A 228,352-nucleotide genomic window follows, 5' to 3' on the forward strand; every position below is an offset into this window, starting at 1 on the left:
GATACACACGAACGGGACGTTTCGGGGTAGTTTGAAGTGCACTCATGGTGTCCACCAAGAAATGGAGTGGACACTATGGTCGCCGTTCAGAACCAGTCATTTCAAGATGGGTTTGCTGGGGGCTTACGTTGGTAACCATCCAGAGACATTCTTTGAGTCCTCTCGGAGACCTTATCCAGTCAGTCCCTCAGTCTCTCTCTTAGTGTTATCTAAGGGACTTACCCTATAGGTGGGAGTCATAAGACCAAGAGGTAGAGCCTGCCTTGCTCTCAGCGTTGCTGCCCCTGTGAATGTCTCCGGGCCAACCACCGCCAATTGTCTCCACCACTGCTTCCCGCTACCTCAGGGGAAGACCCTCAGACCATCCCTGTACAAGCCTGTAGCCATCTTTCGGTAAACCTCCGTGGGAGGCCGAAGGCATGGATGGACGAACCACCCTTACCCCACCCATACCCTGTCATGAACTACCCTACCCACCCCCTAGAGAACCCCTTAGAAACCCCCTGTGACTCCCCAGTCAAACATAGGGCCATTGACCCATGGAGAGAGGCTAAGACACAGCCAGCCAGAGAACTGGTCAATCGTGTATTCACCTCTGTGCTGGACCATGAGTCCAGAAGTGCCCCACGGAAACGGGCCAGAAAGAAGCAAGATGAATTGATCCTGTATCGTCAGGTCGATATGACCATCTCAAACCTAGCCACCCAGTGTCTGTCAGGAGACACTTTGCCTCTGCGTGTATCCCGGTCTAACCGAGTTCTTGGAGCTACTGATCAATACTCCCGTGGGCAGTGTTTCTCCACGGCTTACCCAAGGGTTCTAGACGCTCTTGGTGCCCCTGAGATTGGGCTATTGAGTCTCACTGTGGGTGAGCCCTACCATCGCAGCCAGCGCCCTCTAAATCAGTCCAGCATCGCTCCTACAGAGAGATTCATTAGCCTGTTGGATGCCCATGGAATTGGTATTGATGACTTCACCAGAAACTTCCAAGGGGAGCCCATTGTGTTGAAGTCTGAGAAGCATCGAGACCTCTTTACTGGTGAGGCTTCTTCTGAGAAGTTGCAGTACAAGGACACCTCCGAGACCAGAAGGCTTCGCAGGGAAATGAATGAGATCAACTCATGGTTTTACCAAGCGGACCTGAACTTCGATGAATCACTATCTGAGAAATTCGTTGATATCTCCATGGTCCAGCTTAGGAGGATATTCAACAATGGGTCATTCAAGGACGGTGGAAGGCTCTATGGCGGCTTCTGGCAGCGCCTGTCCAAGGAACAGAGAGCCAAGGGACTGAGCATCAATGGCAGCGATACGGTGAGTCTGGACTATGGGCAGATTGCCCCGAGAATCCTCTATGCAATGGTGGGGGTGGTTCCCGACTTTGTGGATGCTTATGCATTACCTGGACTAGATCCGGACATGTGGCGGCCCATCATCAAGAAGGTGTGTAGCTCCATGTTGTTCAAGGCCAAAGACCCTAAGAAGATCCCAGAGGACATCCGCAAGAAGTGGCCTGATCCCTTGGTGCGCATTGAGACCCTTGTGGACATGATCAAGAAGCACCACCGCCCAGTTGCTCATTTGTTCTGCAAGGAGGTGGGCTTTCAGGTGTTCCGTAAAGAGAGTGACATCATGGTGGATTTGCTACTGAATCTAAAATCTCAGGGAATCGTAGGTCTCCCAGTCCATGACTGTGTGATTGTCGCTAAGGAGCACGAGGCCTATGCACGGGGAGCAATGCAGGGAGCATTCAGGAAGCACCTTGGGTTTGACCCAGTGGTTGAGAGGGAGTGATGCCAAGTGGGGAGAGGGGAGGAATGTTTGTGTGAAAAATTCTCTGAGGTCAACCTCGAGATAATCATGGGGTCAGTTCCCCCCTCGGCCCGGCCCGTGCCACCTCCGGTCATTGGAGAGACCATTGAACTGGTTGCAGAACTTCCTAAGTCTTCCACACAGAAGAATAAAGAAGCAGTGGCCACCAAGCTCCTGCCCAATGGATGCGCCACGACCAGCTCAAGAATATGGTGCTGGAATTAGAAACTATGCGAACAAGCACAGTTCCCCCAGTCTCCTCAAAGATGGGCCGTAATGGTGGCATCTTCATGGCCCTACAGAATACTGTCGGCCTGATAGCGGTAATAAACTCCGAAGATTCTCGGAGTATCTCCCCTGTGACAACCAAGATGCGACGCGACGGTGGGACCTACGTGGTCAAGACAAATGGGTTAATCCATGAGATTCGTCAATCTGAGGATTTGCTGATTGCTGCCCCTATCAATCACATAGCACTCAAGGGTTGATCGCTGAAATTCTAAATGCCGGAAATCCGGCAGTTAAATCCACGGCTGAACGGAGAGGGACGCTACTGCCTGAATGACATCCACAAGGCTGCTGGTGGTGAGAATCGTCACCGACCTCAGTTCTGGCTGGATGTGACCAGCACCCAAGAATTACTCAATGCTTTGGAAAAGGATGGTATTCCTGCCTTTTATACGAAATGTGGTCGTACTGGTGTCACCTTCGGAATCCTGAAGGTCGTTTATGCCTACGCATCGTGGATCCAGTCCAACCTTCAACATTTAGGTTCTGGATGCTTTCGAACGTCTGGAGACCCGTGGTTTTGCGGTGGCTGATCATGCTGCTGCTGACCTCCAGAAGAACCCACTGAAGTACATGCGGGAACTACTGGAGCAAGCTGAAGAAATCGAAGCCAAGCTGGCTATTGCCCAACCCAAGGCTGATGTCTTTGATGCCAACTGCGCTGTCAATGGTGAGACCTTGGCACGGTTCGCACGGTCCTTGCCTCAGGTGAGCTCACTGATGATCAAGAAGGATCTGGCACGGTCATAAATATTTCCATTAGAAATTCTCAGAGGTCAACCTCGAGATCATCACGGGACGAACTCCCCCCGTACCCCCGCCTCGTTCTTGGGGCTGGTTAGACGCCTCGGGATCGATTAGTCTTTGGGTGAACTCAGAGTTAAGGAACCCAGCCGATGTTAAATCCCAAGCTTGCCTTGTGTGTTTTGTTAGTCTGTTACCAAGGTCATGCTATGGCTAATCCGGTAATGGAAATCGATGCGGCGGTCCAGCCTCAAATGAAGTTGAACGAAAGCGGTGCTATTACAAGTTGTGGAATCAGAGTGTTAGGCCTCCGGACGATTGGGGTAAGTCCTGAAACGCTACGGGTGGACGGTTTTGACATGTCGACAAATATTTATGACGACGAGCAAGTCTTTGGATTGTCCAAAGTTATCTTTCTACAAGGGAAAATTGGCGAATCTCTTCAATCTGGAAAGTATCCGGTCGCGTCTCCATACAAGTCTTTCTGGCTTCGATCTGACACTAGGACTCTTAAAAGCTCTGGCAAATTCATCACAGGGGGATCTGCTCATTCCTTGATGGTGGGCCATGATTTCAGTGATGCTGTTCAATTTATTGCTGAGGTCCTCGAAAGCCAGACGTTGAGACTTGGCCTAAACTTTGAGGACAGCACAAAAAACATGGCCTATGTGGCCCGTATACGAATACCACCAGAGGATCAGCGGGAAATAAGTCAATGCCTAGTTGGAATGGCTGAAAAATTACAAGAAGAGATCAACCAGCAAAGGTGATTAATCGGCATTTGAGTCTCTGATCCTCATGATGGTCTGCCTAGTGGTGTCGTATTCCCTTGCGAGCTGTGCGATGGGGATGCCCGCTTTGATCTTGGTGATGACCTCTGACCTCTTAGCTTGAGACAGGGCAGGGGGGCGACCAAAGGTTTTACCCTCGGACTTGGCCCTCTTCAGTCCAGCTTGGGTCCTCTCGATGAGTAGGTCTCTCTCAAACTCTGCCACCGCCCCCAACACTTGCATGGTCATCCTACCTGCAGCACTGGTGAGGTCTACACCACCTAGGGCCAAGCAATGGACCCTGACCCCGAGTTGCTCTAGGTGTTCAACTGTGGACCTCACATCCATGGCGTTCCTGCCCAAGCGATCCAGTTTACTCACCACCAGTACATCACTGTCTTCGAGCTTCTCCAGAAGCCTCAGGAAGCCCTCGCGCTGCATGGCAGGTACCGACCCTGAGACTGTCTCAGCGATGGTCCTAGAGGGCTTGAGATCGAAGCCAGCAGACTTTATCTCCTGCACTTGGTTGGCGGTGGTTTGGTCGAGGGTGGATACTCGGCAGTAGGCGAAAACTCGAGACATGGGATAGGCTCACGGGTGTACTAAAAGGGAGTCCGATTCTCTATGATGTACGGAAATATGTCAACCCTTAGATTCGTACACCCTCAGAACGCTATGTACGAAACCGGAGGATTGCGGACAGAATGGTTCGCTGCAAGGTCTTCAAACTCATGTCATCATGGATCTGGGTTCTTGGAGGCGTATCAGGAGATAACAGTGTCGATCCAAAATTTTATGAATGCTAGATTTGTAAGTTGCATTGGTCTGTTTGGGTTGATCTCCGTTGGCGATGCTCGTGCGGGGGAAATAACCTGTAACTTCAATAAGGCATTCGTTGTGTATCTAAGTGAACCTGAGCGTATGGAGGTCACCAACATCGCGCAAACCATGCGTATCAGCGGTGAGAAAACAGCCCCTGAGACCCTCAAGCTCGATGGTAAGCTCAGGGCTACCAACAGCAAATCATGGGCACTCCTTAGGCCGGATGCTATTGATTCACTGAGTATCCAATATGCGGGTAGTTACGGTGATCTACTCGCTTTGAGCAAGAAATCAGAGTCCTCTGGAAAGGGGGACAGGTTAGGCCTACACAGTGCCAGTCTGAGTAGTACCGTGGATGAGATGGTGGTGGTGAAGAAGGGTAGTTGTCAGGTTTCTGAAAAGTAGTCGCTATGAAGAACATTGAGATCTATGAGGAGCTTTCTGCTCTCACCATGGCTAAACTTTATGATCAGTTTCCGCGTAGTGTGGACATTGATCCGATGGCGTTGGCAATCTTGTTACCTGATGACTTGTGGAGTGAATCTACCGAGATGGTCGATGGTAATCCCAATCATCACCAGTACATCAGAGGTAAGAGTCCTGCTGGACTAGCTGTCCCTACAATTAAATGGTTGGCCTCGAGTGGGTTAATTACTTATGCCCGACTTCACAACGGCATTTTCGAGGAGACCGCCTTCACTCCGAAGGGGTTCGAGTTGGCATCCAAGAATTCTTCGTCGATGAAACGAGTTGCCAAATACCTGTCGGATTTGGGCAAAGGCGTAGGCAAGGAGCTACTTATGGATGGCATAAAGTCTGCAATCAAAGAGTTGATCCAGTCGATCTTTATGTCCGCTAGCTCTCCTGGGTAGCCTCAAAGTCTTGCCCTTCTGAATTGTCTACTTCTTGGGATTTAGCGAGAAGTCGAACTGATGTAACTCACCATTCAGATCAATTTCAAAGGTCATTGGTAGTGGCCCATCTAGATTCCGAGCTGGTTGTAAGGTGACGATCTTCGTGTACATCTCACCGGGGGACAGTTCATGTTTCTTGAACGCTGTTTTCTGTAAATGACTCAGGGTGTTAGCCTCCTCATCACTGGCTTGTTGCATTTGAATTGCACTGTTCTGGTTGGCCTGTTGTCTGATTTGTTCAGCTTGTGCAGCGTTGTAGGACTGTCCGTAGAATGTCCCAGTCGAGTTCCCTATGTACCCGCTTTGGCTCCCATAATAATTATTTTGATAGGTGCCGCTGTAATTGGTTGTGGCTGCCGCATTTGCATTCAAGGACGCGCTAAAGGCCTGTAGAGCCGCGCCTATGCGTTTACTCCGGGCAGCACCCTCCGCTTCTTCTACAAGTTGCTCATGTGACAACACTGCAGCCTGTTGAGGTCCAATCGAGGCCCTCATGAGTTCAGGTCCAACATAAAGCTTTGTCGAACTCGTGTTGACGATTGATACGATCAAGGAGATTCTGCGGTTACTTTGTACTCTCTGGGAAACAGGAGAGACCGCTACGGTGTGGGTCTTGGCCGATAGGACCTGCTCTGCACCGTCATTCAACTTTGATACTTGACCCTCTTTAGGTTGTGCCTGGATGTTGTACGTACTGGCGCAGCCCGTAGAGAAAACAATAGCTGTCAGTGCGAATAGCTTTGTGAGGAGGTTCATGGCGTCTATCTTTTTGTGGTTATTGGGATTTCTATTGTGGCAAGTGTGTGTCACGAACCATTTACCGATCGATACTAAAACATGTGATGACCAGTGTCTTCACCCTAAAAGAGTCCCCTTTGTTTATGTTTGACAGAAGGCGATCGGACTCCCCCCAATAATGGTGGTGACTGCTCGTAGATGATAAGCAGTACCCTGAAAGGACATAACAAGGAGACAGGCATCATGAAAAAACGCTACCTATTAGCTGTGACTGTGGCATTGGTAACCGTATCAGGAGCATATGCAGTAAAGGATTATCCGAAGGAGCCTGTTCTCTTTTATTCAGGACATACTCACGACGAGAATGGTGACGCAGTTAATGCACCCTCCCATAGTGGTGGCCTCGACAGAAAAGGATGCCATAACAAATCCGTTCCTTACCACTGTCATTGATTGGCCTTCTGGTGATCCCGAGTGATTCAGTCGCGAGGGATCAACTCAGATTATTTTGGTGACGATTCTCCCTTCGGCTTTTAGATCGACGATCTGTCATTCGGCGCTTCGGTACAAAGGCGTGTATCTTTGTGCCCTGATAGTGCTCTGCAAACGATGAGCAATTAGCAGGATTCCCCACCATTCTCTTCAGCTCCAGTTGTCCGTGGAAGGTTAAATCAAGGGGCTTTATCCTGCAGTCAGTTGGATCCATATCCACTTTGATCCACGCGGGGCCTTCTACTTTGGTCGGGACATTCCCACACTTCCGCCAGTAGCCTAGATGGCGGCTTATTGCAGCAGTGGTGATCCCAGTGTCCTCGATGAATTGGGCTGAAGTTTTGTTTGGTTCAAGCGCAACTTTAAGAAGTACGAGTAGCCTTGAGATTGTCAAATCGCTATTGATCTTCATGACTTGTTGAATGAAATCAGCATGTGATTGAAGCGCTTGGTAATCAGACTCGCTAAACATTTTGATTACTCCCTAAGCGTGTGCGCGTTTCCGACTGATGTCGATCTTGTGGTTAAGCCATGACAAGGAGAATTCGAATGTCTGGCACCTGTCATTACTGTTATCTCGAAGGCGGCTAACTCTTGGGAGCACATTGAACGATTTTTCTGGAATGCCACATAGTTCAGTATTGAAAATTCTGAGATAGACATATCCCTGAGTAATCTCAGCGGTTATAGGGTTACTAGTAAAAATCAAAATCCTCTCCTTGTATTTTTGGCTAATGATCGAATAAGGTAACGGGGAAGTTGAGAGGTCGTAAACGATTGGAAGAAATAAAATAATCCACAACGGATTTATATTCTTTGTGTCCGCGGGGCGATTCATTCTGCTCAATAAGTTGGGCTTTTTTTTGTTGTCACCGGATGCTTGTCACGGTGTTGCGCAAAGTTGACGCTTGTTTATTATTTGTCGAAGGCTTTAATTGAAAAGCGTTCATTGGCCTCTGAAGTCAACGGGAAATTGTCTATGAAAGATAAAGGATTTAGATCGCTCCATTGGTCATTCTATTCAGCCTTGTCTGGGGTTTCATTTGTAGGCCTTATGACTTCCGCTCAACTCCACGACAGAATAGGTCCGTCTTGGCTATATGATCCTTTATTGGCACTTTTTGGCATGTCGACTGTGATCATGGCGACCTTTGCGATTGTTCACCTGATGATTCTTGAAAGAGAAGATGAAGATGTTTATTTGAAACTTAAAGCTCGATTGCAATCGAGACATGCGGGTTTGATTACTGGTGTTGGTCTATTGATCTTCGGATCTTCATTTCTCCTGATGGTCTTGGCACTAAGCGTCCAAGCCTTTTTGATCGTGGTTCTCACATTAATCGTTATGCGCTACTGTGTAGCCAGATTTTTTAGTGCCCATGATGATGACTTTCTTGGATGAGTTGGGATACTTCAGTCACGCCGGACTTGGTACCAAGTATAGATTGATCTTGATCGCTCGCTGCTAAGAAATCTGCTAATATGAAACTGAAATTATCCGGTAAGTTATTGAAAATAAGAGACAATAATTTGGGGTTAAGTGAATCCCTCCTTCTCCGCCAAAAAACAGAAAGCCCCGTAAGGGGCTTTTTGTTGACTCTCGGCACGCAGGAGTGGCGTTGGGTGAGAAGCTTAGAAGCTCAAATTTACCCTCATCACCGCAGTGCTACCACTCACCTCATTGCCAACCACCAACAAGGGTTCACCTGTTGGGGAATCCTTGGCTGGAATGAATACCAGTCCCTCTGGTCCCAGGTCGCCCACTGTTGGCAGCACCGCGGGGTCTGCGGGATTGTTGGTCCAGTCGTCGCGGGTGTTGTAATAGTCCACGCGCACGGGTGCCGAAGGATCGGTTACGTCATAAACCAGAATTCCGCCGATGCGTTCAAGACCAATGAACGCAAAAGTCTTGTCGCCGATCTTGCCTACAGCTACACCTTCGGGCTCAGGGCCTTTGGCGTCGCTTCGGCTGTCCAGTGCGTTGCCTTCGTCATGGCCTGAATTGAAAAAGTCTTTGCAATTCAGGTTGCGGGTACTGCCCACTTTACAATCATCGCTGGCCAGGAAGCGTTCAATTTCAGAGCCTGAGTCGAATACGAGTACACCTTCTTCATTGAAAATCGAGAATGAACGCGCACCGAATGAATACAGTTTGTCGTACATCAGGCGATCGCCTGCAGGGTCTTCTACACCCGTGCTGTTAAATAGAATAGGCGCGCCATTGGCATCAGTGCGATAGCCCATGGTCCACGTTACGTTCAAGCGACCGAGTTGATCATCTGCTCGGCAGCCGTTCGGGTTTCCTGCTACGGCACCACAGTATCCAAACACCGTTGGGTTAAGCAAGCCGCCATTGGCCAAGTCGTCGAGTTGAGCTGGCAAGTCGTCATTCAATCGACCAGCCCAACCATTTCGGTTCACCAGGTGTTTCACCCGGAATTCTTCAACAAAGCCTTTGCTTGCATCACCGGCGAAGTAAGCTGGGTTGTCCTCACCCCAGGTGCGCGCATCGCCTTCGTTGGCTGTTATCAAATAGGTATTGCCGTCTGCAGCCGTGTAAGAGGCCATGGCATCGGGTAGGTACAAGCCAATCACACCTGCCCAGTTGCGAATGTTGATCGTGTCACCATCGGAGTCAGAGGCATCAAATTCATTTCCAACGGCACCGTGATCTTTTTCGCCCAAAGGGAATACGTTAGTCACGGTTGCTGTCGCAATGTCGATTTTTGCAATTGCATTGTTTTCTTGAAGGGTCACGAATGCCGTGGTGCCGTCAGCGGATACAGTGATGTATTCAGGTTCGAAATCTTGTGAGGCCGAAGCTCCAGGCCCATAGATTCGAATGCCTTGGGCACGCAAACTGGCCTCTTGCCCTGTGAATGCGCTAAAGCTGGCGGTTCGCACGATCGGGGCACGTGGGTCACGCACGTCAATTACGCTGATACTGCCTTCCGGGTCAATTTGGTAGTCGTCACTGGGTTCGCCCTCGTTGGCCGTGAGTACCGTATTACCGTCGGGTGTGAAGGTGATCATGTCGGGTTGCGCACCCACAGTGCGTGCGCTTAGCAACGTCAAATCACTGGCGCGATACAAAGCCATGCGACCCAGATTGGTTTTGATCGGTGCTTCAATGGCCACAGCCACAATTCCATTCGCGACTGCGACGCTGTTGACTACCGAGCCTGCAAGTACATCGTTGGTGTCTAGCGTGTTGATCAACGTGGGGTTTTCAGGATCAGACAAATCAAATACATCCACAGCACCTGCCAAAGCGTTGACCATAAACAGGCGTTTACTGGCTGGGTCATATGCTGGAATTTCAGCTGCGCTCTCATCGAACTGGTTGGTGGAAAATCCACCAATCTTTTCCAGAGTCACGCTGGCTGGCGTTACCTCGGAAGGAGTTGTGGTGTTGTTGGCCGAGCTTTCGCCATTACCGCCACATGCAGCGAGGGTAGCTGCTGCAATCACACTGAGTGTGAATAATTGAATTTTGGTCTTGTTCATGAAAATAGGCTCGTATCGCTATAAAACGATCGAGCCTATTGTTCAAAGATGAAATCTTGATGACAAATATTAAGTGCGATGCGTATTAGCTTGGCAATCCATCGGTTGGCAATCCGGGTAAACCGCCCAATTCGCCACCCAGTGCATCGGCACCGGATGAAATACCACTGCTGAGCGTGCCCAACAAATCGCCTTCGGGAACTTCTGGCAAACCAGAACCGCCACCGCCTTCCAAGGCATTTTGAAGGGTATCGGCGCCACCCAGAATGCCATCGACCAAGTCTGCCAGGCCACTTTCAACTTCGGCGGGCAGGGCGGGGCTGGAGTCTCCCAAACCGTCGACATTCGGAACTTCGGTTGTCACTTGGCTCAACACGCCATCCAGTACGTTGTCGATTTCAACGGCAGCATCCCTCAAACCCTGTAGCAATTGATCGTAGGGCTCGACCTGTTCGCTGATGGGTTGGGTAATACCATCTGCCAAATCCACCACGCTGGTGACCAGTCCACCATCGGCAGGATCAACATTGGGCAAGGCAGAAATCAGGGTGTCCAGTCCAAGATCAGTGTTCACAGCATCAAGTAGAGGGCTGGTAATCGGGCTCAGGGGTTCACCCAAGGGTGTTTCATTCGCGCCCTCGACCAATTGTTGTACCAGGTCGGCTTGCGGTGTGCCTTCGCCCGTGGTGGCCACCAAGGCATCGTGCACGTTTTCCAACACGCCCAGGCCTGTTTGTTCCACAGCAACAGCAACGTTGTCAGGGGTGGTTTCAGGGTTGCTCTGGCTGTTTTGCACTGCATCCTGAATGGGCTGCAAAATGCTTTGTTCCAGGTTTTCCTGGGTCAGGTTTTCATTGGCAAATTCTTCAAGGCTTTGAGGGCTGTCTTGTGAGGAAAATTCGCCAGCACCCACACCGGCATTGTTGATGTTGCTGTCGCTGCCGGAGCCACTGCCAGAGTCCCCAGAACCACCTGCCAAAAACGCACCAGCCGCCACGGCGCCTGCACCAGCTACGCCACCACTGCCTGCGCCTAACAGGCCAGCACCAAACAAGCCGGCAACAGCCCCGCCTTCGGCAGCAGCAGAGTTCTCAGCCAGTTCTGTGGTGAATTCAAAACATTCACCGTCTTCCAGCACAACGATTTGCTGCTGGCCGTTGGGGCCTGGTTGTTCGCCCAATGTCAGCTTGCCGTTGGCGGTCATCACCCCGGCAGCGGGAATTTGACCGTCAGAACCGGGGAACTCCAGTGCCATACGCCCGTTAGCACCGGTGATTACTTCATCACCGGGTAGCAGGTAGTCACCAGCTTTCACGGCCACTGCTTCACCGTTGCGGTTCACGTTCACTTCGCCTTCTATGTTCTTGATCAATGCTTGGGGTGCGGCCATGGGTTTGCTCCTTGTTTGTTTGATTGGTATTTAACACACCTGTCAATTTTGCAAGTAGCGCAATTTTTTAATCCTCCAATTAGGGGGAGGGTTCTACCCTCTATTGGTGAATTTATAATTGACAATGTTCGTTGTCAGATATACATTCACGGAAGCAAAATTTTTCTGACAGAGGTCTTTGGCATGAGTGAATACACAGTCGTAATTATTGGCAGTGGCTTTGGTGGCCAGTGTGCAGCAATCAATTTGAAAAAGCGTGGCATTGAAGATTTCATCATGCTGGAGCGCCGCGACTTTATGGGCGGCACCTGGTGTCAGAACTCATATCCCGGCGCCGCGGTCGATGTTCAATCGCTGCTGTATTCCATCGAAAGCGAACCGTATGACTGGAGTCAAATGTTTGCAGAAGGGGAGGAGCTTCAGCAATACACCGAGCATGTAATTACCAAGCACGGTCTGCGTGAGAAAACCCGAACCAACAGCAATGTACAGCGCACCGAGTGGCACGAGAACGAGCAGCGCTGGCGTGTGTACCTGCAGGGTGGCGATGTACTCAAGGCGCAGTTTGTGATCAATGCATCTGGCCCGCTGAGTACGCCTGTGATTCCAAATTTCAAAGGTCGCGACACATTCAAGGGAAAAACCTTTCACACCAATGCCTGGGATCAAAATTACGACCACACTGGCAAACGCGTTGCCATTATTGGAAGTGGCGCCAGTGCTGCGCAGGTTATTCCGGCGATTGCACCCGAAGTGGGCCAGTTGCATGTGTTTCAGCGCTCGCCTCACTGGGTGTTGCCCCGCGCTGACAGGGTTTTCAAGCCCTGGCAACGTGCCTTGTTGAAAGTGGAGCCAATTAGAAAACTGGCGCGTGCTGCGATTTATTGGGGTTTGGAAAGCCGTGTAATTGCCTTTAAGTACTCCGACTTTGCCTTGAAACACATTGCGCAGCGTGAGGCTTTGCACCACATCAAAAAGCAGGTCAAAGACCCGGAATTGCGCAAAAAAGTGACGCCCGATTTCACCATAGGTTGCAAGCGGATTATTTTGAGCAACACGCTTTACCCGGCTTACTGCCGCCCCAACGTGAACCTGCACGACAAAACCGATGGAATTGCGGAAATCAATGAAACCGGTATCAAAACGCTGAGTGGTGCGCAAATTGACCTGGACTGCATTGTGTATTCCACGGGCTATGACGCCACCGACGGCGTTATTTCCTACCCAGTGGTGGGCAAGGGTGGCACCCAACTGGCTGATGTGTGGAATGAATTTCCGCGCGCTTACCTGGGAACTACTGTGCCGCAGTTTCCGAACCTGTTTATCGTGACCGGCCCAAACACCGGTATTGGGCATACCAGCGCGATTTTCGTGATTGAAGCGCAGATGCATTACATCATGCGTGCCATTGCGGAGGTGAAGACCAAAAAAGCCGTGGCCATCGAGGTAAAGCCCCAGGCTGAAGAACGTTACACCACCCATATTCACAGCGAAATGGAAAAAACCGTGTGGAAGCGCGGCGGTTGTACCAGTTGGTACAAAAGCAAAAGCGGCCATGTGGTGGCCATGTTTCCGGGCTTTAGTTACACCTACCTGCGAATGGCCAGGAATTTCAAGATGAACGACCACGTGTTGCAGGCTCCTTTGCCACAGCAAAAGCCGCAGCACTTCAATGAATCCGAATTGAGCACTGAAGGAGCTGCAGCATGAAAAATTTCAAAGACAAAGTGGTGGTGATCACAGGTGCTGGTTCTGGCATGGGGCGCTCTTATGCGTTGATGTTCGCCAATTTGGGCAGCAAAATTGCATTGTGTGACTACGATGAAAAAGGCTTGAAAGAAACTGAAAAACTGGTCATGCAAGCGAGCAATGTGCAGGTGTATGCCGAGACACTAGATGTGTCTGACAAGGCCGGGGTGTACGCCTTTGCCCAAGCGGTGAAAGCCGCTTTGGGTAATGCGCACGTGATCATCAACAACGCTGGCGTAACCGGTGAAGGTCGCCCGGTGTGGGCTTTGAGTGACGACAGTTATGAACGTGTGATGGGCATCAACTTTTGGGGTGTGGTGCATGGTACGCGCGCATTCTTGCCGCAACTGTTGGACAACGGCGAAGGCGCCGTGGTGAATGTGTCGAGCATTTTTGGTTTGGTGGGTACGCCCAGTAATTCAGATTATTGCGCCAGCAAATTTGCAGTACGCGGCTTTACCGAATCGCTGATGGTTGAGCTTTCAAACAGCAAGGTGCAGGTGCATTTGGTGCATCCAGGTGGAATTAACACCAACATTGCCAGCAAGCCCGAGCACGAAAAGTTTGCCAAAAAATTTCTGACCACACCGCCCGATGAAGTTTGCGAGTACGTGTTGAAGTGCATCAAGAAAAACGAACCCCGCATTGTGTACGGCAACAACGCCGCGCGCGTGTGGTTGGGTTCACGACTGATACCGTTCAAGCGCATGCGCCACATTCTTTGGCAACAAATGGGACGCACGCTGAACGCGGAAGATTACAAGGGCATACAGATCAAGTAAGCCTTGCCATGTTTACACCACCAGGTAACCGCCATCTACATTGATGCAGGAACCGGTGGTGTAGCTGGAAGCCTCGGAAGCCAAATACAACACCGTGCCAGCCATTTCACTGGGCTGTGCAACGCGGTTCATGGGCACATGTTGCAACAACGCACTGCGTATTGCATCGTTGTGCACCAGCGCCGAGGCAAACTTCGTGTCGGTAGCGCCGGGCAGCAGTGCATTCACACGCACCTTCATGGGGGCACATTCCTTGGCAAAGGCCTTGGTCATTGAAATGACGGCTGCTTTGGTGATTGAGTAGATACCTTGGTACAAGCCGGGAATCACGCCGTTGACCGATGCCACATTGATAATGCTGCCGCCGCCGTTCTTGGCCATCAACTTGCAGCCGTGGCTGCTCATGTAAAAATAGCCCCGAATGTTCACATCGCAGGTTTTTTGAAAGGCCGCCAAATCGGTGTCGTAGATTGGCCCAAAGTGAGGGTTGGTTGCGCCGTTGTTCACCAGAATATCCAGCTTTCCAAACTTGGCTTCAATTTGTTGGTACAGCGCCTCAATTTGTTCCATCTCGCCCAAATGGCAAGCCATGGGCACTGCATTCAGCCCATCTGCTTGAAATTGCGCGGCAATTTGTTCGCATGCTTCTTGTTTTCTGCTTGAAATAATCACGGTGGCACCCTTGGAGGCCAGCAATTCCGCACAGGCCAAGCCTATTCCGCGGGTTGCACCCGTGACCAAAGCCACCTTATCTTGTAAATTGAACAAATCAGTTGTTGTTTTCACATCGTCTCCTTACAGGCATTTTCTAATTGTTTTTCATCTGAAAAGGTAACATCGCATGGGCTCGGAATTTGAGCAAGACGGCAAACATGTTTTTGTATACGGGTCATTGATGTATTTGCCCGTGTGGGGGCAAGTGGTGAAGGGTGTTTACCCTTGCTTGAATGCGGTCGCCCAAGGCTACCAACGCCACGCTGTGCCTGGCGAAACCTACCCGGCCATGATCGAAAACGCCGACGCGCAAGTGCAAGGTTTGGTGTGGCTCAATTTGCGGCCCGATGATGTGAAGCGTCTGGATGCTTTTGAAGGCCCCGAGTATGAGCGCCGTGAAATTGAAGTGCTGCTGAACACCAGTGGTGACACCATGAAAGCCGAGGCTTACATTTGGCTAAACGCGTCGGTATTAACAGCTGAGCTTTGGAGCATAAGCCGTTTTGAAGCCGAAGGCATGCAGGCATTCTTGAATAAACACGTGGGCAACTGGAACAACACCGGGCAAAGAAAGTAACAACAAGAAAGGAGACAAACCCATGGGTTTTATCTTGGCACTCGACCAAGGCACCACCAGCTCGCGCGCCATTGTGTTCAATTCACGGGCGCAAGTGGTGGCCAGCTGTCAGCAGGAATTTGAGCAAATTTTTCCGAAAGCCGGCTGGGTTGAACACCGGCCTGAAGACATTTGGAACACGCAGTTGGCCTGTGCACGCAGCGCAATTGAAAAGGCCGGGTTAACGCCTTCTGAAATTGCCGGCATTGGTATTACCAACCAGCGTGAAACCACTGTGGTGTGGAATCGCAAAACAGGCAAGCCGGTTTACAACGCGATTGTTTGGCAAGACCGCCGCACAGCCGCCTATTGCGACAAGCTGCGAGAGCAGGGCAAAGCTGCATTGATTCGCCGAGTCACCGGGCTTGAACTGGATTCGTATTTTTCCGCAACAAAAGTGAACTGGATTCTGAACAATGTGGAAGGTGCGCGTGCGCAGGCTGAATCAGGTGAGCTGGCATTCGGCACCGTAGACAGCTGGCTGATCTGGAATCTTACAGGTGGTGCAGTTCATGCAAGCGATGTAAGCAATGCATCTCGCAGCATGGTGTTGAATATTGAAACATTGAAATGGGATGTCGAACTTCTTGAGTTGTTTGGTATTCCTGAAAGCATGTTGCCGCAGGTGTGTGAGTCCAGTGGTGAAATTGCACGCTGCGATTCGTCTGTGCTGGGTGCGGCCATTCCAATTGCAGGTGTTGCGGGCGACCAGCAAGCTGCTACCTTCGGGCAAACTGCATTCAAAGCGGGTGAGGCGAAAAACACTTACGGCACGGGTTGCTTCATGTTGATGAACACGGGCAGCGAAGTAGTTGAAAGCCACAACCGTTTATTGACCACCGTGGGTTGGCAAGTCAATGGCAAAACAAGTTACATGCTGGAAGGCAGTGTGTTCATGGGCGGGGCAGTGGTGCAATGGCTGCGCGATGGTTTGGGCATTATTGAAAAGTCAGCCGATGTGCAGGCATTGGCCGCCAGCGTGCCCTGCACCGATGGTGTGTGTTTGGTCCCCGCATTTGCGGGTCTTGGCGCACCCCACTGGGACCCGTATGCTCGGGGCACTTTGGTGGGTATGACGCGGGGCACCAGCAAGGCACACATTGCGCGCGCAGCCTTGGAAAGCATCGCACTGCAAACAGTCGATTTGGTGCAGGCCATGCAACGTGACGGTGCCAAGCCGCTAAGTGAATTAAGGGTAGATGGCGGTGCATCCAACAATGATCTGCTGATGCAGATTCAGGCTGATTTATTGGGCGTGCCAGTGGTGCGCCCCACAGTAACCGAAACCACCGCATTGGGCGCGGCCTACCTGGCTGGCTTGGCCGTTGGTGTGTTTGATACGGAGGAAAGCCTGCTGGCCAATTGGCAGGTGGATGCGCGTTTCGAACCCAAAATGAGTATTGATGAACGGGGTGCCTTGCTTGACCGCTGGCACCGCGCGGTAGAACGTTCCAAAGGATGGGCAGATGCTTAGTCGTAAAAAGCACCTTGATACTTTAACAATCAAGGCACAAGAGCAATATGAATGGGACGTCATCGTGATTGGCGGTGGTGCCACTGGCTTGGGCAGTGCGGTAGATGCTGCAAGCCGTGGCCTGAAGGTGTTGCTGCTTGAAGGGCACGACTTTGCCAAGGGCACCAGTTCACGCGCTACCAAGCTTGCGCATGGTGGTGTGCGTTATTTGGCTCAGGGCAATTTCAGCCTGGTCAAAGAGGCGCTTGAGGAACGTGGACGCATGTTGGTGAATGCGCCGAACCTGGTCAAACCTTTGGCGTTTGTCATTCCTGTGCGCAATGTGTTCCAGAAGCTGTTTTACTGGATCGGCCTGAAAATGTACGACATGCTGGCGGGCAAGCTCGGTGTTGGGCCGACCACCATGATGAAGAAAAATGAGGTGTTGCGCGCCGTACCCACCATTTCGCAACACAAACTGCATGGCGGTGTGCGTTACTTTGACGCGCAATTTGACGACGCACGTTTGGCGATTGCCTTGATGAAAACCTTGCACAAGCTGGGTGGAATGGCGATCAATTACATGCCGGTAACCGGGTTTGTAAAAAACGCAGAGAAAATAAGTGGCGTGCAAGCCCGCGATGAATTCAGTGGCGAGACACTGACTTTCAAGGCCAAGGCTGTGATCAATGCAACCGGGGTGTGGGTAGACGATATTCGCAAGCTGGATTCAGCCGACTCCAAGCCCATGCTCAGCCCCAGCCAGGGGGTGCATGTGGTGGTTGATCAGCATTTTTATCCGGCCAAGGAAGCATTGCTGGTGCCTAAAACCAGCGATGGCCGTGTGCTGTTTGTGGTGCCGTGGTTGGGTAAAACACTGATCGGTACCACAGACACGCCGCGCACTGACTCCCCTTGGGAACCCGATGCCTTGCCTGAAGAAGTGGATTTCATTCTGGAAACGGCAGGGAAATACCTGGCCAATGCCCCCACACGCGCCGATGTACGCAGCGTGTTTGTGGGATTGCGACCCTTGGTGAGTGCTGGTGGTGAAAAGCAAAATACCAAAAGCATTTCAAGGGAACACACTGTGATTACCGCAGCAAGCGGATTGGTGACGATTACCGGGGGCAAGTGGACTACCTACCGCAGCATGGCTGAAGAAGTGGTTGATTTGGTGTGTGAGCAGCATGGTTGGGCACATAAACCAACCCGCACCCGCAACATGCGCCTGGAGGATGATTTGCCCATGCGCAAACCTGGTTCGGCCATTCACGAGAATCTTGATTTGAATGAAGCGGAAATTGCGCAGGCCGTGCTGGAAGAAATGGCGGTAACCATTGAAGATGTGCTGGCACGCCGAAGCAGGGCGCTTTTTCTGGACAGCAATGCAGCCTTGGCATGCATGAACGAGGTTCGATTTGTGCTGCAAAACGAGCTGCGTTACAGCGATGAGGAACTGGATCGCCAGGAAGCCGAGTTTCGCAAGCTGGTTGCCCAATATGGCTTGAATTCGGTTTCTTAAAGTTTTTTGTAGAAAGTGGGGTTCGGTGCTTGCACCATGGCAATGTTTCATGCATAATCTCGCTTCTTCACTGCGGCTGTAGCTCAGCTGGATAGAGTACTTGGCTACGAACCAAGGGGTCGTGGGTTCGATTCCTGCCAGCCGCACCAGTTCAAGAAAAACCCCCGCTCAAAAGGCGGGGGTTTTTTGTTTTTCAACTACCCATTAAACACATGCCACCAATTTCCGTACTTGTCGTCGCCGGTTTTTTCATTGGCGCAGGCATTTTGCATTTTGTGCTGCTGGATTTTTTCGCCAGCATTGTGCCGCCCTATTTGACTAATCCAGATGCGCTGGTTCAGGTCAGCGGTGTTTTTGAAATTCTGGGTGGCATCGGCATTCTGGTTCAACGCACCCGCACCTGGGCTGCTTATGGGCTTATCGCGCTGTGTATTGCGGTGTTGCCCGCGAACATTCACATGGCAATGAACCCTGATCAGTTTGCAGAAATCCCTGTGGTGCTTTTGTACTTGCGCTTGCCGCTACAAGCCCTGATTATCTGGTTTATTTGGCGAACCACCCGTGTCAGCGCACCTTGACGCGGTAGGCTGCCACTTTCCGCTCAATCCGGTGTGCCTGCGCACACCGTTTCTTTAGCCAGACTATGACGCCAGTCACCGAAAGTACGGCAACCATCACACCAAGTACGCACACGAAAAGTCGATAAGGCAGTCCAAATACATTGGCCATGTGTAGTCCTTGCAGCCAGTTGCTCACCGTATTGCCAGCGGCATCGCCGCTTGGAAACGAGGACCCAAGAAATACGCCGCTTGATGCATCAATGACAATTTTCGTTTTGCCAGCACCCGGTGCAGCGTCGTATACATCCTCGCTGGTGTGCACCCGGTAAATATAAATATTGCGTTTGCGGTTCAGCAAAAGGCTGTTTTCGTGGTTGATCGTGAATCCCCGCTCAACTGACAAGCGATTCAGTTCGTATGCAGCTGCCGCATGGGCGGCACGCCAATCAAGTGTGCTTGCAGATTCGGTTTTTGATCGGGCAGTATTGTTGTTCTCACTGAATTCAAACGCCAGCGACATCACCGGGTTGTAGACCTCTTGTCGCAAATTCAGCATGACGCTTGACCATGCAAAAACCAGAAGCATGAACCAAAGCCACAGGCCAATGCAACGATGCAAATCCAGATTGATCCGGTATGCACCACTGTGCCATTTAATGAGCCAGGCCGGTTTCCAGCGTTTCAGGAATGGCCGCTGCGCGCGCTGAAAGCGGGGCAAGGTGAGAAACAGGCCGATGAAACAATCCAGCGTCCAGATCAGTGCAATTGCGCCAAACAACCACGCACCCCAGGGCTCTGGCAAGGCCAGCGAGGAATGAAGGCGCCACAGAAACGGAATCAGGTTTTCCCAGTGAATTTCGCCATTGGATATGAATTCACCCCATTGGCGCCGACCCAGTTCTTCGCCGGTGGCTGGATCAACAAACAATTGATCTGCGCTTAGTTTGAAAGGTTGCCCCGTGTCAGGGTTGATTCGCGGCGTTAGCCAGAACATGGCTGATTGACCTGGATGCGGTCCGAATACCACCTCACTCACATCTGCTTTCGGTTCCAGATCCTGAACGTGTTCACGCAGTTCGAAAGGATCAAGCGGAGCAGGGGAAGATATGTCGGCTGAAGGGGTCGCGACAAACAGGTGTGGGTTGAGGAGCACTTCAAGATCATGCTCAAAAGCCAGCAGGCTGCCGGTTAAACCGGCAAGCAGCAAAAAGCCGGCTGTCATTAATCCTGCCCATCTGTGCAGTTTGATGAAAGCCGGCCTAAGCACTGTGATTAGAAGCTGATGGAAAGAGACGCTACAACAGAACGCGGTGCGCCGGGGTGCGCAATTGCAGTGGTGCTGGCACGTGCAATGTAGCGTTCATCGAACACGTTCTTCAGGTTCAAACCTGCCTTCATGTTTTTCCACTGGTACGAAGCGCCCAGGTCGAACACTGTGTAGTCATCAAGCTCAACAGTGGGGTCGAATTGGGTGGTGCTTTTTCCAACATATCGAACGCCGCCGCTTACGCCGAGCCCAGCCAGTGAACTGGCCTGGTCGAAATCATACTTCAACCAAACACGTGCTACGTGGGGAGCCACGCCGCCCAATTGATTACCAACATCCGAGGGGTCGCCTGCATTTTCAAGCACTTCGGTGTCGGTGTAAGCGTAGCTCGCAATCGCTTTCAACTGCCGTGTCAGGTTGCCGGTAAGATCGAATTCAATCCCGCGGCTGCGTTGCTTCACGCCAGGGAAATAGGCCTCTTGGCCCGTGGCATTGAAAAGCCCTTCATCAAACACCGCAACGTTTTCCTTTTCAATTTCGAAAATTGAAACGGTGCTGAACAGGCGTTCATTCAAGAATGAGCTTTTGAGGCCCACTTCAAATTGCATGCCGGTTTCTGGATCCAGCGGAACACCATTGACATCGACTGCGAACGCAAATTGTGGCCTGAAAGACTGGCTGGCACTGAAGTATGCAGAATGCCGGTTCGACAACATGTACAGCACGCCGCCACGCGCGGTAAACGCGCTGTCTTCAACGTTCGCTGACGAAACGCCACCGGAACTGCCTTCCGTTTTTACGTCATCAAAACGACCACCCAACAGCAGCTTTAAGCGACCGTCTTCAAGCAGCGACATTTGATCCTGCACGTACATGCTTGTCCAGCTTGTGTTGCTCAAGTCAGGGGTTTTGGTCTGATTGGCAGGGGGATCGAAATTGATATTCGGGTTGTCTGAAATCGCGTAGTTCGGCGTATTGGTTCGGAACCGCAGGAAATCCGTTTCCTGCTTGATCAGTTCCAGGCCAATCAACGTGGTGTGGTCAACAGCGCCAGTGGAAAACTTTGCAGTACCGTCCAGCACGAACTGGATTTCGTCATCTGTTCGGTCTTCATTTTGATAGCGCATTCTTAATTCATCGCCTGAAACGCTGCGTGCACGCAGTGCTTCGTTTTTGTTTTCTGCGCGGTGAAACTGAAGCTGGTTGCGAATGCTCCAGACAGGGCTGATGGTGTGGGACAACTGATAACCGGCGTAGTAGTCTTCGTTGGTGCGTCCCGCCAGGTCGGGATCACCGAAAAACGCGCTGTCGGCCACCAAGGGCTTCCCGTCTTGTGAAAGGGGAATACCGGTGTCATAAGGTTGTGTTTCTTTCACATAAGAAAAATCGAACAGCACTTCTGTTTTGTCCGACAGCTTCCACAACAGGCTTGGCGCAATAGCCGTGCGTTCCAGTTCAATGAAGTCACGGAACGAATCACTGTTGGTGTACGCAAAATTCAGGCGATAAAGCAGGCTGCCATCGGTGTTCACAGGCCCGGTCAGGTCGCCAGAGGAACGAAGGAAGTTGTAATCCCCCACCTGTTGCTCAAACACAAAGCCACGCTGCGCCTGTGGACGTTTGGTGACGTAATTGATCACGCCACCAGGCTCGAGCGCACCGTACAAAATTGATGCGGGCCCCTTGAGCACTTCGACTCTTTCAACGTTGACCAGATCAACACTTCCCGCAATCGTGCTGCGAAGACCGTTGCGCAACAGGCTGGGTGACTCGAAACCACGAATGATGGGCAATACTTCGCTTTGTGCGTTCAGTGTATTGCCAGCCTGTTGAACACCGCTGATGTTCTCGTAAACGTCTTTCAGGTTGACAGCCTTCTGATCTTCGATAACTTCGCGTGGAACCACCTGAACCGAAGCAGGGGTTTCCATGATGGGCGTGTCGGTTTTCGTGCCAGTTGCGCTGCGTTTGGCTGCATAGCCAATCACAGGGCTAGTGGCCGTTTCTACATCGGGTGTCGCTGTTACGCTAACCTCAGGCAAACGGGCGTCTTGTTGGGCGTGAACCGTGCCGGCAAATGAAGCACCAAGCAATGCGATTTGAATGGAAGCAGTCAGAACTTTCAGGCGCACTTTGGTCGAGTGCGCCCGAGTCTTTGTGTTGTTTTTCATAGGGGGCTGATTGGCTGGAAGTTGATGGGTTAATGAAAATAAGTGCTGTTCTAAAAAATACGACGAATATCAGTCGCAGGTTTTTAGTGATTTTTGATAGTGTATTGAAAATAGTAATGATTCGCAATAACTAATTATTTTATTGATGCCACTAACAATTCAAAGCAACTTACAAGTAGAAAATTGCGCATGAATGATGCAGATCCCTTCACAGGGGCAACAAAAGCGTCTCGCGCTGATTGTGGGGTAAAGTAGAACGAAGATTATGCTTCTCTGGGTTACACTTTACAAAAAGTAGGCCAACAAACGAGGAGACAAAAACAATGTTGAAGCCAGGTCTGATGATGAAGCAGGAAATGCTGCTTTCTTCAATTTTGGTGCATGCCGAGCGGTTTTATGGCGGGCAAGAAGTGGTGGGTCGCCGGGTAGAGGGCGATTTGCACCGAATTACATTCAAGGCCATGGCCGCGCGCGCCAGGCAACTTGCCAATGCATTGAATGGCTTGAATATTCAGCAGGGTGAAAACATTGGTACCATTGCCTGGAACAGTCACCGCCACATTGAAATTTACTATGCAGTGGCGGGCATGGGTGCTGTTACTCATACTTTGAACCCCCGATACACCCCTCAGCAGTTGATTTACATTATCAACCACGCGCAAGACAGCACCATTTTTTTCGACCTGACTTTTGCGCCGCTGATCAAAGCCATTGCACCGCATTGCCCCAGTGTTAAAAACTGGATTTTGCTGATTGATGAAGACAAAATGCCAGCCGAGCCGCCCGTGGCCGGTTTGTTGAATTACGAGGTTTTGCTGAAGGCCCAAACTGATGCGTATGTGTGGCCCGAGTTTGATGAAAACTCGGCCTGCACCCTGTGCTACACCTCGGGTACCACCGGCAATCCCAAGGGCATTTTGTATTCCCACCGTTCAACCATGCTGCACGCCATGATGTCCAATTGTGCCGATGCGATTGCATTGAGCAGAAAAGACATCATCCTTCCAGTTGTACCCATGTTCCATGTGAATGCCTGGGGCTTGCCCTATGCCGCATTGATGACAGGTTGCAAACTGGTCATGCCCGGCCCTCAGCTGGATGGCCCATCAATTTACGAGCTGCTTGAAAAAGAGCAGGTGACGGTTGCTGCCGGTGTGCCCACCATTTGGCTGGGTTTGATTAATCACATGAAACAAAATGGGCTTGCGTTCAGCACTTTGAAGCGCTCGCTGGTGGGTGGTTCGGCTGTGCCCGTCAGTTTGATTCAAGCCTTTGACGAAATGGGCGTGGAGTTGATGCAGGGTTGGGGCAGCACGGAAATGTCGCCCCTGGGTACCGTGTCCAAACTGAGCGGTGATGAGCGCAATTTGCCCAAACAAGAACAATATGAAATTGTTGCCAAGCAGGGCCGCACCATTTTTGGTGTTGACATGAAACTGTTGGCGGAAGACGGAACCGAATTGCCTTGGGATTTTGAGCAAAGCGGCGAATTGCATGTGCGTGGCCATTGGGTATTGCATGAATATTATGGTGGTGATGGTGCCAAAGCCTTCAGCCAAGACGAAACCGGCAAACGCTGGTTCGCGACCGGCGACGTGGCGCGAATGGCACCAGACGGTTTGATGCAAATTACCGACCGCACAAAAGATGTGATCAAGTCGGGCGGGGAGTGGATCAGTTCAATTGATCTTGAAAATATCGCCATGTCGCACCCTGCAGTGTTGCAGTCTGCTGTCATTGCCATTCCCCATGAAAAGTGGAATGAACGGCCTTTGCTGATTATTGTGAAGCGCCCTGGTGCGGACATTAGCAAACAGGAGTTACTGAATTTCTACGAAGGACGAATTACAAAAATGCACATTCCCGATGACGTGGAGTTTGTCGAAGCCATGCCAATAGGCGCCACAGGCAAAGTGCAAAAGTCTGAACTTCGGGAACAGTTCAAGGGCTTGCGATTTGTGTAAGCGCAACAGAAGGTATAAGGAAAGTTAAATTGTAAAATAGCCTTTATTTAATAGTTTAACTTTTCTGAAATTACTTTATCCTTGCTTTTTCTGAACAGGAATAAGGCAGGGTGAGCATGTTGCGTTTGTTTTTTGCCGGGTTGTTGTTGACCTCAGGAGTGTTGGCGCATGCGCAGCAGCCTCAAGCCCAGCAACCGGTTTACAAATTTTCTCCGGTTAATCAATGGGATATTCCCAAAACAGCTGCGTACTGGAATCCAATTATTCAGTACGTCAGTCAACAAAGTGGTGTGCAGCTTGAACTGAAAATTGGCCGCACCTCTGCCGACACCACCGCCTATGTGTTGGCGCAAGAAGTCGAGTTTGTTTTCTCCAATCACCTGTTTAGTCCTGAGCGAGACAAGCTGGGCTGGAAGGTGTTTGGACGACGCACAGGGCCTGCCTTGCAGGGACAAATTGCTGTGCTTGAAGATTCTCCCATCCGCAGGCTTGAAGACCTGAACAAACAGGACGTGGTGTTTGCTGGCCCTGAGGCTTTTGTGGGTTATCGATTGCCACAGGCTGAATTGATGAGTCGTGGTGTCGAGGTGAACGCTGTGTTTGCAGGCAACCAGAATGCCGCCTTTGCGCAATTGTTGGCTGGAAAGGCCAAGGCAGTGGGCAGCAACTCCGCATTAATCGACGGGTTCATGGAAAAGCAGGGTGCCAAATTCCGCGTGTTGTGGACATCGGCAGATTACCTGGACTTGGCCCTGATGGCGTCCAGCAAGGTGAGTATTAAAGATGTTCGCGCGGTGAGTCAGGCATTCATCAATATGCACAAAAGCAAGGCCGGCGCATTGATCCTGAAACAGGCTTCTGAATCAGTGGGCATGAACCCAGACAGTCATTTTTTACCTGCGACCGACAAAGATTACGAAAGCTATCGCCGCTTCTACGCCACAGCGCCCATGGCGGTACGTTAATGCCAACGCGTTTGTTGCAATGAAGCGAATTCGTTTATTACCGTCGTCTTTAATAGGCCGTGTATTTTTGTTGTACACGGTCGCTCTGCTTTTGTTCATCAGCATTAGTTTCCTGGCGTTTTCCCGGTTTCAATATCACAGCGCGCTGGAAGAGGCACAAGACTCGGCACACATGATGATCGAGGTGGTTGCCCAAACCGTGTCCGACAGTGCCGTGATTGGAGACTACGACACCATTCAGCGAACCTTGAACAAAGCAATTGCCGGTTCACGGTTTGAGTCTGCAAAGTTCATTGATCTGAACGGTGGCATTATCCTTAGCGAAAATTCGACCATTCTGGAAAGCACGGCACCTGACTGGTTGACCGAGCAAGTGGCCGAGCAACTGTACGACGTCAATCGTGCGATTAATGCGGGCGGTTACGACTATGGGGTGTTGCGATTTACGTTTGCGGTGGAGGCAATTGCAGAGGGATTTTGGGTTCTCATTCGTGTGGCCATGCTCAGCGCCGTGGGTGGTTTACTGGGTGGCATGTTGGTCATTTGGTTTCCACTGAAGCGCTGGTTGGGTGCGCTGGAACAAGTGGAACGATTCGATGCCGCACCGTCTGGCATCGCAGGTGGCGAATCAGAATTGTTGATTGAGAACCTGCCAAGCGAGTTTCGACCTGCTTTTGAAAAGCTGAAGCGAACCAGTGAGAACCTGGACGATGAATCCCGTGCCAAGGAAATCGCGGAAAGCGCAAACCGGGCAAAAAGCGAGTTCCTGGCGAATATGAGTCACGAAATTCGTACACCGCTCAATGGCATTATTGGAATGACAGAACTTGCCCTGGAAACCAAGTTGAGCAAAGCGCAACGGGAGTTTTTGCAGGTGGCCAACGACTCGGCCAACACGCTGTTGCTGATCGTCAATGAAATTCTGGATTTCTCGAAAATCGAGGCGGGCATGATGACCATTGATAGCGTGGTTTTTGATCCAAAACGAGTTTTTGAGCAGGCACTTGGACCCATGATGCCCCGTGCAAAATCGAAAAATCTTGAACTGCAGTGCACCTATTCAGAAGGTTTTCCGAAAGAGTTTATGGGTGATCCGGTTCGCCTTTTACAAATCATCAACAATATGGTGGGCAATGCGATCAAGTTCACCGAGCACGGTGGTGTGTATGTTCATGTGCAGGCAAGCAAAGACATGAACGGGCTTCAATTGCTGAAGTGTTCAATTCGAGACACGGGAATCGGTGTTCCGTTCGAGAAAGTCAATGTAATCTTCAAGCCGTTCGAACAGGCTGATTCATCCATTACCCGGAATTTTGGAGGCACTGGGCTTGGGCTCACAATTACCCGCAGATTGGTGGAGCTAATGCGTGGTGAGGTGTGGCTAGAGAGTCAGGTGGGTGTGGGCAGCACTTTCCATTTCTCTCTGCCAGAAATACGTTAACCGTTTGCCTTGGCTCCCCACAACTCTTCAAGGCGTTTGTCCCGACCACAGCCATTGCGGTAATAACCATACCGAATCGGGTTTTTGGTGTAGTAGTCTTGGTGATATTCCTCGGCGGGATAAAATTTGATCACCGGCGCTACTTCGGTGTAAATGGTCTTGAATTTCCCACTGGCTTGAAGCTTGGATTTGCTGGCCTCTGCAATTTTTTTCTGTTCGTCGTTTGAGTAGTAAAACCCGCTGCGGTATTGCGTACCACCATCGCAAAACTGGCGATTTTTTACGGTGGGATCAATGGTTTTCCAGAAATACTCCACCAATTGGCTGTAGCTGACTTTGGTGTCGTCATAGGTCACTTCAACCACCTCGGTGTGGTCCGTACGGCCTGCGCTGACCACCTTGTAATCCGGGTCTTTGTATTGCCCACCGGCATAGCCTGAAATCGTTTTTAAAACACCAGGTACTTTGTCGAAATCGGCCTCGGTACACCAAAAGCAGCCACCACCAAACACAGCGGTTTTTGTTTCAGCCTGTGCGCCGGTCACAGCAAGCAAGCCCATTGCCAGGGCCAGTGTGGTCTTCAGTTTCATTTGTTTCATTGTTTTACGCCTTACGCACTGCGGGTAATGTTTGACCTTCGGGCACAAAAGCCAGGGCCAGGCCATTGTTGCAATAGCGTTTGCCGGTTGGGGCAGGGCCGTCGTCAAACACATGGCCCTGGTGGCCGCCGCAATTGCTGCAGTGGTATTCCGTGCGGGGCAAGATCAACTTGTAGTCTGTTTTGGTATTCAGTGCGCCTTTGTTGGCATCAAAAAAACTGGGCCAACCGGTACCACTGTCGTATTTGTATTGGGAAGGAAACAGCGGCTGGTTACACGCTGCACACACATAAGTGCCTTTGCGTTTTTCTTCATTCAAGGGGCTGGAAAAAGGGCGCTCGGTGGCCTCTTTGAACAACACGTTGTATTGGTCTTTCTTGATGATCTTTAACCATTCGGCTTCAGTTTTGTTCAATTTGTTCATGCTGGCAATTGTGCTTGAAGGTTTTGCGATCATCAGTCCTGCGCCAAGTGCGGCAAGTCCTGCTAACAGGGTACGGCGTTGCATGGTTGTGTTTCCTTTTCAATGACTCAATCAATATTTAGTTAGCTGCATTGGCCCAAGGCCTTTGGTGCATTCAACGCCTGAAGCACGGTATTGGATTCATTGTTCTCGAGAATGACACCAATGCCCACGTTGCTTTGGTTCCAGTCAGCCGGCACGGTGGGCTGAATACCTGCACCTTCGTAGCGAGCGACACTTTTTTCGGTTCACTCAAGTGTCGCACCACGCGGTCATGCTTCAACAATTCTCCGCGATTTTCGCCTGATTTCACTTGCTGGCTTAAGTTGTCTTCATACAACGCCAAAAACACGCGTCCTGCTGAGTACCGTTCGTCAAGCCATTCGGTTTTTACCTTGATTTCGACCTGATTGGCCGCCTTTCGTTCAAGTGAAACTTGCAGGCCCACGGGTGCTTTGTCTTGTTGCATGGCTGCCAATCTTTGTGGAATCAGCCCCGCCTGTCCCCAACGGCGAACTTCACGATTCGAAAACACATATTGAGGTGTGTAAATTTGGCTCACATTGCCTGCCCGTTTGTGGGCGTATTGCCGCTCTGTGAACTGCTTTTTGGAATAGGGGTCTTGCCAGCCAATGTAATTCCAGTAATCCACGTGAAATGACAAAGCCAGAATGTGCTTTGAGCGCTCCGGGCTGCTCAACTGGCTGCTGAGCCAACGGTCGGCAGGTGGGCAGCTGCTGCAGCCTTCTGAGGTGTAAAGCTCAGCCACGATCATCCGTTCAGCAGCGCTGGTCCAAGTGCAGCTGCCTTGCTGGGCAAGGGCGGATGTGCCGGCCAAACCAAGAAACATCAATGTGCCTGTGCCAACCATGAAGTTCAAGCCGCTTGTCATACAACCCCCTGGCTGCTGCGTTCTAGTCAGGAGAGTATTCGCCAGGCTTCACGGAAAGGTTACATGGCAGTGCTTAGCAAATTCTAGGATTGTTAACAACTGTGGCAAGTCCTGTGGCTACTCCGACTAAGTGACTCATGGGTAATTTATTTACCCTGATAGAGTTAACCTGCCTCGAAACACCAAGTATCGGGGTGAGTTCCATAAAAAAAGGAGATTGGGATGAAATTCAAAGCCTTGCTAATGTCAGCCTTGCTGACAAGTTCTTTCGCTGTGCATGCACAGGACAAACCCGTGGTGCAGTTTATCGCCACTGGCGGCACCATTGCCATGAAAATTGACCCCGTAAAAAATGCGCCCGTGCCTGCCATTTCCGGTGAAGACCTGTTGGCCACTGTGCCTGATGTGGGCAAGTACGCCAACATTCAGGTCAAGAGCTTGTCCAATGTGCCTTCCGATTACATGGATCCGCCGCGCTGGGTTCAGTTGACCAAGGAAGTGAACGCAGCACTGGCTCGTCCGGAAGTGGCCGGGGTGATCGTTTCTCACGGAACCGACACACTGGAAGAAACTGCCTTCTGGCTTGACTTGACGGTGCGTGCTGAAAAGCCGGTGGTGTTGATTGGCGCCCAGCGCAACGCCTCATCCTCGGATTTTGACGGTCCACGCAACCTATTGAATGCAGTGCGCATTGCTGTGGACGCACAATCCAGAAATAAGGGCGTGATGCTGGCCATGAACAACCAGATCAACGCCGCCCGTTATGTCACCAAAACCCACACGCAGAACGTTGAAACCTTTCAAAGCGGTGCGTTTGGCTTGATTGGTGAGGTTTATCCAGACCGCGTAATTTACGCGAGTACACCACTGCGTCGCCAAACATTCCAGTTGGTGGAGGGCCCCATGCCTGACGTGGAAATTGTGGCCATGTACGGTGGTGCCAATGGCGCGGCATTGCGCAATGCGGTGGATCGTGGCGTGAAGGGTATTGTGGTTCAGGCATTGGGTATGGGCAATATGAATGTGCCCATGTTTGAAGCCGTGCAATATGCCTTGTCGAAAAATGTACCCGTGGTCATTTCAACACGTGTGCATCAAGGTCGGGTTATGGCCAACTATGGGTTCGTAGGTGGCGGCAAAACCACGTTTGATGCCGGTGCAATCATGGCGGATGATTTGTCACCCCAGAAAGCCCGCATTTTGCTGATGTTGGCTTTGCAATCGGGCATCAACAAAAAGGTAGATCTGCAGCCTTTATTTGACCGATAAGTTTGACCAATAAGTTCACACAATGTGTGCCACTGGAAATGTCATCTGAAACTGGGTGATTTCCAGTGCCATCAACACCTCATTGAGATCCAGATCCGGAAAGGCATTGCCCAGATTTTGCATTACATGCACCTTTGCAAATCGGGCCTTGCCTTTCGCGCTGGGACTGTACATAAACTCTTTGCTTTCCCAGCGTTGACCCAAGGTTTTCATGAAGCCGGGAACCAGGCCAGTGTGAATCGGGAAGGCGAAGCCTTTGCCCCGATAGGCCAGTTCAAATTGCGGAATGTCATCTTGATGAAGGCTGATTTCTTGTAGATTTTCGGGTCCCTGTGCAACATCAAAGTTGCACAGGTTTTTTGGAATACCCCAATTGATCCGGCCATTCTTTACACTGCTGGCGCTGCTCACCACAATATTGCTGATGGTCAGCAATCTTTTGTTGCCAAGTTTTTCGCTGAATTGCGCGGTGCCTGGTACATAGAGCAGTTCTTTGTATGGGCCTGCGTTGGAGTGGGTGTAGTCCACATACATCAGTACACTGACGGAGCTTTTCAAGCTGTCGCGAATATCCAGCGGAATTCGTTTGTCAGCCATCAATTTTTCTGCCTTGCTGCGCATGAGCACAATCAGGCCTTTGCCAGTCAATGTCCAGGGTGCAGGTACATCTTCAACGTTGTTCAATTGGGTATTCAACGGGTCAGCCCATTTTAAAAATGTTCATCTTGTGCCCATCGGGCGTGCGGAAATAGGCAGCGTAAAAACCAGGCATGCGCTCGCCGGGTTCGCCTTCGCAAGTGCAACCCAGTGTTTTTGCATGGGCATAAAACTCGTCCACCTGTGTACGGCTTTGAGCGGTCAGTGCCGCCATGGTGCCATTGCCTGCGTTGGCAGGCTGACCATTGGCCGGCTTTAAAAGGCCAATGAAAGGGCTGGCCATGCTGGTGCCCCAGAAAATGCCGTGCGGCAGTTCCAGAATGCGTTTGGCGCCCAGCGGTGCAAACAGTTTGTCAAAGTATTCACCGCTTTTGGGCAGGTCATTGGTGCCCAAGGTAATGTATCCAATCATCGTACTTCTCCGTGGATTTTTAAAGTTCAGGTTTTTGCAGGCAAGAATTGCCCGTAACCCATTTCTTTTCCGAGCTCGGGCACAACACCCTCGTTCTCGATTGCTATCTTGCCATTAATCAGCACATGTTTTACCACGCCAGGGTTGCGGTTCACCAAACGTTGCAAGCCGAAGTTTTCCATGTCGCCCCAGCTGACCTGTTCCAGGTTCTGTTTGAGTGCATCCGGGTTCAACACCACCAAATCGGCGCGGTCGCCTACCCGAATTTTTCCCGCCTCAATACCAAGCCAGTCGGCCTGTTCACCGGTTAGCCGCCACACGGCATGTTCCATGCTCATAATCGGCTTACCCTCTTCAATGGTCTCTTTCACCAGTTTCAGGAAACGCAAGGGCAGGTTGTAAAACGCCATGTTACGAATATGTGCACCGGCATCGCTGAAGGTGATCAGGGTGTTTTTGTCCTGCACCAGTTCGCGGATTACCTCACGCTTGTGGTTGCCCACCGTGGTGTACCAGCGCAGCTGGCGGCCAAACTGCACCACCAAATCCAGAAACAGATCGACCACATGCACTTTGCGGGCGCGGGCTACTTCGTCAAAGTTTTTGCCCACCAGGTTTGCGTCGGGGCATTCCAGAATAATGGCGTCACCGAAATCGCGTTGCCAAACACGGGGGCTGAGTTTTTGCCCGTAAAACTTGCGGAACTGGCGGCGGTAGTCTTCGTTTTGCAACAGGCTGTTGCGCTCTACTTGCGTGCGCAAATCCAGGGCCATTTCACCGGCACCAAATTCCTCGAAAAACACCACATCAATGCCGTCGGCATACACGGTGAATGGCGTGGGCAACAATTGCCAACGGAATGCACCGCCCAGCCAGTTCACCACGCGGCTTGAAATTTGCGCCATGGGGCGCACGGTTTTGTTGCCTTTCAGATCAATGAGCGCGATCAGCGTGGTTTTCAGGGGTTTACGAATCCAGCCCAGTGTCTCGATCAAATATTCAAAAATTTGTAGTGGATTGGCTGCGTTCGGCGCGCCTTGGTGCACACGGCGGTACTTGCGCAAAAGTTTGTTCAGGCGTCGAAGCTCGCCCCAGCGCGCATAGGTGCTGGGCAGGCTTTTCGACCAGGCGCGATCACCGTCAATCTTGTCCCATTTCAGGCACATGGTGGAAAGGCCCAGAAAACCCGCGTCCAGCGCTTCGGTCAGCGTGGCTTCCATCTGCTGCATCTGGGCTTCAGTGGGTTTTATTTTTCGATCTGTTGAGTCCAGCAAACCCATGGTGCCCACGCGCAAATCGCTGTGGCCCAGAAATGAAATCAGGTTGGGTCCCAAGGGTTGTTTTTGTACAAACTCGACCCACTGACGCGGCGTACTCCAGGTTTTTTTCTCCTGAAGAATGGGCAGCACCTTTTCTCGGGGTACTGTTTCTACGCGTGTGAATATATCGGACGCATCTTCGGCTTCGCTGCAGATCATGCTGAGCGAACAACTGCCCACCAACACCGTGGTCACACCGTGTCGAACAGATTCAGAAAGGCTGGGGGCCACAATCATTTCGGCGTCGTAATGGGTGTGAGTGTCCAGAAAACCGGGAGTGATCCAGTGGTCCGTCGCATCAATTACTCTGGGGTTGCCTTCAAACTGCAGCGGGGCTTCGCTGACCGCGGCAATTCGGCCGTCTTTAATGCCGATGTGGCGCAGGGCGGAAGGGCCGCCACTGCCATCAAAATAGCGCCCACCTGCAATGACTACATCGAATGTCGAAGCTGTCATGATTTGTCTCCAATTCTCATTTTTTTCAAATGTAACAAGAAATCTTGTCGAATTGGAGAAAACTTTCACCGACGATCGTAGATCACCTCTTTATTGCCCACCGGCAGACTAATGAAATCGCCATCTTCCCCGATGCGGAAGGGACCTTTGAAAATATCGGGGGCCTTGCCCAGAAATATTTCCCGCAACGGGGGCAGAGGCAAAGGCGGCACAATGTGGCTCAATACCACATGGCCCACCTGCGCCTGCTGCGCCAGCACGGCCACATCCAGCGGGGTGGCGTGGTAGTTGGGAATGTCCGAGAAAATTTTGGCCAGTTTGCTGCGATTGTTCTTGATGGCGGTTTCCTGCAATTTAGCCACCAGTTCAGGGCTCAGGGCCTCGTGCACCAACAGGTCGGCATTGCGGGCAGCGTCTTTCACTTGCTCGTCGCTGGCAGTGTCGCCACTCAGCACCACGGTTCGGCCTTTGTAATTGATTCTGTAACCCACTGCTGGGTTGATGGGTTGGTGATTCACCGCAAAGGCCTCGATGAGCAAGTCGGGCTGTTGCAATACTGTGGTGTAGCTTCCTTTTTCTACCGTGAATTCATGCATGTTTGCACCCGCCAGTTCTGGTGGCATGGTGGCCTCACCATGGTGGGCTGTGCGGTAGCCGGTGTCTGCCGTGTAAGCAGTTTTGAAGCCGTCTAGCACCGCAGAAATGCCAGTGGGCCCATGCACGGTCAATCGTTGGCCTTCGGTGTGCTGCGCCCAACGGGTCATGAGAACTTCGCCCAGGCCGTCGATGTGGTCTGAGTGAAAATGGGTAACAAATACACCCTTGAGTTGGCCTGTTGAAAAACCCATGGTGGAAATTTGCTTGGCCGCGGCACTGCCAGCATCGAATAGGAACATGTCCTTGCCAGCAATTACCAAGGTGCAAGGCGCTGCGCGGTCAGGGTCGGGAAAGGGTGAGCCTGTGCCGCAAAGCCCAACGTGCAAGCCATCGCTTAGCGTGATCAAGGGGTCTTGCATGCGTTTGTTGGCCACTTTTTCCACGATGGCCAACGTAATTTCACTGCGCTGAATGTACGCCACAGCTGCACCTGCGGCGATTAAGGCAACAACGCCAATCAACAGTTTTTTGACCATGATTCTTCCTTGTTATTGCTTGCTGCTTTCGACCCAAATGGGCGAACTCCAGGCGCGTTCCTGTTGCGTAATGAAGCGGAAGTCTCCGCGGAAATTGCCCGGCTCACCTTCGATTCGGCAACATCCTTCAAACCCAGCAAATCCACTTTGGGCCGGAAACAATCCGTTGCCAGGTTGCAGTGCTTCACACTGAACTCCCTTGGCTGTACATATTTTGGTGGTCCAGCGGCAAGAGTTGTTTTCAAGTGCTCGGGCGTAGTAACTGGCACCTGTATTCTTGTTGTATTGGGTGTCATGAAACACTGCGCACATTTGCTCTGGGCCTTGTTGTTGAATACTGCAGTCGGCGTTGGGCTGCGGTGCATTGGTATTTTCTGCAAGTTTAAGAACCTGTTGCTTGGGCTCTCCTTTGGAATCTGCCCAGGTTTTAATGAGTTCAAGGCGCTGCAAAGGGATGCCTGCCTCTTCGCCGCCTGGGTCCTGAATGGCGTAGGCCACAATGTAGGGTCCACCACCTTTCACATTCAGTGTGCTGCCCATGGGTACACCGTCCACCAAACCTTCTTCAATCGGGCTTGCACCTGCGGCCAACTGTTCGCAAATATTGTTGGGGAAGGGTTTGCTCGATGCCAGTGTACGAATACGCATGCGCGAACCCGAGGTCGCGAACGTTTCGCGCCGCTTCAATGCGGCAAAAATTTCCTTGCGGGTGTTTTCTCTCGCCCACACGCCAGCCAAACCACCTGGTGTGAAGTTGGAGGCGACTGGATTGAATACACGTTCTTCGCAGTTGTCGGGATCTGCTGCGGACTCGGTGCTGAATGGCAATTTGAATCCGGTGATTGAATCTGTTGGAAGTGGTCGTTGTTTGCATTCCCAGTTACCCAATGCTTCGTGGGGTTCATCATCCAGCACACCACCGTGCCCAGAGTTTTTTGAGAATTTTGTTTTGTCAGTGTTGCCGGCAATGCCGTTGTGCGTGTCACTTGAACCAATGAAGCCGTATTGGTAGGGGTTCACGCCCAGTTTGCGTTGAATGGCGCTGCCTTCAGGCAACACATTGCGCGCGTAATCCAGTGGGGCAGTGCAGTCGGCAGGGGTTGATCCACCAATATCGCTACCTGTGCATTGGTCAGCGGCGTGAATGCTTTTTCCAGTGCCTTGCAGGCGGTTCACTTGGCAAAACAGCGGGTCGTTGGGTTTGCCTTTGCATACCTTGGCACATTCTGCGGGGTCGTCAACACCACCTTTGCATAGCGTTTTCCATTCTTCGAATCCACAGCCTGATTCCTCACCGCCGGTCAGGCCTTTGTTAAAGCCAGTGATACATTCGCTGGCACCTTTGTGTTGAACAATCTCGAACAGGCGGTCAAAGGTGTTGCGCAAAGTGGCGTCGGCTGCAGTCAGTGTTGCGTTGTTTCGCGCAAGTGGCAAACCGGTGTCGGACTGGCGGGCACGCGCAAAGCGGCCATCGCTTTGATTTGTACTGTGTGGAATGGTGACCACATTGCAGCCTTCAACATCCAGACATTCAGTTTTAAGTCGATCGAACAAACCCCATTCGTCATTCGTGTTGTCGGTGGTTGGAAGAGGGGGGATCGAGCTGATGACATTGGCGGGCACTTGAGTGCCTTCGAAAATCACATTGCGGTGAAGTACTTGACCGCCTTTGTTGGATGAGAACTCATAGCCGTTGAACGTGGTGAATTTGCAAGGCTGGTTTTCGGCATTGGCCACAGCCTGAATTTCCTCCCACGTTCGTGTGCTGGGTACCCGGCTACCCGCACTTGTAATCAGTTGAAGGTAAAGCGGCACGTTGCCTGTGATGAATACCGACACATTGTCCCGAATCAACTGCCCCAAGGCACTACAGGCCGGGTTGGTTCCGGCGGGTACATTGCCTTGAAGCTCACAAATATTGGAGAAGGTTCCCAGTTGTTCGGCGTGCTCGGTGACCGCCGCAAAATCGAGTGGTCGACCAATGTTGATTTGACGCATGGGTGTATCCGGATCCTCACCCGATGGCAAAAATGCATTCTCGCCCTTGGCGAATTGATAGGCCTCGCGTGGGCCGTTGATTGAATTAAAAAAGTAGGCGTCAAACGAGAGCTTGGTGTGAATATGCAGATCACCAAAAAAAGCCTGTTTGCGAATGCTGCTGCCCAGGCATTCCACATCGTCGGGCCGCTCGGCTGGAGTAACCGTTGCAGGAGTACCAGATTGTGCAACGGTGTTGCTGTTGTCGCCCATGCATGCAGACAAGGTGAGGATCAGCCATGCTGACAAGACGGGATACAGCCGCGCACGGCCCTGTTGATTAAACATAACTGTAAATCCTCTCGACGGTCCAATACAGCGCGGCGCCACCCATGCACAGGGTGAGTGTGTGTTGTGCAAGGCGGGACCAGGTGGGCAGGTGGGTTTTCTCAAGAAATGCAAAAGTGGTGGCAAGCAAAGTGACAATCCACAACTGGCCAATTTCGATCCCCAAATTGAACAGCAAAAGCGTGCTCAACAAAGCATCTTCTGGAAAGCCCCGCTGCTCCATGGACAGCGCAAAACCCGAGCCATGCAGTAAACCAAAGGCCCCAATCAACACGAGATGAGCCCAGCTGGATTTGCCCGGCACCTCTTTGCGAATCAACTCCCATGCAAGCCAAAGTACGCTCAATGCAATCCACGCTTCAATGGCGCGCGTGGGTACTGCAATCAAGCCGAGCACCAGCAGGGCCAAGGTCAGGCTGTGCCCCACTGTGAACAAAGTGAATTGTCCAATCAATTGGCGCAGTCGCTGTCTGCGTTTTTTCCAGAGCAGGTACAAGCCAGCGACAAACAACACATGATCCCAACCAAATACGATGTGTTCAATGCCAATGCCGAGATATTCCAGTGGTGCAGCGGTGGGGGTTTGTGAACCCAGTGACGCTTCAGTTTGTTTGGGTGTCAGCACCGATTGAACGCGACTACCGTTCAGTGGCGTGGCCAATACAATTAAATCGGGTGCCAAGCGGGTGAATCCATTGGCCTGTAGCCGGTGATTTTTTAAAGCGCTGTTGCAGTGAAACTGTCCACGCTGAATAACCTCGGCATTGTCTTCCCATTCTGTGTTGATATTGCGCAGCTCACAGCGTGGTTCAAACTTGAAATCGATCGGGGGTACTTTGCCATCAGCACTCACGGTGCGTTTGAATACCAGTTGACCATATCCTTGTGATTCCTCGTGCAGTACCAGTGCAGATGTCCCCATTTCGTGGGCCTGCGCCGGTATACCAAAGCCCAGCCACAGGGCGAACAATCCAGCGAGAAGTGCGAACGGCCTCACTCCGATTCCTTGATGGTGTACGTTGAACGCAAGGCAGCCAGGCCAGCAGCGTTCACTGTTTCGCGCTGCGCTGCCATCAGGTCGGATCGCAACTGATTGCCTGCCTGCTCAACAGTCATGGTGTGGCCCTCATGTCGCTCCAGCACCTTGAACAAATGCACCCCAAGGCTGGATTGAACCGGCGCTGACCATTGCTCAAGTGGCAGCTCCAGCAAAATTTTGCCGACAGGTGAGCCCATGTCTTTGATGATCTGGTCTTTGCTCACCGGGCTTTGATCGGCTTGCAAAGGAAAGGGGTCTGATTGCACTGCTTTGCCTTGCCCCAATTCCTGGCGAGCGATTGCAGCCTGATATACGGCTTCGTCTCCGCGTTTGCCCCGGCTAAAAAAGTGATGCTCAAACCGCACGGTTTGTTCGGTTTGATAGCGTTGCGGATTTTGCTGAAGCCAAACCTCAAGCTGCTCTTGCGTGGGTGGAGCCACTGGGGTCATGTCCTCGAGCAAAAAGCGCATTTTTTGCACCACGCGCCGCTTCACGATTAAATCGTCTTTGTCCAGTCCAAGTTTCAAACCCTCTCGATAAAGTATTTCCTCATCGATGTAGGTTTGCATGGCATGGTCAAAGGTCGATGTACCCTTTGTTTGGGCACCTGCCTGCAAGGTTTGCTCTCGAACAAATGCCCGCTGTGCGCCGGTAATCACCAGTTCGTTACTAGCGGTAGGTTCGTCGCTTTGCCATTCCAGTAAGCCGATCAGCGCAGCCACAAACAGAAATCCAAACACGGAGAAGGAGGTGCTCATGTCTGGTTTACTTCATGTAGCGCCACACACCCGAGGGCATGTTGGCCAGCAATGGCTTGAGCAATTTCCAGGGGTAAGCTGGAACAACACCGGTGCTGCGACGCTTCTCAATGTGTTGCGCCATTTCCTTTGCTGCTTGCTCTGCGGAAACCACGAATGGAAATTTGTCCATGTTGTCAACAATGTCTGTTTTTACAAAACCAGGCAAAATTTTTGTCACGTCAATTTTGTATTTTTTCAGCTCAATGGCAGCAGAATCCAGATACATCGAGAACGCCGCCTTGGTGGCGCAATAAGCCGCCTGTTTTGGAATGGGCGTGAGCGAAGCCAGTGAGGAAATTCCGACCAGCTGACCGCCTCCGGCCTGTTTAAACCACTCCACTGCAGCATTGACGGTGGCAATGGCACCCAGCAAATTGGTTTGTATCAATCCCAATTCTTCATTGAGTTGACCTTTGCCGATACTCGTCAACTTGTTCACTCCCGCATTCACGATCACCACGTCAACCTGGTTAAGGTGGCTGAACAAGGTATGCAGCACCGGACCAACCGTGTCGGTTTGATTCACATCCAGTTCAATTACTTCAACCTGCAGATTCTGGCAACCAGGCAGCAACACAATTTCAGCGCGCAGCGCTTCAAGTTTGTCGAGCCTGCGTGCAGCCAAGCCAAGGTTGTAGCCGCGCTGGGCGAATTCCAAAGCAAGGGCTTTTCCAATGCCCGACGACGCTCCGGTGATGACGACTGTTTTGCTCAAGCTACTTTCTCCATGCGTTGTTTCGACAGCGAAGTGACTGCCACGGTCAGTGCCCTGCGTTCCACGCGGGGCAAATCCAAATTGAGTATGTGTTCGGCCTGGTGTTGCCTGAGCCAGTCGCGAACGGCATGCTTGTCGCTGTCTGCCATTTGCTGGTAACAATTCAGGGCACGTTGCAACATCCAGATCATGTAGGGCAGTGCACCACGCTTGAAAGGTTTGCCGCCCATGGTTGAGCACACTTCACCGATTCGTCTGGGCAAACGCTGATTCAAACCGTGTTTTGCCGCGTGTTCAGTGGCCAGGTCGCCTACGCTGGCCACCATTGGAATGAATTCATCAAAAATTGACCTAAATACCGGATTCAGCGTTGCTGGAATTTCATCATTGGGCAGTAGATCAAACTGGGCATGCGAGGCCGGATCTTTCATCCGCTCCAGCCAGGCGTGCAAATGTTTTCGAGGCTCAATCAGTTCGCGTTTGGGCCAAGGGTCACGGCCCAAATGACCGTACATGGTGCCCACCAAGCCGAAGTCGCCCAGGGTGGGGCGTGCGCCGAGTAAAAAGGGAAATTGCTTGAAATGCATGTCCAGTGTGTCGAGCATTTGGACAGTCCATTCATTCATGGTGTCGTATTGCTCGGGCACAATGCCAACAAAAGGCAGCATGCCTTTCAGCATTTTCGCAGGTCGTTGGGCGGCTTTGTTCTGAAGAAAGCGGGGCATCCAGGGCAGCAGTGCTTTTCCGGCGTCGTGCTCAAACACGGCGTAGTTCTCGGGGTAGTTCCAGCGTGTGTGCATGGCGATCGGTACCCACCACTCATCCCCCCAGGCCTCCAGCAGCATGGAGGCAAATTCCTGCACGGGCGTGTTTGGAATCACTGGGTTGTCGTGATGCAGCGACTCAATGTAATCAATGATCTCGCTGGTGTCCTGAATCCAGTCACCGGATGCAGTTTTTAGTACGGGCATGACTGCCGCGCCGGTTTTTTGTTTGATGGTGCGCGTCAATGTAAACAGGTTGACTGCTTTCAGCGTGTGGTCCACCTGCTTGTAACGCAGATAACACAAAGCCTTGCCTGTGAAATAGGACAGGTGCCAGCCATAGAGCGTGTAGTTTTGTCTCATGTCGACCCATTTGGTAGGGGTTTTGATACTTGATTAGAACATTAATATTTACAGTGTGTCAATTTCTTTAAAGCTGTGGCACACTGAGCAAAGTTTCACCCTATTGATACCGCTCAATGACCTCAAGCCAAACCCAAGAAAAGCGCCCTTATCTGGGCAAAAACGATCGAAAAAAAGCCTTGTTGCACAGCGCGGCTGAATTGGTCGAAGACGCTGGGTGGGGTGTGCTGAACATGAGCGCGCTGGCCGATCGCGCTGGTGTTAGTCGCCAGTTGGTTTATCAACATTTTCCGAATCTGGAAAGTTTGTTGGGGGCCACTGCCTGGGCAGTGTTCACCGACACCATGCAAGGTACGGCGCAGGCCATTGCCAATCATCCAAATGACTTGAAACAGGCCATTCGCGCTGCTGAACTTGTGTCTCTGGATATGCCTGTCGGAAAAGGCGATGCCTTGTGGCAGTTAATCGCCGGGTCGGGGTTAAATTCGCCTGAACTGGAAACAATTCGATTGGGTATTCGCGACGTCATTTTGAAGTTGTGGGTGCCTGCGATTCGCAAGTCAAAGGGACTTGACGAAGCAGCAGCAACCAGCCTGGTCTGGATGGTCATTCTCTCGTTTTGGGGAATTCGGCAATTAATACGCGACAAGCTGGTGACCCGCGAGCAAGGCATTGCGCAGTTCGATCTGCTGCTCGATCACCTCATGTAAAGTGCGTTCACTTCAGCAATTGCTCAATACTTCGTCGTAGTACTTTTTTAGCCTGGCTCACACTGAGTTGCTGATCGCGTCGAAGCCGCAACCAGGTTTCTATACTAAGAGTCAGGTCGATGGCTTCGAACAGTATTTTGTCTTTCACCAAGTCGGCCGGCAGGAAAGCCTTTAGCAGGAAGCGTTGCAGCTCAACATTGTCAGCCTGGCGTTTACGCAAGTAAGGTGACTCATGCAAATGCACCAAGCTTGCAGCTTGTAGTGGCGCCAGCTTCTCAAACATGTCTGCTCGCCGGTCAATGGCGTGCATCAGTTTTTCACTGGTGGTTTCGCCCTGCACAGGAGTGGCCAGTACCGGGGCCAGGATCGCTTCTACTGCACAGGTCATTTCCCGGTACAGGGTTTCCATGTCTTTAAAATGCCTGAATACTGTTCGAAGACCCACGCCTGCGCGGGCTGACACCATTTCGGCTGTTGGGGCAGGCTGTCCTTCACGAATCAGTTCAATCAGTGCCTGAACAATCTGTTTTTTGTTTTCTTGCCCGCGAGTCGTTCTACCGTCTACTTTCACCATGTTCTGCTTGTCATTGTTGTGGGTGTTGTGATGGGTAATCCCTTGATTCTGCTTTCTATCGGGAATGTTACAGCTTTGAGCAACGCTTCGCCCAGTTCTGGGCAATACGCGTGTATCTCGTTTTGGGTGTGCGGGGGAAGTTGTTGATAGCGTGTTCGAAGCCGCTGGAACCGCCATGCCCGATATGGCTGTGCTGGCAGATTGAACAGCGTGCCTTGGCTGTCGAATTTGAATGTCGTATGGCCCAGTTCAATGGCCGCTTCATTGGCTTGCATATAGGGCAAAAACTCCTGACCGACGATTCTGAAAAGTGGGCGCAAGTTTTCAGAAATTACCTCCGGCATGGGGCAGTTGATGTAGTCCTCAATGCGGGTGTTCCACAAGCGGGCCACCCACTCATGCACTGCTGGTGCCCGTGTACGCATAATTGCAGCTGGTGTTGGGTCACAGAAAAAGTGCCGGAACATGCCGCCATAAAAACCATAGTCAGCCAGCGTGGGGCGGTTTCCAAGTACAAAAGCCTGTTTGCTCAAAATGTGCTCGAGCGCATCCAGCGTTTCCAGATAATGGGCTTCAACCCTTTTTGCAGTGCGTGGTCGCACACCGTCACGCCAAAGAAAATGAAATCGCTGACGGTTTAATATCGCCCAGCGTCGCATGAACAGGGGCAGGGGCACATCCCGCATCATGCCCTCGGCTAGGCGGGTACTCATCAGCCTTGCGTCTTTCGCATTGGCCCAGCGATAGTAAAGGGCAGGGCGCCACAGCCATTCATCGCCAAAATCTTCCAGCAATTGAGCAACAAATCGTACAGAAGCCTTCTGCGGCATGATCGTCGTTTCTGGCTTGAGTTCTTCAAGAAATTCAATGATCAATGTGCTGTCGCTAAGCCATTGCCCATTGAGCCACTCCACCTGCGGCATTTGGGCCACTCCCGTTGCCTTGCCGCAGTGTTTAAAATCGGCGGTGTCCATTTCGATCAGCTCGTAAGGAATTTGCTTGCTGCGCAAGTAGGCCTCAAGCTTGCCAGTGAAATAGGAAAGATCCAGACCATGAACCTTCAACACATTTGGCATTGCCATGCGCAGAACTCCTTGAGATTAAAATTTCTTTTGTATATAGTGACACAAATAGTGTCACTAGTTAAGAGCACTTGAAACAGACACCAACAATTCAAACGTGGGGACAGACATGGCGCAGCAAGACGATGATCAACAGGGTGGTTCAAACGACGACAGCCTGTCGCCCAAGCGTTTAAAAAGGCGCGCATTTTTGTCGGGCCTTGCAGTGGGTGCCGCCACCGTGGGTGTTGCTGCCACTGGCGCGCATGTGGCCAACAACAAGGCGCGTGCATTGATGACACCCAAAGCCTTGCCCGAGGGTGAGGCTGCGCAGGTTGCCCTTTCGTTTCAGGATTCCCGCCCAGCCAGCACAAGCAAACCGAAAGCCAAAGCGGGCGCGCCCAATGTGGTGGTCATACTTCTGGACGACTGCGGCTTTTCCGATTTGGGTTGTTACGGCAGCGAAATTAAAACACCGGCCATAGACACCTTGGCAAAAACAGGTTTGCAGTACACCAACTTTCGCACCTGTTCCATGTGTTCGCCCACGCGCGCATCGTTCCTGACGGGTTTGAATCACCATTCAGCCGGCATGGGCTGGCTTGCCGACATTGACGCAGGCTACCCCGGCTACCGGGGCGATTTAACCCATGAAGCAGCCACCCTGGCTGAGGTGTTGCAGGGTGCAGGTTGGTCTACTTTCCTCAGTGGCAAGTGGCACGTCAACAATGCGCACACCACGGGTGCCAATGGTCCCTATGACAATTGGCCGACTCAGCGCGGTTTTGATCGTGCTTACTGGTTTCAGGGGCACTCCACGGATTACTTCAAGCCCTCGGAATTGTTCGATGGCATTGCACCGGTAGAGCCACCCGATACCCCCGATTATTTCGTGTGCGACGACCTTACCGATCGGGCAATCACCTACATTCGCACCCAGCAAGCATTGGAGCCCGGTCGCCCGTTCTACCTGCACCTTGCTTTCCCTGGTCCGCATTCACCTTTGCAGGCGCGTGCCCATGAACGTGATGCCTACAAAGGCCAATACGACAAAGGGTGGGATGCCATACGTGCCGAACGGCTGGAACGGCAAAAAGCGCTTGGCGTGATGCCCGACACAGTTGAATTGCCGCCCCTTTCGTTTGGTTCCGACAGCTGGGACAAATTGCCGCAGGCCCACAAGCAGATCACCGCGCGTTACATGGAAGTGTATGCAGGCTTGATGAGCAATATGGATTCAAATATTGCACGCCTGTTGCAAAGCCTGGATGAACTGGGTGTGCGCGAGAACACCATTGTGGTTTTGTTCTCGGACAACGGCGGCTCCCCGGAAGGTACGCCCACGGGTACACCCAATGTATTCGCGCCTGCCTTTGGTCGTCCAATTCCTGTCGAAGAAGCCGCGCAGTTGTACGATGTGCTGGGCGAAGAGGGCACCTTCCCGCATTACCCCATGGGTTGGGCCAGTGCATCGAACACACCATTCAAAATGTACAAACAATATGCCCACCTGGGCGGTGTGGCCGATCCGCTGATCGTAAGCTGGCCAAAAGGAATTGCTGCGCAGGGCGAATTGCGTAACAACTTCGTGCATGTGGTGGATTTGTTTCCCACCTTGCTGGAAGCCACAGGCGTTGAACGCCCGGCGGTGTACAAAGGCCAGCCACAAAAACCCATCGAGGGGCAAAGTGTACTGCCCACATTCGGCAAAGCCGATAGCCCAACCCGCACGGAACAGTATTTCGAGTTGGGCGGTCACCGTGCCTACATGGAGAATAACTGGCGAGCCGTGGCGCGCCACACGCGCGGCAAGCCTTTCGACGACGATGTGTGGGAACTCTACGATTTAAGCAAAGACCCGGCCGAGGGCGTTGACCTGGCCAGCCAGTTCCCCGAGGTGGTTGAGCGCCTAAAAAGCAAATGGTTAAAAGCTGCGCAACAGCACAATGTGCTGCCACTGGACGATCGCAACCTGGTGCTGCGCCTGGTGCAAGACAGGCAAGAAAAAGGCCTGCGTGCACGCTGGGATTTTTACCCGCCCGTGGAGCGTTTGGCACGCGACGTGGCACCGATTGTATGTGGTTTGTCCCACACCATTGAACTGGATTGTGAGCGCACCAAGGACGCTGGCGATGGCGTGTTGCTGGCGCAAGGAGCCAAGTATGCTGGCTGGGTGTTGTACATCCAGAACGGAAAGCTGTTTTATGAGCAAAGCCTGGTGCCGTATGTTGAGCGAATTGAATCGAATGCCGTATTGCCCGAAGGGAAACTGAAAATCAAATACCAGCAACGCATGACAGCCCGACCCTTTGATGGTGAGGGCGCCTTGTTTGTCAACGGTCAACAGGTGGCCAAGCACACTTTCAAGCGCGTGCTGTTTTCAACCAGTTACGATGGCTTTACTGTGGGTTCCGATCTGGGCAACCAGGTGTCGACCCGGTACAGCGGCCCCAATCCTTTTCAGGGCAAGTTGGGCAAAGTGACAATTGATGTCGATACCAGTAAAGTCAACCCGGTTGAAATGCTGCGCTTTTTAAGCCAAATGGGACTGAATGTTTAGCAATCATGTTGTGCTCTCGGGTGGCGATTTTTGCATGGGATCGAATCGCCACTATCCTGAGGAACGCCCCGAGCGCACCGCAAGTGTGGCTGAGTTTGCAATCGATGTTTTTCCCGTGTGCAATTCAGATTTCGCAGCGTTTATTGACGCGACTCGTTACATCACCCAAGCCGAGCGTCAGGGGCACTCACATGTGTTTCAAATGACTCAAAGTCCTGTGCCTTTGAACAATCCCGACCTGTGGTGGAAAGCGGAGCAGGGCGCATGCTGGCACAACCCGCGCCCTGGCCAGAAATTGCCCGCTGACTTTGATCAGCACCCCGTGGTACACATTGCCCTTGAAGACGCCAAAGCTTATGCGGCCTGGGCAGGCGGAAGGCTGCCCACGGAAGCAGAATGGGAGTTTGCGGCACGCGGTGGCTTGGGCAACACTGAATTTGCCTGGGGTGATGAATTTGCACCCGCCGGCAAACGCATGGCGCAGGTGTGGCAGGGGGCTTTCCCATGGTATTTCGCCCCGGGCGGCATACCTGCCACTGTGGCAGTGGGTCAATTCCCGGCCAATGGGTATGGTTTGCACGACATGATTGGCAATGTGTGGGAATGGACACAAACCGCTTTTACAGCTCCTTCCGCTTGCTGTTCATGTAGCCCGCAACAAGATGCACACACCTTGTTCACCCTGAAAGGTGGCTCGCACCTGTGCGCTGCTGAGTATTGCCTGCGCTACCGGCCCGCCGCACGCATTGGTGTGGCAGGTGCCAGCAGCACCTCGCACATTGGTTTCCGCTGCGTTTCCAGCCGCTGACCCGATGCTGGATTGAATTTTTTCCCGGATTCACAGTCCATTCATTTCAACAACAAGAAATGGAGCCGTGAATGAATTCCAAGAGTTTGATTGACCAACTGTTGAAAGCTGGCACTGACATGATCCAGGGCGGCAGTGGTGGTGCGTCCAGACCCTCCGCTGGCAGCAATACGCAGATGAGAGACATGTTGGTTGGCGCAGGTGGTGGCGCTGCCGCCACGGCAGCATTGGGCATGCTCTTGGGCAACAAACGCCACAAAAAAATGGCGGGCAAAGTAGTTACTTACGGTGGTTTGGCGGCTTTGGGCGTGTTGGCTTACAAAGCGTATGGCAACTGGCAACAGCAGCAGGGCAATATTGCAGCCACACGCGAGCCGCAAACCGTTGATCGTTTGCCAGAACCGCAAGTTGAACAGCACAGCCAGGCTATATTGCGGGCGTTGATTGGCGCTGCAAAAGCCGACGGTCACATTGATGCGAAAGAGCGCCAGCTCATAGACGGTGAAATTGCAAAAATTACCAATGATCCCCAACTTCAACGCTGGTTTGATCAGGAAATGAACAAGCCCTTGGATCCGCTGGAAATAGCGAGCTATGCAACAACGCCTGAGTTGGCTGCTGAAATGTTTCTGGCCAGTGTATTGGTGGTGGATGAAGAAAGCTTTATGGAACGCAGTTACCTGCAAGAACTGGCCAAGCAATTGCGGCTAGATCCTGCGCTGGAAGTGGAGTTGCGCGCGCAGGTAGAGCAGGCGAAAAAAACGGCCGCTTAAAGCGACCGTTCAAGTTACTGCTTTCAGGGTGTTTTTATTAACACTTAAAACTTTTGAATCAAACTGAACGACACGAAATCAGCGTCCAGGTCGGCAATGCCTTTGAACTCACCGCCAGACACTTCACGTGGTCTGACCTGGTCGTTGTTACCTACCACACTGGCGTCTACGTCGATAATGCCGTAGGCCGCCGAAATGGTAGTGTCCCGGCTTGGTGTGAAGCTTGCGCCAATACCGTAAAAGCGACGGTCGTTGTCAGGAAGAATCGGAATACGAAGATCGTCGCCCACCACGCCATTTTCCATGCCGTAGCCAGCATGCAAGGTGAGTCGCTTGAAGGCCCTGTAGTTCATGCCCACGCGATAAGCGTGCGCAACCTGGAAGTTCTGTGGGACCTCTTGGATCACGCGGCCAGTTGCCACGCGTTCATAACGCAGGAAAGTCTCGGTGTAATCCTGGTAGGTGTAGGTCGCCATCAAGTCCAGCTTCGGGCTGTAGTGGTGGAACAGCGAAATGCGGAATTCATCCGGGAAAATAACACTTTGCCGAGCCTGCTGCTGAGGTTGAAGGTCACCAGCCGCTTGAGGGCCATTGATGCCCAGAATTGGGCCAGCCAACGTGACCAAACCACCATTCAAAAACTCTCTGAACGCTGCTGTGTCCGCATTTTCATTGATGGTCAGCTCGCCTTGGTTACCATTGAATCGGGTTTTGGGGCGATAAGAGGCACCAATCCGCGTGCGATCCGTCGGTTCCCACAACAAGCCAGCCTGCGCGTTGAATGCCCAGCCAAAAATTCTCAGCTTGCCGTCAGTTTCGCCAGGGACGGGGGGCGCTTGTCCGAGGGCTGCCGCGGTATCAAGGGCTGCCAGCGTTCCGGGTGGTCCAAGCTTGCTCACCGCGTCGCGGAAGTTCACACGCAGTTTGATTGACTGGAAATAACGTTCATAAGATCCGTTGGCACCAATCGACAATGTGGGCGTCAACTTGTAGCCAAAACCCAGGTTGAGTCGAGTCACTTTCAGATCACTTTCCCGACCCGAACCACGGCCAGGGTAATCTTCGCGGTAGCGTGTCAGCAAGCCGTGTGAGCCTGATGCGCTAAAACCCACCACCAGCTTCGGACTCACAGGAATAGCTACAAAAAGGCCAGGGATAAACAGGGCTGAGTCGTAGCCGTCTTTGCGAGAAAAGAATTCGCCAGCGGAACCCTCACGGCCATCGTCCGTGGGCGGGCCATCGTTGTTTTGAGTTGAGGTGTAATCGTTGTCAAAAGTGGCAATGCTGGCCACGTTCAACACTTCAATTCGTTTAAATCGGGTTAATGCAGCCGGATTGAAGAAAATGACCGATGCATCCGAAGCCTCGGCCGCCTGGCCGGCACCCGCGGTCGCGATACCCATCGTGCTTTGATTGTCGTTGGCTGTACCGCCTGCAATGGCTTGCTGGCTAAGCGAAAACGCCGTGATTGAAAATGCCACGGCACAGGCTCTCCGAAGGGAGCTTTGCTGCAAAAACACCATTGGTCTGTCTCCTGGCTCCGACGTGCCGAGTCGCTGTGCGCCCGACTTCGAGTGTCGTGAGTTTTTTGCTGGTTGTTCTTAAAATTTTACTAGGTAGTTTCGTTGAATAATACTTGAGTAAAGACCCTATGTTTACAACGATTAACATTGATACACGTGGAAATGTAACTCAGATTCAATCAATCGTTCAAATTTTTTTTTATTTAAACCAGGGACAGTCGTTCTTTCCACAACTTCATAGAGGCGTCCATATTGGTCTGCATGGGGTGGAAGCCGGGTTTGTAGAAACAAAGCAGGTCAGGAATCATCTTGCGGAAAAGGCCTTTGCGCCCCAAGTACAGGTCAGCGCATTTCAACCATGATTTTGCGTTATACAGTTCTCCGTCTTGTTTCATGCAGCTTAGCGTGGCGGCCAATACCACGGGCCCGATTGCGATTGACACGATTGTCATGGCTACGGCGCGTTGGAGATAAGTGCCCCCCACCGCTTTGTGCGTATCGAAGGCAACAGCACGGTGCTCACTTTCTTCCATGGCATGCCAGTAGATCAGGTTCTTGATGGTTGGATCGACAATCATCGTGTGAAATTCTTCACTTTTCATGATGTGTTCGGCAATCACAGCAGTGTAATGTTCAACCGCCGCAGTACCCGCCAGTCGGGCTTTTACCGACAGTAATCTGTTTAAGCGTTTGCGCGCCCAGCGTGTGCGGGCGTCCCAACCGTTTACATTGATTCCTTGGTGTTTCAGTTCGGCATTGGCCTGCAAATGTTCTTTGCCGTGCATGGCTTCTTGACCGATGAATGCGCTTATCTCTCTTAGCAGTGCCTCGTCTTTTACCCACTTTTTAGCGTCTCGAACCGCGTCCACGAAGAATTGCTCGCCTTCAGGAAAATAAGCTTGAAAGGCGGTCCAAACGTGGCTACTGGCTGGGTCGTTGTTCACAAAATGCCGATTGATGTTGGAGAAATCAAAATCCATTCGACGAACAGGAAAGCTCGAACCTTTCTGGTGAATAGAAACAGGTGTACGCATGACAGCCTCCACTGGGTCTTGTTCGTCATTACCATCAATGACGTTGACAGTTGTGGATGTAATATTACAGATATGGAATTAAAAGTAAAGCGGTGTAATGAAGTGCTTTTTTAGATCACTTCTTCGTCTTTCAAAATGCGCAGTTGCAACTCACGCCACACCCGGGTGCCGGTTTCATCAAAGCGCAGCACACTTTCAAAGAATTGTTGCCGTGCAGCAGCGTTCACCCATTCAGCCGGAAGCAGGGGGTCGCGGCGCACCTCATAAATAGCCTGACTGCCCACCAGGTAGGCGTCTCGGGCAGCCTTTTCAAGTTTCATGCGTGAATAGCCCTGCATCCAGTCATTCAGTTTTTTGGTGTGGCTTAAATACAGTTTTTCAAGTTTTCGGGTATCCCAAAGCTTTTGAATCGATTTGAGTTGCGTGGGGTTGGCCGGAGTTAGTTCAAAAGCAAGAACCTGTTTTTCAACGCCTTGCGCCAGCAGTTTTTCCTGAACGCCCACCAAGCCCAGGTTTAAATTGGCAGGGCGCAAGAACAAGCCTTGTTCATATTCCCGAAAGCCAAGCAGTGCCAGGGCTTTTTCTCGAATCTGCAATTGTTTCCGATTGCTGCGGCCAAGGTGTGCCGTAAACACTGCATAGAAATTGCCATGCCATGCGCAGGTGGCGGTTAGCCTGCTGCTCCAGCCTTGAATGTCTTGCCCTGTAAATGCGGCTTGTTTGCCCAGGGTATAAATGCCCCGGCCAGCAGATTTCAATTGGCCTTCGGCAACCAGGCGAGCCATGGCCACACGCGCGCTGTTCTCAGAAACACCGAACAGGCTGCAAGCCAGCACAATGTGTGCTGCTTTTACTTGACGGCCCTTGCCAGCCAACATCAAGCCAAGAATCAATTGTTTTGGGGAAGCGTTTGTTTTCACGGAATTTTTTATTAAATTGGAGGTAATAGTCTAACTTGTTGCAGGGTGGGGTGGTTGGCTGGGGCTGCCGCCTGCTGCAAATTCGCTATATTGAAGAAAATAACAAAAACAGCGTAAATGGAATTGCGCTGTCACATTCGGAGACCCTGCACTCATGAACCCGATTCAGTTTGTGGCCGAGAAAGCTGTTCGCGCAACATTGCGCAGCACCTTCAAAGCGCCCGGTAAACTTCCTATTCCACTCAGTTGGCTGGCTGCCACCATGAATGCCGGTGCACCGCTATTCAAAGTACGGCCCGATGCTCGCGTTGAGTATCTGGAGCTGGGTACCTGCATGTGTGCACTGGTTCGCCCAGCCAATGCGCACACCGACCAAGTGTTGTTGCACATGCATGGTGGGGCATTTTTCGCAGGCTCGCTTGAGACGCATTTGCCCCTGGCCAGTGAACTTGCTGTTCGGTGCAATGCCCGTGTATTTTTACTGGATTACCGGCTTGCTCCCCAAAATCCATATCCAGCTGCACTGGAAGATGGAATGGCTGCGTATCAGGCTTTGCTGGATCTGGATGTGAATCCGCAAAACATGACATTGATAGGCGATTCTGCAGGCGCGGCACATATATTGTCGATGGCCATTTATGCGCGTAACGAAGGCATTCCTCTGCCGGCTGGCCTGGTGATGATTTCCCCGTTTGTTGACATGACATTGACTTCAGACTCCATTCAAAACCGGGCCAAGGCCGACCCCATGTTAAGCGTGGTGCCCTTGCAGCGGGGTGTCAGTGCGTATTGTGGCGAGATACTGCCGGCTGACCCAAGTGTGTCACCCGTATTTGCTGAACTTGATGATTTGCCGCCCATGTTGATTCAAGTGGGTAGCGACGAAATTTTGCTGGATGATGCTTTATTGCTCGAACAGCGCGCCCAAGCCGCTGGCGTACAAGTAAGCTGCACTGTGCACGAAGGCATGTGGCACAACTTTCAAATGTTCAGTGCCTTTGTGGAAAAAGCCGATAAAGCCTTGTGGGCGATCGCCGATTTTGTGAGAAGAGGGGAAGATGAATGAAGCAGTGGGCATTGGTGACAGGTTCGTCGTCTGGTATTGGTTTGCATTTGGCCGAGTGTTTTGCAAAAGACGGAATTTCCTTGGTGCTCAGTGCACGCAATGAGGCCAAGCTTGCAGAGTTGGCTGCAGACTGGATGGGCAAATACAAAGTCGATGTAATCGTGATTGCCTCCGATTTATCCAAACCCAATGCGGCAAGTGAATTGATTGCCAAGGTGAAAGCACACAACATTGAACTGAACTACTTGGTGAACAATGCGGGCGTGGGCACCTATGGTTTGTTCAAAGACACGCCCGTTGAAGACACCACCAGCATGTTGCGCCTGAACATGGACGCACTCACCGTGTTGTGCAGTGGCTTCATGCCCGATTTGCTCAACACCCGCGGAAAAATTCTGAACGTGGCTTCAACTGCAGCATTTCAGCCCGGCCCTTACATGGCAGCTTATTACGCTACCAAGGCGTATGTGCTTAGTTTTAGCGAAGCGCTGGCCGAAGAGTTGGCAGACAGCGGTGTGGCTGTGTGCACCTTGTGCCCCGGCCCAACTGCATCGGGTTTTCAGGCTGAAGCCAATATGCAGAAGTCAGCCCTGGTTCAAGGCAAACGCATGCCAAGCTCCGAGGATGTCGCTGTGAAAGGCTACGCTGCCATGAAGCGAAACCAGCGTGTGTACATTCACGGCGCCTTGAACTGGACCATGGCCCAAAGCATTCGCTTCACGCCACGCAGCTGGGCCACCAAGGTGGTGAAGTTCATCTCAAAACCTGCGGCTTGAACGCTATGGCGGGTTTGCAGATGACACAGGAAACTCACCTGGTCCCCATGCAGGGTGGTGGCCACGTGGCCTTGCACAGGTACAAGCCTGCCAAGCCCGTAGGTTTGCCAGTGGTGGTTGCGCATGGCACGTTGTCCAACCAGTTGGCAGTGGAACATTTGGGAAGTTTTCTGGCCGAGCAGGGTTTCGACACCTGGTTGTTGGAGTGGGGCGGGCACGGGCATGCAAAGCCAGCGCACCGCAAACAAAACTTTGAATATCCCGCTTTGAATGATTTGCCCGCAGCCATTGATTTCATTGTTCAGTACACGGGCTTTGAACAGCTGCATTGGACTTCCCACAGTGGGGGTGGTTTGCTCGCGCTGATGTTGCTGGCGCGCCAGCCACAACGCCTGGCACAAATCAAAACCCTGAGCCTGATTGGTGCGCAAGTCACCGACGCAGCACCCAACCTGAAAGAAAAAATGCGGGTGGCTGCCCTGGGTACCTTAACGCGCCTGTTCGGCCGTACACCCCGAAAGCTGGTACCCATCGGCCCCGAGGGTGAGCCCACATTGCTGCTGGTGCAGTGGTGCAAGTGGAATTTGAGTGGGCGATGGAAAGGCACTGACGGTTTTGATTACCTGGAGGCACTCAAACAAATTAACGTGCCTTCACTGGTGATTGCCGGAGGTCGGGACGAAGTGGCACCCACCAAAGGTTGTCGGCGAATTTACGAGGCACTGGGTGGCCCCAAAACCTGGCACGAATGCACTGTGAAGCAGGGGTTCAGCAAAGACTTTTCGCACAGCCAAATGATTCGTGGCGAAGCCGCGAAAACGGAAGTGTTTCCGCTGCTGCACCGTTTCATTCAAGCGGCTTGAAGATTACTTTCTGATCAGAAACTTTTCAAAGTGAGCTGCAATATTGGGGCAGCTTTCCACCTTGATGTGTGGGGGTAGTTTGCGCAGTGTGTGTTTGAACAGCGTGTGCAGCACATTGATCACACCGTTGATTGTTTTGCTGATCACAAAGTTAAAACCCATCAGGTCTTTGGGTGTGTACACCAGCGGCACCAGCGCAGTTTCAATCGCCTCAATCAACAGCTCAACACCTTCTTGAATGCGCGTATCGTCTTTCATGGCCAGCGCATTCATGACATCGCTGGCATTTTCGGCATAAGTCGTGGTGACCGGAATTACGATGTAAGGGCATTCTTTGCCGTTCAGGTTCAGCAGGTGAACCATGTCGTGAAAGTGGTGTATCACCGGCGGCACGCGTTTGTTGGCGATGAATTTGATCAGCCAACCGATGTAGTGCTGTGCCTCGCTTTGCACCTTGTGAATCACCTTTGATGCATCTTGCAGCATTTTGTCGGGCTGGGTTTTGTTCAACTCGTCGAGCAAGTGAGTAAAGCAGGTATCGAGCAGTTGCACATAGGTTTGTGCCAGCAGGTCAGCCCCCAAGGCTTTGTCTTCATCGCTGATGGGTTTGGATGCGCGAACATGCAGCGCCTTCATCTGGGTGTAAACATCTTCTTTGATTTGAACGGCAATATAGGGTGTGATCATGATTATTCAGTAAGATCTCGATTCGAACAGTTTACGTTTAACACGCCATGCAATCCCAACCCCCAGTCGAATTCACCGACGAAATCAAATCCCTTTTTGTTGCGAAGAAGTTGCCACAGGCACGCCAGCGCTTGCTGGACACCCTGAAACATCAATGGGACGGTCACTACAACCTGATCGCGTTCACTTATCTGTATGCAGAGAACCGCAGTGAGGAAGATTGCCAGCAGGCGTTGCAGTGGCTTGAAAAAGGTGTTGAAGCGAATGAAGTGGATGCCAAGGTTATTCTCGGGCGTTTGCTGGTGTCTGGTGAATTGGGCATGCAAGATGTTCCGCGTGGCGTAAGTTTGCTGGAACAAGCCGCCCAGGCCGGGGTGTTGATGGCCGTACTTACCTTGGCCCAAATATACAAGGGCGGCGTAGAAGGACATCTGGATGCCAGCGCTGACTTGACCGCACAATACACCCGGCAGGCTGCCGACTTGGGCGATCCGAATTCGGCTTACCACCTGGCACTTGAGCTAGAACGTGCGCCAGTGCCCGATTTTGCGCAAGCCTTCAAGTATTTTGACAAAGCAGCGCAGGGCGGTTTGTCGCAGGCCATGCACAACGTGGGTGTGTATTATCTTCACGGCAAAGGGCTTGAAAAAAATGCAGCTTTGGCCATGGCTTACTTCACTGAAGCAGCCAAACTCGGTTCACCCCTGTCCATGCTGAGTTTGTCTTTGCTGTATCTCGATGGCGTTGAAGTGTCGAAGGATCGGGGTGTTGCCTTAAGCTGGCTTTACATTTACCAAGTGCTTTTTCCCGAGACCGACATACCGGAGCAGCTTCAATTGTTGCTTGATGATGTTTCTCCCGAGGAAGAGAATTTTGCACGCGGGGCGGCGCAAAACTTCGTCAGTCATCAATTGAATAAACCCCCTAGCGGAACATTGCACTAATCTGCAATACTGAATGTGGGAGCTTTCCCATAACCACAAACGAGGACCGCCATGACTGTTTGCCCGATTGCGATTGCTGTTGGTTGTCAAAAATGTCCTGCATTTAAAATTTGCCCTGCCAAGTCGATCCTGGGTGATCAACCCAAGGCAGGCGAAAAGCAGCCCGAAAAGAAACAGTAAGTTGCGATACTTTTTCTGAAAAACCCCGACCTGGTTCGGGGTTTTTTTTGCGCCAATAATTTGTTTGATTTGTTAATAAAAGTGTCGCGGGCATATTGCTTGCGTAATAAACTGAAAATTCGCCACAGCAGCACCAAATTGGCGCATCGCTTTTCACAACAAGGAGAACAATGCATGGAAGCACTCACGCAATTTGTTAATGCAATCAACGGCATCGTGTGGGGTCCTCCCATGCTTGTCGCCATCTTGGGAACTGGTCTGTTTTTGCAATTACGTTTGAAATTCATGCCCATATTTAAAATTGGCATGGGCTTTCGTTGGGTTTGGAAAAGCCGCACGCCTGATGAAAACGCCAAGGGCGACATCACACCATACGCTGCACTAATGACTGCATTGGCTGCAACCGTGGGTACGGGCAATATCGCTGGCGTGGCCACAGCCATTGCGCTGGGTGGCCCAGGGGCTTTGTTCTGGATGTGGATGACCGCACTGGTGGGCATGGCAACAAAATATGCAGAGGTGCTGCTGGCGGTGCATTATCGCGAAACAGACACCCGTGGACATCAAGTGGGCGGCCCCATGTATGCCATTAAAAATGGCTTGGGCAAGAACTGGAAATGGCTTGGTATTGCCTTTGCCTTGTTTGGTGGCCTGGCCGGTTTTGGTATCGGCAATATGGTGCAGTCCAACAGCGTGGCCGATGTGCTCAATGTCACTTTTGGCATCGACAAATGGATTTCCGGAATTGTGATGACCGTGTTGGTGGGCTTTGTGTTGATTGGTGGCGTGAAGCGAATTGGTGCAGTGGCTCAAAAAATCGTGCCTTTCATGTGCGTGGCTTACATCATCACCTCGCTGATTGTTCTGGGTATGTACATTCAGGAAATTCCCGCCGCTTTTGCCTTGATTATTGAAAGCGCATTTAATCCTGTTGCAGCCACAGGCGGTTTTGCCGGTGCTGCGATCATGCTGGCCATTCGTTATGGTGTGGCACGTGGAATTTTTTCCAATGAAGCTGGTTTGGGTACAGCAGGTATTGCCCAGGCAGCGGGGAAGAGCAAAAACCCGGTTGAGTCTGGTCTGGTTGGCATGATGGGTACCTTCATCGACACCATCATTGTTTGCACCATGACTGGTTTGGTGATCATCGTAACCGGCGTGTGGAACAGTGGTGTGAATGGTGCAGCGCTTAGCTCCAGCGCATACGCCACAGGCTTGCCCGGTGTTGGTGAGTATGTACTGGCGATTTCACTCGCATTTTTCGCTTTCTCGACCATTATTGGCTGGTCGTATTTTGGTGAAAAGTGCTGGGAGTTCATCGCCGGAACGGCAATTACCATGCCTTACCGCGTTCTGTGGACAGGTTTCGTGATGGTGGGTGCTGTTACCCAACTTGACTTCGTATGGCTGGTGGCAGACACGCTGAATGCGTTCATGGCCTTGCCCAACCTGATTTCATTGTTGTTGCTTTCGCCTGTCATTGTGAAACTCACAAACGAGTATTTCGCCAACAAATAATTTCTGAATCCTTATCAAACCGGCAAACCGCAATCTCTGCGGTTTGCCGTCCACACTTGAACCTGTTTCGAGTTTTCTACCAAGTTTTACCGATTGTTCTGCGCTTTGCCGCCATGATACGGTCCCCTTGCTCAAGCACGCGCTTACCCACCATATGCCTTCAGGAACATACGCATGGCTGATGTAAAACGTTTCAACAATGTGAAAAGCAGTTTTCTGGTGTTGATCGTTGCATTCTGGCCGGGTTTTGCATCCAGTGAAGCGTCGCTGGACGTTCTGTTGAATCAGCCCGTACCCGAGCAGTCATACAGCACTGAAATTCAAAATGCACTATTGGCTCATTATTCAAGCTGGGCAGGTACTCGCCACAAGTTGGGCGGTACCGGTACAAATGGTGTCGACTGTTCCAGCTTTATTCAAGCACTGTTCGAGGACAAATTTAAGCTTCAATTGCCGCGCAGCTCGCGTGAGCAAATGACCATGGGCGAGCGAGTGGATATCGCTGATTTACGCACTGGTGACCTTCTGTTTTTTCGCACGGGTCCCACACGCCGACATGTGGGCGTTTACATGGGCAACGACCAATTCATGCATGTGTCCACACGCGCGGGTGTTGAAATAGCCAAGTTGCTCAGCCCCTATTGGCAGCGTCATTTTATTACCGCACGCCGTATTGGGTTGAACGGTTTTACACCTTCAAACTGAATGGTGTGAAGTTGGTTTTGTTGTCATAGTAGTCTTCATTTTCTGCTCGTTTTAATCGAGCGACTATCCAATACGTCAGCGGCGTAGCGAGTATCTCCCAACTGGTTTTAAGCACGTACTGGGTTAATGCCACCGTGATAATTTGATCGGTGGTCATGATTCCCCAGAATGCGATGGTGTAGAACAAGCTTGAATCAATGAATTCACCCACCACAGTGGAGCCAATGGTTCGTGTCCACAACCATTTGCCTTGGGTCCAGATTTTCATCTTGGCCAGCACAAAGCTGTTGATAAAACTGCCACTCCAGAATGCAATCAGCGAGGCCAGAACAATTCGCCATGTGTTGCCAAATACACTTTCAATGGCCGCTTGTTTGTCAACCCAGAAGGGTGCAGCAGGCAAGTTCACTACGGTAAACGCCATGAATGAGGCAAAGGCCAGCGCACCGAATCCTGCCCACACAGCCCTTCGGTCACGGCCATAACCATACACCTCGGTCAGGATGTCACCAAAAATATAGGAAATGGGAAAGAACAACACGCCTGCCGCAAAGGTGACCGTGCCGACCATGGGCAGGTTCAATTCGGCAATTTTTGCAGGCCCAATCAGGTTGGAGCACAGCAGCACGGCCACAAAAGCGACCAGGACAAACTCATAGTATTTATATTGGCGCATCCAAAACTGGCTCAAATGGTTAGTGTGATTAATGTGTTTGTTGAGTGTATCGCGTAGTCATTGTGCTTATTGTAGTAATGAATATCGCACCCTATACTCAAACAGTAATAATTTTTGTTTAATGTTTTAGTGTCAACTGCAGTGAGGATGGGAAAATGAACAGTTTAAGGAAGGCGACAAACCCGAACAAGAACAATAAGTTTACTAAGAAAATTCTGACAGGTAGCCTTTTGGCAGTCCTGAGCGTGGCGGCATTTGCCTCTAGCCATCGCGAAGCGCCCTCAATTACCACCACACCAAAAGCAGATGGAACTGACTTTTACATGTTCCGAAGCTACGAGACGAACCGGTCTGATTTCATTACCGTGATCGCGAATTATCAACCGTTGCAAGACGGTTATGGCGGTCCGAATTACTTCTCGATGGATCCCAATGCCCTGTATGAAATTCACATCGACAACGATGGCGATGCGCAGGAAGAAATCACTTTTCAGTTTAATTTCAAGAATACGCTGCGAGATATTCAGCTGCCAATTGGCACCACCAATCCGCCATCGGTTAGCATTCCCTTGATTCAGGCCGGAACGGTGTCTGCTTTGTCAGATCCAAACCTGAATTTAACCGAAAGCTATACCATGACCGTGGTTCGCGATGGTCGCCGCAATAGCAACCGTACATTGGCTGCCAAAACCAGCGGAGGCAGTACCACGCTGGAAAAACCAGTGGATTATATTGGTGAAAAAACGCTGGGTGATGCCGCGGCTTACCAGACCTATGCAAATCAACATATTCACACTGTGAGCATTCCGGGTTGTGCAAGCGGCACTAATCAGGCACGTGTGTTTGTAGGTCAGCGCCAGGAAGGTTTTGCGGTTAATCTGGGCACAATCTTCGACCTTGTAAACGCGCCGGCAGAGGTTATTGGCAACAGGGCTATGTTTGCAAACGAAGCCGCAGCCAATTCAATTCAAGACAAAAACGTCACCAGTATTGCTTTGGAAATTCACAAAGATTGTTTGGCACCAAGTACAGAGAAGGTGATTGGTGGTTGGACCACAGCCAGCGTGCGTCAGGTTCAAATTGGCGACGGCGTTCCAGGGCAAGGCCACCAGAAAGCTGAAAAAGTAGGTGGTGCATGGGTTCAGGTTTCACGCTTGGGCATGCCTTTGGTCAACGAGGTTGTAATCGGTTTGAAAGACAAAGACCGGTTCAATGCATCCAAGCCAAGTGGCGATGGTCAATTCTTGACCTATGTTTCGAACCCTACCTTGCCTCAGTTGATAAGCATGGTTGTGCCTGGTCTTGAAAACACAGCCCCCATAAACTTTCCTCGTACCGATCTGCTCAATGTTTTTCTTGCTGGTATTCAAGGTGTGAACCGGCCTGCGAATGTGACGCTTTCGGAAATGTTGCGGTTGAACACCACGATTGCCCCCAAGCCATTTGCTGAACAGCAGACTCTCGGTGTACTCGCCGGCGACTTGGCAGGCTTTCCAAATGGCCGCAGACCGAAAGACGATGTGGTTGATGTGGCGCTAGTTGCGGTGATGGGCGGTTTGTGCGTAGCCAATGGTGCAAATAACGGGTTTGGGCTAAACACTGTGCCTGGAACAACCTTGAGTTCAGCTTGTAATCCAGATAGTGTGCCTTTGGGTGATACCTCGCTGCAGGTGCATGATGCTGTTGATCAAGCACAAGTGCCATTTCTCAATGTATTTCCGTACTTGAATACACCAATTCCTGGTGCGGTTAACTAATGTATGAGCCCAAGGAGGAATCATGAATCTGAAAAACAAACTTGGACTTAGTGCGAGCGGAGCATTAATTCTTGCGCTTGCTGCATGTGGTGGTGGAGACGGTTCACCGTTTAACCTGGGCAGCGCCAGTAGCGATGGCAGTATCAGTTCCACAGAAGCAGGCACACTGGTTGGTAGCAGCACGGAAACCGGGGAACCTGATGATGTCAGCAATTTGATGCTGGCAACTTCCGAGACAGACGAGCCGTTTGATCTGCCTGACTAACCGAAAGTTAATGTACTGTATGGAAAATCCTGTGACTCACAAGGTTGCAGGATTTTTTTTGCTTAGTTAAACGTTCAATATGCTGTTACGGAAACCCGAATGAAAACCAAATCTGTTCTTGCTGTTTGTTGCTTGCTGATCTTTGGCAGTGCGTGGAGCCATGGCATTCACTTTGACAATCAGGAGCTTGATGAGATCTCGGTGACAGAAAATATCGAAGCTGTTCATACTTTGGGCGGCATCACAAGCTCACAGGGAATTTTGGGGCAGCAACGTTTGGCCAATCAAAACCCTGCCAGGTCTTCCGATGTGCTTGAAGCGGTGCCCGGATTGAATGTCACGCAACATTCCGGTGGGGGCAAGGCCAACCAATATTTTCTTCGCGGATTCAGCCTTGATCACGGCACTGATTTGTCCATTAATTTTCTTGGTGCGCCACTGAACTTGCCTGGGCATGCACACGGTCAAGGTTATGCAGATTCCAATATGATCATTCCTGAACTTCTGTCCAGGATTGAATATCGCAAGGGGCCTTACTTTGCGCAAGATGGTGATTTCAGTTCTGCGGGCTCATTGAATATCGATTACGTCAGCGAGTTGAAAAAAGGATTGGCCTCGTTGTCAGTCGGTGAGTTTGGCTATCGGCGTGGACTGTTGGCCAATTCAACAACATGGAATGATGAACAAACCAAGTTGCTGTATGCCCTCGAAGTGACCGAAAATGACGGTCCCTGGGAAGTGGCTGAAAACCAGTACAAATACAATATGCTGCTCAAGTTGAGTCATCAAATTGACGCCAGCAAGAAATTTGAAGTGCAATACTCCGGATACGAATCACAATGGACATCGACCGATCACATTCCAGTCGAGGCAGTGGAACGTGGCTTGGTCAATCGCTTCGGTAGTCTGGATCCAACAGCCGGTGGATTTACCCAACGGCATGCGGTTTCCGGTAACTTCACCACGGTTTGGGACCAGTCGATCACACAAGTTCGCGCATTCCTTGCGGATTACAAGCTCGATCTGTTTAGCGACTTCACTTACGGCCTTCGCGACAACTCAGTGTTTGGTCGGCCAGGTGTCAGGTCAGATCAATTCAATCAATTCGATAGTCGAACCACCTATGGTGGTGGCGTAACGCACACCATTTTCGAGAACCTCACGTTCATGCGTTCTCAGCTTGCAATGGGCCTTGATTATCGCGTTGATGATGTGAATCCGGCGGGTCTATATGAATCCATTGCACGTGAACGTTTGGCCACGCGTAACCAAGATAACTTTGAGCAGCAAAATCTTGGCTTGTTCGTTTCTCAGCAATTGCAGCCTGTACCGTGGTTGAAATTGACAGGTGGCTTGCGATACGACAGCTTTGATGTTGATTTGAATGGTGAGTTTGATGACGATGAAGACCCTGGTACGCCCAATACACAGCGTTCAGGTTCCCGCAGTGATTCTCAGGTCAGCCCGAAATTTACAGCCAGCGTGAAGCCCTTTGCGCACAACACCGAGTTGTTTTTTGCGGCAGGCCGTGGTTTTCACAGCAATGATCCCCGTGGCTTGTTCACAGCGAATCCGGTTGATTACCTGGTAAAAACCAAAGGCTCTGAGTTGGGGATTAAATCCACCAACGCCAGCAAAAACCTGAGCGCATCAGCCACTTTGTTTCAACTGGAAAGTGATTCAGAACTTGTATTTGTGGGCGACGCCGGCACCACTGAGCCAAATGGTGCAACAAAACGAAATGGACTGGAGTTGATTGCAAGTTACTTCAACAAAACGGGATTTGAAATTGATGGTTTTGTCACGCTGGTGGATGCACGGTTTGTGAATGTGACCGACAACGGAATTCCGAACGCAATTGAGGAGTCCGCCGCGGTGTCATTGAGTCAAACCTGGGGTGATCTCAAGCTTGGTTACAAGTTCAAGTATGTGGGTAGCGCCCCATTGACTGAAGACCGGAGCATTCAATCGGACTCAGTCATTAATTCAGACCTGTTCGCTAACTTCAGGCTGAACAAAGACCTGAGCCTGAACCTTTCAATCTTCAATCTTTTTGATCGGGAAAACAGCGATATTCAGTATGCTCAGGAATATTTTCTGGCTGGCAATGCTGCATTTGGAAAAACATTCCACCCCGCATTGCCAAGACATATTCGCCTGACAGCGAGTTTGCAATTCTAGAAAAGTTGCCTGGCAATTTGCTTATTGGGGCTCCAGAATGACAGAGAGAAACTGGCTTTTGTAGCCTGTGCCGTTTTGTTCGGTGATCAGTGTTCTTAACAGCGCTTTTGATGTGGGTTGCAAGATCAATTTGACTTTGCCTTCAGCGTCGGTGTTGCTCCACAGGGTAATCGGAGTTTCCGGGTACTCAAGGCCCACCGGCAGGTTGGGTACAGGCTCACCATTTTTGTACACATAAATCGTTTTTGGATCGTCGGGCTTGCTCACAAACTGTGCAATGTCCTTGTTGTACAGCGGATCGCCAACCAGTACTGGCTTGATTTGTGCAAGTTTGAAATACACTTCCTCAAACTTCTGCTTGGCGCGTACCTGATCGATCAGTGTTTTGCTCACTTTGTTTTCGGAAAAGTGCTGAACCCCTTGGGCTGGCGTCAGTTCGATCAAAGTGGTTTTAAGTTGGGCAACACAATTGGCTGGTTTTTTTGGGTAAACATAGCGAATACTTTGCGCATCAAACCCAAGCTCGAACAATTCGCCCACCACGGTTGTGCAACGAATCGTTTGAACGTATTCGCCTTTCACCGTGATTTCCTTTGCGGGGAAATTGTGCCCGGTAGACAATCCGAGGCTTTGCTCGCCTGCCTCAATCCAGGTTAAGTGGGCCATGGCTGGAGCAGTGGTACTAATAAAGAACAGGGCAATTAATTTCTTCAACATAACAACTTTGGTGCCGCAGGTTAGAATCATTTAACAGTACTACACATCGGAATGACAATGGCAAAAACCTCAATCCCGGAACCCAAAGATTTGGCTTCGCAACTGCTTGAGGCCGAAGTTGCTTTCTGGCTTCAGAACCTGAAAGGTAAAAAGTTTCAGGCTTTGCTTGCCGACGAAGTGACCCATATCCTGGGAAGGTTTGAATACATTCGCCTGCGCGATGCTGTGGATGAAAACAAGGTCAAGGCCACTGCGCAACGTTATGCCGTGGAAATGGAAATTGGTGGTGCCATTCCCGAGTTGTTTGGTGAAATTGCCAATCGCATTTTTGAATTTCCAGCCAGCCAGACCACAAAGATTGGCGAGGTGGTGTCCGACTCAATCGCGACAGAATTCATCGAGAAAATATTTGAGCAAGACGGTGTGCTTGATCATGCTGTCACCAACATCAGAAACAGCACGCCATTTCGGCATTTTTTGTCAGACGTCATTTTCACCGTGCTCAAAGGCTATGTATTTGAGCAAAACAACCTGATGAAATTTTCGACGGTGGCCAGCAGCACACGCAAAGTGCGGGAGTGGCTCAGCTCCAAAGCGCCCGATTTGTCAGAAGGTCTTGAAGACCGAGTGCGCAACCTGATGGAAAGTGGCGTCAAAGGTTCGCTCGAAATGGTGGATGAAACCCTGGACAACGAGCAATACCGTGAAACAGCCATGAACAGCGCTTTGGCTTTTTGGGATGTGGTGCGCGAGTGGCCGTTGACCGCGTATCGCGATTACCTGACCGAGCAAGACTTCCAGGAGTTCATGGTGCTGGGCTATGAGTTCTGGCTTGAATTCCGCAACACCGAGTACTTGAAGTCGTGCATTGATTTGGGTGTCGACTTTTTCTTTGAGAAGTATGGCGACCAGTCGCTACAAGCTCTGTTGGACGACATCGGGATCACCCATGAAATGATCACGGGCGAACTGGACAATTACATTCCGGACCTGGCTGCCTTGATGATCAAGGAAGGGGTTGCGGAAAGTTTCCTGCGTCGCAATTTGCTGCGTTTTTACAGCAGCAAGAAGGTGCAAGACCTTCTTGCCTGATCGATGGTTTTAAAGGTTACCTGTACTGGTGCCTGCTGGCAGATTCAATACCTTGCCGTTGCTGAAATTCAGTACCACGGGACCATCTGACACGACAGTGTAGGCTGCGCCGTTTTGCAGGCAGCTAGCCGCCGTGTCAATTCTCATTGATGTCACATTGGTCAAATTGGCTGTGAGGCGATTTTCATTGGCTGCCTGCACTGGCATACCCATCAACCTGCGGAAAGTCTGGATGAAAGGTACTGGCCCATTGCCAGCCGTTTGCCCGTTCTCGAAAGTGCTGGTGCTTCGTGCACAGGCAAAGCTTTCTACGTCTATGACAATGTCGCCTTCGGCACGGCCCTTGATACGGCTTAGCCAATAGGCTTTGTCATGCTTGATGTCGTATTCCGGGTATGCAAATGCTTCATTGGTTTTGTACGTAATTCGGCCATGGTTCTTCACGCGGGTCAGGTTGCGTGTGAACTCGGCTTCTTTGCCCCATTCATCGAGTGCAATCAGGGTCAGGTGTTCAGCCACCAGGTGCATGTAAAACTCGTATAACACACCGTCAGTCTGGCCCAGTTTCAAGGCCCAATCCAATCCGGTATTCACTTGCACCAGCTCGTCCAGCGCGCCATAAGAATGCGTGCCAGGAATGTGGCGTAAATTGCCCAGATAATTGCTGATGTTGCCAACGCCACCGATGGTGCTACTCAAGGGAAAGGCGAAGGGTAGGGTACTTGTTAACGCCTGTTCGCCCTGAATCAATGCTTCTCCAATCAGTGGCGTGTTTAAAATGCTGCCGGTGAAGCCCACCCAGTTACTCAAGCCGGCAAAGCGGTCTGGGTACAGCGCGGCCAAACGCGTGGAACCATATCCACCCATGGAGTAGCCGCCCACCAGAACCCGGTCTTCGTCGATGTTGAATGTGTTCAGGGCGTCGTCCAGTACATCGAGCACATCGCGTTCAGACAAGCCTGAATAGAAACCATATGGGCCGCGGCCCAAGGGCGAGATCAACACGCGATCGAGTTGATCGCCAAATTGCGCCTGCATTCCGGGTTGATTAATTTGGCTGGCGTGATTGGCTTCACAACCGTGCATGATCATTTGCAGGCTGCGTTGATCGTCAAAATTACCGCCTGCAGGAATGTACACACCATAGGGTTGGTACTTGCCGACAAAGTGGAAGTACTGGCCGCAGAACATGCTGTCGGTTTCAGGGCTGCTGGCCTCGGCCTGCAACACCATGCCTTCTCCGGTGGAATTCGGTGCCGTGTACTTTGAGGTATAAACCCGTTGTCTGAAGCCTGCATCGACCACCGCCTTTTCGGTGTTGCCCGCTGTCAGTTTGCGGCTGTCGATTTGTGCAAAAAATTGGCTTATGTCGCCTGCACCCAGTGCGGCTGCCTGCTTGTCTTCCCACCAGTTGCCTTTGCCGGGCAAAAGCTGCGAGGGTATGGTGCCTTCAGCACCAGCCTCTTCTTCATGCCCTCGAAATGCCACGTTCATGACTTCGCCACTGCTTTGCGCTGTCACCGCCCACATTTTGAACTTGCCGTTGGCTGGGGCAGGGAATGTACCAGTGATCAAATTGCTATCGGGGTTGCCCGTGTTGAATTCGTAAGTGATGTCGGCACCCTGCACAGCCAAACCCAACAGACTTTCTGATCCCGTGGCGGGGTTGTTGTCGGTATCAAGTGCAATCGCAGCAATGGTTTGACCTGCTTCATAAAGTGCATTCAACTCAAACGTGGCTGTGTAGGTATTGCCTTGACGACTCACTCTTAGTACTACCAGATCGGCTGTGCTTTCCGCGCCAACCGGATAGCGAGAGTCGCCCGCTGTGGGAGAGAGCAGGCCAGGTGTATTGGCAAACGGATTCTCATTTTGGCCTGAACGACTGGCCAGGTTCAGCAACGTGGGGCTTGGGGACAGCAAGCCTGTGTCTGCGCCGTAATCATCGTAGACATAATCCCGATACACCAGCACGCCATTGCACACTTCGGTCACCCCACCAAACCACGATTGCTCATTGCATTGTTCGGTTTCTTGTGGGTTTACGGGCGTTCCAGTACTGCTGTTGTTCGCAACAGTTGTGTCGTCTCCGCCGCAGGCTGCGAGCAGCAAAGCGAGTGTTAGCGAAATCAGTTTTTTGGGGGAATTACAAGGCACGGTAAAAGTCCATTTTTACATTGGGTACGATGAACTTTTACTTCGGTAAAGTACTGATGGATTCAAATAAAACTTAATTGCTGCTGGCCAGAATCTGGAAGTCTTTCGCCCAGCCCGCCGCGCGGTCGGCTGCGTTATTGCGTTGCTCGGGCGTGGCCGAATTAAGCACATCCACAATCAGCGCAATTGTGGTCTTTTGCCGTTGTTCACTTTCCTGTTTGTCGCTTGGGCTGGAAGGGGTTTGCCAAGCGTTGAGCAATCGCGCAATCTCGCGGCTTAAGGTGGCCTGGTCAATTTGACGGTTCGCTGCTGTGTTCACCAAATCCATGAATTGCTGCTGTCGCTCCAACCTGTTTTCGTAGCGCGATTCGGCCCAACGTGTTTCAGTTCGTGCCCAAGCTTCAATCTGTTTCAGTTGCACAGGGTTTAATGTGCCCAGCCAACGCTCGAATCGTTCAGTCATGCGCTCAATGGACTCGTTGACCCGTTTTTCTGCGTTTTGCATCAAACGTTCTTCGCGGTATTCCACATTGGATTTGTTAAGCGCTTGCTGAATATCCCGAATTTGATTGGGCCACAAGCCCAACATGTTTTTTGCAATGACTGGGGCCGCCTCGTTGGCAGTGCGGCGCAGGGAGGCCCGGATTGCCTGGTTTAAGGCCTGCACTTGTGCGGCATTGACAGGTGTTACCACGCCATTGCGTGCCGCCAAAGCCTGGCGAGCTGTTTGCAATTCATTGGCCAACACCGGCAGTTCGGCATTGCGGTGCCATTCAACAATGTTGTTCAGACTTGTTTTGAGTAAAGCGGATTGTTCAGAATCGAAATCGACTTTGTTGGTCAGGTAAGTGTGCGCAAAAGTGGCCGAGTTGTTGTAACCCAGTTTGATTGCACTGCATGCTGCAAGCAAGCTCAGGCAGGCCATGAGTAAAAAGGTTCGGGTTCGAATTGCCGGTTTCATCACGAATTCTGGGCACTCAAAAAGTTAAAACTGTGTGTTTATGACCCAGTGAGCCAGCATTCGTTCACTGTGCGTTGAAACGATGCGCCCACTCAGGCAACGGATCCACAAATTGATTCAGTACTCCACCGTGGATACGCAGTATTTTTCGGAACGGTTCCTGGGCACTGGAGTTGTCGAGCACCCAAACATCGTCGCACAGCGGCAGGGCATTCAACACATTGTCAACGGTTCTCGGAATTCGTGCTTCAATTTTGTCTTCAGGCACTGCATGCCCGCCAGTTTCAATGCGCTGGTGCACTCGGGCCTTGTTCAAATTGCTTTGTTCAAGGTGAACAAACACCATCACCACCTGGTAGCCCAAGGCTTTGGCCTTGGCTACAAAATCAATTTTGGAGGGGTGAGAGAACACCGTTTCAAAGCAAAAGTTTTTGCCTTGTTCAAGCAAGCTGTTTCTCAGGTTTTCGGCGATTTTCGCCGCCTCGTAGCTGTGTTCTTCAGGTGCTTGCGAGAAGACATCGCGCGCAATATTGTCGGCATTAATGAATGGCATGCCCAGGGGTTCAAGCTGGGTTCGGTAAAAAGTGGTTTTTCCTGCGCCATTGCCGCCCACCAGCAGCCACAGTTGTTTCATGCCAATTTGAGTGGTGTGAACACGCCGTTGTCGAACTGACCCAGCCTGATTTTGCCCTTGGCATCAATTTGTTCCAGCATGCCCGGGTGTGTGGTGCTGGCTTGGTAGCGCACCTTGTGCTGGCTAACCTCGCTTTTCAATTCACCGGTGCTGCGTTTCATGTCCAAATTGCCAAACACCCAGTCTGCGCTTACGGGTGGCGCATTGACCTGCTCCAGCTTAACGCGCAACAGGCCAGCCTTGATTTGCAACAGGGTTTCCGGGTCGAGCAGGCTTTCAACTTTTTGACCAATGCTGGCCCAATATTCAATTTGCTCGGCTGCACTGCGGTGGTGTAGTTTACCCAGCACGGCAGCGTTGCTCATCAAATCAGACTGAATTCGAATGGGTGAAGAGGCTTTGGCCATGGTGTACTTCCTTGATTCAATACCTGTGAACGCTTTAATTGTAGCAAAATGCTACAAAATTGGCAATTCACAGGGAAATATCCAATCAAAGGTTCCTGAGTACAAATTCCTTGATGGCTTGTGCACAGGGGTAGGGCGTTTCAATCATGGGCAAGTGACCCACGCCATCGAACAAACACATTTCTGATCGTTTAATCAGGCGCTCAAACTCGTAGGCACAGCTGATGTGGAGTACATCGTCCTCTTTGCCCCACATGACCAAGGTCGGCGCTGAAATATCCTCAAATGTGGTCTTGGTGTAATCGGGGCGACGGCTGAGCATTTCTTGAAACAGAAAGCCGTTGACGTCCCTTCGATGAATCAATTCAGTGGCAGAAAAAAAGGCAGCCGATGCGGCCAGTGCCCTGTTGTGAAAGACCAGGTCGGTCAGTTTCATGACATCCATCGGCGCACGCGGTACAAGCCGGTTTTTGCCGCGCAACACTTCGCGGATGAAGTCGGTTTCCTCGGTGCCCGGCAAGCCCAAGGCATCCATTAGCACCAGGCTGGTGACCATTTCAGGAAAGCGGGCAGCCAGAAGGCCGGCCAAGGCGCCGCCCATGGAATTGCCCACCACGTTGACTTTGTGTACGCCAATTTCAGTGAGCCAGTCGTGCAGGCGTTCGGTTTGGTCCTCTAGACCATAATTGCGATCCGGGTTAAAGCCGCTTTCACCCCAACCTGGAAGGTCGGGGATCAAAATGCGAAACTGTCCTGCGAAAAATGGCAGCAATGGCAGCCAGTGTTCTTTCGCGGCAGCAAAGCCATGCATCAGCAACAGGGCAGGGCTGCTTTCCTGGCCAATTTCCAGCCAAACCAGTTTGTCTCTACCCACACCAATGCGTTTGCGGTGCACGCCCACCAAACCGCCATACCAAGGGTTTAAACGTGTAAAGCTGAACAGTTTGGGCCGCCAGTCCCTCAGCTTTTCAGGGTCTATTTCCGGCGCGTGGCGCAGAAAAGCTTCACCGACGTGATCAAAGTATTGATCAACCAGTTTTGCGCCTTCGCTAATGGGTGTTACTTCTTTGCCTTTGGACTTGCGGACAGGTTTGGCCAAGTTGAACCTTCTATTTTTAGTATTGATACATGCTTACCAAAGCATACTTCGAAATAATCATTGTCTTTGTTATTGTCTTCATCATTCGGGGCTTGGCTTACACTGTCCTTGCAAGCCAGCCCGATATTTTTGAGTACTCCTTCAGCTTGTGTCAGGTAGCCGACATATTTCATTTCCAATACAAGTCATCTAGTAAGCCTGCTCGGTCACTTGCTCAATCCTTTCTGGTCATTTGGCAGTACAAGCCTTAACAACAAGGCATAGGTGGCGGGATGAAGCGGCGTGATGTATTGAAAGCAATGGCAGCAACTGGCCTTGTAGGTTGTGGCGGGGACAATGTACTCACCAACAGCCCTGGCGGGCCGGTCGATCCCTCTGAACCCGGGCCGGGCGCGGGTTCGCCTATCGCCAGCAATGAATTCGAACAGGCTTTGCCGCAACCAGGTTTCGAGCCTGCAGGGTTTGACTTTCCCATGGTGTTGGCCATGCCTTTTGCGCACGGTGTGGCCAGTGGAGACCCCTTGGCTGACCGGGTTATTTTGTGGACCCGAATCACCTTGCCGGAATACCCGGTACAGGGTGTGCAGGTACGCTGGCTGGTCAGTACCACACCCGACATGAACAACGTGATACGGCGCGGCACGCAACGCGTGGTGGCGGAAAATGATTACACCCTGAAAGTGGATGCACAGGGTTTGCAGCCTGCCACCACTTACTACTATCAATTTGTAACCGGGCCTCACAGCAGCATTGTGGGCCGCACGCGCACTGCGCCCGCAGACATGGTGTCGGCGATTCGACTGGCCGTGGTGTCGTGTTCCAGTTACTGGTCAAGCACCTGGAGTGGTTATGGGGCGATTGCGCAACGTGACGATCTGGATTTGGTCATTCACTGTGGCGATTACATTTATGATTTTGTGGACGAAGACGAACAGGTTCGGGCGCGCAGAAACATTGAAGACACAGCCTATGTGGATTATCGCGACTGGTTGAATATTGACGAATGCCGCCGACGTTATGCGCTGTTTCGTTCAGACCCCAATTTGATGGCGGCGCACCAGCAACACCCGTGGTTTATTACCTGGGACAACCACGACATTGATCCGGGGTTTGGCAACGAATTGCCCACCACCTTGCCTGAAGGTGTCGAGTCCACTTGCACTTTGCAAGACACCACGCGCGCTTTTTGGGAATGGACCCCTTCTCGTCCAGTGAAGGCCGATGGCAGCGGTGAATTTATTTTCTACCCCGACACAGAATACCCATCGCCGGTTGATCCTTTGTTGGTATACCGAAGTTTGAACTACGGCCCGCTGGCCAGTATTCGCGCCTTGGATACCCAAAGCTATTTACCCGCCTATGGACTGGAGGCAGATGCCTCACACCTGCCCGAAGGCACGCCGACCTTGTTTGGCAAACCCCAATTTGACTGGTTGCTTTCACAATTGCGAAAAGATGAAAGCGATGGTGTGCTGTGGAAAGTGTTGAATAACCAAACCTGGATTGCACCGTGGGTGGTGCCCAATGTGGTGGGGTCGCCTGTGATGCCTTTGCCTGTTCGCTGGAACGATTACAACGCCGAGCGAAATTTGCTGATTTCGCAATTGCGTGGTGGTGCAGAAGTGCCCACGGTGAATGGTACGGTGTTTGTTTCCGGTGACATGCATGGCAACTGGATCAGCGATGTGGTGGAAGATGATCAGACTGCCGTGTTGAACGAATACCAGGTTGCACCCCCAGCGCCCACCTTGCGACAGGGCACATCGCCAGAAAATATTGCGGCAGGTTTTCAGCGGGCAGCCACCGCCAATTTGCCAGGTGTGAATTTACGCGCGGCTTCAGCTGCTGTTGAGTTTGCGCCTTCTTCAATGGGGCGAGGCGGTGCCGATGAACTTGTGGCCAACGCATTGCAGGGCAGCCCGTTTGCTGTGCATGTGGCAGCCAGCCGTGCAATTGAAACGGCCACCATGCTGGGCAACAAGCATGTTCAATTCATGGAGTGGGTTGAACACGGTTATGGCATTGTGCAACTGGACCAAGACAAAGCCGTGTTTGAATGCTGGTGGCAAAACAAGCTGCAAGACAACGCGCCCGATGTATTGGGTGTGCAAATGGTGAGTTTTGCGAACGATGAGCCCACACGCTTGCCAACGCCCCGATTTAAAAACCAGGTCGATTCAGTCACCCTGCATGGCATGCCCGTTCAGCCCAGCAGCAGTTCACGCACTGCGCCATTGGCGCCCATGTCCGCACAAGTGCTGGCGCGTTAACTTGAATGCAGCAGCAACTGAAGCAGGTTGATAATTAATAAGACAACCGCGATGACCTGCCACAGCACCACCGGGTTTTTTTCAATCAGTGGTTGCCTGGCCACGCTGGCTTCCAGTTTGGTGTTGGGCACGGTCAGGTCTTGCAAAAATTCGCTAAGCGCATCGTAGCGGTAGCGGGGGTTGGGCTGTAGCGCTTTGCGCAAGCAGGCTTCAACCCACAAAGGTAAGTCACGGCGCGGGTGGTTGGCTGCAATGTAGCGCATGTCGCTGTAGCTTTTTAGCGTGACCTGTTTCACGGTTTTTTCTGCAAAGGGCAGGGCGCCTGTCAGCATTTCATACACCACCACAGCCAGTGAAAACAAATCGGATTTGAATGTGCCCACTTCACCCATCAGGTATTCGGGGGCCACATAATTCACGCTGCCTTGCGGCACTGATTTGTCCAGCGGTGAAATCAGCTCGTCTGCACCGGCAATCAGCACGGTACCGAAATCCAGAATTTTCACGCAACCTTCGGAATTGATCATGATGTTTTCAGGCTTGATGTCCTGGTGAACCATGTCGGCTCGCTGAAATGCACGAAGCCCCGCCACCACCTGCTTTATGATCCGCCGCACCGCGTCCATGCCGGGCTTGGGGTTGTCGTACATCCATTCCCGCAGGTTAATGCCCTCAATGTATTCGCCCAAATAGTACAAAAACTGTTTGGGGCGTTTGGGCACGTGGGTTCGCATGACATTCACGTGCTGAATACTTTGCCCCACCCATTCTTCGCGCACAAAACCGTTGAGGTACATCGCGTCTTCCGAGAAATTCAGCGACGGGGTTTTCAGGGTGAATTGCTCGCCACTTTCCGTGCAGCGCACGCGGTACATGTGGCTGCGTGTGCCACTGAAAATAATTTCCTGCACCTCGTAGCCATCAATTTTATTGCCCACCTGCAGCACAGGCGGTATGGGCAATTGCGTCAGCTTGCGGTGCACTTCGTCCAACGTTTCCTGGGGCAGGGCATCGACTGCCATTAACAACACGGTCAAGTTGTCATCGCTGCCCGCTTTCAAGGCAGCTTGCGCCATGTGCTTGGCCAGCAACTCCAGATCAGTGGTTCCGTGTTGGGCAATCAGGGCCAGTAGTTCGGGGCGCTTAAGCACACCATGAACACCGTCGGTACTCAGCAACACCAGGTCACCCACCTGCAAATCATGGGTGCTGTAGTCCAGCTCCAGGTGCCGGTCTGCACCCAATGCGCGCGACAGGTATTCCTGTCCGCGTTCAGTGCGCACATGGTCTTGTGTCAACCGTTCGATCGCATCCCCACGCACGTGATACACACGGGAATCGCCCACGTGAAAACAATGCAGGGTGTTCGATTTCAATACCACGGCAGAAAATGTGGTCAAAAGGCTGTCGTTGTGGCTGGCGCGGTTACTGTTTTGTTGATATATCCAGGCGTTCAGGCTGGAAATAATTTGCCGGGCCGACTTGTGAACACTCCAGGTGTAGGGCGTTGAAAAGTAATCATCGATGAAGCTGGTCACTGAAGTTTGACTGGCCACATGGGAGTCTGCACAACTGCTGACCCCATCGGCAATGGCTGCTGCTGCACCTTTCAGCAAATTCGATTCAGCATGCCCGCACAAGGCTGCAAACGCATCCTGATTCACAGGCTTTGCGCCTGCAATGGAGTAACCACCGAATCGAATCTGCAGTGAGGTGCTCACCTTTTTTAACCTACCTTGATCAATTCAACCGTACCGTCTTCCTTCACCTCGGCCATGTGACCTTGGGGTTCTTCCATGAATAACAGTGTAATGAAACCAAGCACAGCGGTCAGTGCAATCACGAAAAAGAAGGCCTGGTAACTGACAAACGACAGCACAGTGAGGTAAACCACCGCACCCACATTGCCATAGGCGCCTGTCATGCCGGCAATTTGACCGGTTAGGCGGCGCTTGATCAAAGGCACTGCTGCAAACACTGCACCTTCACCGGCCTGCACAAAGAAGGAACAGGCCATGGTGGTGATCACCGCAAGCCACAATGGCCAGCTGGCGTTGGTCAAGCCCATGAGGGCGTAGCCACCAGCCAACCCGGCGGTCAGAATAAGCAGTGTGCGTTTGCGGCCAAACTTGTCGCTGATCCAGCCGCCACCCGGGCGCGACATCAGGTTCATGAAGGCATACATGGAAGCCACCAGGCCCGCATACACTGGGCTTAACGAAAATGTTTCCAGATAGAACAACGGCAACATGGAGACCACAGCCAGTTCCGAACCGAATGTTGCGAAGTAAAGCACATTCAACACGGCCACTTGCTTGAATTTGTAACGGTGCAGTTCAGGTACAGGTGCCTTGAACACGTCGCTGTTTACCTTGTAGGCGGCGTAGCAGTCGTACACCAAAATCAGGATCAACGCGCCATAGATACCTGTTGCAGCAGCAGCCGAGAGCATGTTGACGCCTTCGGGCGACAGCTTCCATGTGAGCAAGGCGAGAGCGCCGTACATGGGCAATTTCATTAGCAGCATGAAGTAGAAATCGCTCACGCTGGTCACTTCCATACCACCGCTTTTCTTGGGCTTGAAGTAAGTGGAACCCTTGGGGGTATCGGATACATTGAAGTACCACAACACGCTAAACGCCAGGCACAGTGCGCCTGTGATTGCGATTGCATAGCGCCAGCCATCGGGGCCACCAAACATCAGGGCCATTGTGGGCAAGAGCATGGCCGCGCCAGCGGAACCAAAGTTGCCCCAGCCACCGTAAATGCCCTCGGCCGTGCCCAATTGGTGGGCCGGAAACCATTCACTGACCATGCGAATGCCGATCACGAACCCGGCACCAATGAAACCGAGTAAAAACCGTGAAATGGCGGCTTGCGCAAAATCAGTTGAAAAGGCAAACATGAAGCACGGAAATGCAGACACAAACAGCAAGACCGCATACACAATTCGGGGGCCAAATTTGTCGGTCAGCATGCCGATCAGTATTCGGGCTGGAATGGTCAGCGCCACGTTCAGAATCAGCAGGGTTTTAACCTGTTCCTTGCTCAGGCTCAGCGACTCGGCAATGGCACCGAGCATGGGGGCATGGTTGAACCAGACGAAAAATGTAATAAAAAATACCATCCAGCTCATGTGCAGAATTTTCATTTTTCCTGCAAAAGAAAACAGATTGAGTTTTGCGTGATCGTTCATGGCGCGTGCTCACTTTGAATTAAAAATAAAAAGCGCCCACCCTTGATACGAATCTGTCGATTGAATCAATAGGTGAGCGCCGTTGCCCGTTTTTGCTGCATTGAATTGTTGTTTCGCACTTAAAAAGTGCGGGCAATCCTCTCGAACAGTGCAAATTCCATCTTTGGAATGCATTTTGTCCGTATGCATGTTGCAATGCAGAAAACGTGCCAACTCAGCAACACTGAACCAAGGCGATCTGTTGTTGTCTATGAAATATCGATAAAATAAAGTGGGTTTTACCAGTAGCAACGTCAGCAGTGAAAGGTGATTCAAATGCGAATGTTTAGCGTGTCAACAAGTGTTGTGGTCGGGTCTGCATTGCTTTTGAGTGCGTGCGTGTCCATGTACAGCGTCCGACCCGTGGTGGCCGAGAATCAGATACCCGTTCAAAATCAGGGTTTCGAGTCGCTAAGCTCAAAGAAAAAGCACATGGTGCAAGTGGGTTCCGTTTACAACTCAATGCGGCAGTTTGACAATCCGCGCTTCAATGTCACTTTTGTCAATAACGGAAAATTTCCGGTCGAGTTTTCAACTGAAAACGTCACTGTGACCTTCAACGGTGAGCCAGCCGCTGTGGTCAGTTACGAGGCGCAAATCCAGGATGTACAGAATCGCTTGTCCTTCTATGGCATGCGAGCCCCCATTTTTTATTCGCCTTTTTATCACTCACCATTTCATCGTGGTTTTCATGGTGGCAGTGTGTTTTTGCACACCGACTTCAATGACCGTGTAGACGTTCAGCAGGCGTTTGCCGATTTTGAGCGGATTCAAAAGTACAGCTTGAAACCCAGGGTGGTTCGCCCTGGTGAGCAAACACAGGGCGAGATAATTGTGTCCAGAAAATTGTCGGCCAGCAGTGCGCAAGACATTACGGTGACTGTGCGTGTTGATGACGACACGCACAAATTTGATTTTGGTTACCTTCAAACAAACTGAGTTGAACCAGCTCACTGGAGTTCAGCGATTTTCCTGAACTCCTGAAGTTTGGTACGCAAAAACAGAATCATTGCCTCTCGGTCGTGTAGTTCAGCGCTCAGGTATTCAACCACAGTAGAAAGTTGTTCCACCTCGGCAGATCGTTTTTGTATCAACTCACTGGCACGCTCTTGCAGCTTGGCCAACTGCCTGCACAGGGCGTCATTTTCAATTAACAAAGTATCCATCGATTTGTTCATGCAGGCAGCGGCTTTCATGGTGCGATTCCTTTGTTGAATCAGTGCAGGGCGCCACCTGCAACAGGCCGGTTGTGGCTTTGCAGGGTGGGGTGCTCCAAAGCTTTTTTAATTCGTTGAATTTCGGCTTGCGCAAAGCCCATCATGCCCAGTAAATCCCGAAAGGCCTTGGCTTCAAAGCGCATGGTCATGTAGTGAAGGCACAGTGAGACCACCTCTGTTTCTTGACAGTAATAGACTGAGCCATTTTCACTACCGGCTAACCACTGGCCAAGTTGGGCGGTACAGTTTTCCTGCTGCATGAAGAACTCCCGTTTTATTCAAATGAGAATTCATCGTAAATGATAACTATTATCAATACAAGTGGTTTTTTGAGATTTTTAGTGCAGACGGTGTCTAGTTGATGCTCACCTTGCGAACAACTGTCAATTTGTTGCCGACGGGACTGTTTTGTTCACCCAGAATCCCTTTCTCGGTCACCAACAAATCGGTGTTTGAAAACAGGGGCGGTCGCCCCTGCATGACTTGAGACGTACCTGTTGAGAAGGTCAGTGGATTAAAACCATCCACTTGCTCGCCCAGGAAGTTAAGTTTGATGACCTGACCGGTGAAAAAGTAACTTACCGCGAAGCCATCGGAAAGAATTGAGAAATCATCGGGCAAACTTTCCAGTGTTGCCAACACCAAGGGCATACCAGCCGAACCGTCTTTTTGAATTGGCACCACATTCAAACGGCCCAAGTTGGGTATTTCAGAATCAGTGAAGTAAAGCAGGTTGCCACGGCGTTGAATACCATTTGGAAAACGACCAGCCAGGTCTAGCCAGGTGGTCTGGTTGTCAACTTTCAGCGGATTGTTGGCAGCCATTTTAAGCTTCACGATCTTCGGTGAAGGTAATCCCCCAGTGGCGATCGGACCATCTACTGCGTACAGTGTTTGGCCATCACCGCTGCTGGTAAGCCCGTTGGCCAAAGCCATGCTGTCGTAATTGAACACAGGTGCAATCAACGTCGGTGATTGATTCAGCGCCCCGGCCCACAGGGTGCCGTCACCGCAGTTGGCATACAGGGTGTTTCTGGCAATTGCCAAGCCAGTGAAATTGCAAGTCCCGTTCGATACCGTCTTGGCCACAAATTCATTGTTGGTTTTTACGACCTCGATCACGGACTGCCCACCGGATACAAACAGTCGCCCATCATTTGAGAAAATCATGTTCTCGGCATCGGGAACGGTCAGTAATTCTTGCAGGCTTGCACACGCGTTGTTAAAGCAAGGTGAGTTCTGTTCAAGTGACGATGCGGTGGTGCGTGTTGTCGGCCCAGCCACAGGCTCTTCACCCGTGCAGGCAACCAACGTAGGCAGCAACAGGAAAAGCGGACAGGCAAGCAAGGGGCGAATGCGCATACAAGAAACTCCAGATGAGATGAAACTTGTACTTTGTCGGCAAAAGTTTGGATGTAATAATGAAGAAAAGACAACTTGGCTGGAGAAGCGTGATGTTTAAAAAACTCGATGCAGGACTGCTATTGGCGTTGGTATTTTTCTGGTCTGGCGCGGTGAAAGCCACTGAAGCCGTGCCTGTGCCGCTAACCCAGTTGCCGGCCACGTTTAAAGGCAATTTGCCATGCGCCAACTGTGAAGGCATTCAAACAAATATTACCTTGCAAGCCGATGGCAGCTTTTTCTCTCGCCAAATCTATACGGGGCAACCGGCTCCCAATCAAGCAAATGATTTGGGACGTTGGGTGATGTCGCATCATGGCAATGTGTTGGTCATGCAGGGACAAAACTCACAAATCCGATATTTTCGGGTGAAATCCGCTGAGGCAATTGAAATGCTGGATCTGGAAGCGCGAACCATTTTTTCAGATCTCAACTACCAGTTAGTGCGCACTGCATCTGTTGACTCTCTGGATTTGAAACTGTTTCCGCTTAACGGACTTTATCAATATCTGGCAGATGCAGCCCTGTTTACCGAATGTGCAAGTGGACTGGCTTTTCCGGTGGTGCCCACTGGCGACAATATAAAGCTCGAACAGGCTTATCTGCAGCGCCGCGATCAACCTGCTCAAGCGCTTTTGGCCACACTGTATGCACACATCAAGCCCGCACCTTCCATGGAAGGCAATCGCTTGGTGCCCAGCGTGCATCCCTTGCGTTTTGAGTCCATCGCACAAGCAGATTGTTCCCCACGCTTGTATTCAGCCAATTTGAAAGATCAATTCTGGACACTGGTCCAACTCAGCGGAAAGCCCGTGGTGTTGCCCGAGAATGGGCGTCCACCAGGCTTGATGTTTCATGCGGAGAACAACCGTTTGAGTGGTTCGGGCGGCTGCAACCAGCTTGTGGGCACTTATTCGGTGGAAGGGAATTCGATTCAGACCAACATGATTGCCGCCACCCGCATGGCTTGTTTGCAAGCAGGCAACGTCGATGATGAATTAATCATGACGCTGACCCAGGTTAAAAGCTGGAACATTCTGGGCCAGCGTATGGAGTTGTACGACCAGCTTGGACGTTTGCTGGTCCGGTTCGAAGCGCGTTGAACGGCAGTCGCTTTGTGGCCTGATCAGTTTGGCAGCAACTCAAAGGTAAGGCCTGCGTGTTGTTGCAACCTGCCGATCAGTTGTTCGCCCATGAGCGAAGCGGGGGTCCAGAATCCGCCTGGCTGTTCCTGAATGTCCAAAGCCAGGCAGACCGCCGCCTCACCCAGCATTTTCCCGGTTGAACCATAACCAGGGTCCATGTCTCCGGTCACTTTTGCGGTCAGCTTGCTGCCTTTGCTGCCTGTGCCGTAAAAGCGAAGATCATACGAGCCACGTTTCTGAGAACTTTCGTTTGGCCCTTCGCCAGGTTTGGGTACCACAAACTTTTCAAGCGCCCAGCGTGTTGGTGGCAGTGCAGCACCGATCAAAAAGCCAGCCATACCACCGGCCAGCCCCATTGCCGTTAGTCGGCCTTTGAATCCGTTGCCAGTCATCATGGCTTCATCGTATTTGAATTCTTTGCCATACCCATAGTTTTGCAGGGCATTGCTTCGATGGACCACGCGCGTGTTGATGCCCGCCATCACAAAAGGAGCCAGCCAGCTTTTAGCAACAGGGTCAAACTCTGCAAAGCTCACATTGGGTTGGCGTGCAGCCAGGCGGGCAGGGGAGATCAAATAAGGATTGGCCAGTTTTTTCGCGAGAGAGCGGTCGGCTGCAACTTCGCGGGTCACGTTGATCATGCTGGCCACGGTGCCACCCGAAAACTCACCTTTCAGTTTTCTAACCCGCATGCGGATTTGTTGGCAAGGCTCGCCATATTGCACGCTGGCTGCTTTCTGCAAAAACAACACCCCAAGATCCGAGGGGATTGAATCGAATCCACAGCAATGCACAATGCGTGCGCCGCTTTTTTTGGCTGTTTCTTCATGGGCCTCGATCATTCGCGCAATCCATTGCACCTCACCGGTCAGGTCGCAATAATCGGTTCCCGTTTCGGCACAAATTTTCACCAGGCTTGAGCCATAAAGGGCGTAAGGCCCAACAGTTGAAACAACCACTTTGGTTTTGGCACACAGGGTTTGCAGGTCATCTTCTTTGCTGGCATTGGCCAACACAACAGGAAGTTCACGGGCCTGTTCGCCCAAGCGATTTTTAAGCACAGCCAGCTTATCGGAGTCACGACCAGCAATGGCCCATTTGATTTCGCCATTCAGGCCATGTCGCTTCCACAAATACTGCACCAGAATCTGGCCCACAAAGCTGGTTGCTCCAAAGACAATCAAATCGAATTCTTTGTTTTTCATTGCACTGTATCTCCTGAAGTTATTGTGTTTTGCGAGATTCTCTCACACTCAATAAACCTTGTACTGATATTCCGAATACTGATTATTTATAGGCCCAAAGGGTGATAAGCAGTGACCGGAGCTTTAACCCGATCGGGGGGACGCAAATTGGATGTGGAATATTTAAGGTGAGTCCATACTTTGGAGAACTCCATGCCCAGTCTTTCAGCAGTCAATTTTCTCTCAGATTCAAGCTCGCAATTGTTGCCTTTCTGGATTGCGATTGCACAAACCGATCATGAACTGGAGCTGGCTGCGAAAGCCCGTCATCTGGCCTACGGCAAACACCTTCCCTTGTTGGGCGCAAAACTGGCATTGCCTGATACAGATGATCGCCACCCTGACTCGGCTGTCTTGCTTGCTTTCTCAAAGCTCGACGGCAGTTGCATTGGTACTGTTCGGGTTCAAATTGCCAAGCAACAACAACTTCGGCTTGAAGAATCTTTTGTATTGCCCAAAGCCTTGAAAAGCGGGCGAATCGCCGAAATATCCAGGCTGGCCATACCGGCGCGTTCCAACGGGCTTGCGTTAAGGCTGATGCTGATCAAAGCGGCTTACTGGTATAGCCGTGCAAACTCGGTCGATCGCTGTTTCCTGTGCGTGCGCTTTCCGGTCGACCGGCAGTACCGCCGGTTTGAACTGGAGGATGTTTTACAGCCCGGTGAATTTGTCGAGATGAATCACATCGGCATGATTCCTCATCGAATACTCTGGTTTGATGTATTCACAATTGAAGCCCGTTGGTTGCTGAGTACAAACCCACTGCATTCCGTTTATTTCTCAAGTTCTCATCCTGATTTGTTGCAAAACATCCAGATGCGTACTTTGCAACTGGAAACGCAAAGCAAACTGCGTTCAATTGGATGATGTTTATGCACGCTGCAGTCGCAGATTCATTTCAGAAAACACCTTGGACTACTTTTTTGTCATTGGTCTTGCTGGGTTTTTTCTTGCTGGTGTCCTTTGTCAACTTGTCGGTACTTGATCAAAACAGACCGCATGAGTTGCCACTGGGTTTTGCAAGCCTTAATCAAAACGAGGTGCAGGGCAGCTTGTTCAATGTTGTGGAGCAACTTAAAAATGAGCCTCGGCGCAATGTGCTGCGTACCCATTTGCAAGAAACACCCTATTGGATTTATACCGATCTGTCGCAGACTATGCCGCTGCAATATGAACAAATGGTTTTCCGGTCAAGACACCTGGTTCAATCAAGTTGCTGGCTTGGTGACTCCGACGGATCCTTGCGGGAAATCCCGCTTGAAACCAATCAAGGGCGTGTGTTGTCTGCGAGCTTTTCAGGACCGGCGAACCCACAGGGAATACTTTGTCAATTCCAGTTTGTCGGGCCAGCCAGTCTTGAAATTGGTTTGCAAAGCCGTGCAGACTTCAACAAGGCAATTTTGATTGCTGAGCGACGTCAAAGTTTTCTCGAAGGCGTTCTTTATCTCATGATTGGCATGGTGGCTGTGGCTGCATTCATGACCCGAAGCACCTTGTTTGTGTGTTACGGGTTCTGGCTGTTTGCAAGTCTTCGATTGGTGGCTTTGTCTGAGGGCTGGGACCATTCGATATTTGGATTTGAGTTGCTCGCCGAACCACTGATGCGGGCTCGCATGCTGGCCTTGGCCATGTATTTCACCTCAACGGTACTGATTGTTTGGCATTTATTTGAGAACATTCGGCGCGAATCGTGGCTGGGCGTATTGAGAACGCTGCAATTCGCCAGCGCTGTGTTGATCTTGCTTGCTCTTTTTTCACCTTACCGCACTTTTCTTGAGCTGTTTTGGCCAATGAGCCTTGTGGCGGCGTCGGCAGTGGCTTGGGTAGTTACCCAGAATTTTCTGGAAAAGCGAGACAGGGTTGCCATTTATTATCTGGCGGCCATGATGATTTCGCTCACTGGCGCAGTCGCCGAGGTGTTGTCTGCCTGGTTTGACCAGCGGTTTTTGTTGCAGTATTTCAATAGTGCATCTGTCACCGTATTGGCCAGCGTCATGACTGCTGTTGCCTTGGCCGAGTTTCTGCGCAAGGCACAATGGCAACAACAATTGGCCGCCCAGGAAATCAAACAGGCCCATGAACGTCTCGAGAATGTATTTGATATCGCGCCCTCCGCCATGTTCACCTGTACGCGTCATGGTCAACTGCTTAACTTCAACAAGCAGTTCACTGATCTTTTCCTGAATCGTGAAGGCAAGCCAACACTGGATTTTCTTCAGCCGCCGCGCCTTGCCTCTTTGTTTAATTTGCTTGAGTCGCCGGGCAAATCATCGCGCCGCGAATTACCCGTGGTCGTAGGGGAAGGGCAAACACGTTGGTATGAACTGGTGGTGAGCCGCGATCATCGCGAGCTTGTTGGCGTTGTTGCCGACTTCACGGCAAGAAAAGACCGGGAGTTGGCCCTGCAGTACCAGGCCACGCACGATGAGTTAACGGGCGCACTGAACAGAAGGGGATTGCAAAATGTAATTCACAACAAACTGAACAAGCGTGCTGCCAGTTTCACTTTCTTCTGCGTTGACATTCAGCAGTTTTCACGTTTGATCAGTGCTTATGGCCTTGCAGTTTCTGATCAGTTGTTACAAGCCTTTCACACCGAACTGTATCGCCACATGAATGCACACGGTGAAATCGCTCGACTGCACATCGACCAGTTCGCGGTAATGATTCATCACAATGATTCTGTTCAGGCCGAGGAGGCATTCAATGCCTTCTTGAAAAAACTCGAATCCGTGCCTTTTCAATTTGATGGTCGAAGCATACAAGTCGCCGTGCTGGCGACGCTGGTTTATCAGGGCCTGGTCGACAATGTACTCGATGTCATGGAGGCCGTTGAAATGTCCATGCGTGAATCCAAGTCCAAGGCCAAACGCAACAGCCAGGTTGAGCGGGTGGTTTTTGAACAGAATCAAACCCGCAGTTTGCTTGATCAATCCAGAACGATACGACGACTGGATGATCAGAAATTACCGGCAGGGCTCACTCTGGCCTGGCAGCCCATACTGGCATTGAATCAACATGATGGCCCGCTATATGCCGAGGCATTGTTAAGAATCAAAGGGGAAAACGGCAAACTGAATTCAGCCGGGTTTTTGATAGAAGCGTGTGAACGAGGCGGGCACACTGCATTTCTGGACAATTGGGTATTAAGTCACACACTCGACTTTCTCGCGGAGCATGCCAGGCAACTGGACCGGCTCAGTGTACTGAGTATCAATGTGTCACCTGGATCGCTGAACGACGAAATTTTTCTTCAAGATACTTTGGCTTTAATTCGGGTGCACAAGCAGCATGCTTCAAAGTTGTGTCTTGAAATTACCGAAGTGGGATCGGTGATCAATTTGCAGGCAGTGCAAAGTTTCATTGAACAGGTAAGAAGTTTGGGTGTGCGCATTGCGCTTGATGATTTTGGTGCGGGATATAGCAACTTCAGGTATGCCATGGACTTGCATGCCGATGTGATCAAGATTGATGGGTCCATTGTGAAAAACATTTGCCACAGCACAGAGAGCCATGCCGTGGTCACTGCAATTGTGGGATTGGCTCACGACTTGGGTTGTAAATGTGTGGCTGAGTGGGTAGAGGACTTACACACGCTTCGCGAGGTCAAAGAACTTGGCGTCGATTATGTGCAAGGCTACCTTGTGTCGCCGGCCGTTGAATGCGAGCGTTTCTTGAATTTGAACAGCACGCTGGAACTGATGCCCGATCAGGACCGGGCACGAATGATTCAGGATGCTTTGGAGTCTGTCTCTTGCTGAGTGCTGCCCAATTCGCTGTATTCAACCCAAAAACGTTTCACGATTGATTTTTCAAGTTGCCCTCGCTTGTTTAACGGGCAGGCAAACCGCAAGGTCATGCGTAAACATTTTTCGTCCACACTGGCCCAAAATACCTCGGGCCGTGCTTTGGGCAAATCGACAAAATTATCGCGCTCAACTGCCGAAAAATGCCGTTCAGCTTCTTCAATCCAGTGTTTGCCAGCTTCATTGGCCAATTTGAGTGTCAATTGCTCAGCAGCCTGAATTTTTACCGACTTGTCGAAATGGAAATCAATCAGGTGAATGCCATAAGATCCATACACCGACAGATTTTTCATGGCCTGTGTAAACACCAGGCTGTTGGGCAAACTCAGCAGGCGGCCAGTTTGTTTTTTTGAGGGGCCAATTTCGGCAAGCTCGAAAGTTACAAAACCCGTATTCACCAACTGCCCGGTAAATTCCCCCACTTCGATGGTGCTGCCAATGCGCAGGCTTTTGTTCAACGAAATAATCAGTGCGCCCCACAGGCACAAAATGAATTCTTTGCTGACAATCAACAGCGCACCACCAATGGCTGCGAGGGAAATCAGAAAGCCCGTAATTTGTCCTGACCACAATGCCAACACCAGAAGCAAGGCAGTTACCCAGACAATGTTTTTGCGACGAACCCACGTGGCGCGAACATTGCCGGTTTGAGGTGGCGAGGCATGGGTTTCCCGCAACAGCCGCCAGTGCATCAAGCGATTGATGGTGGTGGCCAGCATGATGAGTGCAACTGACAAAATCAGCTTGCCAAGCCGACCCTCCAGAAAAGTGAAAACCTGTTCAACGCTGGGTTCCAAGTCTTTAAAAAATTGGAGAATTTCCATCTTAACCCCGGTTGGCTGCGCGTTGGTCTTGCTGGAAAATGGCCTCTAGTTCCTCGCGTCCCTGTCGACCTATTTCGATCACTTTTTCGTTATCACCGACCACCTTGACTTGCTTGTTCAGCAGGTTTTCATCGTGTTGCTTGAAGGTTTCGGCCTTTTGCATGGCTTGGCCGTCGCTGTAGCCCAGTGCATGTAGCGCTTCGGTGGCAGCCTCCAGAGCGCCCGCGAAAAGTTCTCGAACCACGGAATGGGCACCTGCAGCTTTTAATGCAAGGTAATCGTTCCGGTTGTGCGCGCGTGCAATGATGGTGATCTTGGGGTAGTGGTGAACAATAAACTCTACGATGGCTTGCGACATTTGTGGATCATCGATTGCCACAATCACGGTACGAACCTTTCCAATTCCCGCCGCTTCCAGAACTTCGGCTCGGGAAGCATCGCCGTAATACACCTGATTGCCGAATTTTTTCACGAACTCGATGTGCTCGGCGTTTTTGTCCAGTGCGGTGAAGTGAATCTGGTTGGCCGCCAGTATTCGCCCGGTGACCTGACCAAAACGACCGAATCCAAGAATCAGCGCTTCAGATTCACTGGAGTCGAATTTTTCAATATTTTGCGGCGCTTTGGCAATCTGTTTGTTTGTGAACTTCTCAAACCACAGCACTGCAGGTGCGGTCAGTGCCATTGAAATGCCGATCATCAAATTGACCATGCCTGCCGTACCTTCGCCCAGCAGACGCAGGTCTATGGCCTGCGCCATGATCACAAAGCCAAATTCACCACCTTGGCAAAGCATCAAACCCAACATGAGACCGCGCGGGAAGGGCACTCCGGCAAGCATCACCAGGCCGATGATGACAACGGCTTTCAAAGACATCAGCCCCAAGGTGCCCAACATGACTGTAAGTGGAGATTCAACCAGTAGACCGAAATTCAGGGTCATGCCGATCGAAATGAAAAACAAGCCAAGGCTGAGCCCTTTGAATGGCTCCACATCGGCCTCAAGTTGATGACGGAACGAAGAGTTCGCCAACATCATGCCCGCCATGAAAGCACCCAGGCCCATGGACAGGTTGGCATGTTCCATCACCACTGCAGCGCCCAGCACAATCAGCAGGGCCACCACGGTCATGATTTCCCGGCCACCATAGCGAGACATGAACTGCAAGGCGGGGTTAATCAGGTAACGCGCAAATACAATCAAGCCCAGAATGGCCGCGGGTGCCAGCCACCACTGGCCGGGGTCGGTGTCGGGTTCAACAGGCGCCAAGGCTTGTACCGCGAACAAAATGGGAACTACAGCCAGGTCTTGAAACAGCAGCATGGAAAAGCCGCGCCGACCATCTTCATTGCCCAAGATGCCTTTGTCGGCCATTAACTGAATGGCAAATGCAGTCGACGAAAGGCCCAAGGCCAATGCGATCACCAAGGCGGCGTTGCTGTTCATTTCGAACATGAAGGCAAGCACGCCGTAAATGATGCCTGCCGTGATAAACAGTTGACCCGAGCCCAGCAAAAGCACTTGGGCACGCATGGCCCACAGCTTGGCCGGTTCCAGTTCAAGGCCGATTACGAACAGCAGTAAAATGACGCCAATTTCCGAGAAGTGCAGTACTTTTTCCGGGTCGTCGATCAGTCCCAATACCTGTGGACCGATCACCACCCCGGCAGCGAGATAGCCAAGAATCGCACCCAAGCCCAGTTTCTTGAACAGGGGCACGGCCAGCGCTGCCGCCAGCAAAAAGTAAACAACACTTTCCATTTTATCTCTCGTTTTATTTAGATCAGTTCAATGGCCAGGGCTGTGGCTTCACCGCCACCAATGCACAAACTGGCCACACCAATTTTTCCATTGGTTTTTTTCAGTGCACCAATTAATGTGCAAACAATTCGGGCGCCGCTCGCGCCAATCGGGTGGCCCAGCGCACAGGCCCCACCGTGAATATTTACTTTGTCAGCGGGCAAGTTCAAATCAACCATGGCGGCCATGGTAACCACGGCAAATGCTTCATTGATTTCGAATAAATCAACCTGTGTCGAACTCAAACCGGTTTTTTCGAACAGCCCTTGTAACGCACCAACCGGCGCAGTGGTAAACAAGCTTGGTTTTTGCGCATGGGTGCTGTGCCCCAGTATGCGCGCCAATGGCTTGATTCCCAGTTTTTCTGCGTGGCTTTGTTTCATCATGACTACAGCGGCTGCTCCATCGGAAATGGAAGAGCTGTTGGCGGCTGTGACCGTGCCACCATCGCGGCGAAAGGCGGGTTTCAGGGTGGGCACTTTGGCTGGGTCGGCTTTCAAGGGTTGTTCGTCGGTGCCGACCAGTTCAGTGCCTTTGCGGCTGGCCACTTCAATGGGAGCAATTTCCCATTGAAAACTGCCATTTTCTGTGGCTTCTTTGGCGCGTGCCAAGGATCGAATGGCGAATTCGTCCTGCGCTTGTCGGGTAAAGCTGTATTGGTCTGCACATTCTTCGGCAAAGGTACCCATCAAACGGCCTTTCTCGTAGGCGTCTTCAAGGCCATCGAGAAACATGTGGTCCATCACTTGCCCGTGCCCCATGCGCATACCGCCACGGGCTTTGGGTAGAAGGTAGGGGGCATTGCTCATGCTTTCCATGCCGCCCGCCACGGCAACCTGGGTACTGCCAGCCAACAGGCTGTCGTGCGCCATCATGATTGCTTTCATGCCTGAACCACACATTTTGTTGATGGTGGTGCAGGCGCTGCTCAACGGCAAGCCTGCGGTTAACGCAGCTTGACGGGCAGGGGCCTGGCCTTGGCCTGCTGGTAACACGCAACCCATGATGACTTCATCGACTTTTTCGGACAGGGTGGGGTGGCCTGCGCGTAGCACGGCCTGTTGAATGGCGTGGGCGCCCAGTTCGCTTGCGGTAAAACTGGACATGCTGCCTTGAAAACCGCCCATGGGGGTGCGGGCAGCCGATACGATCACGATTGGGTCGTGGGTCATGGTGTGGGTCTCCGGGAAAATAGATGTTATTAATCCTATTTTCCCGTGAGCCACGGCTTTGGCAAGCCCTTTGCAGCAATTATGCGGCAGTTTTTTCAGTCTTGTTGCTGTTCAGCCGTTCTGCGCGCAACACGGCTGTTGCCTTGACCATCACAGCCAAGGCCGCTTCAGTTTCCTCCCAGCCACGGGTTTTCAGGCCACAGTCGGGGTTGACCCACAGATTTTCAGGTGGAATAACCTGCGCTGCCTTGCGGATCAGGCGAACGATTTCATCTTGTCCCGGTACGCGGGGCGAATGAATGTCGTAAACGCCAGGGCCAATTTCATTGGGGTAATGAAATTCGCCAAAGCCACGCAGCAATTCCATGTCGGAACGGCTGGTTTCAATCGTGATCACATCGGCATCCATGGCGGCAATGGCAGGCAAGATGTCGTTGAATTCGGAATAGCACATGTGCGTATGAATTTGTGTGTCATCGTTCACCGGGCTTGCTGAAATGCGGAACGCTTTGCTGGCCCAGTTCAAATAATCATCCCAACGCGCTTTGCGCAAAGGCAAGCCTTCGCGATAAGCGGGCTCGTCGATTTGAATCATGCCAATGCCAGCCTGTTCCAGGTCGGCAACTTCGTCGCGAATGGCCAAGGCAATTTGCAGTGCCGTGGTGGCACGGGCTTGGTCATTTCGAACAAAGCTCCATTGCAAAATAGTGACCGGGCCTGTCAGCATGCCTTTCACGGGTTTTTCGCTCAGGCTTTGGGCAAAGCGGGCCACATCCACAGTCATGGCCTTGGGGCGTGCCACATCGCCAAACAGAATGGGCGGCTTCACGCAGCGCGAGCCGTAGCTTTGCACCCAGCCATTGGCCGAGAAAGTAAAACCTTCAAGCTGTTCACCAAAATATTCAACCATGTCGTTGCGCTCGGCTTCGCCGTGCACCAACACATCCAAACCAATCCGCTCCTGAAACTCGATGGCCTGGCGAATTTCCTGGCTAATGTGTTGCCAGTAGGTTTTTTCATCCATTTCGTTTTTCTTGAAACGTGCGCGCAGGTTACGAATGGTTTTGGTTTGTGGAAAAGATCCAATGGTGGTGGTGGGGTAGGCGGGCAGGTTAAACCGTTCCCGTTGCTTGGTTTGCCGCACTGCGAATTCACTTAGCCGTTGGTCGGCCTTGGGGGCCAGGGCTGCAAGGCGTGCTTTCACTTCCGGGTTGTTCAGCAAAGGGCTGTTGGCGCGTTGCTTCACTACACTTTGGTGTTCATGCCACACAGTGGCCAGTACACCGCTTAATGCTTTGCCTTGCAATTGCGTTTTGCTGGCTTGTTTTAGCAATTCCAGTTCTTCGAGTTTTTCAATGGCTCCCGCCAGCCAGGGTTTCACTAGCGGGTTGACCGTGTTGTCGTTGCCAAACTGATAGGGCACATGCAGCAGTGAACAGCTCGGTGCAAGCCAAACCTCGCCTTTGCCCGCATCAAAGGCTTTGGCGATTTGGTTTAGTGCTTCTTGCAAGTCTGTTTTCCAAATGTTGCGCCCGTCAATCAAACCCAACGACAGCACTTTGTAGTTGGGCAGCCAGTCCAGTACAAGTGGCAAGTCTTCCCCGGCGCGCACGCAATCCAGGTGCAAGCCATCCACAGGCAATTTACACACTGGGCTGGTGTGCCCTTGTGTGGTTGAAAAGTAAGTGGCCAACAGAATTTTTACACCGCTTGTTTTCAGTTGCAGGTAGCTACGCTCGAACGCTGCCAGGTAATTGGCGGGCAAGTCCAGGCCCAATATGGGTTCATCCAGCTGAAGCCATTCAATGCCATGGGTTTTGAGTTCGCTCAAAATTTGTCCGTATACGGGCAGCAGTTGGTCCAGCAAATGGAGCTGATCAAAGCCGGCCTGCTTGCTTTTGCCTTGGAATAAAAATGTAAGCGGACCAATCAAGCTGACCTTGATTGGATGGTTCAGTGTTTTGGCTTGCTCAATTTGCTCCACAAGGCTTGCGGTGTGGGCCTTGAACGCCGTGCTTGCAGTGAATTCCGGCACCATGTAGTGGTAATTCGTGTCGAACCACTTGGTCATCTCCAGTGCCCAGGTTTCTTGAACATGGCCACAGCTGTGGTTCTCGGTCGACTTTCCCCTAACCATGGTGAAGTAGCGTTGTAGTTTGCTTTGTTGTGGTTTGAACTCAAAGCGTGCAGGTTCGCAACCCAGCAATTGAATGTGATCGGCCATTTGATCGTAAAAGGCAAAGTCGCCCACAGTAATGAAATCAAGCCCGGAATCAATTTGGGCTTGCCAGTGTTTCAGGCGCAGTTCATGTGCGGCGGTACGCAATGCTTCTTCATCGGTTTCGCCACGCCAGTGGCTTTCAAGTGCAAATTTCAGTTCGCGGTTTTCCCCAATTCTGGGAAAGCCCAGGGTGTGTGTCTTGATCATGGTGTTTCTTCTTGTGTGGCAATTAAAACATCATGATCGGTACAAACAGGGTATTATTCAAACGAATAATATTCGTCTAAATGGTGAATTATATTCATGTCAAAAAGCATTCTCGAATTGCGCCATCTGCGCACCCTTCAAGCCATAGAGCAAACTGGCAGCTTAAGCCGTGCGGCCGATGTGTTGTGCATCACGCAAAGTGCCGTGTCGCATCAGGTTAAGGCGCTAGAAGACTGGTTTGGTGAAGAACTGGTGTACAAGCAGGGTGGGCAAAGCCGTTTTAGCGTGGTGGGCCAGCGTTTGTTGCAATTGGCCGGGCAGGTGTTGGGGCAGGTGGATCAGGCTGAACTCGATATTCTGCAAATGAAGCAGGGTGCGGGTGGCCCGCTGCGGGTTGCAGTGGAATGCCACACTTGCTTTGACTGGTTGATGCCGTCGATGGACGTGTACCGCAACCGCTGGCCTGAAGTGGAACTGGACATTGTTTCCGGCTTTCATGCAGACCCGGTCGGTCTGCTGCACAAAGGCGATGCAGAACTGGCAATTGTGTCCGAGCTGTGCGAGGAAGAGGGCATTGTTTCATTTCCGCTATTTCGGTTTGAAATGGTGGGCCTTGTGCCTGTGGATTCAAAACTGGCCAAACGTGCGTATTTAAAGCCTTCGGATTTCGCTGGTGAAACCTTGTTGACCTACCCGGTACCCGACGACATGCTGGATGTAATCAAGCATTTTTTAACGCCTGCCGGTGTGCAGGTGAAGCGCCGCAGCAGTGAACTGACCGTGGCCCTGCTGCAACTGGTGGCCAGCAAGCGCGGGCTTTCAGCCTTGCCAGCCTGGGCCGTGAAAGGTTACGTGGATCGCGGTTATGTGGCCCAAGTGCCACTGGGCCGCAAGGGCTTGGTGTCTACCTTGTATGCGGCTTTACCCAAGGCGATTGCGGGCAAGCATTACACCGCCGATTTTGTGGCGGTGATGCGTGAAGTGTGCGCGCGGGAACTGGACGGGATTGAGTTGTTGATTTAAATACCCGCCAATTGCACATACACGGGTATACCCACCAAAATATTCAGCGGAAAGGTAATACCCAGCGAAAGCCCCACATACAGGCTGGGGTTGGCTTCAGGTATTGCATAGCGCACCACCGCAGGCACGGCGATGTAGGAAGCACTGGCAGCCAATACCATTAACAGGGCGGTGTCGCCAACACTTGCACCCGTGGCCTTGGCCAGCAACCAGGCCAGGGTGGCGTGGGCAATCGGTGCAAGCACCGCATAGGCAATCATCCATTTCGATACGGCCTTCAGTTTTGGCAGGTGCTTGGCCGTGCTCAAACCCATGTCAAGCAGGAAGAAGGCCAGCATGCCCTTGAACAGGTCGCCTGTGAACGGTTGCATCGCTTCTTTGCCGGCGCTACCACTCATGAAACCAATCAGCATTGCGCCAAGTAGCAGCAACTGCGCGCCTTCTGTGAATGATTCCTGCAACAAGTGGCCGAATCCTTTTCCGGGAACGGGTGCTGAATTCGCTCCCTGTGTTTGTTTGCGCGCTGCGTTGGCAAACAGCACTGCCAGAATAATGGCGGGCGATTCCATCAGTGCCATGGCGGCGGCCATGTGTCCGCCGTAGGCGATATCGGACTTTTCAAGAAACTGCACGGCTGTAATGAAGGTAACTGCACTGACCGAACCGTAGGTGGCAGCAATTGCCGCGGCATCGAATGCCGACGTGCAACGCTTCAGTATCGGGTAGCTGATCAAAGGCACCACCACCGCCAGCAATACGGCGCTGCCCAAACCGCCCAGCACCTGCGTGTTAAAGCCAGACTCATGCAAGGCAAAACCGCCTTTCAAACCCAAAGCCATGAGCAGGTACAAGGACAGAAAACGGCCAACTTGCGCGGGAATTTCAAGGTTGGATTTAACCAGGCCGCTGAAAATACCCAGTAGAAAGAAAAGAATGGCGGGGTCGGTGAAGTTGTTCATGATGCATTCGGTAATGAAAGTGCGCCAATACTATGGATAAGCAACAATCATGTAAAATCAAAAAAAAGAGAAAAATCATCACTAAAAGGTTATGTTTAAAAATGAACCTCACATTGCGACAATTAAACTTGTTCTCCGCATTGGCCCGCTTGAAGAGCATTACAGCGGTGGCTCGGCAATTTCATGTCACCCAGCCCACCGTGTCCATGCAAATGAAGGAACTGGCTGAATCGGTGGGCTTGCCCCTGTACGAGGTCATTGGCAAGGCGGTTTATCTCACGCCCGCCGGCCTTGAGCTGGAGGCCACAGCACGCAATATGCTGGCCGAACTGGAAGGGTTTCAGCAGCGTATTGATGACATCAAGGGTTTTCGGCGGGGTAAGTTGACCGTGGCGGTGGTGAGTACTGCGGAGTATTTCGTGCCCCGTTTGTTGGGCGATTTCTGCACAAAGTATCCGGAAGTTGAAATTTCTCTGGAGGTGTTGAACCGCAACGGGGTTATCCAGCGGCTTGAACACAATTTGGACGACCTTTACATCATGTCCAAACCGCCTGCGAACCTGGACGTCGAGGCCAGGGCTTTCATGACCAATTCCTTGCAGGTGGTTGCGCCTGCAGGGCACCCCTTAACCCAGCGCAAACGCATCAAACACACCGAGCTTGCGCGGTATCCATTTATTTTGCGTGAAAGGGGGTCGGGTACACGCCTGGCCTGCGATTCACATTTTGAAAGCCTTGGTTTTGAGCCAACTGTGCGGCTTGAATTGGGCAGCAACGAGGCGATTAAACAGGCGGTTCAGGGCGGTATGGGACTGGCCGTGTTGTCTGAACACGCCCTAAATGCGGGCTCCGCCACGGACGGCTTGCAAATTCTGAATGTGCAAAGCTTTCCAATTCATGCCAACTGGTACACCGTTCGCCCCAACGGCAAGCGACCTTCGCCGGTGGCGGCTGATTTCTGGCGTTACCTGAATGTGGATTTAAAAAAAGGGCGCTAAATTGTAAAAACGAACGTTCGTTCGAATTCATCCTCCACTACATTGCGCAATTCTGCGTTAGTCTTTGTTTCTACCCCATAAAAACAGTCAGTCAGGAGACTTTTGAATGAATTTGAATAATTTGGTGGCTGTGGTCACCGGCGGTGCGTCTGGTTTGGGTTTGGCCACTGTAGAGCAGTTTGTTGCAGCGGGTGCCAAGGTTGCAGTGTTCGACATGAACGAAGATGCGGGCAAAGCCGCTGAAGCCGCGCACCCCGGCAAGGTAATTTTCCAGAAAGTGAACGTGGCCGATGCTGCCTCCGCGCGTGCTGGTATTGATGCAACTTTGGCTGCCTTCGGTGCGATCCACATTGCAGTGAACTGTGCAGGTGTGGGCACGGCTGGCAAAACACTGGACCGCGACAGCAAGGCCTTGCCGCTGGAAGCTTTTGCAAAAACAATCAACATCAACTTGATCGGTAGCTTCAATATTTCAAGCCTCGCGGCTGAAGCCATGGCCAAGAACACGCCCGATGAAGATGGCCAACGTGGTGTGATCATCAACACCGCCTCGGTTGCTGCATTTGATGGTCAAACCGGTCAGGCAGCTTACTCGGCCAGTAAAGGTGGCGTGGTCGGCATGACATTGCCCATGGCACGCGATCTGGGTCGTTATGGCATTCGTGTCATGACCATTGCCCCCGGTATTTTCGACACACCCATGATGCAGGGCGTTTCTGAAGAATACCGTCAGCCCCTGATCGCCATGGTTCAAAACCCCAAGCGTTTTGGTGCACCTGCGGAATATGGACACCTGTGTGTCAGCATTGTTGAGAACAATTACCTGAACGGTGAAACCATCCGCATCGATGGCAGTATCCGTATGCAGGCGAAGTAACAGAAGCAATTCAAGAAAGGAATCATCATGGGCTCAATGGACCAATTAATCGGGCAATCAGCGGATCAATCAAAAATTGCTGAAAATGAGGACATCACTTTGTTTCGGGACATGCTTTTGCGCTGCCTTGAAAAGGAAGTGATTCCGCATTACGACCAATGGGAAAAAGACGGCTGGATGCCCAAAGAAACCTGGCTAATGCTGGGCGCTGCCGGCATGCTTGGGCCAGACATGCCCGACGAGTTTGGTGCTGCGGGTGCTCCATTCGAAGTCGCCCTGATGATTCTTGAAGAAACATGTCGTTTGAACCTGCATTCGCTGAGCACTGCACTGAACGTGCACGCCAATATTGTGATGCCATACATCAACAACCTGGGCTCGGCTGAACAAAAAGCGCAGTGGTTGCCCCGCATGGTCACTGGCGAAGTGGTGGGTTCAATCGGCATGACCGAACCCGGTGCCGGCAGCGACCTTGCTGGCATGCGCACCAACGCAGTTCGTGATGGTGACGAGTGGGTCATCAATGGCTCAAAAACTTTCATTACCAACGGCCTGCATTGTGGCTTGATCGTATTGGCTGCGAAAACAGACACCACCAAAGGCGCAAAGGGCATCAGTCTGTTTTTGGTGGACAGCACCTTGCCGGGTTTCAAGAAAGGCAAGGGCATCAAGAAAATGGGCCAGCATTCCAACGACACGGCCGAGCTGTTTTTTGACAACCTGCGCGTGCCTGCCAACGCCTTGCTGGGCGAAGAAAACAAAGGTTTCATTTACCTGATGCAGGAATTGCCGCGCGAGCGCCTGGGCTTGGGTTCACAAGCGGTGGGTGCCTGTGAAGGTGCCATGGCGATTACGGCAGACTACGTCACTCAGCGCAAGGCCTTCGGCAGCACGGTTGCGCAGTTTCAAAACACCCGGTTCAAAATGGCCGAACTGCGCGCACAGCTTGAATTGACCAAAGCTTATTTGAAGCAGTGTGAAGCGCGGTTCAAGTTGGGTGCCATGACGACTGAAGAAGCATCAATTCTGAAATTGATGTCGACAGAGTTGCAGGTGAAGTTGACACATGAGTGCCTTCAGCTGTTTGGTGGGTATGGCTACACCGAGGAATACCCGATTTCCCGATTCTTTACAGATGCGCGGGTGCAGACTATTTATGCAGGTACCTCCGAGATCATGAAAGAAGTGATTGCGAGAGGTGAGTTGGGGCGGTAAATCGGCGGCATTGCCGGTGCTTCAACCAGCTCGGCGGGGTTGCCCGATTCCTCACTGAAAACCGCTTGATCCCTTTTTGAATTCATTTTTGCTCACCGAGCTCGGCAAAAGACATGGCCGAGCCTCGGTGTTGGCTAGTCGCCAAACGCAGCGAATGAATCCAAACCGGGGCGGTTTTCTTGAAGTTCGGAACAGGCAAACCCACTGCCGAGTTGGCTGACGCATAGACAGCAGCAGGTCACCTAACACCACCAGCCACCGGGGCGTGCGTAATCATTCACCGACCGGCCAATCTGTCACTGTCTTATCGCGCAATCGGCAGCGATGAAGTACGCGCTGATTAAGCAATTGCGATGATTGGACACAAAACGGCAACATCACACTGGCATAAAGGGAAGTTAGTACTTTTTCAACACTTCCTTTTGTTGCCTACATGAAAAAAATCTTCGAGACTTTGCACGAACAGCGTTGGGACGACCACCGCTATTATCACCACAGCCGCATCAACCAAAGCCTGCACTTGCTCAGTGCACTCTCATTCCTGTTTGGTTATGTACTGCTGTTCATCGACCCCGTGTCAGCTGCCTTGGTAGCATGGCTGGTGGCCATGACCAGTCGCCAGATCGGTCACTTCTTTTTCGAACCCAAAACTTACGATTATGTGAACGATGCCACCCACGATCACAAAGAAGACATCAAAGTGGGTTACAACCTGCGCCGCAAAATCATTTTGCTCAGCATTTGGGGGGCATTGCCAGTGCTGATCTGGTTTAGTCCGTCCACTTTCGGCTTGCCACCAACAGGTGCCGACACTGCAAGCTTTGTGCGCAGCGTGGGTGAGTCGTGGTTGTGGTTGGGTCTTGGTGGTTTGGTGTTCAGAACCATTCACCTGTTTTTTATTCGGGACATTGAAACAGGTTTGGTTTGGGCCCTGAAAATTATCACTGACCCATTCCATGACGTAAAAATTTACTACAAATCACCTTTCTATTTGTTGAAGGGTCAGTTGATTGATCCCATGGACGATGTCAAGGCACGCCAAGTCTCTTTGAGTACTCGCCGCTGAATTTTCTTGTTGCTGTTGCAGGCCTCGCTGGTGTCCCACCAGCCATCGGCCTGCATGCAGCGGGCCGCCTGAATAAAGCGATCACACAGCACGTCAAAGTCTTCATCGGTGTAGTTGTGGCTGAAAATCATCCGTCCTGATCCGACCCAGCTAAGCATTACTCCCGCTTGTAGCAGGTAGAACTGAAACATCCAGTTAAAGCGCGATGGCTTGTTGTACAGAATCGTGAAAATCGATGTCATGTTTTGTACTTCAACCGGCAATTCAAGATCAACAAGTCGTTTGTTCAGCGTCGCTCTGCGCGTATTCCAGGTGGTATCCACATTCTGATACATGCGCTCTACCTCAACCCCGTCAATGTGCTTGAGAAACAGGTTCATGGTTTGCATCACGTAGGGGTGTGAATTGAAAGTGCCACGAGCGAAGCAAATGTCTGCAGGTTTGTTCGCGCGGTAGCGCTTCATCAGTTCAGCCTTGCCACACAGCACGCCCACGGGCAAACCACCACCGAGTGTTTTGCCATAGGTCACCATGTCGGCCCGCACGCCGAAATAGTCTTGCGCACCGCCCTTGGCCAGGCGGAATCCCAAGAACACTTCATCCAGTATCAACACAATGCCGTTTTCCGTGCACACTTGCCGCAGCTGCTTTAACCATTGTGTGTAGGCTTCTTTGTCGTAGCCTGCTTTTCGGCCACTGCTGATCAAAGCCGAATCACCGGGCGCATTGGTGTTTGGGTGCAAGGCTTGCAGCGGGTTGACAAGCACGCAAGCGATGTCTTTTCGTGTAGCCAACACATGCAGGGTGCGCTGGCTCATTTCCTGCAAAGTCAGTGTGCGGTTCGCGCTCACCGGGTTGCCAATGCCGGGCTGAACATCACCCCACCAACCGTGGTAAGCACCTGCAAAACGCACAATGCGCTGGCGGCCCGTGTGGTATTGGGCAAGGCGCACCGCCTGCATCACAGCCTCGGTACCGCTCATGTGGTATGAAATTTCATCTTGCCCGGCCAAGGCCAAAATTCGGCGTGTGTTGTCCAGTACCACCGGGTGGTAGGGGCCAAGCACAGGTCCAAGCGAATCCATGTCTGTGGCGGCTTGTCGAATAAAACCTTTGTAGGTGTCATAGCCCAGCAAGTTGGTGCCGTAGGCGCCGGTTACATCGATGTACTCGTTGCCGTCGATGTCCCACACATAAACCCCTTCTGATTTGCTGAGAAAAAGCGCAGGCAACAGGTTCTCGTTCACCATGTTTCTAAACTGAAAAGGAACACGGTACTTGTGGGTAAACTGGGCATCTGAAATACTGCTGATCGCCTGTTCCAGCAAGCGTTTGCCCTGTGGGGCACGTGCAAGCAGCCGGGCTGACAAACCCTGAAAACCTTTTCGGCGTTTCTCAACAATCAAGTCGCTGGCTTCATCGCAACTAAAAAACGAATCGCCTTCCAGGGTGTAATGCGGTATCAATTTCGATACGCGCTTGGCCATGCGCACGTGGCCGCTCAATCCCGGGTGTTTTGCACGGGACAACTGAAGGCGGCGATGTGCTTTCAATACCAGGTAAGCGCCGGCGCTGGCGCCGATTAACAAAGTCAGGCTGTCAAGGTTCATACACATTTCTGTCAAATACAACAGGTAAGGTTGTACGCCATCTCGGTGACAGGCTGATTAAATTGCAAAAAAACTCACAGGCGCATTCTTCATTTCAAGCGTCCCGCATTCGCTTGCAGGAAAGTGTCAACTTTTTGTTGACCAACCGAATTCCGCGTTTGTTCAGTTCTTGGCTCATGGGCAAGATCAGCAAAATCAAACACCCTTGGTTCGCCCAGCCAGCTTTGTGGTTGTGGCATCAGTTTGCAGATTTAAGCTTGCACGAAGCGCAAAAGCAGCAATTCAATTCCATTCATGATTGTTTCACGCGTGCGCTAAAACCCGGCATGCGACCGGTCGACTTGCAGGCCAAAGGCACCAGCCCCTGTGACGGTATTTTGGGGGTGCATGGTTTGGTGGAAAACGGCAGTCTTCTACAGGTGAAAGGTTTTCCGTATGCCATGGAGGAGCTGTTGGTAGACCCCGACATGGCCATGAAATTTCACGGGCACCGATACCTCACCATTCGCATCACTGCCAGCATGTATCACCGCATGCATTCGCCAATCGATGGCGTGGTGGAGCAGGTGGACTATATTCACGGTGACACCTGGAATGTGAACCCTGCGGCGCTGAAGCGCGTCGAGAAACTGTTCTGCAAAAACGAGCGTGCTGTGCTGAGCGGCAAAACAGCGCAAGGCGAACCCTTCGCCATTGTGCCGGTGGCGGCCATTCTGGTAGCAGGTATACGCCTGCACTGCACCGGGCGCGTATTCAATCAAAATGACCGTGGGCCACAACGGGTGCGCACGCACACACCTATTCACAAAGGTGAGGAATTGGGGTGGTTTGAGCATGGCTCAACAATTGTTCTGTTGGTGCCACCAAGCTGGAATATTGCATCTGGTTTGCAAGAAGGAAGCCGATTGTTCATGGGGCAAGCCTTGTTTGAATAATTCAGTTATTCTTGCGCCCTATGGACATATTGATCAGCGAAGAAAAGGGCGTTCGCCAACTTCATTTCGGCAGTGACTGGGTGCAGGGTGCAATGCGCATTGCAAGGCCCTATGCGCTTGAACTTGAGTACACCCGGGAAATGATGGCGCCGCTTTTGTTGAATCCAGATTCACAATGGCCTAGAAATGCCTTGTTTGTTGGCTTGGGGGTGGGAGCCTTGCCCAAGTTTTTGCACAAACACCGGCCCAATGCCAAAATTACAGTGATTGAAATATCACACGCCGTGGTGGCCGCTGCGCAAATGCATTTCAAGCTGCCTCCGTTTTCCCCAGGTTTTCATGTTGAGGTCAGTTGTGGTGCTGACTACATGGCGAAATCGGTGGCAAGCAGCGCGCGTCAATTCGATTTGATCATGGTGGATGGCTTCGATGGAAAAGCCAAAGTAGGGCCTTTGAATTCCACAGCCTTTTATTTGAATTGCAAAGCCTTGCTGAGCGAGCAGGGTTACCTGGTGGCCAATTTATTGAGCAACCAAAAGGATTCGGCGCAAAGCAAACAGCGATTGCTGGATGCATTCGATGGAAATGCTGTGGCCTTGGCACCCTGCGCCAGCGGCAATGTGATTGCATTGGCCCATGTGGGCGCTGGTTTTTCAGCGACCGAGGCCGATTTGTATGCCAATTGCCAGCGCTTAAAAGAAGAAACTGCCCTAAATTTGTCTAATACAGTGGCCAAACTAATCGAAGCCTGTCCAAAAGTTTAAATTGCACGCCTAAAATAGGACACAAATTAAATTTATAGAGACGTCGCAGCCATGCAAAAAGATCAACATTCCATCTGGTTTTCCACGCCAAATTTGGACAACATGAATGCCATGTGCAAGAACACCGCGTGCGAAGCACTGGGCATTGAAATTACCGAAGTAGGTCACGATTTTATTCGCGGCACCATGCCAGCCGATGCCCGCACATTCCAGCCGTTTGGTTTGGTACATGGCGGCGCCAATGTGGTGTTGGCAGAAACACTGGGAAGCATCGGTGCCAATTTGCTGGTCGACAACAGCAAATTTTATTGTGTCGGGCAGGAAGTCAACGCCAACCATTTGCGTGGCGTTAGAAGTGGCAAAGTAACGGGCACCGCCAAGTTGTGGCATGCCGGTAAAAGTTCTCAGGTGTGGAATATTGAACTGCATGATGACTCAGGAAAACTGAGTTGCATTTCCCGACTCACCATGGCTGTAGTGCCTGTTCCCGGTTCAAAATAATTCATGTCGAAAGTCACTGTGAAACAAGATAAAAACGTCCTCGGTGGGCCCTTGCTTGCCTGTTCCTACGCACCCCTTACTGGTTTTATGCGAGATGGCTGTTGCAGCACCGGCCCCAATGATTTGGGCCGCCACGTGGTGTGTGCCAAAGTCACCCAAGAATTTCTGGAATTTCAGTTGCGCATGGGCAACGACCTGATCAGCCCCATGCCACAGTATCGCTTTGCAGGCCTAAAGCCGGGTGACCGCTGGTGCGTGTGTGCCGTTCGCTGGCTTGAGGCCTACGAGGCGGGTGTTGCACCACCCGTATACCTTGAGGGTACCAATCAAACAGCGCTTGATGTTGTGCCCTTGGAAACCTTGCTTGAACACTCAATTCTGTAAAGGACCTTATGGTTAAAAAGCTTGCCTCGCAGTGGCTGTCCGCAGCCCGTATCAGCCCCACTGCGCTGTACACGGGGCAGGTTTGGCAAACCACAGGTCGATCCATTCCGGAATTGAAATCCATGCCTGCCAGCGCCTTGCACATGGCGTTGGCACCTTCCATGTTTGTGTCCCGCAGTTTCGGAGGCCCGACACTGGAAGATTTTCTGCTGGCCCGTCACGATTTAATTGATCACCATCTGACCGAATTGATTGAGTCTGGCAAAGCAACCCAAATCATCGAGATCGCAGCGGGCTTGTCACCCCGTGGCAGTCGGTTTGTTGAACGTTACGGCGACAGAATCACTTACATTGAAGCTGACCTGCCCGGCATGGTGGCGCAGAAGAAAAAACTGCTGGCGACCCGGTTGCGTGCCTGCCCCAATCACCATGTCAAAGTGGTGGATGCTTTTGCTGAAGAGGGTGCACACAGCCTGGATGGTTTGGCCATGCAGCTAGACACCGCCAAGGGGCTGGTGGTGATTACCGAAGGGTTACTGAACTATTTCGACAAAGACTCGGTGTTGAACCTGTGGTCGCGAATTTCTCACACCTTGACGCAGTTTGCGCACGGTACTTACCTGTCCGATATCCACATGCAGGCTCAAAATTCAGACCCCTTGGCCCAGGCCTTTGTAAGCGGGCTTGGTATTTTTGTGCGCGGCAAAGTGCACCTGCATTTTGAGACAGCCGGGCATTTGCAATTGGCCATGGAAAATCTCGGTATGGCCTGCCAGGTGTTAACACCCAGCGATTTTGCAGAACAAGTGCCTGCTTGCACAGGCAAAGGTGCAGACTTTTGTCGTGTCTTGTTTGCGCGCCCTGCCAGTGCTGTAAAGTAGCTTGACAAGAAAAAGCAGAGCAACAAGCAGGAGACAAGATGAATTTCCACATATTGCGAGGTGTTGTAGCCTCGGCGGTGTTCGTGATCATGGGCAGCACAAGTGCCATGGCTCAAACAGGTTCAACAAATGCCTTGGGTGCCGAAATCGCCGGCAATGCGGCTGGCACGATCCCCGAGTGGACCGGTGGTTTGACAAAGCCTCCCGCCGGGTTTGATCCCAAGAACGGTTACATCGATCCATTTGCGGGTGAAAAGCCTTTATTCGTGGTGAATCAAAGTAATTTGGCCCAGCACGAAAAGTTTTTGCCTGCCGGGCAAATTGCGTTGATTAAACGCTACCCGAACTACAGCATTCCTGTTTATAAAACACACCGCACTGCCGCTTTTTCACCAGAGATGATGACGAGCATCAAGATGGAAGCTGGCAAAGTCAAGTTGGCGCATGACGGCTTGGCTGTGGAAGGTGTTCAATCCACCAGCGTGCCATTTCCGCAGCCTAAAAATGGATTGGAAGCCGTTTGGAACACCTTGCTGCGCCGCCCAGCGCAAACTTTAAGGTCGCACACCGCCGGTTTTGTTGCCGGCAACGGCAGCAGGCCAGTAACTTTTGCCAGCAGCCAAACCATTGCGTGGGCGCCTTCAATTGGCAAAGCGGGCAGCACCTTGCTGTTCGCGCTTATCGGTGAATCCACAAAGCCTTCGGCACAATCGGGTGAAGCCCTGTTGGTGCTCGACACCTTGAATTTCAAAGATGACACCCGCAATGCATGGATTGTGAATTCTGGCCAGCGGCGGGTATTGCGCGCACCTGAATTGGTGCATGCAGCCCCGGCAGGCAATACAGACGCCTTGCGCACTGTTGACGACATTTACGGTTTCAACGGTTCGCCTGAACGGTTTGACTGGAAGCTGCTGGGCAAGCGTGAAATGTACATTCCGTACAACAACTACAAGCTCAGTGACAAAAGCCTGAAGTACGACAACATGCTCAACGATGCTTTTTTGAAGTCTGAGTTGACCCGGTTTGAGTTGCATCGCGTTTGGGTGATCGAAGGCACACTGAAGCCTGGTTCTGAACACATTTACTCAAAGCGCACCATGTATGTCGATGAAGACAGCTGGTACGTGGCCTTGATGGACCAGTACGACACGAAAGGCGAGCTGTGGCGCGTCAAAATGTTGTACCTGATGCAGGCTTATGACGCGCCAGGTTTGTACACCTCTGGCGAGGTTCAGCATGATCTGAATGCGCGCAAGTCTGTGTTCGGCGCATTACAGAATGAAGAGCCCGCCACGGAATTCAATGTTTCCGTAAGACCTGGCGATTTCACGCCTGCTGCATTGCGCAAGTTGATGCGCTGACTTTAAGGGATATTGCACTCGGGATTTAGAGTGCTTTTTCATCTGCTCAGGGCGGCCAGCCACTACAATGTCGCCCAACTCATTTTGTATTCGCAAGGACTTTTCGCAGCATGGCCGAGCAGGACAAACCCGACAACTCAGAAGGTAGTGCTGAAGACAGCACCATGGACCGCATCAAAACCGGTGCCTTTGAGCGCAATGTTGCCTTGACTCGCATGGGTGTTGGTGCGGGTGCCAAAATTGCCGGGCACACGGTACGAAATCTGTTCCGTCGCGGTGAATCCAAAGACGAAGCCAACCGTAATTTTTACAGAGCTCAGGCCAAAGAGTTGGCCGACGAGCTGGGGCGGTTGAAAGGCAGCGTAATGAAGGCAGGGCAAATGCTTTCTCTGTATGGACAATATTTTTTGCCAGAGGAGGCGGTCGAAGTTCTCGCGACACTTCAGGACAACACGCCTGCAGTCAGTTGGTCATTTGTTGAGCCTCAGCTAATTGATGCTTTGGGCGAGAAGACCATCGCAAAGCTCGATATCCAGCGTAAACCCATTGCGGCAGCCTCTTTGGGGCAAGCGCACTTGGCGACTATCAAAGCCACGGGTGAGCAGGTCGTGGTCAAAATTCAATACCCAGGTGTAGCCAACGCCATCGACACTGACATACGCACTTTGTCCCGGCTGATCTCAGCCACACGCCTTGCGCCAAAGGCGCTTGATTTGACCGACGTGTTCAATGAATTGCGGGACATGCTGGTTCGTGAATGTGACTATGTACAAGAACGGGAATTTACTGAAATCTTTCACGACAGGCTGCAAGGTGATTCGCGCTTTATCGTGCCCAAGGTTTATCCCGAGTTTTGTGCCCAACGCGTGCTGACCACGCGTTACGAGCCCGGGTTTTCAGTGTCTTCCAAAGAAGTGCAGGCCTTGTCGCAAAGTCGCAGAAATGCACTGGCGAAAAGCTTTGCCGAATTGTTTGTTACCGAGTTTTTTGACTGGAAGCTGGTTCAAACAGACCCTCACTTTGGAAACTATCGGGTTCGCATCGATCCCAATGGCGAAAATGATCAAATTGTGACACTCGACTTTGGCGCAACCAGGCCCTTTGATACCTCGTTTGTTGCAAATTACGGGCGAATTGTGCGCGGGTCCCTTCAGGCCGACAGGCAAGAGGTGGCACGAGGTGTTCTGGACATCGGCTTGATGGACGCCAACACACCTCAATCCTTTCTGGAAGGGTTTGGCGATTTGACCGAATTGATTGTTGAACCGTTTCGCAAACCATTCGATCCCATGGTGCCCGACAGGCTATACACCCCCGGCGGTGCCTATCGTTTTGGTGACACGGATTTGCCCGCCCGCGTGGGACAAACAGCGGCATTGAAAATGATGTCCAAGCACTTCAAGATTCCACCCCAGGAAATCATATTTCTGCACCGTCGCATCGGCGGTGTCTTGGTCACCCTGAAAACCTTGCGGGCCGAACTCCGTTTGCATGAGCTACTCAAGCCTCACCTCGCTTTGAACTAGGTCAAAACTTAGGCGACTTTCCTTTGTCCGGAATTGTCAATCAAAAAGCCGTTTTCACATCAAACGGCAGGAACCTTTGCGTCTTTACATGCTCTAAATGTGCGTTAATGGTTACTGCACTGCATATTAATTATCTTTATTGAGCATATAGAGTAATTTGCATTGCCCTGCCTATCGGCTTGTGGTCAAATGACCAAAGTTGTCCTAGACAAAAAAGGCGAACAAGATGTCAACAGCGCAAGATTCAATCGGAGTGGTGGTACTGGAGCCCAACAAACAGTTGTTGGACAAAATTTGTGCGTTCGCCCAGAAAGTATGGGGTCAGCATGAAGTACTGCCGCGTCAAACTGGCAAGGAGTTGGCCTTGGCTGCATACAATCTCAGCGCAGGTCTGGTGGTGGTTCGCGCCAGCTTTCAGCGTTCAAGTGCCTTGATTCAAAGTACTTTGCTGGACATGTACGCAGCAGGAACACAAATCCTGATCATCCAGGACACACCATTCAGGGTGTCTGAATCTACCTGGGCCTCGTTTGCTGGATTGCATTTTTTATCTGACAAAGCCACGGACGATCAACTGAACGATTTGCTCACCATGACCTTGGTGCGCCACTGCATGCCTCAATTCAATAAACTGATTTGACCTAGACAGACAATCTAAGTCATTTTGTATTTGCAGCCAAAACTACCGCAAATTAATGGTGTCGCCATGCCCCAGCAACTGAAAGTCGCTGGGTTCAACCGCTTGTTTTTCAAGTGCAAGCTTCAAGTCGCCGATGGGTTGATCCAGCGGTTCATCGGTCAACTCGAACGTACCCCAATGTATGCCCATGGATTTTGCTGAACGTACATCTTTGTGAATTTGTACTGCTTCGTCGGGGTTGATGTGTTGGGCTTTCATAAACCAGCGTGGTTCATAGGCGCCCACGGCAATCGCGCTGAAATCAAACGGCCCCAGGCGTTTGCCGATTTCTTCGAAGTCTTTGCTGTAACCCGTGTCGCCCGAGAAGTAGAAGTTCAAGTCTGGGCTTTTCAATGTCCAACCGCCCCACAGGGATTTGTTTCGATCCGTTAGCGTGCGTGCAGACCAGTGGTAGGCAGGTACGAACGTAATTTTGTTTTGTCCCATGGTGTGGGTTTCCCACCAATCCATTTCCTTGACCTTTGCAACACCCCAGCTTGTGAGGAGTGGCTCAAGTCCCAATGGCACAAGGAATAGGGTGTCTGGCTGTTGTTTGGCCAATTTCACCACGGTGTTGTGGTCCAAATGATCGTAATGGCTGTGACTAATCACGACCGCATCAATTTTTGGCAGGTTTTCAACACGGCTTGGTGACTGAACCTTGCGGGACGGACCCGCCCATTGCACCGGAAATGCGCGAATCGAAAAGTGGGGGTCGGTCAGCATGGTAAAACCATTGGTACGCACCATTACAGTTGCGTGTCCAAGCCAGGTGGCTGTGGTTTCTGAGTATTGGGCAAGTTGGCTTTTGTCGAATTTTTTTTGGGGAAAGTCGGCGTAGCTGGCGATGAACTCGCCAGGAGGCGGGGGCAAGTCTTTTCCGAATCGTTCACGATACCAGCGCAGTAAATCTGACATGGGTTTCGAGACAATGGTGCCATCCGAGTTCACAAAGCCATCTGGCCTGTGGTGCGGTTTGTTGAAGTCAAAATAAGGATTGGAAGCAGCACAACCCTGAATCAAGAAACCTGCAATCAAACTAAAAGCGCCAGCTACAACATACTTCATGGTTCAACACGGATGAATTAGAGTTCCTTCCACTGTGTTGCAAGGTACACCGCAACAGGCAAGCCGAAGTAGAGCAAACAAAGTACTCTGAAATGGTCCAGTGATTCTACCGCAGTGCTGCTGTTTGTGTTCAATTCAAGCCCGCCCAATTGAGCAGGGTTTCCGGCGAAGGCAAGTTCAAGGGTGCTGCTGGTTTCAAACAGGGGCGCAATGAATGCAGGTTCGAGTACAAATGCGCAACCCAGCACCCACACAATAAAAAACAAGGCAAATCGCTTGATACTCATCTTGATTACTCCTATCGCTATTTAGGTGTCGCTCTGAAAACAACTGTACAATAAACACTGTAACTGTGTACAGTATTTTTTAACTTCTGTGGTTTTTTGTAGTCTCGTCACACTCACGCGGACAAATGCAGGCGCTACAATTCGAATTCGCTTGTTTCATCCATACAGAGAGGAGCTATATGCAGTCCCAACGAATCTCGATCAATGCCAAAGATGGCGGCCAGTTTGGCGCTTACCTGTCACTTCCCCCTACGGGCAAAGGCCCTGGTATATTGTTGATACAAGAAATATTTGGTGTGAATCAACACATTCGTGAGGTGGCCGACCAATACGCAAGCGATGGTTTTGTGGTTCTAGCCCCCGATGTTTTTTGGCGCCAGGAACCTGGTCTAGATATTGGTTATGACGATGCCGGTTTCAAGAAAGGGTTCGGGCTGATGCAGGGCATGGACTTTCCCAAAGCGGTTGAAGATTTATGTGCCGCTGCCGAAGCCTTGAAGGCTCGGGATGAGGTTGAAGGTAAAGTGGCCAGTCTTGGTTATTGCATGGGTGGCATGTTGTCTTACCTGGTGGGCACAACACCTGGAGCCGTAGATGCAAGTGTTTGCTACTACGGAGGCGGTATCCATACCGCGCTTGATCGCGCGCCGCAAGCCAAGGTCCCGATGCTGATGCACTTTGCCGAAAAGGACGGATTTATTCCAATGGATGCAGTCGCTCAAATCAAGGCTGCGTTTGAGTCCAATCGTGGCGTGGAAATTCACACCTACCCGAATGTTGATCATGGTTTTAATTGTTGGGGGCGCCCCATGTACCAACAAAAAGCAGCCGCATTGGCCAGAGGCCGTTCGCTTGAGTTTTTGTCCCGAACCATTTCGGCCTAAGCCATTTTCCAAAGGCAACATTCTTGAAAGCATCCCCGGCCAGTGCCTCCCTGAGCAAGATTGTCTCAGAAGCGATTGACGACTCATGGAGCAACCACCCTTTGTTGTGTTTGCTCTTTGCTGTTGGTGTCATTGGTTCAATTGTGTTTTGGACACAGTTGGGCGATTTGGCCTGGTTTGGGCAGCTTTTGTTGTTGCTTGTTGTCGTCTTGGTTTCTTATGTGGCGGGCAGCGTGCTGACCCGTGCATGGTTGAGCTTTCAGGCCAAAGAAAGCCTGTTAAACCTTGTTGGTCAGGATCCAGCACCCGACTATCTGGCCGGAAAAGATTTTTTCGAAACACTGGTGAATACGGTGCACAGGTTAGGTCAGCAACAAAGCATGCTGCTGGCCGGGTTTGAAGAAGAAAAGCGCCGTTTATTAAGTGTCGAAAACTGCTTGAACGGATTTGTGGTGGAGTTCAGCGTAAGCGATCAAGGGCGTGTGCGGGTGGAAAATGTCGACAGTTCCATTGAGCGTTTTTTTTCCCTCAGCCGAGCTGAGTTCATTGCTGACTGGACTACAGTGCTTAAGCACATTGATTCAAAATACCATTCAGCATTCAAAACCGTATTGTCTCGCCCGGAAGCCTTTCCAAACCGTGAATCGCTTGTGTTCGCAACCGTTCGCAGAAGCGGGGTAGATCCACAATATTTCCAACTGACATTGCAGCGCGAAGCAAAAGCACCGGGTGTCAGTATGTATGCAGTTTGCCTGGATGTAAGCGATTTGGTGTTGGCCAAAGAGCAAGCTGAAAGTGCTGACCGCGCCAAATCCGAGTTTTTGGCAACAATCAGCCATGAATTGCGCACGCCATTGAATTCAATCATCGGTTTTTCCAAATTGCTCGAGGAGCAACTGGATGACCCCGAGTTAAGGGGTGATGTACGTAATATTTCCAGCTCGGCCACCAACCTGCACTTGATTTTAAGCGATGTGCTGGAATACTCCCGCATCCAAGCCAATGGATTGAAGCTTGATCAATCTCCATTCGACCTGGAAGCCATGGTCAGGCAGGTGTATTCGCTGAATCGAAACCTTGCCCTGAAAAAGAATCTTGAATTCTCTCTGGTGAACGAGTCTGAGGGGCCATGTTTTCTTCACGGCGATGCGAACAGGTTAAGACAGGTAGTACAAAACCTGGTGTCCAATGCCTTGAAATTTACAGACACCGGCTATGTGACGATACGTTTATTGACCTCACCGCCCAGCCAAGGTCGGGTTGAAGTATTTATTGAGGTGGCTGACAGCGGTATTGGCATGAGCCAGTCCAGCTTGCAAAAACTGTTTCAGCGTTTTAGCCAAGCCAGTCGGGAAATTAATCGCCAGTATGGTGGCACCGGTTTGGGTCTTGCCATTTGTAAAGGGCTTGTGGAGTTGATGGGGGGGCGTATTGATGTCAGCTCTGAACCTGGGGTGGGCTCTGTGTTCACAGTGAGCTTGAATTTGCCACTGGCCTCGGCATTGACTCAGACCAAGTCTGACAAGGCAGTGCAATTGCCTTCACGGGCATTGAATATTTTGGTGGTAGATGATCACCCCATGAATATCAGGCTTCTTGATCGTTACCTTGGGAAAAGAGGGCACCAAGTGGTGCAAGCCACGGGCGGTTTGCCTGCAGTGGAGTTGTGCGAGAAACAATGTTTCGACTTGGTGTTGATGGACATTGACATGCCCGATCTGGACGGTCACCAGGCAACCAAAGTTATTCGCGGTTCCGAGAATGCAGCCTCAAAGCACAGCTATATTTGCGCTCTCTCGGGTTTGTCGGACGACAAAAGCATTGCCATGTCGACACAAGCCGGAATGAATTTGCACATGACCAAGCCAGTTTCTTTTGAGAAACTGGACAAGTTGATTGAAGAGATTGCCGCCAAGAAGAAGACAGCCTGAAAAGCACCAGACCTTGCTTAAACAATGCCCAGTTGTTTTTCGAGATAAGACTTTGCTTTTTCCAGCCAAATAGTGAGTGCCGCCAGCAGATCACTTTGACTGAACGAGCAACTTTCTCCGCCAAACATGGCGGTGCTCTCCAGGCGCTCCAGAATGCTTTCAAGTGCACCTTCAAATACTGCAGGTAAATCGCGTAACAGGTCTTTCTCTTGTCGAAACGCAAAAATAAGTGCGGTGGTGTTTTCAAATTCATTATTTTCGAGTGAATCTGATAGCTTTTTGATCCGCAGCAAGGGATCTGCTGGTATGTTACTCATGAGTATTATTTAACCTGATTATTATTTCGGCCAGTGTACTCCAGCACAGGGGGCAGGGCCTAAAACCTGAGGAGAATTTGACATGGACAGCAAGCTTTCACTGGATAAAACCGCCACAGTGGCCTTGAATTACGATGCGGTTTTGGTCGATCTTGAGTCCATTGAACCTTTGATTTCAATTTTTCCGAAATTGGAAAGTCTGACCAAGCTTGGACCCAACACCTTTGAGTGGAAGCTCAAGCCAATTGGCGCCATGGGTGTGTCTCATGCTGTTCATTATGCAGCCACCTACGAAGTGGACAAGGCCAACGGGCGCCTGAGTTTCAAAGCCAAAGAAGGCATTGGCAATGCCAGTCTTTCTGGCGCTTTCCAGTTCAAACCGAATGGCAAGCAAGTGGACATCGAAATCGAGATTAATGGGCAATTGCGCGACATTAAAGTGCCTATGCTGCTGAAAGCTGCTACGCCAGGTTTTATCAAAACCATGTTCGATGGATTGCTTGATCGTTTCATTGAAAAACTGGGGGAGAAGTATGGCAAGTAACAAGCCAGCCAATTACGACACCGGCAAAGCGATGCGAGCCAAAGTACTTGGCGCAGATTATGTGGCCAAGGCCGTGTCAAATCCGGATGATTTTGCGGCGCCCTTGCAGGACATCGTGACCGCTCATGCCTGGGGCACGGTGTGGCCTCGGGAAGGGCTTGAACCCAAAATTCGCAGTATCGCGACAGTGTCCATGTTGATCGCCCTGAATCGCCCCAATGAATTAAAGCTTCACATGCGCGGGGCAATCAACAATGGTGTGACTCCCAATGAGTTACGCGAATTGATAATTCACGCCAGTGTGTATTGCGGTTTCCCGGCGGCCATGGACAGCATGCGCCATGCAAAGGCCTTGCTCGAAGAGCTTGAAGCCGAGAAGTGATTTTTGTGCTTCTTAATAAAAAAACCGGCTGTGGGTGTGTGCCCAAGCCGGTTTTTTTACATGTACAAGTTGCAAATTACTTTTCGACGAATGCGCGTTCGAACACGTAGTCACCAGGTTCGCCCACACCGGGTGAAACCACAAAACCTTTCGCATCCAGAATACCGCGAATGTCAGCCAGCATGCTCGGGCTTCCGCAGATCATGGCTCGATCAGTTTCGGGATTCAGGGGCGGCAAGCCAACATCATTACACAGCTCACCATTTTCCATCAATGTTGTAATACGCCCCACATTCCGGAACTCTTCACGGGTAACCGTGGGGTAATAAATCAATTTATCGCGCACCATGTCGCCGAAAAACTCGTTGTTGGGCAACTCTTCGGTAATGAATTCGCCGTAGGCCAGCTCATTCACATACCGCACGCCATGAACCAGAATGACTTTCTCAAAGCGCTCATACACGTCGGGATCTTTGATCAGGCTCATGAACGGAGCCAGGCCAGTACCTGTGCCAAACATGAACAGGTTTTTGCCAGGCTTCAAATCGTCGAGAATCAGTGTGCCTGTGGGCTTTTTCCCAACCAGAACCGAGTCGCCCACTTTCAAATGCTGTAGCCGCGAGGTCAGCTTGCCGTCGGGTACCTTGATGCTGAAAAACTCAAGATGCTCTTCGTAGTTGGCACTGGCAATGCTGTAAGCGCGCAGCAGTGGCTTGCCTTCGACTTCCAGGCCGATCATCACGAAGTGGCCGTTGTGAAAGCGCAGCCCCGGGCTTCGAGTTGTTTTGAAGCTGAAAAGGGTATCGTTCCAGTGGTGGACTTCTGTGACTTGTTCTTGAATCAGGTTTGACATGGTTGCGACTTTAATTCTCGTAAATTTTTCGAACGGCCCAATAATAACGCACTGCATCAAAAAACGCTGTAAGTCATTCTATTTTTTAGTTATTTGCTTATTTGGAGTTGCACCTCTAACCCGTGCGAAAGAATACGGCTTCAATGGGGGTTATAAAGTGGAGTCGAAAGTACACCACAACAACATCCAATAAGGGCAACACCCATGACAGAGACAAACGAAAAGCAGCGGCAGACAAGTCAAATGGTTGTGCATTCAAGCGACGTGGCACTGGCTGTGACCAGCCATGGCGAGCCCCACAACCCCACCATTATTCTGGTGCATGGCTACCCCGATTCCAGCACCGTTTGGGATCCTGTTGTGGATATTCTGAAGCACCATTTTCATGTGGTGACCTACGATGTGCGTGGTTGTGGCAAATCAACTGAACCGGGCTGGATGTGGGATTATTCACTGAACAAGTTGTCTGAAGATTTGCAGGCTGTTATGCGGGCAGTGTGCCCGACGCAGCCCGTGCACCTGGTTGCTCACGATTGGGGCTCCATTCAAACCTGGGAAAGTGTGACTGACCATCGATTGAAGTCCCGAATCGCGAGCTACACCAGTATTTCCGGTCCGTGTCTTGACCACATCGGGATGTGGATGCGCAATAGCTTTACTGCCAGCAATCGCAAAGCTTTGGGCAATGTCATGGGGCAGTTGATGCATTCCTGGTATGTGTATGCCTTTCAGTTGCCATTCCTGGCACCTACCGCCTGGAAACTGGGTTTGGACAAGGCCTGGCCGGGTATTGTGAAAAAAATGGAAGGCGTTGAACATGATGCCAACCCGACACAGCGTAAAGATGGCGTGAATGGTATTAACCTGTACCGCGCCAACATGCTGCCACGCATCAGTAATCCACGTTTGCGCCAAACCGAGGTACCTGTGCAATTGCTGGTGCCCACCAATGACAAATTTGTAACCACAGCCTTGGTAGAGTCTTGTTATCCCTACGCCCACAATGTCTGGCGCAGGGATATCGATGCACAGCACTGGGTTGTGCAAAGTCATTCCGAGTGGGTGGCCAATTGTGTGTCTGAGTTTGTTGAATTTGCGGAAACCGGCCGAGAAAATCCGGGCTTGGCCAAAGCCAGGGTGCAGGTCTGATTCAGGCCTGTGAGCCCATAAAAAAACCCGGCATTGCCGGGTTTTTTGTTTCAACATGCGCAGGGTTTAAATAATGCCCATCTTGATCATCGCCATTAGTTGGCCTTCACCCACAAGGCCACCCAAAATGGCACCTGTCATGATCAAAATCCATTCCTCCTGCTTGAACACAGGGCGCAGCAACCCTTCAAATTCAAGTGGTGTCATGGCCTGCATCTTTTTGCCCACCACGTTTTCAATGTCCAGTGAGGTTTGTACATAGGATTCAGCGTGCATGATCACATCGGCCAAGCGCGCCATCAACATTTCAGAGGTGTCTTGTTTCATGCGCTGGAAAGACTCTGCGCCCACGGCCATCACCACAAAAGGCTTCACGATACTGGCCTTGCTGTCCACCATCTCGCGCACACGTTCATCAACCATTTTCTGGACACGCTCCGAGAGTGGGCCCGCAACCATTTCACCAATGATTGTTTGAGGCGTCAAAATATCGCGTGCGATGATTTTCGCGTAATCAGCCGCTACTTTTTGCTGGCGTTTCAGGAACAGGCCTTGAATGGTGTACGAACCAAACGGAATCGGCTTTTTGGGTTCAAACAGAATATTCAGCGCGATCCAGTCGGAAATAAAGCCAACCAGAAAACCGAACACGGGCAAAATCCATGGCTCTTTCAGCAGTACCCAAAGCACCATTTGAACCACACCAATCATGAAGCCGAAGTACAAGCCCGATACACCGAAGAACTTGAATTCTTCACGACCCACTTCCTGGAAGATTCGGTTCAGAAGGTGTTTGTCTTTCATCAGGATACGAATGACCAAAGCCTTCAAGTCAATGATTTGATCAATATTGCCCTTGATGTCTTCCATCACACTGCTGATAACACCCGGAACATCCTTCTTGACACGGTCAATCAGTTTTTTCTGTGCAAAGTTCGGCAGACTTTCCCAAAGTCGAGGCTGATGTTTGGACATTACCTCGCGAATGATGGTCTCGATGACCTCCATTGCAGGGCCTTCCAGCTCTTTGCCCAAACGCTCGGAATCCAGTTTGGAAACCACTTCATGGACTGATACCAATTTGGTGGTGATGGTGTCGACTGCAATGGATGCCATGCGCAGCGCATTGCGCGGCACAATGCCTTGCCACCCGAAGAATGGCCGGATGCCCACAAACTTCATGGGGTAGAACATCATTTTGACCGCGGCGATTTTGGTGACGTAACCAAGAATGGCTGCAACTACAGGGATTGAAAGGTAAAAGAGGTAGTTCTGCTGAATGTCAGCGTAAATAGTTGCCCAATCCATGAAAGGCGTCCCCTTAGAATCTTATTTTTTGTTGGTAAAGTATAAAGATATATAGTCGTCGATATATTTTTTGGACGGCTTTCTCTAATCTGTCTTGTCTCGTTCGTCAGTATAACGATCTATGGATGTCCTACAGTGGATTGAAATTAGATCAATTATTTTAATAATTACTTCAGGATGATCGTTTTGGATTTTCCCTTTCTCGATTTTGGCTTGCCGCTCTGGGCGATTTTTTTTGCCATGGCAGCCACCGGGCTCTTTTTGGCCTGGTTTTTTCAGGCAGCCGCACTTTGGTTGATGTTCAATCCCAAAGAATTCAAAGGTTGGCGCATTCCGCTGTTCAGAACGCTTGGACTCCACCAGTTGGGTCTTGAAGGTTTGGGCTGGCAGGGGCTTGTGCCGCACCAGAAGTCGGTCATGGCTGAAATTGCTGTGCGCCTGATGACGCACAAACTGTTGCCTTTGGACGAAATGATCAAACGTATTCCCGCGCAGGGCATGTCTGATCGCCTGACTCCACCCATGCAAGAGACGGCCGACCTGGCTTGTCGCGAGGTGATGCTAAAGCACAAACCCACGTTGTGGGAAAGCCTGCCCAGCTTTTTGCAGAATTCCATTATTTTCAGAATTCGCGGCATCGTGCCTGAAGTGGCCAAGCAAATCATTCTGGATTTACAAAAGAAACCTGCCTATTACCTCAGCCTGAAAACACTGGTGCTGGACGTGGTCACCAGCAGGCCCTATTTGGTGGTTGATCTGTTTAAAAGCGCGGGCAAAGACCCCATGGCTTACCTGATCCGCTTCTCGCTGGTGGCCGGTTTGGTGGTTGGCCTTTTGCTGGCGGGAATTTCGCTGTTCAATATTCAATGGTATTGGCTGATCTTGGTGGGTATTGTGCTCGGTGCGCTGGCCAATGAGCTTGCGCTGGAGAGTCTTTTTTTTCATCCGGATCACGGCACCATTCGTTTGGGCAAGTTCACTGGTTTCTTTTTTCGCGACCAAAAACACATCTCTGAATTGTTTGCGCAAACTGCAGCACGCGAGGTGTTGACCACAGAAAACATTGTGTTGTCACTTTGCCGGGGGCCCAATGCAAAAAATTTGTCATCGCTGATTGATTACCATGTGCAGCGTGTCATGGATCTGGAATCCAGTGGGATAAAACCTTTGCTGGTAAGCATTCTGGGGGCAGAGCAGTGGGTTGCCATCAAGCGGGATGCCGCAAAAATATTTGCAAGCAAACTGGAAGCCCATTTGATGGCTGCCCGGGTTTACTTAAACGATGTCTTGAGAATTGAAGAAGTGATTGTTGAGAGGCTCTCGGGTTTACCTGCCATGGAATTCGAGAAAGCCTTGCGACCGGTATTTTCCAGATACGAGTGGATGATGCCTTTGATCGGTGGGTTTTGGGGCGCCTTGTTGGCGGCAGTATTGGTGGTTCTGCTGTAAATAAACCTGGTTTTGAATCCGCCTCGACGTTGTCAGAGTATTACTTACAAATTCGACAACACTCACACTTAAAAATTTTGGAGGCGACATGTCCACACAGGTAATTGGTTCGGTCAATGAGTTGGAAGGCCCTGTCAGCATTATGCGTGATGGAGAGACCCGTTCATTGGCAGCTGGTGATTCGATCAAGGCTGGCGATGTGATCACGGCCAGCGATTCCGGGCGTGCATCCATCATGTTGTCCAACAGCTATGGCGAGCCAATTGGCAATTTGCTGGTGGCTCCCACCGGTAGCGTGATTGCCGATACCACATTAAAGAATGGACAAACTGCCCTTGTTTTTGAGGCGCTGTCTGACGATGGCGTAACCATTGCAAATCTGGATCCTGATTTTGCTGAACTTGTCGAATTGCAAGGTGTAAACCAGGCGGGTGCTGAAGGCGGCATGTTTGGTTTGTTCGGAGGCGGTTTGTTGGCCGGAGGCTCTTTGGGCGGCACCGCCGCGGCAGTGGGCGCTGGCGCTGTAGGTCTTGGTTTGTTGGCTTCTTCCAGCGATGACGAAGGTTCAGGCCCGACCAATTCCACTGGTGGTGGAACTGTTGGTGATAGCGATGGCGACAACGGTGACGGTGGTACAGACGGCGGCACAGACGGTGGCGACGACACCGGTGGCACAACCGGCACGCCTTTGGATGCTGTAGTGGATCCGGTACTTGATGCATTGGCAGCCACGCCCTTGGCCGCTGTATCCGAGCCTTTGGCAGACGGCCTGGGAATGCTTGGCGATGCACTGGGTGGCTCAGGCGGCGGTGAAACAGACGGCCCCACTGGCACACCGTTGGATGCAGTACTTGGCCCATTGGCCGATGCAGCAGGTGGTTCAGGCGGCAGTGAAACAGACGGCCCCACAGGCACACCTTTGGACGCGGTACTTGGCCCATTGGCCGATGCAGCTGGTGGTGCAGGCGGCGGTGACAGTGGTGGTACAACCGGCACGCCTTTGGATGCTGCGCTCGACCCCTTGCTTGGCATGGCAGCAGATTCGCCCTTGGCACCGATTACCAGCATGCTGGACCCAGCCATCATTACCGATGCAATTGGTGGTGGTTTGCCAGTTTAATTAAAAGCTTTGCAGTGAATTCGCCTTTCTAGCGGGAGGCAAAACGTGACAGAATCGGGCAAGTCTAACTTGCCCGATTTTGTTTATGGATCTGATTAATGCCAAAGGCGTGCCAACTTGGGGGCGTCTGTCCAATTTGCCGGGTTGTATCAACTGGCAGCACTACGATGCACGCAATGCCATGGGCGCAAAACGAATGGCCTGGCAACGCCGTTTCCTGTTCAAGCACTTTGATTTCCATGGCGCGCTGGGTGATGGTTTCACCTTCGGGTGTGGCATGGTTCGCTTGGGTATGTTGAATTCAACTTTTGCATACCTGCACACTGCAACAGGCTTGCATCGGATCCAGTTCGATCTGCCTTTGGACTTTGGTTTTCAAAGTGATTACAAGCCGATTGGGCAAAGCAGCTGGACCCATCCGTTCAAGAAAAATCATCAAGTATTGGCTGTGCGCACGGAAACTTCTCGCGAACTGAATTTCAGGTTTGGCGATACCTTTCACGGCCATTTGTCGATTGATTGCAAGGAATCAGAAACCCTTGCCCTGAATACGCCCATTGCCAACACAGGCTTTGCCTATGCCCAGAAAAACAGTGGTGGGGCGATAACAGGCCATGTCCATTTGAATGGTGTTGACTACACACTCGATCCAGAAAAAGCCGGTTGTTACCACGATTGGACAGCGGGCTTTCTTCGGCGCGAAACGTTCTGGAACTGGGCCTGTGCCAGCGGGCGTGCGGCGCCTGGGCAGCCATTGCTTTCGCTGAATGTGGCGCGTGGTGTGAACGAAACCAGCGCGCACGAGAATGTGCTTTGGGTGAATGGGCAATTGAATAATTTGCCTTTGGTGCTTTTTGAGTATGACAGGGACAATATTCACGCGCCTTGGCGTGTGTATTCACAGTGTGGCGCAGTCGATTTGCAATTTACGCCCAAAGGTAGCATTGACGACCATCGAAACCTGTTGGTGCTGGCCAGTCGGTTCAATCAGTGCTTTGGAGAATTCAATGGCACCGTTACATTGAAAGAAACAGGTGCCACGTATTCATTGAATGGCTTGAGTGGATGGTGCGAGGACCATTACGCCAAATGGTAATTGCTTATACCTCGACCATTTCAAAATCGCTTTTTGCAACGCCGCAGTCTGGGCAAAGCCAGTCTGCTGGAACATCTGCCCACAGCGTGCCAGCAGGAATACCCTCCGAGGGCATGCCGGCGGCTTCGTCATAAATCAAGCCACACACGATACAAACATAAGTTTTCATTTCAGGATCTCCAGCAACATTTGAATTTTTTGTGACGCAATGCTATCAAGATGTGCACAAAAAAAGTTGGTGTGACGCTCAAGTCATAGAAATTGACGATAGTGCCCAGAAAATTAATAGCTTTAGGGTAAACGACAATCATTAGAACGCTGGGCTTTCCATTGGGTGTAAGCCTGCTGTGTGAAAAACAGGCTAGACTCACGCCTATATATAGAAAGACCATACCAGACAAGATTCGAGGAGAGTGTGTATGTCAGTGAGTACCGACACCGTACGCGATGCATTGCGTAGTGTCATTGACCCCAATTTGAACAAAGACTTCATCAGCGCCAAACTGATCAAGAACATTCAAGTAGACGGTGGCGATGTCAGTTTTGAGTTGGAGTTGAGCTATCCCGGTAAAAGCCAGCTAGATGGTTTGCGCAAAGCGGCAATTGCAGCCGTGCGCGCCCAGGTTCCCGGCGTGGAAAACGTGAGCGTGAATGCGACCATTAAAATTCAAACCCACGCGGTACAGCGTGGCTTGAAGCCCATGCCCAATGTAAAAAACATCATTGCGGTGGCCTCGGGCAAGGGTGGCGTGGGCAAAAGCACCACGGCAGTCAACCTGGCCCTGGCACTGGTGGCCGAGGGTGCACGTGTTGGCATGCTGGACGCCGATATTTATGGCCCCTCACAACCAACCATGCTGGGTATTACCGGTCGCCCGCAGTCTGACGATGGTCAAATTATCGACCCCATGGAAGGTCATGGCGTTCAAGCCATGTCAATTGGTTTTCTGATTGATGAGGACACGCCAATGGTTTGGCGTGGGCCCATGGTAACAAGCGCGCTGGAGCAACTGCTCAAGCAAACCAACTGGAAAGACCTGGATTACCTCATCGTCGACATGCCCCCAGGTACCGGTGACATTCAATTGACCCTGTCGCAGAAAGTACCCGTGACCGGTGCAGTCATTGTGACCACTCCGCAAGACATTGCTTTGTTGGATGCCCGCAAAGGCCTGAAAATGTTCGAGAAAGTGGGTGTGCCCATTCTCGGATTGGTCGAAAACATGGCCATTCACGTGTGCACAAACTGCGGTCACCAAGAGCATATTTTTGGTGAAGGTGGCGGTCAGAAAATGGCCAAGGATTACAACATCCATTACCTGGGTGGTTTGCCGTTGGATATGCGAATTCGCATGCAAGCTGATTCGGGCAAACCCACGGTGGTGGCCGATCCCGACGGCGATCTGGCAAAAACTTACAAGGAAATTGCACGCAAAGTGGCTATTCGCATTGCAGAGCAATCCAAAGACATGTCCTTGAAGTTCCCGTCGATTGTGGTGCAAAACACCTAAGTTGTAATTGCCAAGGCGCCTTGGGGGCTGATGTGCCTAAAGACGAACTGACCTTTCATAAAGTGGCCAGCCCCGCGCCAAAGGCGGGGTTGGCTGGTGTATGGTCGACCCCGCAAGTGGTTCTTGATGCGGGGGGCAATCTTGCTGTGTGGGCAGAGCAGGGCATTGCCCGGCAGCTTGCCGATAGCGCCCGGCAAATTCCCTGGCTTGTCCTCCATGGTGGCCCCGGCGGAAGCCTTGGGGCTTCCCATGTGGCACCAATTCGATTTGCTGGTTTACCGTGGTTCGGTTTTGATCAGCGCAACAGCGGTTTAAGTGAAGATTTAGACCTCAGCGTGATTGATTTGCAGCGTTTTGTAGACGACGCACTCGAAGTTGCTGATCGATTAAATATCCCGAAGTTTCATATTCTAGGTGGGTCTTGGGGTGGCACCCTGGCTTTGGCGATTGCTGCCTATCGCCCCGACCAAGTGGCCAGCGTGGTATTGCGCGCTCCGTTTTTACCCATGCGCCCGCGTGTCGATGCTTTTTTCGAGTCACTCGAGAGAATTGCACCAGACTATTTTGCTGAATATTTTGGCCCCGGTGCCCGAACCGACTTTGTTTGCGAATGCTTTGAGGTGGCTACCCCTGAGCACCTTTTAGAGCTTTCGGTGGCCTGGAATAAACTTGAAACGGCTTTGCTTCTTGGCAGGTCTGGCGATTTTGACAACAAAAGGCCTTTTTTAAGCGATGTTCAAGAGCTTGCATTGGTGCGCAAATATCGCTTGCAAGCACACTTTTTGAGGCATAACTGCTTTTTATCTCCCTCGGATCTCGATTCACTGTTGTCAAGTGTTGCGCAGGCCACATGGCCCTTGTCGATCATTCAAGGCATGAATGACCGGGTCTGTCCGCCGGGCGGTTCAAGACTTCTTTCGGAAATTGTTTTGCGCGCTACCTTGATAGAACTGCCCGATACAGGGCATCTTGCAGAATCCGGGAACATGGTTACGGCAATTTCGCAGGAAGTTTCGCGGCATCATTTGCTGGTCTGACGCAAGCCCTGCAAGGAACCTTCCGCGATTCAAGTCTACTCAATACATGTCCACCTAATTGAGTCGCTTCACTTCATGAATAAAAATCAAGCCCCTCGCTCTCCATCAGAGCGACCTGTTGCCCCTCGCATGGAATCCGGTTTTTCCGCCGAAGAGGCGAGTCTGCTGCACGAGGCAATCGGTCTGGCCGGTATGCGCTGGTTTGATGGCCTGGGCGTAATCATGGCCAAAAAGGAACAGTTTGAGCTGTCGTTTCGCCCAGGTGAGTCGCAAAACGCACGTTGGGTGGTTATGGCATTCCCCTTGTACAACATGAACGAGCCGAGTTCAGCCGAAATCTGTTTGCATTTTTTGGCAGAAGCACATGCCATGGTCCATGTGCTCGATTTTCAGTACCAAGTGGGTATTAACATGGACACCGAAAACCTTGAGTTTCTGATGCAATTGCCACTTCAAGGGGTAACTGGTGCTCAAATGGCCAATTTGATCCAGGTCTTTTTTGATGCATTGGCCAATTCTGTCATGCAGGAATTAACCGAGATTCTCGATGGAATGAATTAGTAATGTCTTGTCTCATGTAACATTTCGGCTATTGAACTTTATTAAAGCAAAGTGAGCATGAGCATTAAATCGGACAAGTGGATTCGCAGAATGGCTGAGAGCACAGGGATGATCGAACCCTTTGAGCCTGGCCAGGTTCGTTACGAGGATGACAAAAGAATCGTGTCTTATGGCACATCCAGCTACGGCTACGATATTCGCTGTGCAGACGAGTTCAAGATTTTTACCAATATCAACAGCACCATTGTCGATCCCAAAAATTTCGACGAGAAAAGCTTTGTGGATTTCAAAGGTGATGTCTGTATTATCCCTCCCAATTCCTTTGCATTGGCACGCACGGTTGAATACTTCCGAATTCCCCGCAATGTACTCACCATTTGTCTCGGAAAAAGTACCTACGCGCGTTGCGGCATTATCGTCAACGTCACCCCGTTCGAGCCTGAATGGGAGGGGTACGTCACACTCGAGTTTTCAAACACCACGCCATTGCCCGCCAAAATTTATGCAGGTGAAGGTTGTGCCCAGGTGCTGTTCTTTGAAAGTGACGAGGTGTGCGAAACGTCTTACCGGGACCGGGGTGGCAAGTATCAAGGTCAAGTCGGCGTGACCCTGCCAAAAACCTGATTGCCTAGCGGCCGTTGAATGTTCCCTCTCCAGTCATGGGTAAGCCGAACATTCAACTTGGCCAAAGTAAGCGCAAGCAAAGCCACTCCACAGGCAATTGCACCCACAGTGGAAATACCAATGATGAACGGCGACAAAGGCACCGACACAGCGGCGGCGCTACCCACTGACACGGTCATCCCCAAGCGGCATCCCAGTACCCCGCCAACTTTCTTGCTCAACAAATAATTGCCAATCGCTACTCCGATGTGTTTGTCATAGGAGACTAGCAATTTGTTGATGCCCTGAAACGTGCCGTAGGCCACATGCATCAGCGAACGGGTGACCGGACCGTACTGATGAAGATTTTGCCAAATATAATTGCAGTTGCCTTTGCGTCTGGAGTGCATGTGTGGCGGAATTGAGCTTTTGTGTCTTGACATGTATTTAACCCAGCCATGAATCGCGCAACGATGCCGGTTTGTCGGTTCGCCGGCTCTTTCAAGTATTTTGTCGAGCAACAACTCTTTGGCGGCAATCAATTTTCTGGCAACGATCAGGTAAGCGCTTGAATCAAAATTGGATTTCATTCTGGCTTGCTCTAATTCAGAATCCGTTCTGCGTGCCCCCAACCCGGCTTTAATCATGCCCAGTGCGGCAATACTGAAGATTGATGACATGGCATACAAGGCTGCTCCGGCCACTTTGTGAACAGCCATGCCCCCTAAATTGAGCTGACCCGAGATCACTCGACCGACTGCAGAGGCAATGACCAATGCCATGTCAGACTTCTCGCCGGAAGAAATCAGGTTCCGGGTCAGCCGCTCGGCCAGGCCTGAAATATCTGCAAACCCCTCCGCCATTTCCTCGGTGTGCTTGGCCAGGTGGATCAATGCGCGAATGCTTCGGCTTTTGTATTGCTCGGGGTATACCAAAGCCCTGTCAAACGAATGAATACGATTTGTTCCACCCAGAACTTCGGCGCGTACCTTGGCAATGCGTTCAAAGCCCATGTCGAAACTGTTGAGGTATTGGTCAAGACGTTTGGTCATGCTGCGCGCCGGTCGAAACGGTGCCTGTGGCTGCGTAAACTGGCTGGGCGAAGCCGTCAATGAACTGATCTGCATGAAGGGCAAGTAAGCAGGAAAGTCGTCTATTGAACCTGTGCCAGATGACATTTCCGTGAAGTCACTACATGGAGGGATAAATGCGCGACAATAGGGCTTGGAACAGGGGGCTGCGTAGTGGATAATGCAGCCTTGTTTTGTGTTGAACCCCGATCACAGGAAGATTAATGAAATTTCGTTTTCCAATTGTCATTATTGACGAAGATTTCCGCTCCGAGAACGCATCTGGTCTCGGCATTCGCGCCCTGGCAGACGCCATCGAAAAAGAGGGCGTTGAAGTATTGGGAGTTACGAGTTATCACGATCTTTCCCAATTTGCCCAGCAACAAAGCAGGGCCAGCGCGTTCATCTTGTCGATTGACGATGAAGAGTTCGGCTTGGGTAGCAAAAAAGAGATCGAGGACGCACTGCAAAATCTGAATAATTTTGTGCAGGAAATTCGCTTCAAAAATGCAGATATCCCAATTTATCTGTACGGCGAAACGCGCACATCGCGGCATATTCCGAATGCAATCCTGAAAGAATTGCATGGTTTCATTCACATGTTTGAGGACACTCCGGAATTTGTGGCTCGTCACATTATCCGTGAAGCCAAAAGTTATCTGGATTCATTGGCGCCTCCGTTTTTCCGCGCCTTGGTGCACTACGCGCAAGATGGCTCCTACTCTTGGCACTGCCCTGGACACTCGGGCGGCGTTGCTTTTCTGAAAAGCCCGGTCGGGCAAATGTTCCACCAGTTCTTTGGTGAGAACATGCTGCGTGCCGACGTGTGTAACGCCGTGGATGAATTGGGTCAATTGCTCGACCATACTGGTCCGGTAGCTGCCTCTGAGCGCAATGCCGCTAGAATTTTTAATGCCGATCACTGTTTCTTCGTGACCAACGGCACATCGACTTCCAACAAAATGGTGTGGCATGCCAACGTGGCACCTGGCGACATCGTCGTTGTAGACCGCAACTGCCACAAATCGATTCTGCATTCGATCACCATGACCGGTGCCATTCCCGTGTTTTTGACGCCCACGCGCAATCACTTGGGCATCATCGGGCCCATCCCGCTGGACGAGTTTAAGCCTGAAAGCATTGCCAAGAAAATTGCAAACCATCCGTTTGCCAGCAAAGCCAAAAACAAAAAGCCCCGTATTTTGACGATTACACAAAGTACCTACGACGGTGTTTTGTACAACGTGGAAATGATCAAGGAAGTGCTGGGCTCTGAAATTGATACTTTGCATTTTGACGAAGCCTGGTTGCCGCACGCCAGTTTCCACCCCATGTACAAAGACATGCATGCGATTGGTCGCGACCGCCCGCGCACCAAAGATTCACTCGTGTTTGCAACGCAATCTACTCACAAAATGTTGGCTGGTTTGTCGCAGGCTTCGCAAATTCTGGTGCAGGAAAGTGAAAACCGTAAACTGGACAGGCACATTTTTAACGAAGCGTATTTGATGCACACCTCCACCAGCCCGCAGTACGCGATTATCGCGAGCTGCGATGTGGCGGCCGCCATGATGGAGCCGCCAGGCGGCACCGCTTTGGTCGAAGAAAGTATTATGGAAGCGCTGGATTTCCGCCGTGCCATGCGCAAGGTGGCCGAGGAGTTTGGCGACGACTGGTGGTTCAAGGTGTGGGGCCCGGATGTGTTGAGCGAGGAGGGCATGAGCCCGCGCGACGACTGGCTGATCCACACCACCGACACCTGGCACGGCTTTGGCAAAATGGCCAATGGTTTCAACATGCTCGACCCGATCAAGGCGACTATTGTGAACCCGGGGCTGGATGTGAATGGTCAGTTCTCCGACGCTGGCATTCCCGCGTCTATCGTCACCAAGTACCTCGCCGAGCACGGCGTGATTGTTGAAAAAACGGGTCTGTATTCATTCTTCATCATGTTCACCATCGGCATTACGAAAGGCCGCTGGAACACGCTGGTGACTGCCTTGCAGCAGTTCAAAGACGATTACGACAAGAATCAGCCACTGTGGCGTGTGATTCCTGAGTTTTGTCAGGCGAATCCGCGCTACGAGCGAGTGGGCTTGCGGGATTTGTGCAACACCATTCACGACATGTACCGCAAGAAAGATGTGGCGCGTTTGACGACTGAAATGTATTTGAGCGACATGCAGCCCGCCATGGTACCTGCCGATGCGTATGCAAAAGTGGCGCACCGTGAAATTGAACGTGTCGCAATTGATGATCTGGAAGGGCGTATTACTTCAGCCTTGTTGACACCGTATCCGCCAGGTATTCCGCTGTTGATTCCTGGCGAGATTTTCAATGCCACGATTGTGGACTACTTGCGTTTTGCACGTGACTTCAACAAACAATTCCCCGGTTTTGAAACTGATATTCATGGTTTGGTCGGAATTGAAGACGATCAGGGCAACGTCAGTTACTTCGTGGATTGTGTGAAAGAGTAAGCGGTTCAGGTTCTCGGATGCTGCGAATCTTACGCAGCATCCAGAGCCAGCATTAAATCAGCAATTAAATCGTTCGGATCCTCCAACCCAATCGCCAGTCGCAAGATTGGTCCACATTGGCCATTCGTATCGAGCAGGTATCGCTTGCGACTGTCCGCCACGTTCACGACCAATCCCAAGCTTTCAGGCCCCCCCCACGAGTAGGCAATCTTGAATAGTTTCAGGCTGTCGATGATTTTGCAGGCTTGCTCGTCGGTGTAATGCGATTGAAGCACCACGGAAAAAATGCTGGCAAAACCCGTGAAGTCGCGTTTGTAAAATTCATGGCCGGGGCATTCAGGAAATTCTGGGTGCAGTACCCGTGCAATTGCCTTGTGCTGTTTTAACTCAGTGGCCACCAGCAAGCCATTTTCGGCTTGTTGCCGATAACGCAAAGGCAGGGTGAGCAGGCCACGCAGTACCAGGTCGCAATCGGCCGGCGACACACCCAGGCCCAGTATTCGGTTTCTTCGTTCCAAATCGGTAAACGCCCTGGTGTTGTTGCTCAACACCGCACCCATTAATACATCGGCATGGCCACACTGGTATTTGGTCAGGGCCTGTACGCTGAAGTCGAAACCATGCTCGAAAGGCTTGTAGGCAATTCCGGCGGCCCAGGTGTTGTCAATGCCAGTGCGTGCACCGTGGGCCTTTGCCAAAGCCACAATGGTTTGTAGATCGGGTACTTCAAAGGTAAGCGAACCCGGTGCCTCGGTCCACACCAGCTTGGTATTGGTTTGCAGGGCAGCGGCCACACTTGCGGCATTGCAGGGGTCATATTCAGTGAATTCAATGCCGTAGTCTGCATGCAGGCTTCGCGCAAGGGCTTGCACGGGGCCGTACACATTCTCGGGAATCAGCCAATGGTCGCCAGTTTTCAGGCAGGCCTGCGCCACCAGCGCAATACCTGTCAGCCCGGACGGGCACACCAGCGCATGCATGGCACCCTCAATTTCAGCCAGTTTCTTGGCCAGGGTGTATTGCGTGGGGTTGCCGTGCAGGCCATAGCTGTAGTCCAGCCCAATCGGGTTCACGGGTGCGCGTTGTGCTGCCGTGCTTTCAAAAAAGGTACTGGAGCCACGGTAAAGCGGCACAGGCAACGCCGAGAACCCTTCGGTACTGACCGGTTTGGAATGAACAATTTCTGTGCTGAGGCCGTGCGTCGGCTTGTCGTGCTTGAAGGTGCTCATGGCTTGGGCTTCATTTTTTGAATCACAGTGTTTTGATCATTACTTGAGATTTTCTGTTCCAGTCGTACAAGCGTTTTCGTTCAATCGGCAGCTTGTCCACATCGCCGACCACAAAGCCGCGTTTCAAAAAGAAATGCGAAGTTTGTGTGGTCAGTACAAATAGCTGCTTCAAGCCCTGCTTGCGCGCATCGTGTTCAAGTTTCTTCAAGAGCCGTTCGCCATCGCCGGTGCCCTGCCAGGAAGGATGCACCACCAGGCAAGCCAGTTCGGCCACACCTTCGGCGTGGTAGGGATACATGGCCGCACAGCCCCACAAAATGCCATCGTGTTCCAGCACGGTGAAGTGGTCAATGTCGCGTTCAATGCGATCGCGCCCACGGCGCACCAGCACGCCCGCCATTTCAAGCGGTTCAATCAGGGTTTTGATACCACCGGAATCATCGAGCGTTGCCTGACGCAGGCTTTCCAGGTTTTCTTCAGACACCATGGTGCCTACGCCATCGTGCGAAAACAATTCCAGCATCACACCGCCGTCCAGATTCAAAGGCACAATGTGTGCCCGGCCCACGCCGCCTTGCACCGCCAAAATGCAGCACTCCAGGTAATCCTTGGTCAGCTCGGGAAGATCCTCTTGCTGCATGATTTCGCGAGCCCTGTCCAGCTCCAGTTCCTCAAGCAACTTGCCGCTTTTGTCGAAAACTCCCTCAATCTGTGTGACGAAAATCAGCTTGTCAGCCTTCATGGCCCGCGCAGTGCTGGTTGCAACGTCTTCCATGGTCAGGTTGAACGCCTCGCCCGTGGGCGAAAAGCCAATGGTGGACAACAACACAATTGCGTTGCTGTTCAGGCTCATCTGAATGGCGGTTACATCGATTTTTCGAACCAGGCCGGTGTGTTGCAAATCCACGCCTTCCAGAATACCCATGGGCCGTGCAGTAATGAAATTGCCGGAAATGACGCGCATGGACGAATGTGCCATGGGTGTGTTGGGCAGGCCTTGTGAGAAAGCCGCTTCAATGTCCAGGCGAAGTTCACCCGCCGCTTCTTTGGCACATTCCAGCGCGCCTTTGTCGGTGATCCGCCAGCCCTTGTGAAACGCAGGTTGAATGTTGCGCAAAGCCAGTTGTTCTTCAACCTGCGGGCGGGAACCACACACCAGCACAATGCGCATGCCCATGGCGTGCAACAACGACAAATCCTGAGCCAATGAATTCAGATAGCCTTGGTAGGCCAGCTCGCCATCGACAGCCACCACAAACGTTTTGCCACGAAAGGCGTGAATGTAGGGCGCAACAGTTCGTAGCCATTGAACAAAAGTTTGGCTGTTCATGGAAAGGTCGTCGTGGCTGGGGGTGTTGCTCATTGGCTTGGGGGCTGTCCTGAAAAAAGGGAATACACTGTGGGGCAGCCGTGGCCGCTCGTTCGATTGATTATAATTTCCGATTGCGTGCAGTCCAGTCTTCTCGCTGTTTTTGCCCGATTTGATCGGAATTTGAACCCAATATTGGTTATTTGTGTTGTCAAAAGAACAAACCCTCCTGTCGCCACTCGAAATTCGTTACCCCGAAGAGTTACCGGTTTCCCAACGCCGCACTGAGATCAAGCAACTGATTGCAGAGAATCAGGTTGTGATTGTGTGCGGAGAAACAGGCTCAGGCAAAACCACACAATTGCCAAAAATGTGCCTGGAATTGGGGCGCGGCCTGAATGGGCAAAGCATTGTGCACACCCAGCCACGCCGCCTGGCCGCCACAGCCACGGCCAAACGAATTGCACAAGAACTGAATTCCGAGATTGGCCAGTGGGTGGGTTTTAAAATTCGCTTTCAAGACCAATCCAATGCCAGTACGGCGGTGAAATTGGTGACCGATGGTATTTTGCTGGCTGAAAGCCAAACGGATCCACTGTTCAAGAAGTACGACACCATCATTATCGATGAGGCGCATGAGCGCAGCCTGAATATCGATTTTCTGCTGGGCTATTTGAAGGATGTGCTGGGCAAACGCCCGGATTTGAAGTTGATCGTCACCTCGGCCACCATTGACGCCGAACGTTTTTCAAAACACTTCGAGAATTTGCAGGGCAAACCAGCCCCGGTTATTGAAGTGTCTGGCCGCTTGTACCCGGTCGAGCTACGCTACAAAGACCCCAACGACTTTGACACCAGTCGCAGAAAAAATGCCCCTGTGAATCCCGCTGATGAGGTGGACGAAGACGCCTTTCAAGCCGCCACGCTCGACGCTGTGGAAGAACTTTGCCGCGAGGGTCAGGGCGACATTCTGATGTTTTTACCCGGCGAGCGTGAAATTCGCGACATGGCAAATTTCCTGGGCAAGAACATGCGCCAAACGCTGGAAATTTTGCCATTGTTTGCGAGGCTTACTGCGCAGGAGCAAGAGCGTATTTTCAAACCCAGCGGGCGCAGGCGCATTGTGCTGTCCACCAACGTGGCAGAAACCTCGCTCACTGTGCCGGGCATCCGTTATGTGATTGATTCTGGTGTGGCCCGTGTGAAACGCTACAGTTACCGCAACAAGGTTGAAATGTTGCAGATCGAGCGAATTTCCAAGGCATCGGCCAACCAGCGGGCAGGGCGTTGCGGCAGGGTTGCAAACGGTGTGTGCATTCGTTTGTACGCTGAGTCTGATTTTGCCGGTCGTACTGACTACACCGATCCGGAAATTCTTCGCTCATCATTGGCCTCCGTTATTTTGCGAATGAAAAGCCTGCACCTGACCGAGGTGGAGGACTTTCCATTTTTGCAGCGACCAATGGGCCGCGCAATTGCCGATGGTTATCAGTTGCTCAGCGAGCTGAATGCGCTGGACGATGCCGGCCACTTAACCAAAATTGGTCGGGCCCTGGCCAAACTGCCTTTGGATCCGCGCATTGCCCGAATGTTGTTCGAAGCCAGCCAGCGAGGCTGTTTGAATGAACTGCTGGTGCTGGCCGCCGCCTTGTCAATTCAAGACCCGCGCGACCGTCCAATTGACGCACAAGAAGCCGCGGACAATGCTCAGCAGCAATTCGACGATGCTGAGTCTGATTTCATGTCGTTTCTTAAGTTATGGAATTTTTATATTGATTTAAAAGAAAAAGGTTCAACAAATCGCGAGATGAAAAACACGCTTCAGCGCAAGTTTTTATCTGCGAACCGGCTGCGGGAATGGGGTGAGGTTCACCAACAGCTCACCGCCATGGTGAAAGACCAAAAATGGACATTGAACGCCACACCGGCCACATACGACCAAATCCATTTGGCATTAATGGCCGGTTTGCTGGGCAATATCGGCTTGAAACACGAGACTGATCCGGTCTATCTGGGCGCACGCAGCATCAAGTTTTCAATTCATCCCGGTTCCAACTTGTTCAAGAAAGGCGGCAAGTGGATTATGGCAGCCGAGCTGGTTGAAACCACCCGGCTGTATGCCCGCAGTGTGGCCAAAATTCAGCCTGACTGGATTGAGAAAGTGGGCGCGCATCTTGTGAAACGCAACCACAACAACCCGCACTGGGAGAAGGGTTCTGGCCAGGCGGTTGCCCTGGAAACCGGCACTATTTATGGCTTGCCGATTTATTCCCAACGCCGCGTTAGCCTGGCCCGTTTCAATCAGGCAGAGGCGCGCCGCTTGATGATTCATGAAGGTTTGGTGCCCGGACAGGTCAAAACGAACGTGCCGTTTTATGTACACAACCGCAAGCTGATCGAAGACCTGGAAAAACTGGAGCACAAAGCCCGCCGACAAGACATTTTGGTCGACGAGGCCCTGATTGCCCAGTTTTACGACGACAAGCTGCCCGCAGGCGTGTACAACCAGCAAACCCTTGAAAACTGGGCGAAACAAGCCAGTAAGGAAGACCTGGCCGCGCTTTGTCTGAACAAGCAAGATTTGCTAAGCAAGAAAGCAGGGGACATTACCACCGAGTTTTATCCCAAGAAGCTGGAAATGGGTGGCTTGGCATTTGACTTGATCTATCACTTTGAGCCGGGCAGCCCGCGAGATGGTGTCACCTTGACCATACCGTTAATGCTGCTGAACCAAGTGAATGCAGGGCGCACCGAATGGCTGGTGCCCGGTATGCTGAAAGAAAAAGCCTTGCTGTTGCTGAAAAGCTTGCCGCAAAAACTTCGCCGTCATTGCGTACCGGTGCCGCAGTTCGCTGAAAAATTTGCTGAAGCACACTTCGATTCCAAGCTGTATGACAAACCCTTGCTCGAGCGCCTGCGCGATTTCGTGGCCAGCGAAACGCCAGCCAGGCCTTTGTTAAGCGATTTTCGTATTGAAACACTGCCGCCGCACCACTTCATGAACTTCAAGTTGGTGGACGAGCATGGGCGTCAGCTGGACATGCAACGTAGCCTGTCCGCCTTGAAGGCTGAGTGGGGCCGCAAGGCGCAAGAAAGTTTTAAAAGCTCGGACGTGGTGGAGCAGGTACGGGCGCAAGTTGGATCGGGTCAGGTGCAGCCCGGCAACACCAAAACCGAATCGGCCAAGACTCCTGTGTTGAGCAACAATGCCTTCAACGACAAACCCATCACCGACTGGAGTTTTGGCAGCCTGCCCGACATGCTTGAAATCAAGCGAGGCGGCCAAACCTTTTTCGGATACCCCGCCCTGAAAGACATGGGCGACCATTGCATTGTGGAAGTATTTGATGAGGAAGACATTGCCCGCAAAGTTCATCTGGATGGCGTGCTTCGGTTGTTCAATATTGCCCTGAAAGAACCCTTGAAGTACCTGACCAAAAATCTGCTGGATTTTCAGAAGGTGGCCATGCTGTACATGCCCTTGGGGTCATCGGATGAGCTTCAGCAGCAGTGGATCAAGCTGACCTTGATGCGCAGTGCATTGGCCGCGGGCCTGCCTGCTACGCAGGATGAATTCAATGCCAAAGTGCTGGAAGCACGCAGCCGAATGAATTTGATTGCGCAGGAAATCGGGAAAATTCTCCTGATAATACTTAATGAATACAATGCATTGAGCAAGAAACTTCAGTCTTTATCTAAGTCGTTTCCAGAATGTGTGGCTGACATTCAAAATCAACTTAACTGGCTGTTGCCCAAAGGGTTTTTGCTGAAAAAACCTTGGGAGCAGCTAACACACTACCCACGTTATTTGAAGGCTGCTCAAATTCGCCTGGAGCGGGTACGCAATTCAATCGACCGCGACAAGCAACTGATGAAAGATGTCATGGATCTTCAATTACACTGGGTCCGTGCTTCCTCTCAACTCAAGGGCCAAGAGGACGAAAGTCTCAGCCAGTTTGCCTGGCAATTGCAGGAACTTCGCGTATCCCTGTTTGCCCAAGAGTTACGTACACCGATGCCGGTGTCTGTAAAACGGTTGCAAAAGGCCTGGGAAACCATGGCCAAGCGTCAGTAACAGTCCTCCACGATAAAAGGAACATGTATGAACAATGCAATGTCGATACTTTTTAATGCACTGGTGGATTCTTTCAGACCCAAAATGTTGATGCTGACCTTGGTATCAGTGGCAATCGCATCCGTGTTCTGGTTGGTGATCATTTGGTTGTCGATTGATCCTTTGGTCAGCGCTGCAACCTGGGCATTGGGTTATCTGGGTTTTGATTTTTCCGCCGATGCATTGGCAACCGATGCTGCATTCATGGGCTGGCTCAAGTTTATTTTGGTGCCATTGGCGGTGTTTGGTTTGTTGTGGCCCATCGTTGCAACCTCTGCTGTGTTGCTTGCTGGTTTGTACGTCACGCCACCCGTGGTTAGTTACCTTACCGACAAAGAATTTCAGGGAATTGAAAAGAAAGGCGATTCCGGCATGGTGATGAGTCTTTGGGTCACTTTGAAAGCAGTCATTATTTTTCTGATTGCGTGGATCGTGACTTTGCCCCTGTGGCTTATCCCTGGCATGGCGTTTGTATTGCCTATTTTGTTGACAGCCTACTTGCTTATGGCCGTGATGCGTTTTGATTCGCTGGCTGGCCACGCCACCAAACTGGAAATCAAAGAAATCAGAAGGCGCGACAGCACATCGGCCTGGTTAATTGGTTTGGTTTGCGCATTCTTAAGTTTCATTCCTCCAATTTTGTTGATCATGCCCGTGATGTCGGCTTTGGCTTTTACACGCCATTACATGGGCGCACTGGTTCACGTGCGGCAAGACAAAGTGATCGACATGCCCGTGATTCAATCTAACTAAAAAAAGAGCACAACATGGCAGTACCCAAAATTGGTTTGATTGTGGTGGGCGACGAAATTCTGTCAGGTTTGCGACAAGACAAACACATACCCGCCGTGATTGAACGGCTTGCAGCGCGTGGACTTCACTTGTCATGGGTGCAAATGGTGGGGGACGATCGTGAATTCCTGGCCGACACCCTGACGCGCTCATTTGCAAGCAAGCACATTGTTTTAAGTTGCGGCGGCATTGGCGGAACCCCCGATGACCACACACGGCAAGCAGCAGCCCAAGCCTTGGGGCTGCCAATTGTTCGCCATGAGGGCGCGGTGGAATTGATTCGCCAGCGTTGCGAGGAAAGTGGACAGCCTCTGGACGAGTTTCGCTTGCGCATGGCCGATTTTCCTGCCGGTGCCAGCCTGATTCCAAACCCGTACAACCGCATTGCAGGTTTTACTGTGGGGCAACATCACTTTGTGCCAGGCTTTCCTGTTATGGCTTGGCCCATGATTGATTGGGTGCTGGATACGCTTTACCCTCAATTTCACCACCTGGAACTTGAATACAAAAAAGCGCTGTTGTTGTTCAACACGCCAGAGGCCCGAATTACGCCGGTAATGGAACAGCTTGAAGCGGCTTACCCTGATTGCAGGTTATATAGCCTGCCCAGCGTTGGGAACAACAAACTGGCACGTCACATTGAGTTGGGTGTGAAGGCTCGGGGCAATCTTGGCAAGAAGGAAGTTGTCTCGAATGCATTTACTGAACTGGTGAAGATTCTGGAAAACATGTGTTGTGAATTTGAGTTGATCAAATAAAAAAAAGCCTGCCACAAAAGAGGGCAGGCTTTGAGAATTCGTTCCAGGAGGAACGAGGAGACATCTTTACAGGCAAATTAGCTTGCGATCAAGCTGCTTTGCGGGCCTTTGTAGTGGCTGTGTTGGTGGCCTTGATGGTTGCCTTGGTTGCGGCTTCCACGTTGGCTTCTGCCATTTCAACAGCTTGTTTGGTGGCCTTGCTTACGCTGTCGTAAGCAGTGTTTGCTGCGGTAATTGCTGATTTCATCAGTGCTACAGCACTTTCTGAGCCGGCAGGCGCATTTTTGCTGGCTGATTCAAACAGCTCAACGAATTTTTTGTTGTTCTCAGACACTTGCTCTTCAACCAGCTTGGCCGCTTCAGAAGCGATGCCAGAAGACAGGGAGTACAGGTCTTTGCTGTAGGAAACAGCTTTTTCTGACAAGGGTTGTGTAACTGATGTTGATATCGCAACGAAGTCTTGAATGTCTTTTGCAGAAGACAAGGCTTTAACGGCCTCAACACTATCTTCCATGTAGGCTTTAACAGCGTTAAGATTCAGTTCAACTACTTTTTCAACGTTGCTGAACGATTGCTGGCTAAGACCCAGGATCTTTTCAAGGTTGGCTTTTTGAACGTCAAGAAATTGTTCGGGGGTCATCATCATAGTTTGCTCCGTCAGGTTTCGTACCACTAGGGTTGTTTGTCGAACACCGATTGATGCGGTGCACAAATTGAATTCTACCGAAAAAAAATCTCATGTCAATAAAAATGTTGCATTGCAATAATTCGACTTGCTTCTGTTGTATTAATCATGATTGACGCGTTCTACACCGATGAGTTTGTGCTGCCTTTGCCCCCGGGCCATCGGTTCCCAATGGAGAAATATCGAATTCTCCGGGACAAAGTGTCTTTAAGTGCCTGTTTTGCAAGGCTATCTATTCCAGACGCAGCCACGCCCGGTCAATTGGCCTTGGCGCATTGCCCAAACTATATAGAGCGCATAGAAACGGGCAATGTTTCGAAAGATGAGCAACGAGGCATCGGTTTTCCCTGGTCAGATCGAATGGTGGAGCGTTCCCGAAGGTCTGTGGGAGCCACCGTGGCTGCTGTTCGAAGTGCGCTGCAGCACGGTGCTTCTGTTAATTTGGCAGGGGGTACTCACCATGCCAAGCGCAGCAAGGGCGGTGGGTTTTGTGTATTCAACGATTTGGCAGTGGCTGCGCGTGTTTATCAAACCGATGCAATTGCATGGTTAAACTCAGCCCAAAACGGGTCAATCTCATCCCGTGGTGGTCACCACGTGCTGGTGATTGACCTGGATGTGCATCAGGGCGATGGCACAGCCGAAATTTTGAGAAACGACCCCAGTGTGTTTACTTTTTCGATGCATGGCGAGAAAAACTATCCTTTCCAGAAAGAAAAAAGTGACTTGGACATCGAATTGCCCGACGGAACTGGCGATGCTGAATATCTCACACTGCTGGATAAGTCTTTATCCCGGATTGAGCAGTGCTTTACGCCCGATCTTGTTTTGTATGTCGCTGGGCTTGATGTTCATCAAGCGGACCGTTTGGGCAAACTGGCCCTGAGTGACGATGGTATCGAGCAACGCGACCGAATGGTTTTGCAGTGGGCTCAACAACGTAAATTACCCGTGGCGGCGGTCATGGCCGGGGGATACTTTCCCGATCTTGATCATTTAACAGACTTGCAACTCGGGGTCATTGAACGTTTGGCCGAATACAGTCAACAACATCAAAAACTACGCTAGGCAGGTAGATTTAAGAAATCGCTCGAATTAGATGACTTAAAACCCTGTTATCACTCGATCTGGACCCTTGGCGGTTCAGCTAAATCTGCGTAGAATTCAACGAAACATTTGTTCAAATAATAAAGATAAAGCACCATGATCTATCAAGCATTACTTGGCTCAACACTTCTTGCTTTTTCCATGGTGTTCAGCCATTCGGTTCAGGCAGCGCCCGGCCAGGCCGAAAGAGTCAATTTGAAAGAAGCGCACGACCCGCTTTCTCTCAACAGTTCGGTTGCCTTGGTGGCAGATGCTGATTCTCTTGAAGTGCTTTATGCCAAAAACCCATCCGCAGTGGTTCCCATCGCATCGATTACGAAAATCATGACCGTGGTGGTGACGCTAGAGGCAGGGCTTGATCTGGATGACGTCATCACCATAACAACAGACGACATCGACTACTACAAAAACACCCGTTCACGCTTGAAGCCCGGTAGTGAGTTCACCCGCCGCGAGCTTATTCATTTGGCGCTCATGGCTTCCGAGAATCGTGCGGCTTCCGCACTTGGACGTAGCTATCCCGGTGGTTTGGCAGCCTGTGTGGCTCAAATGAATCGTCGTGCTGCTTCGCTGCAAATGCTCAATACCAATTTTGCGGAAACCACAGGTTTGTCGGTTGAGAACAAATCAAGCGCCAACGATTTGGCGCGCATGGTGCTCCATGCTCAGCGTTTTCCTTTGATTCGACAATTTTCGACTGATCCGCAATTTTCTGTGCAGTCGGGTAAAGGGCAGTTGAACTTTCGAAATACCAATCGCCTGATCAAAAACAAGGAATGGGACATTCAGGTTCAGAAAACTGGCTTTATCAATGAAGCTGGGCGCTGTCTGGTCATGAAAGCGCGCGTTGGGGATCGTAACTTGGTGATCGTACTGCTTGATGCTTTGGGCTCTCAGGCCCGATTCGCTGATGCGGAACGTATTCGAGAGTACGTCATGGCCGTGGCGCCCAGTGCCGCCACGTACGTCACAAAATAGGTTAAAGCCTGAATCGCCCGCTAGGTGGGGTCACGCGGCCCTGCCAGCCTAGCGATGCGCTAATTCTTTGCGCTGTGTGAATCAACTCCTGAAGCCAGTCTTCCTGAATTCGGTCCGCTGGCGCAGAAATGGACAAACCCGCAATCAGTTTGGATGAATCATCATAAATGCCCGCCGCCATGCAGCGAACGCCCATTTCCAGTTCTTCATTGTCCCGTGCAAATCCTTCCGTTCTTACCAGCAGCAGTTCTTTTTCCAGCTTGTCGAGTGTAGTCAGGCTATTTAACGTGGTGCCGCGCAAAGTCGTACGGTCCGAATACAGCTTTAAATTCTCTGGCGATTCACTGGCAAGAAATAGTTTCCCGGTGGAAGTAAGGTGCAAAGGGGCACGACCGCCAATGGCTCGCACCACCTGCATGCCCGAGCGCTCGCTGTAAGCGCGATCCACATAAACAATTTCGTCACCCTGCCGAACCGATAAATTCACGGTTTGCCCGGTCAGGCGGTGCAGTTTGCGCATTAATTCCAGGGCAGCATCACGCACGTTCAAGCGGGCTTTCACCAAATTGCCCAATTCGAGCAAACGCATGCCAAGTCGGTACAAGCCAGGGTCGGTGCGGTCAACCAGTCGGCAAGCCACGAGATCATTCAAAATCCGGTGTGCTGTGGAAGGGTGCAGCTTGGTATCGCGGGCCAAGTCTTTCAATGCAACAGGGTCCTGGTGTTCAGCCAATGCGTCCAGCAATTGCATCATTCGTTCAATCACCTGAATACTGGTGCGTCCAATCGACTCTTCGCTCATACGGGGTAGTTCCTTTTCATGCAGTGGGAAGTTTAAACCATATTGTGAAATACGTCACTCGTTATGGTTATCACTACTGGCTTGAAAGCGGCTTGCTGCATACACTTGAGTGGCTTTTAGATTTTTTGGGGAAATGCCTTGCGCGTCGGTTTGTTTGTTACCTGCCTCGTGGATTCCATGCGGCCTTCAATCGGTTTCTCAACCATCGAATTGCTGGAGTCAGCAGGTTGCGAGGTCGTGGTGCCTCAAGCTCAAACCTGTTGTGGACAGCCAGCCTGGAATTCTGGTGACAAAGAAAGTACGCACAAACTTGCCCAGAAGTGGCTTGCGGAGTTTGAGCAGTTTGACTATGTGGTTGCCCCATCGGGTTCTTGTGCCGGCATGACCAAAACCCACTACACCGAGGTGTTTAAAAACGATCCCGATCTGAAAATTCGAGCCGCAAGGCTTGCTGCACGGACCTATGAGCTCACGGATTTTTTGGTCAACGTGCTGGGGGTGGACAAAATCAAATTGGGTGTGTCGGAACTTAAGCAGGTTACTTATCACGATTCTTGTAGTGGGCTGCGCGAGTTGGGTGTGCAAAAGCAACCCCGTACCTTAATTGGAAAAATGGGCGGCGTAGAAATTCTGGAAATGAAAGACAGTCGGCAATGTTGCGGTTTCGGCGGTACCTTTGCCTTGAAATACGGTGAGGTGTCCAGCGCAATTTGTACAGACAAATGTGAACAGGTTAAAGCCACCGGCGCACAGGCTGTGGTGCTTGGCGACTTGGGTTGTATGTTGAACATTGAGGGACGATTGCGCCGCATGGGTGACAACACACAGGTGTTGCACGTGGCCGAGTTGCTCACGGGCCGAAAGCCCGGTCAAATTTAAAGCGGGGCAGTAACACCATGCAAGTACAAAGCATGTTTTTTGAGCGCAAGGCAAGCGAGAAGTTGAATGACCCACGCTTGCAGGAAAACCTCAAGCGACTTTCATCCAAGTTTGTAAATGCGCGTGCCACCAGCATTCTTGAGCTTGAGGATTTTGAAGGCACACGTTCAGCGGCTGTGGAAATTCGCAACCGCAGCATCAAAAATCTGGATGTGTGGCTCGAACTGTTTGAGCAAAAAGCAGCCGAGACTGGCGCCAAAGTTTTGTTTGCACGCACGCCACAAGAAGCGGCCCAATTAGTCGTAAAGATCGCCAAGAAGCACAACGTGAAATCGGTGATTAAATCGAAGTCAATGGTGACCGAGGAAATGGCGCTAAACAAGGCGCTTGAAGCTGCCGATGTGAAAGTCCGCGAAACTGATCTGGGCGAGTACATTCTTCAGATCAATGACAATGAGCGGCCCAGCCATATCATTGCGCCAGTGGTGCACAAAGACAAGGAGCAGGTGGCAGATCTGTTTGAGAAGCACCACCATTTGCCACGAAAGACCGACATTGCTGAAATGACTCGTGAGGCCCGTGAAATTCTGCGCCCCCAGTTCTTGGCGGCCGATATGGGTGTCACTGGCGGCAATTTCGTGATTGCTGAAACAGGTTCTGTGGCCTTGGTAACCAATGAAGGCAACGAGGGCATGTGCACCATCAACCCCCGCGTACATGTCGCCATTACCGGTGTAGAGAAAGTGGTGCCCACGCTTGAGGACTTTGCTACCTTGATTCGCCTTTTGCCGCGCTCGGCAACCGGACAAAGTATTTCAAATTATGTGTCGTTGTTGACTGGCCCGAAGCGCGAGGGTGACCTGGACGGTCCCGAGCACATGTACTTCGTGATTCTGGATGGGGGCCGCACCGGCTTGCTGGGTGGTGAGTTTGAAGAAATGCTTCGTTGCATCAAATGTGGTGCCTGCATGAACCATTGCCCCGTGTACCAGAAAATTGGCGGGCACGCCTATGGGTGGGTGTACCCGGGCCCCATGGGTTCAGTGCTTACACCGAGCTACACAGGCATAGAAAAGGCGCTTGATTTGCCGCAAGCGGCTACTTTGTGTGGCGAATGCCATGTGGTCTGCCCAGTAAAAATTCCGCTACCCGATTTGCTTCGCAAGCTGCGCGAGCAGCAGTTTTCGCGTGGTTTGCGTCCGTGGCAGGAGAAAGCAGCATTCAAGGTTTGGGCTTTTGTGGCGCAACGACCAAGCTTGTATCGCTTGCTGTCACGTATTGGTATCAAGGCCATGTCGTGGTGGGGTAAACGCAAAGGCGGAATTCACAGTTTGCCTGGCGCCAGTGGTTGGACCGATCAACGTGATTTTCCGGTGCCCACCGGAGAAACTTTCTCGAATCTGTATCAGCAACGCAAGAAAAAATAAGTATTATTTTTTCAGCAGGTGCGGTTTACAGTTCATGCGTATGGTGGCTGCGCACTCGGTCACCAGCTCAGGACCTTTGTAAATCAGCCCGGTGTAAATTTGAACCAACTTTGCGCCGGCGCGAATTTTTTCTACTGCATGCTCGCCGCTGGAAATTCCGCCCACGCCGATAATTGGAATGTCATCGCCCAGTTCGGCGTACAAGCGTTTGATCACGTGGGTTGATTTCTCCAGTACGGGTGCACCGCTCAAGCCACCTTGCTCGTCGCCATGTGCAAGGTTTGCCACCCTGGTTTTGTCGATCGTGGTGTTGGTCGCAATCACACCGTCAAAGCCGAAATGAATGAGTCGCTTCGCAATAGCGTCGATTTGATCGTCATCCAGATCGGGCGCAATTTTCAAGGCCATGGGTTTGTACAAGCCGTGTTCATCAGACAGTGCTTTTTGTTTTTCTTTCAGAGCGCCCAGCAAAATATCAAGGCTGTCACCACCTTGCAAATCGCGAAGATTTTTGGTGTTGGGTGAGGAAATATTGACTGTAATGTATGTGGCGTAGGGGTAGATCGCTTCCAGTGCCTTCAAATAATCGTCGGCAGCATTTTCCACTGGGGTAATCGCATTTTTTCCAATGTTGATTCCCAACACGCCTGGGTAGTTACTGGCTTTTACATTTTGTATCAGCGTGTCAACACCTTCATTGTTAAAGCCCATCCGGTTAATCAGCGCATCGGCTTGTGGCAGGCGAAACAGGCGGGGTTGCGGGTTACCAGCTTGTGGCTTGGGGGTCACTGTACCGACTTCGAGAAAACCAAATCCCATTAAACCCAGTTCGCTGATGTAGGCCGCGTCTTTGTCCAGCCCGGCCGCCAGACCCACGCGGTTCGGGAAATCGATCCCCATGACTTTCACAGGGTCGGCCACGGCTTTGGGCGAAAAAAGTTTCAGCAAACCCAGCTTGCGCAACATTTGCAAATTACTGAATGTGACGTGGTGAGCTTTCTCTGGATCGAGCGCAAACAGGGCAGGGCGAACAAGCGAATAGGGCAGCAGCATGGCGGTTCTTAAACACCGGTAAATTGGATGAACAGCCCGCATTGTAACGGGGAATTCAGGACCTTACGGGGCGCTTGGCTCAGGCAGGGGCTGCCACAAATTGTCTTGAAGAATTTCTGCGGAGGAAAAGCGGGCCTTGTAGGCCATTTTCTCGCTTTCTTTGATCCAATAGCCCAAATACAGGTAGGGAAGTTCCAGGTCTCGGCATTGTTCAATTTGCCAAAGCACGCCGTAGACGCCCAGGCCGCTGCGCTCGTCGGGGTCGAAGAAGGTATACACCGAGGACAGGCCATCAGTAAGAATGTCGATGATCGACACCATCATCAATTTACCTTCTGGGTTTCTGAATTCCACCAGGCGTGAATTCACGCGGGTTTGCAACAGAAATTGAGAATACTGCTCGCGACTGTCTTCGTCCATTCCGCCGCCATGGTGCCTTGCAGATTGGTATTTCAGGTAAAGCGCGTAATGTTCGGAATTGAAGTGAAGGCGCTGCACGCTTGGTTTCAGGCTGGAAAATGATTTTGACGTGCGGCGTTGACTGCGGTTACTTTGAAATTGTGACACCTTCAGGCGCAGCGGTTTGCACGAGTTACAGCCATCGCAATGGGGCTTGTAGGTAAACAGCCCGCTGCGACGAAAGCCCATGCGCACCAGTTCACTGTACACATCGGCGTTGATCAAATGGCTGGGGGTAGCCACCTGCGATCTGGCCAATCTATTGTCCAGGTAGCTGCAGGGATAAGGTGCAGTCGAGTAAAACTGCAATGTGGAGAAGGGCAGTTCCTTAGGTCTGGTCATACGTCCATTTAAGTTCGCGAGGTTCCCAATTCAAGGTGGGCTGAACAATGGAATTCACCATTTCAGTCTCAAACACCTTTCTGCTTACCGTACGGGCCCCCATCGATATCAAGTGTCCGGTGGCTTGCTGGCAATCAATTATGTGCACATTCTGTGATTTTAGCCAATACACAAAATGAGCGAAGGCTACTTTGGAGGCATCGGTTTTTGTGGCAAACATGCTTTCACCGTACACCATCTTGCCCAAGGCTACACAATACAGGCCGCCCACCAATTGATCGCCTTCCCAATATTCCACCGAGTGGGCCAGGCCTCGCTGGTGAAGCACGGTGTATGCGGCAATGACTTCATCTGTGATCCAGGTGCTGTCTTGTCCTGGGCGGGGCGCTGCACAGGCCTGCATGACTGCTGTAAAGGCTGTGTTTAAACGAATTGCGCTACCAGGGGTGCCTTGCATCTTCCGTATGGCTTTTGCCAGTGACCGATGCAGTTTGAATTCGGCGGTGTAAAGCACCGCTCTGGGCGATGTGCTCCACCAAAGTACCGGTTCGCCTTGGGAGTACCAGGGAAATATGCCACGGGCATAACTTGCTTCAAGCCAGTCTGCATTGATCTCCATGCTGGCTGCAAGCAGCCCTGGAGGGTAGTCCAATGCCTGGCTTGTGCCGGGGAATTCGCTTGGTGAGTCTAGCCAGGGAATAGTGGTTTTTGTCATCCGGCCTTGAATTGCGAATCAGTCCAGTCAGTGTGGTCGAACACATCGCCCGTGTGCAGGGAATAGCGCCCGGCTTTTCTGTCTGCAAAAAACAGGGTGAGTGTTTTAGATACGGTTTTGAAAGCCAGTTCATCCCATGGGATTTCATTTTCTGAAAACAATTTCACATCCAGGCTTTCTTCACCTGCGCAAAAGGTAGAGGTAGGCATCTCGGCGCGGAAAAAGATGTGAACCTGTTCGGCCCGGATTACATCAAACATGGTGAACAGGGGGCCCAGTTCAATTTTGGCGCCAGCTTCTTCCCAGGTTTCTCGTGCTGCGCCCTGGTGCGTGGTTTCGTTCAATTCCATGAAGCCTGCTGGTAGTGTCCAGAAGCCATAACGGGGTTCGATAGCCCGCTTGCAAAGCAGCACCTTGCCCTGATAAGTCGGAATGGTGCCAACCACAATTTTCGGGTTCACGTAGTGAATGGCCCCGCACCCGGGGCAACAGCTGCGTTCGCGGTTATCGCCGTCTGGAATTCGGAGTTCAAGCTGGGTGCCACATGTGCTGCAGTATTTCATTTGTTGTTTGCTTCTTTTTTTTGAAAAAATCACTTGCAGTGTACCCGACAAATATGTGTATAATTCGGGCTGCTCAAATTGCTGAGGCAATGCAGGCAGAAGGCAAAAAAAATTAAAAGTTTTGTTTAAAAAGTATCAGCAGTTTGTTGACAAGTTAAACGAAATAATTAATAATCTCGGTCTTCGCTTCGGGGGTATAGCTCAGCTGGGAGAGCGCTTGCATGGCATGCAAGAGGTCAGCGGTTCGATCCCGCTTACCTCCACCAAAGCACACAGTTTTAGGTCCCCATCGTCTAGAGGCCTAGGACACCGCCCTTTCACGGCGGTAACACCGGTTCGAATCCGGTTGGGGATGCCAAATTTGGCACAAAACGCCTCTAACCCACAGGGTCAGAGGCGTTTTTCATTTACGGCTTCGAGGCGACTATGCGTCCAATCTTGAACAAAGCAGTACTCTTCTCTCTGGTTTTCAGTACCTTGCCTTTCATTCAAGGTTGCGCGGTGGTCAGTGCCACAGCTGGCGCTGCCATTTCAATCACTGGTGCGGTTGTCTCTACGGGTATTAAAGTGACCGGTGCCGTTGTTGAGGCCGGCATTGATGCTGTAAGCGATGACGATCTCGACGATTAAAATCCCGAATCAAGCTTCAAGTTTTCCTATCGTTTACCCCCGCAACTAGGGGAAATCCGAACTTATTTGCTGCGTCTTGGTCTGGATGTAGGTACTTTCATACGTGATAACCTTTCTCGTCGTATCTGCAGTGGAGCCTGAGGCTTGATCAAACGTCTGTTTTATTTTCTTGTTCTCGTACTTGCACTGGGAGCGGCCTACTCGGTTTCTCAAACCTTGCTGGGCGATCGATCTCAAAATGCGTCGAAGCAGGGCAGCAAAGGCGCTGCGCCCAAAGTATTGGTTGAAGCTGTAAAGCTTGAGTCCACTGGAAGTTCATTTGGTGCCATTGCAACCGGTTGGGCCGACAAGTCTGCCGAGGTGTTTGCAATTGTGGATGAAAAAGTCACGAAAGTGATGTTCAAGCCGCAGCAGAAAGTCAAACAAGGCGATCTGCTTGTTCAGCAGGATGACCGCGAGGAGCAACTTGCGCTACGGCTCGCGGAAGTGCAGCTCAAAAACACCAAAAGTTTGTTGGATCGATACAAACAGGCTGTAGGCAAGGGAGCTGTGCCCCAAACCCAGGTTGATTCAGCACAAGCTGATTACGAGGCTGCTCAAGTTGCCGTTGATCAGGCCAAGCTGGCCATTTCCAATCATCAAATTCGAGCGCCATTTGCTGGCGTTGTCGGAATTACCGATATTGATCCAGGCCAGCGGATTGGACCTGGTGTCTTAATTACCGGTGTAGATTCCCGTGAAATTATTTACATCGATTTCGAAGTTCCAGAGGCATTGGTGGGCCAGCTAAGTGCCCTTGCTATGGAACAAATCGAGGTTGTGGCAACCACCCCCTCGGTGCCAGGCCAGAAATTCAAAGCGCGTGTTGTTGCCTTGGACAGCCGTCTGAATGCCGAAAAACGTTCGTTGAGGGTTCGGGCAAATATCAGCAACCCCGACGATTTACTGCGCCCCGGAATGTCCTTTGCTGTGCAAATGGCAGTCAAGGGACAAATGCTGGCGTCGGTGCCTGAAATTGCTCTGCAGTGGGATCGGGAAGGATCCTATGTCTGGATGATCCGTGATGGTAAGGCGGACCGTGAGAATGTGCGTGTGGCTGATCGACGACAGGGTCGGGTGTTTCTCGAAGGCAATATCACGGAAGGTGAAATTGTTGTCGTAGAAGGTGGCTTGCGGCTTGCAGAAGGTGTCGGTGTCGAGCAGGTTGAGGACCCATTGCGATGAGTCGCGCAACGGACGGTTTAACCGCACTGGGGCTGAAAAGGCCAGTGCTGGTCGTGGTGCTGAATCTGTTGATCATGCTCGCCGGCATTGTCAGCATTTTCGGCGTCGAGGTGAGGGAGTTGCCTGACATCGACCGACCCGTAGTTGTTGTTCGTGCAGTTTACCAGGGCGCATCGCCCACCACGATGGATGCCGAGGTGACGTCCAAGGTGGAAGGGGCTGTTGCACGCGTCTCCGGGGTGCTGCGTATTCAAAGCTCGAGCGAGGAAAACAATATGCGGGTGCGCATGGAGTTTTCACCGGATATCGATGTCAATGTGGCCGCCAACGACGTGCGTGAGGCCGTTAGTCGAATTACCAACCAATTGCCGGAAAACCTCGATCAACTTTTGGTGATCAAGGCTGACGACGATGCTCGGCCCGTGGTTCAGCTTGCCGTGTACAGCAACACCTTGGCCATACAGGATCTTGCTGAACGCGTTGAGCGTGATTTGGTGCCTGCCTTTGTGTCAATTGATGGCGTTGCAGATGTTCCGTTGAATGGCAGTCAACCCCGTGTGCTGCGGGTGCTTCTGGACCCTGCAAAGCTGGCCCGCTATGGCATGGTGGCCACCGACGTGCTGAGTAGTCTGGAGACCATGAACCTGGATGTCCCGGCAGGCAGTTATTTGTCGGGCAAACAAGAGCTGTTGGTGCGTGCAAATGCCTCCACCATTGACACTGAAGCCATTAATTCCATATTGATCAAAAATGGCGTACGGGTTCGCGATGTGGCCGAGGTTTATTACGGCCCCATGTCGGCTGAATCGTACTCCCTGTTGAACGGGCGTGCCGTGATCGGTATGGGTGTTTTGCGGCAGGCTGGCGGCAACACCATTGCGATCGCCAGCGATGTGAAAAAGCGGATGGCGCAGATCAATGGGCAGTCCAAGGACTTGCAAGTCATCGTGATTTCCGACGATTCAGTATTCATTAAAGGTGCATTGCAAGAAGTACTGATGTCGTTGATGTTTGCCGTTGTGGTGGTGTTGATTGTTATTGCTGTGTTTTTAGGGCAGTGGAAGGCGGTGCTCATTCCTGCCGTCACCATGCCTGTCTCGCTGGTGGGCACTTTGGCGGCGATCTGGTTGGCCGGCTTTTCAGTCAATATGCTGACTCTTCTTGCCTTGGTGTTGGCCACCGGCCTGATCGTGGATGATGCCATTGTGGTGCTCGAGAATATTCAACGCCGCAAGAAACTGGGTGAAAGCATCACGGTGGCTTCTTTGCTGGGAACGAAACAGGTTTTCTTTGCTGTCATTGCGACCACTGCCTCTTTGGTGGCGGTATTTTTGCCAATTGCTTTTTTGCCTGGCGAAACAGGTCGTCTGTTTCGAGAGTTCGGCATGGTGTTGTCGATGGCGGTCATCATCAGTACTTTTGTTGCATTGAGCCTGTGCCCCATGCTGGCTTCAAAACTCCTGAAAGAGGACGCGCCTTCTACCGGTCAAGTCGCTCGTTTGATGGGGCATCTTCAAGCGTTCGGAGATCGAATTGCAAATGCATATTTCCGTACCCTTGATGGTTTCTTGCATCACAGACTGGTTTTTTTGTTGGTATTTCTCGGCGTCGCACTTGCTGGTGGATTAACGTTTACTCTGCTGAATCAAGAACTGGTACCCCCAGAGGACAGGGGGCGATTGGTCGTTGATTTTACCGGGCCCGATGGTGCCTCACTCGAATACAGCGGAAGACAAGGGCAAATTGCCGAGAACATCATGAGACCCTATCAAGAGCAGGGACTCATCACTGATATGTTCACGATTGTTGGCCGATACGACAAGAATCGCGTGGCCATTCAGGCCAATTTGGCTGACTGGAGCGAGCGCGACACAAGCCAACAAGAACTTGCAGCCAAATTGAGTAAAGAGCTTTCGAGTATCCCGGGTGCACAGGTGCGTTTCCGGAATGAAAGCAGCTTGAACATTCGTGGTGGCGGTGGCGGCTTGCAAATCGCCTTGTTGGGCGATGATTACGATGTGCTGGCCAACAATGCAGACTTGTTGGCAGAAGCCTTGCTCAAGCAGATTGATGCGGTTCAGGACGTTCGCGTTCAGTACGATACTTCGCAGCCCGAACTGGGCTTTGAAATTAATCGCGAGAAAGCCAGCGACTTACAGGTGCCTGTAAGCCGGGTTACCCAAACTTTGCAAATTATGGCTGACGAATACCAGTTGCTTGATTTAAGTGTGGGGGATCAGGCTGTGCCCGTAATGCTGGGTTCCAGCAATGGCAGCTTGAATTCTCCCTTTGATTTGCTGAACATTTATACCAGCAGTGAAACAGGCCAGCTTGTGCCACTGGCCTCGATGATTAACGTACAAGAACGCGGAGTGGCCGCTGAATTGGACCGCCATGCCCAGCGCAGGGCGGTGGAATTGAATATCGGCATTCCACCGGGTACCGATTTGGGTACCACGATGCAACAAATCCGCGCGGTCGCGGATGCTACGCTGCCATCGACATCGACTTTAATTTTTCTTGGCGAAGCAGCCACGCTGGAGGAATCCTCCAATGAAATGCTGATCACTTTCGCTGTTGCACTCATTGTGGTGTTCCTCGTGTTGGCAGCTCAATTTGAAAGTGTGGGCAGTGCTTTGGTGGTGATGTTCACTGTGCCATTCGGGCTTGCCGCCGCGGTGTTTGCCTTGCTGATTACCAATCAATCGCTGAATCTGTTTAGTCAAATTGGCTTGGTGCTGCTCATTGGTTTGATGACTAAAAATGCGATTTTGCTGGTTGAATTGATGGACCAGCTTCGCGATGAAGGACACAGCATTGACTCGGCCATTCGGGAGGGTGCACGCATGCGGCTTCGCCCGATTGCGATGACCGTGCTATCCACTTTATTGGGCGTACTTCCTTTGGTTTTAATGTCAGGTCCCGGGGCCGAAGCGCGTGAAGCCATTGCCTGGGTGGTGTTGGGTGGTTTGGGGCTTTCCACTTTATTTACGCTTTATCTTGCTCCGATGGGCTACAGCTTTATCGCGCCTTTCATGAAACCAAGGGCACACGCCGCAGAATTGCTCGACAAAGAAATTGAAGCTTATGAAACCAGTTTGAAAAAAGGCGAGGTGGACGTATGAAGCGCACCGCCTGGATACTCAAGCTGACATTGACCCTTGCGTTGTTATCGGCTTGTGCAAGCGCACCGCCTGATTTACCTAAGTCTGAAACCAGGCCACCGGAAAAATTTGTAGCACAGGATATTCTGCAAAATTTAAGCAGCGTTCAAGACGTTGGAATTGCTGGTGTTCGGTGGTGGGAAGGATTCAACGATCCTGTATTAAATCAGCTCGTCAACACCAGCATTGACAACAATTTTCAAATCGCAGCTGCGGCAGCTCGCGTTAAAGAGGCCCGTGCCTTGCTGGAATTTAGCGAAGCAGGGGATTCCCTCTTGGTCGAGCTGGATGCAGAGGTCAGCGGCCAGAAATCAGATCGAAACAACAGCACTTCCAGTAACAATGCTCGCGATGAACGCCGTAACTTGTTGGGTCTCGGTTTTACTTTGCCACTTGATCTGGCAGGTCGGGTTGAGCAAGAAGTACGTGCGGCAGCTGCAAACCTTTTGGCTGAACAGGCAGGTTTGCGAGCCCAGATCATCGCAACCAGTACTGCTGTTGCCCAAGAGTACTTGAGCTTGCGTGGCAATCAGAAACAATTGGCGATGTTGAAGGAATCGGTCGAGCTACAGGAAAAAACATTGGCAATTGTTCAAGCCAGATTTGAAAGTGGTTTGTCACCCGAGCTTGATGTAAGGCGCGCAGAAACATCGGTGGAGAATTTAAGAGCAAGCATTGCTCCTCTGCAACGGGCTTTGCAAGATTCTCGTCACCGCTTGGCAACCCTGAGCGGTCAATTTCCCGGTGCTTATGAACAATTGTTAAGGCCAGAGGGCAATTTGCCTGAATATCGATTGGGTATTCCAGTCAGCGTGCCGTTCCAAGTCATTCAAGCCCGGCCCGATGTTCAATTGGCGCAAGCGAGATTTTCCCAGGCCGCCGCTGAAGTTGGCGTGGCGCAAGCGGATTTTTATCCCAGCATTGAATTGATGGCCAATATTCAGATTGGAAGCACCGTCATCAATTCAAACCCTGCGACCAGCCTGCTGATCGGCTCTTTGGCTGCCGCATTGAACCAGGTGGTGTATGACGGTGGTGCCAGAAATGCCAGATTGAATGCAGCGTTGGCCCGCGCCGAAGGCGCTTTGGCCGAGTATGAGCAGGTACTTCGGGTGGTTACACAAGAGGTTGAGAACGCATTAACTGCCATCGACGCCTCAACGTCCCGGCAAACAGCGCTAGGTAAGGCCGTGGTATCAAGTAAACGGAGTTTTGAGCAAGCCGATGCCCTTTACCAATTGGGCTTGATCAGCTTTCTGGACGTGGTGGACGCACAGCGCGTTTATGCCAACGCCGAACAGGCATTGGCTACGGAACAAACCAATTACGCAACATTGATTGCTGGTTTATTCCGAGCACTGGGTGTGCAATCCTGATTAAAACCGTTCGGTAATGCCGACACCAAAAAAGTGAGTGTCCAGTTGCACATTGCCTCGAAAGTCGCCACCACGAACTTCAGGTGGTGTAATGCCTTTGTTGTTTCCAACCGGTGCCGGGTCAGTGTCCAGTTTTTGGTAAGCAAAGTGAATGCTGGTGTCACGGCTTAAATCGAACTGCCCGCCAAACGCAAAATATTGTCGATCACTGTCAGGCAAAATCGTGATTCGGGTTTCATCGTCAATGACGCTGTTTTCAATCGCGTAGCCCGCACGCAGTGTTAGCCTTTTGTAAAGCTTGTAATTCAAACCAACCCGGTACGATTCTGCAGCCACAAAATTTTGCGGAATATTTTCCAGTGTTCGCCCATTGCTTTCGCGCACAAAATTCAAAGTGGTCACCGAGAAATCCTGGCGCGTATACGTGGCCATTAAATCCAGTTTGGGCGTGGCATGGTGAAACACAGAAAGCCGCAATTCATCGGGTAAGGTAATTTCCTGTTTGATGATTTGTTCGGGTGCCAAGTCACCGGCTGCCTGAGGACCGTTTACACCCAGTGCCCCAAATGCAAGATTGTTGATCAGACCGTCACTGTTCAAGAATGCGCGAAAGGCTGCCTGTTCTGGCGAGTCATCCAGTTTAAATTTACCGCGATTGCCCGTAAATTCAGTTTTTGGCCGATAGGAAATGCCCACACGGGTGTTTTCAGTGGGCTCCCACAAACCACCCAACTGCGCGTTAAATGCCCAGCCAAACATGCGCAGGCCCGCATTACTCTCGCCGGGAATGGGTGGTGCCCCAATCAATGCACCGGCAGGCCCCTCAATCAGCGCGGCGGAGCCAGGTGCCAAGGCCTCAACAGCTTCGCGATAATTCAGTTTTAACTTGATGGACTGAAAGTAGCGCTCATATGAGCCATTCAAACCCCAGGAGAGAGTGGGGCTTAATTTGTAACCAAATCCAAGATTCAGTCGTGTTACCTTGAAGTCAATGTCGCGCCCCTGGTTGCGTCCCGGGAAATTTTCATCGTAGTGAATCACCAAACCATGTGAAGCTGAAGCACCAAAGCCCATGACCAGTTTTTCATTGATCGGAATGGCAATAAACAGGTTGGGGGCCAAAGCAGCGGCATCGTAGCCGTCTTTGCGGCTGAATACCTGGCCGTTTTGACCTTGTGGCGCTCCGGAATCGGCGCCGTCATTATTCTGGGTCGAGGTGTAATCAGTCCCAATCGCGATCACTGCCGCACCTTGGGTTAATTCAGCGCGTTTAAACCTTGTCAGTGCTGCCGGGTTGGCAAACAACACCGATGCATCACCGGCCTCTGCGGCTTGACCGGCAGAGGCATTTCCCATTGCACTGATACTGGTAGCGTCAAATGCAGTGCCACCCGCTTGGGCGGAAGTCCCGTAGGCCAAGCCGAACAAAGTGGCAGCGGCCACACGGGTCAATGGAAAAAGGAAATCCGTCCTTCGTGAAGAAGAATGCATTGCTGTTGTCTCCGGTATTTTGGTCAGTTCACTTGCAAGAGGTGGTAGCTCGAAGTAGTGACTTTTATGTAGTCATTTCAGTGTATCACCAAAGCTGAAAAATGTTACTTTCAGGTATTGAAGTAGATTGGATACTCTAAAGGACGGCCTTGGCCTTGATTCTAGGGCGAAAACGTGTAGTTCACCCACAGTGGGGTTAGTCCAATCTTGCAATTCAGTAAAACTCAAGATGACCGTTAATTGAAGTAAGTAAATTTCTGTATTGAAGAGGTGTGTCATGGCACTTATTGGCTCAAAACAGCTGGCTTTGATGGCCCTTGCCCTGATGACAGGTTGCTTCTACCTGGGGGTGCTTGGTGCCGCTGAGCCGCTTGCCTTGAAGGTGAGCGAAAAACTTGGCAATCGAATGCTGGCTCCAGCCAATACGGTTGATCGAGAAAAACCCATGCCGGGATTGTTGGGCAAAGTCAGTTTATTCAGGGGAGTTGCGGTGGATGAAGGGGTAGTTATCCCCTCGAACCTGAAAACAAGCAAAACAGGTTTGGCTGTGTCAGCAGCAAAGCCAGAGTCCTTAATCAAGGCAATTTACGGTGGTCTGCAAGTGTCACTTCAAGAGAACCTGAGCCTTGTTTACACACCGGGCCGATTGTCCAGCACCACATTGAACAGCGAAAGTCAGGGTTTGTATTTGCTCACCAATCGCGGTGGTTTGGCGAACTGGTTTTTCGGTGTTGAATCCAGTTCTTATTCCACCACAGCGGATTCACGCCAAGTTTCGAATTCAGCGAAATTCGGCGTCATTGTCAGTCTGAATTAGTTTCTTACTGAACGGTTTCTCCGTGGCGACCCAGGCCTTCCTTGAAGGCAGTTGCGCCTTCAACTGTTTCGCCCGATGTCAGGGTATTCAAACCGAATTCAAACTCTTCCTCCAGCGCTTCACGTTCACCGAATCCCCATTGAGTCAGCACGCTTTGCCTGTCGTTGCGCATGCAGGTTTGTGGATGTTTGCTCAACAGGCTGGCCAATTCAATGGCGCCTTCCAGTGCGGTTCTTTCTTTTTCAAAGCGGTTGGCCAAGCCCCAAGAGAAGGCCTCGGCTGCATCGACCGGGCGACCAGTCAAAATCATGTCCATGGCACGGCTTTGGCCGATTAACCGAGGCAAACGCACGGTGCCGCCATCAATCAACGGCACACCGAAGCGTCGACAAAACACACCAAATACTGCAGTGCTGTCGGCAACCCGCATATCACACCACGCAGCCAATTCCAGTCCACCTGCCACACAGTAGCCAGACACTGCGGCGATAACGGGTTTGCTCAATTCCATGCGGCTTATTCCCATGGGGCCAGCACCATGTCTTTCCATGCGGTTTACGCGGCTTGGATCACCCGATGCAACTGCTTTTAAGTCTGCACCTGCGCAAAAATTGCCACCCTCGCCAGTCAGAATAGCCACGCGTGCTACCGCATTGGTTTCAAATGATTGAAACGCTTTTTCAAGTTGATCGGCGGTGTATCGATCGACGCAGTTACGAGCCTCTGCTCGATTGATGGAAATTTTCCAGATCTCGCCTTGCTGTAAGATCTCAATGTTGACGGGTTCTTCTGACTTGTTGTCCATCATGCGCCCTTTGTTAGATTTTGAATTGAACACAGCCATCAGCATACCGCGAGTTAAGTCGCCGCGGCTGCCTGCGCGTTTGGTGAGCACCAGAACAGGACTTTATTTTGAATGGGGCATGAGAGCACGTGCCAAACTGGCTGAATCCTGTCGGGTTGTTTTGACGGACGAGGCGGCATGGAACTTGAAATCGGATTTGATGCGATCGGTTTGGCAAGCCCCACCGAGTATTCAGATTCCAGGTGATTTGCAGGACTCTGAATTGTGTTTTCCGCTTGCTGCTGCCAGCCTGAACGACATTCAACGAGCCTGGACAAGCGCAATTCGAAGACGCTATGGCAGCCATGTTCTTAAACTCGCCTTGCGCATCGTACCCAAACACACCACCTTGCTGGATTTAAGCCAGGTGGCTGCATTTAAAACCGTGCTTCAGAACAGGTTAAGTGAAAACCTGGCATTGGCACCCTTGCTTGCTCAAGACCGCGGCATGTGGAGCAATTTACCGAACTGGCAACTGGTTAAAAACCGAATGTTGGCACAAGGCATGAGCCAGCAAACCTGGCGTTGGTTGACGCATCAAAAAACCGCCTACATTGCGCGAGTTAATTGGGGGCAGCTAAGTCACTTGAGCTGGGTGAATTTTCATGCCGCTTTAGACCGCTCAATTCCGATTTCCTGGGTGGACAAGCAAACTGCCGCGTTGATGGGTTTTGGTGGGCTAAGTACCTGGCTTAGGCGCAATCACGAAAATTTGGGTTCTGTTGCCGCTTTGAATGTTTTGCGCGGAGTCAGGTTGGCCTTGGAGCGACGCGAGAGTAATTTCAAGCTTGAGCACCGAAGGGAACTTGAGCAGGAAGAATTTCCCTTGATTGCGGATTGGTTGCTCGGAAGCGCTGCCAGCGCTACCAAACGCCCAGTCATCATTTCAAGAAACTGGACGTATGACACTTTAATGGCTCGTCAGGCGCATTGGCATTTGGTCGAACTGGATTTGGATTTTGGGCGACAAAATGTATTTTGGCCCGAAATTCTGGGTATGGGCAGCTTGGGTGAAAACATTGAGTTTATTGAATTGAACTCGTTGAATGCGCTGCTGAATGAAGCCAAAAAAATGCACCATTGCGTGCCGTCCTACATTGATCGCTGCATGGCTGGCGATATTTGTATTTTTCATCTTCAAATTAAAGGCCACAGCCCACAACGTGGCACGCTGGAGTTAAGGCGGATTGGCGCCAATGGATGGCAAATCAGTCAATTAAAAGGACCTTGCAATGCACCTGTTTCAAGTCAGTTGTGGAGCGCAGCGTACCTATTGATAAGCCGTGCAAATTAGCATTGCTACACGGCAATTCAAGCGGCCTGATTTTGTCGACCTGCATAGGCCTGTTCGGCTTCACGAAGCGCTTTTTTGGCTTTTGCTGAAAATTCGGCGATCGAAATATCGTGCGCTTGAAAAATGATCATGCGAGCATACAGCTCAGCCAAACAGGCTGCTTGTGGACACAGTGTCATGGTGTCTCTTGAGGACGGGTATTTTGAGCGCCAATAGTTGATTGCGCGTTCCAGTTCAATAATCGAAATCAGTTGTTGCGCTTGCGCTGGCATAGGTACACCTGCTTGGTTATTACTGGGTTCAAGTATAAACCAAAAAGCTGTTTATATATACAGTAAAAGATTAAAGCACGCGCTTTAGGAAATTGGCTATTTCAACCACCTCTTCACCGCAAACAGAATGGGCCATGGGGTAGGTGTGCCATTGAATGTCCATGTTTTTGCTTTGCAGCAGTTTCACGGCTTTTTCCCCGCGCTCGATCAACACAATGTTGTCTTGTTCACCATGAGCGGCCAACACAGGAATACTCAAACTGTCTGGGTTCAATTCAGAATCCAGTGTGTTTTCGCAAGGCAGGTAAGTTGACAAGGCGATCAATCCTGCCAATTTGTGTGTGGTGCGCAAACCCACCTGGTAAGCAATTGCACCACCTTGAGAAAAACCAGCCAGTACAATTTTTTCAGGCGTAAAACCCAGGGCGATTTGATCGTTGATCAATCGTTCTACTGTGGCCTGGCTTTGCCGTATGCCACCTTCATCTTCCTGGCGTTGCAGGTCAACGTTTTTAATGTCGTACCATGCACGCATTACGTAACCACCGTTGATGCTCACCGGAATTTTCGGCGCGTGTGGAAATACAAATCGTGTGCTCGGCAAACCCATTTGCTCAAGTTCTTTGACAATGGGTACGAAGTCGTAACCATCTGCACCCAAGCCATGCAGCCAAATCACGCAAGCAGTGGGTTTCGGGCCAGTTTCAACAACAACGCATTCAATATTCGGGTTTGAATCCAGGTTCACGGTGTACTTCCTTCTGCGGATTAGCCTTCGGCAGGCTTTCGTAGGGCCGACTTGGGCCGAAATGCTTTAATTACCGCTTCATTGGTTTCCATGTACGGGCCACCAATCAAATCGATGCAATAGGGAACAGCCGCGAAAATGCCTTTCACCAGGCTATTGCCTTCCTTATCCTTTAAACCTTCCAGGGTTTCAGCAATGGCCTTGGGTTGGCCCGGTAAATTCAAAATAAGACTTTCACCACGAATTACGGCTACTTGCCTCGACAAAATCGCTGTGGGTACAAAGTGCAGGCTGATCTGGCGCATTTGCTCGCCAAAGCCAGGCATTTCCTTGTGCGCCACTGCCAGGGTCGCTTCCGGAGTAACGTCGCGTTTGGCTGGGCCTGTGCCACCCGTGGTGCAAATCAAATTGCAGCGGTGCTCATCAGCCAGCTTTTTCAAGGCATTTTCAATGTCGGCTTGTTCGTCGGGAATAAGTACCTCAACAAACTCAATTGGATTGAGCAGGGCATTTTGCAACCAGGTTTTCAGGCTGGGGATGCCTTGGTCTTGGTAAACCCCTGCCGAGGCACGGTCACTCACCGACACCAACCCGATTCTTACCGCATCAACACTCATGCTTCGTCTTCCTCGGCTTTTTCTTCGATCAAACGGTAAATGATCTGAAATAACTGGCGGAAATTTCTCGGCGCTTTTTTCGCAGCGCGTTCTTGCACCGCTTGCCGAATGATCGGGTTCAGGTTTTCACGGGCTGCGGCAGGGTAGCTTTCGATGAACGTGGCCAGCAGGCTGGGGTCTTCAATCAAGCGATCGCGCCATTGCTCTGCAGCGTGCAGGTGCAACACCTTGAGTTTTTGTTCCACGGTTTCGCCATTGACCCACGCTTGAATGTCTTCATGCTCTTCATCGCGCATCAACTTACCGATGAATTGCATTTGACGTTTTTTGGCGCCAAATGACTTGCACTTGTGAAATTCTGCGATCTCGAGAAGCAGGCGTTCGCCGATCGGTGCCCGTTTGACTTTGTCGTAGGGCATTTCGCACAGGGTTTTGCCCAAATCCTGCAGGGCCAGCATGTCTCGCTTCACCGATGACTTGCTGGGGCGATCATATTCTTCAAACTCGCCCTGTTTTTCGTTTTCTGGTTCCATGGGCTGTATATTAGCCATTTTTAGCAGCATTTTTCGCAGGGCAATATGGGCTTTAGCTTTAAATCCGAGACATTTCAGGAATTAACCGAATACGCATTGAAAAAAGCCAAATCGCTGGGGGCCACCGATTGTGCGGTGGATATCAGCGAAGCAGTGGGTCAATCGGTCAGCGTGCGCATGGGTGAAATTGAAACCATTGAGCACACGCGCGACAAAAGCTTTGGTGTCAGTGTATTTAAGGGGAAGAAACGGGGCAATGCCTCCTCGTCCGATTTTTCTCTGGAAGCGATTGATTCTGCCATTCGCGCGGCCTTGGACATTGCCAAGTACACGGCAGCGGATAAATTCGCGGGCCTGCCTGATGAAGAGAATATTTCCAAGCGTCATCGCGACCTTGATTTGTACTATCCGTGGAGCTTAAGCACCGCCAAAGCAGTTGAAAAGGCTTTAACGATGGAGCAGGCTGCGTTTGATGTCAGCAAGCAGATTCGAAATTCCGACGGCGCCAATGTTTCCAGTGAATCAGGTCATTTTTTTGCGGCCAACAGCAAGGGCTTCAAGGGCGGTTATCCCTATTCACGCCATTCACTGTCGGTGTCGCCAATTGCACAAGCGAAGAAGTCCAAAGACAGTCCCATGCAGCGCGACTTCTGGTATTCCTCCGAACGCAAGGCCAAAGACCTGGCCAAACCCGCCAAAATTGGCGCCTATGCAGCACAGCGCGCCTTGGCGCGCCTGGGCTCAAAGCCCATTACCACGCGCAACTGTCCGGTTATTTTTGAGGCACCCATTGCGGCAAGTTTGGTAAGCCATTATGTGGGCGCTGTATCGGGCTCATCGCTTTATCGCAAAACCAGCTTTTTGCTGAATTCACTGGGCAAGCAGGTTTGGGCGCCGCATATCACGATCAAGGAAGACCCGTTCATTGAAGGTGCACATGGCAGCTCGCCTTTCGATGAAGAAGGTGTGAAAGTGAAGGCGCGCACCGTGGTCAAAAAAGGTGCGTGTAACGGTTATTTCCTTTCAAGTTATTCGGCCCGTAAATTGGGCATGGAAACCACGGGCAATGCTGGCGGCACTCACAACCTTATTCTCAGCTCCACCAAAACAGTCTCGGGTGGCCTTGATGCATTGCTTAAAACCATGGGCACCGGTTTGTTGGTCACCGAAATGATGGGGCAGGGTGTGAATGGTGTCACTGGCGATTATTCTCGAGGTGCATTTGGTTATTGGGTGGAGAACGGCATTATTGTTCACCCGGTTGAAGAAATTACGATTGCCGGCAATTTGAAAGACATGTTGGCCAATATTGTGGCTGTGGGTGACGATGCCTATTGGCGCGGCAGCAAACATGTTGGCAGCATCTTGATTGAATCCATGACCGTTGCAGGGAATTAAGAAAAAAGGAGACAAAGCAATGGAACGTCGTTCCTTTCTCAAAAAGGCAGGTTTGGGAGCTGCTGCCGCCACCGCAGCCACTTCAGGAACAGCGGCATTGGCTGCAGATGGCCCAAGCGTGCGCTGGAGACTAACATCCAGCTTCCCCAAAAGTCTTGATGCCTTGTGGGGTGCCTCCCCACAGTTGGCCAAACGCGTGTCTGAATTGACGGGTGGCAAATTTGACATTCGCCCATTCGCGGCGGGTGAAATTGTGCCGGGTTTGCAGGTGCTTGATGCTGTTCAGCGTGGCACCGTAGAGTGCGGCCACACAGCGGGTTACTACTACGTTGGCAAAGACGCGACATTCGCATTTGAGGCTGGCTTGCCCTTCGGTTTAACCGCACGCCAACAAAACGCCTGGCTTTATCATGGTGGTGGCTTGCAAATGACCCGAGACTTTCTGAAGGGTTACAACATCGTTAATTTTCCTGGGGGTAACACCGGCACGCAAATGGGCGGCTGGTGGCGCAAGGAAGTAAAAAGCCTGAACGACCTGAAAGGTTTGAAAGTTCGAATTCCCGGGTTTGGCGGCAAGATCATGGCGGCGCTGGGTGCCGTACCACAGACCATTGCAGGCGGTGATGTTTATCCCGCTCTGGAGAAGGGCACCATTGATGCGGCGGAGTGGGTAGGGCCTTATGACGATGAAAAGTTGGGCTTCCAGAAAGTGGCCAAGTTTTACTACTACCCCGGCTTTTGGGAGCCAGGCCCTTCCTTGAGCTTTTACATTAATCTGGATGCCTGGAATAATTTGCCGAAAGCTTATCAGGCGGCATTCGAAGTAGCGGCCGCTGAAGTCAACGTGATGATGACAGCCGAATACGACGCCAAAAACCCCGCCGCACTGAATCGTTTGATTCAAGGTGGTGCCCAGCTTCGGATTTATCCGCGCGACATTCTGGATGCGGCCTACAAAGAAGCTGAAAAGCTTTATGCCGACGAATCAAGCAACAATCCGAAATTCAAGAAAATCTTTGCCTCCTGGAATCGTTTCCGAAATGACCAGAACAACTGGTTTCGGGTTGCAGAGAATTCCATGGCGTCGTACATACCCAGATCGAAGTAAGTTTTTGACCTACGCAAGTGGGGTCAGATATAAAGAGCGGCTGACTGGCCGCTCTTTTTCGTTTAATGGAACCAAAAGCCTGGCGCAAGTCACCCAACGCAGTGTCGCCCCTATCGGGGTTGTTCGCACTTCTTTTGGCTGTCGTAATGAATGGCAAGGGCACTATTCACTTCTGAACGACAGTTTCTGACACTTGACTTGTATGGGACAAATTTATGTCGACTTCTAATCAGCTACGCGTATTTATTATTGACGATCATCCAATCATTGCAATGGCCTTGCGCGACATCATGAATTCGCGCTACACCGACCTGGAAGTCAAGCTTTTCAGCCGGATTGGGCCCGCGCTGGAACACAGCCGGTTCGAGCAACCTGACCTTGTGCTTCTCGACTTGGGTTTGCCCGACATGACTCCCGAGAAGGTGCTGGAAACGGCCCTTGAAACTTTTGATTACAGCCGCACGCTGGTGATCTCCGGGAACGAGGAAATTCTCGGCGATATGGCTGATGAATATCCAGAAACCGAGTTCGTATCGAAGGGCATTACCCAAGACCGTGTGCTGAGCGTGCTCGACAGCATGGTATTGCGTTTGCGTCGAAACAACTGGACTGATCAAATCAGTCAAAAAACGCAGCATGCCAGCGGATTTACGATTGGACAAAGAATGGCTCGAATTACCGAGCGACAAGTGTCTGTGCTGTACCGAATCGCCAAGGGCGAATCCAATCATGAAATTGCCCAGAATTTGGGACTGTCGCCTGAAACGGTGAAAACGCATGTCCGCAGTATTTTGGCGCGATTGAATGCCAGAAACCGACTGGAAGCGGCCATGCTGTATCGCGCTTGGCAGGAACAGAAAACCGATGAGGTTTATTCCGATTAAGCCGCGCCCAATGAGACAAATCAATCGGCTTAGCGCATGGGTACAACAACACTACGACGCTTGTTTGTTGGCTTCATTGTGCTTGTTGCCCTTGTCTTTTCAGTTGTTGGGCCTGGACACAGGCGCTCAATCCCAATTGGCGTATATCGCCTTTATTAGCGGCTGTTTGCTCAATGCCAAGGTGTCTTGCAGGCGTGCGTTTCGGGTACCGCCCACCGAGAAACTTTGGTTTTTGGTGTTTGCGTCCGCTTTCGGTGGTTGGGTATTGTCATTGAATTGGCACCATCTTAGTTTTGCGGTGTTGTGTTGGGTTACGCCATTTACTTTGCTGGCAGTTTTACTCGAAAGGCAGCACAGGTACAGCATTGCAAAACAACGCATTCAAAACAGGCGAACGCAGCAAGCCCGTTGGCGCAATGCCAAGCATGGTGTACTCAGTGAGTGGAAAGACCGCTTGCGCTGGCTTGCGGGTGTTCAGCACGACATGCGTCAGCCATTGCACGCATTGGGTTTGCTGGTTGGGCACCCTTCGCTGGACACTTATCATCAACATGCGCCTTCCAATCAGGTTATTCGTCAAATGACCAGTTGTCAGCGTTGGCTTCATGACCTGGCTGAAAACATGTTGGAGGCCACCAGGCTTGAGCTCGGTGAGCAACGTGAAAAGCGGATTGAAAGTATTTCGAGCACCGAGCTTTGCAAGTCGCTCGAGGGCTGGATGGGGCAGTTGGCTGAAACCAAAGGATTGACCTTCGACGTGGATGTTGAGGAGTTCCTGATTCACACTGATGCACGGCGATTGAAACGTGTCATGGGGAATCTGGTATTTAACGCCGTAGAACATACACTTGAGGGTGGTGTGGCTTTTTCGTATCGACGCCACGGTGGCATTCACCGTTTTACCGTGACAGATTCAGGCCCAGGTCTTCAAGAAGACATATTGCAGCATCAGGCTGCCAGGTACTCTACCTTCGGCAGCGATCTTCCGAAAACTGGCATAGGTTTGTACGTGGTTAAACGCCTTTGTCAGGAAATGGAATGGAATTTGTCGATGTGCAATGTCAAAGAGGGTGGCACGGTGTTTGTGCTTGAACTCGCCGATCGAATTTCAAGCAAGGCTGAGGTTGTGGGGGTGGGCTCTAAAAGAGCTGGCTAATTTGATACAAATCAGCCTGAGTCTATTCGCTGAAGCTTGGAACAAAAGGTTGTTGATCTGCCGGATCGTTTCCACCCCCGTAGTTTTGTGCAGGCAACTTAAGCTGCAACGGGGTGTCTTGGTACTTCACTTTTTCTTCTTGGCTTACCAGCTGGGGATACGCAAAAATAAGGACGACCATCACCAACTGCAAGGCGATGAAGGGCAATGACCCCTTGTAAATTTCAACTGTTTTGATAATTTTTGGTGTTACTGATTTCAAGTAAAACAGGGAGAAGCCGAAAGGTGGTGTCAGGAAAGAGGTTTGCATATTCATTGCGATCATGACTCCGAACCACACCAGGTCAATGCCAAGTTTGTCAGCCACAGGCACCAGCAATGGAATCACGATAAAAGCGATTTCAAAAAAATCAAGAAAGAAACCCAACACAAAAATCAGGATTTGAACGGCAATCAGAAAGCCCAGCTCGCCACCAGGCAAATCTCCCATCAAATGTTCCACCCAAATGTCGCCTTCAATGGCCCTGAATGTCAGGCCAAATACGGTCGAGCCGATCAAGATAAACAAGACAAAGCAAGATAATTTGGTTGTGGAGTCGATGGCTTGTTTTAGCAATGCCAAATTCAGGCGTTTTTTTGAGGCTGCAATCAAGAGCGCGCCGACAGCACCCATGGCGCCGCCTTCAGTAGGGGTGGCAATGCCAAGGAAAATGGTACCCAACACCAGAAAAATCAAAGCCAGTGGAGGAAACAGAACAAACACCACGGCTTTGAGTATGCGCAATCCCGAGTTGTCTTGGCTCAGGTAGCAGGCCTCTGGCGGCAAAGCGGGCAGTGCGTTTTTTTGAAGACGGGTAATTACAAACACATAGCCAAGGTAAAGCATTACCAGCAGCAGGGCGGGAACCAAGGCCCCTTGGTACATTGCCCCTACGGAAACCCCTAGTTGATCGGCCATGACAATCAATACCAAAGAGGGCGGAAGAATTTGCGCCAAAGTACCGGATGCCGCGATGACCCCGGTGGACACGGATTGGCTGTAGCCATACTTCAGCATGACAGGCAAGGAAATTAGCCCCATGGATATCACAGAGGCGGCCACCACGCCGGTGGTGGCTGCCAGCAAGGCACCAACCAACACCACTGCATAGGCCAGGCCGCCGCGCACCCGACCAAACAGCTGACCGATGGTTTCCAGAAGATCTTCTGCCATGCCGCTGCGTTCAAGCACCAAACCCATGAAAGTAAAAAACGGAATGGCAAGCAATGTATCGTTGCTCATGATTCCGAATATTCGATCAGGCAAGGCTTGCAACAGGGCTACATTCATTAGCCCTTGTTCTATGGCAATGTAGCCAAACAAAAGCCCGTTTGCTGCCAAGGCGAATGCAACGGGAAAGCCGCTGATCATGAATAGCAATAAAACTGCAAACATGAGCGGGGCCAACCAATCAACAGGGATCATGGGCATTGTTTGCTTTGTCCCTTGATCACGGCGATTTTTTTAATGATTTCTGAACAAACCTGCAAACCAAGCAGTGTGAAACCCAGAACGATTAATGCCTTGGCAGGCCAGCGAATCAAACCGCCTGGATCGGCAGAATATTCATTGATTCGAAACGACTCATAGGCAAAGTCCCAGCCAGAAACGACGACGAATCCGATTAGCGGGAGTGTGAAAAACAAATGCCCGATGATATCAATCCAGGCACGCGTCGATTCTGAGAAACGATTCGACAATACATCGATACGTACATGGGCATTCTGTTGAAGGGTGTAGGCTGCTCCTAAAAGGAAAACCGCTCCAAACAAATACCACTGAATTTCAAGCAGACCATTGCTGCTGGTGTCGAAGACTTTGCGCACCACTGCGTTGTAGGCAGACACCACAGTGGTGATCAATATCAACCAGCCCACAGCAAGCCCCAACCGGGTATTCAACCGGTCGATACCGCGTGAAATGACCAGTAAACCATTCAACGTTACAAACCCAGGCGTTTTCTGGTTTCCGCAGCCGCCGCTTTAACCTGCTCTGGATTGGTTCCACCAATGTGGTTGCGAGCCTGAAGTGAACCTTCCAAAGTAAGCACCGCACACAGTTCGGTGTTCACCAAATCGTCGCTATAGCCCAATTCATTGAGCTTCAGTGCTTCTTGCAGCTGAACCACTGTCAAGGCCTCCAGACCACATTGCTGGGTGTCGCAATAGCGCACGGCACGCGCCACTGCCTCATGTGCATCTCGAAATGGCATGCCCCGCTTTACCAATGCGTCGGCCAGGTCAGTTGCTGTGGCATACCCTTCCAGTGTTGCTGCGCGCATGTTGTCGGCTTTCACCTGAATGCCTTCAACCATTTCAGCAAAAATTGTCAGGGTGTCGACCACGGTGTCCACTGTGTCAAACAAGGGTTCTTTGTCTTCCTGGTTGTCTTTGTTGTAGGCCAGTGGCTGGCCTTTCATCAAGGTCAGCAGCCCCATCAAGTGACCGTAGACACGGCCTGTTTTTCCGCGTGCAAGCTCGGGCACATCCGGGTTTTTCTTTTGCGGCATGATGGACGAACCGGTGCAGAAACGATCGGGCAGATCGATGAACGCATAACGTTGGCTCATCCAGATAATCAATTCTTCAGACAGGCGCGACACATGCATCATCAAAATACTGCTGGCTGAGCAGAACTCGATGGCAAAGTCGCGATCCGATACTGAGTCGAGACTGTTCCGGGACGGGGCGTCAAACTCCAGCAGCTCAGCCGTGCGGTTGCGATTGATGGGGAATGTGGTGCCAGCCAGTGCAGCTGCGCCCAAGGGCAGCCGGTTCATTCTTTTGCGACAGTCTTGCATGCGCTCCAGATCACGTTCAAACATTTCCGCATAGGCTAGCAAGTGGTGTCCAAACGTAACGGGCTGAGCAACTTGCAGGTGGGTAAAGCCAGGCATGACGGTGTTGTGATTGCGTTCAGCCACCGATAGCAGTGCTTGAATGAGCGCCTTCAATAAACCCTGAATGCGATCGACTTCATGGCGCAGAAACAGGCGAATGTCGGTGGCCACTTGGTCGTTACGCGAACGGCCCGTGTGTAGTCGCTTGCCCGCATCTCCAACCAGTTCAGTCAGTCGGCGTTCAATATTCAAGTGCACGTCTTCAAGGTCAAGTTGCCAATTAAATTGGCCAGCCTTGATTTCATCCAGAATTTGAGACATGCCGCTTTGAATGGACTTTAGATCGGACTCAGCAATAACCCCGCATTCAGCCAGCATGGTTGCATGGGCCAGTGAGCCTTGTATGTCGAATTCAGCCAGTCGTTTGTCAAAAAACACAGATGCGGTGTAGCGTTTGACCAGCTCAGACATGGGCTCATTGAATCGGGCTGACCATGCTTCCTGTTTTTTGGACCATTGGTTCGACATGGGGAATCCTTTATGCACTTTGGAACAGGGCCTAATTATAAAGGGTTGCCGTGCTAGACTTTCGGCATAAACGCCTTCTCACGGCCTTGCCGTAGGGAATTGACCGAAATTTATCAACTGAATCGCGGCAAATCGTGTCGCTACACTGAATGAAAATAAGAATTGCATCAAGGGAAAGTCGCTTGGCCATGTGGCAGGCTGAACATGTTCGAGACCTGTTGTTGGCCTTGCCCGGGGTTTCCGGGGTCGAAATTGTTGGCATGACCACCAAGGGCGATCAAATACTGGACCGCTCACTGGCAAAAATTGGCGGGAAAGGGCTGTTTATCAAAGAGCTCGAGCATGCCTTGCTTGAGGGGCGAGCCGATTTGGCAGTGCATTCGGGCAAAGACATTCCCATGGATGTAGATCCAGAGTTCCAGTTGTTGGGATTCATGACCCGCGAAGACCCACACGACGCCTTTGTCTCAAACGATTACGCAAGCTTGGCTGATTTGCCGGCGGGTGCCGTGGTGGGCAGTTCTAGCTTGCGCAGGCAGGCTCAGGTGTTGGCGCGATACCCACATTTAAAGGTCGAACCGTTGCGTGGCAATCTCGATACTCGCTTGGGCAAGCTGGATTCCGGTCAATATCAGGCGATTGTTCTGGCTGCGGCTGGTCTCAAGCGTTTGGGCTTGCATTCACGAATCCGCAATGTAATCGACTCATCCGACATGCTGCCTGCGGTGGGTCAGGGTGCCTTGGGTTTGGAAATTCGGGCCGATGATTCGAAACTGGCTGAGCTGGTCAAACCCTTGATTGATCCGGTGTGTACCGCATTGGTAAGTGCAGAGCGTTCTGTGTCAAAGGCCTTGGGTGGAAGTTGCCAGGTGCCAATTGCCGGATATGCCACACTGAATGATGCCCAAACCTTTACCTTGCGTGGACTTGTGGCCAGCCCGGATGGCAAGGAAGTGATCGAAAAAAGCGCACAGGCAAGTTTGCAAGACTGGGAAACGGCTGCAAACCGGGTTATCGAAGGATTATTGCAAGAAGGTGCGCAGGCCTTGATTGAATCGGCTGTTCAACAATTTAAAGGATAATTCGCGGACATGACTCACACTTTGGTCGTATGCAAACCCAAGTTGCCCGATCAGTACCTGACCCAGCGCGTTGATCTGAAGCGTCAGCTCGATCAAATGAATTCGGGCGAGGTGATGTATTTTCCCGTATTTGAATTGGTACCCGATTTAAATGCCATGGCGCTTATCAGACCCTGGATCGACAACGCCACTGAAAAAGCAAATCGCTTGATTGTGTTTGTAAGTCCCTCGGTGCTTGAAATTGCTGTGACCAATCTGGGGCAATGGCCGGCCAATGTGTATTGCGCAGTCATGGGACGCCAAAGCGCAAAATTAGCCTCGGATTTGGGTATTCCCGAAGACAAAATAATTGCACCCACTGGCGAACATGATCTTGAAACCGAAGATTCCGATGGCTTGGCACACTTGCTTGCGGCTAAGTTTGGGGCGGGCAGTTGCAGTGTGATGGTGTGCAAGGGGCCGCGCGGTCGAGTCGAGTTTCCGAAAAAACTGGAGGAAATGAATCACGATGTGACGGTGCTTGAATGTTACGACCGCAAAGTGATTGACCAAAGCGATAGTCAATGTGACGCCCTTTTTTCGCGCATGAACAGGGCTGTTCTGTGGATTACCAGCAGTGAGACCGTTGAGGCACTTGATTCTCAGCTAAAACAAAAATCCGATTCGCAACTCAATGCTTTAAAGCAGACCGCCACCGTACTGACCACCCACCCCCGTATCACGGCCAAATGCAGGGAATTGGGATATGTTCACGTTGTCCAGATAGCAACAGGGATACAATCGGTGAATTCATGGCTGAAATCAAACAAGAAAAGCATGGAAAACAACAATCAAACCAACACCGCCACGCCCACCAGCAAATCTCAACCGGCTGCCGCTGCGTTATCAACGCCGAGCGCAGCAAGTTCAGCCCAACCTACCGGTCAATGGCTCGGTAAAGCGGCATTTTTTATTTCGGTGGTCAGCTTTGTGCTGATTCTGTTGATTGCATTTGCGGGTAAAAACCAGATCGAAAAAACGCGCATGGCCTTCGGTGAGCGGATTCAAAAAGAGTCCACCACACTTGATTTGGTGAAGGAGGAAATCAACAAATCAAGCGATCTTGCCAAAGACTTGAAAACCCGCTTCGACTTGTTGGAACTGGCCCAGAAAGAGGAAGCCAGTCAACGTGCAAGCCTGGAAGAGGTCTACAACAGCTTGTTGGCAAGTCGAACTGAAGTGTCACTGAGCGAGGTGGAGCAGTTGATATCGATTGCCAAGCGCCAGTTGTATTTGTTGGGCAACGTGAAGGGTGCCTCCATTGCCCTGTCTCAGGCCATTGATTTGCTAGAGGGCACGGAAAAGCCATCGTTGCTGAACCTGCGCACCGCCCTGGAGAAAGATCTTTCCGAAATCAAGGCCTTGCCCAGTGATGATTTGCTCAGGTTGGCCATTTCTCTGGATTCGGTCGTGAATTCCGTTGAAAGTTTGCCCATGCTTTCAAGCGTGCAAGCCACGACCGACCAAACACTGGCCGAATTGACCGAGGAGCCTGCACCTGCGACTGACCCCGATACCCAAGACACTTCCACAGTCGAGACAGCTTCTCCTCAAGGATTTGATCAGGCTTGGCTCACAATCAAGCAAGTGGCTCAAACGGTTTGGTACGACATCAAGTCGTTAATCGAAGTCACCAAAGTAGATAGTCCTGAAGTTTTGATGCTCTCTAGCCGGCAGGAAACTGATTTGCGCAACACCTTGCGCTTGTCTTTGCTGAACGCGCGTATTTCATTGTTGTCCCGCCAAGCGACCCTGTTGAAGTCTGACCTGGAGCGTTCAAGCAATTTGCTGAACACTTACTTTGATGACAAATCCATTCAGGTGCAGCGCGCTAAAACAGTGCTTGAGGAAATCGGGACGGTTCAACTTGATTTGATATTGCCCGAATTGCAGGCGACCTCGGCTGCGCTTAGATTGGCAGTGGCCGGTCAGCAGGGGGAACGCCAATGAAGCAATTGCTAGGTTTGTTGCTGGTTATTGTTGTTGCGGTGGCTATCACTTTGATGGCCCAGGGCAACGGTGGCAAGGTGTTGATCTTTTTTGGTCAGTACCGGATCGACATGTCGCTTAATTTTGCAGTAATCGCTGTATTCCTCGTGTTTTTGGCGTTTTATATTGTGATGCGCGCCTGGCGAGCCTCCAGCCAACTTCCTGGCAAATTCAAGGAATATTGGTCGAACCGGAAACAAAATGCTTTGTTGAAAGCCAACACGCAAGGTTTGATCGCACTGATTACTGGCGATGAACAAGGCGCTCAGAAAGCATTGAACCAAGCCAGCAAAACAGGCATCGAAACAGATCTGAGTTACCTGATCCGTGCCATGTCGGCCATTCAGGCGGATCGATTCGATGTTGCAGAAGAAATTCTGAATCAGGAAAAAGCCAAGGTTGGCGAACATTCGCATGCGCTTGTTGTGTTGCGCGGCAAAGTTGCTTTGTCCAAACAGGATTTTTCTGGTGCCCTGAGTTTGCTGGAAGCCATGGATCCATTGGCAACAAAACTGCCACAGGTGCAGCGTTTGCGCATGCTGGCTCTTATTGGGCTTGCACGCTGGCAGGATGCCCTGGTGCAGTACCGTGCTTGTGTGGCCGTTTCCGCGCTTACCAATGGCGAGCGAAATGAGGCATTGCAACGTATTTATGCCGGTTTGGCAGACAGTGCCGGGCAAGATGCTTCAAAAATGCAGAACGTGTTGTCCAATGCCAAGCCAGTCGAGCTTGAGAATGTAGGCGTCTTGCGCATGCTTGCAATTGGTTTGATGAGAAGCGGCTTGATTACAGCAGCGCGCACGCTACTGGAAACCGCCTTGAATCAGCATTACAACAAAGAATTGTTGCCGGCTTACCACCAGGTTGCAGTTCTTGAGCCACGCCAGGCATTGCCAAACGTGGAACGTTTGCTGGATCAGCAGCCCGCTGATTTGCGTTTACTGGAATTGGCGGCAGACGTTTGTGAGCGGGAGCAACTGTGGGGCAAGGCCATTTCACGGTTTGAGGCTGTGTATGCCAAGCAGCCCTCGGCTCATTTGGCAGGCAAACTTGAACGCCTGTACCAGTCAGCCAATCAGGGTGAACGCGCCAAGTTGTGGCGAGAAAAGTTGAATGCCCACCTTCAGAACGATCGTCAGCTTGCTTAAAGCAATATTCGATACAATACGAGCAAATTTTTATTTAAGGATTAATCAGCATGGGCTACGAAAGCATTTCCCCCGGTAAGGATCTTCCAAACGATGTGAACGTGATCATTGAGATCGCTGCAAATTCAGACCCTGTGAAGTACGAAATTGACAAGGAAAGCGGTGCTTTGTTTGTTGATCGTTTTGTGGGCACTTCCATGCAATACCCATGTAACTATGGCTACATTCCACAAACCCTGGCTGCCGACGGCGACCCTGTAGACGTTTTGGTAATGACCCCATACCCGCTACAACCCGGTTGTGTGGTGCGCGTGCGCCCGATCGGCATGTTGAAGATGACCGATGAGTCGGGTGGCGATGCAAAATTGCTGGGTGTACCCGTTGAAAAACTGTTGCCACAGTACAAGCACTACCAAAGCATTTCCGATGTACCCCAAGAATTCCTGGCTCGCATTCAGCATTTCTTTGAGCACTACAAAGACCTTGAAAAAGGCAAATGGGTGAAAATTGAAGGCTGGGGCGATATGGCTGACGTGGAAAAAGAAATCAGCGATGGCGTGGCCAACTACAAAGGCTAAGCCTGCTGCTTAACGGTATAAAAAGACCAACCTGCGGGTTGGTTTTTTTATAACTGCCCGGAACTGCTTTCCCGAAAAGCAGTGTGTTCACTTAACTCAACTGCATAGGCGTCCAAGTGCGCTTTTTCCCGACGCAGAAAGTTTTCAATCGGTAGCTTAAACCCGTTGTCGTGCACATAGTGCGCACTGATCATGGTTTGCGGGTTCAGGCCACGCGCCATTTTGTGTTCGCCTTGCGCACCGCCTTCAAACCATTCAATGCCTTTTTCAATGGCAAATTCAATGGCCTGGTAATAGCACAATTCAAAATGCAGACAGGGAAGGTTTTCAATGCTGCCCCAATATCGACCATACAAACGTTCTTCGCTGTGCAGAAAAAACGAACTTGCCACCGGCTGCCCCTGCAGGCTTGCTTGCACCATTAGAACCTGCTCACCCATTGAGGTACAAATCTGCTTGAAAAACTCAAGGTTCAGGTAAGGGCTGGAGAAATGCTCCATGTAGGTGCGGGAATAGCATTGATAGAAAAACTCCAACTCGGCTTCGGTGGCTTCAGCACCCTGAATACGTCGAATTTCCAAACCTTCAATATTTGCTTTGCGGCGTTCGGCACGAATGTTTTTTCGCTTTTTCTGGTTCAGGCTTTCCAGAAACTCATCGAAATCATTGAACGGCTTGCCGCTTGCAGGGCTTTGGTTGTGCCAGTGAAACTGCACCACATGCCGGCTGCTGTTGTTCAGGCTGGTGGCGTCACCCAACAACAGCAGCTGATCTTGCCGGGTTAAAAACAGGGCATGCAGGGTAGAAATCCGGGTGCCTAACAGTTCGGTATTCTCCGCAGCCTGCCAGGTCAGTTGTGCCAGGCCTTGCGCCATTGCTTTTCCCGCTTCGGGGGTTGAATAAAGCACCTTGGATGCCTGCACTGGCGTGAACGGAATCGCACACAGCAGTTTGGGGTAGTAGAGTTGGCCGCTGCGTTCATAGGCCTGCGCCCAGGCCCAGTCAAATACATACTCTCCGTATGAATGTGATTTCAAATACAGGGGCATGGCTGCCAAGAGTTCGCCGGCGTCCCCGTGAATGGCCAGGTGCAAGGGCCCCCAGCCAGTTTCGGCCGTGGCACTGCCGCTGCTTTCCAAAGCCAGCAGGTATTCATGACGAAGGGCAGGGTGAAGCACACCACCATTGCATTTGCACACAAGTGAATTCCATTCAGCTTGTGCGATCTCGCCAATGGTTTGGCAAATCTGCATGCGATAATTCATAAAGGCGACAACTACTACGCAGGTACCCCGTGAGTTTATCCCGAGTCCGATTGGCCATTGCACAGTTGAACCTGACAGTGGGCGATTTAAAAGGCAATTGCGCAAAAATTCTTGAGTATGCGCAGCAGGCCGCAGCACAGGGTGTGCGAATTCTTCTGACCCCCGAACTTTCCATCACAGGTTATCCCCCTGAAGACCTGTTGTTACGCCCTTCATTTCAACGTCAAACCGATTCTGCGTTTAACCAGCTTCTTCATAACTTGGCTGAACTCGATTTGTATGTCGTGGTTGGGCATCCGGCAAGTCGGGAAGGCGAGTTGTTCAATGCCGCCTCCGTGTTGTACCGCGGCCAGGTGGTCGGCATGTATCACAAGCATGATTTGCCCAATCGTGAGGTGTTTGATGAGCAACGTTACTTCACGCCCGACAATCGCCCTTTGGTGCTTGACGTGGATGGCATTCGCTTTGGCGTGAACATTTGTGAAGACACCTGGAATCGTTATGCGCCTGAAGCCGCTGCGGCGGCCGGTGCCGAGGTGTTATTGGTACCCAATGCATCGCCATACCACATGGGCAAGCAAACCATTCGGCAATCGATGGTGGCCAAACGTGTTCAAGAAACGGGCATGGCCATTGTGTACGCCAACATGCTGGGCGGGCAAGACGAACTGGTATTTGACGGCGCTTCATTTGCCATGGACGGCAAGCAGCATGTCGCCATGCGCCTGCCGCAGTTTCAAGAGGCCTTGGCCATTCTTGATGCGGTGGCTTGCCCCGGTGAACCTATTGTTTTGGAAGCACATCAGCCCTGTGTTCCCGAACTAGAGTTGACTGCGCAAGTGTACGAAGCCCTGAAAATGGGTGTTCACGATTACGTCACCAAGAATCGTTTTCCTGGTGCCATTATTGGATTGTCTGGCGGAGTAGATTCTGCATTGACGCTTGCAATCGCTGTGGATGCATTGGGCGCAGACAAGGTACGAGCGGTGATGATGCCCTCGCCATACACCGCTGATATTTCGCTGGACGATTCCCGTGACATGGTGAGGCGCCTGGGTATCCAGTACGACGAGATTTCTATCCAGGACTGCATGCAGTCCTTCGATTCCAGCCTCGCACCGTTGTTCAAGGGCTTGGCTGCAGACACCACTGAGGAAAATCTGCAGGCGCGAATTCGCGGCACCATGCTCATGGCCATTTCCAATAAAACAGGTCGCATTGTTTTAACCACGGGCAACAAAAGCGAAATGGCCACTGGCTATTGCACCTTGTACGGGGACATGGCGGGTGGCTTCGCTGTGATCAAGGATATTTTTAAAACATTGGTTTATCAGCTTTGCGAATACCGAAATAGTGTGTCTGAGGTGATTCCGACCCGAATCATTACCCGCCCGCCATCCGCAGAGTTGCGCCCTGATCAGGTAGACCAAGACAGTTTGCCTGCTTACGATGTACTCGATGCCATTTTGGCCCGTTACATGGAAAAAGATGAATCGGTTGAAAACATCATTGCAAGTGGCTTTCAGAAAGAAGACGTGTTCAAGGCTGTTAAACTGCTTCGTATCAACGAATACAAAAGAAGACAGGCGCCCGTGGGTATTCGGGTCACGCACCGAGCATTTGGTCGCGACTGGCGCTATCCAATTACATCCAAGTTCAACGATCTAGAAGGATTCCAAGAATGAAACTGGTCAGCGCAATCATCAAGCCTTTCAAACTGGACGAAGTACGTGAAGCATTGTCGGAAGTTGGCGTCACCGGTCTTACCGTCACTGAGGTAAAAGGCTTTGGCCGTCAGCGTGGGCACACTGAGTTGTACCGGGGTGCCGAGTATGTGGTTGATTTTCTGCCCAAGGTAAAAATTGAATTGGTGATTGAAGACAAGTTGGTTGATCAAGCGATTGATGCCATTCAAAATGCCGCACGCACCAATAAGATTGGCGATGGTAAAATTTTCGTCACTGATGTAGAGCGTGTCATTCGTATTCGCACCGGTGAGCAAGGCGAAGCAGCCATTTAAGAATGTGACTGGAAAAGTGGGTGAGCCAACGCACAGACAGGTTGGCTCGTGGGCATTAAAATTCAGCGACAGATTCATTCTTCCTGCAATTGGAGACCAAGCGCCATGCACCCTCCCCATCAAAAATTATCCAATGCCGCCATCAGCGCGGACCAGCCTCGCACCGTGTCAGACAGCTTTGGCTCGATTAGCCTGCCTGCCGGTGTGTTGTGGGGGGCACAAACCGCTCGCAGCCTGCAGTTTTTTGCCATTGGTGAACAGCGTATGCCCATGGATGTCGTGCATGCGCTGGCCTTGATCAAGTGGGCAGCGGCTTGCGTCAATTGTGATTTGACAGTGCAAGCTCCTGAAATTGCACGCGCCATTGCCAATGCTTCCAACAGGGTAGCGGCCGGGGAGTTCGATGATCAGTTTCCTTTGTCTGTTTGGCAGACTGGTTCGGGCACGCAAAGCAATATGAATGTCAATGAAGTGATTGCAAACCTTGCCACTCAAGATTCGGCGCTGGGGGCAAAATCCAATCAAAAAGTTCATCCCAACGATGATGTCAATTTGGGCCAATCCTCAAACGATGTGTTCCCCACAGCCATGCACATTGCTGTTGCCCTGAAGGTGAAGTCGACGCTGACGCCTGCGCTCGAAGAGTTGATCAGTGCGCTGTCTGCGAAAGCCCTTGAATTTGAGTCGATCGTCAAGATTGGTCGCACACACCTGCAAGATGCAACACCAATTACCTTGGGTCAGGAATTTGGTGGCTATGGGGCACAGTTGCTGCTTTGCCAGCAAAACCTGCTGTCCACCATGAATGCCGTGCACAAGCTGGCCATAGGTGGTACGGCAGTGGGCACCGGTCTTAACACCCACCCCGATTTCGGCAAGCAGGTGACCAAGACATTGGCGTCAAGATTGGGAATACCTTTTACCCAGGCCGATAACCTGTTTGCAGCAATGGCAGGTCACGAGGCATTGGTGGCGTTTCACAGTGCGCTGAGAATGCTGGCCATTGCTTTGACCAAAATAGCCAACGACATTCGTTTGATGGGTAGTGGCCCGCGCGCTGGGTTAGGTGAATTGATTCTGCCTCAAAACGAACCCGGCAGTTCCATCATGCCGGGCAAGGTCAATCCGACACAAGTGGAGGCGATGACCATGGTTTGCGCCCAAGTAATGGGGCACGATGCGGCCATCGGTTTTGCAGCGAGTCAAGGCCAGTTTGAGCTTAACGTGTACAAACCCTTGATCGCCTTGAACACGCTTGACAGCATCCGCCTTCTGGCGGACGCCATGCGCAGCTTTACCCAGCATTGTGTAGCTGGGCTGAAGGTGAATCACGTGCGGGTGAACGAGTCTATGCAAAGTTCTTTGATGTTGGTGACCGCACTTGTACCGCACATTGGGTACGACCGCGCTGCCCAGATCGCCAAACAGGCACAAGCTGATAACTGCACATTAAAACAGGCAGCCCTGGCATCCAAGGCTGTGACTGCTGAACAGTTTGATAGTTGGGTCGACCCCATGAAGATGTTGAGCGCTTCGATTCAAAAAAAGTGAAGAGATCAACCACCAATACGGCCTTTTCACCGCATTTCTCAGCTCAGGTGGCTGTGAATGATTTCTGCAAAGGTGGGTGCCAGGGGCTCAGGTAGATCGTGTCCGAGCCCCTTGATTAAATGAAGTTGTGAATTCGGCACCAGCTTGGCAATGCGCTCTGAGCAGGCTTTCTTCAACAAAGGGTCATCCAGCCCGTGAATCACGCAAGTGGGCACCTTGATTTCCCTTGTGTAATCTTCAATTGAACCTGTCGCGACCACGCAATGGGTTTGACGCAAAACGCCAGCAGGTTTGTAGGCACGGTTATAAGACTTGCGGGCCCGCTCACGCAACTTCAGCGGGTCGAGTGGATAGCCGGGGCTTCCAATCGCAGTGAATACGCGTTCCACATGCGCTACAACATCATCTATCTTCTGGCTTTTCGGTTTTTTCAGGAACATGTTGTGCAACACGTTCGGTGTGGGCATGGGCAATTTTGGATTGTTTGTGCTCGACATCAAAGTGACCAGTTTGCCAATTTTCTCGGGTGCTTTGGCGGCCACAATTTGAGAGATCATGCCACCCATGGAAATGCCAAGCAGGTGAGGGCGTTTCAGGTCAAGCGCATCAATCAGGCCAATTGCATCATTGGCCATGATGTCGAGCTTGTAATTCGTTGGGGTGTGCAAACCCAGTTTGTTCCGAATGAATGTGGCAGGCACATTCACCTTCATGCTGGTGGGGTGCTGATCAGTTAGACCGATGTCGCGGTTGTCGAAGCGAACCAAGCGATAGCCTCGCTGCAGCAAGGGTGCACAAAATTCATCATTCCACATGGTCAGCTGGCAACCAAGGCCAGCCACCATGAAAATGGTTTCCCCATCGTCGGGGCCAGCAGATTCCCACGCCATGTTCAGGCCGGTTGTATTCGATTTTGCAAAGCCTTGCTGCCATTCGATCGGCTTGCCTGCTGCTTTCATGGATGTTGTCTCCGGTAAGTATTGTTATTGTCGGGCTTTCAATATCACCAGCAGGGCACCAGCACCGCCATCGCGTGGCGGAGCCTGGCAAAAGGCAAGCACCTCGTCCTTTTGCACCAGCCAGCGTTTAACTTTTTCTTTCAGCACGGGTTCTTTGCCAATTGACCCCAAACCTTTGCCGTGAATGATTCTGACACAACGAATGTCATGTTTTACACTGGATCGCAAGAATTCACCTACAGCGGTGCGTGCCTCATCGGAGCGCAGCCCGTGCAAATCAATTTGGGCTTGAATAACCCATTGGCCCTTGCGAAGCTTTTTCAAGGCCTCGACACCCACGCCATTTCGACGATAAGAAAGCTTGTCATCGGTTTCCAGAAACCGCTCAACGTCCATTTCGTCGGAAATGCTTTCCCACAGCACCGCCTCATCATCCATTTCTCGCTGGCGAGCAATTGGAGCCGGCTTTTCAAGTTCGTGAAGTTTCAGGTTGATGTCGGGTAGCGGGGTGACGTCGCGAACCAGTTTCTTGAACAGGTTTGCTTCATCTTGCAGTTTTTTTGCTTCTGCGGCCTTGATTTTTTCCTGGCGTTCGGCCTCCAGGCGCTGCTCTTTGAGCGAGCGCCTGACCCCTTCAAGGTCGGCCATGGAAGTCAGCTTTTTCAAACCATTCTTACCGCAGTGAAAGAAATCAGCCTTCCTGAGATTCTAGCCAGCGTTGCGCATCGAGCGCGGCCATACAACCCGTGCCTGCACTGGTAATGGCTTGGCGGTACACGTGATCTTGTACGTCGCCAGCAGCGAACACACCCTCAACGCTGGTCATGGTGGCCAAACCGTTCAAACCGCTGCGGGTTGTAATGTACCCGTTTTTCATATCGATCTGACCTTCGAAGATATCGGTGTTGGGTTTGTGGCCAATCGCGATAAATACGCCCTGCAAGGCCAAATCCTGGGTTTCGCCGCTTTTTGTTGATTTAATGCGCGCGCCATTCACACCCATTTCATTGCCCAGTACTTCATCCAGTGTGTAATCGATTTTCAGCTCGATTTTCCCTTCTTTCACCTTGTCCATCATCTTGTCGATCAGAATGGCTTCGGCTTTGAACTTGTCACGGCGGTGAATTACGGTCACTTTCTTGGCAATATTGCTCAGGTACAGCGCTTCTTCAACAGCGGTGTTGCCACCACCGACCACACATACCTCTTGATTGCGGTAGAAAAAACCATCGCAAGTGGCGCAGGCCGAAACGCCTTTTCCGGCAAATTCTTCTTCAGAGGGCAAGCCCAGGTACATGGCGCTGGCGCCGGTTGCAAGAATAAGTGCATCGCAGGTGTACACGCCCGAGTCACCTTTTAACGTGAATGGACGTTGTTGCAGTTCCACTGTGTGAATATGGTCAAAAATGATCTCTGTGTTAAAACGTTCTGCGTGGGCAAGAAAACGGTTCATCAGATCTGGGCCTTGCACGCCTTCGGCATCGGCGGGCCAGTTGTCCACGTCAGTGGTGGTCATTAATTGGCCACCTTGGGCCATGCCGGTAATCAAAACGGGGTTTAAATTGGCGCGGGCAGCGTACACTGCAGCAGTGTATCCGGCAGGGCCTGAACCCAAAATCAGTACTTTGGCGTGGCGTGGCGTGTTAGAACTGGTCATTGCTACCTCTTTTGTGCTTCAAATGGTGTCTGTTCAAGATATTTCCCTCGAACTTTGTCAGAATACAGACTTCAATTATATGCTGCATTGCGGGCTACTCTTATTACAGTGAATTCCAGGACCACACAAAATACAAGCACTCTTCGAATCAGCAAACTGTTGCTGGAAATTCGCTGGCTGTGCCTGCTTGTTTTCTCTATTTATCTGTTTCTGATTCTGGTGTCGCACAGCAGCAGCGATGACAGCTTCTCTCATGAATCAGGCAGCGGCGTTGTCAGCAACTTTGGCGGGGCAGTGGGCGCCCATTTGTCTGACCTGCTGTTCTTTATCGCGGGTTATTCAGCCTACGCATTGCTCGGCTTGTCTTTCTTCATGTTGTGGCGTGCCCGAAAAATGGTCGACTCAATCGAGCTTCCCGGGTTCAGTGAACCTTTGCCCAAGTGGATCGCCTGGGTCAGGCCCATTGGTTTTGTTGTGTTGTGGGTTGGGCTTATGGGCCTTGAATCCCTGTCAATTTTCAAGGGTGCAAACCTGCCAGCAGGGGCGGGCGGTGTTGTGGGCCAAACAGTGGCCAGTATTTTTCAACAGCTTCTGGGCCTCTCCGGCGCGGTTATGCTGCTGCTGCTGTGTACGGCAGCCGGTCTAAGCGGTTTGTTGGGCCTGAGCTGGGCTGTGATGGCTGAGCGCGTGGGTAGTTTTCTGGAAGGTTTGGTCTTTAAAACCAAAGAACTGGTTACCGCTTATTTCGATCGCAAGGAAGGCAAAAAAGTTGCCCTGGCCCGTGTTGAAAAAGTAGAACAAAAACGCGAAAAGTTTGAAGAACACAAACCCATTCGAATTGAACCAGTGGCCGTGGCTGCCGAACCCTCTGTGCAAGCCATCAAGGAAAAGCAGCAACCTTTGTTTGCTGAACTGACCGAAACCGAGTTACCGCCCTTGGGTCTGCTCGACGAGGCACCTGCCACCATTGAAACTGTGTCGGCGGACACACTTGAATACACCTCCCGCCTGATCGAGAAAAAGCTCAGCGATTTCGGCGTGCAGGTACAAGTAATGGCGGCCCAGCCTGGCCCCGTAATTACCCGTTTTGAAGTAGAGCCCGCCGCCGGGGTAAAAGGTTCGCAGGTGGTGAACTTGGCCAAAGACCTGGCCCGCGCGCTCAGCTTGGTGTCTATTCGGGTGGTAGAAACCATTTACGGCAAAAACCTGATGGGTCTGGAGCTGCCCAACCCACGCCGGCAGGTCGTTAAGCTGACAGAAATTCTGGGTTCGCAGGTGTACAGCACCAACAAATCACCAGTCACCATGGCCTTGGGCAAAGACATTGCTGGCAAGCCGGTGGTGGCCGATCTGGCCAAAATGCCGCACCTGCTGGTTGCAGGTACCACGGGTTCGGGTAAGTCAGTGGGTATCAACGCCATGATTTTGTCGCTGCTGTACAAAAGCGGTGCAGAAGAAGTGCGTTTGATCCTGATCGACCCAAAAATGCTTGAAATGAGCGTGTACGAGGGCATTCCACACTTGCTTTGCCCGGTGGTGACCGACATGCGCCAAGCCGCCAACGCCTTGAACTGGGCTGTGGGCGAAATGGAAAAGCGATACAGGCTGATGAGCAAAATGGGCGTGCGTAACCTGGCTGGCTACAACGTTAAAATTGCGGAAGCCAAGAAAAACGGCACCAGCATTCCCAACCCGTTCAGCCTGACCCCCGATGCCCCTGAACCGCTCGACACCTTGCCGATGCTGGTCATTGTAATTGACGAGTTGGCCGACTTGATGATGGTGGTGGGCAAGAAAATTGAAGAATTGATTGCGCGCCTGGCGCAAAAAGCCCGTGCCGCAGGTATTCACCTGATTTTGGCCACTCAGCGGCCATCGGTCGATGTCATCACAGGCTTGATCAAGGCCAACATTCCAACCCGAATTGCTTTTCAGGTTTCATCCAAAATTGATTCCCGCACCATTCTTGACCAAATGGGCGCTGAGGCGCTGTTGGGACAGGGCGACATGTTGTACCTGCCACCTGGTTCTGGCGTGCCACAGCGTGTACATGGCGCGTTTGTGTCGGATGAAGAAGTACACCGCGTGGTCGAGTACCTGAAAGAGAAGGGCGGTGAGCCCAACTACATTGAAGGCATACTGGAAGGCGGTACTGCTGAAGAAGGTGGCAACGCCAGCATGGATGCCACAGCCGGCAGTTTTGATGGCGAGAAAGACGCTTTGTATGACCAAGCCGTGGGCATCGTGCTGAAGCACCGCCGTGCCTCCATTTCATTTGTGCAGCGCCATTTGCGCATTGGTTATAACCGTGCCGCGCGTTTGCTGGAAAGCATGGAGCAGGCCGGTTTGGTCTCAGCCATGCAGTCCAACGGCAACCGTGAAATTTTGGCGCGTGCCGAGGCTGGGCAAGACGACGATTAAGTTAGGTTAAGTGTGTATACCCTCAGTACCCGCATGCGTTATTTGAGGTGTAACACCCAACAGGAAGTAGAAATTCATGCGCATTCACCAGTTTTTTAGTCGTACTCTCTTGGCTGTAGCCGTTTTTGCGGGTACAAGCTCTGCTGCTTGGGCCTCTGCCCAAGAGGCTTTGAGCAACTTTGTAAAAAACCGCGGTTTCGCAGAAGGGCAGTTTTCCCAGGTGGTCATATCGCCCAGCGGTGCAGTGAAGCAGCGCGGAACGGGTGAATTCACCTTCTCGCGTCCCGGTAAGTTTCGCTGGGAAATCAAAAAGCCTTATCCCTTGCTTTTGTTGTCCAACGGGAACACAGTGGTTTCTTACGATGAAGACATGGGCCACGCCACCCAAAAGCCGATTGGTAATGCCATGGATTCCACGCCAGTTGCCCTGTTGTTTGGCAGCAAAGACGTCGACAAGCTGTTTAATCTGAAAGACGAAGGCATGAAGGACGGCAAGGAGTGGTTGGTGATCCGACCCAAAGACAAAGACAACCTGTTCGACTACGCCCGCATTGGCTGGAAAGACGGATTGCCCGTGAACCTGGAAATTCACGATGCCTTGGGGCAAGTCACCCAACTGGAATTGACCAATTGGGACTTTGCCAAGCAACGCCCCGCCAGCTATTTTGATTTCAAAGCCCCTGCGGGTGTCGACCTTATCAAAACGCAATGACCTCGGACTTGTTTGGCGATGAACCAAACCAAACGCCCCAGTTGCCTACAGGCAAACCGACTGCCCAGCCTGTTCGGGGGGCAATACCCTTGGCGGAGCGAATCCGCCCAAACCTGCTCTCCGAAGTTGTTGGCCAAGCCCACCTGTTAGGTCCGGGCAAACCGCTTACCTTGCTGTTCGAGCAGCAGCATGTGCATTCACTAATTTTGTGGGGCCCGCCCGGTGTGGGCAAAACCACCTTGGCTCGCCTTCTGGCGGGAGCAGCGGACTCGCAGTTTATTGCCTTGTCGGCGGTGCTTTCCGGCGTCAAAGAAATTCGTGCGGCCATTGAACAAGCCAGTGAATACGCCCGCACGGGCAAATCCACCATTTTGTTCATCGATGAAATTCACCGTTTCAACAAATCGCAACAAGATGCATTGCTGCCCTTCGTTGAATCGGGATTGGTCACCTTCATTGGCGCCACCACTGAAAACCCCTCGTTCGAAGTCAATTCAGCCTTGTTGTCGCGCTCACAGGTGTACGTACTCAAAAGCCTGGATGCCAACGATTTCACACGTCTTCTGGTCCGCGCGCAGGCAGAGTTAGGCACTGAAATTACGGTGGAAAGCGATGCGTTTGATGCCCTGTGCAGTTACGCCGATGGCGATGCACGCCGCTTTCTGAATTTGCTTGAAATTACGTTGCTGCAAATCAAGGCACAAGGCCTGAGCAGCTTGAGTTTGCCAGCATTAAAACAAATTGCACCCTCGCAAATTCGTCGCTTTGACAAGGGCGGCGATGCCTTTTACGATCAAATCTCGGCACTGCACAAATCGGTACGCGGCTCCGACCCCGATGCAGCTTTATACTGGTTTTGCCGCATGCTGGATGGCGGGGCTGATCCCCGCTACATGGCGCGCCGCATTGTGCGCATGGCCTGGGAAGACATAGGGCTGGCAGACCCGCGCGCTTTTACCATTGCCAACGAGGCTGCACAAACCTATGAACGCTTGGGCAGTCCCGAAGGCGAGCTTGCATTGGCCCAGTGTGTGCTGTACCTGGCGATTGCTGCAAAAAGCAATGCGGGTTACAACGCCTACAAGCAAGCCATGGCCCATGTGAAGCAAAGCAGTTCCATGCCTGTGCCCATGCATTTGCGCAATGCGCCCACCAATTTAATGAAAGAACTGGGGCACGGCAATGGCTATCGTTATGCCCACGATGAAGAGGCAGGTCATGCTGCTGGCGAGAGTTATTGGCCTGATGGCATGCAAGCACCCCAGTTTTATCAGCCCACAGACCGTGGGCTGGAGGGTAAAATTGCAGAAAAGTTGAACTGGCTTGCCCAGCGCAACGCCGAAGCACGCCAAAAAAAGTAAGAAGCACCCACGTTCAGCTTCATCGGGCTTGAAGATTTAGTACCATCACCGCTATTCACATCAACGCATTTCGAGAAATTTTCATGCTAGACATTCAATTGCTTCGCAAAGACCTGAACCATGTGGCCGAACGCCTTGCCCAACGCGGCTACAGCCTCGACATGGTGCAGTTCAATGTGCTTGAAGGCAAACGCAAGCAACTACAAACCAGCACCGAGGAATTACAGGCCAAGCGCAACAGCATGTCCAAGCAAATTGGCCAATTAAAGGCCAAGGGTGAAGATGTGTCGGCTGTGATGGCGCAAGTGGCTGGCTTGGGCGATGAGTTGAAGCGCAATGAGGCCGATTTGACCGCCTTGCAAGAAGAGGTGAATTCGTTTTTGCTGAACATTCCCAATTTGCCCCATGAAACGGTGCCTGCCGGCAAGTCGGAAGAAGACAATGTGGAACTGCGCCGTTGGGGAACACCCTCCCAGTTTGATTTCGACGCAAAAGACCATGTCGACTTGGGCGAGAAGCTTGGGCTTGATTTCGAGACTGCTGCCAATTTGTCAGGTTCACGTTTTGCCGTGCTGAAGGGGCAAATTGCCAAGCTGCATCGTGCTTTGGCGCAGTTCATGCTCGACACCCACACCGAGCAGCACGGGTACACCGAGCACTACACTCCCTATATTGTGCGTGGCGAAACCTTGAAAGGCACTGGTCAGCTGCCCAAATTTGCAGATGATCTGTTTTCGGTGAAAAAGGGTGGGGAAGAGGGCACATCGGAACCTTTGTACTTGATCCCAACCGCCGAAGTCACCTTGACCAATCTGGTGGCTGATCAAATTTTGAAAGCCGCGGACTTGCCCATCAAAATGACCGCGCACTCACCCTGTTTCCGTTCCGAGGCGGGCAGCTATGGCCGTGACACGCGTGGTTTGATTCGCCAACACCAATTCGACAAAGTGGAAATGGTGCGCATTGAAAACCCGGAAAATTCTTATGCGGCACTGGACGAAATGACCCAACACGCAGAGAACATTCTGCAAAAACTGGGTTTGCCTTACCGCGTAATTGTTTTGTGCACCGGCGACATGGGCTTTGGCTCCACCCGCACCCACGACATTGAAGTGTGGCTACCCGCCCAAAATACCTATCGCGAAATTTCTTCATGCTCGAACTGCGAGAGCTTTCAGGCACGCCGTATGAAAGCCCGATTCAAGAACGACGCAGGCAAAACCGAATTTGTACACACCTTGAACGGATCCGGCTTGGCGGTGGGGCGCACTTTGGTGGCTGTACTTGAGAATTATCAGCAGGCCGATGGCTCTGTAAAAGTGCCCGAAGTTCTTCAGCCCTACATGGGCGGAAAAACTGTGTTGAAAGCCTGATTGATGGTTTAAGCCTGCTGCGCAGGCAACAAAACAGGGCTAAGCACGCATGCCAATGCCGAAAGGCCACTAAAGGCCCACAACATGGCGTGTGTGTTTTGCCCGGCCAACAGGCTAACCAGCGCACCTATGATCAAAATCAGAAACCCGATTGCTGTATTGCTAACCGCAACATAGGCTGAGCGGGTTTCTGCAGTGGCCATGTCCACAAGCAGTGTTTTTCGACCCAAGCGCACACCAGCCAGGCACACCGAGGCCATGAAGTAAGCGCTGACGAACAATGTCAACGTGTTGATATTTGCCTCAAGCTGCAGAACCAACAGCACAGCAATGCCGACCAAGGCATTGATTCCACTGGCAATTGCCATCAGGCTTCGGCTTGAGTAATCGGCCAAACGCCCCCAAACGTATCCCGATACTGTATTTGCCAATCCGGAAACTATTAAAAACAGACCGATCAATGCAGCATTGCCCAAGGCATTCTGGGCCAGAATGATCAACATGGGCGCACCCAGTGACACGCTGAGCAACAAAGTACGAACAATCACGAAATTGCGAAAGGGCTTGTCATCTTTCAGCAAACGAAGCGATTTCAGAGCCTCGATACCCGCGTTGCCGCCCCCCTCGGTTGCACCTGGTTCTTCCCGAATCGCCCAAATGGCAATCGATGCGACAATCCAGCACAGCCCAGCAATACCAAACAGGCTTGCCAGTATTACTTCGTTGTTTTTAATTTGATTGTAGAAACCCAGGTTGAGTCCGAGAAGCAGGGTAAAGATGCCAGAAACGCTGGTGGCCAAACCCATCAGTGTGCCGCGCCGCGACTTCGACACAGTTTTTCCCAGTACGTCTTTGGCTGCAACAGAGCATATCCCGCGCGCGAAACTGAACACCAGCAATGCAGCAAAAATCAGCCAACTCGCCTTTTCCGCTTGAAAATCAAGCATTAATGCAAATCCGCATGCCCACAGGGCAAAGCCACTGAGTAAACCCCCAAGCATCCACACGTATTTTCGCAGCGCTTTTGCCCTTATTTTTGCGGCAATGAAAAGCTGGGGAAGCAATACACCAGCTTCTCGAATGGGCACAGCCAGCGACACCAGCAACATGGGTGCACCCAGCAGACCAAGTACCCAAGGGAATACCAATCGGGCGCTGGCCACTTCATCAGCCAATTTAGTGAAAAAATTGCTCAGCAGGTGCAAGAAAAAATTGACGGGTTGGTGTTTACAGGACTCGTCGGGAATGTCCTTGCACACGCGCGCGTCTTCGTCGCCCGTGATCAAATCGTACAGGGCAGTGGCTTTGGAATTGGTTTGTTGCATGGCGATACTTTAGCAATTAAAAAGGCACCCGAAGGTGCCTTTCAGAGCAAATGCTTAAGCCGTGTAAGCAAAGTGACAAGCCATTTACTGCGCGCCGACAGTGGCCTTGATGGCTGCGATGAATTTTTCGCTTTGCGCAATATTGCTCACAGTGGCTTCCAGGCCATGACGGGCTGAGGCCAAGCGAATAAAACGCTCCATGCGGCGGGTTTCATGCTTGTTCCAGCGCACTGTGAATGAAACAACCCGATTGTTGTCGATCCATACATTGCTGGGTTTAAGGAACATGAAGTCGCCCAAGGCCACTTTGGGCAAGCCTACTTGCCCGCTTGCATCCACGCCTGTGAATTGAACCAGCAATGGTGTTCCGTTTTGAAGCCAGCTGTTGTTTTCGATGGCGTCACAGAAAATTGAGCAGGTAGACCAAGTGAGTCCACTGTAGCGAACCATGAACGCAAGTCTGGATTCTTCGAAATTATCTGTTACATCTGAACCCACTGCAGCCAAATCTTCAGGTTTTACCTTAAGTGCCAAGAGTTCTTGTTCAAGCGTACTGTAAGCAATACTCGAACGAATTTGATCCGGAATAGGCTTGACCTGTAACCAGTGGAACAGGCAATAAGACCGAGTCAAACGCTCTGCAATCGAACTCATGGTGAACTCCCGATAAACATGCTGCAACGTTATTGGTACTAGGCTCGGAGTTTTTCAGATTCACACCGAGACTCTAACCAAACCCCTTGACTCAACAATCAAAAGTAATACCGATTTGTGGGTAAGAATCAAGAAAAGGTTCAATTATTGTTAACGCTGAACTTGAAAATTGGAATACCAGTTTCTTAAAAAAGTTGCTTAAGCTGCCTTTTCCTGCTTCTTTTGATGTTCTCCTACTCGTTTTACAGAATATTCGCTGAGAAATTGTGACAATAAGTTGTCCCAATCAGGGTTCAGTGACTCAATTAACAAAAGACGCATATCCCGAGGCCAGTTTCTGACCCGGCGCAGTCGGGCTACAAACTTGTCGTGATCAGTCCAAACTTCGAAATAAACAAGGCGATCGAGCCTGTGATAGTGCGCATAGTCACGGCGCACGCCCTGAAGATGTTCATCCATACGGGTAGCGAGACAGTTTGTATCACCAAGATACAGGGGGCCATTGGGTTTGCTGTTCGACAAAATATACAGCCAGTATTTGTCTTGTTTTCTGGCGGTGTCTTGCAAGCTACTGTCCGGGTTTCTGCTCAATTCATCCTCCGCGCCATTCGGTTGTATGGGTATTAAAAACTTGTAAGTACAATACTTATTGATTGTATGTGTATTGCCTATTTTGCAGTGCGGCTTTCTCCCTCTTAATGGGTGGCACCATCGCTATTTTTGACGGATATTAGGTGGTAATATATGAATGGAGAATTATTTACTACAGTCGGAATGAAACCGACAAATTAATTATTATTATATTTATCAAAGGCTTATATGCTCACAGCTATCCTTGTGGATGGTCCGTTTTTCATTCGCAGAATTCGTCAAATTTTCCCAAGTTCGGTTCACCATGATGCAAAAGTCATGGCCGATCTGGTGTGGCGCCTGTCAGCGGCACATTTGTTTGAGCGAAATCAGCCAAAACGCCATCTATTTCGCATTTTCTTCTATGACACGCCAGTCTTCACCCAACGGGTGACGTTGCCAATTTCCCGCCAGCAAATCGATTTGTCCAAATCCAAAGAGGGACAATTTCGGGTCGCTTTTCAGCGTCAACTACAAAGAAAAAGAAAGTTGGCAGTGAAGTTGGGGGAGGCCCGTGAGGCGGATACCTGGAAACTCAATGAAGACGCTTTAGCCGATCTGCTCGGCAAGCGCATTACGGTTGATGATCTGGCCGACGACGACTTCACGCCTGGCTCGCACCCGAAAGGCATTGAATTACGCATGGGCGTTGACCTTGCGACTTTGGCTTACAAGCGGCAGGTTCAACAGGTGGTGCTGCTGACCGGCGACGGCGCATTTTCAAGCGCTGCTGAATTATTGCGCCACGAAGGGGTCGATGTCGTGTTAGACCCAATGTGGCAGAATATTTCCGAAGATTTGTTCTCTTATATCGACGGACTCCGGTCGACTTGTCCACCACCTGAGCGAGCCGCAGACTTTCTGGCCCGGATCGGATCCGACAACTACGATCACGACGATTTGCCTGCTGAATAAAAAAAGCCCACTGGAAAGTGGGCTTTTTTCTGCAGGGTTCGAAGCGGAAGGGTTTAGTCTCCCATCCCTTCGGCATAAAGGTCGTTGATTCTGTCCTTGAATGCTTCAGTCACTTTGACGCGTTTTACCTTCAACGTTGGTGTCAGCAGACCATTGTCCACCGTCCAGGGTTCTTTGGTAGTAATGATTCGCCGCACGCGAATGTAGCGGGGCAAATGCTGCAAACGTTCATTGGCGCGCTTGATCAGCTCTTTTTCATTGGAGTTGGCCGTTACGGCAATCATGCCAATAAAAGAGCGACCTTCGCCGATCAAAACGATCTGTTCAAATACGTCGTCACCAATAATGGCCATTTCAGCGTCTTGAGGGGAAAACTTTTCACCGTTGGACAGCACCATGATGTCTTTGATCCGGCCACGAATATAAATCCGTTTGTCCTTGATCTCGGCAACGTCACCTGTGTGCAACCAACCATCTTCATCAATCGCGGTTTTCGTGGCTTCCTCGTTTTGCCAGTAACCCAGCATGATGTTGGGCCCACGCGCGAGTAGTTCATCATTTTCGCCCAACATGACTTCGACATTGGGCAAGGCCGGGCCAACAGATTCAGGAACGTTGCCCTCTGGACGGTTCACCGAGATAACCGGACACGCCTCAGTCATGCCGTAGCCATGAAGAATGGGAAGTCCCATGGCAATAAAGGCTTTGGCAATTGTGCTGTCCAAGGCAGCCCCACCCACCACGGCCAATCGCAAGCGACCACCTAGTCGTTCCAGAATGGGTTGAGCCACTTTGGCACGCAGAAGCGGGAGTTGAAAATGATCTACGATACCGCCTTTGCCTTGTTCCATGCGCCAACCCACATCGACCAGCTTCTCAAATGCTTTTCGCTTGAAACGGGAATCTTTCACAGAGGCCTGAATACGGCCGTAAAACTTTTCGAAAATGCGCGGAACCGCAAACAGCACTGTTGGTGCCTGTGTGGCCAGGTCTTCGGGCAATTGGTTAATGCCACGTGCATAGGTAACCTTTGCACCCACACGCAAGGGCAGGTAATAGCCGCCGGTGCGCTCGAACATGTGCGACATCGGGAGGAATGACAAAAACACGTCTTCCGGCTTTGCGATGTCCAACTGAAAGCAACTGTCTACGTTGGCGATCACATTTTTGTGCGACAGCATGACGCCCTTTGGACGTCCTGATGTGCCGGATGTGTAACAAATTGTAGCCAGCGTATTTTGTTCGAGATCAAGAAGCTCAAAAGCCTCTAGTTTCTTTTCGACACTTTTCAGGACATATGTCGCGTTCTCGACGCCATCTGCTTCTTTTTCAATGTCCGATCTGATCGACAAAACCCGCACGTCTTTCAGGTTTTCTTTTAGCAGGTTACGGGCAATACGGTCATTTTCAACCACGACCACCCTAGAACCGGAATCTTGTATGCAATAAGCAATGTTGCTTGGATTGTCGTCCACATACAGTGGCACTGAAACAAGTCCCATGGCCACTGCCGCTTGGTCAAATGCCACCCAGTGCACGCTGTTTTTCAGGCAAATTGCAACCCTGTCGCCCGCCTGCAAACCCATGGACCGGAAAAAAGCTTGCCAGGTGCGAGCCAAGTCAATCATTTCCCGTGCTTTGAAATCTACCCACTCGTTATCAATGAACTGACGGTACAACATGCGATTGGGGGTGTCGTCATGCTGGAACAAGAATGTGGCGATGTTCGCCATAAGGAGGTCTCCCGAATTTCTGTTTTTATAAAATTGACCGTAGTGTACTGAACAGTTTAAGAATTGATAAGAACACTCATTCTAGATTTACATTCAAGCCTTGAATGACAGCGGGGCGGGCACTTAATTCTTCGTACCATTTGTGCACTGCAGGATAGTCACTTAATTCAATTCCCTGGCGTTGCCAGCGATAAACCCAGGGATACAGCGCCATGTCAGCGATGGAATAAGTTTCCCCCGCAATGTAGGAAAAACGACTCAACTGTTTGTTGATGACTTCATAAAGCCTTTTGGCTTCATTGGTGTATCGGTTAACAGCATATTCAATTGGTTCGGGTGCGTAAATCCGGAAATGGTGCGCTTGCCCCAGCATGGGGCCCACACCGCCCATTTGAAACATCAGCCATTGGATGATCGACAGGCGTTCGCGGTAGTTTTGTCCGAAAAACTGACCGGTTTTTTCGGCCAGATACATCAGAATGGCGCCACTTTCAAACATCTCGATTGGCTCGCCATCGGGGCCATTGTGATCAATGATTGCCGGTATTTTATTGTTGGGGCTGAATTTGAGGAATTCAGGCTTGAATTGATCGCCCTTGCCGATATCGACCGGAATCGCTTTCCAGTTGAGCCCCATTTCTTCACAGGCAATATGAATTTTGTAGCCATTGGGGGTCGCCCAGGTGTACACCTCAATCGGTTTGTCTTGCGCTGTATTCAATCAATGCTCTCCAGTGCTGCGAGTGGGTTAACACGTTCGTGTTAGGTCATTTCAAGGATACCTTACTCACAGTTGTCGTGGGTATGCTAAGGCCTGCTGGAACAATTGAACCGAGAGTAAACATGCCGATTTTCTGGACACCGAAACCACACGCGATGCATTGTTTATTGCCATCTGCTCTTGGTCTTTTGATTGCGCTTGTTCCAGTTTCAGCTTTAAGTCTGGAGATTTCTACACCGGTCGGTGTTCAGCAGATCGGAAGGCATCTTGACTTGAAAAGTACGCTGAGCAATGTACCCGAAGGTGTCGAATCACAGCTAAGGTCAACGTGTCTTAGAGCAACAATACATTCGCTGGAGAGCAGCTCGGTAAGCCATGGTTCGGCCCTGTCAAACGAGGTGCTGGTTAACTTTGATCCAACAATTCGCCAAGGCGGTTTGCTTGAATTCAAATCGGTGGTCCCTGTACATGACACCTTGATTGAGATGAAGCTGGTCTCTGAATGTCCTTTGATTGTATTTAGTACAAAGTGGACATTCATCATGAAACAAGCCGAAGTACAGGCTAAGGATTCTCTTCAATCCAAATCCACAAAGTCATCGCTGGTTTTTGATCCGGAAGGCTCTGAGTTGTTGGCCAGTTCACGCAAACCGCCCACGCCGCAACTTGATGAGCACCCGGCATGGTTTAAACAAGAGAAAGAAGGCAATACCACAAGTTCGAAAGAGGAGCCTGAGCATACGAATACTGAATTGAGTGAGCAAGGCAATGGCGCTGGAAGTTCAGGCGATGCATTGAAGGTGGCTTCGCTGGATACGAATTTGTTTGGTGCAGGATTGATTGAAAGCCGCAGAGATGCGGCGAATGCCTGGTCAGGCCTTGGATTGGATGAATACCCAGTTGAAACGAGCCCCGCTGCAATGACGCCTGATTTGATGTTGCCGGTGTCTTTGGCTGGCCTCTTTTCATTGATCCTTGCTTGGTTTGCTTATCGCCTTTACTCGATCAAGAAGAAAGTCACCGCGTCGAATCAGATCGAGCCAAACGATGCGGGTTTCGTCCACTCGGACGCTGGGCGACACGACATTGGTTTAATAAGCCGTGAACATGCCATGGCATTCGCAGCCGAGCCTGCTGCTTCCTCGCTCGGAAGTCATCTGGTTCTCGAGTCTTTAATTGGAAATGATGAGCAAGATTTTGATGGGGAAATGAATGCATTGGGGAATCCGGTCAATTCAGACCTCATGGATTCCAGCAACCGATCTTCCTTGAAAATAAGCCTTGAACTGATCAACCGCGCAGACATACCCGGCTGGAAGCTGCCTGCGTCTTACTCTGGTTTGGTGGAGGCACGCAATCGATCACTGGAATTGCACCGGACACTGGATGCCCTGTTGCTTCGTAGTCAAATTGGTTTGATAGAACTGGCATTTCAGGACGCCAAGCAAGGACAGCTAACGGCCGAACAAACGACCCTGGAATTGCTGGAACAAGTGATGGGCGATCAGTTGCATGAAATCGACTCGAAACCTACGCTGTGTGTTCCCGACGTTGTTAAAAGTCATGTTCGCGCCAAGATGTGCGAAGTGGTCGGCGCCGAAAAGCGCCAACTGCTTCGAGAGAATTTGTTGAACCTGAACCGCCAAGTTGTCAGCCCGGCAGTTTGTTTTAGTTCGAATGCCTGGCGCGAATTCTTGAGCGAGGAGGGCATTCTGGATTAGTGGTTTGAGTGATGATCAGGAAACGCCCAAAGACTCTTCCAGCTGTTCGATTTCAAGCATCAGTTCCAGCAGCTCGGTTTCTGATCTCTCCAGGCGGGTGGCTATCCCATCACGATCTTTGTGAAGTTCTGCGGCTTTTCTGGAGTCCTCTGGTTTGCTGTAGTCGACCTTCAACAGGGCCTCATCAATTTTGATCAGTTTGGGCTGGTCAGCTTCAATTTGCTTCTCAAGCTTTTTGGCCTGATTGCCCAACTGTTTAATTCTTTGGTTGACCACCTGCCGGTCTACCGGTGGACGCGCCTGTGCAGAATTTGTACTTTTGGGTGCTGTTGCACCGCCCGTTTGTTTGTTGCGCTGATTTTCCGCGTTTGTTTCCTTGCGCAATAGTTCAGCATAGTCATCGAGGTCACCATCAAACTCAGTGACCGCGCCTTGGTGCACGCGCCAAAAGCGATCCGTGATTGATTCCAGCAAATGTCTGTCGTGAGAAACCATGACCAAGGCACCTTCAAATTCCAACAGGCTGCTGGCCAAAGCCTGACGGGTTGCAATGTCCAGGTGGTTGGTGGGTTCATCCAGCAACAACAGGTTGGGGCGTTTATAAGCCAACAAGGCCAAGGCCAGGCGCGATTTTTCTCCACCGGAAAAACTGCCCACCAGCTGACGCACTTTGTCATCGCGAAAATGAAAACGCGCTAAAAATTCACGAGATTTTTGTTCTGAAATTTGCCGCTCCAGTCGCGACATGTGTTGCAAGGGGGTGGCATTCATGTCGAGCGATTCAATTTGGTCTTGCGCGAAATAGCCATACACCAGCCCTTTGCCCTCAACCCTTTCGCCACCCAACATATCTAGTTCACCCACCAAGGTTTTAACCAAGGTGGTTTTGCCGTTGCCGTTTGCACCCAACAAACCGATGCGATCGCCAGGACGAAGTTCAAGGCTGATGCTTTTCAGAACAGGCGCTACGCCAGCGTAGCCACAATCGCTGCGGTTCAGCACGACCAAGGGATCTGGGCTTTTATGGGGTTCCATGAAGGGAATGGCCACATGGGGTTCCACTTGCAATGTTTCAATCAATTTGATTTTTTCAAGGCGTTTGACCCGGCTTTGTGCCTGTTTTGCCTTGCTGGCCTTGGCCTTGAAGCGGTCAACAAACTTTTGCAGCTTTTCCATTTCGCCTGCTGCTTTTTTGTTCGCTTGGCTGACTTGTTCTGAGCGCTCGGCAAAAGCGCGCTCAAAGGCAGAATATCCGCCGGTGTACTTGGTCAGCTTTTCGCTGCTCAGGTGAACAGTGTGTGTACAGACTTCGTCCAGAAAGTCACGGTCGTGAGAAACCAGAATGACTGTGCTGTTGACCTGCTTGATCCATTGTTCGAGCCAAACCACTGCTTCAATGTCCAGGTGGTTGGTGGGTTCGTCCAGCAAAATAAGATCAGCTCTGGAGCCCAATACCTTGGCCAGGTTCAAACGCATTTTCCAGCCGCCGGAAAACTCGCCCACTTTGCGTTGCAAGTCTTCGGTTTTAAAACCCAAGCCATTCAGAATTGTGGCCACGCGTGCTTCGGCGGTGTACCCATCCAGATTTTCAAGATCTTCGTACAAGTGACCCAATTGTTCCATGTCACCGCTTTCTTCCACCGCATGAATTTTCTGCCGAACTTCATGCAAGGCACGGTCGCCTTCCAGCGCGAAATCGATCACGCTGAGGTGGTTCGCTGTCACCTCCTGATCGATCCAGGACAAGCGCCAAACCTTGGGCAAATCGATGCTGCCCTGGTCAACGTGCAATTCGCCAAGCAGTGCGCTGAGGAAACTGGATTTGCCTGCACCATTGTGGCCAATCAGGCCGACTTTTTCGCCGGGGAACAGGGTAAGTTCAGCGTTGGTTAAAATGGGCTTGCTGCCCCGTGCAATGCTGAGGTTATTGATTTGAATCATTGAATGGGTTTAGACCAAGTCTTCTTTGTTAAGCAAAAACACTTGTTCGTCACCTGCCGAGGTTTCAAGCCAAATGGGATTTAAATGCGGAAAGGCCGCCTCGAAATGCAGTTTTTCATTGCCAAGCTCAACCACCAGGAAGCCACCGTCTTTCAAGTGCTTGGGTGCCTGCTCAAGAATGTCCTGAATCAAGTCCATGCCGCTGTCACCACCGGCCAAGGCCATGCGTGGTTCGTGCAGGTACTCAGGCGGCAACTTCGTCATGGATGCCTCATTCACATAAGGCGGGTTGGTCAAAATAAAGTCGTATTGTTTGCCATTCAGGCTTGAGAACAAATTGGACTCAATGGCGCGTACACGCTGCTTCATGTCGTGCAGCTGGATATTTTCACGTGCAACACTCAAGGCCTCGGTGGACAGATCGACTGCGTCCACCTGTGCGTTTTCAAACACGTATGCAGCCAAAATCGCCAGGCAGCCAGAACCCGTGCACATGTCAAGAATCTCGAATGGCATTTCGGGAGCATTCACCCATGGGGTGAGTTGGTCGGCCAATAGCTCTGCAATGAATGAGCGTGGAATAATCACGCGTTCATCAACCTTGAATGCATGTCCTTGCAGCCAGGCTTCGCCGGTGATGTAACTGGCAGGCTTGCGATCTACAACCCGCTGGGTGATAAACCGTACCAGACGGTTGGTTTCATGGGCGGTGAGCCTGGCATCCCAAAAGGGACCAATATCCCCAATTGGCAAGCTGAGCGCTGACTGCACCATGTAAACCGCTTCATCAAACGCATTGCTCGACCCATGGCCGAAAAACACCTTGCCGCGGCGCATTTCACTGACATAAAAACGCACCCAGTCACGAACGGTGTGAAGTTCTTTGGGGTCGACCGCAATGTGTGCGGCGTGATCCTGATTCATGAATTGCCTTTGCTGAAGTCGGTCTGTCCAATGGTTAGTTCGCCATTTAATTCAACCACAGGGCGTTTGATGATGCTGGGGTACTCCAACAGAAGTGCTTTGGCTCCCTCTGGTGACCGGGCCTTGTCTTGAAGACTTTCGTCCAGACCACGCCAGGTTGTACCCCTGCGGTTAATGATTTTTTCCAAACCCAGAACATCAATCCATTCGTCCAGTAACTGCGCGGGCACGCCATGCTTTTTGAAGTCGTGAAAAACCACTTCGATGTCGTTACTCTTTAATGACGCGATGGCCTTCTTGACACTATCGCAATTTGGAATTCCATAAACCTTGGCAGTCATCCTGTTGTGGTCTCCTTATTCTGCGTTACGCAGCAATTCATTAATGCCGGTTTTGGCACGTGTTTTTGCATCCACACGCTTCACGATAACTGCGCAGTAAAGGCTGTACTTGCCGCACGCGCTGGGCAACGAGCCGCTAACGACCACGGAGCCAGCAGGAATACGGCCGTAAGTTACTTCGCCCGTTTCGCGGTTGTAAATTTTCGTGCTTTGACCAAGATAAACACCCATGGAAATCACGGAGTTTTCTTCAACAATCACGCCTTCAACGACTTCAGAACGTGCACCAATGAAGCAGTTGTCTTCAATAATGGTGGGGTTGGCCTGCAGGGGTTCCAACACGCCGCCGATTCCCACGCCACCGCTTAGGTGTACGTTTTTACCGATTTGCGCACATGAGCCCACAGTGGCCCAGGTGTCTACCATGGTGCCTTCGTCTACATAGGCGCCAATGTTCACATAACTGGGCATCAGCACCACGTTTCTGGCAATAAAGCTGCCGCGTCGCGCAACGGCGGGTGGTACAACACGAAAGCCGCCTTTCTTGAAGTCTTCTTCGGTGTAATCCACAAATTTGGTGGGTACTTTGTCGTAAAACTGGGTAAAGCCACCAGCCGCCATGGGCTTGTTGTCCTCAAGGCGGAAAGAAAGCAGCACGGCTTTCTTGATCCACTGGTGGGTAACCCATTCGCCACTTTCTTTGGAGCAAACGCGCAATTCACCGGTGTTCAGTTTTTCTAATACGTCACCTACGGCAGACCGTACTTCTGCTGGAGCAGAAGAAGGGGAAATGTCTGCACGATTTTCCCAAGCGGCTTCAATGATGGATTGGTGATTTGTTGTCATGGTGATTTCCTGTGTCAGAGTATGTTTCTAATTCGTTGTGCAGCTTCACTGCATTCAGCCAGGCTGGCTACCAATGCTATGCGCACATGGTTGGCGCCGGGGTTAAATCCGTTCACTTCGCGGCCCAGAAAGCTTCCGGGCAACAGGGTAACATGCGCTTGCTCAAACAACCTTTTTGCAAAGGCGGTATCGCTTTGGCCCAAGTCTGCCCAGAAATAAAAACCTGCGGGTGGAATATGCAAATTGAGCGTGCCCTCAAGAATGGCGCTGAAAGCCTTGAATTTCTCGGTGTACAAGCGGCGGTTCTCTGCCACATGTTCCTCGTCATTCCAGGCGGCCACGCTGGCCATTTGTACGGTGGTCGACATGGCTGAGCCATGGTAGGTGCGATAACGCAGAAATGCCTTGATCAGGTCTGCATCGCCAGCCACATAGCCTGAACGTAGTCCAGGTGCGTTTGATCGCTTGGAAAGACTGGAGAACACGATCAGGTTGTTGTAATCAGAGCGGCCCAAACGGCTTGCCGCCTCAAGCCCACCAATGGGTGCAGCGGTTCCATCCAGGTAGATCTCTGAATAACATTCGTCCGACGCAATCACAATATCGTGCTCATCGGCCAAATCAAACAGTTTTTGCCAATCCTCCAGGGTATACACGGCGCCAGTGGGGTTGTTGGGTGAGCACACATACATCAGCTTGGTTTTGGACAGCACATCAGCGCCAAGCGAATGAAAGTCAGACAAACCGGTTTCCGGATCAATATTTACAAAGACCGGGCTGGCCCCGCCCAAAAATGTTGCGCCTTCATAGATTTGATAAAAAGGATTCGGAAAGGCAACGTGGCAATCTACATCATTGCCCACCCCGCAGCCATCCAGAACAACCTGGGCAAAGGAAAACAAGGCTTCTCGAGAGCCTAATATTGGCAGTACCTGGGTTTCTGGATCGACCAAGGCATCAAATCGGCGCAATATCCAGTCAGAAATCGCTTGTCTCAAGACTGGCAACCCTTGTGTGCCTGGATAAACCGCCAAACCACCCAGGTTGTCGATCAGGGCTTGCTTGATCAGGTCCGGAGTGGGGTGTTTGGGTTCACCTATGGACAAGTTGACGTGTGCCAGGCCACCAGTGTGCTGGCTGCCGGCGAACAAGGCCCGCAGGCGTTCAAACGGATAAGGCTGAAGTTTGTCTAGGTTTTTCAATGGGTTCACCGAAATTTCTGTTTTAGCCGCGCCTTGTTTAACCGCGAGTGGGGTTCATCGTTGAAATAGAATCAAGTTCAACCTTCGGCAATGGCTGAAAACTGGCATGGCGGTGTTCAGCCACCACCGTGGTGTAAACGCCACCGCGGACATACCACTTCGCGGTCAGTTTCATGTACCGGGGGTCGGTTGCGGCTACCAAATCGTCCAGAATCTTGTTGGTTACAGCTTCATGGAAGGCACCTTCTTCGCGGTAGCTCCACATGTACATTTTCAGGCTTTTCAGTTCCACATTCTTTTGATTGGGCAGGTAGTCAATCACCAATGTGGCGAAATCTGGTTGACCCGTCAAAGGACAAAGGCATGTAAATTCAGGCACTTCGATGTGGACGTGGTAAGGCCGATCCGGGTTTGGGTTCGGGAATGTTTGTAAATCGCGGCTGGGTTTGTTACTCATGCTTCTCTCGTAAGCCAATGGGGCCGTGGGCCACTGTGGCGTTAAACAACTCAATCATCCTGCCAACTAGGGGCAAGTGCCCGGCGTAAAGCTCAAAGGCTTTGCTATTATAAGGTCAGCGGGTTTTCAAGTTCCCGTGGGTTGAAGTTTTTATTCGTTCTATTGGTCTCATTTCCACCTCATCGTGCGATTAACTCACATTCGTTTAGCTGGCTTTAAGTCATTTGTTGAACCGACATCCTTTGCTGTCCCCAGTAACCTGGTGGGCGTGGTGGGTCCGAACGGCTGCGGCAAATCCAACATCATCGATGCAGTGCGCTGGGTGCTGGGCGAGTCCAAAGCATCCGAATTGCGCGGTGAGTCAATGCAAGACGTGATTTTCAATGGCTCGACCAACCGCAAGGCGGCTTCTCGCGCCAGTGTCGAACTGGTGTTCGACAACGCTGAGGGCAGGGCTGGCGGCAGCTGGAACCAATATTCTGAAATTTCAGTAAAACGCGTGCTTACACGCGATGGCGCTTCAACCTACTACATCAACCAGCAGGCGGTTCGCCGCCGCGATGTTCAGGATATTTTCCTGGGTACTGGTCTTGGGCCGCGCGCTTACGCCATTATCGGGCAGGGCATGATTGCCCGAATTATTGAAGCCCGTCCGGAAGAATTGCGAATTTTTCTGGAAGAAGCTGCGGGTGTGTCGAAATACAAGGAGCGTCGTCGGGAAACCGGCAATCGGCTGGCCGATACGCGCGACAACCTGACCCGAATTGAAGACATTCTGCGTGAGTTGACCAGCCAAATTGAACGGTTGGAACAGCAGGCCACTGTGGCTCGACAGTTTAAAGAACTGGAAGAGGCGAAAAATACAAAACAGCGCTTGCTTTGGTACATCCGCTACTCAGAAGCACTTGAACAAAAAAACACCGGTCAGGCCAAACTAGAGCGAGCCAAAGCGGATCTTGAGGCCATTCAAGCCAAATCGATCAGCACTCAAACGGAATTGTTTGCAGTGCGCGAAAGGCAAGTGGATGCGCAGCAGCAACTTGAAAATGATCAAACCCAATGGATTGAGGCCAATCGGCAGGTAAGCCGCCTCGAGGCGGATTTACGCGTGATGGCTGAATCGCGCGCCCGTTTGGGTGCCCGAGTGGCCGAACTTGAGCTGGAAATACAAAACTGGACAGCACGCCAGGAAGACGCCAATGCTCGCCTGGAGGAAATCAGCGGTTCCACAGAAGAGCTACAAGCGGAACTCGAAGAGCGAATTATTGCCCTTGAAGAGGCGGAGTTGGCTGTTGAGCCCGTTGAACAGGCCTTGCAGGTTGCGCGCTCTGCTGTGGATCAGCAACGAGCAGGCGTCATGCAAATACAGCAAGCGCTCAGTCAGGTGTCTTCGCAACAAGAATCAGCCAGTCGTGCTGAAAATACCATTCAGGTAAAGCTGGATCGTCTTGAATCAGAAAAGCAGCAAATTGCGGCTCCCTCTGTACATGAAATGGATGAGGTTCAGGCCCGAGTTCAGTCACTTGAAGGCGAGCTTTCCCAAGCCACAAACAATCTTGGCGAACTGGAAAACAAACTGGCAGCGGGCGGCGCTGAGCTGGACCACGTACAAGCGGCGTTTAATGCCGAACGTGACAAGTACGCCAATGCCCAGGCGCAATTGCAAGCACTTGAAAAATTAAATGATCAACTTGCAGAAAGTGCCGAATTAATGCCGTGGGTTGAAAGTAGCGGATTGGGCGAAACTCCGCGCTTGTTGGGCAAACTGCAAGTTGAACGTGGCTGGGAAAGGGCGCTTGAATCTGCTTTGAGGGAGTCTTTGGACAGCTTTCAAGTCAGAACACTGGACCTGGTTGAGGGCTTTGCAAAACAGCCTCCGCCCGCCCGCGTGGCTTTCATGGAATCGTCACCGACTTCAAATTCAAACTTGCCCGTGGGTCCCGAAGACCTGGCAAGCCTGGTCCGCAGTTCGGATTCGTCTGTACAACAATCGTTGGTTCAGTTGTTGGCGGGCTATTTGCTGGCACCCGATTTGCCATCCGCGCTGCTCAAACGCAAAACACTCAAGCCTGGTCAGCGAGTTTTCACGCCACAGGGACATTGCGTAAGCGTCACCGGGGTGTCTTTCTATGCTGCCGATAACGCTCAAAGTGGTCGGCTTGAGCGCCAGCAGCAAATTGAAGCCTTGCGCACTGAAGTGCGAGCACTCGACATGTTGAAAAACGAGTCCATGGCCAAGCGCGATCAATTGCAATTGCGCACCGGTGAAATGAAAGCCAATGTGGTGCAGGCCCGAAACCTCGTCGAAAGCCTTACAAAACGCCAGCATGAAGCCCAGGTGCAATTGATTCGCCTGCAAGAACAACAAAGCAGGGCGGACAGTCGTCGCGAACAGATCGGTTTGGATTTGGCTTTGTTGCAAAGTGAGCTTGAAGAGCAGCGCGCCATTCTTCTCGAATCAGAAGACAAATACGCCGAGCTGGATGAACAGCTGGCAGTGGCCAGCGATGCCCTTGAAAGCCGCAAAGACAAGGTGACGGAAGCTGAACAGGCATTGCGCGACAAACAGGCACAAGTACAAAACACACTGCGTAGGAAACAGGACGCAGAGTTCAATATTCGCAATCAGGAATCGCGGCAGCGGGAATGCGAGCGCGACACTGCATTTGCAAGCAGTCAAATTCAACAAATTCAACAGCGCAAGCAACTGGCTTTGGCCGAACTTGAGGGGCTCTCTGAAATTGAGGGACAAGAGGCGCTTCAAGGTGCGCTGGAAGAACGCGTGATCGCCGAAGAAAAAGTGGCAGTGTCTCGCGATGCCCTTGAACAAATCATGGCGAAGGTTTCTGAGCTCGAGCGCAGCGAGAAAGAGAGCGACAAACAGGCTGACCCCTTACGGGATGCGGTTCAAGACTTGGCATTAAAAATTCAGGCGGCTGAATTAACCATCGAACAATATAAAAATTTGATGGACGAAGTTCACGCCGATGTAAACGAATTAAGCCAGCAGTTCGTTGCCATGGAGGTGCCGCCTAAAGCGTCGGTGCTCCAGGCTGAAGTAACGCGCCTTACCAACGGTATGCAAGAGTTGGGGGCAGTCAACCTGGCCGCGCTTGACGAATTGGCCGCTGCGACAGAGAGAAAATCTTTCTTGGACCAACAGGCTGGTGATCTGATAGAAGCCATGGAAACCCTTGAGGATGCAATTAGTAAAATTGACAAAGAGACCCGAGACCTTCTCTCTGAAACCTTTGGTGTGGTCAATGGCCACTTCTCGCGATTGTTCCCCAAACTATTTGGTGGCGGCGAGGCTCGCTTGGTCATGACTGGCGATGAAATCCTGGACGCTGGTGTTCAGGTATTTGCGCAACCGCCCGGCAAGAAAAACGGCACTATTCACCTGCTGTCAGGTGGAGAAAAAGCGCTTACTGCCACGGCACTGGTGTTTGCAATATTCGAATTGAATCCTGCGCCATTTTGCTTGCTCGACGAGGTGGATGCGCCGCTGGACGACGCAAATACCGAGCGCTTCACGCGCTTGGTCAAACAAATGTCTGAACAAACCCAGTTTTTGTTCATTTCCCACAATAAAATCGCCATGGAAATGGCGCAGCAGCTGATCGGAGTCACGATGCAGGAAAAAGGTGTTTCCCGTATTGTTGCCGTTGATTTGGCTGCAGCAGAAAAAATGGCCACGGAAACCGTATGAACGATTTACAACTCACCCTTCTGATTGTTGGCGGCGGCGGCATTGCTGCCATGATCGCTTACAACTGGTGGCAAGATTACAGGCTGCGAAATCAGGCCAGCGAACGCTTCGGTCAAACAGACGAAGATCCGCTCTTGAATACAGGTGTTGCCAAATCAGGATTTGAGCGCTCTGAACCAGGTTTTTCAGGTTCGAGTTATCCGGATTCTGATCTTTCATTTGATGAGGCCGCAGATGATTCAAGCTCTGAAATGCCCCTCAACGACAATAATCTGCAAAATGAACTGCAAATTACAATCGACAAGCGTCTGTTCGCAGATTTTATTGTTCGATTTGATGAAGAAAAAGACGCAAATTCGTGGAAAGCGCTGGTCGATGGCTTAGAGCAGATCAATCGGAAGCGCATTATTTATTCTGCCAGTCCTGATTCTGCTGAAAGCACTGAAACGCTGTGGTTTAAGGCCAGTCCCTATGCGGGCACGGCACGATCATTAAGAGCCAGTGTTCAGATCGCCAACCGCAAAGGACCACTGAGCTCTATTGAGTTTTCAGAAGTTCTTGGAAAGCTGAAACGGTTTGCCGAGGATCAAAATGCGGACATCGAATTCCCGGAAATGAAAGAAGTGGTTGCCAAAGCAGAAACGCTGGATCAAGCAGCAGCTGCGCTGGATACCTTGTTGGGATTGCATTGTTTGCTACCCGACACCGTGCAAGAAAGCACGGCTGTTGACATGCTGGCGGTGGCCGGTTGGGTACAGAAAGGACATCAGTGGTTTCTCAGTGACGAATCGGGCTCCCTGGCCAGCATGGTGATTCACAATGCGCCTGGTAAGCGTTTGTTGAGCTTCAGCATTGATGTGCCCAATTCCGCTGAACCAGTCAAGGCCTTGGGTGACATTGTCACCGTATGCCATGGCATGAATGAGAAATTTGGCGCCCCCTTGATGGACGACTCGGGTAGAACCTTGAGTACGCAGGCAATTGAAGGTATTTACAATCAGCTCATTGAGCGGGTTCGCAATTTGACTGATTCCGGCTTCAAACCTGGCACAACCGTGGCTCGCATTTTGTTTTCATGAGCAATCTGGATTTGTTCGATAGTGCAAACAGCGGCAATTCTCCGGAAGAGTCGCCCATGCTGGCCATGCGCAGGCTGATCGATTTGTTGAACCGCTGGGAGCATGCTTATTATGTTCTCGACGAACCCGAGGTGCCCGATTCGGAGTACGACAAAAATTACCAGTTGTTGCAGCAACTCGAGAGCAAACACCCTGAACTAATTCAAAGCAATTCGCCAACGCAACGTGTCGGCGGCAAGCCCGCCGAGGGATTCGAACAAGTTCGACATCGCGTACCCATGCTTTCGCTGGGCAATGCATTTGATGACAGCGACGTGATTGCGTTTGATCGGCGAGTCAAAGAATTGGCCGATCTGCCCCCTGAAGCCATCATCGATTACTCGGTGGATCCGAAATTTGACGGTTTGGCAATATCGATCCACTACAACAATGGCAATTTTGACAAAGCGATTACCCGTGGCGATGGCACTGTGGGTGAAGACGTGTCAGCCAATGTAAAAACCATTCGAAGCTTGCCGCTTCGATTAAAAGGAAGCGACATACCAGCACAGCTTGAAATTCGCGGCGAAATCTTTATGACAAAAAAAGATTTTATGCAGATGAATGAACGGCAGGCAGAGCTGGGTCTGAAAGTTTTTGCCAATCCACGCAATGCAGCCGCTGGCACCATTCGACAACTTGATCCCAAAATAGCCGCGGGGCGTCCCCTGCGGTTTTACTGCTACGGTGCAGCATTGGAACGCGAGCAACTTCGTGAACTAAAAAGCCAATCTGCCATGATGAAATGGCTGGCAGACATGGGATTGCCAGTGTCGGAATTGAGCCAGACCGCGCATGGTGCAGATGGTCTGCTTTCGTTTTATCGCAATGTAGGCGAACGTCGAAGTTCCTTGCCTTTTGAGATCGATGGTGTGGTTTACAAAGTTGACTCCTTTGATCTTCAGGATCAACTGGGGTACGTAGCCAAAGCACCGCGCTTTGCAGTTGCACATAAATATCCACCCGATGAAGTACTCAGCCGGCTGCTTAACATTGAAGTGCAGGTGGGCCGAACTGGTTCAATTACTCCAGTGGCAAAACTGGAGCCAGTGAAGGTAGGCGGGGTGGTTGTTTCGTCTGCCACTTTGCATAACCTGGATGAAATTCAACGCAAAGACTTGCGCGTGGGGGATCAGGTATTGGTTCGCCGGGCAGGCGATGTCATTCCCGAGGTTATTCCGTTTTCCGGCAATGTTCGCAGCGCGGCAAGCACTGCATTTGTTATGCCCACGCATTGCCCAATTTGTAACTCCCTTGTTCGCAAGGAAGAGGGCGAGGCTGCATTCAGGTGTACTGGTGGCTTGGTGTGCAAGGCACAGCTTACGCAGTCTATTATTCATTTCGCACATCGGCGAGCCATTGACATTGAGGGACTGGGTAACAAGCTGGTTGAAGTCTTGGTCGACAAAGAGTGGGTGAAAACGCCGGCAGATCTTTTTCGCCTGGAATATGAGGCGTTGGTGCAGCTTGAGCGAATGGGTGAAAAATCGGCGCGAAACCTGCTGGACAGCATCAACAAAGCAAAGCAAACCACCTTTGGACGCTTTCTCTTTGGCTTGGGCATAAGGCATGTGGGTGAGGCGACAGCACGAGACCTGGCAACGCATTTTAAAAATGTCGACCGACTGATGGGCGCGAGCATCGATGCGCTGCTTGAGGTGAACGACGTTGGCCCAGTGGTGGCTGAATCAATTCGTCAATTTTTCGATGAACCTGGCAATCAGCAGGTCGTGCATGAACTTATTGCGCTTGGCCTGAGTTGGCCTGCCGAAGAGACCCAAGTCACTGATGAGTCGCATCCATTTTATGGCAAGACATTTGTGCTGACAGGCACTTTGAGCCAATACAGTCGAGACGACGCGGCGGCATTGATCGCAACACGAGGCGGAAAAGTAACCGGTTCAGTGTCCAAGAAAACGGATTACCTTTTGGCTGGAGAAGCGGCGGGTAGCAAATTGGACAAGGCTGCTGCCTTGGGCGTTACAGTGCTGGACGAGGGTACATTTCAAGGTATGCTTTAATCAGAATTGTTTATTTCGATTACTTTCTTATTCATTGACTACTACTGAGTGAGCGATCATGACCCGAGTTAGAAAAGCTGTATTCCCCGTCGCGGGTATGGGCACCCGCTTTTTACCTGCCACCAAAGCAAGCCCCAAAGAAATGATGCCGGTTGTGGACAAGCCATTGATTCAATACGCCGTTGAAGAAGCGCTTGAAGCCGGGATGACCGAACTTGTTTTTATTACAGGGCGCAGCAAACGATCCATCGAAGACCATTTTGACAAGGCCTACGAGCTGGAAGCTGAGCTGCAAGCGCGTGGTAAAACCGCACTGCTTGAAATAGTGAAAAACATTGTACCCAGTCACGTGAATTGTATTTATATCCGTCAGATGGAGCCGTTGGGCCTGGGGCATGCAGTGTTGTGCGCCGAGCCCGTGGTGGGTACGGAACCCTTTGCCGTGCTGCTGGCTGACGACCTGATGGATGTTGACAAAGGCACGCCTTCGGTGACCCATCAAATGGTCAAAGTGTTCGAGCGTGAACACGCCAGCGTATTGGCAGTGCAAGAGGTTGATCCTTCTGAAACAAAGTCTTACGGTATTGTCTCAAGCACGCCTTGGAACAATCGTTCCGAGCGGGTCAATGCAATTGTTGAGAAGCCCGACCCCAAAGACGCCCCCACCAACCTGGCGGTAGTAGGGCGTTATGTGTTGAATTCACAAATTTTTGATCACATTCGCAAAACCGGCAAAGGCGCTGGCGGAGAAATCCAGCTGACTGATGGCATTGCCTCCTTGTTGGAAGACCAGCCCGTATTGGCTTATCGATTCACAGGTACGCGCTTCGATTGTGGCTCTAAAATTGGTTATCTAAAGGCCACGGTGGAACTCGGTTTGAAACACCACGAAGTGGCTGCAGAGTTTGCAGATTATTTAAAGAACAGGAAGTAAACAATGTACGCAGTGTTGGGCGGTAGTGGTTTGAGTCAGTTGCCAGGGTTTGAAATTACCATGCGCAAGGTGCAACGCACCCCGTATGGCGAGCCCTCCGGTGCCCTCACCATCGGCATGCTGGCCGGTCATGAAATTGTTTTTCTGGCGCGCCACGGCTACGGACATACCATTGCTCCCCATCAAATTAACTACAGGGCCAATATTTGGGCCCTGTCGCAGCTCAACATTGAAGGGATTCTCTCCGTGGCCTCGGTGGGTGGCATTCGCCCTGATTTAAAGCCCGGGCAGTTGGTCGTACCCGATCAAATACTGGACTACACCCACGGGCGCCACGCTACTTTTTTTGAAGGCGACAACCAGGCAGTGCAACACATCGACTTCACCTGGCCTTATGACCAAGCACTTCGCACGTCGTTGTGTCTTGCCGCTGACTCAGTTGGCGAGCAAGTGGCGCAGGGCGGCTGTTACGCCTGCACACAGGGTCCACGATTGGAAACTGCGGCCGAGGTTAAGCGGCTGGCGCGCGATGGTGCCGACATTGTTGGCATGACTGGCATGCCCGAGGCCTGCCTTGCGCGTGAGCTGGAAATACCGTACGCGCACCTGGCCTTGGTAGTCAACCAGGCTGCCGGAGTGGGCGAGAGTGCTCAGGAAATTTCACACGCCCAAATCAGCAAAACAGTTCATGAAGGAATGGGCCGTGTAATGGGGATCATCAAATCGATGGTCCAGCTTCACGACGAATAAAAAGGGTTGTGTAAAAAACCCGATATTCGAATTCAAATGGACAACAGCTCCAGAAGCTCGGCTTCAAGTTGAATTTGAAGTTTGCCGGAATTCAGTGATTGACCATACAGCAAGAAAGAATCTTCCGCGCGCTCGCCCAGGGTCATGATCTTGGCTGTTTGCACGTTGACTTTGTATTGCGCCAGCAAACGAGTAATGGAGTAGAGCAAACCCGTGCGGTCAGTGGCCGACACGGTGAGCAAATATTGATTGCCTTTCTCGTCGGGCTTCAAGTCAACCGAAGGGCGCACCGGAAAGTGTCGTGATTGTCGGGACATTCTTCCAAACACCGGTGCTTCAAGGGGCTGACGCTTGATCAGTCGGTCCTGAAGTTCTGCCTCGAGTAAGGACAATGTTTCCCGGTAAAACTCATGGTGACTGTCGTGCTGGATCAGGAAAGAATCAAGCGCATAACCGTGCGAGGTGGTGTGAATTTTCGCATCCAGAATACTCAGGTTCTTGGAATCGAAATAACCACAAATTCTCGCAAACAAATCCATTTCATCCCGCGTGTAAACCAGCAATTCCAGGCCTTCACCAATGGGAGAAAGGCGAGCCTTGACGATCGGTTGATCTGTGTCCACGCGCCAGTAAAGGTGCCGCGTGTGCCAGGCAATGTCGCTGGGGCCTTGTCTTAAGAAATAAGACACGTCGAGCTGAGCCCAAAGCTTGTCTTGCACATCATCGGAAAGTGCATACAGCCGCAAAATTCTCCGCGCCTCAGCCTGCTGCTCGGCAAGCATTTGACGGCGGTTCGGAGCCTCACCGCCCAAGTGTTTAAGCGTCAGTCGATACAAATCTTCCAGCAATTTGCCTTTCCAGGCATTCCAAACTTTCGGGCTTGTACCCCGAATATCAGCCACTGTGAGCAGGTAGAGTGCTGTCAGGTTGCGTGGAGTTTTTACCAACGCGGCAAACTCCTTGAGCACTTCAACATCTGACAAATCTTTCTTCTGAGCCGTGTTCGACATGGTCAGGTGATGTTTCACCAGAAAAGCCACCAAGTCGGTGCTTTCCTGATTCAATCCGTGGTCTTTGCAAAACTTGCGGGCGTCAACTTCACCCAATACGCTGTGGTCGCCACCACGACCCTTGGCCACATCATGAAACAGGGCAGCAATATACAACAACCAGTGATCGTCAAAATTGGCCATTAATTGGCTGCAGTAGGGGTACTCATGTGCATGCTCTGCCATCGTAAACCGGCGCAAATTGCGAACCACGGTCAAAATGTGCTGGTCTACTGTGTACACATGAAACAGGTCATGCTGCATTTGACCCACAATTTTCCGAAAAACAGGCAAATACCTTCCGAGCACACTGGTCTCGTTCATGCGCCGCAGTTCGTGGACTATTCCTTGGGGCTGTTTGAAAAAATCAATGAACAACGCCTTGTTGACGGGGTCATTTCTGAAATCACTATTGATCTTGACCCGACTGTGCCAAAGTCGGCGCAACATTCGGGCGCTCATACCCTTTAAGCGCGGGTTTTGCTGCATCACGATGAAAGCACGAAGCATGGCTGAAGGATTTCGGGCAAATACCTCGTCGTCTCGAATGTCGAGCAAAGAATCAGTGACCTGAAACTCATCGTCGATCACCACAGGTTCAGCATTAACGCCGAATATCGACAATTCAATATTTTGAAGCAATATCGTGTTCAATTGCATGACCGCCTTGGCGGCCAAATAATACCGTTGCATCAGTTGTTCGCTTGACCGCTTCGCAGCGGTGGGGCGATAGCCCAAGGACTCAGCCAGTTGGGTTTGCACATCGTAAACAAGTCGGTCTTCCCGGCGGCCAGTTGTCACATGCAATTGGTATCTGAATTTTTTGAGGGTGCGCTCGTTGTTTCTCAACTTTGCGGCCTCAAATGGCGTGATCAGCCCTTTTTTGGCCATTTCAGCCCAGCTATTGCCCAGATTGGCAGCTCGGCATACCCAAAGAATGACGTGTAAATCTCGAAGTCCGCCGGGGCTCTCTTTGCAGTTGGGCTCAAGGCTGTAGGGTGTTTCTTGATACTTGGCGTGACGTTGCCGAAGCTCAAGGGTTTTCTTACGAAAAAAGGCTTTAACTTCAAGTAATTTGTGAAGAGTATCGTTCAGCTTTTTGAAATTATTGGAATTTCCGGCAAGAAGTCTCGATTCAACAAGTGCTGTTTGTACTGTGATGTCTTTGCCAGCTTCTTCAACACATTGGTCAGGGGTTCTGACGCTGTGCCCGATTTCAAGGCCAATGTCCCAACCCGATCCACAAAAGGTTTCCAGCTTCTCTGTGTTGATTTCATCCGGTTCCTGGTCAATGAGGATCAGCACGTCCACATCAGAGAAGGGAAACAATTCACCACGCCCATAACCACCAACCGCGACCAAGCTGTATTGTTTGGGCATTCCGATGGCATCCCAAAGGGAGACCAGGGCTTCATCCACGCAAACACTGCGTTTTCTCAGCACCGATTCAACCATGGACGCTGGGGTGTGTTGGTCAAATGGGGTCAGCCAAAGGTGTGCCTGGCTTTTCAACTGGTTCTTAATTGCTACCCGCACAGCGTTCAAATCTTGTGCAGAACTGGATTCAGCCGTAATTACCGGTTTGTTGCTCAAGTCAGGCTGCCTGTGTTTTCAAGCGAGGATTCGCTGGTGTTCCTGTTGACTGAGTCAAGATTTCGTAACCATTGGCGGTGACCAAAACCGTGTGTTCCCACTGAGCCGACAGACTGTGGTCTTTGGTCACAATTGTCCAGCCATCCGGCATTTCCTTGATTTCCCTGCGACCCGCATTCAGCATGGGTTCGATGGTGAAAATCATGCCTTCCAGCAATTTCACACCAGTTCCAAGTTTGCCATAGTGCAACACTTGCGGTTCTTCATGAAACTTGGTGCCAATTCCGTGACCACAAAACTCACGAACCACCGAGTAGCCAAAGCCTTCAGCGAATTTCTGAATCGCAGCACCCACATCGCCCAGTGTGGCCCCGGGTTTTACCTGCTCAATGCCAATCCACATGGCTTCAAACGTAATTTCACAGAGTCTTCGCGCGGCCAGCGAGCCCTCACCCACAATGAACATGCGGCTTGTGTCGCCGTGATAACCCTCTTTGATGACCGTAATATCAATATTGATAATGTCACCGTTCTTCAATTTCTTGGGGCCGGGCACACCATGACAAATTTGGTGGTTGACCGAAGTACAAATTGACTTGGGGTAGGGCGTGTAACCCGGTGGGGCATAATTCAAAGGGGCTGGAATGGTGCCCTGCACATTCACCATGTAGTCGTGGCAAAGCTTATCGAGTTCATCGGTGGTAATGCCTGCAACCACGTGCGGGCCGATAAAATCCAGAACTTCCGAGGCCAAACGGCCAGCAACACGCATTTTTTCAATGTCGTGCTCATTTTTAATCACAATATCCATGGTTTTGTTTAATTCCTGCTTGAGCTAACGTATTTTAACCGAGTATAATCTTTGGCTGCTCTGGCGCTATGGCTAACTGGCTTAGTTAGTTAGCGCTTAAGAGTAAATTTAATGGTTTGTGCGACAGGGTGCTAGTTTTTGTTGGTTTATTAACCCGATGCTAGCCCAGTACAAACCCATTCAACCCTGTCTATACTGGAGAAATTCATGGCAGCATCAATGCGCGAAATGCTGGAAGCTGGTTGCCACTTTGGCCACCAAACACGCTTCTGGAACCCAAAAATGGCCCCTTTCATCTACGGCCATCGTAACAAAATCCACATTATCAATCTGGAAAAAACCGTCGTAATGCTCGACGACGCGCTGAAATTCGTGAAGCGACTGTCAGCAAACCGCGGCAACATCCTGTTTGTCTGCACAAAGCGCCAAGCCAAAGAAATTATCGCTGAAGAAGCAGCACGCTGCGGCATGCCCTTCGTTGACCAGCGCTGGTTGGGCGGCATGCTGACCAACTTCAAAACCGTGAAAACATCCATCAAGCGTCTGAAAGACATGGAAGCCATCATCGCCGACGGCGGTACTGAGCGCATGTCCAAGAAAGAAGCCTTGATGTTCGCCCGTGAACTCGAAAAACTGAACCAGTCAATTGGTGGCATCAAAGACATGCCAACATTGCCTGATGCAATTTTCGTGTGCGACGTGGGTTACCACAAAATTGCCATCACCGAAGCCGAGAAGCTGGGCATTCCAGTTGTTGGTATCGTGGATACGAACCACTCGCCCGCAGGTGTTAGCTACATTGTTCCTGGTAACGATGACTCCGCCCGCGCCATTCGTTTGTACGCCCGTTCCGTAGCCGATGCCGTGTTGGCTGGCCGCGACCAGGCTGTAAACGATGTGGTTGAAGCCATCAAAGGCGGCGACGACTTCGTTGAAGTGTCTGAAGAGGGAGCTGAAGGCTAATCAAGCCTTTGTCTTCCGATGGGGCGACCAGTCGCCCCTTTTTTTTATCTAATTCAGAATCCGACTTTAGGAGAAAATCAATGGCTGAAATTACAGCAGCAATGGTTAAAGTACTGCGCGAGAAAACAGACGCGCCCATGATGGAATGCAAGAAAGCCCTGACCGAAGCCGCTGGCGACATGGACAAGGCTGAGGAAATTTTGCGTGTGAAATTGGGCAGCAAGGCCAGCAAAGCCGCTGCTCGCGCAACCACCGAAGGTCTTGTTGGTATTTATATCAATGATTCCAGCAAGTTGGGAACAATTGTAGAAGTAAACTGTGAAACCGACTTTGTTGCCAAAAACGACGATTTCCTTGCCTTTGTAGCCAATGTGGCCAAGCTGATTGCCGACCACAACCCTGCAAATGTTGAAGCGTTGTCAGCATTGCCACTGGGCGAAGGCACAGTTGAAACCGTGCGTGCAGCCCTGATCGGCAAGATCGGTGAAAACATGTCTGTGCGTCGCTTCAATCGTGTAGAAGCCAAAGGCAACCTGAGCTCTTACATTCACGGTGGCAAAATTGGCGTACTGGTGGACTACACCGGGTCTGACGAGAACGTGGGTAAAGACGTTGCATTGCACATTGCGGCGACCAAACCCAAGGCTTTGCACGAAAGCGGTGTTCCACAAGAAGACATTGATCGTGAACGCTCAGTGGCAAAAGCCAAGGCGGAAGAGTCTGGAAAGCCAGCCGACATCGCCGAAAAAATGGTTGAGGGTTCGATCAAGAAGTTCTTGAAGGAAGTCGCTCTGTTGTCTCAGCCTTTCGTGAAAGACGACAAACTTACCGTTGAAGCCATGCTAAAGAGCAAGGGCAGCGAAGTTAACGGCTTCGACCTGTTCATCGTTGGTGAAGGCTTTGAAAAGAAGGTGAACGATTTCGCCGCTGAAGTTGCCGCTCAAGCAGCAGCCGCCGCCGCAGGACGTTAATTCCTTTATTTGAAGAGGGGTTTCTCAACACGGGAGGCCCCTTTTTATTTGTACGTCTACGAAGTTCTGTGCTTTACGTTATAGAATCCTGACAATGATCCAACAAGAGGCTTGAATGTCAGCATACAAACGTGTGTTACTCAAATTGTCAGGCGAAGCCCTGATGGGTGAAGACTCCTACGGCATCAATCGTCAAACCATAGAAAGAATGGTTGCTGAGGTTGCGGAGGTTTCCGCATCTGGTGTGGAGTTGGCAGTTGTTATCGGTGGTGGCAACATTTTCCGGGGTATCGCGCCTGGCGCGGCCGGCATGGACAGAGCCACTGCAGACTACATGGGCATGATGGCCACAGTGATGAACGCACTGGCCCTGCAAGACGCATTTCGTCGTGCCGGGGTTGAAGCACGGGTTCAATCCGCCTTGAACATTGAGCAAGTGGTTGAGCCTTACATTCGCCCCAAGGCCATTCGTTACCTTGAAGAAGGCAAAGTTGTCATCTTTGCTGCGGGTACAGGCAACCCTTTCTTTACAACCGACACCGCTGCGGCATTGCGCGGTTCTGAAATTGGTGCGGAAGTGGTGCTAAAAGCCACGAAAGTGGACGGCATCTATACTGCTGATCCCAACAAAGACCCAACCGCAACCCGGTACGAAAGAATTTCATTCAACGAAGCAATTTCCAAAAACCTCGAGGTCATGGATGCGACGGCGTTTGCCCTGTGTCGCGATCAAAAGCTTCCAATTCGGGTGTTTTCCATCAACAAGCCGGGTGCGCTGCACCGAGCCGTTGCTGGTGAAAACGAGGGCACCTTGGTGCACATGTAATAATTGACGAATCAATCGACTGAGGCAGTGAGAATCCAATCATGAGCGTTGCAAACATTCGAAGCACAACCGAAGAAAAGATGGTTAAATCCATCGAATCCCTGAAGACAGACCTGCAGAAAGTCCGCACTGGCCGCGCACACACCGGCATTTTGGACCATGTGCAAGTTGATTACTATGGTTCCATGGTACCAATTTCACAAGTGGCAAACATGAGTCTTGCCGACGCGCGCACCATTGTGGTTCAGCCGTGGGAAAAAAACATGGCCAACGCCGTGGAAAAAGCCATTCGTGAATCAGACCTCGGCTTGAACCCAGCGTCGATGGGTGAAACCATTCGTGTTCCAATGCCAGCGCTGACCGAGGAGCGCCGCAAGGAACTGACCAAGTTCATCAAGGGTGAGGGCGAGCAAACCAAGGTGGCCATTCGCAACCTGCGCCGCGATGCCAACGAAGCGCTAAAGCGCTTGGTCAACGACAAAGAAATTTCCGAGGACGATGAGCGCCGCGCACAGGCTGATGTTCAAAAATTGACCGACAAGTTTGTGTCTGAAGTCGATCAGGTTTTGCAGTCCAAAGAAGCCGAAATCATGACGGTTTAAAGTCATCCATGACCGTCTACACCAGCTCAACCCTGGATGTACCTTCCACATCCAACATTCCAAAGCACGTTGCAATCGTGATGGATGGAAACGGCCGTTGGGCTAAACAGCGAATGATGCCCCGGTTCGCCGGGCACAAACGTGGTGTAGATGCAGTCAAGCGCACTGTTCAAGCCTGCTGTGAGTTGGGCGTTGAGCATCTCACCCTGTTTGCTTTTTCCTCCGAGAACTGGCGTCGCCCCCCCGAGGAAGTCAGTTTATTGATGCGTCTGTTCATTCGGGTGCTTCGCAAAGACGTTGAGTCCATGCATCGGGAAAACATTTGCCTGAGGGTTATTGGCGACACCACAGCGTTTGAACCTGAGCTTCAAGCTGCGATTGCATCAGCTCAAGAGCTCACCAAAGACAACACTCGGCTGTTCTTGAATATTGCTGCCAATTACGGTGGGCGTTGGGATATTCTCCAGGCCACCAAAAAAATGTTGAAAAACAATCCTGAGTTGGCCAGCAATCCCGAGCAAATATCTGAAACGGATCTGTCGAAGCATTTGTGCCTTCAAGGCAGCCCTGAGCCAGACCTTTTCATTCGCACCGGCGGCGAGCAAAGGGTGTCCAATTTCCTGTTGTGGCAGTTGGCGTACACTGAGTTCTATTTCACAGACAAGTTTTGGCCTGATTTCGGCAAGCCCATGATGCTTGAGGCCATTGATTCCTATAACAACAGAGAAAGACGCTTTGGTCGAACCTCCGAGCAGATTCAACCCCCAGTGGTCAATGTTCGGCAATCTGCCCAGTGATTCGGTTCTCAATCGAGACATATCATGCTTAGAACGCGTGTGATCACAGCTGTGATCCTGCTGATCGTGTTGCTAGTTGTTCTGTTGTATGGCGGCGTGGTCGGCTGGAATTTATTTGTATTGGCAGTGCTTGTGGGTGCCTTCTGGGAGTGGGCAAGGCTGGGTCTGTTCAAGCCCCGACAGGCAATTGCATATGCAGTGTTGGGCGGTGCCCTTTGCGTTGCTGCTGAACGTGTAATTAATCTCCAAACTCAAGCTCTTCCGTTGCTTGCCTTGGCCAGCGTTTTTTGGGTGGCTTTCGCCCCATGGTGCCTTCGAAATGTGTCCGTCGGCGTGTTGGCCAACAAAAGCCTGTACGGCTTCGCTGGCTTTGTTCTTATCGCCGCTGCGGGTTTGGCCTTGATTATTACCAAAACCTACGGCATTGTCTTTTTATTAAGCACTATTGCAATTTGCTTTGCGGCGGATATTTTTGCGTATTTCTTTGGCAAAGCCCTGGGCAAACGCAAGCTGGCTCCCCGTATTTCTCCCGGTAAAAGCTGGGAGGGTGCAATTGGTGGTGCATTCAGTGTGGTCTTGCTGAGTTGGCTGGTGGTTGTACTCTCTGGTACCTATCCCGAGCTGAAAAACACTTGGCAAGTAATGGCCTTTGAACGTTGGCACCCCTTTGTATTCACATTCTGGCTAGTGGTGCTCAGTGCCTACAGTGTGGTGGGCGATCTGTTTGAATCCATGCTGAAACGCAGGGCAGGGCTGAAGGACAGCAGTCAGCTGCTGCCAGGCCACGGTGGCGTTCTGGACAGAATTGATGCGCAGCTGCCTGTGCTGCCTCTTGCAATTTTGCTGGTTAGTGCAATCGTGGTTTGAATTTGACAATGAACGTGCAAAAACTACTTATCTTGGGTGCAACGGGAACCATTGGTGTCAACACACTGGATGTGGTTGCCAGGCACCCGAACCGTTTCCAGGTGCACGGCCTGGCGGCAGGTAAAAACATTGAACTGCTGTATGCCCAGGCGTGTGTGCACAAGCCCAAGGCATTGATCATTTCTGATCCTGAAGCATTGAACAGTTGGCATGCCCTGGGCTTCAGTAACAAACTTCGCGATCAACTGGGCTACGTTCCCGAAATTGGCGGGCACGGCGATCTTGAGTCTTTGTGCCAAAGCGATCAAGTTGACATTGTTGTGGCTGCCATCGTGGGCTCTGCAGGCCTTAAGCCCACACTCAGCGCTTTGCAGGCCGGGAAAAGGGTGCTGTTGGCGAACAAGGAATCCCTTGTTCTTGCCGGGCAGTTCATGATTCAGGCCTGTTTGCGATCGGGCGCCACAATTTTACCTGTCGACTCAGAGCACAATGCGATTTATCAGTGCCTGCCATCGAACTACGATATAAGTAAAGCAAGCGAGTTTGGTATTGAACGGCTGGTTTTGACGGCCTCGGGCGGACCATTCCGAAACAAAAGCCTCGCGGAACTTTCCGAGGTCACGCCTGCCCAAGCGATTGCGCATCCGAATTGGGTGATGGGTCGGAAAATCTCAGTGGACAGCGCCACAATGGCCAACAAGGGTTTGGAGCTGATCGAAGCATTGTGGCTGTTCGGTTTGCCTGCCAGTCAGCTGTCCGTGGTGGTTCACCCGCAATCGATTGTCCATTCTTTGGTGGAATACAAAGATGGCAGTATGTTGGCGCAACTGGGTTGCCCAGACATGCGAACACCGATCGCCCACGTATTGGGCTTGCCCGACCGAATTGAATCCGGATCGCCACGTTTGAATTTGGCCGCCTTGGGCAGACTGGATTTCGAAGAACCCGATTTAAGTCGCTTTCCGATGCTGAAATTGGCTTTCGAGGTACTGGAGAAACCCGACACCATGGCGCCCGTTTTCAATGCCGCCAACGAGATGGCTGTGGACTTGTTTTTGAATGAAAAGATTGCTTATATGGACATTGTGAAGCTGACGCAAATGTGTATTGCCCGTTTCGCATCTGCCTCGGTTGGCAATCTGGACGATGCCTTTGCATTGGACAGCGAAGTGCGAGCTTTCGCAACCGAATGCGCTGGAAAGTTTTAAACACAGGATTTAAATGCTGAATTCAATTGTTTCGTTCCTGCTTGCCTTGGGCATTCTGGTTTTTATTCACGAGTACGGCCACTACGCAGTGGCCCGCTACTATGGCGTGCGTGTGATTCGCTTTTCAGTGGGTTTTGGCAAGCCCATTTTTCGGTGGATCAACCAGAAAACCAAGGTGGAATGGACAATTTCGTGGATTCCCTTGGGCGGATATGTTCGTATGCTCGATGAGCGTGACCCGGACAGCCTGAAAGGTCACGATATTGAGCTCTCAGAGGCTTTTAACCGCAAACCCGTGGGTCAGCGCATCGCGGTTGTGTTGGCGGGCCCCTTGGCCAACCTGATTCTTGCCGCGTTGATTTACGGCTTTTTGGCTTATATGCAGCCAATGGGCCTGGCCACTCAGGTTTCCGAGCCCACACCGAACTCGATCGCGGCCAGTACTGGCTTGATGGGCGGCGATGAAATCACGGAAGTCAACGGCGATAGAACCAAAAACTGGAACGAAGTCTCTTGGGCCTTGATCAAAGCTCGCCTTTTCCGCGACGATCTGTCAATCAAGGTTGATCGTGGAGGAAATGAAGTATTTCTGGAGCCGGTCAAGTCATCGGCAATCAATGCGGAGTTGGGTCCTTCTTTAACACGCGAACTGGGATTTTCCCCCATCGAAAAAAGCGTGCTGGTCAGGGCTGTGGGCGAGGGCAGTGCTGCAGCAAAGGCTGGCTTTCTGCCGAACGATCAATTGTTAAGCGTAGATGGCATCCCGGTTGAAACCTCGGCCCAATTTACCACCCTGATCAAAGAGCGCCCCGCATCAAAATCCACGGTGCTTGTTCGTCGCAACGAGCAAGACATCAGTTTATTGGCCGTACCTGAAAAAACACAATTGGAAAACGGGGAAACGATTGGACGTCTGGGCTTGTCCATAGGCGGCGAATCAATCATTGTCAGCAATCCCTTGAATCCGTTTGAATCGATTGTTGAAGGCACTGGTCGTATGATCGAAGTCAGCGTATTTTCGCTGGCCGCGTTGGGTAAAATGGTCACGGGCGATTTGTCCTGGAACCACCTTAGTGGACCAGTGTCCATTGCTTCGGCTGCAGGCGAATCATCGAGCCTCGGGATTCTTCCTTTTTTCGGTTTTCTGGCCATGGTTTCTGTTAGCCTAGGCATTTTGAATCTTTTGCCGATCCCTCTCTTGGATGGTGGGCACTTGATGTATTATTTGGCCGAAATCGTCAGAGGCAAGCCGGTTGATGAAGTGTGGCAAATTCGAGGCCAAAAACTGGGTATTTTGCTGATTGGCATATTGACCAGTGTTGCTTTTTTTAATGATATTCAAAGGCTAATTTTCTAAAGGCCTTCATATATTGGTTCCAGCCTGACGGGGCTGGTAGGAACGATCTGAATGACAATAAGAAGTACTCTGTTTCCAGCGCGCTTGGTTTACCCAGTCGTGGCCACCTGTGCATTGTCGGTGGGCGTTGTACACGCCCAGGCAACCCAATTTGTGGTGAAAGACATCGAGGTGGAAGGATTGCGTCGCACTGAAGCGGGCACGGTGTTTAGCTACCTGCCGATTCGCGTGGGCGACACATTTACCGATGAGAAGGCCTTGCAGGCCATCCGCTCACTTTTTGCGACCGGTTTTTTTGAAGACGTCAAAATTTCTGCAAAAGGCGATGTGCTGGTTGTTACCGTGGTTGAGCGCCCAGCGATCGCCTCTGTAGAAATCAATGGCACCAAGGAATTCGACAAGGAAACGCTGAAGGAAGCACTGAAAGGTGTGGGTATCGGCGAATCGCTGATTTTCGATAAGTCTCTGCTTGACAAAGCTGAGCAGGAATTGAAGCGCCAGTACCTTTCACGCAGCAAATATGGCGCGCAGGTTCAAACCCGAGTGGATCAGTTGGCACGTAACCGTGTAGGCATCACCTTCAATGTTGACGAAGGCGAGTCTGCATCGATCAAACAACTGAAAATTCTGGGTGCAAAGGATTTTGAAGAGGAAGACCTGCTTGAGGAATTTCAGCTGAGCACTGGTGGCTGGATGTCCTGGTACAGCAAAAACGATCAGTATTCACGGCAAAAGCTCAGTGGTGACATTGAAAAGCTGCGTTCTTTTTACCTGAATCGCGGTTATGCCGATTTCAATATCGAGAATACCCAGGTTCAAATCGCACCCAACAAACAAGACATTTTCATCACGATCACCATCAAGGAAGGCGAGAAATTCACCTTTGGTGATATCGAACTGACCGGTCAGTTAACGGGTCGCGATGACGAACTGCGCTCGCTGATCAAGATGAAGAAAGGCGAAACCTTTAATGGCGAATTGTTGACCGATACCTCCAAAGCCATTCAAGACCGTTTAGGTAATTATGGTTATGCATTTGCCAATGCCAACGTCATTCCCGACCTTGATCGCGAAAATCGTGTGGTCAACATCAATATGGCAGTGGACACGGGTAAGCGGGTTTATGTCCGCCGCATGAATGTGGGTGGAAACACCCGCACCAAAGATGAAGTAATTCGCCGTGAATTCCGTCAGTTTGAGTCTTCTTGGTACGATTCCAGAAAAATCCAGTTGTCCAAAGAGCGTGTTGACCGTTTGGGCTATTTCTCCAATGTCGAGATTGAAACTCAACCAGTACCAGGCACATCAGATCAAATCGATGTAAACATGCAGGTTGAAGAAAAGCCGACCGGCAACCTGTTGCTCGGTGCCGGTATTTCCAGTACGGACAGTGTGGTGCTCTCTGCTGCAATTCAGCAGCAAAACCTGTTTGGTACCGGTAAAACAGTGGGCCTTGAGTTGAATACGAGCAAGGTGAACCGCACAATTTCGTTTTCACAAACCGACCCCTATTTCACCATTGATGGCGTCTCCCGCAGTTTCGAGGTGTACAACCGCCGCACAGACCCCAGCGAATTGAATTTGGGTGACTACATTATTGAAACCACTGGTGCAGGTCTGCGTTTTGGTTACCCAATCAGTGAGTTCGAGCGTATTTCATTTGGTGCTGGTTACGAGGGCACCGATCTTGAAGTGGGTCCGTTCAGCCCGGATCGTTTCCAGCGATACGTGAATGACTTTGGCAATTCCAGCTACGCCATTTTGCTCAATGCAGGCTATTCGTTTGATTCTCGCGATTCAGCCATTGCGCCAACGCGTGGACGTGTAACCCGCTTGACCGCTGAATATGCAACGCCGCTTGGCGATCAAGAGTTTATCCGCACCACTTACCAGGAACAGTTCTACTTCCCGATTGGCAAGCTTTATACCTTGGCACTGAACGGCGAGATTACTGGTGGTTTCGGCTTGGGCGGTTCGCCTTACCCGATTTTCCGCAATGTGTACGCAGGTGGTATTGGTACGGTTCGTGGCTATCGCTCCTCCACTCTGGGGCCGCGTGATGCTGACAATGTACCCATTGGCGGCGCCAAGCGCGTTATTGCCAATGCCGAGTTTTTCTTCCCGATACCGGGTATGTCGAGAGACCGGACATTCCGGGCCTTCACATTCCTGGACGCAGGCAATGTTTTCCAAACCAATGAGAAAATCAAGTTTGGCGAACTGCGCTACTCCACCGGTGTAGGTATTTCCTGGTTGTCCCCAGTTGGGCCTTTGAAATTCAGCTTGGGTGTGCCGCTGAACAAAGAGCCTCAGGACGAAACCCAACGTGTTCAATTCACGATTGGTACAGGCTTCTAAATTCGAATATATATTGGAGAACGGTTTTGAATAGTGTGAAAAAATTGTTGATTGGTGGTGCTTTGTCCCTGGCAGTTGTATTGCCAACCATGTCCCACGCTCAAGCAGCGACAAAGATCGGATTTGTGAACACAGAACGCATTTTGCGTGACTCCAAGTTCGCAGTCGAGTCTCAGAAAAAACTGGAACGGGATTTTTCCAAGCGTCAGAAAGAACTGGAAGATCTGGCAACCAAGGTCAAGGCCGAGGCCACCAAGCTGGACAAAGATGCCATTACTTTGCCTGAAGCAGAGAAGGTTCGTCGTCAGCGTGACCTGGCCGAAATGGACCGTGATTTCCAGCGCAAGCGTCGCGAATTTGAAGAAGACTTGGCTCAGCGCAAAAATCAGGTGGTGGGCGAGCTGGTGGAGCGGGCGAACCGAGTCATTCGTCAAATTGCTGAAAAGGAAAACTACGATATTATTTTCCAGGAAGCAGTGTACGCCCACAAGCGCATCGACATCACAGACCAGGTGCTCGGCAGCTTGGACAACGCGAAGTAAACCACATCAATGAATTTCATTGAGACGAAGCTCAGCACACTGCTTGAGCAGTTCGGTGGCCGACTGGCTTCGTTTGGTGGTGATCAGACGGTGGCTGGCGACATTGTGCTTACTGGAATTCAGTCACTTGAAAAAGCCGGGGGAAACCACCTCGGCTTTCTTGCCAACCCCAAGTTTCGCGATCAACTGCTTTCGACGAAAGCCGGTGTAGTGCTTGTTCGCGAATCCCAATTCGAATCAATCTGCCAATACCTGGAAGAAAGCGCTGCTCATGCACCTTCCAGCGTGGCCTGGTTGGTGAACGACCCATACCTGTACTACGCCAAATTACAACAATGGTGGGTAGCCCGCAGTGAGTTCAAGCCTCAGGCGGGTATTCATCCGCGTGCTGTTGTAGATCCCACCGCCACAATTGCACCCAGCGCGATGGTTGCTGCCAATTGTGTGATTGGAGCCCATGTCAAAGTGGGAGAAGGCAGCCGAATTGAGGCTGGCGTAGTTTTGGGCAACCATGTTGAAGTGGGTGATGCCACCCGAATTTATCCGAATGTGACCGTGTATGACGAATGCGTAATTGGCTCGCACTGCGTGATTCATGCAGGTGTGGTGATCGGTGCAGACGGCTTTGGCTTTGCCAATGAAAAAGGCGCTTGGGTAAAAATTCCGCAAGTTGGTCGGGTTGTTATTGCTGATCAGGTTGAAATTGGGGCAAACACCACCATTGACCGGGGTGCGATCGACGACACATTGATCGGTTTCGGCGTAAAACTGGATAATCAAATCCAGATCGCTCACAATGTCACGGTGGGAGAACATTCCGCCATGGCGGGCTGCGTTGGAATTGCAGGCAGCACGGCCATTGGCGCACGCTGCACAGTGGGTGGCGCGGCCATGGTGTTCGGTCACTTGAATATTCCGGATGGTACTCATGTCTCCGGGGCTTCTGTGGTCATGAGCAGTATTAAGGAGCCCGGTGCCTACACCGGAATTTTCCCCTTGCAAGAACACAAGGATTGGGAGAAAACTGCAGTAACTCTCAAGCAATTACTCAAGTTGCGCAATGAAGTGCGCGAGTTGAAAAAACAATAAACCTAAATTTTAAAGTGTGAACTCAGAAGCTATGAATACGCCAGTTATGGACATCAAAGGCATTTTGGAAAATTTGCCGCACCGTTACCCTTTTGTACTCGTAGATCGGGTGCTTGAACTTGAACCGAATGTTCGAATTCTGGCCCAGAAAAACGTCAGTTACAACGAGCCATTTTTTCCGGGACACTTTCCGGTCCACCCGGTCATGCCCGGCGTGTTGATCATGGAAGCGTTGGCACAGGCCGCAGGCTTGTTGTCTTTTAAATCCATGGAAGCCGCGCCCGACAAGAACCTCGTGTATTACTTCGTGGGTATCGACAACTGTCGTTTCAAGCGACCTGTTGTGCCCGGTGATGTACTGATGCTGGATGTTCAAGTGGAACGCGTATCGCGCGGTATCTGGAAATACGCTGCGAAAGCGCTTGTGGATGGCAATGTGGTCGCGCTGGCTGATTTAATGTGCACGGCCCGCGAGGTTTAAGGAACACTTTCAAATGCCCATACATGCATCTGCAATAGTCGATCCCAAGGCAGAACTGGATAGCACGGTAGAAGTTGGGCCGTTTTCAGTGATCGGACCCAATGTGAAAATTGGTGCCCGTACCAAAATTGGCCCACACATGGTAATTAGCGGCCACACCACCATTGGTGAAGACAATGTATTTCATGGGGCGGCCACCATTGGCGGCGACCCCCAAGATAAAAAATACAAAGGTGAACCCACCGAGTTGATCATTGGTGACAGAAACACCGTTCGGGAGTACTGCACCTTCAACACCGGTACCGTGCAAGACGGTGGCAAAACCACCCTGGCCAATGACAATTGGATTATGGCTTATGTGCACATTGCGCACGACTGCCACATTGGCAGCAACACCATTATTGCCAATAGCGTGCAATTGGCGGGTCACGTCATTATTGGTGACTGGGTGATCCTGGGGGGAATGAGCGGTATTCACCAGTTCATCCGTGTGGGCGACCATGCCATGACGGCTTTCCAGACCAAGTTGATGCAAGACGTACCTCCATTTGTCATGGCAGCGGGCTACCCGGCTGCGCCGGCAGGCATAAACTCTGAAGGCTTGAAACGCAGGGGATTTTCACCCGATGCGGTTCTGAACATTAAAAGGGCTTACAAGGCAATTTATCGCCAGGGTCTAAGCATTGCCGAAGCAAAGGAGTCAATCGACTCGTTGAGCAATGCCGCACCCGACGATGCGAAGCCGCACCTTGTCTACATGAAGGCATTTCTCGACGAAGCCACCCGCGGCATTATTCGCTAAGTCATGGCGAACGCTGCGGTAACGCCTTATTCCACCGTCCCGGTTGACCTGGCCATTGCTGTTGGCGAGGCTTCTGGTGACTGGATAGGTGCCCTGGCGATTGAACACCTGATACAAACCCAATCACTGGCAATGGAAGGTATTGCTGGTCCCAAGCTTAGGGACCTTGGTGTCAAGCCTTTACACGGATCGGAAGAACTTTCTGTGCGCGGCTATGTTGAGGTGTTGCGTCATTTGCCCCGTTTGCTGAAAATGCGCAAAAACCTGATTCAGCATTGGTCAGTACACAATCGCCCCAAAGTATTTGTGGGTGTTGACGCGCCCGACTTCAATTTGAATCTTGAGTTGGCCCTGCGTGAAAGCGGAGTGCCCACAGTGCATGTGGTTTGCCCATCCATTTGGGCCTGGCGCATGGAGCGTATTCATAAAATAAAAGCGGCATGCAGCCATGTGTTGTGCATATTTCCCTTTGAGCCTGAAATTTTGGCGAAAGAGGGTATATCGGCAACTTACATTGGTCATCCCATGGCTGCATTGGTGCCACAACAAATTGATCCTTTGGCGTATCGCGCTGCGTTGGGCTTACAAAGCGAAGGGCAGCTTCTTGCTGTGTTACCGGGCAGCAGGGGGGCCGAAGTCAAACACATTGGCCCGGCGTTTGTGCTAGCGGGCCTTGAGCTACTGAAACACAAACCCGATTTGCGCTTTGTTACTCCGATGCCACCAGCAAGCAAATTGCTGGACATGTTCAGGAGCATGGTTCCGCCGCAATTGCTTGATCGCTGGGCTTTGGTCGAGGGCAAGTCCCACGAATGCATGGCGGCAGCTGATGCAGTCATGCTGGCCAGCGGCACCGCCACCCTAGAGGCGATGATGTACCGCAAGCCCATGGTCATTGCCTACAAAATGCCTTGGTTAAGCTACCAAATGATGAAAGGCAAGGGCTACCAACCCTACGTGGGTTTGCCCAATATTTTACTGAACGAGTTTGCGGTGCCTGAATTGCTGCAAGACGATGCAACACCGATCGCTTTGGCTGAAAAAGCACTTTTTCAGCTGGACAACGACGCAAATCGCGACAAACTTCAAACGCTGTTTGCAGAACAGCACCAGCGCCTGTTGAAGCCGTCAGGAGAAATTGCAAGCCGCGTGATTCAGCAGGTCATGCATGGTTAAGCTTCATGAATGGCCTGATATTCAGGCATACGCTGCACAGCACGGCCTTTCGGTCATTGGTGTGGATGAAGCCGGTCGCGGCCCCCTTTGCGGCCCTGTGGTGGCGGGCGCTGCCTTGTTACATGAACCCAACATCATTGACGGATTGGCTTGTTCAAAGACACTAAGCGCTAAAAAACGAGAGCACCTGGCCGCAGCGATCAAGCACCAAGCACAAGCCAGTGCAGTGGCCCAGGCAACTGTGGAAGAAATTGATCACCTGAACATACTGCAAGCCAGTTTACTGGCCATGTGGCGGGCCGTTGATTCGGTGCTTGAACAAGCAAAACTGAAACCTGAGCAATGCCTGGTGGTCGTGGATGGCAACAAATTGCCCAAGTGGCCTTACAGGGCCATTGCAGTGGTGAAGGGCGATACAAAAATTCCAGCGATCTCAGCGGGATCCATTTTGGCAAAAGTTGCTCGAGACGAATGGTGCAAAACACACGCGCTTCAGTATCCCCAGTATGAACTGGATGTTCACATGGGCTATCCCACTGCCCGTCACATGGCATTGTTGGTGGAACATGGCGCAACACAGGTTCACAGAAAATCATTCAGACCTGTGCGCGAAGCATTGGAACGTGCTCAACAAGACTTGGCACTTTAAAGGCAGGCATGAGTTACGAACGCAATTTTACGCAGATTGAGTCTGCCCAAAACGAACGCTTGAAAGCAGCCATCAAACTGCTGTCGTCGAACCATGCCTTGCGCAATAGTGGCTTGGCTGCGGCTGAAGGCTTGCACCTTGCGCAAACCCTGTTGCACCTGCCCGGCGTCAGCATTGAATCGGTGTGGATTCCTCAAAGCCTGTTGAACAAGCCAGAGTGGCTCACCATGTCCGCATTAAGTGATGTGCTGGAAGAAGGGCAAGTGCGCTGCCTGGTTCTAAGCGACGCGCTGTATGCCAAGCTTAGCAAGCTGGCAACACCAACGGGCCCCATGATATTTTTTGAGCCCGTGAATGCCAGTAGCACCATTGATTTAAACCACGACATCGCATTGCTGGATGGTATTCAGGACCCGGGCAATGTGGGCACCTTGTTGCGAAATTGTGCGGCCGCCGGAATAAAGCAAGTGGCCTTGAGCGACCACAGCGCCTGGGTCTGGAGCGACAAAGTGCTGCGTGCAGGCATGGGCGCACAGTTCAGCTTGCAACTTTATTCCGAAGCTGAGTTGCTGAAAGCGCTTTCTTTGGGGCCGCTAAAAACGCCAGTCAGGGTTACCAGTCTTCACCCGAAAAGTATCGACCTGTTTGACGCCAATTTAAAGCCTGCAGGTGTTTGGGTGTTTGGCAGCGAAGGGCAGGGCGTGAGCCAAGCCTGGCTTGATCGTGCAAGTGAGCACATTCGAATTCCACAAAGCAAATACATTGAGAGCCTGAACGTGGGCAGCAGCAGTGCCGTGTGTTTGTTTGAACAATTCAGGCAAAGACGGTAAAATCAAATACACTGTACACTTAAACAGTGGTATTTGGATATTGCCGCATGCACCTGCACCTTGTTTGGCTAAAAAAAGACCTGCGCCTTAGCGACCATGCCCCCTGGCATGCTGCAGTTGCGGCAGCACACGAGACCAAGGGTTGTGTGGTGGCATTGTATTGCCTTGAGCCCAAACTGATACGGCAAGCCGACAGCGCTCCCCAACATTTTGAGTTTGCACGCGAATGCCTTCAGGAAATCGCTGAGGATTTACCAGAGCATGTGCCCTTGTTGCTGGCCAAAGCCAATGCGCCGGTTGCCTTGCAAACACTGGCTTTGTGCTGTGAGCAAATCACCATTTACAGCCACGAAGAGACGGGCAACTGGGCCAGCTTTGAGCGAGACAAAGAAATCAAATCCTGGTGCAAAAAACACAGCACAACCTGGGTTGAGTTTCCGACTAATGCAGTAGTGCGGCGGCTTGGAAACCGCGACGACTGGGGCAAGCTTTGGCTCGAAACCATGCGCAAACCAGTACTGGCCAAACCCGTTTTCTCGGGGCTTTCGCAAGCCACCTGGTTTGATTTTCCGCAAAGCCTGCAACAAAAACTTGAAGAAAATGGACTGCCCTGTACGCAATTGAACCGATCACTTTGGCCCCAATGGGCTCACGTTGCACACTTTTATCCAAAACAATTAAGCGACAAAGCCTTGCGCCAACGCGGAGGTCGGCGACATGCGCATGCGTGTCTGAATGAATTTTTAAATGAACGCGGAATGAATTACCGCTTCGAGATGTCCAGCCCCTTAAGCGCTGAATCAGCCTGCTCGCGCATCTCTCCTTACCTGGCTTTTGGTGTAATTTCCATTCGGGAAGTGCTGGAGAAATTGGGTCAGGCTCGCCAGCAACTGGCGGAAAGCACACTGCCACCCAAGGTTCAAACGCAGTGGCGACAGTCCCTGAAATCATTTGAAAGTCGATTGCACTGGCATTGTCATTTTATTCAAAAACTGGAAAGCGAACCTGAGCTTGAATATCGATCAGCTCACCGCGGCTTGAACGGCATGCGTAATTTTGCAGCGTTAACGCCAGAAGAAAGCAACAAGGCCATGGCGTGGATCGAAGGACGCACCGGCTTTCCCATGGTTGATGCATGCATGCGAATGCTACGCGCCACGGGTTGGGTCAACTTTCGCATGCGTGCCATGCTGGTGGCTTTTGCTTCATACCAGTTGTGGCTAGATTGGCGGCATACTGCGCCCATGTTGGCGCGTGAATTCCTGGATTACGAACCCGGGATTCACTACCCTCAGTTTCAAATGCAGTCTGGCGTCACGGGTATTAATACCTTGCGTATTTATAACCCGGTCAAGCAAGCCAAAGACCATGATCCAAAGGGTGTGTTTATTCGGCGCTGGATACCTGAACTGAAAAATATCCCTGACCCCTGGATAGCAGAACCCTGGAATACGCCGCTTTTGATTCAACAAGAATGTGGCTGCAGGGTGGGTGAACATTACCCTTGGCCGATAGTTGATCCGGATACGGCAATTGCCAAAGCGCGAGCGAACATTACCGAATTCAGGCATCGCAAAGGTTTTGCGGAGGAATCAAAACGTGTTTACGAGAAACACGGCTCGAGAAATCCAAACCGCAATGGCACGCCTGCGCCACGCGGCAAGAAAAAAGAAATTGGCGAGTCTGTTGCACAAACTGACCCACAACAAAGCTTGTTTTAAGCGTGCTTAATAAATCGGCGAACCCAAATTCAACTGCTGCAAAATTGTCGTTGAAATTTCTTCGATCGATTTGCTGGTCGAACTCAACCAGCTGATGCCCTCGCGGCGCATCATGAATTCAGCCGATTTAATTTCCTGCCTGCAATTTTCCAGTGATGCGTATTTGCTCCCCGGTCGACGCTCGTTGCGAATTTCGCTTAAACGTTCGGGTGAAATCGAGAGTCCAAAAATTTTGTCTTTGAAAGGGGGTAGGGCAGTTGGCAATTCACCCCGTTCAAAGTCCTCAGGTATCAAAGGGTAGTTCGCGGCCTTAATACCGTATTGCATGGCCAAATACAGGCTCGTGGGTGTTTTACCTGAACGTGATACCCCAACCAATATCACATCGGCGGCTTGCAGGTCTTTGTGGGTTTGACCGTCGTCATGCGCAAGGGTGTAGTTGATTGCTTCAATTCGATTCTTGTATTGCTCGTTGTCTGCAATTGTGTGTGAACGGCCAATGCGGTGAGTGCTCTTGATGTCCAGCTCTTTTTCCAAAGGCTCTACGAAGGTGAGGAATAAATCCATGAACACGCCATCGGCCTGTTTCACCACGTCGTTAATGACCGAGTTCACCAAAGTGCTAAAAACAATCGGCTTTTGACCATCGTATTTTGCAATGTCATTGATCTTTTGCCGCGCCGAAATTGCCTTCACTTCTGAATCAATAAAGGGGATCCGAATTTGCTTGAACCGGATGCCTTCAAATTGTGACAACACCGAGTGGCCAAGGGTTTCCGCGGTAATGCCTGTGCCGTCTGACACAAAAACTACCGTACGTTCCTGGCTTACATTTTCTGACATGAATCAATCCTGTATGTATCGGTGGCAAAAGGTCGGGTTACAGTTACAATCATAAAAAGAAATCAGGGGAAATAGTCGATGCGTGTGCACCCAATTCGCCGCATTCACTATTTCTTTTGAACTACAAGGTGAATCAATGTCAACAAATCAAGGAGTTAGCCCAACAGCTCTTGTTGCACCATTCGAAAAACTTCGAATGGAAGATGTAGAAACTGTCGGCGGTAAAAACTCGTCTCTGGGGGAAATGATCTCCCAATTGGCAGAAACCGGTGTGCGTGTGCCTGGTGGCTTTGCCACAACAGCCCATGCCTTCCGCGAGTTTCTGAAAGCCAATAATCTGGTTGAACGAATCAACGCCAAACTCGATGCCCTGAACGTGGAAGATGTTCGGGCGTTGACTCAAGCCGGTGCAGAAATCCGCAATTGGGTCATTGAGGCACCGTTGCCTGCCGATCTCGAAAAAGAGATTCGCGATTCCTACGCCACCATGATGGCGCAAAGCAGTGGTGAAATTTCAGTCGCTGTGCGTTCTTCAGCAACTGCTGAAGACTTGCCCGACGCGTCCTTTGCAGGCCAACAAGAATCTTTCCTGAACGTCACTGGCATTGACGATGTACTGGAAAAAATCAAGGAAGTGTTTGCATCGCTCTACAACGACCGTGCCATTTCCTATCGTGTTCACAAGGGCTTTGCCCACGCAGATGTGGCTCTGAGTGCGGGCGTGCAGCGCATGGTCCGCTCTGACAAAGCAGCTTCTGGCGTCATGTTTACCATGGACACCGAAAGCGGCTTCGATCAGGTTGTTTTCATTACCTCAAGCTATGGCTTGGGCGAAACAGTGGTGCAGGGCGCAGTTAACCCCGATGAGTTTTATGTGTTCAAGCCGACTTTGGCTTCGGGCAGCTACCCCATTATTCGTCGCCAAATTGGTTCCAAGCTGATCAAGATGGAATTTGACGCGCTGAAGGAAAGTGGTAAAAGTGTGCGCACCGTGGATGTACCTGCTGAGCAGCGCAACCGCTATTCACTGAACGACGACGATGTAATCGAGTTGGCCAAGTACGCCATGATCATCGAAAAGCATTACGGTCGCCCCATGGACATTGAATGGGGCAAAGACGGCATCGACGGCAAGCTGTACATTTTGCAAGCACGTCCGGAAACCGTGAATTCCCAGAAAGACAACGATGTACAGTTGCGTTACAAGCTCAAGGGCAATTCAGCAATTTTGAGTTCGGGTCGGGCAATTGGTCAGAAAATTGGTGCGGGCTCTGTGCGCGTCATCAATGATTCATCTGAAATGGACCGTGTTCAGGCTGGCGATATTTTGGTCACCGACATGACAGATCCCAACTGGGAACCGGTCATGAAACGCGCCGCAGCCATTGTGACCAACCGGGGTGGCCGCACTTGCCATGCCGCGATTATTGCGCGTGAACTGGGTATTCCGGCGGTGGTGGGTTGTGGTGATGCCACCGAGAAACTGACCGAAGGCATGCTGGTGACAGTGAGTTGTTCGGAAGGCGACACCGGTTATATTTATGAGGGTTTGCTGGAAACCGAAGTCAGTGAAGTGAAACGCGGTGCGCTGCCTGAAATTCCCGTAAAAATCATGATGAACGTGGGCAACCCACAATTGGCTTTTGAGTTTTGCCAACTGCCCAACAAAGGTGTTGGCTTGGCCCGCCTTGAATTCATCATCAACAACGCGATTGGCATTCACCCCAAGGCCATTCTTGATTACCCCAATGTAGATGCTGACCTGAAAAAAGCAGTTGAAAGCGTGGCACGCGGCCACGCCAGCCCGGTTGCATTTTTCGTCGACAAACTGGCCGAAGGCGTTGCAACCATTGCGGCAGCTTTTTATCCAAAGCCAGTGATTGTGCGGATGTCCGATTTCAAGTCCAACGAATACCGCAAATTGATCGGCGGCAGCCGTTACGAACCCGAGGAAGAAAACCCAATGTTGGGCTTCCGGGGTGCGGCGCGCTACATTTCTGAAGAGTTTGCCGAATGTTTTGAAATGGAATGCCTGGCCTTGAAGCGTGTTCGCGAACAAATGGGCCTGGACAACGTTCAAATCATGATTCCGTTTGTGCGTACTTTGAACCAGGCCGCCCGCGTGGTGGACTTATTGGGTCGCAACGGATTAAAGCGCGGCGAGAACGGCCTGAAAGTGGTCATGATGTGTGAAGTGCCGTCCAACGCGGTGTTGGCCGATCAGTTCCTGGAGTACTTTGATGGATTCTCCATTGGCTCCAACGACCTGACTCAACTCACCTTGGGGCTTGACCGAGATTCTGGGCTGGATATTTTGGCAGCTGATTTCGACGAACGTGACCCGGCAGTGCGCGCCTTGTTAAGCAAAGCCATTGACGCTTGCAAATCCAAGGGCAAATATGTGGGTATTTGCGGGCAAGGGCCCTCGGATCACCCCGACTTTGCTTTGTGGCTGGCCGGCGAGGGAATTGAGTCCATTTCATTGAATCCGGACACAGTCATTGATACTTGGCAAAAACTGGCGGACAAGTTCAACAAAAAGTAAAAAGGAGTCACACCATTGAGCAATTTCTCACTGTGGTTGGTATTGGCGGGTATTTTGTTGATTGCCGAGATCACCACAGGTACGTTTTACTTGCTCATGGTGTCTTTGGGTGCGGCCATCGGTGCACTGATGGCCTATCTGGGCTACGGACTTGAAATTCAAATTGGCACAGCCGCCGTGTTTGCGGTGGCTGGCAGCCTTCTACTTCGCAACCGCTCAGTCAAGCGGAGCAAAACAGACAAACAACATGATTTACTCGACATCGGCAACAAGCTTGAAATTTCCAGCTGGAATGCGGGTGGGCGTACCAATGTGCAATATCGTGGTGCCTCCTGGGCTGCAGAGAGCACTGACGCAACGCCTGTAAGCGGCCTGCATCAAATTGTCGATGTTCAGGGCAATGTCCTGAAAGTCAAAAGCATATCGACACACGCATAATCGGCCTGGTCTGGTCCCACAGACCTGCCAATCAAAGGAGAGTTTTCATGGAAGTTTCAATTGTCATATTGATTCTGGCGATTGTGTTCGTCAGTCAGGCCCTGCGCATTGTGCCGCAGCAAAGTGCGTGGGTTGTCGAGCGTTTGGGCAAGTACGACCGCACCTTGCAGGCAGGTTTGAATTTTCTGGTTCCCTTCATTGAGCGCGTCTCCTACAAGCATTCCCTGAAAGAAATTCCCCTCGATGTGCCCAGCCAGGTGTGTATTACCAAAGACAACACACAACTTCAGGTCGATGGCATTTTGTATTTTCAAGTCACAGACGCCATGCGGGCGAGCTATGGCTCCAGCGACTACATCAGTGCGATTACCCAATTGGCGCAAACCACTTTGCGCTCGATTATCGGTCGCATGGAACTGGACAAAACCTTTGAAGAACGGGACATGATCAACGCTGCGATTGTTCAGGCACTCGATGAAGCCGCCATGAACTGGGGTGTCAAGGTACTTCGCTATGAAATCAAAGACTTGACGCCACCTCGTGAGATTTTACTTTCAATGCAGGCGCAAATCACGGCCGAGCGTGAAAAGCGCGCCCTGATCGCCGCTTCCGAAGGCCGCAAGCAAGAACAAATCAACATTGCCAATGGTGAGCGTGAATCTGCTATCGCTCGCTCGGAGGGTGATCGAATTGCTGCCATCAACCGCGCTCAAGGTGAGGCCGGTGCGATCAAGGAAATAGCCGAAGCCACTGCAGAGGCACTGCGCAAAGTGGCAGCAGCTGTGGCCGAGCCTGGCGGCATGGAAGCGGTGAATTTGAAAGTGGCCGAACAGTACATTGAGGCGTTCTCGGGCGTCGCGAAGGTGGGCAACACACTGATTCTACCCGGCGACTTGTCGAACATGGGTTCTATGGTGGCAGCGGCCATGCAGGTGGTGAAGCAGGGCAAGTAATTGCCCGGCTTGTTGAATCAGGTGCGGTGAATCTTCATTAACCGCTCCTGCTCGCGCTTCCAGTCTTTGTCTTTCAATGTATCGCGCTTGTCGTGTTGCTTTTTGCCCTTGGCCAAGGCCATGTCCACTTTCACCCGACCATTCTTGAAGTGAAGGTTCAGTGGCACCAGTGAATAACCTTTTTGTTCCACCTTGCCGATCAAGCGATTAATTTCTTTCTTGTGCATCAACAACTTGCGTGTTCTTGTGTTCACGGGGTTCACGTGGGTCGAAGCACTGGTCAACGGTGAAATGTGGCAATTCAGCAGCCACAGTTCGCCGTTACGAACCACAATGTGGCTTTCCTTGATTTGAACCCGGCCATCGCGAATGGATTTGACTTCCCAGCCTTCCAACGCAATGCCCGCCTCGTACTTCTCTTCAATGAAGTAATCAAAACCTGCTTTTTTGTTATCAATAATGCTCATGAATTCGGCGAAAACGTCCTTTGGATGCGGCGCAGCGTGAAAAACGCTAAAATAGAGAGTTTAATCCTTTCTCCGAGCGGGAAACAAACCCTTCAGCATTCATGGCCATTGTAGAAAAGTCCGTGTTGGTTCATTTTTCCACGCAACAAATGTTCGATTTGGTGCGGGCGGTGGCCGATTATCCCCAATTCTTGCCGTGGTGCGGCGCTGGAAGCGTTGAGCCTTTGGGCGACAACACTGAAAAAGCAACCGTGGAAATTGCCTTCAAAGGTGTTAAACAAAGTTTTTGCACCATGAACAAACTGACACCGCACCAGGAAATCCACATGACATTGGTGGAGGGGCCATTCACCCACCTTGAGGGCACGTGGCACTTCATCGAGCTTACGCCCGAGGCCTGCAAGGTGCATTTCAAGCTGGCCTACGAATTCTCCAGCAAGATGCTGGAGCAACTGGTTGGGCCAGTATTCACTAGCCTGGCCAATAGTTTTGTTGATTCATTTATTAAACGGGCCGAGTCGCTTCACAGCACAGGGGCAGGGTAATGCAGGTTCACTGGCTTGAGCTTGGCCCCAACGACACCGGCGTGCTTACTGCATCACCCAAATTACTTGAGTTGCCCGAGAAGG

207 protein-coding genes, 3 tRNA genes and 1 pseudogene (1 of these 211 cut by a window edge) are annotated in these 228,352 nt (G+C 51.2%); 123 read left to right on the top strand and 88 right to left on the bottom strand.

Features of this window, described 5'->3' with window-relative positions:
• The first annotated feature begins 1,002 nt into the window (after positions 1–1,002).
• From FRIGORI9N_RS09005 to FRIGORI9N_RS09020, 4 genes are all read left to right on the top strand, one after another.
• Complete coding sequence (locus tag FRIGORI9N_RS09005; RefSeq protein WP_159569888.1) at positions 1,003–1,794, top strand: hypothetical protein; 792 nt, start codon at positions 1,003–1,005, stop codon at positions 1,792–1,794.
• 521 nt (positions 1,795–2,315) lie between these two features.
• Positions 2,316–2,633 (top strand): KilA-N domain-containing protein, encoded by a 318-nt coding sequence (locus FRIGORI9N_RS09010; protein ID WP_159569890.1) that lies wholly within the window; start codon positions 2,316–2,318, stop codon positions 2,631–2,633.
• Positions 2,626–2,850 (top strand): hypothetical protein, encoded by a 225-nt coding sequence (locus FRIGORI9N_RS09015; protein ID WP_159569892.1) that lies wholly within the window; start codon positions 2,626–2,628, stop codon positions 2,848–2,850. Before FRIGORI9N_RS09010 ends, FRIGORI9N_RS09015 begins: the two co-directional genes overlap by 8 nt.
• A gap of 146 nt (positions 2,851–2,996) precedes the next feature.
• Positions 2,997–3,614 (top strand): hypothetical protein, encoded by a 618-nt coding sequence (locus tag FRIGORI9N_RS09020; protein WP_159569894.1) that lies wholly within the window; start codon positions 2,997–2,999, stop codon positions 3,612–3,614.
• Here the strand turns inward: FRIGORI9N_RS09020 and FRIGORI9N_RS09025 are convergent, their stop codons facing one another.
• A complete protein-coding gene (locus tag FRIGORI9N_RS09025; protein ID WP_159569896.1) occupies positions 3,615–4,196 on the bottom strand; it encodes a recombinase family protein in 582 nt (193 codons plus the stop codon). It abuts the gene before it with no gap.
• A gap of 195 nt (positions 4,197–4,391) precedes the next feature.
• On the opposite strand from FRIGORI9N_RS09025, the gene FRIGORI9N_RS09030 reads away from it, so the two are divergent.
• Together FRIGORI9N_RS09030 and FRIGORI9N_RS09035 are read left to right on the top strand one after the other, a co-directional pair.
• Positions 4,392–4,841, top strand: a complete 450-nt coding sequence (locus tag FRIGORI9N_RS09030; RefSeq protein ID WP_159569898.1) for a hypothetical protein — start codon at positions 4,392–4,394, stop codon at positions 4,839–4,841.
• Between the two features lie 5 nt (positions 4,842–4,846).
• Complete coding sequence (locus FRIGORI9N_RS09035) at positions 4,847–5,308, top strand: hypothetical protein (RefSeq protein ID WP_159569900.1); 462 nt, start codon at positions 4,847–4,849, stop codon at positions 5,306–5,308.
• Between the two features lie 27 nt (positions 5,309–5,335).
• Here the strand turns inward: FRIGORI9N_RS09035 and FRIGORI9N_RS09040 are convergent, their stop codons facing one another.
• Positions 5,336–6,106, bottom strand: coding sequence for a hypothetical protein (locus FRIGORI9N_RS09040; protein WP_159569902.1), 771 nt, complete (start codon positions 6,104–6,106; stop codon positions 5,336–5,338).
• Positions 6,107–6,331: 225 nt separating this feature from the next.
• Between FRIGORI9N_RS09040 and FRIGORI9N_RS09045 the strand changes: the two genes are divergently transcribed.
• Positions 6,332–6,541 carry a hypothetical protein gene (locus tag FRIGORI9N_RS09045; RefSeq protein ID WP_201301466.1) on the top strand — a complete coding sequence of 70 codons (210 nt, stop codon included), beginning with the start codon at positions 6,332–6,334 and terminating at the stop codon, positions 6,539–6,541.
• 40 nt (positions 6,542–6,581) lie between these two features.
• On the opposite strand, the gene FRIGORI9N_RS09050 is transcribed toward FRIGORI9N_RS09045, so the two are convergent.
• Positions 6,582–7,052, bottom strand: a complete 471-nt coding sequence (locus tag FRIGORI9N_RS09050; protein WP_159569903.1) for a MarR family winged helix-turn-helix transcriptional regulator — start codon at positions 7,050–7,052, stop codon at positions 6,582–6,584.
• Between the two features lie 507 nt (positions 7,053–7,559).
• Between FRIGORI9N_RS09050 and FRIGORI9N_RS09055 the strand changes: the two genes are divergently transcribed.
• Entirely contained in the window at positions 7,560–7,982 is a 423-nt protein-coding gene (locus tag FRIGORI9N_RS09055; RefSeq protein WP_159569905.1) for a hypothetical protein, read from the top strand.
• Between the two features lie 230 nt (positions 7,983–8,212).
• Here FRIGORI9N_RS09055 and FRIGORI9N_RS09060 read toward each other — a convergent pair whose 3' ends face one another.
• Both FRIGORI9N_RS09060 and FRIGORI9N_RS09065 read right to left on the bottom strand, forming a co-directional pair.
• A complete protein-coding gene (locus FRIGORI9N_RS09060; protein ID WP_159569907.1) occupies positions 8,213–10,087 on the bottom strand; it encodes a choice-of-anchor I family protein in 1,875 nt (624 codons plus the stop codon).
• 85 nt (positions 10,088–10,172) lie between these two features.
• Complete coding sequence (locus tag FRIGORI9N_RS09065; protein ID WP_159569909.1) at positions 10,173–11,477, bottom strand: hypothetical protein; 1,305 nt, start codon at positions 11,475–11,477, stop codon at positions 10,173–10,175.
• 183 nt (positions 11,478–11,660) lie between these two features.
• On the opposite strand from FRIGORI9N_RS09065, the gene FRIGORI9N_RS09070 reads away from it, so the two are divergent.
• Positions 11,661–13,187 carry an NAD(P)/FAD-dependent oxidoreductase gene (locus tag FRIGORI9N_RS09070; RefSeq protein WP_159569911.1) on the top strand — a complete coding sequence of 509 codons (1,527 nt, stop codon included), beginning with the start codon at positions 11,661–11,663 and terminating at the stop codon, positions 13,185–13,187.
• Positions 13,184–14,008, top strand: coding sequence for an SDR family oxidoreductase (locus FRIGORI9N_RS09075; RefSeq protein ID WP_159569913.1), 825 nt, complete (start codon positions 13,184–13,186; stop codon positions 14,006–14,008). Before FRIGORI9N_RS09070 ends, FRIGORI9N_RS09075 begins: the two co-directional genes overlap by 4 nt.
• Before the next feature lie 12 nt (positions 14,009–14,020).
• Here FRIGORI9N_RS09075 and FRIGORI9N_RS09080 read toward each other — a convergent pair whose 3' ends face one another.
• Positions 14,021–14,794 carry an SDR family oxidoreductase gene (locus tag FRIGORI9N_RS09080; protein WP_159569915.1) on the bottom strand — a complete coding sequence of 258 codons (774 nt, stop codon included), beginning with the start codon at positions 14,792–14,794 and terminating at the stop codon, positions 14,021–14,023.
• A 55-nt stretch (positions 14,795–14,849) separates the two neighbouring features.
• Between FRIGORI9N_RS09080 and FRIGORI9N_RS09085 the strand changes: the two genes are divergently transcribed.
• From FRIGORI9N_RS09085 to FRIGORI9N_RS09105, 5 genes are all read left to right on the top strand, one after another.
• Positions 14,850–15,299, top strand: coding sequence for a gamma-glutamylcyclotransferase family protein (locus tag FRIGORI9N_RS09085; protein WP_159569917.1), 450 nt, complete (start codon positions 14,850–14,852; stop codon positions 15,297–15,299).
• Positions 15,300–15,321: 22 nt separating this feature from the next.
• Positions 15,322–16,812: a glycerol kinase GlpK gene (gene glpK, locus FRIGORI9N_RS09090; protein WP_159569919.1), complete on the top strand. Its 1,491-nt coding sequence runs from the start codon at positions 15,322–15,324 to the stop codon at positions 16,810–16,812.
• Complete coding sequence (locus tag FRIGORI9N_RS09095) at positions 16,805–18,316, top strand: glycerol-3-phosphate dehydrogenase/oxidase (protein WP_159569921.1); 1,512 nt, start codon at positions 16,805–16,807, stop codon at positions 18,314–18,316. Before glpK ends, FRIGORI9N_RS09095 begins: the two co-directional genes overlap by 8 nt.
• Positions 18,317–18,388: 72 nt before the next feature.
• A tRNA-Arg gene (locus tag FRIGORI9N_RS09100) sits at positions 18,389–18,465 on the top strand.
• Positions 18,466–18,528: 63 nt separating this feature from the next.
• Positions 18,529–18,894, top strand: a complete 366-nt coding sequence (locus FRIGORI9N_RS09105; RefSeq protein WP_159569923.1) for a DoxX family protein — start codon at positions 18,529–18,531, stop codon at positions 18,892–18,894.
• Here the strand turns inward: FRIGORI9N_RS09105 and FRIGORI9N_RS09110 are convergent.
• Positions 18,881–20,143 (bottom strand): PepSY domain-containing protein, encoded by a 1,263-nt coding sequence (locus FRIGORI9N_RS09110; protein ID WP_256366112.1) that lies wholly within the window; start codon positions 20,141–20,143, stop codon positions 18,881–18,883. The genes FRIGORI9N_RS09105 and FRIGORI9N_RS09110 overlap by 14 nt on opposite strands.
• A gap of 5 nt (positions 20,144–20,148) precedes the next feature.
• Positions 20,149–22,314, bottom strand: coding sequence for a TonB-dependent siderophore receptor (locus FRIGORI9N_RS09115; RefSeq protein ID WP_159569927.1), 2,166 nt, complete (start codon positions 22,312–22,314; stop codon positions 20,149–20,151).
• A 323-nt stretch (positions 22,315–22,637) separates the two neighbouring features.
• Between FRIGORI9N_RS09115 and FRIGORI9N_RS09120 the strand changes: the two genes are divergently transcribed.
• From FRIGORI9N_RS09120 to FRIGORI9N_RS09130, 3 genes are all read left to right on the top strand, one after another.
• Complete coding sequence (locus FRIGORI9N_RS09120) at positions 22,638–24,278, top strand: 3-(methylthio)propionyl-CoA ligase (protein WP_159569929.1); 1,641 nt, start codon at positions 22,638–22,640, stop codon at positions 24,276–24,278.
• Between the two features lie 116 nt (positions 24,279–24,394).
• Positions 24,395–25,243 carry a phosphate/phosphite/phosphonate ABC transporter substrate-binding protein gene (locus FRIGORI9N_RS09125; RefSeq protein ID WP_159569931.1) on the top strand — a complete coding sequence of 283 codons (849 nt, stop codon included), beginning with the start codon at positions 24,395–24,397 and terminating at the stop codon, positions 25,241–25,243.
• A gap of 19 nt (positions 25,244–25,262) precedes the next feature.
• Entirely contained in the window at positions 25,263–26,684 is a 1,422-nt protein-coding gene (locus tag FRIGORI9N_RS09130; RefSeq protein ID WP_159569933.1) for an ATP-binding protein, read from the top strand.
• Here the strand turns inward: FRIGORI9N_RS09130 and msrA are convergent.
• The 3 genes from msrA to FRIGORI9N_RS09145 all read right to left on the bottom strand — a co-directional run bounded on the left by msrA (position 26,681) and on the right by FRIGORI9N_RS09145 (position 28,638).
• Positions 26,681–27,283 carry a peptide-methionine (S)-S-oxide reductase MsrA gene (gene msrA / locus FRIGORI9N_RS09135; RefSeq protein WP_159569935.1) on the bottom strand — a complete coding sequence of 201 codons (603 nt, stop codon included), beginning with the start codon at positions 27,281–27,283 and terminating at the stop codon, positions 26,681–26,683. The two genes, FRIGORI9N_RS09130 and msrA, sit on opposite strands and share 4 nt — an antisense overlap.
• Positions 27,284–27,287: 4 nt before the next feature.
• Positions 27,288–27,791 (bottom strand): peptide-methionine (R)-S-oxide reductase MsrB, encoded by a 504-nt coding sequence (msrB, locus tag FRIGORI9N_RS09140; RefSeq protein ID WP_159569938.1) that lies wholly within the window; start codon positions 27,789–27,791, stop codon positions 27,288–27,290.
• 70 nt (positions 27,792–27,861) lie between these two features.
• Entirely contained in the window at positions 27,862–28,638 is a 777-nt protein-coding gene (locus FRIGORI9N_RS09145) for a DUF1223 domain-containing protein (RefSeq protein WP_159569940.1), read from the bottom strand.
• Between the two features lie 222 nt (positions 28,639–28,860).
• On the opposite strand from FRIGORI9N_RS09145, the gene FRIGORI9N_RS09150 reads away from it, so the two are divergent.
• The gene (locus tag FRIGORI9N_RS09150; RefSeq protein WP_159569942.1) at positions 28,861–29,907 is read left to right on the top strand and encodes an asparaginase; all 1,047 of its coding nucleotides are present in this window, start codon (positions 28,861–28,863) and stop codon (positions 29,905–29,907) included.
• A 15-nt stretch (positions 29,908–29,922) separates the two neighbouring features.
• On the opposite strand, the gene FRIGORI9N_RS09155 is transcribed toward FRIGORI9N_RS09150, so the two are convergent.
• The 9 genes from FRIGORI9N_RS09155 to FRIGORI9N_RS09195 all read right to left on the bottom strand — a co-directional run bounded on the left by FRIGORI9N_RS09155 (position 29,923) and on the right by FRIGORI9N_RS09195 (position 39,890).
• Entirely contained in the window at positions 29,923–30,591 is a 669-nt protein-coding gene (locus tag FRIGORI9N_RS09155; protein ID WP_159569944.1) for a hypothetical protein, read from the bottom strand.
• Between the two features lie 16 nt (positions 30,592–30,607).
• The gene (locus FRIGORI9N_RS09160; protein ID WP_159569946.1) at positions 30,608–30,976 is read right to left on the bottom strand and encodes a VOC family protein; all 369 of its coding nucleotides are present in this window, start codon (positions 30,974–30,976) and stop codon (positions 30,608–30,610) included.
• A 26-nt stretch (positions 30,977–31,002) separates the two neighbouring features.
• Positions 31,003–32,751 carry an amidohydrolase family protein gene (locus FRIGORI9N_RS09165; RefSeq protein ID WP_159569948.1) on the bottom strand — a complete coding sequence of 583 codons (1,749 nt, stop codon included), beginning with the start codon at positions 32,749–32,751 and terminating at the stop codon, positions 31,003–31,005.
• A 65-nt stretch (positions 32,752–32,816) separates the two neighbouring features.
• Complete coding sequence (locus FRIGORI9N_RS09170) at positions 32,817–33,884, bottom strand: MBL fold metallo-hydrolase (protein ID WP_159569950.1); 1,068 nt, start codon at positions 33,882–33,884, stop codon at positions 32,817–32,819.
• 12 nt (positions 33,885–33,896) lie between these two features.
• The gene (locus FRIGORI9N_RS09175) at positions 33,897–36,209 is read right to left on the bottom strand and encodes a DUF3604 domain-containing protein (RefSeq protein WP_159569952.1); all 2,313 of its coding nucleotides are present in this window, start codon (positions 36,207–36,209) and stop codon (positions 33,897–33,899) included.
• Complete coding sequence (locus FRIGORI9N_RS09180; RefSeq protein ID WP_159569954.1) at positions 36,202–37,131, bottom strand: HupE/UreJ family protein; 930 nt, start codon at positions 37,129–37,131, stop codon at positions 36,202–36,204. Before FRIGORI9N_RS09180 ends, FRIGORI9N_RS09175 begins: the two co-directional genes overlap by 8 nt.
• A gap of 71 nt (positions 37,132–37,202) precedes the next feature.
• Positions 37,203–38,006 carry a peptidyl-prolyl cis-trans isomerase gene (locus FRIGORI9N_RS09185; protein WP_159569956.1) on the bottom strand — a complete coding sequence of 268 codons (804 nt, stop codon included), beginning with the start codon at positions 38,004–38,006 and terminating at the stop codon, positions 37,203–37,205.
• 7 nt (positions 38,007–38,013) lie between these two features.
• A complete protein-coding gene (locus FRIGORI9N_RS09190; protein WP_159569958.1) occupies positions 38,014–38,763 on the bottom strand; it encodes an SDR family NAD(P)-dependent oxidoreductase in 750 nt (249 codons plus the stop codon).
• Positions 38,760–39,890 carry a glutathione S-transferase family protein gene (locus tag FRIGORI9N_RS09195; RefSeq protein ID WP_159569960.1) on the bottom strand — a complete coding sequence of 377 codons (1,131 nt, stop codon included), beginning with the start codon at positions 39,888–39,890 and terminating at the stop codon, positions 38,760–38,762. The genes FRIGORI9N_RS09190 and FRIGORI9N_RS09195 overlap by 4 nt, the downstream gene beginning before the upstream one ends.
• A gap of 116 nt (positions 39,891–40,006) precedes the next feature.
• Between FRIGORI9N_RS09195 and FRIGORI9N_RS09200 the strand changes: the two genes are divergently transcribed.
• Positions 40,007–40,600 (top strand): TetR/AcrR family transcriptional regulator, encoded by a 594-nt coding sequence (locus FRIGORI9N_RS09200; protein WP_159569962.1) that lies wholly within the window; start codon positions 40,007–40,009, stop codon positions 40,598–40,600.
• Between the two features lie 7 nt (positions 40,601–40,607).
• Here FRIGORI9N_RS09200 and FRIGORI9N_RS09205 read toward each other — a convergent pair whose 3' ends face one another.
• Both FRIGORI9N_RS09205 and FRIGORI9N_RS09210 read right to left on the bottom strand, forming a co-directional pair.
• Positions 40,608–41,174 carry a TetR/AcrR family transcriptional regulator gene (locus FRIGORI9N_RS09205; protein ID WP_159569964.1) on the bottom strand — a complete coding sequence of 189 codons (567 nt, stop codon included), beginning with the start codon at positions 41,172–41,174 and terminating at the stop codon, positions 40,608–40,610.
• Positions 41,168–42,256 (bottom strand): glutathione S-transferase family protein, encoded by a 1,089-nt coding sequence (locus FRIGORI9N_RS09210; RefSeq protein WP_159569966.1) that lies wholly within the window; start codon positions 42,254–42,256, stop codon positions 41,168–41,170. Before FRIGORI9N_RS09210 ends, FRIGORI9N_RS09205 begins: the two co-directional genes overlap by 7 nt.
• A gap of 109 nt (positions 42,257–42,365) precedes the next feature.
• Here FRIGORI9N_RS09210 and FRIGORI9N_RS09215 point away from each other — a divergent pair, with 109 nt between their 5' ends.
• From FRIGORI9N_RS09215 to FRIGORI9N_RS09225, 3 genes are all read left to right on the top strand, one after another.
• Positions 42,366–44,795, top strand: a complete 2,430-nt coding sequence (locus FRIGORI9N_RS09215) for an arylsulfatase (RefSeq protein ID WP_159569968.1) — start codon at positions 42,366–42,368, stop codon at positions 44,793–44,795.
• Positions 44,788–45,603 carry a formylglycine-generating enzyme family protein gene (locus FRIGORI9N_RS09220; protein ID WP_159569970.1) on the top strand — a complete coding sequence of 272 codons (816 nt, stop codon included), beginning with the start codon at positions 44,788–44,790 and terminating at the stop codon, positions 45,601–45,603. Before FRIGORI9N_RS09215 ends, FRIGORI9N_RS09220 begins: the two co-directional genes overlap by 8 nt.
• Positions 45,604–45,674: 71 nt before the next feature.
• Positions 45,675–46,376 (top strand): tellurite resistance TerB family protein, encoded by a 702-nt coding sequence (locus tag FRIGORI9N_RS09225; protein ID WP_159569972.1) that lies wholly within the window; start codon positions 45,675–45,677, stop codon positions 46,374–46,376.
• A 44-nt stretch (positions 46,377–46,420) separates the two neighbouring features.
• Here the strand turns inward: FRIGORI9N_RS09225 and FRIGORI9N_RS09230 are convergent, their stop codons facing one another.
• The 3 genes from FRIGORI9N_RS09230 to FRIGORI9N_RS09240 form a co-directional block, all read right to left on the bottom strand.
• Positions 46,421–47,857, bottom strand: a complete 1,437-nt coding sequence (locus FRIGORI9N_RS09230) for an OmpP1/FadL family transporter (RefSeq protein ID WP_236550854.1) — start codon at positions 47,855–47,857, stop codon at positions 46,421–46,423.
• Positions 47,858–48,102: 245 nt separating this feature from the next.
• The gene (locus tag FRIGORI9N_RS09235) at positions 48,103–48,933 is read right to left on the bottom strand and encodes a metal-dependent hydrolase (protein WP_159569976.1); all 831 of its coding nucleotides are present in this window, start codon (positions 48,931–48,933) and stop codon (positions 48,103–48,105) included.
• Between the two features lie 110 nt (positions 48,934–49,043).
• Positions 49,044–49,853, bottom strand: a complete 810-nt coding sequence (locus tag FRIGORI9N_RS09240; RefSeq protein WP_159569978.1) for a PaaX family transcriptional regulator C-terminal domain-containing protein — start codon at positions 49,851–49,853, stop codon at positions 49,044–49,046.
• A 154-nt stretch (positions 49,854–50,007) separates the two neighbouring features.
• Here FRIGORI9N_RS09240 and FRIGORI9N_RS09245 point away from each other — a divergent pair, with 154 nt between their 5' ends.
• Genes FRIGORI9N_RS09245 through FRIGORI9N_RS09255 form a run of 3 tightly spaced genes read left to right on the top strand, consistent with a single transcriptional unit; the run spans position 50,008 to position 52,558 of the window.
• The gene (locus FRIGORI9N_RS09245) at positions 50,008–50,919 is read left to right on the top strand and encodes an alpha/beta hydrolase (protein ID WP_159569980.1); all 912 of its coding nucleotides are present in this window, start codon (positions 50,008–50,010) and stop codon (positions 50,917–50,919) included.
• Positions 50,916–51,695, top strand: a complete 780-nt coding sequence (locus tag FRIGORI9N_RS09250; RefSeq protein ID WP_159569982.1) for an SDR family oxidoreductase — start codon at positions 50,916–50,918, stop codon at positions 51,693–51,695. Before FRIGORI9N_RS09245 ends, FRIGORI9N_RS09250 begins: the two co-directional genes overlap by 4 nt.
• A 20-nt stretch (positions 51,696–51,715) precedes the next feature.
• On the top strand, positions 51,716–52,558 hold the full coding sequence (locus FRIGORI9N_RS09255; RefSeq protein ID WP_159569984.1) for an alpha/beta hydrolase: 843 nt from the start codon (positions 51,716–51,718) through the stop codon (positions 52,556–52,558).
• A gap of 3 nt (positions 52,559–52,561) precedes the next feature.
• Here the strand turns inward: FRIGORI9N_RS09255 and FRIGORI9N_RS09260 are convergent, their stop codons facing one another.
• A complete protein-coding gene (locus FRIGORI9N_RS09260) occupies positions 52,562–53,245 on the bottom strand; it encodes a hypothetical protein (RefSeq protein ID WP_159569986.1) in 684 nt (227 codons plus the stop codon).
• 47 nt (positions 53,246–53,292) lie between these two features.
• Here FRIGORI9N_RS09260 and FRIGORI9N_RS09265 point away from each other — a divergent pair, with 47 nt between their 5' ends.
• From FRIGORI9N_RS09265 to FRIGORI9N_RS09275, 3 genes are all read left to right on the top strand, one after another.
• Complete coding sequence (locus FRIGORI9N_RS09265) at positions 53,293–54,189, top strand: tetratricopeptide repeat protein (protein WP_159569988.1); 897 nt, start codon at positions 53,293–53,295, stop codon at positions 54,187–54,189.
• A 354-nt stretch (positions 54,190–54,543) separates the two neighbouring features.
• Entirely contained in the window at positions 54,544–55,887 is a 1,344-nt protein-coding gene (locus FRIGORI9N_RS09270) for a sodium:alanine symporter family protein (RefSeq protein WP_159569990.1), read from the top strand.
• A 174-nt stretch (positions 55,888–56,061) separates the two neighbouring features.
• Entirely contained in the window at positions 56,062–56,592 is a 531-nt protein-coding gene (locus tag FRIGORI9N_RS09275) for an NlpC/P60 family protein (RefSeq protein ID WP_159569992.1), read from the top strand.
• Here FRIGORI9N_RS09275 and FRIGORI9N_RS09280 read toward each other — a convergent pair.
• Entirely contained in the window at positions 56,576–57,268 is a 693-nt protein-coding gene (locus FRIGORI9N_RS09280; protein ID WP_159569994.1) for a queuosine precursor transporter, read from the bottom strand. The genes FRIGORI9N_RS09275 and FRIGORI9N_RS09280 overlap by 17 nt on opposite strands.
• Before the next feature lie 155 nt (positions 57,269–57,423).
• Between FRIGORI9N_RS09280 and FRIGORI9N_RS09285 the strand changes: the two genes are divergently transcribed.
• From FRIGORI9N_RS09285 to FRIGORI9N_RS09295, 3 genes are all read left to right on the top strand, one after another.
• Positions 57,424–59,025 carry a DUF4331 domain-containing protein gene (locus FRIGORI9N_RS09285; protein WP_159569996.1) on the top strand — a complete coding sequence of 534 codons (1,602 nt, stop codon included), beginning with the start codon at positions 57,424–57,426 and terminating at the stop codon, positions 59,023–59,025.
• A 22-nt stretch (positions 59,026–59,047) separates the two neighbouring features.
• Complete coding sequence (locus FRIGORI9N_RS09290) at positions 59,048–59,290, top strand: hypothetical protein (protein WP_159569998.1); 243 nt, start codon at positions 59,048–59,050, stop codon at positions 59,288–59,290.
• Positions 59,291–59,389: 99 nt separating this feature from the next.
• A complete protein-coding gene (locus FRIGORI9N_RS09295) occupies positions 59,390–61,471 on the top strand; it encodes a TonB-dependent receptor (protein ID WP_159570000.1) in 2,082 nt (693 codons plus the stop codon).
• A gap of 21 nt (positions 61,472–61,492) precedes the next feature.
• Here the strand turns inward: FRIGORI9N_RS09295 and FRIGORI9N_RS09300 are convergent, their stop codons facing one another.
• A complete protein-coding gene (locus FRIGORI9N_RS09300) occupies positions 61,493–62,188 on the bottom strand; it encodes a hypothetical protein (protein WP_159570002.1) in 696 nt (231 codons plus the stop codon).
• Positions 62,189–62,245: 57 nt separating this feature from the next.
• Between FRIGORI9N_RS09300 and FRIGORI9N_RS09305 the strand changes: the two genes are divergently transcribed.
• Positions 62,246–63,280 (top strand): hypothetical protein, encoded by a 1,035-nt coding sequence (locus tag FRIGORI9N_RS09305; RefSeq protein ID WP_159570004.1) that lies wholly within the window; start codon positions 62,246–62,248, stop codon positions 63,278–63,280.
• A 9-nt stretch (positions 63,281–63,289) separates the two neighbouring features.
• Here FRIGORI9N_RS09305 and FRIGORI9N_RS09310 read toward each other — a convergent pair whose 3' ends face one another.
• The 5 genes from FRIGORI9N_RS09310 to FRIGORI9N_RS09330 form a co-directional block, all read right to left on the bottom strand.
• Positions 63,290–65,437, bottom strand: a complete 2,148-nt coding sequence (locus FRIGORI9N_RS09310; RefSeq protein ID WP_159570006.1) for a hypothetical protein — start codon at positions 65,435–65,437, stop codon at positions 63,290–63,292.
• A gap of 73 nt (positions 65,438–65,510) precedes the next feature.
• Positions 65,511–66,398, bottom strand: a complete 888-nt coding sequence (locus FRIGORI9N_RS09315) for a DUF6279 family lipoprotein (RefSeq protein ID WP_159570008.1) — start codon at positions 66,396–66,398, stop codon at positions 65,511–65,513.
• Positions 66,399–66,462: 64 nt separating this feature from the next.
• Positions 66,463–67,032: an AAA family ATPase gene (locus FRIGORI9N_RS09320; RefSeq protein ID WP_159570010.1), complete on the bottom strand. Its 570-nt coding sequence runs from the start codon at positions 67,030–67,032 to the stop codon at positions 66,463–66,465.
• Positions 67,029–67,439 carry a hypothetical protein gene (locus tag FRIGORI9N_RS09325; RefSeq protein WP_159570012.1) on the bottom strand — a complete coding sequence of 137 codons (411 nt, stop codon included), beginning with the start codon at positions 67,437–67,439 and terminating at the stop codon, positions 67,029–67,031. Before FRIGORI9N_RS09325 ends, FRIGORI9N_RS09320 begins: the two co-directional genes overlap by 4 nt.
• 85 nt (positions 67,440–67,524) lie before the next feature.
• Positions 67,525–68,538, bottom strand: coding sequence for an alpha/beta fold hydrolase (locus tag FRIGORI9N_RS09330; RefSeq protein WP_159570014.1), 1,014 nt, complete (start codon positions 68,536–68,538; stop codon positions 67,525–67,527).
• Positions 68,539–68,810: 272 nt separating this feature from the next.
• Between FRIGORI9N_RS09330 and FRIGORI9N_RS09335 the strand changes: the two genes are divergently transcribed.
• Positions 68,811–70,808: an alkaline phosphatase gene (locus FRIGORI9N_RS09335; protein ID WP_159570016.1), complete on the top strand. Its 1,998-nt coding sequence runs from the start codon at positions 68,811–68,813 to the stop codon at positions 70,806–70,808.
• Here the strand turns inward: FRIGORI9N_RS09335 and FRIGORI9N_RS09340 are convergent.
• Together FRIGORI9N_RS09340 and FRIGORI9N_RS09345 are read right to left on the bottom strand one after the other, a co-directional pair.
• A complete protein-coding gene (locus FRIGORI9N_RS09340; RefSeq protein ID WP_159570018.1) occupies positions 70,805–72,529 on the bottom strand; it encodes a bifunctional protein-serine/threonine kinase/phosphatase in 1,725 nt (574 codons plus the stop codon). The two genes, FRIGORI9N_RS09335 and FRIGORI9N_RS09340, sit on opposite strands and share 4 nt — an antisense overlap.
• Before the next feature lie 5 nt (positions 72,530–72,534).
• Positions 72,535–74,004: a NarK family nitrate/nitrite MFS transporter gene (locus FRIGORI9N_RS09345; protein ID WP_159570020.1), complete on the bottom strand. Its 1,470-nt coding sequence runs from the start codon at positions 74,002–74,004 to the stop codon at positions 72,535–72,537.
• Between the two features lie 315 nt (positions 74,005–74,319).
• Here FRIGORI9N_RS09345 and FRIGORI9N_RS09350 point away from each other — a divergent pair, with 315 nt between their 5' ends.
• Positions 74,320–74,982, top strand: a complete 663-nt coding sequence (locus FRIGORI9N_RS09350) for a hypothetical protein (RefSeq protein ID WP_159570022.1) — start codon at positions 74,320–74,322, stop codon at positions 74,980–74,982.
• 11 nt (positions 74,983–74,993) lie between these two features.
• On the opposite strand, the gene FRIGORI9N_RS09355 is transcribed toward FRIGORI9N_RS09350, so the two are convergent.
• From FRIGORI9N_RS09355 to FRIGORI9N_RS09365, 3 genes are all read right to left on the bottom strand, one after another.
• On the bottom strand, positions 74,994–75,239 hold the full coding sequence (locus FRIGORI9N_RS09355; protein ID WP_159570024.1) for a hypothetical protein: 246 nt from the start codon (positions 75,237–75,239) through the stop codon (positions 74,994–74,996).
• Between the two features lie 20 nt (positions 75,240–75,259).
• A complete protein-coding gene (locus tag FRIGORI9N_RS09360) occupies positions 75,260–75,520 on the bottom strand; it encodes a hypothetical protein (RefSeq protein WP_159570026.1) in 261 nt (86 codons plus the stop codon).
• A 94-nt stretch (positions 75,521–75,614) separates the two neighbouring features.
• Complete coding sequence (locus tag FRIGORI9N_RS09365; RefSeq protein ID WP_159570028.1) at positions 75,615–76,622, bottom strand: hypothetical protein; 1,008 nt, start codon at positions 76,620–76,622, stop codon at positions 75,615–75,617.
• A 92-nt stretch (positions 76,623–76,714) separates the two neighbouring features.
• On the opposite strand from FRIGORI9N_RS09365, the gene FRIGORI9N_RS09370 reads away from it, so the two are divergent.
• Positions 76,715–77,764 carry an META domain-containing protein gene (locus tag FRIGORI9N_RS09370; protein ID WP_159570030.1) on the top strand — a complete coding sequence of 350 codons (1,050 nt, stop codon included), beginning with the start codon at positions 76,715–76,717 and terminating at the stop codon, positions 77,762–77,764.
• Between the two features lie 23 nt (positions 77,765–77,787).
• Here FRIGORI9N_RS09370 and FRIGORI9N_RS09375 read toward each other — a convergent pair whose 3' ends face one another.
• The gene (locus FRIGORI9N_RS09375) at positions 77,788–79,011 is read right to left on the bottom strand and encodes a trans-acting enoyl reductase family protein (protein ID WP_159570031.1); all 1,224 of its coding nucleotides are present in this window, start codon (positions 79,009–79,011) and stop codon (positions 77,788–77,790) included.
• A gap of 192 nt (positions 79,012–79,203) precedes the next feature.
• Here FRIGORI9N_RS09375 and FRIGORI9N_RS09380 point away from each other — a divergent pair, with 192 nt between their 5' ends.
• Positions 79,204–79,917 carry a hypothetical protein gene (locus tag FRIGORI9N_RS09380; protein WP_159570033.1) on the top strand — a complete coding sequence of 238 codons (714 nt, stop codon included), beginning with the start codon at positions 79,204–79,206 and terminating at the stop codon, positions 79,915–79,917.
• 5 nt (positions 79,918–79,922) lie between these two features.
• Positions 79,923–82,811, top strand: a complete 2,889-nt coding sequence (locus FRIGORI9N_RS09385) for an EAL domain-containing protein (protein ID WP_159570035.1) — start codon at positions 79,923–79,925, stop codon at positions 82,809–82,811.
• On the opposite strand, the gene FRIGORI9N_RS09390 is transcribed toward FRIGORI9N_RS09385, so the two are convergent.
• From FRIGORI9N_RS09390 to metE, 4 genes are all read right to left on the bottom strand, one after another.
• Complete coding sequence (locus FRIGORI9N_RS09390) at positions 82,781–83,680, bottom strand: mechanosensitive ion channel domain-containing protein (protein WP_159570037.1); 900 nt, start codon at positions 83,678–83,680, stop codon at positions 82,781–82,783. The two genes, FRIGORI9N_RS09385 and FRIGORI9N_RS09390, sit on opposite strands and share 31 nt — an antisense overlap.
• Position 83,681: 1 nt before the next feature.
• Complete coding sequence (locus FRIGORI9N_RS09395) at positions 83,682–85,442, bottom strand: monovalent cation:proton antiporter-2 (CPA2) family protein (RefSeq protein ID WP_159570039.1); 1,761 nt, start codon at positions 85,440–85,442, stop codon at positions 83,682–83,684.
• Between the two features lie 17 nt (positions 85,443–85,459).
• Positions 85,460–86,653, bottom strand: coding sequence for an acetyl-CoA C-acetyltransferase (locus FRIGORI9N_RS09400; protein ID WP_159570041.1), 1,194 nt, complete (start codon positions 86,651–86,653; stop codon positions 85,460–85,462).
• Positions 86,654–86,732: 79 nt separating this feature from the next.
• Positions 86,733–89,081, bottom strand: a complete 2,349-nt coding sequence (metE, locus tag FRIGORI9N_RS09405) for a 5-methyltetrahydropteroyltriglutamate--homocysteine S-methyltransferase (protein WP_159570043.1) — start codon at positions 89,079–89,081, stop codon at positions 86,733–86,735.
• A gap of 96 nt (positions 89,082–89,177) precedes the next feature.
• Between metE and FRIGORI9N_RS09410 the strand changes: the two genes are divergently transcribed.
• Positions 89,178–90,104, top strand: coding sequence for a LysR family transcriptional regulator (locus FRIGORI9N_RS09410; RefSeq protein ID WP_159570045.1), 927 nt, complete (start codon positions 89,178–89,180; stop codon positions 90,102–90,104).
• On the opposite strand, the gene FRIGORI9N_RS09415 is transcribed toward FRIGORI9N_RS09410, so the two are convergent.
• The gene (locus FRIGORI9N_RS09415; protein WP_159570047.1) at positions 90,101–91,063 is read right to left on the bottom strand and encodes a sodium-dependent bicarbonate transport family permease; all 963 of its coding nucleotides are present in this window, start codon (positions 91,061–91,063) and stop codon (positions 90,101–90,103) included. The genes FRIGORI9N_RS09410 and FRIGORI9N_RS09415 overlap by 4 nt on opposite strands.
• A 101-nt stretch (positions 91,064–91,164) precedes the next feature.
• On the opposite strand from FRIGORI9N_RS09415, the gene FRIGORI9N_RS09420 reads away from it, so the two are divergent.
• The 4 genes from FRIGORI9N_RS09420 (at position 91,165) to FRIGORI9N_RS09435 (ending at position 95,219) form a co-directional block, all read left to right on the top strand.
• Complete coding sequence (locus FRIGORI9N_RS09420; RefSeq protein ID WP_159570049.1) at positions 91,165–92,061, top strand: LysR family transcriptional regulator; 897 nt, start codon at positions 91,165–91,167, stop codon at positions 92,059–92,061.
• A 106-nt stretch (positions 92,062–92,167) separates the two neighbouring features.
• A complete protein-coding gene (locus tag FRIGORI9N_RS09425; RefSeq protein ID WP_159570051.1) occupies positions 92,168–92,938 on the top strand; it encodes a 3-hydroxyacyl-CoA dehydrogenase in 771 nt (256 codons plus the stop codon).
• A 27-nt stretch (positions 92,939–92,965) separates the two neighbouring features.
• A complete protein-coding gene (locus tag FRIGORI9N_RS09430) occupies positions 92,966–94,153 on the top strand; it encodes an acyl-CoA dehydrogenase family protein (RefSeq protein ID WP_236550855.1) in 1,188 nt (395 codons plus the stop codon).
• 433 nt (positions 94,154–94,586) lie between these two features.
• Positions 94,587–95,219: a hypothetical protein gene (locus tag FRIGORI9N_RS09435; RefSeq protein WP_159570053.1), complete on the top strand. Its 633-nt coding sequence runs from the start codon at positions 94,587–94,589 to the stop codon at positions 95,217–95,219.
• Here the strand turns inward: FRIGORI9N_RS09435 and FRIGORI9N_RS09440 are convergent.
• Positions 95,156–96,829, bottom strand: a complete 1,674-nt coding sequence (locus FRIGORI9N_RS09440) for an aminotransferase class III-fold pyridoxal phosphate-dependent enzyme (protein ID WP_159570055.1) — start codon at positions 96,827–96,829, stop codon at positions 95,156–95,158. The genes FRIGORI9N_RS09435 and FRIGORI9N_RS09440 overlap by 64 nt on opposite strands.
• Before the next feature lie 62 nt (positions 96,830–96,891).
• On the opposite strand from FRIGORI9N_RS09440, the gene asd reads away from it, so the two are divergent.
• The 8 genes from asd to FRIGORI9N_RS09480 all read left to right on the top strand — a co-directional run bounded on the left by asd (position 96,892) and on the right by FRIGORI9N_RS09480 (position 103,824).
• On the top strand, positions 96,892–97,764 hold the full coding sequence (gene asd / locus FRIGORI9N_RS09445; protein ID WP_236550856.1) for an archaetidylserine decarboxylase: 873 nt from the start codon (positions 96,892–96,894) through the stop codon (positions 97,762–97,764).
• 20 nt (positions 97,765–97,784) lie between these two features.
• Positions 97,785–98,528, top strand: a complete 744-nt coding sequence (locus FRIGORI9N_RS09450) for a spermidine synthase (RefSeq protein ID WP_159570057.1) — start codon at positions 97,785–97,787, stop codon at positions 98,526–98,528.
• A 51-nt stretch (positions 98,529–98,579) separates the two neighbouring features.
• Complete coding sequence (locus FRIGORI9N_RS09455) at positions 98,580–99,029, top strand: hotdog fold thioesterase (RefSeq protein ID WP_159570059.1); 450 nt, start codon at positions 98,580–98,582, stop codon at positions 99,027–99,029.
• 3 nt (positions 99,030–99,032) lie between these two features.
• Positions 99,033–99,413 (top strand): DUF2237 family protein, encoded by a 381-nt coding sequence (locus FRIGORI9N_RS09460; RefSeq protein WP_159570061.1) that lies wholly within the window; start codon positions 99,033–99,035, stop codon positions 99,411–99,413.
• A gap of 8 nt (positions 99,414–99,421) precedes the next feature.
• Positions 99,422–100,294 (top strand): class I SAM-dependent methyltransferase, encoded by an 873-nt coding sequence (locus tag FRIGORI9N_RS09465; protein ID WP_159570063.1) that lies wholly within the window; start codon positions 99,422–99,424, stop codon positions 100,292–100,294.
• A 38-nt stretch (positions 100,295–100,332) separates the two neighbouring features.
• Entirely contained in the window at positions 100,333–101,658 is a 1,326-nt protein-coding gene (locus FRIGORI9N_RS09470) for a DUF1329 domain-containing protein (RefSeq protein ID WP_159570065.1), read from the top strand.
• A gap of 110 nt (positions 101,659–101,768) precedes the next feature.
• Positions 101,769–103,184: an AarF/ABC1/UbiB kinase family protein gene (locus FRIGORI9N_RS09475; RefSeq protein ID WP_159570067.1), complete on the top strand. Its 1,416-nt coding sequence runs from the start codon at positions 101,769–101,771 to the stop codon at positions 103,182–103,184.
• Between the two features lie 226 nt (positions 103,185–103,410).
• On the top strand, positions 103,411–103,824 hold the full coding sequence (locus FRIGORI9N_RS09480) for a hypothetical protein (protein WP_159570068.1): 414 nt from the start codon (positions 103,411–103,413) through the stop codon (positions 103,822–103,824).
• A gap of 42 nt (positions 103,825–103,866) precedes the next feature.
• Here the strand turns inward: FRIGORI9N_RS09480 and FRIGORI9N_RS09485 are convergent, their stop codons facing one another.
• Both FRIGORI9N_RS09485 and FRIGORI9N_RS09490 read right to left on the bottom strand, forming a co-directional pair.
• On the bottom strand, positions 103,867–104,931 hold the full coding sequence (locus FRIGORI9N_RS09485; RefSeq protein ID WP_159570070.1) for an MBL fold metallo-hydrolase: 1,065 nt from the start codon (positions 104,929–104,931) through the stop codon (positions 103,867–103,869).
• 17 nt (positions 104,932–104,948) lie between these two features.
• Positions 104,949–105,218 carry a hypothetical protein gene (locus FRIGORI9N_RS09490; protein WP_159570071.1) on the bottom strand — a complete coding sequence of 90 codons (270 nt, stop codon included), beginning with the start codon at positions 105,216–105,218 and terminating at the stop codon, positions 104,949–104,951.
• Between the two features lie 179 nt (positions 105,219–105,397).
• On the opposite strand from FRIGORI9N_RS09490, the gene FRIGORI9N_RS09495 reads away from it, so the two are divergent.
• Both FRIGORI9N_RS09495 and FRIGORI9N_RS09500 read left to right on the top strand, forming a co-directional pair.
• A complete protein-coding gene (locus tag FRIGORI9N_RS09495; RefSeq protein WP_159570073.1) occupies positions 105,398–106,102 on the top strand; it encodes a dienelactone hydrolase family protein in 705 nt (234 codons plus the stop codon).
• A 23-nt stretch (positions 106,103–106,125) separates the two neighbouring features.
• Positions 106,126–108,033: an ATP-binding protein gene (locus FRIGORI9N_RS09500; protein ID WP_159570075.1), complete on the top strand. Its 1,908-nt coding sequence runs from the start codon at positions 106,126–106,128 to the stop codon at positions 108,031–108,033.
• 17 nt (positions 108,034–108,050) lie between these two features.
• Here the strand turns inward: FRIGORI9N_RS09500 and FRIGORI9N_RS09505 are convergent, their stop codons facing one another.
• Positions 108,051–108,350: a hypothetical protein gene (locus FRIGORI9N_RS09505; RefSeq protein WP_159570077.1), complete on the bottom strand. Its 300-nt coding sequence runs from the start codon at positions 108,348–108,350 to the stop codon at positions 108,051–108,053.
• 82 nt (positions 108,351–108,432) lie between these two features.
• Between FRIGORI9N_RS09505 and FRIGORI9N_RS09510 the strand changes: the two genes are divergently transcribed.
• Both FRIGORI9N_RS09510 and FRIGORI9N_RS09515 read left to right on the top strand, forming a co-directional pair.
• Positions 108,433–108,894 carry a hypothetical protein gene (locus FRIGORI9N_RS09510; RefSeq protein WP_159570078.1) on the top strand — a complete coding sequence of 154 codons (462 nt, stop codon included), beginning with the start codon at positions 108,433–108,435 and terminating at the stop codon, positions 108,892–108,894.
• Positions 108,884–109,276, top strand: a complete 393-nt coding sequence (locus FRIGORI9N_RS09515) for a carboxymuconolactone decarboxylase family protein (RefSeq protein ID WP_159570080.1) — start codon at positions 108,884–108,886, stop codon at positions 109,274–109,276. Before FRIGORI9N_RS09510 ends, FRIGORI9N_RS09515 begins: the two co-directional genes overlap by 11 nt.
• 76 nt (positions 109,277–109,352) lie before the next feature.
• Here FRIGORI9N_RS09515 and FRIGORI9N_RS09520 read toward each other — a convergent pair whose 3' ends face one another.
• Positions 109,353–110,129 carry a ferredoxin--NADP reductase gene (locus tag FRIGORI9N_RS09520; protein WP_159570082.1) on the bottom strand — a complete coding sequence of 259 codons (777 nt, stop codon included), beginning with the start codon at positions 110,127–110,129 and terminating at the stop codon, positions 109,353–109,355.
• 204 nt (positions 110,130–110,333) lie between these two features.
• Here FRIGORI9N_RS09520 and FRIGORI9N_RS09525 point away from each other — a divergent pair, with 204 nt between their 5' ends.
• Positions 110,334–111,278, top strand: coding sequence for an alpha/beta fold hydrolase (locus FRIGORI9N_RS09525; protein ID WP_159570084.1), 945 nt, complete (start codon positions 110,334–110,336; stop codon positions 111,276–111,278).
• A 66-nt stretch (positions 111,279–111,344) separates the two neighbouring features.
• On the opposite strand, the gene FRIGORI9N_RS09530 is transcribed toward FRIGORI9N_RS09525, so the two are convergent.
• Positions 111,345–112,586 (bottom strand): DUF445 domain-containing protein, encoded by a 1,242-nt coding sequence (locus tag FRIGORI9N_RS09530; protein ID WP_159570086.1) that lies wholly within the window; start codon positions 112,584–112,586, stop codon positions 111,345–111,347.
• 186 nt (positions 112,587–112,772) lie between these two features.
• Between FRIGORI9N_RS09530 and FRIGORI9N_RS09535 the strand changes: the two genes are divergently transcribed.
• From FRIGORI9N_RS09535 to FRIGORI9N_RS09545, 3 genes are all read left to right on the top strand, one after another.
• On the top strand, positions 112,773–114,035 hold the full coding sequence (locus FRIGORI9N_RS09535; RefSeq protein ID WP_159570088.1) for a DUF445 domain-containing protein: 1,263 nt from the start codon (positions 112,773–112,775) through the stop codon (positions 114,033–114,035).
• Between the two features lie 88 nt (positions 114,036–114,123).
• On the top strand, positions 114,124–115,155 hold the full coding sequence (locus tag FRIGORI9N_RS09540) for a hypothetical protein (RefSeq protein WP_159570090.1): 1,032 nt from the start codon (positions 114,124–114,126) through the stop codon (positions 115,153–115,155).
• An 85-nt stretch (positions 115,156–115,240) separates the two neighbouring features.
• The gene (locus FRIGORI9N_RS09545) at positions 115,241–116,251 is read left to right on the top strand and encodes a DUF2804 domain-containing protein (protein WP_159570092.1); all 1,011 of its coding nucleotides are present in this window, start codon (positions 115,241–115,243) and stop codon (positions 116,249–116,251) included.
• A 4-nt stretch (positions 116,252–116,255) separates the two neighbouring features.
• Here the strand turns inward: FRIGORI9N_RS09545 and FRIGORI9N_RS09550 are convergent, their stop codons facing one another.
• A complete protein-coding gene (locus tag FRIGORI9N_RS09550; RefSeq protein WP_040513190.1) occupies positions 116,256–116,420 on the bottom strand; it encodes a rubredoxin in 165 nt (54 codons plus the stop codon).
• Positions 116,421–116,670: 250 nt separating this feature from the next.
• Between FRIGORI9N_RS09550 and apbC the strand changes: the two genes are divergently transcribed.
• The 4 genes from apbC to dcd all read left to right on the top strand — a co-directional run bounded on the left by apbC (position 116,671) and on the right by dcd (position 119,984).
• A complete protein-coding gene (apbC, locus tag FRIGORI9N_RS09555; protein WP_159570094.1) occupies positions 116,671–117,762 on the top strand; it encodes an iron-sulfur cluster carrier protein ApbC in 1,092 nt (363 codons plus the stop codon).
• A gap of 32 nt (positions 117,763–117,794) precedes the next feature.
• Positions 117,795–118,799 (top strand): alpha/beta fold hydrolase, encoded by a 1,005-nt coding sequence (locus FRIGORI9N_RS09560; RefSeq protein ID WP_159570096.1) that lies wholly within the window; start codon positions 117,795–117,797, stop codon positions 118,797–118,799.
• Positions 118,800–118,928: 129 nt separating this feature from the next.
• A complete protein-coding gene (locus FRIGORI9N_RS09565) occupies positions 118,929–119,360 on the top strand; it encodes a hypothetical protein (protein WP_159570097.1) in 432 nt (143 codons plus the stop codon).
• 57 nt (positions 119,361–119,417) lie between these two features.
• Positions 119,418–119,984 (top strand): dCTP deaminase, encoded by a 567-nt coding sequence (gene dcd, locus FRIGORI9N_RS09570; protein ID WP_159570099.1) that lies wholly within the window; start codon positions 119,418–119,420, stop codon positions 119,982–119,984.
• Here dcd and FRIGORI9N_RS09575 read toward each other — a convergent pair.
• The gene (locus FRIGORI9N_RS09575) at positions 119,954–121,015 is read right to left on the bottom strand and encodes a hypothetical protein (protein ID WP_159570101.1); all 1,062 of its coding nucleotides are present in this window, start codon (positions 121,013–121,015) and stop codon (positions 119,954–119,956) included. The genes dcd and FRIGORI9N_RS09575 overlap by 31 nt on opposite strands.
• 242 nt (positions 121,016–121,257) lie before the next feature.
• Between FRIGORI9N_RS09575 and FRIGORI9N_RS09580 the strand changes: the two genes are divergently transcribed.
• Positions 121,258–123,513, top strand: coding sequence for an arginine/lysine/ornithine decarboxylase (locus tag FRIGORI9N_RS09580; protein WP_159570103.1), 2,256 nt, complete (start codon positions 121,258–121,260; stop codon positions 123,511–123,513).
• 29 nt (positions 123,514–123,542) lie between these two features.
• On the opposite strand, the gene FRIGORI9N_RS09585 is transcribed toward FRIGORI9N_RS09580, so the two are convergent.
• Together FRIGORI9N_RS09585 and argA are read right to left on the bottom strand one after the other, a co-directional pair.
• Entirely contained in the window at positions 123,543–124,742 is a 1,200-nt protein-coding gene (locus tag FRIGORI9N_RS09585; RefSeq protein ID WP_159570105.1) for a PLP-dependent transferase, read from the bottom strand.
• A 22-nt stretch (positions 124,743–124,764) separates the two neighbouring features.
• Entirely contained in the window at positions 124,765–126,105 is a 1,341-nt protein-coding gene (gene argA, locus FRIGORI9N_RS09590) for an amino-acid N-acetyltransferase (RefSeq protein ID WP_159570107.1), read from the bottom strand.
• A 151-nt stretch (positions 126,106–126,256) separates the two neighbouring features.
• Between argA and hrpA the strand changes: the two genes are divergently transcribed.
• Genes hrpA through FRIGORI9N_RS09605 form a run of 3 tightly spaced genes read left to right on the top strand, consistent with a single transcriptional unit; the run spans position 126,257 to position 131,715 of the window.
• Complete coding sequence (gene hrpA / locus FRIGORI9N_RS09595; RefSeq protein ID WP_159570109.1) at positions 126,257–130,126, top strand: ATP-dependent RNA helicase HrpA; 3,870 nt, start codon at positions 126,257–126,259, stop codon at positions 130,124–130,126.
• 27 nt (positions 130,127–130,153) lie between these two features.
• The gene (locus FRIGORI9N_RS09600; RefSeq protein WP_159570111.1) at positions 130,154–130,918 is read left to right on the top strand and encodes an EI24 domain-containing protein; all 765 of its coding nucleotides are present in this window, start codon (positions 130,154–130,156) and stop codon (positions 130,916–130,918) included.
• Positions 130,919–130,932: 14 nt separating this feature from the next.
• The gene (locus tag FRIGORI9N_RS09605; protein WP_159570113.1) at positions 130,933–131,715 is read left to right on the top strand and encodes a molybdopterin-binding protein; all 783 of its coding nucleotides are present in this window, start codon (positions 130,933–130,935) and stop codon (positions 131,713–131,715) included.
• A gap of 88 nt (positions 131,716–131,803) precedes the next feature.
• Here the strand turns inward: FRIGORI9N_RS09605 and FRIGORI9N_RS09610 are convergent, their stop codons facing one another.
• Positions 131,804–132,358, bottom strand: a complete 555-nt coding sequence (locus tag FRIGORI9N_RS09610) for a phasin family protein (protein ID WP_159571743.1) — start codon at positions 132,356–132,358, stop codon at positions 131,804–131,806.
• 150 nt (positions 132,359–132,508) lie between these two features.
• Here FRIGORI9N_RS09610 and FRIGORI9N_RS09615 point away from each other — a divergent pair, with 150 nt between their 5' ends.
• Both FRIGORI9N_RS09615 and FRIGORI9N_RS09620 read left to right on the top strand, forming a co-directional pair.
• On the top strand, positions 132,509–133,468 hold the full coding sequence (locus tag FRIGORI9N_RS09615) for a histone deacetylase (protein ID WP_159570115.1): 960 nt from the start codon (positions 132,509–132,511) through the stop codon (positions 133,466–133,468).
• A gap of 135 nt (positions 133,469–133,603) precedes the next feature.
• Entirely contained in the window at positions 133,604–134,485 is an 882-nt protein-coding gene (locus FRIGORI9N_RS09620) for a serine hydrolase (protein WP_236550857.1), read from the top strand.
• Position 134,486: 1 nt separating this feature from the next.
• Here FRIGORI9N_RS09620 and FRIGORI9N_RS09625 read toward each other — a convergent pair whose 3' ends face one another.
• Complete coding sequence (locus FRIGORI9N_RS09625) at positions 134,487–135,287, bottom strand: IclR family transcriptional regulator (protein WP_159570117.1); 801 nt, start codon at positions 135,285–135,287, stop codon at positions 134,487–134,489.
• Positions 135,288–135,425: 138 nt separating this feature from the next.
• Here FRIGORI9N_RS09625 and FRIGORI9N_RS09630 point away from each other — a divergent pair, with 138 nt between their 5' ends.
• Together FRIGORI9N_RS09630 and FRIGORI9N_RS09635 are read left to right on the top strand one after the other, a co-directional pair.
• Positions 135,426–136,166, top strand: coding sequence for a (Fe-S)-binding protein (locus FRIGORI9N_RS09630; RefSeq protein ID WP_159570119.1), 741 nt, complete (start codon positions 135,426–135,428; stop codon positions 136,164–136,166).
• A gap of 17 nt (positions 136,167–136,183) precedes the next feature.
• A complete protein-coding gene (locus FRIGORI9N_RS09635; RefSeq protein WP_159570121.1) occupies positions 136,184–137,593 on the top strand; it encodes a LutB/LldF family L-lactate oxidation iron-sulfur protein in 1,410 nt (469 codons plus the stop codon).
• A gap of 3 nt (positions 137,594–137,596) precedes the next feature.
• Here FRIGORI9N_RS09635 and FRIGORI9N_RS09640 read toward each other — a convergent pair whose 3' ends face one another.
• The 4 genes from FRIGORI9N_RS09640 to FRIGORI9N_RS09655 form a co-directional block, all read right to left on the bottom strand.
• A complete protein-coding gene (locus FRIGORI9N_RS09640) occupies positions 137,597–138,646 on the bottom strand; it encodes a quinone-dependent dihydroorotate dehydrogenase (protein WP_201301467.1) in 1,050 nt (349 codons plus the stop codon).
• Between the two features lie 63 nt (positions 138,647–138,709).
• The gene (locus FRIGORI9N_RS09645) at positions 138,710–139,447 is read right to left on the bottom strand and encodes an arginyltransferase (protein WP_159570123.1); all 738 of its coding nucleotides are present in this window, start codon (positions 139,445–139,447) and stop codon (positions 138,710–138,712) included.
• Positions 139,434–140,162 (bottom strand): leucyl/phenylalanyl-tRNA--protein transferase, encoded by a 729-nt coding sequence (aat, locus tag FRIGORI9N_RS09650; protein WP_159570125.1) that lies wholly within the window; start codon positions 140,160–140,162, stop codon positions 139,434–139,436. Before aat ends, FRIGORI9N_RS09645 begins: the two co-directional genes overlap by 14 nt.
• Positions 140,159–140,725: an NUDIX hydrolase gene (locus tag FRIGORI9N_RS09655; protein ID WP_159570127.1), complete on the bottom strand. Its 567-nt coding sequence runs from the start codon at positions 140,723–140,725 to the stop codon at positions 140,159–140,161. Before FRIGORI9N_RS09655 ends, aat begins: the two co-directional genes overlap by 4 nt.
• Positions 140,726–140,915: 190 nt before the next feature.
• Here FRIGORI9N_RS09655 and FRIGORI9N_RS09660 point away from each other — a divergent pair.
• The 6 genes from FRIGORI9N_RS09660 (at position 140,916) to FRIGORI9N_RS09685 (ending at position 147,119) form a co-directional block, all read left to right on the top strand.
• A tRNA-Ala gene (locus FRIGORI9N_RS09660) sits at positions 140,916–140,991 on the top strand.
• Between the two features lie 16 nt (positions 140,992–141,007).
• Positions 141,008–141,083, top strand: a tRNA-Glu gene (locus tag FRIGORI9N_RS09665).
• A 68-nt stretch (positions 141,084–141,151) separates the two neighbouring features.
• Positions 141,152–141,355, top strand: coding sequence for a hypothetical protein (locus tag FRIGORI9N_RS09670; protein WP_159570129.1), 204 nt, complete (start codon positions 141,152–141,154; stop codon positions 141,353–141,355).
• Positions 141,356–141,499: 144 nt separating this feature from the next.
• The gene (locus tag FRIGORI9N_RS09675; RefSeq protein ID WP_159570131.1) at positions 141,500–142,579 is read left to right on the top strand and encodes an efflux RND transporter periplasmic adaptor subunit; all 1,080 of its coding nucleotides are present in this window, start codon (positions 141,500–141,502) and stop codon (positions 142,577–142,579) included.
• Positions 142,576–145,704 carry an efflux RND transporter permease subunit gene (locus FRIGORI9N_RS09680; protein ID WP_159570133.1) on the top strand — a complete coding sequence of 1,043 codons (3,129 nt, stop codon included), beginning with the start codon at positions 142,576–142,578 and terminating at the stop codon, positions 145,702–145,704. Before FRIGORI9N_RS09675 ends, FRIGORI9N_RS09680 begins: the two co-directional genes overlap by 4 nt.
• Positions 145,701–147,119, top strand: a complete 1,419-nt coding sequence (locus FRIGORI9N_RS09685) for an efflux transporter outer membrane subunit (RefSeq protein WP_159570135.1) — start codon at positions 145,701–145,703, stop codon at positions 147,117–147,119. The genes FRIGORI9N_RS09680 and FRIGORI9N_RS09685 overlap by 4 nt, the downstream gene beginning before the upstream one ends.
• Here FRIGORI9N_RS09685 and FRIGORI9N_RS09690 read toward each other — a convergent pair whose 3' ends face one another.
• Positions 147,120–148,610 (bottom strand): OmpP1/FadL family transporter, encoded by a 1,491-nt coding sequence (locus FRIGORI9N_RS09690; protein ID WP_236550858.1) that lies wholly within the window; start codon positions 148,608–148,610, stop codon positions 147,120–147,122. It abuts the gene before it with no gap.
• A gap of 277 nt (positions 148,611–148,887) precedes the next feature.
• Between FRIGORI9N_RS09690 and FRIGORI9N_RS09695 the strand changes: the two genes are divergently transcribed.
• Positions 148,888–149,427 carry a hypothetical protein gene (locus tag FRIGORI9N_RS09695; protein WP_159570137.1) on the top strand — a complete coding sequence of 180 codons (540 nt, stop codon included), beginning with the start codon at positions 148,888–148,890 and terminating at the stop codon, positions 149,425–149,427.
• Between the two features lie 4 nt (positions 149,428–149,431).
• Here FRIGORI9N_RS09695 and FRIGORI9N_RS09700 read toward each other — a convergent pair whose 3' ends face one another.
• The gene (locus FRIGORI9N_RS09700; protein ID WP_159571755.1) at positions 149,432–150,235 is read right to left on the bottom strand and encodes a crotonase/enoyl-CoA hydratase family protein; all 804 of its coding nucleotides are present in this window, start codon (positions 150,233–150,235) and stop codon (positions 149,432–149,434) included.
• Between the two features lie 115 nt (positions 150,236–150,350).
• On the opposite strand from FRIGORI9N_RS09700, the gene FRIGORI9N_RS09705 reads away from it, so the two are divergent.
• Complete coding sequence (locus FRIGORI9N_RS09705) at positions 150,351–151,565, top strand: PcfJ domain-containing protein (RefSeq protein WP_159570139.1); 1,215 nt, start codon at positions 150,351–150,353, stop codon at positions 151,563–151,565.
• A gap of 17 nt (positions 151,566–151,582) precedes the next feature.
• Here FRIGORI9N_RS09705 and FRIGORI9N_RS09710 read toward each other — a convergent pair whose 3' ends face one another.
• The 4 genes from FRIGORI9N_RS09710 to yjgA form a co-directional block, all read right to left on the bottom strand.
• Positions 151,583–151,837: a DUF3717 domain-containing protein gene (locus FRIGORI9N_RS09710; RefSeq protein ID WP_159570141.1), complete on the bottom strand. Its 255-nt coding sequence runs from the start codon at positions 151,835–151,837 to the stop codon at positions 151,583–151,585.
• 70 nt (positions 151,838–151,907) lie between these two features.
• Entirely contained in the window at positions 151,908–152,579 is a 672-nt protein-coding gene (locus FRIGORI9N_RS09715) for an alpha/beta hydrolase (RefSeq protein WP_371717245.1), read from the bottom strand.
• 26 nt (positions 152,580–152,605) lie between these two features.
• Positions 152,606–153,202, bottom strand: coding sequence for a molybdopterin adenylyltransferase (gene mog / locus FRIGORI9N_RS09720; protein ID WP_159570143.1), 597 nt, complete (start codon positions 153,200–153,202; stop codon positions 152,606–152,608).
• Positions 153,199–153,753 carry a ribosome biogenesis factor YjgA gene (yjgA, locus tag FRIGORI9N_RS09725; protein WP_159570145.1) on the bottom strand — a complete coding sequence of 185 codons (555 nt, stop codon included), beginning with the start codon at positions 153,751–153,753 and terminating at the stop codon, positions 153,199–153,201. The genes mog and yjgA overlap by 4 nt, the downstream gene beginning before the upstream one ends.
• 27 nt (positions 153,754–153,780) lie before the next feature.
• On the opposite strand from yjgA, the gene pmbA reads away from it, so the two are divergent.
• From pmbA to FRIGORI9N_RS09745, 4 genes are all read left to right on the top strand, one after another.
• Complete coding sequence (pmbA, locus tag FRIGORI9N_RS09730) at positions 153,781–155,133, top strand: metalloprotease PmbA (protein ID WP_159570147.1); 1,353 nt, start codon at positions 153,781–153,783, stop codon at positions 155,131–155,133.
• Positions 155,134–155,152: 19 nt separating this feature from the next.
• The gene (locus FRIGORI9N_RS09735; RefSeq protein ID WP_159570149.1) at positions 155,153–156,241 is read left to right on the top strand and encodes a TRAP transporter substrate-binding protein; all 1,089 of its coding nucleotides are present in this window, start codon (positions 155,153–155,155) and stop codon (positions 156,239–156,241) included.
• A 215-nt stretch (positions 156,242–156,456) separates the two neighbouring features.
• On the top strand, positions 156,457–157,125 hold the full coding sequence (locus tag FRIGORI9N_RS09740; protein WP_159570151.1) for a response regulator transcription factor: 669 nt from the start codon (positions 156,457–156,459) through the stop codon (positions 157,123–157,125).
• Positions 157,126–157,135: 10 nt separating this feature from the next.
• The gene (locus tag FRIGORI9N_RS09745) at positions 157,136–158,281 is read left to right on the top strand and encodes a HAMP domain-containing sensor histidine kinase (protein WP_159570154.1); all 1,146 of its coding nucleotides are present in this window, start codon (positions 157,136–157,138) and stop codon (positions 158,279–158,281) included.
• Between the two features lie 22 nt (positions 158,282–158,303).
• Here FRIGORI9N_RS09745 and FRIGORI9N_RS09750 read toward each other — a convergent pair whose 3' ends face one another.
• The 3 genes from FRIGORI9N_RS09750 to argH are packed head-to-tail and all read right to left on the bottom strand — an operon-like array spanning position 158,304 to position 161,688.
• On the bottom strand, positions 158,304–159,752 hold the full coding sequence (locus tag FRIGORI9N_RS09750) for a TRAP transporter large permease subunit (RefSeq protein WP_159570157.1): 1,449 nt from the start codon (positions 159,750–159,752) through the stop codon (positions 158,304–158,306).
• A complete protein-coding gene (locus FRIGORI9N_RS09755) occupies positions 159,743–160,261 on the bottom strand; it encodes a TRAP transporter small permease subunit (RefSeq protein WP_159570160.1) in 519 nt (172 codons plus the stop codon). Before FRIGORI9N_RS09755 ends, FRIGORI9N_RS09750 begins: the two co-directional genes overlap by 10 nt.
• Before the next feature lie 2 nt (positions 160,262–160,263).
• A complete protein-coding gene (gene argH / locus FRIGORI9N_RS09760) occupies positions 160,264–161,688 on the bottom strand; it encodes an argininosuccinate lyase (RefSeq protein WP_159570163.1) in 1,425 nt (474 codons plus the stop codon).
• 149 nt (positions 161,689–161,837) lie between these two features.
• On the opposite strand from argH, the gene hemC reads away from it, so the two are divergent.
• Genes hemC through ppa form a run of 4 tightly spaced genes read left to right on the top strand, consistent with a single transcriptional unit; the run spans position 161,838 to position 166,524 of the window.
• Positions 161,838–162,770 (top strand): hydroxymethylbilane synthase, encoded by a 933-nt coding sequence (hemC, locus tag FRIGORI9N_RS09765; RefSeq protein ID WP_159570166.1) that lies wholly within the window; start codon positions 161,838–161,840, stop codon positions 162,768–162,770.
• Between the two features lie 9 nt (positions 162,771–162,779).
• Positions 162,780–164,759: a uroporphyrinogen-III C-methyltransferase gene (locus FRIGORI9N_RS09770; protein ID WP_159570169.1), complete on the top strand. Its 1,980-nt coding sequence runs from the start codon at positions 162,780–162,782 to the stop codon at positions 164,757–164,759.
• Complete coding sequence (locus tag FRIGORI9N_RS09775) at positions 164,756–165,946, top strand: heme biosynthesis HemY N-terminal domain-containing protein (protein WP_159570172.1); 1,191 nt, start codon at positions 164,756–164,758, stop codon at positions 165,944–165,946. Before FRIGORI9N_RS09770 ends, FRIGORI9N_RS09775 begins: the two co-directional genes overlap by 4 nt.
• A gap of 50 nt (positions 165,947–165,996) precedes the next feature.
• Positions 165,997–166,524, top strand: a complete 528-nt coding sequence (gene ppa / locus FRIGORI9N_RS09780; RefSeq protein ID WP_159570175.1) for an inorganic diphosphatase — start codon at positions 165,997–165,999, stop codon at positions 166,522–166,524.
• A 47-nt stretch (positions 166,525–166,571) separates the two neighbouring features.
• Here ppa and FRIGORI9N_RS09785 read toward each other — a convergent pair whose 3' ends face one another.
• Positions 166,572–167,777, bottom strand: a complete 1,206-nt coding sequence (locus FRIGORI9N_RS09785) for a GNAT family N-acetyltransferase (protein ID WP_236550860.1) — start codon at positions 167,775–167,777, stop codon at positions 166,572–166,574.
• A 41-nt stretch (positions 167,778–167,818) separates the two neighbouring features.
• Between FRIGORI9N_RS09785 and FRIGORI9N_RS09790 the strand changes: the two genes are divergently transcribed.
• The 3 genes from FRIGORI9N_RS09790 (at position 167,819) to fumC (ending at position 171,360) form a co-directional block, all read left to right on the top strand.
• A complete protein-coding gene (locus FRIGORI9N_RS09790) occupies positions 167,819–169,474 on the top strand; it encodes an NAD+ synthase (protein WP_201301468.1) in 1,656 nt (551 codons plus the stop codon).
• Positions 169,471–169,809: a P-II family nitrogen regulator gene (locus FRIGORI9N_RS09795; protein ID WP_008252857.1), complete on the top strand. Its 339-nt coding sequence runs from the start codon at positions 169,471–169,473 to the stop codon at positions 169,807–169,809. Before FRIGORI9N_RS09790 ends, FRIGORI9N_RS09795 begins: the two co-directional genes overlap by 4 nt.
• Before the next feature lie 105 nt (positions 169,810–169,914).
• On the top strand, positions 169,915–171,360 hold the full coding sequence (fumC, locus tag FRIGORI9N_RS09800; RefSeq protein ID WP_159570181.1) for a class II fumarate hydratase: 1,446 nt from the start codon (positions 169,915–169,917) through the stop codon (positions 171,358–171,360).
• A gap of 38 nt (positions 171,361–171,398) precedes the next feature.
• Here fumC and FRIGORI9N_RS09805 read toward each other — a convergent pair whose 3' ends face one another.
• Genes FRIGORI9N_RS09805 through trxB form a run of 3 tightly spaced genes read right to left on the bottom strand, consistent with a single transcriptional unit; the run spans position 171,399 to position 173,976 of the window.
• On the bottom strand, positions 171,399–172,319 hold the full coding sequence (locus FRIGORI9N_RS09805) for an alpha/beta fold hydrolase (RefSeq protein ID WP_159570184.1): 921 nt from the start codon (positions 172,317–172,319) through the stop codon (positions 171,399–171,401).
• A 24-nt stretch (positions 172,320–172,343) separates the two neighbouring features.
• Positions 172,344–172,985, bottom strand: a complete 642-nt coding sequence (locus FRIGORI9N_RS09810) for a Smr/MutS family protein (RefSeq protein ID WP_159570187.1) — start codon at positions 172,983–172,985, stop codon at positions 172,344–172,346.
• Between the two features lie 25 nt (positions 172,986–173,010).
• Positions 173,011–173,976, bottom strand: coding sequence for a thioredoxin-disulfide reductase (gene trxB, locus FRIGORI9N_RS09815; protein WP_159570190.1), 966 nt, complete (start codon positions 173,974–173,976; stop codon positions 173,011–173,013).
• 108 nt (positions 173,977–174,084) lie between these two features.
• Here trxB and FRIGORI9N_RS09820 point away from each other — a divergent pair, with 108 nt between their 5' ends.
• The 4 genes from FRIGORI9N_RS09820 to serS all read left to right on the top strand — a co-directional run bounded on the left by FRIGORI9N_RS09820 (position 174,085) and on the right by serS (position 179,843).
• Positions 174,085–176,397 (top strand): DNA translocase FtsK, encoded by a 2,313-nt coding sequence (locus FRIGORI9N_RS09820; RefSeq protein WP_159570193.1) that lies wholly within the window; start codon positions 174,085–174,087, stop codon positions 176,395–176,397.
• A 76-nt stretch (positions 176,398–176,473) separates the two neighbouring features.
• A complete protein-coding gene (lolA, locus tag FRIGORI9N_RS09825) occupies positions 176,474–177,109 on the top strand; it encodes an outer membrane lipoprotein chaperone LolA (RefSeq protein ID WP_159570196.1) in 636 nt (211 codons plus the stop codon).
• Positions 177,106–178,470, top strand: a complete 1,365-nt coding sequence (locus FRIGORI9N_RS09830) for a replication-associated recombination protein A (RefSeq protein ID WP_159570199.1) — start codon at positions 177,106–177,108, stop codon at positions 178,468–178,470. The genes lolA and FRIGORI9N_RS09830 overlap by 4 nt, the downstream gene beginning before the upstream one ends.
• Positions 178,471–178,553: 83 nt before the next feature.
• Complete coding sequence (serS, locus tag FRIGORI9N_RS09835) at positions 178,554–179,843, top strand: serine--tRNA ligase (protein WP_159570202.1); 1,290 nt, start codon at positions 178,554–178,556, stop codon at positions 179,841–179,843.
• A gap of 8 nt (positions 179,844–179,851) precedes the next feature.
• On the opposite strand, the gene FRIGORI9N_RS09840 is transcribed toward serS, so the two are convergent.
• The 3 genes from FRIGORI9N_RS09840 to FRIGORI9N_RS09850 all read right to left on the bottom strand — a co-directional run bounded on the left by FRIGORI9N_RS09840 (position 179,852) and on the right by FRIGORI9N_RS09850 (position 182,413).
• Entirely contained in the window at positions 179,852–181,168 is a 1,317-nt protein-coding gene (locus FRIGORI9N_RS09840) for an MFS transporter (protein ID WP_159570205.1), read from the bottom strand.
• Between the two features lie 84 nt (positions 181,169–181,252).
• Positions 181,253–181,822 carry a hypothetical protein gene (locus FRIGORI9N_RS09845; protein WP_159570208.1) on the bottom strand — a complete coding sequence of 190 codons (570 nt, stop codon included), beginning with the start codon at positions 181,820–181,822 and terminating at the stop codon, positions 181,253–181,255.
• 198 nt (positions 181,823–182,020) lie between these two features.
• Entirely contained in the window at positions 182,021–182,413 is a 393-nt protein-coding gene (locus FRIGORI9N_RS09850) for a GIY-YIG nuclease family protein (protein ID WP_159570211.1), read from the bottom strand.
• A 228-nt stretch (positions 182,414–182,641) separates the two neighbouring features.
• On the opposite strand from FRIGORI9N_RS09850, the gene FRIGORI9N_RS09855 reads away from it, so the two are divergent.
• Complete coding sequence (locus tag FRIGORI9N_RS09855) at positions 182,642–183,367, top strand: NYN domain-containing protein (protein WP_159570214.1); 726 nt, start codon at positions 182,642–182,644, stop codon at positions 183,365–183,367.
• A gap of 53 nt (positions 183,368–183,420) precedes the next feature.
• Here FRIGORI9N_RS09855 and FRIGORI9N_RS09860 read toward each other — a convergent pair whose 3' ends face one another.
• Positions 183,421–185,100 (bottom strand): long-chain fatty acid--CoA ligase, encoded by a 1,680-nt coding sequence (locus FRIGORI9N_RS09860; RefSeq protein ID WP_159570217.1) that lies wholly within the window; start codon positions 185,098–185,100, stop codon positions 183,421–183,423.
• A gap of 76 nt (positions 185,101–185,176) precedes the next feature.
• Entirely contained in the window at positions 185,177–185,821 is a 645-nt protein-coding gene (locus FRIGORI9N_RS09865) for a glutathione binding-like protein (RefSeq protein WP_159570220.1), read from the bottom strand.
• 272 nt (positions 185,822–186,093) lie between these two features.
• Here FRIGORI9N_RS09865 and FRIGORI9N_RS09870 point away from each other — a divergent pair, with 272 nt between their 5' ends.
• Complete coding sequence (locus tag FRIGORI9N_RS09870; RefSeq protein WP_159570223.1) at positions 186,094–187,542, top strand: hypothetical protein; 1,449 nt, start codon at positions 186,094–186,096, stop codon at positions 187,540–187,542.
• A 15-nt stretch (positions 187,543–187,557) separates the two neighbouring features.
• Here the strand turns inward: FRIGORI9N_RS09870 and FRIGORI9N_RS09875 are convergent, their stop codons facing one another.
• Genes FRIGORI9N_RS09875 through queF form a run of 6 tightly spaced genes read right to left on the bottom strand, consistent with a single transcriptional unit; the run spans position 187,558 to position 193,253 of the window.
• Entirely contained in the window at positions 187,558–189,483 is a 1,926-nt protein-coding gene (locus tag FRIGORI9N_RS09875; protein WP_159570226.1) for an ABC-F family ATP-binding cassette domain-containing protein, read from the bottom strand.
• Positions 189,484–189,492: 9 nt separating this feature from the next.
• On the bottom strand, positions 189,493–190,407 hold the full coding sequence (gene prmB, locus FRIGORI9N_RS09880; protein ID WP_159570228.1) for a 50S ribosomal protein L3 N(5)-glutamine methyltransferase: 915 nt from the start codon (positions 190,405–190,407) through the stop codon (positions 189,493–189,495).
• The gene (locus FRIGORI9N_RS09885; RefSeq protein ID WP_159570230.1) at positions 190,404–190,748 is read right to left on the bottom strand and encodes a Spx/MgsR family RNA polymerase-binding regulatory protein; all 345 of its coding nucleotides are present in this window, start codon (positions 190,746–190,748) and stop codon (positions 190,404–190,406) included. Before FRIGORI9N_RS09885 ends, prmB begins: the two co-directional genes overlap by 4 nt.
• Positions 190,749–190,763: 15 nt before the next feature.
• Positions 190,764–191,594 (bottom strand): 2,3,4,5-tetrahydropyridine-2,6-dicarboxylate N-succinyltransferase, encoded by an 831-nt coding sequence (gene dapD, locus FRIGORI9N_RS09890; RefSeq protein WP_159570232.1) that lies wholly within the window; start codon positions 191,592–191,594, stop codon positions 190,764–190,766.
• 14 nt (positions 191,595–191,608) lie between these two features.
• Complete coding sequence (gene dapC, locus FRIGORI9N_RS09895) at positions 191,609–192,805, bottom strand: succinyldiaminopimelate transaminase (protein WP_159570234.1); 1,197 nt, start codon at positions 192,803–192,805, stop codon at positions 191,609–191,611.
• Between the two features lie 28 nt (positions 192,806–192,833).
• Complete coding sequence (gene queF, locus FRIGORI9N_RS09900; protein WP_040513619.1) at positions 192,834–193,253, bottom strand: preQ(1) synthase; 420 nt, start codon at positions 193,251–193,253, stop codon at positions 192,834–192,836.
• A gap of 184 nt (positions 193,254–193,437) precedes the next feature.
• Between queF and smc the strand changes: the two genes are divergently transcribed.
• From smc to FRIGORI9N_RS09925, 5 genes are read left to right on the top strand one after another with little or no spacing between them, the layout of a single operon-like run.
• Positions 193,438–196,962, top strand: a complete 3,525-nt coding sequence (smc, locus tag FRIGORI9N_RS09905) for a chromosome segregation protein SMC (protein ID WP_159570236.1) — start codon at positions 193,438–193,440, stop codon at positions 196,960–196,962.
• A complete protein-coding gene (locus FRIGORI9N_RS09910) occupies positions 196,959–198,041 on the top strand; it encodes a hypothetical protein (protein ID WP_159570238.1) in 1,083 nt (360 codons plus the stop codon). The genes smc and FRIGORI9N_RS09910 overlap by 4 nt, the downstream gene beginning before the upstream one ends.
• A complete protein-coding gene (gene ligA, locus FRIGORI9N_RS09915) occupies positions 198,038–200,101 on the top strand; it encodes an NAD-dependent DNA ligase LigA (protein ID WP_159570240.1) in 2,064 nt (687 codons plus the stop codon). The genes FRIGORI9N_RS09910 and ligA overlap by 4 nt, the downstream gene beginning before the upstream one ends.
• Before the next feature lie 58 nt (positions 200,102–200,159).
• A complete protein-coding gene (gene galU, locus FRIGORI9N_RS09920) occupies positions 200,160–201,035 on the top strand; it encodes a UTP--glucose-1-phosphate uridylyltransferase GalU (RefSeq protein WP_159570242.1) in 876 nt (291 codons plus the stop codon).
• Between the two features lie 3 nt (positions 201,036–201,038).
• Positions 201,039–201,785: an S-methyl-5'-thioinosine phosphorylase gene (locus tag FRIGORI9N_RS09925; protein WP_159570244.1), complete on the top strand. Its 747-nt coding sequence runs from the start codon at positions 201,039–201,041 to the stop codon at positions 201,783–201,785.
• 32 nt (positions 201,786–201,817) lie between these two features.
• Here FRIGORI9N_RS09925 and FRIGORI9N_RS09930 read toward each other — a convergent pair whose 3' ends face one another.
• Positions 201,818–204,379, bottom strand: coding sequence for a [protein-PII] uridylyltransferase (locus FRIGORI9N_RS09930; protein WP_159571763.1), 2,562 nt, complete (start codon positions 204,377–204,379; stop codon positions 201,818–201,820).
• A gap of 49 nt (positions 204,380–204,428) precedes the next feature.
• A pseudogene (gene map, locus FRIGORI9N_RS09935) lies at positions 204,429–205,250 on the bottom strand (type I methionyl aminopeptidase); the annotation flags it as partial.
• A 195-nt stretch (positions 205,251–205,445) separates the two neighbouring features.
• On the opposite strand from map, the gene rpsB reads away from it, so the two are divergent.
• The 17 genes from rpsB to FRIGORI9N_RS10020 all read left to right on the top strand — a co-directional run bounded on the left by rpsB (position 205,446) and on the right by FRIGORI9N_RS10020 (position 222,477).
• Entirely contained in the window at positions 205,446–206,201 is a 756-nt protein-coding gene (gene rpsB / locus FRIGORI9N_RS09940) for a 30S ribosomal protein S2 (RefSeq protein ID WP_159570246.1), read from the top strand.
• Positions 206,202–206,281: 80 nt separating this feature from the next.
• Positions 206,282–207,172 carry a translation elongation factor Ts gene (tsf, locus tag FRIGORI9N_RS09945; RefSeq protein WP_159570247.1) on the top strand — a complete coding sequence of 297 codons (891 nt, stop codon included), beginning with the start codon at positions 206,282–206,284 and terminating at the stop codon, positions 207,170–207,172.
• Between the two features lie 115 nt (positions 207,173–207,287).
• Entirely contained in the window at positions 207,288–207,998 is a 711-nt protein-coding gene (pyrH, locus tag FRIGORI9N_RS09950) for a UMP kinase (protein WP_008252555.1), read from the top strand.
• A gap of 41 nt (positions 207,999–208,039) precedes the next feature.
• Entirely contained in the window at positions 208,040–208,600 is a 561-nt protein-coding gene (gene frr / locus FRIGORI9N_RS09955) for a ribosome recycling factor (protein ID WP_159570248.1), read from the top strand.
• 8 nt (positions 208,601–208,608) lie between these two features.
• Positions 208,609–209,397, top strand: coding sequence for an isoprenyl transferase (locus FRIGORI9N_RS09960; protein ID WP_159570249.1), 789 nt, complete (start codon positions 208,609–208,611; stop codon positions 209,395–209,397).
• A 24-nt stretch (positions 209,398–209,421) separates the two neighbouring features.
• Positions 209,422–210,264, top strand: coding sequence for a phosphatidate cytidylyltransferase (locus tag FRIGORI9N_RS09965; protein ID WP_159570250.1), 843 nt, complete (start codon positions 209,422–209,424; stop codon positions 210,262–210,264).
• Between the two features lie 8 nt (positions 210,265–210,272).
• Positions 210,273–211,472: a 1-deoxy-D-xylulose-5-phosphate reductoisomerase gene (gene dxr / locus FRIGORI9N_RS09970; protein ID WP_159570251.1), complete on the top strand. Its 1,200-nt coding sequence runs from the start codon at positions 210,273–210,275 to the stop codon at positions 211,470–211,472.
• Positions 211,473–211,485: 13 nt separating this feature from the next.
• A complete protein-coding gene (gene rseP / locus FRIGORI9N_RS09975; protein WP_159570253.1) occupies positions 211,486–212,829 on the top strand; it encodes an RIP metalloprotease RseP in 1,344 nt (447 codons plus the stop codon).
• Positions 212,830–212,880: 51 nt separating this feature from the next.
• Positions 212,881–215,187: an outer membrane protein assembly factor BamA gene (gene bamA / locus FRIGORI9N_RS09980; protein WP_159570255.1), complete on the top strand. Its 2,307-nt coding sequence runs from the start codon at positions 212,881–212,883 to the stop codon at positions 215,185–215,187.
• A 35-nt stretch (positions 215,188–215,222) separates the two neighbouring features.
• Complete coding sequence (locus FRIGORI9N_RS09985) at positions 215,223–215,729, top strand: OmpH family outer membrane protein (RefSeq protein WP_341236432.1); 507 nt, start codon at positions 215,223–215,225, stop codon at positions 215,727–215,729.
• A 9-nt stretch (positions 215,730–215,738) separates the two neighbouring features.
• On the top strand, positions 215,739–216,818 hold the full coding sequence (gene lpxD, locus FRIGORI9N_RS09990; protein WP_159570258.1) for a UDP-3-O-(3-hydroxymyristoyl)glucosamine N-acyltransferase: 1,080 nt from the start codon (positions 215,739–215,741) through the stop codon (positions 216,816–216,818).
• Between the two features lie 31 nt (positions 216,819–216,849).
• Positions 216,850–217,299: a 3-hydroxyacyl-ACP dehydratase FabZ gene (gene fabZ / locus FRIGORI9N_RS09995; RefSeq protein ID WP_236550863.1), complete on the top strand. Its 450-nt coding sequence runs from the start codon at positions 216,850–216,852 to the stop codon at positions 217,297–217,299.
• A 13-nt stretch (positions 217,300–217,312) separates the two neighbouring features.
• The gene (gene lpxA / locus FRIGORI9N_RS10000; RefSeq protein ID WP_159570261.1) at positions 217,313–218,101 is read left to right on the top strand and encodes an acyl-ACP--UDP-N-acetylglucosamine O-acyltransferase; all 789 of its coding nucleotides are present in this window, start codon (positions 217,313–217,315) and stop codon (positions 218,099–218,101) included.
• Between the two features lie 3 nt (positions 218,102–218,104).
• Complete coding sequence (gene lpxB / locus FRIGORI9N_RS10005) at positions 218,105–219,277, top strand: lipid-A-disaccharide synthase (protein WP_159570263.1); 1,173 nt, start codon at positions 218,105–218,107, stop codon at positions 219,275–219,277.
• The gene (locus FRIGORI9N_RS10010; RefSeq protein WP_159570265.1) at positions 219,270–219,926 is read left to right on the top strand and encodes a ribonuclease HII; all 657 of its coding nucleotides are present in this window, start codon (positions 219,270–219,272) and stop codon (positions 219,924–219,926) included. The genes lpxB and FRIGORI9N_RS10010 overlap by 8 nt, the downstream gene beginning before the upstream one ends.
• A gap of 8 nt (positions 219,927–219,934) precedes the next feature.
• Positions 219,935–220,756: an RNA methyltransferase gene (locus FRIGORI9N_RS10015; protein WP_159570268.1), complete on the top strand. Its 822-nt coding sequence runs from the start codon at positions 219,935–219,937 to the stop codon at positions 220,754–220,756.
• A 47-nt stretch (positions 220,757–220,803) separates the two neighbouring features.
• On the top strand, positions 220,804–222,477 hold the full coding sequence (locus FRIGORI9N_RS10020; protein WP_201301469.1) for a cryptochrome/deoxyribodipyrimidine photo-lyase family protein: 1,674 nt from the start codon (positions 220,804–220,806) through the stop codon (positions 222,475–222,477).
• 6 nt (positions 222,478–222,483) lie between these two features.
• Here FRIGORI9N_RS10020 and FRIGORI9N_RS10025 read toward each other — a convergent pair whose 3' ends face one another.
• Positions 222,484–223,320, bottom strand: a complete 837-nt coding sequence (locus FRIGORI9N_RS10025; protein WP_159570271.1) for a pyruvate, water dikinase regulatory protein — start codon at positions 223,318–223,320, stop codon at positions 222,484–222,486.
• A gap of 136 nt (positions 223,321–223,456) precedes the next feature.
• Here FRIGORI9N_RS10025 and ppsA point away from each other — a divergent pair, with 136 nt between their 5' ends.
• The 3 genes from ppsA to FRIGORI9N_RS10040 are packed head-to-tail and all read left to right on the top strand — an operon-like array spanning position 223,457 to position 227,256.
• Complete coding sequence (ppsA, locus tag FRIGORI9N_RS10030) at positions 223,457–225,865, top strand: phosphoenolpyruvate synthase (protein WP_159570274.1); 2,409 nt, start codon at positions 223,457–223,459, stop codon at positions 225,863–225,865.
• Between the two features lie 15 nt (positions 225,866–225,880).
• Positions 225,881–226,303 (top strand): NfeD family protein, encoded by a 423-nt coding sequence (locus FRIGORI9N_RS10035; RefSeq protein ID WP_159570277.1) that lies wholly within the window; start codon positions 225,881–225,883, stop codon positions 226,301–226,303.
• 47 nt (positions 226,304–226,350) lie between these two features.
• Complete coding sequence (locus tag FRIGORI9N_RS10040) at positions 226,351–227,256, top strand: SPFH domain-containing protein (RefSeq protein ID WP_138517843.1); 906 nt, start codon at positions 226,351–226,353, stop codon at positions 227,254–227,256.
• Positions 227,257–227,273: 17 nt separating this feature from the next.
• Here FRIGORI9N_RS10040 and smpB read toward each other — a convergent pair whose 3' ends face one another.
• Complete coding sequence (smpB, locus tag FRIGORI9N_RS10045; RefSeq protein WP_159570280.1) at positions 227,274–227,723, bottom strand: SsrA-binding protein SmpB; 450 nt, start codon at positions 227,721–227,723, stop codon at positions 227,274–227,276.
• A 101-nt stretch (positions 227,724–227,824) separates the two neighbouring features.
• Here smpB and FRIGORI9N_RS10050 point away from each other — a divergent pair, with 101 nt between their 5' ends.
• Complete coding sequence (locus FRIGORI9N_RS10050; RefSeq protein ID WP_159570283.1) at positions 227,825–228,268, top strand: type II toxin-antitoxin system RatA family toxin; 444 nt, start codon at positions 227,825–227,827, stop codon at positions 228,266–228,268.
• Positions 228,268–228,352, top strand: partial view of an RnfH family protein gene (locus FRIGORI9N_RS10055; RefSeq protein WP_159570286.1) — the 5' portion only. Its footprint extends 272 nt past the window's final position; only the first 85 of its 357 coding nucleotides appear in the window; the start codon lies at positions 228,268–228,270; its stop codon lies off the right edge, out of view. The genes FRIGORI9N_RS10050 and FRIGORI9N_RS10055 overlap by 1 nt, the downstream gene beginning before the upstream one ends.

The organism is Limnobacter sp. 130 (genome assembly GCF_902506325.1).
GTDB lineage: Bacteria > Pseudomonadota > Gammaproteobacteria > Burkholderiales > Burkholderiaceae_B > Limnobacter.

Coding starts and splice junctions, on each gene's coding strand:
- prmB (WP_159570228.1), bottom strand. CDS start 190,407: ATGAATCAGGATCACGCCGCACACATTGCGGTCGACCCCAAAGAACTT.
- fabZ (WP_236550863.1), top strand. CDS start 216,850: ATGAATACGCCAGTTATGGACATCAAAGGCATTTTGGAAAATTTGCCG.
- FRIGORI9N_RS09020 (WP_159569894.1), top strand. CDS start 2,997: ATGTTAAATCCCAAGCTTGCCTTGTGTGTTTTGTTAGTCTGTTACCAA.
- FRIGORI9N_RS09130 (WP_159569933.1), top strand. CDS start 25,263: ATGAAGCGAATTCGTTTATTACCGTCGTCTTTAATAGGCCGTGTATTT.
- FRIGORI9N_RS09355 (WP_159570024.1), bottom strand. CDS start 75,239: ATGAAAGCCGCTGCCTGCATGAACAAATCGATGGATACTTTGTTAATT.
- dapD (WP_159570232.1), bottom strand. CDS start 191,594: ATGACAACAAATCACCAATCCATCATTGAAGCCGCTTGGGAAAATCGT.
- FRIGORI9N_RS09370 (WP_159570030.1), top strand. CDS start 76,715: ATGTTTAAAAAACTCGATGCAGGACTGCTATTGGCGTTGGTATTTTTC.
- FRIGORI9N_RS09025 (WP_159569896.1), bottom strand. CDS start 4,196: ATGTCTCGAGTTTTCGCCTACTGCCGAGTATCCACCCTCGACCAAACC.
- FRIGORI9N_RS09710 (WP_159570141.1), bottom strand. CDS start 151,837: ATGCCAGCGCAAGCGCAACAACTGATTTCGATTATTGAACTGGAACGC.
- queF (WP_040513619.1), bottom strand. CDS start 193,253: ATGAGTAACAAACCCAGCCGCGATTTACAAACATTCCCGAACCCAAAC.
- FRIGORI9N_RS10020 (WP_201301469.1), top strand. CDS start 220,804: ATGCACCTGCACCTTGTTTGGCTAAAAAAAGACCTGCGCCTTAGCGAC.
- msrA (WP_159569935.1), bottom strand. CDS start 27,283: ATGAAACAAATGAAACTGAAGACCACACTGGCCCTGGCAATGGGCTTG.
- FRIGORI9N_RS09785 (WP_236550860.1), bottom strand. CDS start 167,777: ATGCAGATTTGCCAAACCATTGGCGAGATCGCACAAGCTGAATGGAAT.
- FRIGORI9N_RS09545 (WP_159570092.1), top strand. CDS start 115,241: ATGGATCTGATTAATGCCAAAGGCGTGCCAACTTGGGGGCGTCTGTCC.
- FRIGORI9N_RS09520 (WP_159570082.1), bottom strand. CDS start 110,129: ATGTCAAACCTGATTCAAGAACAAGTCACAGAAGTCCACCACTGGAAC.
- FRIGORI9N_RS09145 (WP_159569940.1), bottom strand. CDS start 28,638: ATGACAAGCGGCTTGAACTTCATGGTTGGCACAGGCACATTGATGTTT.
- FRIGORI9N_RS09060 (WP_159569907.1), bottom strand. CDS start 10,087: ATGAACAAGACCAAAATTCAATTATTCACACTCAGTGTGATTGCAGCA.
- FRIGORI9N_RS09585 (WP_159570105.1), bottom strand. CDS start 124,742: ATGAGCACCTTCAAGCACGACAAGCCGACGCACGGCCTCAGCACAGAA.
- FRIGORI9N_RS09365 (WP_159570028.1), bottom strand. CDS start 76,622: ATGCGCATTCGCCCCTTGCTTGCCTGTCCGCTTTTCCTGTTGCTGCCT.
- FRIGORI9N_RS09050 (WP_159569903.1), bottom strand. CDS start 7,052: ATGTTTAGCGAGTCTGATTACCAAGCGCTTCAATCACATGCTGATTTC.
- FRIGORI9N_RS09045 (WP_201301466.1), top strand. CDS start 6,332: ATGAAAAAACGCTACCTATTAGCTGTGACTGTGGCATTGGTAACCGTA.
- FRIGORI9N_RS09680 (WP_159570133.1), top strand. CDS start 142,576: ATGAGTCGCGCAACGGACGGTTTAACCGCACTGGGGCTGAAAAGGCCA.
- FRIGORI9N_RS09830 (WP_159570199.1), top strand. CDS start 177,106: ATGACCTCGGACTTGTTTGGCGATGAACCAAACCAAACGCCCCAGTTG.
- ppa (WP_159570175.1), top strand. CDS start 165,997: ATGGGCTACGAAAGCATTTCCCCCGGTAAGGATCTTCCAAACGATGTG.
- FRIGORI9N_RS09225 (WP_159569972.1), top strand. CDS start 45,675: ATGAATTCCAAGAGTTTGATTGACCAACTGTTGAAAGCTGGCACTGAC.
- FRIGORI9N_RS09335 (WP_159570016.1), top strand. CDS start 68,811: ATGAAGCGGCGTGATGTATTGAAAGCAATGGCAGCAACTGGCCTTGTA.
- FRIGORI9N_RS09845 (WP_159570208.1), bottom strand. CDS start 181,822: ATGAGTTCGATTGCAGAGCGTTTGACTCGGTCTTATTGCCTGTTCCAC.
- FRIGORI9N_RS09150 (WP_159569942.1), top strand. CDS start 28,861: ATGAAATTCAAAGCCTTGCTAATGTCAGCCTTGCTGACAAGTTCTTTC.
- FRIGORI9N_RS09610 (WP_159571743.1), bottom strand. CDS start 132,358: ATGATGACCCCCGAACAATTTCTTGACGTTCAAAAAGCCAACCTTGAA.
- FRIGORI9N_RS09320 (WP_159570010.1), bottom strand. CDS start 67,032: ATGAAACAACTGTGGCTGCTGGTGGGCGGCAATGGCGCAGGAAAAACC.
- FRIGORI9N_RS09540 (WP_159570090.1), top strand. CDS start 114,124: ATGTCCACACAGGTAATTGGTTCGGTCAATGAGTTGGAAGGCCCTGTC.
- FRIGORI9N_RS10050 (WP_159570283.1), top strand. CDS start 227,825: ATGGCCATTGTAGAAAAGTCCGTGTTGGTTCATTTTTCCACGCAACAA.
- FRIGORI9N_RS09565 (WP_159570097.1), top strand. CDS start 118,929: ATGGAATCCGGTTTTTCCGCCGAAGAGGCGAGTCTGCTGCACGAGGCA.
- tsf (WP_159570247.1), top strand. CDS start 206,282: ATGGCTGAAATTACAGCAGCAATGGTTAAAGTACTGCGCGAGAAAACA.
- FRIGORI9N_RS09350 (WP_159570022.1), top strand. CDS start 74,320: ATGCGAATGTTTAGCGTGTCAACAAGTGTTGTGGTCGGGTCTGCATTG.
- FRIGORI9N_RS09910 (WP_159570238.1), top strand. CDS start 196,959: ATGAACGATTTACAACTCACCCTTCTGATTGTTGGCGGCGGCGGCATT.
- FRIGORI9N_RS09175 (WP_159569952.1), bottom strand. CDS start 36,209: ATGTTTAATCAACAGGGCCGTGCGCGGCTGTATCCCGTCTTGTCAGCA.
- FRIGORI9N_RS09160 (WP_159569946.1), bottom strand. CDS start 30,976: ATGATTGGATACATTACCTTGGGCACCAATGACCTGCCCAAAAGCGGT.
- FRIGORI9N_RS09255 (WP_159569984.1), top strand. CDS start 51,716: ATGACACAGGAAACTCACCTGGTCCCCATGCAGGGTGGTGGCCACGTG.
- FRIGORI9N_RS09180 (WP_159569954.1), bottom strand. CDS start 37,131: ATGGGGACATCTGCACTGGTACTGCACGAGGAATCACAAGGATATGGT.
- FRIGORI9N_RS09410 (WP_159570045.1), top strand. CDS start 89,178: ATGTCAAAAAGCATTCTCGAATTGCGCCATCTGCGCACCCTTCAAGCC.
- FRIGORI9N_RS09600 (WP_159570111.1), top strand. CDS start 130,154: ATGAACAATGCAATGTCGATACTTTTTAATGCACTGGTGGATTCTTTC.
- FRIGORI9N_RS09125 (WP_159569931.1), top strand. CDS start 24,395: ATGTTGCGTTTGTTTTTTGCCGGGTTGTTGTTGACCTCAGGAGTGTTG.
- FRIGORI9N_RS09925 (WP_159570244.1), top strand. CDS start 201,039: ATGTACGCAGTGTTGGGCGGTAGTGGTTTGAGTCAGTTGCCAGGGTTT.
- FRIGORI9N_RS09120 (WP_159569929.1), top strand. CDS start 22,638: ATGTTGAAGCCAGGTCTGATGATGAAGCAGGAAATGCTGCTTTCTTCA.
- FRIGORI9N_RS09220 (WP_159569970.1), top strand. CDS start 44,788: ATGTTTAGCAATCATGTTGTGCTCTCGGGTGGCGATTTTTGCATGGGA.
- FRIGORI9N_RS09645 (WP_159570123.1), bottom strand. CDS start 139,447: ATGACCAGACCTAAGGAACTGCCCTTCTCCACATTGCAGTTTTACTCG.
- FRIGORI9N_RS09425 (WP_159570051.1), top strand. CDS start 92,168: ATGAATTTGAATAATTTGGTGGCTGTGGTCACCGGCGGTGCGTCTGGT.
- FRIGORI9N_RS09115 (WP_159569927.1), bottom strand. CDS start 22,314: ATGAAAAACAACACAAAGACTCGGGCGCACTCGACCAAAGTGCGCCTG.
- FRIGORI9N_RS09475 (WP_159570067.1), top strand. CDS start 101,769: ATGGCCGAGCAGGACAAACCCGACAACTCAGAAGGTAGTGCTGAAGAC.
- yjgA (WP_159570145.1), bottom strand. CDS start 153,753: ATGGCTAATATACAGCCCATGGAACCAGAAAACGAAAAACAGGGCGAG.
- ligA (WP_159570240.1), top strand. CDS start 198,038: ATGAGCAATCTGGATTTGTTCGATAGTGCAAACAGCGGCAATTCTCCG.
- FRIGORI9N_RS09745 (WP_159570154.1), top strand. CDS start 157,136: ATGAGACAAATCAATCGGCTTAGCGCATGGGTACAACAACACTACGAC.
- FRIGORI9N_RS09525 (WP_159570084.1), top strand. CDS start 110,334: ATGACAGAGACAAACGAAAAGCAGCGGCAGACAAGTCAAATGGTTGTG.
- frr (WP_159570248.1), top strand. CDS start 208,040: ATGAGCGTTGCAAACATTCGAAGCACAACCGAAGAAAAGATGGTTAAA.
- FRIGORI9N_RS09480 (WP_159570068.1), top strand. CDS start 103,411: ATGTCAACAGCGCAAGATTCAATCGGAGTGGTGGTACTGGAGCCCAAC.
- FRIGORI9N_RS09860 (WP_159570217.1), bottom strand. CDS start 185,100: ATGGCGAACATCGCCACATTCTTGTTCCAGCATGACGACACCCCCAAT.
- msrB (WP_159569938.1), bottom strand. CDS start 27,791: ATGCAACGCCGTACCCTGTTAGCAGGACTTGCCGCACTTGGCGCAGGA.
- trxB (WP_159570190.1), bottom strand. CDS start 173,976: ATGACCAGTTCTAACACGCCACGCCACGCCAAAGTACTGATTTTGGGT.
- galU (WP_159570242.1), top strand. CDS start 200,160: ATGACCCGAGTTAGAAAAGCTGTATTCCCCGTCGCGGGTATGGGCACC.
- FRIGORI9N_RS09435 (WP_159570053.1), top strand. CDS start 94,587: ATGAAAAAAATCTTCGAGACTTTGCACGAACAGCGTTGGGACGACCAC.
- FRIGORI9N_RS09740 (WP_159570151.1), top strand. CDS start 156,457: ATGTCGACTTCTAATCAGCTACGCGTATTTATTATTGACGATCATCCA.
- FRIGORI9N_RS09700 (WP_159571755.1), bottom strand. CDS start 150,235: ATGATGGACAACAAGTCAGAAGAACCCGTCAACATTGAGATCTTACAG.
- FRIGORI9N_RS09065 (WP_159569909.1), bottom strand. CDS start 11,477: ATGGCCGCACCCCAAGCATTGATCAAGAACATAGAAGGCGAAGTGAAC.
- lpxD (WP_159570258.1), top strand. CDS start 215,739: ATGAATTTCATTGAGACGAAGCTCAGCACACTGCTTGAGCAGTTCGGT.
- FRIGORI9N_RS09510 (WP_159570078.1), top strand. CDS start 108,433: ATGGACAGCAAGCTTTCACTGGATAAAACCGCCACAGTGGCCTTGAAT.
- FRIGORI9N_RS09450 (WP_159570057.1), top strand. CDS start 97,785: ATGGACATATTGATCAGCGAAGAAAAGGGCGTTCGCCAACTTCATTTC.
- FRIGORI9N_RS09385 (WP_159570035.1), top strand. CDS start 79,923: ATGCACGCTGCAGTCGCAGATTCATTTCAGAAAACACCTTGGACTACT.
- FRIGORI9N_RS09620 (WP_236550857.1), top strand. CDS start 133,604: ATGATCTATCAAGCATTACTTGGCTCAACACTTCTTGCTTTTTCCATG.
- lpxB (WP_159570263.1), top strand. CDS start 218,105: ATGGCGAACGCTGCGGTAACGCCTTATTCCACCGTCCCGGTTGACCTG.
- FRIGORI9N_RS09965 (WP_159570250.1), top strand. CDS start 209,422: ATGCTTAGAACGCGTGTGATCACAGCTGTGATCCTGCTGATCGTGTTG.
- rpsB (WP_159570246.1), top strand. CDS start 205,446: ATGGCAGCATCAATGCGCGAAATGCTGGAAGCTGGTTGCCACTTTGGC.
- FRIGORI9N_RS09400 (WP_159570041.1), bottom strand. CDS start 86,653: ATGACCCACGACCCAATCGTGATCGTATCGGCTGCCCGCACCCCCATG.
- FRIGORI9N_RS09550 (WP_040513190.1), bottom strand. CDS start 116,420: ATGAAAACTTATGTTTGTATCGTGTGTGGCTTGATTTATGACGAAGCC.
- pmbA (WP_159570147.1), top strand. CDS start 153,781: ATGGGCTTTAGCTTTAAATCCGAGACATTTCAGGAATTAACCGAATAC.
- FRIGORI9N_RS09165 (WP_159569948.1), bottom strand. CDS start 32,751: ATGACAGCTTCGACATTCGATGTAGTCATTGCAGGTGGGCGCTATTTT.
- dxr (WP_159570251.1), top strand. CDS start 210,273: ATGAACGTGCAAAAACTACTTATCTTGGGTGCAACGGGAACCATTGGT.
- FRIGORI9N_RS09960 (WP_159570249.1), top strand. CDS start 208,609: ATGACCGTCTACACCAGCTCAACCCTGGATGTACCTTCCACATCCAAC.
- FRIGORI9N_RS09460 (WP_159570061.1), top strand. CDS start 99,033: ATGTCGAAAGTCACTGTGAAACAAGATAAAAACGTCCTCGGTGGGCCC.
- bamA (WP_159570255.1), top strand. CDS start 212,881: ATGACAATAAGAAGTACTCTGTTTCCAGCGCGCTTGGTTTACCCAGTC.
- mog (WP_159570143.1), bottom strand. CDS start 153,202: ATGAGTGTTGATGCGGTAAGAATCGGGTTGGTGTCGGTGAGTGACCGT.
- FRIGORI9N_RS09505 (WP_159570077.1), bottom strand. CDS start 108,350: ATGAGTAACATACCAGCAGATCCCTTGCTGCGGATCAAAAAGCTATCA.
- FRIGORI9N_RS09285 (WP_159569996.1), top strand. CDS start 57,424: ATGAACAGTTTAAGGAAGGCGACAAACCCGAACAAGAACAATAAGTTT.
- FRIGORI9N_RS09465 (WP_159570063.1), top strand. CDS start 99,422: ATGGTTAAAAAGCTTGCCTCGCAGTGGCTGTCCGCAGCCCGTATCAGC.
- FRIGORI9N_RS10015 (WP_159570268.1), top strand. CDS start 219,935: ATGAGTTACGAACGCAATTTTACGCAGATTGAGTCTGCCCAAAACGAA.
- hemC (WP_159570166.1), top strand. CDS start 161,838: ATGAAAATAAGAATTGCATCAAGGGAAAGTCGCTTGGCCATGTGGCAG.
- FRIGORI9N_RS09380 (WP_159570033.1), top strand. CDS start 79,204: ATGCCCAGTCTTTCAGCAGTCAATTTTCTCTCAGATTCAAGCTCGCAA.
- FRIGORI9N_RS09075 (WP_159569913.1), top strand. CDS start 13,184: ATGAAAAATTTCAAAGACAAAGTGGTGGTGATCACAGGTGCTGGTTCT.
- FRIGORI9N_RS09690 (WP_236550858.1), bottom strand. CDS start 148,610: ATGCATTCTTCTTCACGAAGGACGGATTTCCTTTTTCCATTGACCCGT.
- FRIGORI9N_RS09185 (WP_159569956.1), bottom strand. CDS start 38,006: ATGAGCACCTCCTTCTCCGTGTTTGGATTTCTGTTTGTGGCTGCGCTG.
- fumC (WP_159570181.1), top strand. CDS start 169,915: ATGCACCCTCCCCATCAAAAATTATCCAATGCCGCCATCAGCGCGGAC.
- FRIGORI9N_RS09205 (WP_159569964.1), bottom strand. CDS start 41,174: ATGGTGAAAGTAGACGGTAGAACGACTCGCGGGCAAGAAAACAAAAAA.
- serS (WP_159570202.1), top strand. CDS start 178,554: ATGCTAGACATTCAATTGCTTCGCAAAGACCTGAACCATGTGGCCGAA.
- FRIGORI9N_RS09575 (WP_159570101.1), bottom strand. CDS start 121,015: ATGACCAAACGTCTTGACCAATACCTCAACAGTTTCGACATGGGCTTT.
- FRIGORI9N_RS09010 (WP_159569890.1), top strand. CDS start 2,316: ATGCCGGAAATCCGGCAGTTAAATCCACGGCTGAACGGAGAGGGACGC.
- rseP (WP_159570253.1), top strand. CDS start 211,486: ATGCTGAATTCAATTGTTTCGTTCCTGCTTGCCTTGGGCATTCTGGTT.
- dcd (WP_159570099.1), top strand. CDS start 119,418: ATGAGCATTAAATCGGACAAGTGGATTCGCAGAATGGCTGAGAGCACA.
- glpK (WP_159569919.1), top strand. CDS start 15,322: ATGGGTTTTATCTTGGCACTCGACCAAGGCACCACCAGCTCGCGCGCC.
- FRIGORI9N_RS09695 (WP_159570137.1), top strand. CDS start 148,888: ATGGCACTTATTGGCTCAAAACAGCTGGCTTTGATGGCCCTTGCCCTG.
- apbC (WP_159570094.1), top strand. CDS start 116,671: ATGTCAGTGAGTACCGACACCGTACGCGATGCATTGCGTAGTGTCATT.
- FRIGORI9N_RS09295 (WP_159570000.1), top strand. CDS start 59,390: ATGAAAACCAAATCTGTTCTTGCTGTTTGTTGCTTGCTGATCTTTGGC.
- FRIGORI9N_RS09440 (WP_159570055.1), bottom strand. CDS start 96,829: ATGAACCTTGACAGCCTGACTTTGTTAATCGGCGCCAGCGCCGGCGCT.
- FRIGORI9N_RS10040 (WP_138517843.1), top strand. CDS start 226,351: ATGGAAGTTTCAATTGTCATATTGATTCTGGCGATTGTGTTCGTCAGT.
- FRIGORI9N_RS09775 (WP_159570172.1), top strand. CDS start 164,756: ATGAAGCAATTGCTAGGTTTGTTGCTGGTTATTGTTGTTGCGGTGGCT.
- FRIGORI9N_RS09300 (WP_159570002.1), bottom strand. CDS start 62,188: ATGTTGAAGAAATTAATTGCCCTGTTCTTTATTAGTACCACTGCTCCA.
- FRIGORI9N_RS09245 (WP_159569980.1), top strand. CDS start 50,008: ATGAACCCGATTCAGTTTGTGGCCGAGAAAGCTGTTCGCGCAACATTG.
- FRIGORI9N_RS09875 (WP_159570226.1), bottom strand. CDS start 189,483: ATGATTCAAATCAATAACCTCAGCATTGCACGGGGCAGCAAGCCCATT.
- aat (WP_159570125.1), bottom strand. CDS start 140,162: ATGACAAAAACCACTATTCCCTGGCTAGACTCACCAAGCGAATTCCCC.
- FRIGORI9N_RS09105 (WP_159569923.1), top strand. CDS start 18,529: ATGCCACCAATTTCCGTACTTGTCGTCGCCGGTTTTTTCATTGGCGCA.
- smpB (WP_159570280.1), bottom strand. CDS start 227,723: ATGAGCATTATTGATAACAAAAAAGCAGGTTTTGATTACTTCATTGAA.
- FRIGORI9N_RS09635 (WP_159570121.1), top strand. CDS start 136,184: ATGCAAGTACAAAGCATGTTTTTTGAGCGCAAGGCAAGCGAGAAGTTG.
- FRIGORI9N_RS09325 (WP_159570012.1), bottom strand. CDS start 67,439: ATGGCCAAAGCCTCTTCACCCATTCGAATTCAGTCTGATTTGATGAGC.
- FRIGORI9N_RS09040 (WP_159569902.1), bottom strand. CDS start 6,106: ATGAACCTCCTCACAAAGCTATTCGCACTGACAGCTATTGTTTTCTCT.
- lpxA (WP_159570261.1), top strand. CDS start 217,313: ATGCCCATACATGCATCTGCAATAGTCGATCCCAAGGCAGAACTGGAT.
- FRIGORI9N_RS09580 (WP_159570103.1), top strand. CDS start 121,258: ATGAAATTTCGTTTTCCAATTGTCATTATTGACGAAGATTTCCGCTCC.
- FRIGORI9N_RS09270 (WP_159569990.1), top strand. CDS start 54,544: ATGGAAGCACTCACGCAATTTGTTAATGCAATCAACGGCATCGTGTGG.
- pyrH (WP_008252555.1), top strand. CDS start 207,288: ATGTCAGCATACAAACGTGTGTTACTCAAATTGTCAGGCGAAGCCCTG.
- FRIGORI9N_RS09095 (WP_159569921.1), top strand. CDS start 16,805: ATGCTTAGTCGTAAAAAGCACCTTGATACTTTAACAATCAAGGCACAA.
- argA (WP_159570107.1), bottom strand. CDS start 126,105: ATGAGCAACACCCCCAGCCACGACGACCTTTCCATGAACAGCCAAACT.
- FRIGORI9N_RS09640 (WP_201301467.1), bottom strand. CDS start 138,646: ATGCTGCTGCCCTATTCGCTTGTTCGCCCTGCCCTGTTTGCGCTCGAT.
- FRIGORI9N_RS09085 (WP_159569917.1), top strand. CDS start 14,850: ATGGGCTCGGAATTTGAGCAAGACGGCAAACATGTTTTTGTATACGGG.
- FRIGORI9N_RS09470 (WP_159570065.1), top strand. CDS start 100,333: ATGAATTTCCACATATTGCGAGGTGTTGTAGCCTCGGCGGTGTTCGTG.
- FRIGORI9N_RS09290 (WP_159569998.1), top strand. CDS start 59,048: ATGAATCTGAAAAACAAACTTGGACTTAGTGCGAGCGGAGCATTAATT.
- FRIGORI9N_RS09750 (WP_159570157.1), bottom strand. CDS start 159,752: ATGCCCATGATCCCTGTTGATTGGTTGGCCCCGCTCATGTTTGCAGTT.
- FRIGORI9N_RS09345 (WP_159570020.1), bottom strand. CDS start 74,004: ATGAACGATCACGCAAAACTCAATCTGTTTTCTTTTGCAGGAAAAATG.
- ppsA (WP_159570274.1), top strand. CDS start 223,457: ATGTCAACAAATCAAGGAGTTAGCCCAACAGCTCTTGTTGCACCATTC.
- FRIGORI9N_RS09485 (WP_159570070.1), bottom strand. CDS start 104,931: ATGAAGTATGTTGTAGCTGGCGCTTTTAGTTTGATTGCAGGTTTCTTG.
- FRIGORI9N_RS09275 (WP_159569992.1), top strand. CDS start 56,062: ATGGCTGATGTAAAACGTTTCAACAATGTGAAAAGCAGTTTTCTGGTG.
- FRIGORI9N_RS09625 (WP_159570117.1), bottom strand. CDS start 135,287: ATGAGCGAAGAGTCGATTGGACGCACCAGTATTCAGGTGATTGAACGA.
- FRIGORI9N_RS09795 (WP_008252857.1), top strand. CDS start 169,471: ATGAAACTGGTCAGCGCAATCATCAAGCCTTTCAAACTGGACGAAGTA.
- FRIGORI9N_RS09415 (WP_159570047.1), bottom strand. CDS start 91,063: ATGAACAACTTCACCGACCCCGCCATTCTTTTCTTTCTACTGGGTATT.
- FRIGORI9N_RS09265 (WP_159569988.1), top strand. CDS start 53,293: ATGCAATCCCAACCCCCAGTCGAATTCACCGACGAAATCAAATCCCTT.
- FRIGORI9N_RS09515 (WP_159570080.1), top strand. CDS start 108,884: ATGGCAAGTAACAAGCCAGCCAATTACGACACCGGCAAAGCGATGCGA.
- FRIGORI9N_RS09260 (WP_159569986.1), bottom strand. CDS start 53,245: ATGATCACACCCTATATTGCCGTTCAAATCAAAGAAGATGTTTACACC.
- FRIGORI9N_RS09390 (WP_159570037.1), bottom strand. CDS start 83,680: ATGGAAATTCTCCAATTTTTTAAAGACTTGGAACCCAGCGTTGAACAG.
- FRIGORI9N_RS09055 (WP_159569905.1), top strand. CDS start 7,560: ATGAAAGATAAAGGATTTAGATCGCTCCATTGGTCATTCTATTCAGCC.
- FRIGORI9N_RS09670 (WP_159570129.1), top strand. CDS start 141,152: ATGCGTCCAATCTTGAACAAAGCAGTACTCTTCTCTCTGGTTTTCAGT.
- FRIGORI9N_RS09375 (WP_159570031.1), bottom strand. CDS start 79,011: ATGAAAAACAAAGAATTCGATTTGATTGTCTTTGGAGCAACCAGCTTT.
- FRIGORI9N_RS09840 (WP_159570205.1), bottom strand. CDS start 181,168: ATGCAACAAACCAATTCCAAAGCCACTGCCCTGTACGATTTGATCACG.
- FRIGORI9N_RS09195 (WP_159569960.1), bottom strand. CDS start 39,890: ATGAGACAAAACTACACGCTCTATGGCTGGCACCTGTCCTATTTCACA.
- FRIGORI9N_RS09170 (WP_159569950.1), bottom strand. CDS start 33,884: ATGGTCAAAAAACTGTTGATTGGCGTTGTTGCCTTAATCGCCGCAGGT.
- FRIGORI9N_RS09705 (WP_159570139.1), top strand. CDS start 150,351: ATGAGAGCACGTGCCAAACTGGCTGAATCCTGTCGGGTTGTTTTGACG.
- FRIGORI9N_RS09200 (WP_159569962.1), top strand. CDS start 40,007: ATGACCTCAAGCCAAACCCAAGAAAAGCGCCCTTATCTGGGCAAAAAC.
- FRIGORI9N_RS09280 (WP_159569994.1), bottom strand. CDS start 57,268: ATGCGCCAATATAAATACTATGAGTTTGTCCTGGTCGCTTTTGTGGCC.
- FRIGORI9N_RS09215 (WP_159569968.1), top strand. CDS start 42,366: ATGGCGCAGCAAGACGATGATCAACAGGGTGGTTCAAACGACGACAGC.
- FRIGORI9N_RS09420 (WP_159570049.1), top strand. CDS start 91,165: ATGAACCTCACATTGCGACAATTAAACTTGTTCTCCGCATTGGCCCGC.
- FRIGORI9N_RS09235 (WP_159569976.1), bottom strand. CDS start 48,933: ATGCGTACACCTGTTTCTATTCACCAGAAAGGTTCGAGCTTTCCTGTT.
- FRIGORI9N_RS09735 (WP_159570149.1), top strand. CDS start 155,153: ATGGAACGTCGTTCCTTTCTCAAAAAGGCAGGTTTGGGAGCTGCTGCC.
- argH (WP_159570163.1), bottom strand. CDS start 161,688: ATGTCGAACCAATGGTCCAAAAAACAGGAAGCATGGTCAGCCCGATTC.
- FRIGORI9N_RS10010 (WP_159570265.1), top strand. CDS start 219,270: ATGGTTAAGCTTCATGAATGGCCTGATATTCAGGCATACGCTGCACAG.
- FRIGORI9N_RS09605 (WP_159570113.1), top strand. CDS start 130,933: ATGGCAGTACCCAAAATTGGTTTGATTGTGGTGGGCGACGAAATTCTG.
- metE (WP_159570043.1), bottom strand. CDS start 89,081: ATGATCAAGACACACACCCTGGGCTTTCCCAGAATTGGGGAAAACCGC.
- FRIGORI9N_RS09495 (WP_159570073.1), top strand. CDS start 105,398: ATGCAGTCCCAACGAATCTCGATCAATGCCAAAGATGGCGGCCAGTTT.
- FRIGORI9N_RS09070 (WP_159569911.1), top strand. CDS start 11,661: ATGAGTGAATACACAGTCGTAATTATTGGCAGTGGCTTTGGTGGCCAG.
- FRIGORI9N_RS09770 (WP_159570169.1), top strand. CDS start 162,780: ATGACTCACACTTTGGTCGTATGCAAACCCAAGTTGCCCGATCAGTAC.
- FRIGORI9N_RS09885 (WP_159570230.1), bottom strand. CDS start 190,748: ATGACTGCCAAGGTTTATGGAATTCCAAATTGCGATAGTGTCAAGAAG.
- FRIGORI9N_RS09615 (WP_159570115.1), top strand. CDS start 132,509: ATGATTGACGCGTTCTACACCGATGAGTTTGTGCTGCCTTTGCCCCCG.
- FRIGORI9N_RS09315 (WP_159570008.1), bottom strand. CDS start 66,398: ATGAAACCGGCAATTCGAACCCGAACCTTTTTACTCATGGCCTGCCTG.
- FRIGORI9N_RS09305 (WP_159570004.1), top strand. CDS start 62,246: ATGGCAAAAACCTCAATCCCGGAACCCAAAGATTTGGCTTCGCAACTG.
- FRIGORI9N_RS09855 (WP_159570214.1), top strand. CDS start 182,642: ATGCTCACAGCTATCCTTGTGGATGGTCCGTTTTTCATTCGCAGAATT.
- FRIGORI9N_RS09250 (WP_159569982.1), top strand. CDS start 50,916: ATGAAGCAGTGGGCATTGGTGACAGGTTCGTCGTCTGGTATTGGTTTG.
- FRIGORI9N_RS09530 (WP_159570086.1), bottom strand. CDS start 112,586: ATGGATTGGGCAACTATTTACGCTGACATTCAGCAGAACTACCTCTTT.
- FRIGORI9N_RS10025 (WP_159570271.1), bottom strand. CDS start 223,320: ATGTCAGAAAATGTAAGCCAGGAACGTACGGTAGTTTTTGTGTCAGAC.
- lolA (WP_159570196.1), top strand. CDS start 176,474: ATGCGCATTCACCAGTTTTTTAGTCGTACTCTCTTGGCTGTAGCCGTT.
- FRIGORI9N_RS09805 (WP_159570184.1), bottom strand. CDS start 172,319: ATGAAAGCAGCAGGCAAGCCGATCGAATGGCAGCAAGGCTTTGCAAAA.
- FRIGORI9N_RS09395 (WP_159570039.1), bottom strand. CDS start 85,442: ATGGAAAGTGTTGTTTACTTTTTGCTGGCGGCAGCGCTGGCCGTGCCC.
- FRIGORI9N_RS09455 (WP_159570059.1), top strand. CDS start 98,580: ATGCAAAAAGATCAACATTCCATCTGGTTTTCCACGCCAAATTTGGAC.
- FRIGORI9N_RS09655 (WP_159570127.1), bottom strand. CDS start 140,725: ATGAAATACTGCAGCACATGTGGCACCCAGCTTGAACTCCGAATTCCA.
- FRIGORI9N_RS09490 (WP_159570071.1), bottom strand. CDS start 105,218: ATGAGTATCAAGCGATTTGCCTTGTTTTTTATTGTGTGGGTGCTGGGT.
- FRIGORI9N_RS09210 (WP_159569966.1), bottom strand. CDS start 42,256: ATGGCAATGCCAAATGTGTTGAAGGTTCATGGTCTGGATCTTTCCTAT.
- FRIGORI9N_RS09035 (WP_159569900.1), top strand. CDS start 4,847: ATGAAGAACATTGAGATCTATGAGGAGCTTTCTGCTCTCACCATGGCT.
- FRIGORI9N_RS09685 (WP_159570135.1), top strand. CDS start 145,701: ATGAAGCGCACCGCCTGGATACTCAAGCTGACATTGACCCTTGCGTTG.
- FRIGORI9N_RS09360 (WP_159570026.1), bottom strand. CDS start 75,520: ATGCAGCAGGAAAACTGTACCGCCCAACTTGGCCAGTGGTTAGCCGGT.
- FRIGORI9N_RS09430 (WP_236550855.1), top strand. CDS start 92,966: ATGGGCTCAATGGACCAATTAATCGGGCAATCAGCGGATCAATCAAAA.